Below are 230,686 nucleotides of genomic sequence, written 5' to 3'. Positions count from 1 at the left end.
GCTTTTTGCATTTTTTGTATCAGGTCGGCACTGTTTTTACTTTGGGCTAAGTTTTGTTCAAACTGCTGTAGGTAGCTCTTGGTAAAGTCAATATTGCTGACATCTTGTCTGACGGTGGCACTGTGGCCTGCAATCACCACTTTGGGCTTGAGGGCTTTCATTTCATCAAGCTGTTTTATCCATGCTTTGCGTTCCGCTTTGCTTTGGCTGTCGGCTGTCCAGACGTGCATTTTGCCAAAGACGGCAATGTTGCCTGTGATGGCTTTGAGCGAGGGAATCCAAACATAGGGGCGGTGGGCGAGCAGGCCTTCTGTGCCTTTGATTTCGATGGTGTCGCCTTCAAGTGTGAGGCGGTTGTCTGTTAATGCTTCTGGCAAAACAGGGTGCTTGGGTGCGTTTTCGCCCATTTTGGGGCTCCAAAAAGCCACTTTTTTTGGCAATTTGGCTTCAATTTTTTGCAAAACCGCTGGGGTGGTTACCACTTTGGCTTGTGGAAATTGTGCTTTGAGCGTTTCAACGCCGAAGTAATAATCAGGGTCGGCTTGGCTGATGAAGATGGTTGTTAGGGTTTTGCCGCTATCGAGTATCTTGGCGGCAATCCGCAGGGCATCGGCACGGGTAAAGCCCGAGTCAATCAGCACGGCTTCTTTTTCCCCTGTGATGAGGGTTGAGGTAACGTTAAAGCTGCCTTGGTCGGCCTGATAGGTTTCAAGCTTAAGTTCTGCATGGGCGAAGGCCGAAGTGAGGATAAAGAAAGCGGCCAGTGCCGTTTTTTTTGCGTTCATGTTTTTTTCCTTAAAATTGAGGTTGATTCAATGGACAAACACATTATAGGGGCTATGATTGTTGCAATAAATACCGTAAAATAAACAATACTGTTTCTTATATTGCAACAAAGATGGATAAAATCACCGCCATTAACGTTTTTTTGGAAGCCGCCCGCACGGGCAGTTTTACCGACACGGCAGAGCATTTGCAGATGTCCCGCCCCATGGTCAGCCGTCATATCGCCCTTATTGAGCGCTGGCTTGATGCCCGCTTGTTTCACCGCACCACAAGGCACATCAGCCTGACCGAAGCTGGCCGTCAGGCCGTGCCTTACTGCCAAGAAATCTTAAATCAAATCAAAAAAATGCAAGATGACACGGCAAGCGGTCGGCTGGATTTGCAAGGCACTTTGCGTCTGACCGCAAGCATCTCTTTTGGGGCAACGCACCTTACAGAAGCCATCTATCGCTTTCAAAAGCAGCACCCCAAACTTGCCATTTATCTTAATTTAAGTGAAGCCAGTCTTAATCTGGTGGAGCAGGGGATTGACTTGGCGATTCGCATCAGCAGCCGCCCCGATGGCCAGCTGATTTCCCGTCCGCTTGCCGATTGCCATTCGGTTTTGGCGGCAACGCCAGCCTATCTTGCCGAACACGGCACGCCTAAAACGCCAGAGGATTTGCCCAAGCATCGCTTTTTGGCACACAGCCATCTTAACCGCACGGAGCTTAGTCTAGAAAAAGCAGGCGAGGAGAAAAAATGCCTGCTGACAAATGCCTTTAGTGCCAATGATGCAGGGGCTTTGCTTTGTGCTGTCCGCCATCATGCGGGCATTGCCATGCTGCCACGTTATCTTGTGGAAAGGGAGCTTCAAAGCGGTGAGCTTGTGGCATTGCTTGGCGATTGGCAGCTGCCTGTGCTTAAAATTTATGGGCTTTATGCCTCAAGAGAGCATCTGCCTAAAGCCACCCGTTTGTTTTTGGATTTTTTGATTGATGATTTTGCCAATAAAGATTGGTAACAGAGGGCGGTTTTTAAGCCGTTTTTTATTAAAAATGGGGTAAAAGAGCGGTGGAAAAAATGGGATTTTTTGCTTTGATCTTTAAACCCTTTTTCTAATCACTTGGGTGAAAGGGCAATAGGTTGATAAGAAAAAGGCTGCCTGAAAACTTAAGGTTTTATTTCCAGCCTGCCAAAAATCCTAAAATCTTCAGTCCGCCCCAAGCCCAGCAGAAAAAAATTTTAAAAAATTATCTTGCACACAATTTAATTTTAAGCTATGATATTTGCCATCAAAAACAAAACTTTTTTACCTCCACATAAGGAATACAGCATGAAAATTTTTTATCACACTTCAGCCACCGCAGTAGGCGGACGTGATGGGCATACACAGGTTGATGACGGCTCTATCGGCTTTGACTTGGTTAGTTTTCAAAATCAAAGCGGCAAGGTCGGCACCAATCCCGAACAGCTTTTTGCCATGGGCTATGCCGCCTGTTTTGACAGTGCGATGAACCACGTTGCCCCAAGCTTAGGACTTAAACCCACGCAATCAAGCACCAAGGTTGCCGTGGGTATCGGGCAAAAAGAGGACGGGGCGTTTGGCTTGGATATTGACATCACGGTTACCGTTGAGGGCGTAAGCGTGGACGAGGCAAAAAAATGGATTCAAAAAGCCCATGAAGTCTGCCCTTATTCCAATGCCACCCGTGGCAATGTGCCTGTCCGCCTGCATGTTAAAGTGATTGAAGCCTTTGATTTATAGTCATTTAAATGCAAACGAATACAGTGTTGAAAGCTCCCTTATGTACTACTTGTACACGGCGGTCGCTTTCGCCTTGTCTTCATGTGAATTTAAGCGACTATATAACGACTATATAAGAAGTTAAAGCGTTTTCAGGCAGCCATTTTTGCGTTATTATATTGCACACAATTAAATAAACCCTTGCTTGATTAAGGCTGCCTGAAAATGTACGAACAACTTAAATTAGACCATCAAATCTGTTTTCCGCTTTATGCGTTATCCAAAGAAATCATACGCCGATACACGCCTTTTTTGGCAAAACTCAATTTAACCTATCCGCAATATCTGGTGATGCTGGTGCTGTGGGAGGGCGATGGTCAAACGGTGAATCAGATTGGGGCGAAATTGCATTTGGACAGTGGCACGCTCACGCCTTTGCTTAAACGCCTGCAAGCCAAAGAGCTGATAAAACGTGAACGCAGTCAAGAAGATGAACGTGTGGTGCGGATTTTTCTTACGCCATCGGGCAAAGATTTGGCTGATGAAGCCTGCACTATCCCCGAGCATATGGCACGTTGCTTAAATTTAGAGGCAAACGAAGTGGCATTGTTGCGTAAAATTGTGGGAAAGCTAGCTGGCTAACTTCTTAATCTTACTGTTTTAGACGGTATTTTACCAAGAAAGGCGACCTGAAACTTCATTTTCGTTTTTAGGTCGCCTTTTGGCGTTTGCTTGCAGCTATTTTGAAACGCCGTTTACACCTCAAGCTTTCTGCCCGCCAGCCACGCCACCATGGCAGGGTCGCGGTGTGAGAAAAAGGCAGAGGTTTGAGTATCAAGGGCGGTGATGGCAAGCATATCTTCTTGGCTTAGGGCAAAGTCAAAAATATTGCGGTTTTCTTGCATACGTTCTTGACGCACTGTCTTGGCAAGCGAGACGATTTCACGCTGATACAGCCAGCGAAGCACCACTTGTCCGACCGTTTTGCCGTATTTTTCGCCGATTTTTGTTAGCACAGGGTGGGTAAATAAGCCGTTTTTGCCTTCTGCAAAGGGCGCCCACGCTTCGGCAACCACGCCGTTCGTTTGTAGCCAAGGCACATCATGCAGCCGCTGGTGAAACGGATTAACCTCAATTTGATTAACCATCGGGGCAATGCGGTTGAACGCCATCAAATCTGCCACTCGGTCGGGGTGGAAATTGCTTACGCCAATAGCTTTGATTTTGCCTGCTTCATACAGCTCTTCCATCGCCCGCCACGCCCCATGCACATCGCCATAAGGCTGATGAATCAAATACAAATCCACATAGTCAAGCTGCAAGCGCTTTAAAGAGCGGTCAAATTGGGCTTTGGCACCCTCATAGCTTGCATCTTGCAGCCAAAGTTTGGTGGTGATGAAGAGTTCATCTCTTGCGATACTGCTTTGTTTGATGGCGTTGCCAACTTCGCGTTCGTTTTGGTAGCTGGCAGCGGTGTCTATCAGGCGGTAGCCCGATTCAATGGCACTGAGTACCGCTTGTTCGCATTCTTTGGCATCGTTCATTTGGAAAACACCAAAGCCGATTTTGGGCATAGATACGCCGTTTTTTAAGGTTAAAGTGTGCATCATGGTTTCCTTTTTTGTTTCATATCAATAATCAATGGATTCATTATAGCGCTTGCAAAAGGCTGTGATTAGCCCATCATTTCCGATATACTTTATCGAAAAATACGCATAATCGTTTTTATTGCCGTTTAATTTTCAAATAATCTACGGATAAAAAAATGGAAAGTCTTGACCGCCTACATTTGTTCACCGCCATTATTGACGCAGGCAGTTTCACCAAAGCAGCTGCCCAGCTTGGCATTGCCCAATCGACCCTAAGTTACAGCCTAAAACAGTTAGAAACCTCGCTTGGCGTGCGGCTTGTGCAGCGTAACACGAGAAGCCTAGCTCTCACTGAAGCAGGGCAGCGGCTATATGATGAGCTAAAACCGCTGCTATCAGCCGTGCAAAACAGCACCGAACTGGTGCAGGAATTTGCCCGTGAACCACAAAGCCGTATTCGGCTGACGGGTTCGCCGCTCGTTTTTCGTTATCTTTTACAAAAACCGCTTGCCGCGTTTCGCCGTGCCTATCCTAACGTCTGCCTTGAGCTGCACAGCGATGTACGCCTTACCGACATCATTCACGAACGCTTTGATGCAGGTATCCGCTTGGGCGGATTTTTGGCGAAAGACATGATTGCACGGCGAATCAGTCCTGATTTAACCATGGCGGTGGCGGCAAGCCCAAGCTATCTTGACCGCCACGGCACGCCCAAAACTGTGGACGAACTGCACAGCCACAGCTGCCTGCTTTACCGCCTGCCAAGCCTTGATAACCTGATGGCATGGGAATTTTGCGATAAAAACGGCCGCACTTTTTCCATCACCCCAAGCCAAAGCCCATTGATTACCAATGATTTTGACCTGCTTTTTGCCGCAGCTAAAGCAGGGGAAGGGCTGATTTGGCTGCCTGAATTTGTCTTAAAACAAGAAAGTCCGCAAGGTGAGCTGGTCGCCGTCCTCAAAGATGAGGCGGTGCGCTATGAAGGCTTTCACCTTTATTACCCAAGCCGCAGAGAAAGCCCAGTTTTTAACGCACTGGTGCAGATGCTTGTGGTGGCGGAAATTGGCAAATAGGCTTATATTCAATTCATTAGTCGACAGAAACCAAAATAGAAAATATGCATTTGGGCTGTTAGTAAAGTGCGGTCATTATTTTGTTTATTTTTTACTGATAGATGAATAGGTTAGCTAGATTTTATGCAATTAAAAATGGGATTTTTGAGCTAGCTCACAAAATTGATGTCTTTCGCAAGATCTTTATCGCATTCTACTTTATGATTCACAATGTTTTATCGTGATGTAAAGGAGAATGCGAAATGAATAATTATCTTCAACAACATATTTCAGAGAGAATTCGGCAATCACTTCCTGAGTTAAGTCATCCATCTTTGGCTTTAGATCTTTGGAATATCCTTGCAGAACAGCATTTTCAAGGCTTTCTCCCGCATTTTACGGTTAATCATTTATGTGAAAAATATCATCTGACCGCCAAACAATTGGCATTAGCCTTATTGCCTATTAGTGCGTGTTATGCAAATCCAACGATTTCTCATTTTAGCGTTGGAGCCGTTGTAATGGGGGAAAGTGGCAATCTTTATTTCGGTGCAAATCAAGAGTTTTGCACCACGCATATTCAGCAAACTATTCACGCAGAGCAAAGTGCCATTTCCCACGCTTGGATGCGAGGAGAGCGAAAATTAACGGACGTAACGGTGAACTATACACCTTGCGGACATTGTCGCCAGTTTATGAATGAATTAAACAGTGCTGAAACGTTGCATATTCACTTGCCTCATAGCCAAAATAATTTGCTACATCACTATTTACCTGATTCGTTTGGTCCAAAAGATTTGGCTATTTCTTGTCGATTGTTTGATGAACATCATAATGGTTTAAGTTATAGCACAGAAGATCCTGTTATTTTGGCCGCTTTAAATGCCGCTAACCAAGCTCACTCCCCGTATTCGCAAAGCTACTCGGGGATTGCGATTCAGTTGCAAGATCATCAAATTTTCTGTGGAAGTTATGCTGAAAACGCTGCATTTAACCCCGCATTACCTGCAATGCAAGTGGCATTGAATTATTTGTTATTAAGTGGCGCAGAAACAGAAACGATCCAACGGGTTGTGATGGTGGAACAACCTCTCAATCTTTCTTATCGTAAAATGGCGGAAGAATTATTGGCTTATTTAGGTGATGTACCGTTGGAGTATGTGGTTTTATAGTAATTTTAGTTTTACTAGGTTATATTTTAGCCAGAAAGGAATATTTATTTTTACGATAAAAGTGCGGTTAACATTTTAATAGCCACTCAAACTTTAAAAGTTTTTACCGCACTTTTGTACTCAATTACAATTCTTCTGAAGAATAATATCCCCCCATTGCACTATAAACCGCATTTTCACTTTGAATAAGATTATATTTAGCACTCAAAATAGAAAGCTCAGAATTACGCTCGGTGCTGGCGGCGTTTAGCCATTCTCTTAATTCAGAAATGCCTGCATCATAGCGATTTTTATAATATTGCGTGATGCGCTTATTGTAATCATAAGTTTGTTTTAAGTTCGCAAAGTTTTGACGTGCTTGGCTGTAAGCAAAATAATTAGTATCAATATCGTTTAATGCTTTTGTAATACTTTGCTCAAAATTCACTAATGCTAAATCATAGGCTGATTCTGAAATTTTTACGTTCCATTTCACAACATTCCAGTTCAAGAATGGCAAGCTAATTCCGATCGTCCCACCTGCAATTGGTGTATTGAATGCATTATCAATTTTGTTGCCACTAGAACCTAAGCTACCGCCTAAAGTAATGCTTGGGAACCAGCTTTTTTGCATTGCTTTAGCGTCTTTGAATGCACTGTTCAAGCGGTATTGATAGCCTTTTACGTCTGGACGATTTGCAATCGCTGAGAGGGGAACATTCAGGTTTACGCCCACATTTTTCACGTTAAGAATATGTGGATAGTTCACTTTTAATGGATCACTTGGTTTTAAATTCAATAAGTTACGCAATGTTGCTTCCGCTGTTTTCTTTTGCGTTTGATAATTGATTAAGCTATTACGCGCCGTTAAAACCGCCTGTTGTGCTTGATCTGAACTTGCACGATCGGCAACCCCTTGGCGGAATTTATTTTGCATAATACGATTAATTTCGGAATAGTAATTAATGGTTTTATTCACGGTGCTGATGGCATCATTTAAGTAACCAAGCTGATAATAGGTTAAGATGACGGAATTGATTAATGAAATACGTGCCGCCTCAAGATCTTGCTCTGTCGCAGCGTGTCGCCATTCTGCTGCAGAAGCCGAATCAGCTAAACGACGCCATAAATCTAGCGTATAGCTGACGTTTAATGAGCCACCGTGAGAGATTGTTGAAACAGAACCGGTTTGTGGATTTGGGGCGCCCGTATTAATATTACGACTAGCAGAAGAAGAAACAGAACCGCTGAAATTCGGTACTAAATTCGCCCCAATTAAATTTGCATTATAAAGTGCGGTATTTACCGCAATGGCTGCTTTGGCTAAATCTTTATTATTTACCAGTGCTTGTTCAACTAGTTGATTGAGTTGCGGATCTTTGTACAGTGTCCACCAATTCTCTTGGATATGGTATTGTTTGGTTAATTCTTCATATTGTTGGAAATCTTGTTGTGAAGCGTTGTAAGAATCATCAAGATTCGCACAGCCAGCTAACAACACAGACAAGCCAATAGCAAGTGAGAGTTTGGATTGTTTTAACATCATTTTTTCCTTATTGAATAAATTCGTAATAAAATGTTAAGCAAATAAAGTGCGGTGTTATTTTACCGAGTTTTTATTTGCTTGATTGTTGAAATTTTATCAAAAAACTATTCCTGAGCTAAAGCGGTAATTGGATTTAATTGCGAAGCATTTTTCGCCGGCATATAACCAAAAATTACACCAATTAAGCTTGAACAGAGTAGGGCAGCAATAATTGAGAAGGTGGAAAAAATCATCGTAAAGTCTTTCACCAACCAATTAAATACGGTGCCTAATACCATTGATAGTATGACACCCGTAATGCCACCAATTAAACAAATCAATACCGCTTCAATTAAAAATTGTTGCAAGATGTTAAATTGTCTTGCGCCAATTGCCATTCGCACACCAATTTCTTTGGTGCGTTCGGTAACTGAAACCAGCATAATATTCATCACCCCAATGCCACCCACTACAAGGGAAATAATGGCAATGGAAGAAATCAACAATGTCATTGTATTTGTTGTTTTTTCAATAGTTTGTTTAATCGTATCGGTATTGAATACAAAAAAATCTTTTTTACCGTGACGCACAGTTAATAAGCGAGTGAGATCTTTTTCCGCCACTTTTGAACTAATTTCATCACGAATTTTCACTGTGATTGAGCTAATTTTTTTATTGCCTGAAATTTTGTTCATCGCCGTTGTGTAAGGGATATAAATATTCAAGCTAGAATTGTTTGTTCCTATATTATTGTTAGTTGCTATCCCAATGATACGCAATGGTTTTTTATTAATCATCAAAATTTTACCTAGTGGATTTTGATCGTTGAACACTTCGCGTAACGTGTTCTCATCAATGACAGCCACTTGCTCGCTGTGTTTTACCGCATCCGCTGTAAAGAATACCCCTTCTGCTTTGCTTAACCCTCGCACATTAAAATATTGTTCTCCTACACCGCGTACTTGAGCGGTAAAACTTTGATTGCCATAAGTTAAGGTGCCATTCACGGAACTGTTTGGTGTTACACTGGCAATATAACTTTGCTTGGCGAGCATATTAGCGTCTGCCACAGTGAGATTTTGATTTTTCACCGCGCGCCGATCGCCAAAGCCCGTTCCGTTATAAATATCCATGGTATTCGTCCCTATTGCATTGATATTGCTTAGGATTTTTTGTTGTGAACCATTGCCTAAGGCGACCACACAAACCACCGAAGTAATACCAATAATAATCCCTAACATAGTGAGTAAGGAACGTAGTTTATGTGCCACAATGGCTTTAATAGACATTTTGAAAGATTCAATAAATTGATCTTTATAAAATTGCAATCGGCTTTTATTGCTTTGCGGTGCGATGTCTTGCTTTTGGCTAATTTGCTCCGATTTGTGTCGATCTTCAATAATTTTGCCGTCTTTGATCTCAATAATACGATTTGCAAAATTTGCCACATTTTTGTCGTGCGTAACCAAAATAATAGTATGACCTTCACGGTGCAACTGCCTGAGAATATTCATCACTGTTTCGCCACTTTTGCTGTCTAATGCGCCAGTGGGTTCATCGGCTAGAATAATTTCTCCCCCGTTCATCAAGGCACGTGCAATACTTACACGTTGTTGTTGACCACCCGAAAGCTGATTTGGCTTGTTTTCTAAGCGATCACCCAATCCTAATTTTTCTAATAAGAGCTTGGCTCGTTGTAGGCGAGTAGGTTGATCAATACCTGCATAAATCGCAGGAAGCGCCACATTTTCCACCGCACTTAATGTTGAAAGTAGGTTATAGCGCTGAAAAATAAAGCCGAATTTTTTCTGGCGTAAATCAGAAAGTTGATCACGATTTAGCTGGCTTACTTCTAACCCCTCTACTTTATAAGAACCTGATGTTGCGGTATCCAGACAGCCAATAATGTTCATTAAGGTGGATTTGCCAGAACCTGATTGCCCAATAATGGCAATAAAATCTCCTTTTTTAATATCCAAATTGATATCTTTCAATACCTGCGTGCGGTTTTCACCTTCACCAAAAAATTTGTTAATGTGGCTTAATTCAATAATATTCATAAAAAAACCACCGCACTTTATAAAATTCGAGGGCCACGGAATGAATTACCTACTTTTTCATCGCGGGTTACTTGTGAGGAAATCACTTTTTCGCCTTCTGATAAGCCACTTAGAATTTGCGTATTCATATCATCATTTAACCCTGTAACAACTTTGCGTTTTTCTACTTTATTATTATCTATTAAGAGATTAACGAAGGTTTCTTTTCCTTCTTTGTGTAACGTAATTGTCGGAATGAGCAAGGCATGTTGTTCATCGGCAATGATGATTGTATTTTGTGTGGTCATTCCAATGCGTAGTTGGTTATCAGGATTATCTACCAATACATTAGCATAGTAATAAACAGCGCTGGTATCTGACGCACTTTCTTTATATTCATTATCCGTGAGCGTGGTGATGGCAGGATCAACAGAATGAATGGTGGATTGATACACTTTATCTGGATCGGAAAGGGTAGTGAACTCGACTTTCATTCCAGCTTTTACTTTTGTAATATCCCCTTCAGAAATTTCGGGTTTAATTAAAATTTTAGTTAAATCAGCAACTTGAACAATAGTTGGGGTGGTTTGATTCGCATTGACTGTTTGACCCTCAGAGACCGGAATGGAAATGACTGTGCCATCAAGAGGTGAAAGAATTTTTGTGTATGCCAAGTTTGTTTTAGCCGTATCCACCTGAATTTCAGCACGTTGAATGGAGGCTTCCACTTCAGAAATTGCCGCCTTAGCGGCAGATAAATTATTCTTTGCCGCATTCAGTTCATCTAAGGAGGTTGATTTACTTGCATATAATTTCGCAAGACGATCATAGGCCGATTTGGCCACATTGTAAGCCACTTGCTTGGCGTTAAGTTGAGCTTGATAAGCCTTTAATTCCGCTTGTGCTGAATTTAACGCATTCACTTGATTTTTTGAGTCAATTTCTGCGATTAAATCGCCTTGCTTGATGTGCTGTCCTAGTACAACGTGAATTTTTTCAATTTTACCTGAGGCCTGCGCACCGACTTCCACACGATTATAGGCCCGTACCGTGCCAGCAGTAATGACAGATTTTTTTATCTCACCACGATGAACCTGTTCGGTTAAATAGGTAGTTTCTTGTTGATTAGAATGAGTGAAATAACTATAAACACCAAATACCACTAGCCCAATGGCAAGCAGGGAGAAAATCGTTTTTTTACGCATAAAAACTCCGAGAAAAATAATAATCGTTTTGCTTTATTCAGTGATTATAATAGAAAATCTTCCTTAAGAAGAGCTTAAGGGAAATTAATTTATGCTGAATGAACGTTCGTTCATTTTTAGGGCGTGAATTGTATCATTTATGCAAGGAAAATCAACCGCTATGCAAGGAAAATCAACCGCACTTTTGAATTCTAGCTGTAAACATAGTAGAATGAGTGGCAATTTTTTTACAAAAATCGAGAATATTTTGAGGTCAAAATGAGCCATATTACAGAGAACGAACATCAACCTACCAATTTTATTCGTCATATTATTGATGAAGATTTGGAAGCAGGAAAAGTAAACCACGTTTATACCCGTTTCCCACCGGAACCAAATGGCTATTTACATATTGGTCACGCAAAATCTATCTGTTTAAATTTTGGTATTGCAGAGGATTACAAAGGTTTGTGTAACCTGCGTTTTGACGATACCAACCCGGTTAAAGAAGATGTGGAATATGTGGATTCGATTAAACAGGATGTAGAATGGCTTGGTTTTCATTGGGAAGGTAAAGCACGTTATGCCTCCGATTATTTTGATGCGCTTTATGGTTATGCCATTGAACTGATCGAAAAGGGGCTTGCTTACGTTGATGAACTTTCACCAGAGCAAATGCGTGAATATCGTGGCACACTGACCGAACCGGGTAAAAACAGTCCTTATCGTGATCGTAGCGTGGAAGAAAATTTAGCTTTATTTGAGAAAATGAAAAATGGCGAATTTGCTGAAGGAAAAGCCAGTTTGCGAGCTAAAATTGATATGGCATCGCCATTTATGGTAATGCGTGATCCCGTGTTATATCGCATTAAATTTGCTGAACATCACAACACTGGAAATAAATGGTGCATTTACCCAATGTATGACTTCACTCATTGTATTTCAGATGCGATTGAAGGCATTACGCATTCATTATGTACATTGGAATTCCAAGATAACCGCCGTTTATACGATTGGGTTCTTGAGCATATTTCTATTAAACGCCCATTGCCACATCAATATGAATTTTCTCGCTTAAATTTAGAATACACGCTGACATCTAAACGTAAATTATTAAAATTAGTAGAAGATGAAGTGGTTGATGGTTGGAACGATCCGCGTATGCCGACCATTTCAGGTTTACGTCGTCGTGGCTACACACCTGCTTCAATCCGTGAATTTTGCCGTCGTATTGGGGTAACCAAGCAAGATAACGTGGTAGAATTTAGTGCGTTAGAATCTTGTATTCGTGATGATCTCAACCAAAATGCACCGCGTGCAATGGCAGTGATTAATCCATTAAAACTTGTCATTGAGAACTTTGACGGGCAAGAAATGCTTTCCGCACCAAATCACCCAAATCGTGAAGAATTAGGCCATCGCCAACTGCCATTTACCAAAGAAATTTATATTGATCAAGCGGATTTCCGTGAAGAAGCAAATAAACAATATAAACGTTTAGTATTAGGCAAAGAAGTGCGTTTGCGTAATGCTTATGTGATTAAGGCTGAGCGTGTAGGAAAAGATGCTGAAGGCAATATCACTACCGTGTATTGTACTTATGATCCTGAAACTTTAGGCAAAAATCCAGCCGATGGACGTAAAGTAAAAGGCGTAATTCACTGGGTTTCTGCCACCGACAATGTACCAGCTGAATTTCGTTTATACGACAAATTATTCACCGTGCCAAACCCAAGTGCAGCGGAAGAACTTTATGAAGTGCTAAATCCAAATTCTTTAGTCGTAAAACACGGTTTTGTAGAAAAAAGTTTAGCTAACGCAAAAGAAGAAAAAGCGTATCAATTTGAGCGTGAAGGCTATTTCTGCGCCGATAGCAAAGACAGCCACCCAGAACACCTGATTTTCAACTTAACCGTAAGTTTGAAAGAAGGGTTCTAGTTTTTCCTTGAAAAAAATAAGTGCGGTAGAAATTTGAGCAGAATTTCTACCGTTTTTTTATGGTAGATTTTTTTATTAAGGGATGAGCCTAACTTAGCAGTCTCTTTATAACGGAATTTAAGATGATTCTGTTTTTTACAAAATTTACATTATTCTTATCGAGATAAAAATGAATAGGAAGTAAAAAGGAGTAACAAGTAGAAGGCTAGTAGCTTTAGAGGATCATCAAAATAAACATTGATGACAGCTCTCTTAATTTTAATAAATCATTATCTTTGAGGGAATCAAATTTGGTGGAGCTGGGGGGAGTTGAACCCTACTTAATAGGGTGTGTAATTTATTGATTTTTCTTCTCTTTGTAGAAATTTAGAAGTTTGCGGATCAAATACGGATTATTTTAGTTCAAAGTCCTTTAAATAAGAACCATAAATCCGGAACAGCATTTCTGGCCCTTTGTGCCCCATCTGCTTTGATAGCCAGAATAAATTAGCTCCTTGACTGATGTGCATTGTAGCATAGGTATGTCGTGTTTGATATGGGTTTCTATACCGAACATCAGCAGCTTTTAATGTTGGTACCCAAGCCTTTTTCCTGATTGCATCAGCTCCTGCCCAAGCAGTTTTAGTTTTTGGATCGACAAAAACAAAATCGCTTATGTCATAGCTAAAATGTTGTTGCTCTAGTAAAGCGCTAAAAGCAACATCATCAAGGATAACTTCTCGTGTGCCTGATTTTGTTTTTGTTCCTTTGATTATGCCAACTACTTTTGCGTGTTGGATGTACGCAATACGATTATCAAAATCAATATCACGCCATCGTAATGCACAAAGCTCTGAACTTCTTAATCCCGTTCTAAAGGCAAATTGGAATAAGTTTTTCCATTGTTCATACTGACAATGTGAGAGAATCAATTTAATTTCATCAGGTGTAAAAGGATCTACTTCGTAACTTGTGCCTTTTTCTCTTGATTTGTATCGATCTACCGTAATCAATGAAACTGGATTGACCGCAATTACACCATCAGTAACAGCTTCATCAAGTGCCGAGCGTAATACTGACAAACGATTCCTGATGGTTTTTGACGTTGTGTTTTGTAATTTAACCCAGTTTTTTAGCATTGCTGGTGTTAATTCCGAAACTGCAACAGAGTGAAAATGAGAGAGCTGTTGAATAATTTTTTGGTAACCAAGTAAAGTTGATGGAGATAATTTACGCTCTTTGCAACTCGTTAAATATTCATCAAGATAATTTTTAACAGTAACACCTTCTACGATTTTACCGAAGATTTTTAACTTGGGTGAAGTAGGGAAGTAATCAGCATAATTAAACGTATTACGTTCGATTTTATTTAGAATTTCGCCTAATAATCGCCCTGCATAATTTATATTTGAATTTGTTACAGGCAGCACAAGGGGTTCACGACAACGAACCCCTTTAAAGGTAAAAGTGATATTAATGGTATCTTTTGCTTTGTGTTTACGTATTGTTACGCCACGTGGCATTTGTTTTTTCTCGCCCATTTGTCCACCTCTTCTAAATCAACCATTCTTTCCTTGCACCCTTCAACTTTTAAAACGTGTACATTTTCCTGCCATACTCCACGCTCTAATCTTCGGTTAATTTGAGCCAATGAATATCCAAAGATTTTGCAAAATATGGTAATTGGTAACGTTTTGACCGGTAGTATGATAATACTTTTTTCGTACGGTGTTGGTTTCATATTTCCTCCATTAAATCTTAAATCCTCAACTCCTCCTCAATCGGTAATAATTTCACCGAGTGAATGGATTGGGTGTTGTGTTGTAAATTGATTTTGTAAAACGTTAGGCTAAAGCTGTCTTGTGGCACATCAATGTCTGTGCAGCTGTCTTTGAAAAATACTTCAAGATCGAGAAACATAAAAGTGTCTTCAAGGGCGTTGCCGCGTCTGATGTTATTGCCCAGAATAGTATCAACCAAGCCTTCGTTTGGTTTAATGTGTAGCATTGCGAGGCGTTCGTAAAACAGAGCCTTGAGCCGTGATTGACATTCCAGCACGTTATCAAGCTGAATATCGACACCATATAAACTAGCGAGTGAGAGATAAAAATTCAGCACCTTGTAATAAGGCTTTTTGTCGGAATAAAGCAGTTCGCTAAGTTTACGGTTTAGCACCTGATACAAAAAATTCCCCGTACCGCACGCAGGTTCAAGGAATTTTGTACTAGAGATAAATGTTCCTGGCTGAAGTAGCTTGAGCATTTTGTCTACCAGTTTTTTACTGGTAAACACTTCGCCAAAATCTTTTACCCTTGTTTTCGATTTGATTAATTTATCCATATCAATTTAATCCCCCAGGTTATTATTGCCACTGGCAAGCCAACAAAAGCAATCAATGCAAATAGATAAAGTACAGCCATCACTAATAAGAGCTGTTTATCATCATTGTCCATATTTTCTCCAATAAAAAACCGCTATTTAGCGGTTTCATCCTTTTCAGCAACAAGTTCTAAATCTTCCCATTTAATAACCCAACCACCATTGCGACTTGAGTTACCCTCTTGCTCCCATCGTTTATTCTGTGCCATTTGCTCTTCGGTCAATACGCAAATCTTACCCAATGGCAAATAGCGATTGTCTTTGTCTGCTTGCACTTCGCCGATTTCTCCACGCCATTTCACCCGTGAGCCAACAGGGAAAGGTAATGTATAGCCGTTTTGTGCTATCCATTCCGCTTGTATTTTTTCTTCGTGTCTGCGTGCATCATATTCTAAAGATTTATGAACAAATTCTTGTGCTTCTTGAAAGCTCCAGTTTTCGTATTTAATTAATCGTTCTGCTGCTTCTCCATCATCACCTTGCCAATGTTCAAGGATATTCTGGTATAAAACAAATTCTGTAATACCTAACGTTTCATCGCCGAATTCTTTTTCTTCTGCAACTGCTTCTGCAAATTCTTCAGCATAATTTTCCTTAACCCACTCTTGTAAAAACAGCTCAAAGTCATCGCCGTTAAGCGTGGGTCTTGAGATTTCTGGTATCCATTTATTGTTGGTTAGCATTTTTCTCTCCTGTTTTTATATAATCCACAACCGGCATAGTTAATGTTGCTTGCTGTGGCTCAAATTGTTTGCTAAGTGCCAATGAGGCATAGCCGATAATATCTTCCCAGTGGTCGGGGAAACTTTCATTGCCATTACAAATTCGAGTGATTTTTGCTTGTATCATTGTCATTGCGTAAGCCGCCACTTTATTTCGTTCAAACAGCTGACTATCAATAATTGGCTTCATCAGGTGATAAAAAGTTTCTGCCCCGCTGGTGAAATCACCGTGCGTTTTTTCTCTTTCATTGAGTAGTTCATTTGTGTTCATTTTTACCTCGTAAAAAAGCCCTCAACTGAGGGCGCTTATCTAAAAAATTGTCTAGATTTTGTCTAGGGTTGTCTAAATTTTTTAATTTTTCAGTGCATTGAGTGTTTTAATAAACGGTGGTATGTGTTCATTAAACGCCTTCATCAATATTTCATCACGTTGCGCCGTGTAAAGATAAAAAGGCTGTTTTTGATATTCGGGGCAATAACTGACAAAATCCCACGTTTCATATCCCGTCACCCATAAAGCAGATTGCACTTGAATAACGTACTCATTCGGCACGCCACCTTCGAGCAAATATTTGATATGGGTTTTCATTTTCGGGCATTTGATTTCTAACCCTTTTTTAAGTGAGGGGATAAGTCCATCGGGGCTAATCATTAAGTCTTTGTTGGTATTAAGATACACACCGCCAACCTGTACGACATCATTGCCAGTTTCAAATTCATACGCCATTCGCGCGAGTGGTTCAAGCTGATTGCCGCGTTCCATTTCTGCAGTTTTTACGCCTTCTTTTATGCCTTCAATGCTTTCGGCGACAAGTTCAGCGAGATAACTCAACCAGCTAGCAGACTTTTGCCCACTATTTGACACAATATTTTTAATACCTGTGCCGGTGGGAATGCCTAGCCGTGCGGCTAGCCATTCTTCTGAACCTTGCTCACAATCAAGTGTGATTAGGTCATCTATCATAGTGGAATTCCTTCATCTATGTTGTCTGCTTGATTTTGTGCATTTTGTTTATCAAGTGTGAGGTTGAGTTTTTTCAATATACGCTCTGCACGCTCTGCCGTTATCAGCTCTAATTCATTTACGCCAGCTGATGCCAATACTTTTTCAAGCGGTGTGCCAGTGAGTTCAATCAACTGACGAATTTCTTCCACTTTTTCAGGTGTGGCGTGAATAATCGTTGTCGCAGTGGTGTCAATGACCGTTGGTTTTGGCGTTACATTTAACGGTTCTTTTTGATTTTCTACAATGCGTTCGGCTTCGTCTTGGTCGTAAATACCTGTAAAGCCAAAAGCTAACCTTGCGCATTGGATCATTGCTTTATGGCGTAACATTCTTTTTGGGTGTGATTTCCACGGTTGCGTGTTGCGGCTACATTCGCTCATATATTCCGTAACTGTCGTTGGGCGAGTGCGGTCTTTACGGTAGATATTACAGGTGCAACTGTTATCGTCATTAAAGGTAAATTCAATACCGTCAAATTGTGGGTGGTCGTTCATAATGCGAGACCAACCATCCACGCCGACAATCGGCACGATGCCTCCGTTATTTGGGAAGGCGTAGATTTCATTTGTCCAAGGGTTTAAGCCGTGTTGGTTAGCAACAACCAGTAGGGCGGTCATTTGGTCGGGGCTTACATTTTGCCCACGAAAGGCAGTTGCCATTAGGGTTTGTGGTAGATTTTCGCTACTGCCCATTTCAAAGCGTTCAGCGAGTTTATTTGTTAATGTTTGAAGTGCTGTTGTCATATTATTTTCCTTTGTTTGCGATTAAATCTGTTGTTGTTCCGCAATAATACCCGTCGCAGTCTGAGCCTAAATCAAGTTCATACGCACACCACAACAAGCCGATAATGATTAAAATTCTGAACATAATTTCACCTTTTTACTGAATTCAGGTTGAACAAAACCGCCACACGGTTTTCTTGGGGAAAAGTGCGGTCGGTTTCGCTTGAGTTTTTAGAAGTTAGCTAATCGTTTTGGCTGTGGTTGTTCGTCAAGTAGGCTTAGCATTCCTTTGATGAACATAATGCGTTCACTTTTGGCGTGGACGTATCGTTTTGCTTTTTCTAGGGCTTGCTCAGTTGGGTGGTTAAGGTTGTATAAATAATGCCCACCAATGGTTTTATCAATTTCTTTTGCAAAGTATGGGTGTTGCTTACGGATTTTTTCGCCCATTTCGAACGCCCCACGAAGCGAGTGATATAGGTTAGCAATTATGCGGATTGCTTCTTCGTCTGCGTCCACTTCGGCAAGGGGCAAGTTTTGTTGTTTCACTTCACTTTTGTGCATTGCCATAAATGCACGAATAACTTTTAAGTGGAAAGCAGCACTGATCCAAGCAGCGTAAGCGATAACGAGTTCTTCACAGGCGTAAGACCCTAAACCATTTTTAACAACTAAAATAGTATTGCGTGGTTGGTTTTCATTCTCCATTTCTGCAATGAGTTCTTTAGTTGTTTCTAGTCGAATGAATAAAGCTGGACGATGTTTGTTTTCACCACCACTAGCAATATGAAGATCGTTTAATGAATATAGATTTCCGTTTTCACGAATTTGATTTGATAAGATTTGTAAGTTTGACATTTTATGCCTCTGAACGAATTTAAGTTAAAATTATTCCGAACAATAAGTGGGTGATCGGGGTTCAACTTACCGCGTTCAGACGGCGGAGCTTATTCAGATGTATTGTATATCGCTCTCTCGCCCCGATCGTATTGAATTTCTAGCTATACAGATCTGTATAGGTATATTTTAGGCATAAAAAAACCGCTATGCTATCGGGGGCGGAAAACCGCTGAACGTTGTAAGTCCGGTTATCTTAATACGATATAAGGCGGTTTGTCAATATTAGACTATTAAATAGGCTTGGTCGATGTTTAGGTAATTCGCCACTTGCTTTGTGTAGATCATTTAAAGAATAAAGAGTATCTAAAGTGCGGATAGAATTATTTAAGATTTGTAAATTTGACATATTTTGTACCTTACGTTTTTAGTTAATGCCACTTAGTAGGTGGCGGGCTTCAACTACCAAACGTAAGATCGGCGGAGCTTATTTCCCGAAGGTATTTTATTAGGCTCTCTCGACCCGCCATAGTTTTAGGGCATTTCCTAAATTTTAGGTACAAAAAAACCGCTTATTAGCAGGTGCGGATAACCGCTTACGTTTTGATAGTGCGGTTATCTTAATCCCTGTTAGCGGTTTTTGTCAATTATATTTTATTCTTCAGTTGCTATTGCAGAGAATGTGGCTTGTTCAATTTTTCCAGAACGGCGTTTGATCATTCCGCTTAACTTAATTGTATTGATGTCTTTAACACGGTCGATAATTTCATTTACACCCTCATCGCCTAACATATCGGCATCAATGTTAGCACTAAAAGTTTCGCCTTGTAAGGTGCGAGCAAAAATGGTGATTTTACCTTCTTGACGTTTAACACCATCAATGTATAAATCAAGTGTATCAGGTTTGGTTGTCGCTTTTTCCTGTGCATTTAAGTCATTCACGATTTTTTGTAGTTGTGGCTGTTCCAGTTTGATTTCTGTATTGTTGCCTTGTGAAATAGTGACTTTTTCTGCATCGCTTACAGCACGAGCCATTTCACTATAGGCTTTTTCTGAATGTTCTTCTATGCTTTGTATTGATTGTTTAAAACGAGAATTGTTACTTTCATTTGCTACGGCTTGAATTGTAAGAAAGGCTTGTTTTAACACTTCACTTTCGCTTTTTTGCTCAGTTTGATTTTCCATTGCTCGAATTTGTGCAAGCTGAATTTCTTTTTGGTTGTCTAACCATTTGTAAGCTACCACTGCACCGCTAACAGTTAATGCAAATGCGGTGCAAGTTAATACTTTTTGTCCACCTGTCATACCATTTGTTACCTCTTTAAAGAATTTCCGTATTGCGTTAAACATATCTGTTAAATCTGCAATGATTTCGGTGCAGCCTTCGTTTACAGTAAATGTGATTTCTAGTGCATCTTTTTCTTCTTGTGTTAGCAAGGTGATGTGTGGTTTGCCTGTTTTAAATTCAGCATAAGCACGCCATACTTCATTTTGGAACTCGCAAATACCTTTGCAGATAGCATAATTGATACTACCATTATAACGCAGAGGATCACCTTGAATTTTAATTTTCACTTGTCTTAAAAAATCAAATTCAACCTTTTCAAATTCAATTTTTTCATTGGGTTTTAGGGTTTGAACGAAGTGTAATAATTCTTCTGCATTTTCAATTTTCCACATAAATATTCCTTAAATTCAGATACAAAAAAAGCCGTCTAAAACGGCTTGGAATTAAGGTTATCTTAATCCGAAGTTTGGGCGGTGTCAAATAAAAAAGCCTAGAATGTCTAGACTTATTCAATATTACCAGTTTCTGGGAAGCTCTCTGGTTTTTTAGTCCAATTTGAATGCATCCATTCAAATTTTTTCTTTTGTCCAAATGCTGACCAACCATTGGAGTCAGAAGCATTGATGACAACGATAGTCCCTTTATTTACCAATTTTTTTACTTCATCTCGTATGGTATCTGTTGTTGTATTTTCTTTAGATGTTGACAACAGCCAAACATTACTAATCCAATGCCAATAACCATATTTATTTTTGAAGTATTTGGTAATTTTATCTCTTTCAGTTACAGAAAAATTATCATCAACTATAACTATAAATTTTTTAGACATCATCACCATCCTTAACTACGCTTTCGGAATCAATGATTCTGGCCTGAACAACGCTTATTAGCCCATTGTTAGTATCTCCCAATTGACCTTTTTCAATTGCTAATTTTGATAGTGTATATGTTTCAGAACGCAGATAATCAGGATTATTTATTGCAAAATACCAAAACGCACCAATAATAGCTGCTATTTCAATACCTAAGATAACAAGTAAAAAATACATTACAAACTCTTTTTCACCCCAGATACCATAGGTAATTGTTGAGCCAAGTGTAAGAAAGAATAGCCATAATAAACTGACAATAACATTCGATCTCGCATTCATTCCCTCAACATTACTGAACCTAGCAAATAATTGATTCACAAAATTTCTCCATAATTGAGCTAATTTTATCAAATAGTCTAGCATAACACTTCTCATTTTTTCTATTACAATTTTTTGTATTGATATGTACTACTTAATTACTTCCCTTAACAATCGTTGCCGTAATTCCGAGTGCTTTGACTGGGGCAAAATAGTCTCTTAATTGTTCAATGGTGCCGATAAATGGGATTTCTTGGGCTGAGATTTTAAGAATAAATTGCGTTGCCGCAGGTAGCGTTTCTTGCGTTGGTGTTTGCGGTTCAATATGCGCCGTGTTTTCATTGGTTTCTATTTTCTCGTTGGTTTGTGATGCGTTAAGGTTGGCTTCCGCTTCTGCACGTGCTTTTGCTTCTTGCTCTGCTTTCGCTTTTATTTCGGCTTCACGTTTTTCTTCATCGGCAATGCGTGCTTGAATGATAGGTTCAAGTTCGTCATCACCAGTAATCAGATTGAGCCAATCCTTAAAGAGATACTCATAAGAGATTGGAATTAGCTTGCGACGTGCGGAAAGTCGAGCAGCTTCTGTTGCAATTTCTGCCGCAATAAGGGTTTCTTCGGCATTCACAGCTTTCGTGAGAGTGGCAAGGGTGCTACGGCGTTTAGTGGCTTCTTCTAAGCGTTTTTTGATAGTAGCTTTTGGAATAACCTGTTCAAGGGCAATACACACATCGCTTTCAAAACCTGATTTGACCGCTGAAATTCGCTCAAAAGCCCCATTGACAATGTTTGTTTTAATCTCTGCTTCTTTGGTTTTCACTAATTTTTCACGCTCTAAACGAGCTTGGCGGAAGCGTTCGGCAATGTCTTGGGCTTGCTCAAGCAATTTGTTAATATCACCTTGCTGTGCATTTTTAATTGCTTCACGTGTTTTATCTTCTAGCTCCTTTAGTAACTTAACCTCTTCTTTAGCACGACCGAAGTCATCATCCGTTTCAAAGGTTTGTGTGAGCGTTGATAAAAACTGCTCAGCTTGTTTTTCAAAGTCGGTAATATTGCAAGCAAGCACTTTGCTTTCTGTGCTAATAATTAACTCAAATTTTTGGTTTTCCATTTATCCTCTCCCATAACAGTTATTTTTCCAATAATCGCAATCATCATCGCAAGGCTCGAAGTTATCGCTATCATCAGGCTCTATTTCATCTTCGCCTTGTTGACTAAATTGCTCGTAGTAGTCTTGGTCGCTGTCGCATTGCCAAGCACTTAAAAATCTGCGGCGCTTCATTGTGTTGCCTCATAATTTTGTAAAGTTGTCTTCGAAAAAGAGCGTAACCCCTCGCTGTTTACACGTTTTTATTTTCTCTTTAAACTCAGATGTTTCTTTTGCCATTTGGGGCGAATGGCAAACAGGCGTGCGATAAATATTTAAATTTGTTTTGAGATTGGCGATGTAGCCACGAAAGCCACCGTCATTAGCATAAATGCCGACTTCATAAGCGAGGTTAGTGTTACTCATTGATTTTCTCCTGCAAAAGTGCGGTGTAATTTTGGAGATATTTTTCAGTCTCAGGTGTCAAATTAGGTTGTAAATCACCGTGTTCTTGTTGCCATTCAAGATTTGCTTGGCGTTGCATTTCGATGATTTCATCAGGTGTAAAACCTTGCGAAAGGTAGTGTTCTTGCAAATCTGTTGCGAACGCTGGGCGAAAACAACCAAGTGTAAGAAGTGCGACAATGAAGAATGAAATTGTTATCGCTGTGGCTTTGATTAAGTCTTCCATTTTTGTTTCCTTTTTAGTCAATTTACTGAAGTTAGGGTGTAGAAAACCGCCACACGGTTCAAAGTGAAGTGCGGTCGGTTTTGGTTAGGTTTTTAGAAGTTAGTTAATCGTTTTGGCTGTGGTTGCTCGTCAAGTAGGCTTAGCATACCTTTGATGAACATAATGCGTTCGCTTTTGGCGTGGACGTATCGCTTCGCTTTTTCTAGGGCTTGCTCAGTTGGGTGGTTAAGGTTGTATAAATAATGCCCACCAATGGTTTTATCAATTTCTTTTGCAAAGTATGGGTGTTGCTTACGGATTTTTTCGCCCATTTCGAACGCCCCACGAAGCGAGTGATACAGGTTAGCAATAATGCGGATTGCTTCTTCGTCTGCGTCCACTTCGGCAAGGGGCAAGTTTTGTTGTTGAGGTTGTTGTGTTTCTCTATCAAGAATATCCAATACCCAACGGCGAAAGTTTTTGGCGACTTTGGTATGCGAAAGCATTCCGATTAGGTGGCAACCACGTAAACTGAAAATTCTCACTTTTTGCATACCGCCGTTGGTTTGCATTTCGATAAGTGCGGTCATATTTGGGGTAAATTCGTCGGCGTGGCGATTATATAGATTTTTTACTCCAATATCGCCATTAGAATAACCTAGGGCTTTAGCAATATCCAAAGTGGTAAAGAAAATTTGATTTTGTTGATTGATAACCGAAAGGGTTGTTGTTCGAAAAGTTAATGTAGTCATAATTTCGTCCTCTGTACAAGTCTGTTAAACTCATCACAAGCAACGCCAATTACTGGTGATGAACTGATCAAGGTTGGCGTACCGCGTACAGAGTAACGGCGGATCTTTCGATCCCCTCAATCAGCTCATCATTGACTACTTTTTAAAAGGGGGTCTCAAATTGAGTTACCCTTCATAGAAGTTTGATTTTCTGATTTTTGGCTATAAAAAAAGCCGCATTGAGCGACTATTCTTTTTCACCGCTCTGTACACTCAGGACGCCAATCCCGACTTTCGTTTGAAAGTAGCTATATCTTAAATCAAAGGACGGTGGCTTGTCAATTAAGATTTATGCAAAAATAGACCTTTAATTACAGCGTGAAATGCCACTAAAATATTTACAGTACACGCAGTGGTAATTATGCCAAACATTTTTATGTCCATTATTTTATCTTTTTCCGGTACAATGACATACAGAAAAACGAGTAAAGCCCACCCACATAGTGTTTTTTTAGCGAACTTATAAGCTTTGTTTGCATATTCTTTCCGCATTTCTCGATTATCTTGGCTTTTCCTATAAGACTCTTCTAATTGAAGGTTCTTTACCTCTAACTCCTTAATTTTTGCTTTTCTATAATCTTCATTGTAATCAAGATCAATTCCTCTTTCTAAACTTGCATCGGGAACCGGTGTCCCTAAATTATTACTAATTTCCATCATAAACGACCATTTATCAAATCAGCAGGATCTATATAAAGACAATTTTGGTTTATACTCCAAGCTGTCCCAGGCTCATGTGTCATGGCTGATAATTGAGGACCTGTATAAGATCCATAAACCTCAATGATTTTATCAATAAATGATAGTATATTCTGATCTTGTATTAAAGGTGAATTTCCAACCGCATCTGTTGCAAACCTAGTTATAATTCCTGCCCCAAAAGTTTTAAATTCTTGGTACAAATCAGGAATCACAGGACCATATTGCCAACGAGCAAATGCTTCATTGAATAGCAGCATCCCAAAAGTTTTCAGGTACCATGATTGAGCAAAAAACATTAACTTTTGCAGTTTCATTGGAGTTAATGCGGGAATTTTGCCTTCTTGTGCTTTCTGAATAAAGGCATTTGCCACTTGCATTGCTGAATAAGTCATAATACCGCCTTGAATAGATAAATTTTCTATATTGTGCCATAAGTTTCCTTTTCAGGGAATACTGTATATTTAAAAAGTCAATACTGTATTTATAAAAAAGCCCACAATAGTGGGCAAACGGAGTATGTCTACACGGGGTTTAACGTCTTCCGTGTGAGCGTGAATTATTGAGGGTAATTTTAGGGCTTTCTATATGCTTTATTTCGTCTTCTAGCCAAGTGTGGATATTAAACTCTTTTGCAAAATCTTCTGTATGTGGCAGTACATTAATATCTGAGAAAGTTAAATAATCATCTTTTGCATTAAAGATAAAATAAATTTGTTTTGTCGCACGTTCTAGTACATCACCGTGAATGACGATGGCATTCATTCCACGCATTGCAAGATTGTGCAATAAATACGGGATGACGTTATCTGCTTTTTCTTCACAAAGATAAAAATGCTGACTTGGCTTGTAGCTAAATGGGTTTTGTGAAGTCATATTCGCCCACCATTTTGAAATAATTAGCCCACCCGTGCCTGCAGTCGGATCATAACCAGAATAGCTTGAAGTAAATTGGGGTTGATGTGTTATTTTGCTAAGTATTGTTGCAAGTGAACTGGGTGTGTAATCTTGTCGAAAAGTCTTACGTTCGGCAGAATAAGTTTCAAAATAGTGCTTGAACGTATCTTCTGCATCGCCTAATTTATAGGGTTGTAATGCTTTATAAAAGGCTTCTCTTCTTTGCTTATGAAAAAGAATTTCAGTGAGATATTTTTCAAATTGAATATGTTGTTCAATGGGAATATCAGCACATCCAAAAAATTGTTCTTGGGTGATTGTCATTAAATACCTGCCATTACTGCGTTAATTTTTGATTGGGCTTTTTGTTCAGTTGCCCCCATTAAATGAGTGTAAACATCTTGCGTAATTGATGTTTTAGAATGTCCAAGTCTTTTAGATACCACTTGCATATCCACTTCATTTGCAATTAACAAACTTGCGTGTGTATGTCTTAAGCTATGGACTGAAATAGGATCAATCCCTGCACGTTTACAAGCGTATTTAAGTTGATCGTTGATTGTGGAATTGTAGATGGCTTTTGCGTTGCTAGTGGAATAGTACCAGTCAGCCCAGATCGATTTCCCCTGAGGTGCGTTTTCAATCAGATCTCTAAGAATATAAGCGGTTCTAAAATCTAATCTAACTAGTCGCACTGATGAAAGTGTTTTTGTTCTTGCAAAGTTGCTTGAATCTGCGTTTTTTATGACAGAAGATGCTTTGTAATCGTATGTTTTGTTAATGGAAACGGTAAGATTATCAAAGTCAAAATCTTCAGGTGTTAGCCCTAACCCCTCAGCAAATCGCATTCCTGTGGTGAGTAGAAGATAGATAAAGTGATCCCAGTTTAATTCTTTTCTATCAAGATTTAGGGCTTTGACCAATTTTTTTAGCTCATCTTCTTCGAGAAATTTTTTTCTTACGGGCGGTGGATTGCCTGTAATTTTGACTTTTGAAGTAAAATCTCGTAGCAGTAAGCCTTCATCTATTAATTCTCTTACGCAGGCTCTCAGTTGAATATTGAAATCCTTGACTGTTTGAATTGAATGCGTTTGAGCGTAGCGATTAATAAGCTGTTGATAACTAATTTTGTCGTAATCATTAATATCTTCAAGCTCTTCATATTTTTTCAAGCTTGTGAGGGTCATTTCATATTTTTTATAAGTAACAGGCTGAATTGATCCTTTTTTATAGGTGTTTATCCAATGTTCAAAGTAATTTGAAAAAGATGGATTTTCTAATTGTTGCATTGAGCTTCTCCTATTTCTCATTCAAAACCACACTCAGAGCTACGATGAAAAAAGACTAAAAACGAGTGGCTAAGAATGCGGTTTTGAATAAGTCTGCACGGTAATTTAATCACTTGCGTCCATCATTGATGGTATTACCAACCCCGACAATATGCTGTCGTTACGCAACACTCCCACGCTTGAAAGGCATATCTTTCAAGCCGTCTGCAAGCATTGCCGCTGGTGGGTTACTTGCTACCGTGTATAGACCGCTCATTTGCACAGTTTTTATGCAAACTTCTTTGTGCTAACCAATGATGTGCAGATTCATTGGCAATCTAGTCCCTATACCGACTTTCATGCGCGCAGGGCGGGCGTTTCTGCTTAATCCCTTTATGCGCTAGCTATTTCATCAAATTGACTGTGATTATTTATGCTTGCCACAGAGAGGTATGTGCGCTATGAATAACAACTTAATACCACGTTAGGAAAAACAACCATTTCATCAAGCAATTCTTTGATAGTCATTTCTACAGCAATGCTTGTTATATCTTCTCTTACGGGAAATTTTTGGTTTAAATCGACTGGACCATAAAGATTATCTTTTAAAATCTCTTTTTGTTCTTGTTCAGCAAAAAACTCCTCAACTATTTCTTGAATTGTCCGCCCTGCATAAATTTCGCTCTCTTCATAAATCCAAAACGCTTGTTGCATTTCTCTTATATCTTGGAGCGCTCCATCTATACAATCGATTAAATTGCCGTATCTGATTGTGTCAATAAGTCCGCCCTCACCAAAAACCATTTCATAAGTGCCTTGTGGACCATCATTATGTATTGTCGGTTTATAATGCTCTAAAAAACTAATACGCTTAGCTTGAGTAAGCAAGTGATCATATTCTGACTTGGAAATTGTTACTTGTTTCATTTTTACCTCACTTAAATCTTTATTAACTCCCGACACCCACGGCGAATTTTTTGCGTGGCTCGCATAGTATTTACGCCGATTTCACCTTTGTGATAGTTTGGTTTCGTGGCTTGATATTTAGTCATCACTTGTTCCAAGTTCACGGTTGAACGAACTTCGCTTAATGAAAGTGCGGTGGATATTCGGTGAGTTTTCCCCTGTTTGATTTTTTGCTGACGAGATTTCGCAAACATTCTTGCCAATCTGCCAGCCTTGCCCATTGAGCGAATTTCTGCCTTTTCGCAGTATTTCTTGCTAGCTGGGCTACGTTCAATGATGATATTCATCATTCACCTCCGTTGTTGTTATTTATTCAATGCCGCACTTGTCTAACGTTCATCTTGGCTCGGTATCACGGTTGATTCTTTGCTCTGCATTCCTCTCGGTTCTACTGCCTTGGTTCTCCGTAAATACGGCATTGAATAAATAAGCCTGTTTGCCTCAGCCCCACTGGCACAGACTTGCCAACCTTTCGGCTAATGTGGGTTGTTAAATTGTTAAAGAGCAAATTCGGTTAAAAAAACCTTTATTAAAACCTATTAGGGCTTGAATAAAGGCTCTTTTGAGCCTAGGCGGTAACCATATATAAGCTAGTGAAGTAGCGTTTTGTGCAAAGATCTGTATCTCCATTATTCACGCCTAGATTTAAGCAATTCATCGCCGCATAGATTTTATTTTTGGCTTCTGTTTTCATTTCATTTGCAACATCAGCAGGCAAAGTAACGGTTGCTGAAAGCTCCATACGCTCATTGATTTTTGCTACCACTTTCCAGCCTTGCGGTAATACTTTTTTCACTTCTGCCATAATTTCTTTTTTCATTTGTTGGTTGATGTAAGCCATTTTGTTTTTCCTCGTTGTTTCGTTTTGATGTGCTTATAATAAAACTTAAGTTTTAAGGTGTAAAGGTATAAATTGTAAAAAGTTTTAATTATTTGAAAACAAATGTTTTATATTGTTGATTTTTAAAGAAAAATAATTTTAAAAAATTTGTTTGATTGCTTGTTTTTTATACAAAAAGAAAGGTTGAAGGAGTGTTCTTCTGAAACCGTAGGGGAAAAATGAGCAGATAAAAGTCAACTGACAGCTATTACAGTTAACAAAATGGTTGCATTCAAGATAATGTTTTAGGTGATTTGCTTTGAGTTCAATGAGTTAGGAGCGGAAATTCAGTTTTTTCTAGGCGTGAATTAAAGATAATTAGTGTAGTTACGAGAGTGGTTTTGATTAAGCCTTTCTATTTATATTATCTTCAATCATAAAATACAATCCTAATAAGGTAACAAAAGCTAGATTATGTAATAGAAAGATATAGCCTAAACTCAAGTATTCTTTGATAGTGTTATCTAATAATTTAATGTTAGCTTGATTTATCTGTGCTAAACCGCCAAGCGCATAAATTAATAAGCTTATAAAAGAAAGATACCCAAATAGGTAAGTAAGAAAAAGACGTCTCGTGATTTGGCGATTGTTCCCTAACATTTTCACCGGACGACCTTTTAAAGGATCATCTAACCTCGGTAATGATGCAGTAGCAATGGCTGCGAGAGCAGCAATATAAAAGCCTGATAAAATTTGAGTAATATTATTAACAATGGAAATAAGTCCATTTTTACCTAGAATAGTGATGGGAGTTGGTAATAGGCTATTAATATAAACAAAAAATACTGAAAAAATTATAGGTAAAACTATGTCAAAAAAGACTTTTTCTATATGAAAAAGTCTTAAATAATTTAGTGGTGCGAATAATTTTTTCAAAATCATAGTTGATTTAACATTTTACGTATAAGTTCACTATGCCATTTATAATCACATACATTTATTGGTTTATCAAGTTGTACTTTTTTCTTCGCAATAAAAGGTGTTATTGAAATATCTTGGATGACTTCTTCGTCATTTAGGCTATCTTTAATCTGATAATCTGCACTTTGTTGACGATGCTCTTTCTCATGTGTAATCTTTAAACGACCATATCCTTCATTATGCGAGAACTGAGCTATATTAGCTAAATAATGTAATGGATTAGATAACATTGATGGTGGTTTAAAATCAAGACGATGCACTTCTTTGTACTCGATTTTAGTATCCTCATCATCTAAAGAAAATGATTGCCTTATTTCTTCACGAAAAGCAATAATTGATGTGATTTTACCCTCTTTAAGTTGAGTCTGGAAATCATTTTTAGCCAAAAATGTAATGTCAAATTTAGGCTGATGGATCTTATTTTTATCTTGTTGATCTTGAATTTTTAAATTACGTACTACATGATTTAAGTAACCTCGAATAGCACTTCGACTTAGTCCTTGCATATCCTCAAGTATTGCATTAAACCTGTTTGGATATTGAGGTGAATCTGACTTTAAATCAATAATAAAATGAGCACTGCAAGCAACACCTTCTCCTTGATTTTTCCGAATAATTCTAGATTTACCAGTAGTTAAATTGGCAAAAGCTGGATCGCTACCATCAAGGTTTGAGAATTGAAAAAATAGTATAAGATATTGTTCTTTATACAAACTAGCTTTTAATAAGCGATAAGCGAGATTACCTCGGTTTTTTTTATAGGTTATGAGACGATACTGCTTGAGTATTATATTAACAACCTCTGCCATTGGGATTTTAAAATTTTCATCATTTTTTGATTTTACATATACTTCACAGCCATATGTATAACGCTCATTTTCTTTAATTAGAATTGTCATTTGTTTATCCTGCTTAATCTAGAATTAACCGCCACGCCAGACTTTTTTACCTAAAATTCTGAAAGAATCAGTGTTTTCCATGCTTTCATCAATATCAATGGGTTCATAACCTTCGGCTGAACTAATTAATTGAATGCCTTTTTCGGTTCTAACAATACGTTTAATGAATAAGCGTTGTTTATAAGACACCGCGTAAATTTCCCCGTCTTCAATATCTATATCATCAGTATCAATAATTACAGTATCGCCGTTCTCTAAATCAGGAACCATACTTGAGCCTTTGACATACATTGCCTTGCAACTATCAGGGTTTATGTTATAGCGTCTAAACCAAGATTTTCTTAATAGCACAGGGTCTTCATCATTGATAAACCAAGCTAAATTACCTGTTCCTGCTGATAATTTAATATCGTACATATCTATTTTGATGTAGTTATCTAATTGTGATCCTTTTACATCATCTGAAATTGCAACATTATGTATTTCAACAGGATTTAATGCCATATCTCCATTGCCAGTTGCTAGCCATTCAGCGGAAACATTGAGAGCTTTTGCTAGTTTTAATAAATAACGTGGGTTGAGAGTTTTTCCATTAAGTATTTTACCGATGGCAGTTTGAGACACGCCAACATCTAGCCCTAGTTCTGCTTGGGTTTTACCAGACATTTTCATTGCGTGATCGAGTCGTTCACCAAGTGAGTTCATATTTTCCTCCAAATATTGCCATTCTAAAACTTTAGTTTTCAACAATCAAAAAACTTGCCTTTACATACAAAAACAATTGTTTTAATATGTTATAAAACAATTTAGAATATTATGCTTATGAATAAAACTATTTTAGAGATTATTACTATTGCTGGTAGTCAGCAGAAACTTGCTGATTTATGTGGTGTTTCTCAGATGACTATTAGCAAATGGTTAAACGGTGGCGGAATTAATGCTCGCTATATTCCCTTGCTTGCTCAGGCTAGCAAAGGGAAATTCACGCCAGAAGATATTCTTAACGAATTATCTGCAAACTAATTTACCAAACCCACTCAAAAAGTAACCATAAAAAAACGAGAAAATTTTATGAAAGACGAATCACCGTTTTTGTACATACAAAAAGCACTGCATACGCAGTTATCCCGTAGTAGGGAAATCTCAAATTTTGCTCCAGCAATGGGGAAAACAACAACTCAGCTAGCGAAAGAGCTAAAAACAGATTATGACCGCAACAAACTTGGTTTTGCTGATGCTGTTCATCTTATTGCTCTTACCGATTCAATAAACATCGTTGAAATGATTGCTCAGGCAGTGGGGCACACATTAATGCCTTGCCCGAAAGAATGTAACGGATCGCTAGATTTATTGCGTGAAGTCGTTGTGCTGTCTGAATCAGTGGGGAAATTATGCGGGGAAAGTGCGAATGCTTTATCCGATAACTCAGATTTAGGGCAAGAACTTTCGGCAAGAGAGCGTGAAAAGTTAACCGGATTGATAAATCAGCTACTTTCTCAGCTTGTTTGTTTGAAATGGGAATTGAAGCAATAAAAAACCACCGTTGGCGCGGTGGCTAGTTATGGAAACAAATACTATGGAAAATATTAATCCAAACGAAAAACAAAGTCAAAGCCAATGCAAAAAAATCTTGGCGTATTTAAAAACAGGCAAAAAAATCACCGCACTTGAGGCGTTAAATCGCTTTGGTTGTATGCGTCTTTCTGCTCGTATTTTAGATTTGCGTGAGCAGGGTTATGCCATCACTGATGAGATGATGAAAGATCCAAACTCAGGCAAGCGTTATAAGGCTTATTGGTTGGTGGAGGGGCTATGAATAAATTTATTCCGAATAGTTTCCAAATGCCAAATGCGATTGTTGATGATTTCTTAGCGTATCTTTCAGGTAATGCATTTAAATGCTATGCGTTAATTTCTCGGCAGACAACAGGTTGGCAAAAACAGTCCGATAGGATTTCTGTTAGTCAATTTATGATGAAATGTGGCATTAAAAATCGTAAAACAGCGATGAAGTGCTTGGAGGAATTAGAAGGAATTAATCTAATCTTTACATTCAAAAAATGTGGAGAAATCACCGAATTTTCACTCAATTTTAATCCTGAAGTACCTGAATGTGAACCAGTACCAAAAAATGGGACTAGTACCAATTTTTCTGCTGAACCAGTACCAAAAAATGGGACTAGTACCAATTTTTCTGCTGAACCAGTACCAAAAAATGGGACTAGTACCAGTACCAAAAATTGGGACACTACAAAACACAATATTAAAAACAATATTACAAATACTTCTTCGTCCGAAAAAAATTCGGACGGCGGTGTGGGCAAAAAATCTCGGTTTAAATTTTCTGATGATGATATGGCTGCCGCACAATGGATTTTTGGATTGATACTAAAACTTAACCCCAACGTCAAAGCACCGTCTTTCGACAGCTGGGCGAATGAAATCCGCCTGATGCGTGAACGTGATGGGCGAACGCATAGGGAAATTTGCGAACTGTTCCAGTGGGCAAACCAAGACTCGTTCTGGAAAGCCAATATTCTCAGCCCTGCCAAGCTGCGGGAGAAATGGGATCAGCTCACGGTGAAGAAAAATAACTCAAAACCACTGCGCAAAACAGTTTCCGAACTGAACGCGATTGAATGGAACACCGAAGAGGGATGGAGGGGAATGCTGTGATCAGACAAGTTAATCAGCAAACAATGCAAAGCGCAATCGGAATGCAAGCTAAATTGCCCGGTCAGCCACAGCAAAAATCGCAACGCTTGCCCAATGATATTGAAAAATTGGTTGATCAGATTTTTTCACAGTTATTCGCAGCCTGTCCAGCAATGCGTAGTCAATTTGACGAGGTACAGCTCCCCATTACCAAGCGCACTTGGGTTTTAGGCTTTGCGGAAAATAATATCCGCACCATTGAGCAAGTTCGTGCGGGAATGCGTAAAGTGCGGTCGAAACCTGATGATTATTTTCCGAGTGTAGGCAAATTTATTTCTTGGTGCAAACAAGACCGCTACGAAGCGTTAGGCTTGCCAAGCGAAGAGGAGCTTTACCAACGCCTAAAGAAATTTCAAGGCTACGGAATGTTGGAAATCCACGAATTTAAATTTGAAAGCGATGCAGAATATTGGCTGCTTACCGATTTGTATTGTAACAATCGAGAAGCCTCAGAAGAAAAACTGAGAAAAGCCGTGAGCAAAGCATTGAAAGCAATGGCAGCACGCTTGGAAGCGGGGGAAACTTTACCTAAACCACAAATCACCTTGCCAAAGAAACCGAGTTTTATTACACCTGAAAAACAGCGTGAAATTAATTTGAAAGGGGCAGCAGCGTGTAAACAGATTTTAAACGGAGCAAGGCAATGACTTCATATAAATGCCCAAAGTGCGGTGCAAAATTGGAAGATTTCCGTGAGGGCGATGAGTGGGGCTATTTTGCTGACGAGCCGTTCCGTTGCTCAGGGCATTTAATCCAGCCAGTGCCTTATCCGCACATTAGCCCTGATTGTGCGCTTAATCGCACAAAATCTTGTGGGTATTTTAGTTTTGAAGCGTTAGGGATTGAAAACGATGGAAACTAAACAACGCTTTTTCTTGCGTAATGCGCGCATACAGCAAAATGCGATTGGAGTAATACATTCCCTTACCCTTGATGATAAAAATCCCGTAGTGGTGGAAATAAAGCCCTTAACACGCACATTGGCACAGAATGCAAAACTGCACGCAATGCTAACGGATATTGCTAAGCAATGCACCTTTAACGGCAAGAAGCAAACGTTGGGCACGTGGAAAATGCTTTTTGTGAGCGGACATAACATTGCCACTGGTGAGCAAGCAGAGATGGCAATTGGGTTTGAAGGGGAAGTGGTGAATTTACGTGAAAGTACTGCAGAAATGGGCGTGAAGCGGTCAGCAAGTTTGATTGAGTATATTCAGGCTTGGGGCGTGAGTAACGGCGTAAGATTTAGCGATAGACAAGGGTTTTATGGGTATTAAAAACCGCTCAAAAGAGCGGTTCATTTAAGGGGCTATTTAACAAATTTATGTACAGCAATTGCCCAAACAACCATAACAAGAGCGAAAACGCCAAGTCCAATAGTGAGATTCATTGCTTTTCCTCCTTGCGTTGGGATTTAACTTGTCTTAGTTGTCGATGCACAATCAAGCCACTATATGCACCGATAATAAGAAAAATGGTTTTAATCACTTTCAAGAATAGTGGTTCACTATTAAAGAGAATAACAGGAATTGCCAAAATTGCAACCTTTGTGATGTCGATGGACATTTTAGCCCAGTCATCAAGGGTTTCAATTTCAATAGGTTTCTTGAATAAATTTAACATTTTGTCCTCCTTGAGGGCAGTATAACAAAAACCGCACCGAAGTGCGGTTGGATTTTGGGGAGTTTTTAGAAATCTAGCTGTTTTCGCTGTGGGCTAATACGAGGGATTACTCGTTGCCAGTTTAGCCGTTTTGATTGTTTGAATGGTTCAACTAAACGTTTCAGTGTGGCTTGAGTGTCTTCATATTGAAGTCTGTACTCGTGAGCGTGGCTGTAAACCGTGCCACTAAAACGAGATCCTAAGGCGTTGAGTGGCTCGTAGAGTTTGCCAAGTAGGGTGTTCATTTGCTTATGCCCAAACCATAACCAAGCAAGTTGTTCAAGCTCGTACTCGGTGAATTCAAAAGTGTATTTCTTTTCGGGCTCAGGTAGGGCGAGTTGTTGAGAATTTTGCAAACTGTATTTACCTGTTTTGCGGATTTGTGGGAGAACTTCTTCAAATACCCACGCTTCAAATGGTTCAGCTTCAGGCTTCCGTGATTTGATGATTAAACGGTATAGGTTAGGTTCATTGATAAATGTTAATTCTTGATTTCCGCCTTTGGTAGGGGTGTAACGTTTCGTTACACCAGATGATTTACAGTGATCTTGCAAGGCTTTTCTTGAGTTGGCATAACCTAAGACATCGCAAACATCAGTACCACAAAACCAGATTTCTTGATTGGGATCTTTGATGACGCGAACAGAATTGGAATGGAAGTTAAAGGTGTTAAATTGAATTTGAGTTTTCATTTCGTTATTTCCTTTTGAGAGAAATTCCCTTACTAGGGCGGTCGAGAGCTCAAAACTCGTAACGAATCGAGCGGAGTTATTCCCTTGCGGTGTTATATTCCTCGCACTCTCGACCATTGATTTAAGTTGTTGTTTTTGTATCAGGTATGAGAAATAGGAGAAACCCAGATACAAAAAAATCACGCTAACGGGGTGAATTACCGTTCGTTATAGGCTTTTGAGACCTGTGGTAAATCCTACGCTTGAATTGTGGGGTTGTCAAGATTGGAGATGAATTAATGATTATGGAAGGTTGGGAAGTTTAATGGCAAAAGCACCAAAACAGCATAAGTGCAAAGTGTGTGGCACTTATTACACAAAGACAGTAAGCAGCCTGCAAAAAGTGTGCGGTGTACCTTGTGCAATCAAACTGTCTGCCGAGCAATCACGCAAAAAACGTGAAAAGCTCGCAAAAGCGGAACGGGCAGAAACTCGCAAAAGAATGACCGCACTTAAAGAGAAGAATAAAACGCATAACCAGCTTATCGCAGAAGCTCAAAGTGCGGTGAATAAATATATCCGTGTGCGAGATGAGAACAAGGAGTGTATTTCTTGTGGCACACCGTTGATTAGCGAGAAATTAGGCGGTGGATTTGATGCCGGGCATTATCGCAGCCGTGGTAGTGCGCCACACTTGCGGTTTTATACGCTTAACATTCACGGACAATGCAAACGCTGTAATCGGTGGCTGGGCGGAAACTATCACGAATATCGCATTAGATTGGTTGAACGCTTGGGGATTGAAAAAGTGCGAGAAATCGAAAACGACCAACGCCCAAGGCATTATAGCGATGAGGATTTGAGACGGATTAAGCGAATTTTTGAGCGGAAAGCGAAGTGGTTAGAAAAGCGTAGAGGGTGATTGTAATGCAGGATTTAAAACTCAATTTAAGCGAATTAAAACTCACATCAAAACAAGAAGAATGGGTAAAAGAGTGGCTTTATAAATGGGGTGCGTGGATTAATACTGGGCGCTTAGATAAGCGTCAGGTCAATATCATTGGGCGATTAATGGATAGCGTTACGCCAAGCGAACCACAACGCCCCATTTGCACTGATGAAGAAGGGCTGATGATTAGCCAAATGATCGATGAGTTTTTTACCACTCAGGATAAAGAATTGCATTTTATTGTGTATGGGTATTATGTAGATACTATGACCGTTAATAAGTTGGCAACTAAACTACAAGAAGTTATAGAGCCTAGACTTATGAGAGGAGCGGCAGGAAAGCCAAACATTCGCAAACCAAGTAAGAGAAAACTTATTGAATATGTTAAACAAAGGCTTGATCTTGCAACAGCTATCATTCACGAATTGTTACTAAAAGGTTTTATTATTCTAAAAAATGTAGTTAAAAGTCATAAAAATATCAAAGTTTGTTATTGACATAAGTTGCAAAGCTGCATATACTTTTATGTAAAGGTGGTCGTCGTGTAAGTGATGTTCACCAAGTTAAAAGTAAATGAATATAGATTTTACAGCCCTGATCGGAAACGGTCGGGGTTTTTTATTTAGAAAGAACCCGCCATAATCGGCGGGTTTAAGGTTGTTAGTATGGATTCAACTATCACTATTGATATGAGTGCAATAAAAAGAGAATTGTCAAATCTTGAACAGCTTGTTACCTTTGAAGGCATCCCTGATCATCTTATCAAGCTCTTTTTTAACAACTTGCATCGGATAATCTCCATTGATTTTGTTTCCACACTTAATGCAAATGGCACCGTTGAGGTCCTTGGAAGAGTTAATTTTACTACGAGCCTTGAAAGTTGTATTGCCGCACTTAGGGCAGGAAAGAGTGAATTTATCTCTCATATAGCATCCTTTTCGTAAAGCAATTTTGCATAAAGAGCTTTAAATAGGTTGCAAAAGGGATAAAAAACCGTAATAATGAATACGGTTTCGAAGCCCCTTAGAAACGAAATAAGCCCTCGAAAATGTGCTTGTTAAGTTTATTCCTAGCCCTCAATAGCGCCAACTATTGAGGGTTTCCTATATCTAGTATATGTTAAATACAACAATGTACTAGATGTAGTGATTATATGGAAAGATCCTTTTTTAAGCAACGATCTTTTTATATATAGATACAGTATTTATTGGATATATAAACAGATTTGTTTATAGAGCTCAGTCTTGACGGACTGGGCTTTTTTATTGCCTCAAAAACAGGGGCGGAGTATGAAAATTATGAAAGATATGGGAACACAAAGCTATATCTGGTCTGGCTTTGGTGGTTTTATTGCGTGGCTTGGTGATCAACAGAATTTGATGATGCTGAGCCTTGCCATTGGTATTGTTACCGCACTTGCGAATTTATATCAGCGTTGCCGTGAGGGGCAGCTAAAGAAACGAGATGAAGAGCGTAAGGAAGAAATCCATCGGCTCACAGTGGCGAGATTAAAAAAAGGGCTAGATATTAAATGAAACACATTAAGAAAATTGCGGGTTGTTCGGTTGTGGCAATCATTGGCTTAGTAATGCTTAACCATTCTGACGAAATCCGCACCACCGAAACAGGAATGGAATTAATCGGCGAAGCAGAAAGCTGTATGCGTGAGCCGTATAAATGCCCTGCTGATGTGTGGACGGTTGGGATTGGATCAACGGGCAATATTACCTTTGGCAAGGTTTATTCTGATAAAGAGATTGCCGACCGCTGGGCCAAAGATATTCAAACGGCGGAACAGTGCGTCAATCGTTATGCCAACGGCAAAGCGCTACCACAAGGTGCATTTGAGGCATTGACCTCACTGACCTTTAACGTAGGCTGTGGCAAACTCAAAACGTCAACCATTTACCGTTATGCAAGACAAGGCAATATTGCTGCAATGTGTGAGCAGTTTCCACGTTGGAAATATTCAAGCGGGAAAGTGCTGAAAGGTTTAGTAACCCGCCGTGAAAAAGAGAAAGCATTATGTTTAACAAGTTTAAAACGTGGCTAAATCTCACCGCACTTTGTCTGATTTTGGGCTTGTGTGGTTGGGTTTGGTATCAGTCTCAGATGATTAGTAGCTTAAAAGCCAAAAATCAAATGCAAGCCCAGACCATACAGCAACTTAATCATAATCTGACAGAGAAAACAAAACAGCTGGAAGATGAGCGCAAAGCAACTGAAAAACAGACTGCACTTGAACAAGCCCAGCGAGAGAAAGCAGATGAAGACATTCAAGTTATTTACAAAACAATCAAAGTGCAAGATTGTAGTCGTCAGCGTTTGCCTGATGATGTTATTAAGCGGTTGCACTAAATCGATTGTCAAAACAGATTATATTCTGCCGCCAAGTATCTATTTAATCCCTTGTCAGCAAACCGCTTTCAGTGGCTCAACCTATGGTGAGGCGATTATTTATTTGCGTGTAGTGCAAAAGGAGCGGGATATTTGTGCAGGGCGGTTAGATGGGATTATTGAATGGAGTAAATCAAATGGGAATGCTTTATAAGTCTAAGAAGAAATTGATTGAAGAGGGCTTCACGCATTACGGGCGACTTTGGGATATTCCTGTTTATGTCAAAGACATTCACAGTGAAGCTCCAGAAATTATTGCAGCTAATTTTATTCCTGAATGGGTTTTAACTATTGCCGATCAAATAGGATTTTTTATTGAGGGATTGATCAATATTAACAATCCTGAGTACGAGCCGATGTTTAAAATCCGTATTACAGGTGAAATTAAATAAGGATTGATTTACTAAGTTAATGGAGGATATATGACAGAACAGGAACAATCAACACCAACTTTTACACGTGGTGAGAAATTAGTTGGCATTACTTTTAACGTTGGTGCAAGACAAGATGTACACGACTGCAAGCAGAGATTTGCTTTTGCTATCGATCAGCTTGAGGCGCATAAACAAGATGCTTTTGCCCAAGGAACACTAAACTCAACAAAAGAAATGCTTATCGAAGAGGCTCAAAAACGCATTCTTGATGCACAGATGTGGGCAGTGAAAGCATTAACATTTGGATTATGATTTAAGGATTAACCTATGCCAAAGAAAGACGGGGTTAAGTCCACGTCTAAAGTGCGTGGGTTGACCGACAAACAGAAACGATTTGTAGAAGAATATCTTATTGATTTAAACGCAACTCAAGCAGCTATTCGGGCTGGATATAGCGAAAAGACAGCTTATTCAATTGGGCAAGAGAACCTGACAAAACCTGAGATCCAAGGTGCGATCCAAACTGCCCAAAACAAACGCGCTGAGCGTGTTCAGATAACGCAAGATGACGTATTAAGAGATCTGCAAGAGTTGCGTGATATTTGTATGGGGCGTAAATCCATTGTAGTTACCGATACGGTTAAAGACAATCAAAAGGGGACGGTTAATTCCGTTGATAATCCTGTTTTTTGCTTTGAGCCTACGGCGGCAAATAAAGCCCTTGAATTGCTCGGTAAGCATTTGGGAATGTTTAAAGATAAGCTCGATGTGAGTTCTTCAGATGGTTCTCTTTCCCCCACAGTCATTCAACTTATTGCACCGGAGTTTGACAATGCAGAAAGTGCAGATACAAATTCCACCTAAGTTAATTCCTGTCTTTTCTGATAGCTATCGTTATCGTTGTTCTTACGGTGGGCGTGGTTCTGGTAAAACAAGGACATTTGCAAAAATGTCGGCGGTACGTGGCTATATGTTTGCAAAGTCGGGCGTATCTGGTGTGATTCTTTGTGGACGTGAGTTTATGAACTCGCTAGAAGAATCATCATTGGAAGAAGTTAAACAGGCGATTCGCGAAACTCCGTTTTTAAATGCGTTTTATGAAGTTGGTGAAAAGTATATTCGTTCAAAGTGCGGGCGAATTGCTTATGTATTTAGTGGACTAAGGCACAATCTAGATAGTATCAAGTCTAAAGCAAGAATTTTAATTGCGTGGATAGATGAAGCTGAAACAGTAAGTGAGACAGCTTGGCGTAAGCTAACGCCAACAGTCCGCGAAGACGGTTCTGAAATTTGGGTAACGTGGAACCCAGAAAAAAAAGGGTCAGCAACTGACATAAGATTCAGGCAAAACCCGCCTGAAAATGCCATTGTCGTTGAGATGAACTATAACGATAATCCTTGGTTTCCTGATGTGTTGGAGCAAGAGCGCCTGAGTGATCAGCGACGCCTTGATGACGCGACATATCGCTGGATCTGGGAGGGAGATTATTTAGAGCAAAGCGATGCCCAAGTCTTTAAAGGTAAATTCAAGCAATTTGAGTTTGTTGCACAACCTGATTTCATTGGTCCTTATCACGGGCTTGATTTCGGTTTTGCGAAAGATCCAACGGCTGCGGTGCGTTGTTGGGTGTTTAATGGGGATTTGTACATTGATTATTGTGCGGGGAAAGTAGAGCTAGAACTGGACGATACAGCATTATTTCTAAGTTCTCAAATCCCTAATATTAACCAATATATTATTCGTGCGGATAGTGCAAGACCAGAATCAATCTGCTATTTAAAACGAAATGGACTGCCGCGAATTGAAGGCGTAAATAAGTGGAAAGGTAGCGTGGAAGATGGCATTGCGCATTTAAAATCTTATGGACAGATTTATATTCACCCACGTTGTGCTGCTGTACTTGATGAGTTCCGCCAATATAGCTACAAGACCGATCGTTTAACGAGTGATGTGTTGCCCGTCATTATTGATGACAATAACCACTATATTGATGCAATTCGTTATGCTTTGTCGCCATTAATTCAATCTCGTGGCACGTTAAACCAACAATCACTAGAGATTTACTAAGGATTTTTTATGAGTGTATCTGATATTAGTACTCCTTTTGTCAAATTACATAGTCAGGTAAAGATTATTGATGATTTGCTTGGTGGTACTGCCGCAATGAGAAATGCTGGGACAGCTTACTTGCATCAAATGTCGCTTGAGAGCAAGGAGCGATACCAAAAGCGCTTAGAACGGTCAACGCTTTATCCTGCATTAAGTGAAACTTTATCACAAATGACAGGACGGGTATTTTTTAAACCAATTGATGTACAAGATGTCAATCAGGTGATCACAGATCGCTTTTTGCCAGACGTGGATATGCTTGGTAATAATCTTGATGTGTTTGCTGCAAGATGGTTTTATGCATCGTTGGCTTATGGCGTGAGTTATGTCTTAGTGGATTACACAAAAATTAATGATGTGCGAACACTTGCTGATGAGATAAAAGTAGGTGCGAGACCCTATCTTGTGCATATTAAGCCGCAATCCGTTCTAGGTTTTAAAACCGCAATGCACAATGGGCGACAAGTATTAACGCAGTTCCGTTACACTGAAAATGTGGTTGTGGACAAAGACGAATTCACCACAGAAACTATGGAGCAGATCAATGTTTATGAGATTGGTCGTGTGCGTAAATATCAGAAGCGTGGTGAAGATTTTGAACTCGTTGATGATGTTGAATTGAAAATTGCCGGGAAACGATTGGATTTTATCCCTATTGTTGCTTTCGCAACAAAAAACAGCGGTGAATTTATGCTAGGTGAACCGCCATTAATGGAGTTGGCTTATCTCAATATTAAACACTGGCAGTCACAATCTGATCAGGACAATATCCTCAACACAGCAAGAGTGCCGTTATTAGCTCGTTTTGGTGTAAATCAAGATCCAACATCGCCTAATACAATGCAAATTGGTGGCAGTTTGATTGATTTGCCAGAAAACGGTGATTTGCGTTATATCGAACACTCCGGTAATGCAATTGGCGCAGGGCAAGAATCATTGAAAATGCTCGAAAGTCAAATTCAAATGGCAGGTGCAAGCCTGTTAGTTAAAAGCGAAATCGCAATGACTGACAGCCAAACGAAAGAAGAACACGACAAACTTATTTCTAAATTGCGTTTATATGCAAATCGCTTTGAAGACGTGTTAGATCTCACCTTGGAATATGTTGGGAAATGGCTAGGTGTAGAAAAGGCAGGGAGTGTAGAGATTACGGGCAATATAGATAGTGATATTGATGCGAATAGCTCTATCGAAAGCATTATTAAATTGCAAGCAGCCGGTATTATTTCCGCACAAACTGCCTTTTCTGAAGCAAAACGTCGTGGGTTAATCAGCGATAACGTTGAATGGGAAGATGAGCAAGCACGCTTAGAAAATGGTGAACTCAATGGCTTTGACAGTTGATGAACAAATTGAAATTGGCTTGGCAGATAATAAAATTTTGCTTTTCCGTTTTGATGCGCATTTACGCAAAGAAATTTATAAGCGCTTAAATGCAATGCAAAAGCGCGTATTGAGCCACATTTCTGCCGTTGGAATTGAAAGTATCAGCCAAAAGGCATTAAAACAGCTCTTAAAAGAAGTGTCCGATCTTGTTGATGAGACTTATCAAGATATTAATCAGGTTACTGCGAAAGATTTAAAAGCCTTGCTTCCACTGCAGGCAGAAGCATTGACTAAAATTTATAATCAAGCGGTGAAGTTTGATTTATTCAATCAGGTGCCCGATTATCGTATTAAGGCAATACGCAATGCAGAAATTATCGCAGGTGCGCCATTGGAAGATTGGTGGAGAAAACAGGGAGATAATCTCACATTCGATTTTGAGCGAACAATTCGATCAGGAATGATAGAGGGCGCAAGCTATAATGACCTTGTAAAAAGCGTAAAAGAAATCACAGGACGTTCTCGCCGTGGTGCAGAAACGCTAGTGAGAACAGCAGTGATGAAGGTGAATGATGCAGCCCACGAAGCCTTACGCGATGAAAATGAAGACTTGCTCAATGGAGAGCAGCACGTTAGCACTTTGGATACTCGCACATCAGAAGTCTGCCGCTTAAGAGATGGGCTTTCGTGGGATATGGATCAACAGCCTATTGGCGGGCATAAAATCCCTTACAAGCGTCCGCCACTTCACCCAAATTGTCGCAGTGATCTAAAATTACTGATCAAATCTTGGAAAGAGCTAGGCATTAATCTTGAAGAAATTCCAGAAAGTACCAAAGCGAGCCTTGATGGGCAAGTGAAAAGCTCAATGAATTATGAAGATTGGCTAAAAACGAAGTCAGAAGCCGAGCAAGATAAAATCCTAGGCAAAGGGAAAGCCAAGCTATGGCGTGATGGCGTGATCACGTTTAGGGATATGCTGGATCAAAGCGGTAGACCATTAACGTTAAAAGATTTATACTTAGTACATAATTTAGACGTTAGTTATGGCACTATGAACAGTATCGAAGAATTACTGCAAAACGCAATTGGTATAGAGCCTGAAATCACAGGAAAGATTACAGAGATTATTTCATCGGTTGGTGCAAAACCTGCTGGATTGGAATATCGCTTAAAGTCTTTAGAATCACTTAAGCGTAAAGTAGAAACTGAGGTTCTTGCTGGTATTTCTGAGCAACAAGCAATTAATAGTGTGAAAGATGTTATCCGTTACACTGCTATTCTTGATGTTGATGGTTTTGTATCACAATATAAAAAAATTCAGTCGTTACTTGAAAATCAAGGGTATCTTACAGTTGTGGTAAAAAACACTTGGAAAGATGATGCCGTTTATAAAGGCGTTAATACTGTTGTTACTACGCTAATTGAAAAGGATAATGTTGTTTTTGAGTTACAATACCATACACAACAAAGTTTTGAACTGAAAAATGGTGTGCTGCATAAACTTTATGAAAAGTTTAGAGATCCTGCGACATCTCAAGATGAGAAAAAACGATTGTATGCAGAAATGCAAAAGTTAAGCTCACAATTAACAGCGCCTAAAGATATTCATAAAGTAAAAGGAGTGAAATAATGTATCAATATTATTTAGCCCAAATCGGTGAAAATCAACAAAAGCTTATTCGTGGTAAGCCCGATGATTTACTTTCTTTTGCTACCTACGAGCCAGAAAAAGAAGATTGGGATCAACAGTTTGGCACGTTTTGGGCTGATAAAATTTTGGTGAGTGATTTCAATGCATTCAAAGAAATCACTGAAAAAGAAGCTATTCAATTTATTAAGGTTCACTAATGCTTTCAGGTAAGGCTGAATTGTTGGCTCGACAATTACACGCTAACCAAGTAGATAAGGCGGGAAAAGCTTATGTGGAGCATTTGCAATCTGTTGTTAATGGGTTGGTACAGCCTACTGATGATGAATTAGCTGTGGCTTGGTTGCACGATGTGGTAGAAGATACTGTAATCTCATTGGAGCAAATCAAAGCTGAGTTTGGGGCGACTATTGCCAACGCTATTGATGCAATAACGAAACGAGAGAATGAGCCATATGAAGCCTATTTAAACCGAGTGCGATCGAATGATATTGCTAGGAAAGTAAAAATATCTGATCTTGCTCATAATATGGATTTATCTCGACTTAAGGAAGTGAGAGATAAAGATCTTAAACGACGTGAAAAATATAAAAAAGCGATGGCTTTTTTGCTAAACTAAAAAAACAAACCGATCAGTAATGGTCGGTTTTTTTATATCTTAATATCAAACTAGGCCGCCATTTTCGGAAGAATTTGGCGGTTTTTCTTTATCCGCGCGGAAGCGCAAAATCAACTAAACGGAAGGAAATCCACAATGAAATTAAAACTTGATGAAAACGGCCACGTTGTTGTTAATGATGGCAAACCAGTTTATATCCACGATGACGGCAAAGAAGTTGCCTTTGATGCAGCACAAGCAACGGCAAAGATTGCCTCTTTGAATGAAGAATGTAAAACCCATCGAATTGCGAAAGAAAAAGCGGAAGCTGATTTGAAGAAATTTGAGGAGATTACGGACATTGAGGCAGCGAAGAAAGCCTTAGAGACGGTTAAAAATCTTGATGATAAAAAACTTATTGATGCAGGCGAGGCGGAAAAAGTGAAAGCCGAAGTGATTAAGCAATATGAGGAAAAGCTCAAAGCGAAAGATGCCGAAATTGCGACAGCACAACAAGCCTTACATCAAGAAGTCATTGGTGGATCGTTTGCCCGCTCTAAGTTTATTGCCGAGAAGCTCAGCATTCCAGTTGATATAGTGCAGGCGTCCTTTGCTAAACATTTTAGCTATGAAAATGGTGGATTGTTGGCAAAAGACGCTAATGGCAATGTGATTTATAGCCGGGAACGACCAGGTGAAACAGCGAACTTTGAAGAAGCCATTGAACAACTTGTAATGGCTTATCCAAATAAAGAACATATCCTTAAACCAAGTGGAAACTCTGGTGGCGGATCTGGTAATCAAGCAGGTTCTGGCGTTGAGTATAATCCATTCTCAAAAGAGCATTGGAATATGACAAAACAAGCAGAATTAATGAAAAATAACCCCGCACTTGCCAAGCAATATGCTGGAAAGTGCGGGATCAAATTAGATTAAAGGAGTAAATGATGGGACAACCAACCCGTATCGCTGATGTGATTGTACCTCAGCTTTTTACTAAATATGCCATTCAAAAAACAGCGGAGAAATCTGCTTTATGGCAATCAGGAATCATCTCAAATCTTGATGAAGCAGCACTTGTTGCTCAGAAAGGCGGATCGTTAATTACAATGCCATTCTGGGAAGACTTGAACGGTGATTCAGAAGTGCTTTCTGAAACTTCACCATTGACGGTGAATAAAATTACCGCCAAATCAGATGTTGCCATTTTACACGCTCGTGGTAAGGCGTGGGGAACGAATGACTTGGCTCGTGCCTTGTCTGGCGATGATCCGTTAGGTGCTGTAACGGAACTTGCCGCGACTTACTGGAGTCGCGAAATGCAACGCATTTTACTTGCCACCCTTGAGGGCGTGTTTGCAGCAACCTCTATGGCAGGCAACAAGCACGATGTATCTGCATTAGGTACGACAAAGCAAGTGATCAATGGTCATTCGTTTATTGATGCGGCCTATAAGCTCGGTGATGAAGTGGACAACTTAACCGCTGTGGCAATGCACTCCGCAACAGCCGCCTATCTTGCTAAAGAGGGGCTGATCGAAACAATTCGTGATGCAGATGGTGTTATCTTATACCAAACCTATATGGGCAAACGCATTATTGTTGATGACACAATGCCACAAAGCGGTGGTGTTTACACAACATATTTGTTTGGTACTGGTGCAATTGGTTATGGTGAGGTAACTCCACCGCACGCTGTAGAAACAGATCGTGATAGCTTGCAGGGTGATGATATTCTTATCCACCGTCGCCACTTTATTTTACACCCACGCGGTGTGAAATGGGCAGGCAGTGCGGGGCTTGCACCAGATAATGCAGGGTTAAAAACTGGCACTCACTGGACGCGCGTTTACGATCCAAAACAAATTCGCGTGGTGGCATTTAAACATAAATTAACCACAGACTAACTGATAAAACCGCTCAGAAATGGGCGGTTTTTCTATTTAGGAGAACAAAAATGGGATTAGCTGCTTTTAACGCAATGCGACGCAAAAGAGCGTTGCAACAACAAAAAACAGCATCAACTTCTGAAACTGAGAAAGATAGCTCAATACAAAAAGAAGCAAATGCGACAGAAGATTTCAGCAAGCTGAAAGTTGAAGAACTGAAAGCGAAATTGGCAGAACTTGGCGTGCAATTTAATAGCGGGGCGAAGAAAGAGGAATTGCTCGCACTTTTACAGCAAGCAACAACGCCATTAAGTGAATGAGGCTAATTTATGGCAACGTTAATTATCCCCGATGACAGTTATGTGAGTCTTGAAGATGCTAATCAGTATCACGCAATGCGAACAAGCGCACTTGAGTGGGAAGCATTAGATGATGAAACAAAACAGCGCCGTCTTGTTAGCGCATCAGATTTTTTAGATGCGAATTATCACTTTGCGGGGGAAAAATCTGAGACTGAACAGCTAAGAGCTTTCCCACGAAATGGGAGTGATACAATTCCTAAAGCCGTGAAATTCGCAGTTTGTGAATTGGCATTGCAAGAAAGTCTCAATCAGAACGAAGAAGCTAAAATGGAAAGCGTTTCTGTTGGGCCTGTGAAAGTGGCTTATCAGCAAGGATCGCAAAGTGCAAATAGTTCAATTGATCGTTTTGCTTATGTGAAAGCGTTATTAAATAGCGTATTAGCAAAATCAACAGGGCAAGTAACTTTATTGAGGGGCTGAAATGAGTAAATTTTATCCTCAACTCAAGCAACTTTCCAGCAAACTAATTCGGCGGTTTGGGCAACCTTGCACAGTCATTATCTCAGAAGGTGGAACATATGATCCTGAAACTGGAGGGATGACCCGCCAATATTCAGAAGAGTATGAAGCGTACTGTCTATTCGATAATCTGAACTATGACTTTCCTAGTTTTACGAGTTCGGGCGTAACTAAGGCAAGCTCAGCGATGGTTGAACGGGGTGATGTGTTGATCTATATCACCGCAGAAGGTAATCCTGTTGTTGGTGCCATTATTGACGTTGACGAAACTCAATGGAAGGTGATTGCCTGCCAGCCAATAAATCCTTCGGGAACCGCATTATTGTATCAAGTTCAGGCAAGGAAGGTGGTATAAATGGGAAAGTTTAGTATTGATGTGGGCAAATTTGTCGTAAAAAGCAAAAAGAAAGCAGATATCATTTATCGAAAATTGGCATTAGAAACCTATCAGCGTGTTAAAGATAAAACCCCAATTGATACAGGTCAGCTAAAGCGGAGCTGGACAGTGGCGGTAAACACCCCAGCCACCAAACATAACGGCACACAAAAAGCCCTTACTCTTGCCGAGTTGACTGATGCTATCTATATCACCACAGATAAACCTTATGCCGAGAAATTGGAATATGGGCTATATCCTCAACCCGGTGGCACGAAGACGATTAATGGATTTTCAACGCAGGCACCGCAAGGTATGGTTCGTATCACGGCAAAAGAGATTGCAGATTGGGTAAATTCACAGAGGTGGTAAATGATTACTGAAATCAGGTCGTTATTACAAACACATTTAGCCAAGTTAGATAAATTCAGTACAGCTTGGGAGGGCGTGCAAAACGACGTGAAATTGCCCTATCAGTCAGTTTTTTTGCAACCCATCACAGCCAATACAACCTCTATTGGCGATGAACCTAAAGCCACAGAAAGCGGCTTTTTACAGGTTACGCTGTTCTTTCCAAGTGGAAAGGGAACGCAACAGATTACTGAACGAGCAGATTTGTTGAGGCAACATTTCTATGGGCAAAATCTCATTAAAAATAATGTACAAGTTGTCATTCATTCACCGCCACAAATTGGCGGTATTTTTTTGAATGATGGCACACTTGCTTTACCCATCACAATTAATTACACCGATTATCAATTATAGGAGTAAGCAATGGCAACAGCACAAGGCGTTAAACGCAAAATTATTGTGGCCAAAGAAGCAACCTTTGGCGTTAAACCTGCAAAAACTGCAGGGAAAATTATTCCCCGCACAGAAAGCTCACTTAATTCTAATTTTGAGAGTTTTTCAAGCGAGGAAATCCGCGCAGATATGCAGCGCGCCCCTTCTACCGTTGGCTTTGAAAAAGCTGAAGGGGATATTAAAGGCGAGCTTGCAGCAGGTCAGTGGGCAGTGTTTTTAGCTGCCGCACTTCGTGGGAATTGGACATCCGCCGCCAAAACTCCACTTATTAAGAAAACCAGTGCAGGCACGGGAGAAAAGAATGGAAAAATCCTCTTTGTGCCAACAACGGGGCATACCACAGATTCATTTACGATTGATGATTTTTTTGAAGATATTAATTTGCACCGCATTTACACCGGTTGCCGTGTCTCAAAAATTAGCATTGATATTCAGCCCAATGGCATAGCCTCAATCACTGTAACATTCCTCGGTCAACGTGGTGAAGAAACGCAAACCGCTTATTTCACCTCACCAACAGAAATCGCCCAATCCCCGAAATTGGCAGGAGTAAACGGACAGCTTTTAGTGAATAAACAAAAAGCCGCACTGGTTACAGGATTGAAATTAGACATTGATCTTGGAGCCTCAAGTGAGGCAACACTCGGTACAACTTATGCCCCAGATGTATTTATCGGCGCGATTGCGGTAAGTGGTTCTTTCACAATGTATCTGCAGGATAAAACAATGATTGAGGCGGTACGACGTGGGCAAAATCTTTCCCTTGCTTTACGAATGGATGCAGGTAGTGAAGATAATGCTGACTATATGACGTTAATTTTACCTGGCATTAAAGCTACTTCCGTAGAAATTGATGATGGAGCGAAAAACCTTATTCAAACCTTAAACTTTGACGCATTCCCTGCCGTGTTTGAAGGTGGTAGTGATATTGAGCCAGGGTTATCCGCGGCAACAACATTAATTATCCAAGACACGCTTGCATAAGCATTTTCTTTTACCAACTCATAGGCGACTGTAACAGGTCGCCTTTTTTTATCTCTAAAATAAGGATCTAACAATGGACTTTGCAAAATTATCTGTATCACCAAATACCTTCACCTTTCATTTAATCCACCCAACAGAGGGGACAGAGCTTGAAGCCACAATGACCGTGTATGGTGCATTGAGTGATGTCGTCAAAAAACATCAATCTCAAGTATTACGTCAATTACAGAAACGAGAGTTTGAAAATTCCCGCTCCCGCAAACAAAATTACCGCACATTAACCGAAATGGAACAAGATGCGATTGAAAATGCCATTGTTCGTATTGCAGATTGGCACGGTATCGAATGGGAAGGTAAAGATTTGGAATTTACGACAGAAAACGCCCGTAAATTATTGAATGCCTGCCCTTGGATGCGTGAGCAAATTATTGAACAGTCTGAAAATCTGGGAAACTTCTTAGCGGCTTAATTGAGAATTTACTGGGCTATGCTAAAGCACAGTTTAACCTTGATAAAAAGCCGAAAGACTCTTCCGTATCTATTCGCGATCATTTAATGGCGGTATATGAACAAACAGGGATTATGCCCGCTGAATTGGATATTAAACCGCCTCCCGAACCGCTTGAATATCTCCTTGATTATTTTTATGCACTTTCCCTTTCTCGCCAGTCGGGAATGAGCGTTAACCCTATTCTTTACAGCGAGATTTTGGCTTGGTCGCAACTGACAAAATGCATGTTGGAACAATGGGAATTAGAGGTCATTAAGCAACTGGATATGGTTTGGCTAAGTGCGCAGATAGAAGAAAACCATTAAAAATTCCACCGCACTTTTTATTTGAGGGTTAAATGAAAACATTTAATTTTGAACCTGATTGGGGTGTTAAACGAACAAAGAAACCCCGTGTAAAAGTCATCAGCTTTGGTGATGGCTATGAGCAACGTCAGCAAGACGGCATTCATCACACGCTAAGAAGTTTTGAGCTCACCTTTAGTGGTGATAACAATCGAATTAATGCTATCGACACGTTTTTGAGCGAATGCCGAGGAGTGGAAGCCTTTCAATGGACGCCATACCAAGAATCGGCAGGAAAATTTAAGTGTGAAGAATGGTCAACAACCGTAAAAACAAGCCACTCTACCTTGACGGCGACGTTTCAAGAAGTGATAGCCTAGGAGTAAACAATGACAGATTTTGCCACATTGGGAATTAAAATCACCAGCACAGGCGCTGCCAAAGCCGAAAATGAATTGGGACGTCTTGAACGCCAATCCGTGAAGGTGGATAAATCCATTGAAAGTGTCATCAAAACGATTGATAAACTGCGTAATTATATGACATTGGGCTTTCTAGGAGCAGGAATTAATCAGTTGCTGCAAATGTCAGACAAAATGAAAACCCTCGCTACGCAAGTGCGGTTTGTTACTCAAACAACAGCAGAATATGAGCGTGTACAGCAATCATTGTTTGAAATTTCACAACAAACACGGGCAAGCCTTGAAGCAACCACGACCATTTATACCCGAACATCAAGGGCATTAAAGGATTATGGTTACAGCCAACAACAAGTCTTAACCTTTACCGAAACGCTCAATAAAGCAATGGCTGTTGGTGGCGTTGGTGCGCAAGAACAAGCTACCGCACTTTTCCAGCTATCCCAAGCATTAGGTTCAGGTCGTCTACAAGGTGATGAGTTTAGAACCATTGCAGAGGCAGCACCAATCATCCTTGATGTAGTCGCAGAATATATGGGTAAATCCCGTGCTGAAATTAAAAAGCTGGCAGGGGAAGGTGTCATCACATCTAAAGTTATCTTTGAAGCCATTAGTCGCGCAAATAAAAAAATCTCTCAACAATTTGAGGGAATGCCAATTACCTTTGGGCAAGCAATGCAACAAATGGAAAATTCAGTATTGAAATTTGTTGATGAAATGCTCAACGGTTCGGGAGCCACAAATGGATTGGCTGAGGCGGTTTCATTTTTGGCGAAGAATTTTGATTATTTGGTTATTGTAATGGGTGCTGTTGCATCTGGGCATTTAGCGAAATTGGCTAATAATGCATTACTTTCCGCCTTAAATACTCAAAAGCAGGCAGCTGCCGCATTACAAGCTGCACAAGCAGTTAAAGTGCAAACAAGCGCAGAATTACAACTTGCTAGAGTGCAAATGAGTTCATTAGCGAGTTCGTTAAAATTAGCTCAAAGCGAAGCTACTCGTAGAACCATTCGTGCGCAAATGACAGCCCAATCAGAGCGAATTATCGCACTGACTAACGCAGAAGCAGCTGCCACACAAAGGCTTGCTATCGCACAAAAAGCAGCATCTTTAGGTGGTAGATTGGCTGGTGGAGTGTTGGGACTATTAGGCGGGCCTGTAGGCATTGTAACAACGGCATTAATTGCCGGCGCAGGGGCATTATATGAATGGTATTCAAATGCTCAACAGGCAAAGCAAGAGGCATTAGATTATGCAGATAATCTTGATATCGCGAATGCGAAACTCAAAGAAATGTCATTGCTTGAATTACAAGTTGCTAAAGATAAATTAACAGCAGCTGTTGATGAACAAAAGAAAAAAATAAAGGAGCTAGAGGATTCAATTTCATCTTTGAAGCAAAAAGCTGAAATGATGAAGTCTTATTTTATTTCTACTGGCTTGCCAGATGTTGCATCACAAGATCTCTATGAGAAAAAATTGAAAGAGATTCGAGAAAAAGAACTTGAACTTAAAAACACAAAAGATGCATTAAGTGAGTCCACTAAGAAACAAATTCAATTAAGCAAACAACTCTCTATATCCTCTAATGGCGTTACCATTCGATTGAATGAACAAGAAACAGTTACATTAGATTTGGCTGATGGGGTAGAGAAATTAATAGGGAAGCAAATTAAGCTACATCAACGCTATGAAGTAGCTAAATTAAAAGCACAAGGAAATATAAAGGCATCTTATATTTTGGCTGGGCTTTACGAGTTACTGGGGGAAAAAGGTTCCGAATATGCTGAAATTTTGCAATTAATTGCAACAGGACAGATCGATGCAGCTCAAGCAGCTGCAGCAAGTGCGCATATTTCTGTTGAGTCAATGAATGAAATGATCAAATCTGCTGGGATCTTGGCGAAAATGTCAGATGAGCAGACGAAAATCGATGGATTTAAAACATTGCCAAAAGAAGCCAAACATCAAGAGCGAATGCTAGATCAGTGGCGTGATTATTATGCTAAATTAGAAGATGCGTCTTTAGATAACGTAACCAAAATTCAACGTGAGCAAGAACGAGCCTTTCAAGAGCTTGATCGCTTTAAACAAAAAGGCGTAGTCAACAACGAAGAATATGAAAAGGCAAAAACACTGATTACAGAGCGTTATCTTAAAGAACAACAAGCACTCGTAGCAAAATATGCACCAAGTTTAGGGTTTAAACAAACTCTTGATGATGGACTAAAAGAAATTGCGCGTTTAAAAGATATTGGCAAATTAGATGGTTTGCAGGCAAATACGGCTGAACAGCAAATTAAAATTCAGTATGCCCAACAAATGTCTCAAGATGCAGTTAATCCATTAGATAAATTAAGAGGGCAAACCGATCCTTTTCAGGATATTCAAAATCGCCACGCACAAGAGTTGGCTTTAGAGCAAGCATTCCTTGACACTCAATTAAGCACGCAAGAGCAATTTGAGCAAAGGAAAAAAGAGTTAAAGGAAAAATACGCCAATGAAACTCTTCAACTTGAATTAAGCCATTATTCCCAAGCGGCCTCCGCAATGAGCGGTGCTTTTGATTCTATGGCAAATATAATGAAAGGTGCGGCTGGAGAACAATCGGGTATCTATAAAGCAATGTTTGCAGCTTCAAAAGCCTTTGCAATTGCAGACAGTATTATCAAGATCCAGCAAGGTATTGCTAATGCTGGTTCATTGTCATTCCCAGCTAATATCGCTGCAATGGCAACGGTTGCAGCTGAAACAGCAAATATTGTTTCAACGATTCAAGGCGTAACAATGGGAGGATATGCCGAGGGAGGTTATACAGGAAACGGTGGTAAATACGATCCTGCTGGCGTAGTCCACAAAGGCGAATATGTCCTAACCAAAGAAGCCACAGCAAGGCTTGGGGTTGATTATCTAGATTATCTTAACTATGGCAAATCTAAGCGCGGTTTTGCTACGGGCGGCGGTGTAAATCTACCAACAGTGCATACACAATCTAGCTCACCGAAAATCAGCGTAAAAGTGATTAATAATGGCGAGCCAACGGAAGCCAAAGTTGAGAGCAAGCAAGATGACAAGGGCGGGTTAGAAATCACTGTTGAACTAATGCGCAGTGTTGCCCGAGAAGAAACCAGCAAAATGCTTCAAAGCAATATGCGACCAGGTGGAATGTTTGCGTAATAAAGAGAAAGCCAAAATTAACCCGATCTAAATAGGTCGGGTTTTTTATTGCCTGTAAGATAGAAAAGTACACTCGAAAGCGGTGTTTCCTTTCTCCACTCACCGTTTCTTACAGGCTCTTTTTTGTGTGGAGAACAAGGAGAAAATAATGGAAGCATTAACCGCAGAATTTTTAGGTAAAGAAATTACTTTAGTGGATAACAATGGCATTGCTTATGTAGCAATGCGTGAAATTGTTGAGGGGATTGGCTTAGAGTGGTCAAGGCAACATAAGAAGTTGGTAAATCAATCACAAAAATTCAACTGTGTACATATGACCACAGTTGCTCAAGATGGCAAAAATCGTGAAATGCTATGTATGCCAATCAAAAAATTAAATGGTTGGTTATTTAGCATTAACCCAAATAAAGTGCGTGCAGATTTAAAAACACGTCTTGAAGAATATCAGGAAGAATGCTTCTTGGCGTTATGGGATTATTGGACGGAAGGCATTGCCCGCCGTGATGAAGTGAAAAGAAAGCTACTTGATTGGAAAGAAAAAGAGAGTCTTTCTAAATCGAAAGGTAGTGAAGCTGGGCGGTTACTCAATCAACGAAAACAAGAAAAACACCGATTGGAATTAGAACTCGCCCAAATAAAGCAACTTGATTTATTTGCTGCACTTTAAGCCAGACAATTAAACGTCTGGCTTTTTTATTACCAAAAACAAACCCCGATTGCGGCAAACAGTCGGGGTTTTCCTTTTCAACTCCCACTCGTCTATAGGAGATTATGATTTATTATGCCCAATTTTAACATAGGAAATTTATTAGGCAAGCTATTTACAAGCCTAAAAATAGGAGGAAATATGAGTGAGCAAGGTGCAGATAAAGCAGGGAAAGACATTTCGTTTGGCATTAAATTTTTCTTTTGCTGTATGGGTATCTCATCAATCTTAGCAGTGATCTTATGGCTATTACCTGACTTAATTACGGCTATTCACTAAGTCTTAATTCAAAGAGATAACAACAATTATCACTTCTTTTAGAAGTGGTGGGCGCGGTGATGTGATCCAGATCACTTTAAAACTCGCCTGATTTTGGTATGATTAACGCCTATTTTTTAGCTTAGGAGTTAATTATGAAAAAATTATGTGGAGTTGTTGCAATCAGCTGCATTCTTTCTGCTTGCGCTACAACTCCAGTATTCCTGCAAGATGCTAAACCTGTTCCTGAAAATAGAGTTTTGGCATTTAAAGAATATAATCCAGAGTATGCTAAAGTAACAATTACGCGTGATGCAGGTGCGCTCGGAAGTGGATGTTATTTAGGAGTAATGTATAGACAAACATTACTTGCTAGATTTGATCCTAAAGAAAAGGCTACTTTTTATATCCCTGAAGGAGAGTGGAAGTTTGCGGTAACGCCAGATCCAATGGGGCGTGGTTTATGTTCAGGGGCTATGGGGTTTAATCCAGCTGTAGAAATCCAGAAAATTGAGAAAAATAAGGAAAATTTATTCCGTATTAGCTCTGGTCCTTACAGACGACCTCGATTACTACCAATGTGATTTGTCCCAAATGAAAAAACTACTATTATTTATTTTAGCTAGTGTTGTCTTATTAAGCGGATGCGGTTCTAGCTCTAAAAACATAAAAGCGGAAAAAGGAGAAAGCTATTTTTCAAGCAAGTCAAAGGATGCCTTAAAACGCTGTATGATAGAGCAATTAGACGAATTTAGACCCTATAGAATGGTTATTAATGACTTTGATAATGTTTCAGAAATCTATATTGGAGCAGTACAATCAGGGTATTTAAGATACTTTTATCTTTTTGAAATAACCAATGGTAAGATCCTTTTTAAAAGAAATGGGGTCTATTATGCACCGTTATCTGTAAACGAGGCAAAGAATAAGATTTTTAATTGTCAATAACTATAAACCCTGTTGACCTCAACAGGGTTTTCTTTTATATTTACTCCATAGGCGTCAGAACCTACAACCAAAGGCGGTAATCCGCACCCGACAGCATAGCGGTTTTTTTATGCGTAAAATTTGTGTTTCTCCTATTTCTCATCACGAATGGATCGCACATTTCACTCTATGCCGAGAGGGCGGAGAATAAAATACCCGAAAGGGGAATAATCCCGACCGTTCCTTTGGCGGTTTCTGAACCTCTTGGCACCAACCATATTCATTATGAATATAGTTGACATAAAAATGCTTAAACTGTAGTATTTAAAACAAGGTCTCAAAAGCCTTTATGTTCAGCGGTAATTCACCCCGTTAGCGTGATTTTTTTGTATCTGGGTTTCTCCTATTTCTCATACCTGATACAAAAACAACAATTAATATCAATGATCGACAGTGCGAGGAATACAACACCGCAAGGGAATAACTCCGCCAGACTGAACACTGGTTTTGAGCTGTCGATCACCCTAATTAATTAGGGATTTCTCTCAAAAGGAAATGTTCAATGAAAACTCAACTTCAAACCGTAAACTTCCATAACCAAACTCTTTTAACTATTGAGCAAAACAACATTCATTATGTTGCAATGAAACCAATTTGTGAAAATATTGGCTTAGCTTGGAATGCTCAGCTATTGCGAATTAAAAGAGATGAAGTGCTTTCCCAAGGTATGATCGTGATGATCACACCTACAAATGGCGGAGAACAAGAGATGGTCTGCCTCCCAATCCAATATCTCAACGGCTGGCTATTTGGCATTGATGTAAAACGGGTGAAACCTGAAATTAGAGAAACGCTCATCACCTACAAAAGAGAATGTTATCAGGCGTTGTTTGATTATTGGAATAAAGGCAAAGCGGAAAGATCGCAAACCACAGTTGATGATCGCACAGGCTTACGTGATGCCGTCAATATGCTAGTGAGCAAAAAAGGTTTAATCTATTCTGATGCGTATCAGCTTATTCACCAGCGTTTCAATGTTAATCACATTGACGAATTAAGCAAAGAGCAATTACCGCAAGCAGTGGAATATGTGCATAAGCTCGTCTTAGAGGGAGAGCTAATAGAGCCACCTAAAAAGCAAATAGTAGAAATTCCACACGAAGGGCGATGGTTAGTGATTGTAAATAAACACAATCCGCAAAACTACCGCATAAAAAATATGGACGGTTGTAATTTCGTTGATCATAAAAAAGCACGACAATTATTGCAAGAAACACATCAAACAGCCGATTTGCTGTTAGAACTTTCACGAAGAATGCGATTGATTGACGGCTATTATGAAGAAAATTTTAATACACCTATTGCCGAAACAAGAAATAGAACGTTGATTTAAAACTCAACCAAAACCAACCGCACTTTAGTTTAAGTGCGGTTGTAAATTTCTTGCTTTGCTATTGGTTATAGATTAAAATCTATATCAGATAGCAAAAAAGGTAATCGCTGCATGAAACAAGAATGGGAAGTTATTTTACAAGACCCGCTTTTAAGTTGGTTTGATACGTTGGCAGAAGATGATTTATTAAAAGTCTATGCTGCATTGGAATTATTATCAACAGAAGGTCCGCAATTAGGTAGACCGTATGCTGATACACTACAAGGTTCTAAATATACCAATTTAAAAGAATTGAGAGTGCAGTCTAAATTATCCGTATTTCGTTTGTTTTATCTCTTTGATCCAATTCGACAAGCTATTGTGTTATGTGGTGGAGATAAAAAGGGCAAAAAAGAGAAACTCTTTTACAAAGAGATGATCGCACTTGCCGAGAAAACTTACGAGGATTACCTTTCTGAATTTTCAAAGGAGTAAGAAAATGAGCGTAGCATTTAAAGATTTAATGAGTAAACTTCCTGCTGAAAAGCAAGCGAAAGTGAAAGCAATGGCTGATGATATGCGTATGGAGTTACAACTTTACCGCATTCGTGAAGAATTAGAACTTTCACAAAAACAAATGGCGGAAGCGTTAAATATTTCTCAGCCATCTGTTGTTGCACTTGAAAAACGTGGTAATGATATTAAATTATCATCAGTTAAGCGATATATTGAAGCAATGGGCGGTGTTTTAAATTTATCGGTTGAATTACCTACTGGGAAAACCGTCACCTTTAATTTATAAATACGGGGATTTGGTAGATTGAACCTATAAATATCGGAGGTAAACGATGAGTGAATTTAGTACCGCTTTTATAGTAGCAATGATAGGTTTTAAGCGAATATTGGCATTTATTCTGCTTGCTGTTGTTGGTTTCATTTATGTCCATTATGGTGTGAAATTGATCGACTTAATCCCATTAAGTGCTGAATACTATCGTGGTCTGCTATATGCGCTAATTTTACCGGGTATTCCCTTAATATTATGTATTATTTGGATTATTAAGATTTTAAGTGATCCAACACTAACCAAAGAAGAAAAAATAAATCGATTATTTGGTCGATATTGAATAATCCATTGATTGACACAAGCTCGCAAATGCGAGCTTTTTTATTGGAGAAATAAAATGCCCCAACAAGTCCCAATCCAAATGAAACTTGAGCTAAGTAAACTCGAACAAAACGCAATGATCGAACTGTTTGAAGTGGATTTGCGAAACCTGAAAGACAAAGATGGAATGAATGGCGAATTGTTCCGCTTTTATGCTGGCACAAACGAGATGATGCAACCTATCATCTGGCAAGGGCATACTTATGAAGCCTTTGGCGTCAAAGCCAGTGGATTTTCGATGTCAGGGCAAGGTCCAAGTAACCGCCCAGAATTAACGCTTGCCAACATCAACGGTTTTATCACAGGGCTTGTGCAACGCTTTGACCAGTGTTTAGGTGGCATTGTCCGCCGTCGCCAAGTTTATATGCAGTATTTAGACGCGGTAAATTTTGCGGACGGCAATAAACAAGCCGACCCAAGTCAAGAGGTGCTGAGCTACTTTGTGATTGAGCAGTTATCTACACTTAAGCGAGATGTGGCGGTATTTACGCTGGCATTACCCACTGAAACGGATAACGCCTTAATTTCTGCTCGCACTATCACGGTGCAATGTGGTTGGCTTTATCGCTCCGCCGAATGTGGTTACACAGGGCCACCAGTGGCGGATGAAAAAGACCAACGCACCCGTGATAAAAATAAAGACAAGTGCAGTGGCTTAATTAGCGGTTGTAAGTTGCGTAACAATCTACGCAACTATGGGGGATTTGTGTCAGTTGACAAGCTGGGTTAATGGCTGTTGGTTACCTCATGAGCGTTTGTGGCATATAGCGGTTGAACATCAAATTGTTTATCTTGCTCTAAATGCCATAAATCATATTGGGCTTGCATATTCAGCCATAAGTTCGGTGAAGTATTAGGCAAAAGTTTGCTAAGGCGCATTGCCATTTCAGGCGTAACGCTCGTTTTTGCATTTAAAATGCGAGAAAGTGTAACACGTGTTACGCCAAGTTTATCGGCAACTTCGTTAATTTTAAATTCAGAAATAATATCTCTTAATACTTCCCCGGGGTGTGCGGGATTGAACATTCTCATTTATTACTCCTTAGTGGTAATCTTGATAATTGACAATTTCTGCATCGCCATTTTCAAATTTAAAGGTCAAACGCCAATTGGCATTCACTTTAACAGACCAATGTCCGCTTAAATCCCCTTTTAATGGGTGCAAGTTCCAACCGGGCATATCCATTTCAGAGACATCACTAACGACATTAAGCGTGGTAAGTAATAAATGGAGCTTTTGGGCGTGCTTAGGTTGGATACCCGCCGTTGAGCCAGTTTCAAAAAATGCCTGTAAGCCTTTATGTTTGAATGAAATAATCATTGTCATCTCTACCTTGTGTATAGCGAGATGATACATTAATAAAGAGTGAGTGTAAAGCCTTATGTTACAAAATTTAAAAGAACAAATCATCACCTACGCTAAAGCCCAAGAACCGCACGAATGTTGCGGTTTTGTTGTTTTAAAGGGTGATAAAACGGTTTTTATTCCTTGCGAAAACCAAGCGGAGGATAAGGAAAACCACTTTGAAATTTCGCCCGAAGATTTTTTACAAGCAGATTCTCAAGGAAAAATCACCGCACTTGTGCATTCGCACCCGAACGGTGAACCCATGCTATCGATTTTAGACCGCCAAACCCAACTGGCGGCAGACTTGGATTTTTGGCTGGTGTGCGATGATGAAATCCATATTTTCCCAAAAATCCCACCGTTGCTTGGACGTGAGTTTAATCACGGCGTAATGGATTGCTACACGCTGTTTCGGGATTTTTATTATCTCGCTGGGGCGGATTTTCCGAACTTTGAACGAGATGATTATTGGTGGGAAGACGGTTTCAACTTGTATCTCGACAATATGACAACCCACGGCTTTGAGCGTATTGCTGATGAAAGTGCGGTGCAAATCGGCGATGTCATTTTAATGCAGGTGGGTGCCGATGTACCAAATCACGCTGCGATTTATATCGGTGAGCAAATGGTGCTACATCACAGCCCACGCCGCTTATCAAAACGAGATTTATATGATGGTTACTGGTTTAAACATACACATAGCATTTGGAGATTTAAGCAATGGTCAACGTTAGATTTTACGGTGCCCTTAAACAGTTTGGCACTGCATTTAAGTTAGAGGCGGAAACACCAGCAGAATGTATTAAGGCTCTCACTTCACAAATTCCTAAATTGAGAGAATTTATTCAGCAAGGATTATTTACCGTGCGCATCGGGCGTGAATATCTTGATAATCGCTATTTAGAAAAAGGCTTGTTTTACAAGCTCAAAGCGGGAATGACGGTGCATATTACCCCTGTGTTGAAAGGGTCGAAAAAAGCAGGGCTGTTTCAGACTATTGTTGGGGCAGTTTTAGTTGTTGTTGGAGCGGTACTCTATGCTTACGGTGGACAAGCATTAATTTCAGCAGGTCTTGGGTTAATGATTAGTGGGGTGGCTCAAATGCTCACCAAACAACCCGCTATGTCAAACCAAAATGAGGCGGAAAAGAAACAATCCACAGCATTCTCGAACCGGGCCAATATGATTGCGCAAGGTCGAATGGTGCCGTTAGCGTACGGTCGCATACTCACAGGCTCAATGGTGATTTCGCAAGGCGTGCGCACGATTGATGTGGAGGTGTATAAAGCACCCCGTCGCACAGGGTTTGGAAAAGGTAGCTTTGCATAAGTAACAATGATTTTAATAAGGAGTAAATTATGGGTGGAGGAGGCGGTGGTGGCGGTCGTACGCCCGTTGAAGCGCCAGAAAGTGGACGCTCAAAACAGTTAGTCAATATTGTTGAAATTATTTCCGAGGGTGAAATCCAAGGCTTGGTGGACGGGGTAAAATCTGTATATTTGGATAAAACGCCAATCCAAGCTAGCGATGACAGTTACAATTTTAATAATGTGGACGCGCAAGGGCGCATTGGTGTGCAAGACCAAGACATAATGGAGGGGTTTAACACGTCAGAAAAAGAAGTGGCAGTCAGCGCACAGGTACGCAAAACCGTGCCGATTACTCGTACTATTACGGATAGCAAAGTTTCTCGTCTGCGCTTAACCCTTGGCGTTCAGTCGCTATTTAGTCAGAATGACCAAGGGGACACCAATGGCACAAGGGTAGAGTTGCGCGTAACCATTGGGGAACGTATTTATCCTGTGGTGATTGAAGGCAAATACAGCTCACAATATTTACGCCAGTTTGAGTACGGCGATTTGCCACCCGTGCCATTTCAAGTGCGGGTTGAGCGTTTAACTGACGATAGCAAAAGCCAACGTTTACAAAATAACACGGTTTGGTCGAGTTATACCGAAATCATCGAAACGCAGTTTGCTTATCCCAATACCGCACTTGTCGGCATCCAGTTTGACTCTGAGTATTTTGGTTCAATCCCAAACCGAAACTATGAAATCTACGGGATTAAACTCAAAGTGCCAAGTAATTACGACCCAATTAACCGCACTTATACTGGACTTTGGGACGGTACGTTTAAGATTGCATGGTCAAATAACCCAGCGTGGGTGTTATATGATTTGATGACCAACAAGCGTTATGGCTTAGGTCAACGATTGGGCGAGTTTAGCGTGGATAAATGGACACTCTACCAAGTGGCGCAATATTGTGACCAACTTGTGCCAGACGGCTTTGGTGGTAAAGAACCCCGTTTTACCTGTAATGCTTGGCTTGTTGAGCAACGCAAGGCTTATGATGTCATCAATGATATTTGCTCAATCTTTAGAGCAATGCCTGTGTGGAATGGGCGTGAATTCACTGTCGTGATGGATAGACCCGCCGACCCCGTGTGGACTTATACCAACGCCAATGTGGTCAATGGCGAATTTAGCTATCAATATTCTGCACTTAAAGCGCGACATAACGAAATCCACGTTGAATATATTGACGCTTCGGACAGTTATGAAAAGAAAGTGGAAGTGGTATCAGATGATGCCTTAATTCGTCGCTACGGGTTAAATATCAAAAAGGTAACGGCTTTTGGTTGCACTTCGCGCGGACAGGCGCACCGTGCAGGAAAGTGGATTTTAGAAACCGAACGATTAGAGACTAAAACCGTAACTTTTAGCGTGGGTGCAGAAGGTTTAATGCATATCCCCGGTGATATTATTCGTGTGGCAGACAGCGATTATGCGGCGACGAATATCGGTGGACGCGTCTTAGCGATTGAGGGGCACAAAGCCATTTTAGACCGTGAGATTACAATCTCGGGTAAAAGTTATTTGACCTATATCAACGCTGAAGGTAAGCACAAAGACATTCGCATTCTGGGCGTGGCAGAAGGTAATCAGGCGGTGCTAGAAACTATGCCTGAAGATTTAGTGCCTTATACGGTTCGGACGCTTACTACGCAACAAATCAATGTACAATTGTTTAAATGCCTTTCAATCAGCGAGGAGGAAAAAGGCAAGTACACTATTGTTGCCTTGCAACACGAACCGCAAAAAGAAGCCATTGTGGATAACGGTGCCGTGTTTGAACCAAGAGAAACCACGCTTGCAACGAGCGGTCTGCGCAAAGTGAATAATGTCTCAGTACAGGCCAATAGCGACGGTATTGAGCTAAGTTTTGATGCCATTGTACAAAATAGTGCAAGGGTGAAGTACCAGATTAAACTCTATCGTGACGGCAAGTTTTATAAGCTGTATGACAATCTCACCACACCGAAGATGACTTTTGTTGGCTTGCCTGATGGCGAGTATATTGCCGAAGTTCGTGCTAAAAATGCCCAAGGGCAACTTTCTGAACCAGTCACAAAAACCTTTACTGTGCGTTTGGCGGTCAGCGAATTGGTTACTGTACCAAAAATGTTTGCTATCGAATTGAACTGGCGTAACCCGATTTTTGCCAATCCCAAAACCGCCATTGAAATTTGGGTGAGCCAAGATAATCAATTTGCCAATGCGCGCAAACTGGTGAGCCTTGCTTACCCAACGAGTAGCTATACCTACACAGGCCTGGGTTTAAATGACCGGTTTTGGTTTTGGGCGAGAATGGTTGATGGGGATAATGCGGGGCAATTTACAGACGCAGTAGAGGGGCGACCAAGTCAAGATGCTACTGTCTTGACTGATTATTTACACGGTAAAATCACCAAAAGCGAACTCGATCAAAGCCTGATTGATAGCTTGCAGGCAGACATTGCAAGTGCGGTAGAAAATGAGGCAGGAAATCGTAAAACAGCGGTTGCTAATGCTATCTCGCAAGTGGTTGCTGAATCACAAGCACGAGCAAAAGCCATTCAAGACGAAGCTAAAGCACGAACTGCGGCATTGAATGCTGAAGTAACAAACCGCACAAAAGCAATTCAAACCGAAAGCACGAAATTGACCGCAAAAATTCAAGCGGAAGCCAATGCTCGTGGCACAGCTATTTCACAGCTGCAAAATGTCGATACTCAACAAGCACAAAAAATTACTGCCTTGACAGCGAAAGCGGAACAAGCCTTATCAGGGTTAGATGCAGAAAAAGTAGCAAGGGCGAAAGGGGATGAGGCAGAAGCACGGCAACGTACTGCACTTACATCAAGAGTGGCTAGCGCAGAAAGTGGATTGACTACTCTACAACGCACCGTCAGCACACAGGCACAAAGTCTGTCTGAAATTAGCCAAAACCTGAATGCGAAATTGGATAATTTACAAATCGGCGGACGAAATTATGCTGATGATGGTGATTTTTCGCGCGGGCGTTGGCACTTCTCCACAGGGAGCCGAGATGACAGAAATCATCAAATAAATGATGGTATTGTTACGGTTACAGGCTCATCTACAACGTGGAAACAATGGCAGCTCTACTCTAAACCTTTTGGCTCTACTAAAGGCTCGAAAAGCCTTGGAAAAATTGAGGTTGGTAATAGTTATACATTGAGTTTTGAAGCTCGTTGTATCAGTGGTAGCCCTCAAATGTGGATGAGAGTACGTGAAAACCGCCGAAATGGATTGCCGACGGTTGAGCGAATTACTACAGGGTATATTAACTTGACCGACCAATGGCAACGCTACTCAATGACTGGGTTATTGCAAGATGATGGCGAAAATTTTGATTTTTGGCGAATCATTTTAGGTTATAGCCAAATTGGGCAAGTACAGTATCGCAAAGTCAAGCTCGAAAAAGGCACCGTTGCCACCGACTGGACACCCGCACCTGAAGATTTAGAAAGTGCAGTGGAGGCAGTAAGTGCAGATTTGACAAGCTACAAATCTACGCAAGCCACTAAAGAGCAAGCAACGGCTCAACAAGTGAGCAACTTAACAACAAGAATGGCGACGGCTGAAAGCGGAATAGCTCGCGTAGAAAAAACCGTGTCAGATAATCGCACTTCAACCGCCGCACAACTAAATCAGCTTACAGCGAATTTGAATAAAGCTAATAGCCAAATTACGGAAGAAAAATCAGCTAGAGCCAGTGGTGACAAAGCTAACGCGGATAAAATCACCGCATTAACGAGCCGTGTAAGTAACGCAGAAGCGGGCATTACGAATATCCAATCGACAAAAGCCAATAAAACTGAAGTGGCAAGTCTTGCACGCACAACGCTACAAAGCGAATGGCGGAGAGATGCGAAAGCCGAAGTGGATAACATTAAAGTTGGTGGGCGTAACTTTTTGCAAGATACAGAAACATTTAGTCCTGAGTTCTGGCGGTTCAGTAAGCATCAAGATGAGCCAAGAGTAGGGAGGGTTGAAGATGGCGTATTACTGCTTCCATCATCGACCGCGCTATATTCGTCTTGGAGCCTTATTGCTAAAAAATCTACAGCTTTACAAAAAGTGGAGCTAGGTGAGCAATACACCATTTCTTTTTGGTACAAGGCTACAAAAGATATGTCGGTGAGTGCTTATGTGCGACAGTTTTATGATGATAACTCGTTTAAAGATAATGCAAGGTCTAGCTTTGTTTTGCCAAAATCTGATGAGTGGGTGAGAGTATCTAAGCCGATTGTTATCAATAAATTAGACAAAGAGGGGCGAAATCGCGAAGCATTGCAATTTATTTTTACAAGCTATGCAACCGCTGATGGTGTAATTTACATCAAAAAGCCGAAGTTGGAAAAAGGCACAATCGCCACCGACTGGACACCTGCACCGGAAGACTTAGAAAGTGCAGTGGAAGCAGTAAGTGCAAAAGTTGATAGTACGCGAGAGACGCTAACCCGAGCCGATCAAGCACTTGGTCAACGTATTGATACCGTAACCGCATCTATTAATGATGCTAAAGCACAAATTTCGACCGTAAGCAGAGCTGTTGCGACAACAGACGGCAAGCTATCTGCTACTCACACCATCAAAACGCAAACCATTGCAGGCGGTCGTAAAGCGATTGCCGGCATTGCGTTGGGTGCATCAGGTGATAACCGCACAGCAGAAAGCAGTGTGATTGTTATTGCAGATAAATTTGGCGTGGTGAAAAATGCCAGTGATGGTAATGTTGTACCGATGTTGTCTGTCGTTAATAATCGCGTTGCCGTTAATGGCGATTTAATCGCGGATGGCACAATTATTGGTAAGCATATTCGAGCAAATCAAACCATTTCTGCGCCGAATATTACGGGCGGAAGTATCACGGGGACGACCATTACAGGTAACCGCATTAATGGTGGGACGATTAATGGGTCGACTATCGAAGGTGGCATTATCCGCGGAACGAGGCTAGAAGGGGCAACGGGAAAATTTACTGGTCAGCTTGAAGTCACCGAAATTATTGGTTCAAATATTTATGAGTTTTTCACTTATGTATGCGGGAAATTACGATATAGCACGGACCGAAAACAAGTAAATATTTATATCGATCAGAGACCCGTAGATAGAATGATTCGCTTTATTACGGAGGGATTTAATATCGAGAAAACGTATCAAGAGGCTTATGATGGAGGAGATACGTATACACGTACTCATAACCGTTTAGAGCAGCTTACGATTAATGGGGTTGATGTGAAAAAACGAAATTATTATTTTTTACCCAAAAATACGAGAGGCAATATCATTCTTATATATGCTGATGCCAGTGTATATTATGATGGAATATTGAAAATTGATGCCTTTATCGCAAATTCTGCGAGAACAATACATCTTTAACTAAACCAACCGCCCTCTTGGCGGTTTTCTTTTATCTAAAACAAACAAAGAGGAAATTATTATGAAATACATCGAAAAACAACTTGAAGATAATCGCACCGGTGCGAGCGTAAATTATCACGAAGTAACAGGATTGCAGGTAGATTACCTAAATCACGCGACTTACATCACAATTGCATCTTACGTGTCGAAAGCGAAAAAAGAGGCGGGTAAGGAGTTGTTATCAGTCAATACATTTACCATCCCCAGCGTACCGGCGTGGGACCAAATCCCGTACGAATGGGCGTTATCTGAACTAGTCAAAGCGCAGCCAGAAGAGTATGTGCCAGAGGACTACGAGGGCTACGTTAATCCTTATCTCTTTGCTAGTGGAAAAGTTAAGGAGTAGCGATGCACCAAGAAGACTTAGCTTTATACCGTGGAGATGACACCACCTTTAAAATCGCCTTTACCACTGACGAAGGCGATTTTTTATTGGGGGACGGACTGCTTGAAATGGAGATTAAGCCTCAAATGGGGCAAGGTGTCCGCCTCTCCTCCGCTGAGGGCGGGATTACTTTGTTTAATGCTAATACGGTATTACTCAATTTCACGCACGCCCTCACCAAAAACTGGAGCTGGAAAAAAGCTGATTATGACTTACAGCTGACCAAAGACGGCAAGGTGAAAACCTTGATGCGCGGCAAAATTCTATTAACTCACGATATTACAAAATAAGGAGGGCTATTATGGCCAAAGAAATCAGAGCAAAAGCTGAAAAATCAGACATCAACATCAATGTAACGGTTACCGCCGCAGAATTGCTAAAAGGCGATACGGGAGATGTAGGACCTCAGGGTGAACAAGGTCCACAAGGCGAACCTGGCCCAAGCGGTAAATCCGCATATCAAGTAGCCGTTGACAACGGGTTTGGGGGGACGGAAGCAGAATGGTTAGCCAGCTTAAAAGGGGAGCAAGGTCACGCTGGGCTTGATGACGGGGTAAAACGAATCATCAAAGCGTTAACACAGGCGCAATATGATTTTAGCCAGCTTGGTAAAATATATGGATTTGCCTCAGATAGTGCGCTTATTACTGTTGCAAATATTAGTCGTATGCCAGCGGTGAAAGGGGAAACCTATGCATTTACTCCAGATATAGCCCACTTGGACGACGGTAATCTCATTTTTGACGATACTGAATATGCAGGCAAAGTAACCGTAACAGTACCTGCGTTAGATGATTTGCCGCTTGGGGAATTTGAGGTGGACTTGCAGCGCGTACAACAACAAGAAGTGCAGTTACAAAATTATATCCATCTGTATGACCCAAATGTTGATGGCGATACAGTTTATAAGCGTGTTAGCTTAAGTAGAGGAGCGAGCACGCTCGCATTTAGACAGGGACAAGAGTGGGATGAGATTTATAAATTGGCACTTGCGCCAGAAGTAATTGTCATTAAAGTGGTCGGAGGGGCAATGTCCATCTATGATGAGACAGGAGCGTTATTAACAACAGAGACGTATAGTAACGCAATCAGCAAGCTACCGTTAAAAGATACTTACTTATATCGTGTAGATCCGCCACCTGAACGCCTGGTAGATGTGGTCTCTTTACCTCATAACGGCGGATTCGGCTTTAAAGCACCGTTTACGGGCGATTACCAAATCCGCTTTAGCGATGATACCAGTATCACAATCACGCTCGAGGGGGGGAGCCCATTACCAGATGTTAACTATAGACAACGCGTATTTATTTATAACTCCCAAGAGTATAGACTAGACAACATTGTATCTATTGATGGTATGCTTGATCGGAGTTAATTTTGTTTTGGCCGCACAAAAGTGCGGTCATTTTTTTTTGGAGAGTTTATGAGCAAGAAACAGAAACATTATTGCACAGGGTGGAAATCCGCACCTGCTGATGTGAATGACTGTTGCCATCAACACGATCGGGATTATGGCATCAATGGCACGGTATCGCGAAAAGAAGCCGATGAGCGGTTTTTGCAATGTATGCTAAAAAATAAACGCCCAATTCTAGGACGGATTTTATATGGATCAGTGAGAATGAAGGGAATATATAAAAGAGTTTTATTCGCTCCTATTGCTCGCGGATCACCTGCGGATCATTTGTAGTTATATTTGAGTTGCATTAAAAGTTGAGATAATTTAATAACCTATTGATTTTAATGCTATAGTTGTATCTAGGTTATATCAAATTTGGTGGAGCTGGGGGGAGTTGAACCCCCGTCCGAAATTACTCTACCTTCAGTACTACACGTTTAGTCTGGTCTTTAATTTCACTTAATCACTGCGGACAGACACGCGATAACTAAGCTAGCTTGATTCAATTTAACGCTTCGATCCTCAAGCGGAGGCGTCCACGCGATCTCGTTTGGGTTTGACTCCTCTTGATCCCCGTCTTACGAGCGGAAGCTAGGGAGAGAAGGCTATGAGCAGGTTATTAAGCTGCTAAAGCGTATTGTTCGTCGTTTGCGACTATTTTTTTGCGGTTTATTTACGAGGCCAACCGCACCTCGACGTGCACCTTGGGCTTCGCTAATCCCGTCGAATCCAGAATCAGCCCCAAAATTTTGTTAATTCTATCAAGGAATTGATTGAATTTAAAGAGAAATAAAATAAAAAGGCTAGAAATATACTAGCCTTTTCTAGTTATCACTGATATTACTAAATTATTTAGTTAAACTTTCAATTTTTTCAACTGCGGCGTCTTTCGCTTCAGTTACTTTTTCTACTGCAGCATCTTTTGCTTCTACCGCACTATCTTTAACCGCTGCGGCTTTGTCCATTGCAGCATCTTTTACTTCAGCTGCTTTTTGTGCTGCTGAATCAACTACTGAACTTGCTTTTTCTACTGCGGCATCTTTTGCTTCTACGGCAGCATCTTTTACATCTGCCGCTTTTTCTGCTACTGCATCTTTAGCGCCAGTTACTTTTTCTACTGCTGCGTCTTTCATTTCAGCTGCTTTTTGGGTAGCCGCATCAGCCATAGAAGTTACTTTATCAGCCGCTGTATCTTTCATTTCAGTCACTTTTTGTGTTGCTGCGTCAGCCATTGAGCTTGCTTTTTCAGTAATTGCATCTTTAGCTTCAGTAATTTTTGATACTGCAGTGTCTTTTACATCTTTTGCAGCTTCAACTGCTGCATCTTTAACATCTGATGCTGCTTGAGCTACAGCGTCTTTTGCTTCAGAAACGCTTGATTTTGCATTTTCAACTTGTGCTGAAACTTTGCTTTCTTTATCGAAACAGCCAGTTACAGTTAAAGTTGCACCTAATACTAATGCGGCTAATAATGATTTTTTCATTTTTACTCCTAAATAAATAATTCAATAATGAGATACAAACCCCACGTTTGCGGTGCATAGTCTGTAACAAAAACGTGGAAAAATAAACTACTATTTACATTTTTTTACGTATTAATTTTAACAATGTTTAAGGTGATTCTTTTAACTTATTGAAATTAAATAAAAAGATATTTTTTAAATAATAGATTGTTATTTTATGTAAAGAATGGAACTTTTACGAATGATGAATTTTATAGCTTAATGTGGTTGTTTTCTCATCGTTATGCGTTTTCGACAGAAAATTTTGATGTAAAAAAATCTGCACTTAACGCTTATTTTAAGGTTAAAGTGCAGATTTAAAGTGCGGTCAATTTTTTCTTAGTTTTTGTTATTGCGTAGCTTGAATTGCTGTTAATGCGATAGTGTACACAATATCATCGACTAATGCACCGCGAGAAAGGTCGTTTACTGGTTTACGCATACCTTGTAGCATCGGACCAATAGAAACGAGATCTGCAGAGCGTTGTACCGCTTTATAGGTGGTGTTACCAGTATTTAGATCAGGGAATACGAATACTGTCGCTTTACCTGCAACTGGTGAGTTTGGTGCTTTAGAACGCGCTACATCTTCCATAATTGCCGCGTCATATTGTAATGGACCATCAATAATAAGATCAGGGCGTTTTTCTTGAGCAAGACGTGTTGCTTCTTTCACTTTTTCTACATCAGCACCACTACCAGATGTGCCTGTAGAGTAGGAGATCATTGCCACTTTCGGATCTATACCAAAGGCTTTCGCAGAATCGGCGGACTGAATTGCAATTTCGGCAAGCTGTTCTGCGGTTGGATCTGGGTTTACTGCACAGTCACCATAAACAAGCACTTGATCTGGTAATAGCATAAAGAAGATGGAAGAAACAATAGAATTACCCGGTGCGGTTTTGATAATTTGCATTGGTGGACGAATGGTATTTGCTGTGGTGTGTACTGCACCTGAAACCAGACCATCTACTTCATTTGCTTCTAACATCATGGTACCAAGTACTACGGTGTCTTCTAGCTGTTCACGTGCGAGTGCTTCAGTCATTCCTTTATTTTTACGCAATTCGACTAAACGTGCTACATAGTTTTCACGTACGCTCGCAGGATCAATGATTGTGATACCTTTGCCTAATTGTACACCTTGGGCTTCAGCAACACGCTGAACGTCAGCTGGGTTAGCTAAAAGTACACATTCTGCAATACCACGTTCTGCACAAAGTGCAGCCGCTTTGATTGTGCGTGGCTCGTCCCCTTCAGGCAAGACAATACGTTTTTTCGCTTGACGTGCTAATTCGGTTAGTTGGAAACGGAAAGCCGGTGGCGATAAACGACGTTGGCGAGAAGATTCGGCCACAATTGAATTGACAAATTCAGTATCAAATTGTTGGCTTGTGTATTGTTTAATGCTTTCAATACGCTCTTTATCATCCACAGGTACTTCAAGATTGAAACTTTGTAATGCAAGGGCTGTTTGCCAAGTATTGCCTTCAATACGGAAAATTGGCAATCCTGTGCTTTCAAAAACAGGTTGGCAAAGTTTTTTAATTTGGCTATCTAGTTTGTATCCGCCAGTTAAAAGCAAGCCACCTAATTCAATACCGCTGCTTGCAGCAAGGGCGGCAGCAACTAGCACATCAGGGCGATCAGCTGAAGTGACTAACAAGCTACCATTACGGAAGTGTTCAACCATATTAGGTAAGCTTCTTGCGCAGAAAGTAATGCTACGAATACGGCGAGTCTGGATTTCCCCTTCATTGATAATGGCTGCGCCTAAATGTTTTACCAAATCAATGACACGGGTGGCGATAAGTTCTGCATTCCAAGGAATACAAGCGAGTATTTTGATTGGGCTTTTTTCAAATAAGTTATATACTTCAGCCACATTACTATGGCTATGTTGATAAGCATCAAAAATTTCACTTAAATCAGGGCGAGTACGACCAGATTCATCAATTGGTGCATTAAATTTGTTAATGACGACACCCAATAAGTTTTTGTTATTTTTACCCCCAAATTGTGAAGCAGCGGCTTCTACACGCTCTTTAAGCTGAGCTGGCGTTTCTGTTGAAGGGGCAGCCACAAGAATGATTTCTGCATCTAAGGCTTGGGCAATTTCATAGTTAATGCTGTTTGCATAGCTATGTTTACGTGTTGGAATCAATCCTTCAACAATGATAATTTCATTGTTTTTAGCTAATTGTTGATGATTTTCAACAATTTTTTCTAATAGAACATCAGATTGATTTTGACCAATCAAGCTTTCCGCTACGCTCAGCATAAACGGCTCAGCAGTTTCAATAGAGGTGCTAGTACGAACGATAGAGGTGCTGCGATCGAGTTTATCTTCACCAGTATTTGGTTGTGAAATTGGTTTCATAAAACCAATTTTTGCGCCTTTTTCTTCAAGTGAACGAATTAAACCAAGGCTAACACTGGTTAAACCAACGCCAGCACTCACCGGAATAAGAATAATTGTGCGAGACATAATAAACCTTTAGGTTAAATAATGAAAAAGAAACTGCCGAATGATTCGGCAGTCTGTTTATAACGTTAGATACAAAGTTTTGCAGTATCTTGTGCAATAACAAGTTCTTCGTTTGTTGGAATCACCATTGCAACAGGCGTGTTGTCTGCGGTGATCACACCTTCGTTACCAAAACGAGCAGCAAGATTTTTAGCGTTATCTAGTTTATAACCGAAGAGTGTTAAATGCGCTAAGGTTTTTTCACGAACAAGTCCTGAGTTTTCACCAATACCACCAGTAAACACAATAGCATCTAAACGCTCACCAATCACAGCCATATATGAACCGATATATTTTGCTAAACGGTAACAGAATACATCTAATGCACGTTTTGCTGCGGCTTCTGCATCATAGTTGTCTTCGGCATAACGACAGTCGCTGGTTACTTCTGTTAAACCTAATAAGCCCGATTTTTTGGTTAATAGAGTGTTGATTTCTTCAACGCTCATACCTAGATTGTCGTGTAGGTAGAAAATGATTGCGGGATCTAAATCACCAGAACGCGTCCCCATCACTAAGCCTTCTAATGGGGTTAAGCCCATTGACGTATCAATACATTTACCGTGACGAACGGCAGCCACAGAGGCACCGTTACCTAAGTGACAAGTGATCACATTAACTTGATCCGCAGGCACATTTAAACGCTCAGCGGCTTGCTGGCTTACATAGTAATGGCTTGTACCGTGCGCCCCATAACGGCGAACACCGTGCTCTTTATATAAAGAATAAGGAATTGCATAAAGATAAGCTTCTTCAGGCATTGTTGTATGGAATGCTGTATCAAAAACCGCCACGTTTTTATCTTTTAAATGTGGGAACATTTTGAACGCTTCTTCAATACCAATTAAGTGAGCCGGGTTGTGTAATGGTGCAAATTGGATCGCGTCTTTAATACCTTGAATCACTTCATCATTGATAACAACAGAAGAAGTGAATTTCTCACCACCGTGAACAATACGATGGCCAATTGCCACAATCTCATCTTTTAACGATGGATCGAGTGGGAAAATATTGTTCACAATAAATGCAAGCGCTTCACTGTGTGCCGCACCAGCACCTAATTCGGCATTGCCTTTTTCACCGTGTAATTTCCACTTAATACGTGCATCAGGTAAATGGAATGCTTCTGCTAAACCAGATAATTTTTCTTCACCCGTTACCGGATCTAAAATTGAAAATTTAAGTGATGAACTACCGCAGTTAAGTACGAGAACTAATTTTTGAGACATAAGTAACCTATCTTTAATTAAGTTAAAAGGAATCCGTCTAAAATAGCCTAAACGGAGCGACATATAAAAGTCGTTAGATCTTGCATAGGATACACTGTTCACTCAATAAAATAAATTCTCAAGGCAGAAAAAATACGATATTTATCAAAAAAATGATTAAAAATTAAAATTTTTTTATAAAAAATAAACCCAAGAAAAAGGAAAAGAATGGGCTATAATGCCCAAATTGATTACCGTTCAGCATAACAAGGAAAACGATGAAATTTTTCACCGCACTTCAACAAGGGCAACAATATCTCGACACTTGGCCGTTAATGCCTAAATTGGGAATGATTTTCCCCGAAAATCGCGTAATTAAAGCCACTCAGTTTTCACAAAAGTTGATGCCATTTTTGGCAGTGTTTGCATTGGTATGGCAACAAATGTATGCCAAAGGGGATATGGTGGCACTGGCGGCAACAATATTAACGGCACTTTTTTCTTTGTGTTTACCTTTGCAAGGGCTTTATTGGCTCGGCAAGCGTGCGAAAACACCATTGCCTCAACAAAGTGCGGTGCAATTTTTGCAAATTTGTCAGCAGTTAGAAAAAGTCGGAAGTGGTGTCAAGATGCCAGAGAAACCGACTTATCAAGATCTCGCATTCGTACTAAAAAAGGCAGCACAAAAATTGCCCGCAGACGTTTGGCAATCCTTATAATGCTCTTAATATGTGCTTTGTTGATCCCGCTAAAAGCGAGTGATATAGTACGGCACTTTTTAACCTTTAGGATAAAAAACTGCAAATAATGCTACGCAAACGTTTTCGTTTTTTGCTAGAATAGCGCGGTCATAAATATCCTATCTATTGTAGAGATTATTTTCGTGAACAATTATTTAGATTTTATTATTATCGGAATTATTGCTTTTTCTATTATTGTCAGCCTTTTGCGTGGTTTCGTACGTGAGGTGATGTCCCTTGCAAGCTGGGTCGTCGCTTTTTTGGTCGCAAATCATTTTTATCCTTATGTTGCCAACTTTTTAACTCAAATTGAATCAGGCTATATTCGTAATGGCGTAGCCATTGCCATTTTATTTATTGCCACTTTAATCATTGGGGCAATTGTGAATTATTTAATTAGCCAACTGGTAGATAAAACCGGGTTATCTGGCACAGATCGTGTATTAGGTGGCTGTTTTGGTTTATTACGTGGGGTATTGATTGTTGCGGCACTCTTATTCTTTGTCGATACCTTTACTAACTTTAGTCAAAGTGATGTGTGGAAAGAATCAAAATTAATCCCGCACTTTGGCTTTATTGTGGAATGGTTCTTTCAAAAAATTCAGGAAAATTCCAGTTTATTAAACTCAACATTAACTCAATAGGGGATAACACGAATGTGTGGTATTGTCGGTATAGTGGGGACAAGCCCTGTCAATGAAGCAATTTATAATGCCTTAACGGTTCTTCAACACCGAGGGCAAGATGCGGCAGGAATTGTCACTATTGATGATGAAAATCGCTTCCGTTTACGTAAGGCAAATGGGCTGGTAAGTGATGTTTTCCAGCAAGTACATATGCTACGTTTGCAAGGCAATGCTGGCATAGGGCACGTTCGTTATCCGACTGCGGGCAGTTCCAGTGTTTCTGAGGCGCAGCCTTTTTATGTAAACTCACCTTATGGCTTAAGCCTTGTTCATAACGGTAATTTAACGAACTCTGAACAACTGAAAAAGACCTTATACGAACGCGCTCGCCGCCACGTGAATACCAATTCAGATTCAGAAATTTTGCTTAATATCCTAGCCTATCATCTTGATCATATTTATACCCAACACCTTTCGCCCGAAGATATTTTTCACGCGATTAAAGCAACACATAATGATATTCGTGGTGCTTATGCTTGTGTGGCAATGATTATCGGACACGGAATGGTTGCGTTTCGTGATCCGAATGGGATTCGTCCTTTAGTGCTAGGAAAACGTGAAGAAAATGGCAAAACAGAATACATTTTTGCCTCAGAAAGTACCGCACTTGATGTGGTTGGTTTTGAATTTGTACGTGATATTCAGCCGGGAGAAGCGGTTTATATCACCTTTGACGGCAAATTTTATGCACAGCAATGTGCGGATAATCCAAAATTGACGCCGTGTATTTTTGAATACGTCTATTTTGCCCGTCCAGATTCCAATATTGATGGGGTTTCAGTCTATGCTGCGCGTGTGCATATGGGGAAATATCTGGGCGAAAAAATTGCTCGTGAATGGAAAACGTTAGACATTGACGTGGTGATCCCCGTACCAGAAACGTCAAATGATATTGCCTTACAAATAGCCCATATTTTGAATAAGCCTTATCGTCAGGGCTTTGTAAAAAATCGCTATGTGGGACGCACTTTTATTATGCCCGGGCAAACTCAGCGAGTGAGTGCAGTACGGCGTAAACTCAATACCATTTCTTCTGAATTCAAAGGCAAGAACGTGCTATTAGTAGATGATTCGATTGTACGTGGTACAACATCAGAGCAAATTGTTGATATGGCGCGTGCTGCAGGAGCGAAAAAAATCTACTTCGCCTCAGCCGCACCAGAAATTCGTTATCCTAATGTGTACGGCATTGATATGCCAACAAAACACGAACTCATTGCTTATCAACGAGAAGTGGACGAAATTGCGGCACTGATTGGCGTGGATAAATTGATTTTCCAAGATCTTGATGCACTAACCCAATCTGTCCAACAAGAAAATCCAGCAATTAAAGATTTTGATTGTTCTGTGTTCACAGGGCATTATGTAACAGGCGACATTACACCAGAATATCTTGATCATATTGCCGATTTACGTAATGATAGTGCCAAGAAAAAGCGTGAGAAAGACGCCACTAATCTTGAAATGCACAACGAGAGCTAATGACCAAACAACGTTTAATTATTGCCATAACGGGCGCTTCAGGAGCGATTTATGCCATACGTCTATTGAGCGTGTTGCAAAACGTTCCTGAACTTGAAACTCATCTAATTATCAGCAACGCCGCCAAGCAAACTTTGAGTGCCGAAACGGATTATAGCATTCAACAAGTACGTGCTTTGGCGGATAAAACTTATGATATTCGCGATATTGGCGCCGCCATTTCTTCGGGATCTTACCGCACATTGGGAATGGTTATTCTGCCTTGTTCAATTAAAACCTTGTCAGGTATTGCGCACAGCTACACCGATGATCTCATCACCCGTGCGGCAGATGTTTGCTTAAAAGAACGCAAACCATTGTTTCTTTGCGTGCGAGAAACGCCGTTACATTTAGGCCATTTACGCTTAATGACCCAAGCAGCAGAAATTGGGGCAACCATAATGCCTTTAATGCCAGCCTTTTATCATCGCCCTGAACGTATTGATGATATTATCAATCAGAGTATCAATCGTCTTTGCGATCAATTTGGTATTACGCTTGAGCAAGATTTATTTCAGCGTTGGGGAGAATAAGCGTAATAGGGCGATTTTCTCTCTTGAGCATCCCATTGAAAATCCTTTAGCCCTATTGAATAATATAGGGCTTTTTACTATGGTTATTGCTGCTTAAAGCAAAGGCTTGCGTTAAAAAACCGAGAACAAGGTTTTAATGAATATGTGGCAATAAAAGTGTTTGTGATATTTTAACGCAATATCAGGGTTGCATATATCGTATAGCAAATATGATTTTGTATAATGTGAAATTCGGCTGCCGATAACATAGGGTAATACTAAGAAGTTTATAGCAATGAATATGATAAATGATGAAGAAAAAGCATTATTTCGTGATGCAATACGCGGGGTAAAACCATTAACACAAAATGAAATCGTGCCAATGTATAGACAAACGAAACAGAAACAGGCACAGCGGGAACAACGCGAAACAGAAGATACATTATTCTTTTTCTCTGATGATTATGAGCCTTTATTAAATGAAGAGGGCGCAGTGAAGTATTTGCGAGAAGGGGAAGACACTTATCTGCTGAAACAATTACGTCGTGGTGATTTTTCACCTGAATTATTTTTAGATTTGCACGGTTTAACGCGAGAAAAAGCAAAATTGGAACTCGCGGCGCTAATTCAAGCCTGTGAAAAAGAGCATATCTATTGTGCAAGCATTATGACAGGCTATGGCACTTATACATTGAAACGCCAAATCCCTCGTTGGCTTGTGCAGCACCCGCGAGTTCGCGCGTTACACCAAGCGCCGAAAGAATGGGGTGGGGAAGCCGCAATTTTAATTTTGCTTGATGTATAGTGTTCTTCTCGCAAGCACACTATGCGTTAAGATAGCCTCTAAGATTATCCATTTGTTTTTCAGCTTCATTCAGCCCTAATTCATACATCGCTTGAATTTTTTGTGGATCTTTTTCGATACGCTTAATTTTCAGATCTTGTGATGGGCGAATGACGAAAATTTTTCCCGCCTTCTCTAACTTAATAATATTTTCAATTTGTTGATTATACGCTTCAGCACGTTGGATAAGTTTTTCAGCCAAGCGGGGATAGTGACGGTAGAACCCATTAATCAGCCATTTTGTTGAAGGTTTTTTGCGATAATCTAAAGTGCGGGTCAAAATGACGATGATTTTGTCGTAGCCCAACGTTTGGCAAAAATCTAAAGGAATGCTATCAGCAATGCCCCCATCTAAATATTTTTTACCATTTATTTCAACATATTGTGAAACAAAGGGCATTGCAGAAGTGGCGCGTAAGGTTTCCATTTGAGCAAAAGGATCGGTGATTTTTACATATTCTGCTTGCCCTGTTTCAATATTGGTTAGCGTGGCGTAGAAATCAGTATTCGCTTGCTTGAAGGCGTCATTATCAAAGGGATCAAGCGTAAACGGCAGTTGATAAAAGGCAAAATCCTTGTTCACAATATTGCCTGTGGTCACTAAGCTAGTTAAGCCGAGATAGCGTTTGTCATTTAAATATTTTAGGTTATAGCGAATGACACGCCCTGCTTGCTTAGAAGGATAATTCACGCCAAATAATGCACCTGCTGATACGCTCACTATGCCGTCAATATGTACATTTTCGTTAAGAAACACATCAAGCACGCCAGCAGTGAACATTCCACGCATTGCGCCACCTTCTAACACTAATCCCACTTTCATTCTTACTCCAATTGTTCAAAATTTTTTGATCATAGCATTTTATGATTATTGGATAAAAATATTTTTTTATTTACTTTATAATGGACGAAATTGCATTTTTTAGGAGATTTAATGAATTTTCCATTAATTACAGTAATTACACCAACTACGGGCAATATTCATCTGAACCAGGCAATTCAATCCGTGGCACAGCAGAGTTATCCTTATATTCAACATTTAATTATGGTTGATGGACAGGCACCTAAAGCAATGGAGATTTTATCTCGTTATCGCCATTATGCTCATCTTGATATAGTGCAGTTGCCCTATAATATTGGTACTAGAACCTTAGATATCGGGGGGCATACACTTTTAGGGCATCCTTCTTACGGTATGGGCTTGTTCTTAGCGAAGGGAGATTGGATATGCTTTCTTGATGAGGATAATTGGTTCTCTCCCGAACATATAGCATATTTTGCTTCCATCCTGCAACAGGAAAAGAATGCTAATTTTTGGGCTTATGCATTACGTAATATCGTTGCCCAAACTGGGGATTTTATTTGTCAGGATAATTGTGAATCTTTAGGGGCTTGGCTTAGTGTGGGAGGGTATCATTTAATTGATACAAATTGTTACTTCTTACCGCGTCATTTGGCTTTGCAATTTGGAGAGATATTTTATCACCCTTTTATGGACAGGCTATTATCGCAAAGTTTACTTCAACAATCATATAAAATATGTTGTACTGGAGAATATACTGTAAATTATCGATTAGGAAATCGAATAGATTCGGTAAAAGCAAAATTCTTTCAACAGGGGAATGATATAATGGCAAACAATTATCCTTCCCCTTTCCCTTGGCAAAGTGCAAAACATAAATTAAAAGGATTAATATAGAATGAAAATTGCCCTAGGTATTGAATATAACGGCAAGAATTATTTTGGCTGGCAACGGCAAGAGCGTGTAACAAGCGTGCAAGAGCAGTTGGAAAAAGCCATTTCTTTTGTGGCGAATGAAGAATGTCAAATTTTCTGTGCGGGAAGGACGGATTCAGGTGTTCACGCAACGGGGCAAGTGGTGCATTTTGAAACCAATGCCATTCGTGCAGAAAGTGCGTGGAGCTTTGGGGTGAATGCCAATTTGCCTGATGATATTGCGGTCTCTTGGGCAAAACAGGTCGATGATGATTTCCACGCACGTTTTAGTGCCACTGCACGTCGTTATCGCTATGTGATTTATAACAATAAACTGCGTTCCGCAATTTTACCAGAAGGCGTAACGCATTATCATCAACCTTTGGATCACCGATTAATGCACCAAGCTGGGCAAGCATTATTAGGTGAAAATGATTTTTCTTCTTTCCGTGCCGCACAATGCCAATCGCATACGCCGTGGCGAAATGTGCATCATTTAAATGTGGTCAGACAAGGAAAATACATTATTGTGGATATTCAGGCGAATGCCTTTGTGCATCATATGGTGCGAAATATCGTGGGAAGTCTGATGGAAGTCGGGGCAGGGCGTCAGCCTGTGGAATGGATAGGTTGGTTGCTGGCGCAGAAAGATCGCAAACTGGCAGCGCCCACTGCAAAACCTGAAGGGCTTTATTTAGTGCAAGTTCATTATCCCGAATCATTTGCTATTCCTCAAAATGCGCTTGGACCACTTTATTTGTCGGATCAGTTATAATGTTTAAAAGCTAGAATATTATAATAAATTATGGTCTAATAAGCGGAATTTTTTGTTAATAGAAAGGGTTAAAATGAGCTGGATTGATCGAATTTTTAGTAAGAATACGGCGTCAAATACGCGTAAGGCGAATGTGCCAGAAGGCGTTTGGACAAAATGTACTTCTTGCGAACAAGTATTATATCGCGATGAATTAACGCGTAATTTAGAAGTTTGTCCAAAATGTGGACACCATATGCGTATTGATGCGCGTACCCGTTTATTGGCATTGTTAGATAAAGAAAGTGCGGTGGAAATTGCAGCCGATCTTGAACCAAAAGATATTTTAAAATTCAAAGACTTAAAAAAATATAAAGATCGCTTAACCGCAGCACAAAAAGAAACAGGTGAAAAAGATGCGCTCATTGCTATGGCGGGGACATTATATGGGATGCCTGTGGTTGCTGCCGCGTCTAACTTTAGCTTTATGGGCGGCTCAATGGGGGCTGTGGTTGGGGCAAAATTTGTACAAGCAGCGGAAAAAGCCATTGAGGATAATTGTCCTTTTGTGTGTTTTTCTGCCAGTGGTGGTGCGCGTATGCAAGAAGCCTTAATTTCCCTTATGCAAATGGCTAAAACCAGTGCCGTATTAGCAAGAATGCGTGAAAAGGGCGTGCCGTTTATTTCTGTATTAACAGATCCAACGCTAGGCGGTGTTTCAGCAAGTTTTGCAATGCTTGGCGATATTAATATTGCTGAACCAAAAGCCTTAATTGGCTTTGCTGGCCCGCGTGTGATTGAGCAGACTGTGCGTGAAAAACTGCCAGAAGGTTTTCAACGCAGTGAGTTTTTATTAGAAAAAGGGGCGATTGATATGATCGTAAAACGCGGCGATATGCGTGAAACCCTTGCGAGTTTGTTGGGGAAACTTTCTAATAAGCCTTCTCCTTTTGTGCAAGCTGAATTAGTAGAAAACCTTCCTGAGAATGAATAATTTTAAGTTATCTTTAACAGCCACTTCGCCTTTGTCGCAGTGGCTTTCTTATTTAGAACAAAGCCATTTTAAAGCCATTGATTTAGGTCTTGAGCGCATTAAATCCGTTGCACAACAACTTGATTTGCTTAATCCTGCCCCCTTTGTGATCACCGTTGGTGGGACAAATGGCAAAGGCACAACTTGTCGCCTGTTAGAGCAGATTTTGCTGAACGCAGGTTATCGCGTCGGGGTGTATTCTTCACCGCATTTAATTCGCTACAACGAGCGTGTTCGCATTCAAAATCAGGAATTACCTGATGAGCAACATAGTGCCTCTTTTGCTTTTATTGAGCAGAATAAAACGCAATCTTTAACTTATTTTGAATACAGCACCTTATCGGCGTTATATTTATTTAAACAAGCTAAGCTAGATGTCGTTATTTTAGAGGTTGGGCTAGGCGGTCGATTAGATGCGACCAATATTGTAGATAGCGATATTGCGGTGATTACCAGTATTGATATTGATCACACTGATTTTCTTGGCAACACCCGTGAGCAAATTGCGTTTGAAAAAGCAGGGATTTTTCGTGCCAATAAACCTGCCATTATTGGTGAGCCTAATGTGCCAAACACAATGTTGGAACAAGCACAAAAGCGACATTGCCAGTTAAGCCGTCGTGGGGTAGATTGGACGTTTAGCCAAACCGCGCAAAGCTGGCAATGGCAACGTGAACACTGTCATAATCAAGAAAGTGAAAACAAAAAAGTGCGGTTGGAAAATCTGCCTTTTCCGCATATTCCTCTTGCTAATGCCGCCACGGCTTTAGCGGTGTTACCTTATTTGCCTTTTCACATTGCAGAACAGCATATTCGTGAAGCGTTACAAAATGTGCAACTTACGGGACGTTTTCAGTCTTTAGAGAGTAAGCAACGACAAGGCTTGGCTAAGCTGTTACATTGTGACGAAAAAACATTGCCACAGGTGATCGTTGATGTCGGGCATAATCCGCACGCAGCAAAATATTTAGCGGAAAAACTCACCGCACTTAAAAAACCGACACAACGTATTCTCGCCGTTTGTGGTATTTTGAAAGACAAAGATGCGCAAGGTGTTTTTTCCCCACTGCTTGATATTATAGATGAATGGCATTGCGTGAGTTTATCCGTTGCACGAGGACAGCGCAGCGATGAGTTACTGATACAATTGAACCAGCTTGCTTTATCGCAAGGAAAAAAAATCAATGCGTCTGCAGAAATATCAATGACACAGGCATTACAAAGTGCGGTGCAAAATTCGCAAGAAAATGATGTGTTGCTCGTGTTTGGCTCATTTTATACCGTAGGGCAGTTATTAGCATTACTCGCATAAAAAAATGCCCGATGGAGGGCATTTTTTATGGTAAGCGATAAAGGTTGGTAAGCTGTTATGCTAACGATGCGACCATTACCGCTTTAATGGTGTGCATACGGTTTTCTGCTTGATCAAAGGCGATGTTCATTGGTGATTCAAACACCTCTTCCGTGACTTCAATACCGTTTGCTAAGTGCGGGTATTTTTCGGCGATTTTTTTACCTACTTCGGTTTCGCAATTATGAAAAGCTGGCAGGCAGTGCATAAATTTCACTTTAGGGTTACCACTGCGTTGCATTAGGGATAGGGTAACTTGATAAGGCAAGAGTAACTCAATGCGTTCACCCCAGCTTTCAAGTGGTTCACCCATTGATACCCAGACATCAGTATGAACGAAATCAACGCCTTTAACGGCAAGATCAATCTCTTCTGTAATGGTGATTTTTGCCCCTGTTTGCTGTGCGAATTCTTGACATATTACCACGAATTCTGCTTCTGGTTGCAAGGCTTTTGGGGCGCAAATTCGCACGTCCATTCCTAATTTTGCCCCAATTAATAATAAGGAATTGCCCATATTGTTACGTGCATCACCAATATACACATAGCGAATTTCAGACAATGGCTTATCACAATGTTCCATCATTGTAAGTACGTCCGCCAGCATTTGGGTTGGGTGAAATTCATCGGTTAGCCCATTAAACACAGGCACGCCAGCATATTCTGCCAGTTCATTCACAACGGCTTGTTTAAAACCACGGTATTCAATGGCATCATACATTCGCCCCAATACACGCGCGGTGTCTTTCATACTTTCCTTATGTCCAATTTGCGAAGAATTGGGATCAATATAGGTTACATTTGCACCTTGATCATAAGCCGCCACTTCAAAGGCACAGCGTGTGCGGGTAGAGGTTTTTTCAAAAATTAAGGCAATGTTTTTGCCTTTTAATTTAGGCTGCTCTGTGCCTGTATATTTCGCCTGTTTTAAGTCTTTAGCAAGTTGCAGTAAAAATTGAATTTCTTGTGGGGTGTGGTGTACAAGGCTCAGTAAATGACGGTTTTTTAAGTTAAAGGGCATAATTTTTCCTCTTATGTTGTGTTTGCGAATTTTGTTGGTATATTACTGATTTCTTTTAAGCGAATAAAGGTAAATTATGTTAGATCACGCATTATTAAGTTTAACGCACGAACAACAGCAAGAAGCGGTGGAAAAAATTCAGGCATTAATGGAACAAGGCATAAGTAGTGGTGAGGCAATTACGATTGTCGCCAAAGCACTACGCGAACAGCACCAACAAAACGTAGAAAACCATTCTGTTAAGGAATAATTTCATACCTAAATAAAAATTTTTGGAGTAATTTTTTATTTGCTGAACTGTGTAAGCAACACATATATAAAGAAATTTTGTGATCTCTGTTTGATTTTAGAAGATTGGTTCTTGCGAAAAAGAGAAATTTATTTGAATATTTACTCGAAAAATTAGGGAATAAGGCGAGTGCTTTATTGGTTTTCAAAATTCTATCAGAGATAGAAAATCCATTTAGAGGTGAAATGTTTATTATGGAAGTTGGTGTTGTTAAATGGTTCAATAACGCAAAAGGGTTTGGATTTATTTCAGCAGAAGGGAATGATGCAGATATTTTTGCGCATTATTCTGTGATTGAAATGGAGGGTTATCGTTCTTTAAAAGCGGGGCAAAAAGTCAATTTTGAAGCGGTACACGGTGATAAAGGCTCGCACGCAACCAAAATCGTCCCAGTTGTAGAATAGATAAAGTAAGTTCATATCCTTTAAGAAAAAGGTAAAGTTTAGCACTTTGCCTTTTTTCTTTTCTATTTTAATGTGCTTGTGCGTATTTTCTATTATGAAAAATCACATAAATATGCGGCAAGATTTGGCTTATCATATTAAGCTGTTGAATTGGAATGCCCACTTCAGATTGGCTCAGTTTTTCTCCTTGTTGCTCATTTAGTTGTTGCAAGGATTGATGAATGTTTTTTTGCAGCTTGTCAAACACAGGCTGAGATAAGGATTCAATATGCTCTAATGCGTAGATCAGTTTTTTCGCAATAGGATAATATTCTGCCATAAAATCAATATTTTGCTGAATTTGCTTAATATGTTTGCGGTAAGCACCAAGAGCAGAAATATAGCTTAATAAGGAATAATTGAGTTTTAACATTTCAAAGCCTTCTTGTAAGTGATCTTTGTATTTTTCTGGATCACTATTCATATTAGACATCGTCGCGCTAAGCGCGGTGGCATATTCGTGCGCTTTTCGGCGTGCAATGCGATATTGCAAGTTATCACATTTACCAAATTGAAGTTGGCTGATGATATACAACAAATATTTGCCATCACTTTGAATGGCTTTGTGAATCACTTGGCTAAGTTGTAGATATTTCCAATCAGGCCATAAATAGGAAACCGCAATCCAAGCAATAAAAGCGCCTGCTAAGGTATCAATTAAGCGAGAATAAAGGGCAGAGTGAATATCAAAGCCAATAATATTAAAGCTAATAAGTACCTGTAAGGTAATGAAAAACGTGGAAAAGCTGTAATTATTACTGCGGAAAAAGAAAAATAACGTACTGGTTGCTACCACCAAGCCCATCTGTAAGGCTAAGGTCGGGTGGGCATAAGGTAATAATGACCCAATAATTACCCCGAGAATAGTCCCAATAATGCGTTGTTTTAAGCGTAATTTCGTGGCGGCATAATTCGGTTGGCAAACAAAGACAGCCGTGAGCAAAATCCAGTAACCACGTGAAAGCTGTAAAAATTCTACGATGGTACAGCATACAAAAACCACAATCGACAATCTGACTGCGTGGCGGAAAAGCTGTGAATCAAAACTTAAATGGCTACGAATGGTGAGCCAAATATTTTTTAGCCCTGTTACATCGCTATCATCGTGAATTTTCACCCAGCGGTGATGTGTTTCAGAAGATTCAGGGGCTTGCCCTAAATGGCGTAGCTGCCAGTCCACCCCTTGTAAATTATTAATTAGGGTTTTGATCGCGGTGTTTTGCGTATCATCTTGATGCTGCTGCGCATAATGCTCAAAAGATTGATTTACGCCAGCTATTGCACGTTCTAAACGAGGGTTATAGCGATAATGGCTATTTTGTTGCAGGCTTTGTGCAAAATCACGGCACGCTTGAGCTTGCAATTCTAAAAGGCGTTGAATACGAAAGATTAAATCCGTATTTTTAAGCTGTTGCGCTAAGACTTGATAATTAAAATAGCTAGAATTAGCGCGTTCGTGAATATCTTGTGCCGCAAAATAATAATTGATCATCTGTGTCGTACGCGTGTGGCGATATTGCCCGCGAATACGGTAAAACAGCGCAGTACGGCAAGCATTAAAGGCATTAATCAGTTGGCTATTTTTCATCGCAAGGGTAATTTGCTTGCTTTCGAGTTGATCAATATCATCGGGATCAAAAAACAAGGATTTTGCTTCTAAATATTCAGCTAATGCTAAAAAAGATTTTGCCACCGCATCTTGCACTGGGCGGTTAGGAAAAAAAAGATAAACGATAATCGCGGTAATGCTATATAGCAATGTACCTAATAAAATTAATAAGGAATTGAGATACCACAGGGTTTCAGGTTGATAGGTGAGGGTGGTGTAAAGGGCAACCACCAGCGTACCAAAAGAAATTGTATTGTAACGTTGTCCCACCGCACCGATCATCGTAAAAATAAAGGTGATGACCGTCATCAACAGAGTAAATGCCACCCCATTACCCAGTGTGAGCTGAACGCTCAATGTGGATACCGAAAAGGCAAGTAGGGTATAGAAAATATTTTTCAGCCGCCCAGTTAAACGATTGTCTAAATCTGCTAAACCGCCAGCAATAATGCCTAGCACCAAAGGCATACTTTGCTGTGAAATATCAAATAACCAAACGGAAAAAGCAGCAATGTTTACTGCAATAAAAACAGGAATGGTTGCGATAACTTTGGCATTTAGCCAGTTATTAATTGTCATTTTTATACCCTAAATTGCATTAACGCGAGATTTATTTTAACCGCGCTTTGAGATAATTGGCATAATCTGGCACTTGAATATCAACAGTTTGGTTAAATAATTGACTTTGCACCAAAAAGTCAGCACTGGCGATATTCATTGCAACAGGAATATTCCACACCGTAGCAATACGCATTAAGGCTTTGACATCAGGATCGTGCGGCACGGCATTCATTGGATCCCAAAAGAAAATCAGCACATCAATTTTCTGTTCTGCAATTAATGCACCAAGTTGTTGATCCCCGCCCATAGGACCGCTTAACAATGGTGTAATGGGAAGTGCAGTTTCTGCTTGGATTAAATTGCCCGTTGTCCCTGTGCCATAAAGAATATGGGCAGAAAGTAAAGTGCGGTGCTTTTTACACCAATTTATTAAATCTTGTTTACAGTGATCGTGGGCAACCAAAGCAATATGTTTATTTTCTGTAAGCTGTCGCGTGGTATTTTGCATTTTTCCTCCAGATAGCAAAAAGTGAGCGTAAAGCCCACTTTTTCTCAATAATAATTTACGATTATTTTTGTTTTTTTGCCCAATTTAAGAAGCGTGTTTGCGTTTCTTTATCTGCTTGTTGGAACCAGTATTGTAATTGCTGTTCCACCACATTTTCACCTTGTACGGTAATTTTACCTTTTTGTGCTTTTGCTGCAGAAGGCAGTGCTGCTGGCATTGCTGTTGTGGCAAAAGAAGATACCGAAGCAACCGCACCTGAAGCGTTGTACTCAGAAAGATTGTCAATCAGATTTAAACCGGGTAAGAAACCTTCCTGTTTTAATAGATCCTGTTTAAATGGCACATTTTTTCCAGAAACAGTTTTTACGCTAACAACAGGGTTTTTATTATAAGCTTCAGTTTCACGCTCATCTTCAAGGTGTGGGGCAGAAATCACAACATCTTCTGCTGTCCCTTGGAAGGTGACGATGATTGGATTGGATTCAAATAATGCCCGATCAGAACCACCCGATCTCACCACTTCACTTACACGCACCACAACTTGGTGGGGTTGTGTATCATTAGCTTTAAAAGAATTTGTTGATTTTAAAAGAGATTTACTTGCCTTTTGTCCGTCAATGGCTAAAAAATCAACATTAGATGAACTGGTTACCATTCCAGCAAAACTTGCTGTACTAGTGAATAACGCTGCGGTAGCTAATGCAGCAAAACGAAATTTCATATTCGCTCCTTTCATATAAGGGATAATGTTTTATTTTGATTCACTTTAATCATTTAAAGTGGACTTGGCTATGCTATGCTAATTTGGCAAAAATGAAAATAAAAAATTTTATTTTTGCTTGAAATTTGCGCAGTTAAATGACATTGGAATGATTTGGATCATTAGGAAGGAAAATGAACGTAAAAAAATTTGCCGTTTATGGGCGTGTGCAAGGGGTAGGGTTTCGCTATTTTACTTGGAAAGAAGCCACAAAAATCGGGCTAACGGGCTGGGTAAAAAATCGCTCAGATGGAAGTGTATTGGTTATTGCGAAAGGTTCAGAACAACAATTAACCCAACTTTATCAATGGTTACAACGTGGCTCACCCAGTGCGGTGGTGAAACAGGTCATTATGGAAGATTATCTTGGTGATGCAGTTTTCCACGATTTTTCTGTACGTCGTACTTAATACAGATAAAATAAACAGAATATCGCGTTATTGCACAAGCCTATAACGGGTGAAAGAGAGGGAAGCCAAGCCATAAGCAAAATTTACCTTGTTGTATTGGTACAGAACGCTGTTTTCTTAGTTAATTGGACGAAGTTTGCGATAGCCTAACGCGAGTACAAAGCCTAATGCCTGTAACAAAATAATGGTTGGGCCTGTAGCCGCATCAAGATGATAGCTCAGAATTACGCCAAGAAAACTGCTTGTTGTGGCAGTGGCAATGGCAATAAGTAGCATTGTGTTGAAATTTTTACTCAACACATAAGCGGTGATCCCCGGTGAAATCAGCATTGCGGTGACTAAAATAATCCCGACCACTTGCATTGTGCTGATGATCGTTAAGGCGAGCAAAAACAGCAAACCATAATGCAATTTTGTTACCGCAAGCCCAATTACGCGCGCGTGGTTTGGATCAAAACAGAAAAGCAAAAAATCTTTTCTTTTCAGTAAGATAATCAACAAAACTAGCGTGGCGATAACCAGTGTTTGGACTAATTCCTGTGGGGTAATCCCTAATAAATTGCCGAATAGAATATGGGAAAGGTGTTGTTCCGTCTCGACCTTACTAAATAGCACAAGCCCCAGTGCGAACATTCCTGAAAACATAATGCCCATCACCGTGTCTTCCTTAATACGGCTGTGAGATTTTAAATAGCCAATGCCAAAAGCACAGCATAAGCCAGAAACTAATGCACCTATGGCTAAGGGAATGCTTGCTACATAAGCCAACACGATTCCCGGTAAGATCGAATGAGAAATGGCATCGCCCATTAGCGACCAGCCTTTCAAAATCAAAAAACAAGACAATACAGCACAAATCACGGCAATGATTAATGCCATAAATAACGCATTTTGCATAAAAGGATAACTGAGCGGTTCAACCCACCAGTTCAGTCCGACGTCAATCCAATTCATTATTCCTGCTCCTTATTAGCAGAACGCGTGTGGCGTAAAATGCCGTATTTAGGGGAAAAGAAAAACGCGGCTAAGAAAAGTGCGGTCTGAAAACACACAATTAATCCGCCTGTTGCACCGTCTAAATAATAGCTGATATACACCCCCAATAAACTGCTCCCTATGCCAAGGCTTATTGCAATGATCACTAAGGTTTTAAAGCGATCCGTGAGTAAATACGCCGTTGCCCCCGGTGTGATGACCATTGCGATCACCAAAATTGCGCCAACGGTTTGCAAGGCAGCCACCACACAAGCACTTAATAGGGTAAAAAAGAGTATTTTGTAATAATGCGGTGATAGCCCCACGGCGGAGGCTTGCATTTCATCAAAAAAGACCAGTAACAGATCTTTCCAAAAAATCAGTAATAGGATAAAACAAATGCTAATAATGATTGTCACTTGCCAAATATCTTCTGCTGAAATGCCTAAAAGGTTGCCTAATACAATATCTTGTACGTTAATGGCGGTAGGATTGAGAGAAATAATAAATAATCCCAGTGCAAAAAAGGTGGTAAAAATAAACCCGATCACCGCGTCTTGGCGTAAGTTTGATAAGGATTTTACCCATAAAATAGAAAGTGCGGCTAAAATTCCTGAAAAAAATGCTCCGATTACATAAGGGAAAGAGAACGCATAGGCGATGGCAACCCCGGGAACAACAGAATGCGAAAGGGCATCCCCAATTAATGACCAACCTTTCAACATTAAATAGGCGGATAAAAACGCACAAATTCCTCCCACCATTGCGCTTAATATAAAGGCATTGATCATATACTCATAATGGAAAGGTTCTAATAATAAGGCGATCATTGGGTGTTCTCTTTAGTCGAACGGCACGGGCAATCTTCTACATTACAATCACGAATAATCGGCGCAGGTGGATCATTTTTAGTTTGTCCATAAAACACCGCAGGCAGTTCATCGTCGGTGAGAACGGTAACGGTACGTTCATCTTCATCATCGTGTAGATCGCGTGCGCTGAGTTTGACATTGCGCAACACACCACCAAAGACCTGTTCTAAATTTTGTTGAGTGAAGGTGCTGGCAGTACTGCCTTGCGCAAGCACTGTGCGGTTGATCATAATCACTTGATCGCAATAATCAGGGACTGCCCCTAAATTATGGGTGGAGACGAGAATTAAATAGCCTTCTTTACGCAAATTGGCAAGGAGATCCATAATTGCCGCTTCCGTTTGTACATCAACGCCCGTGAAAGGTTCATCAAGCAGAATAATTTTGCTTTTTTGCGCAAGTGCGCGCGCAAGAAAGACGCGTTTTTTCTGTCCACCAGAAAGCTCGCCAATTTGACGTTGTGCAAGGTGCGCAATATTTAAACGTGTCATTGCAAGCTGAACTTCTTGTTTATCAAGTGCGGTGGGAATTCTTAGCAAATTCATATAGCCATAACGCCCCATCATCACTACATCATAAACGGAAACAGGAAATTGCCAATCCACTTCCTCACTTTGTGGCACATAGGCGATTAAGTTTTGTTTTAGTGCGTTTTTAATTGGCTGATCACAAAGCAAAACTTGCCCTTGTTGTGGTTTGACCAATCCCATTAAACTTTTAAATAAGGTGGATTTACCACTCCCATTCACGCCCACCAATGCACAGGTTGTCCCGCCTTGTAATTGAAAAGACACATTATGAATGGCGGTATGTCCGTTGTTATAACGGACGGTGACATCCTGTACCTTAATGGTGGGCTGACTATTGGGCATTTTCAAATCCTTCAATAATGGTTGTTATCGTGGTGTTAAGCAAATCTAAATAAGTGGGAACTGCCCCTTTGGCATTGGAAAGGGAATCCACATATAGCACACCGCCATAATGAATGTGGCTTTCTTTCGCCACTTGTTGAGCAGGTTTTGGCGAGATGGTACTTTCGCTGAAAATCACTGGAATGTGATGTTGGCGAATTAAATCGATCATCTGGCGTACTTGTTGCGGTGTGCCTTGCTGTTCTGCATTTATCGCCCAAAGATACACTTCTTTAAAGCCATAATCCTGAGCGAGATAGCTAAAAGCGCCTTCAGAGGTGGCAAGCCAGCGCTGCGCTTGGGGAATTTTATCAAATTTAGGACGAAGTGTGCTATCTAAAGTGCGGATCTTTTTTGCATAATTTTCCGCATTTTGACGGTAGGTTTCTGCATTTTGTGGATCATATTTAATCAACGCATTTTTGATATTTTCCACATAAACTAACCCATTACTTGGCGACATCCACGCGTGTGGATTTGGGATTTTTTTCTCGGCACTTTCCGCAATAAAAATTGGCTGAATGCCTTCTGTTACCACCACGGCAGGTTTATCTTGCACATTCTGGAAAAAACGTACGAACCAACGCTCTAAGTTTAGCCCATTCCATAATACCAAATCCGCAGACTGTGCTTTAACAATATCTTTTGGCGTTGGCTCATAGCCGTGAATTTCCGCGCCGGGCTTGGTAATAGATTCTACGGTTGCTGCATCACCTGCAATATTTTGTGCAATGTCTTGAATAATGGTAAAGGTTGTGACAACTTTGAATTTAGCATAGCTGAGATGACTGAATAAGATTGTCGCGATTAAGCTCGCCATAGTGAATAATTTCAACATAAATCCCCTTAAAGTGAATGGTTTTTAATGATTATAAAGGGTAAATCATCGCAAGTAAATGAGAATAGTTCTCAAGTTATAAGCATTTTGCAGGTTTTGGTAATCCAGCCAGTTTCGTTGCTTGCTTTGCAGGGCCTTCTGGGAATAAGCGTTGTAAGTAACGGCTGTTGCCTTTATCTTCCCCTAATTTTTGTGCCATTGCTTTCACCAACATTCTGATCGCTGGGGAAGTGTGGTATTCCTGATAAAAATCGCGTACAAAATGAATGACTTCCCAATGTGCCTCGGTTAGCGTGAGTGCTTCTTGCTGTGCAATAGCTAGCGCGACATCAGGCGTCCACTGGGTTAAATCCAATAAATAGCCTTCATTATCTGTTTCGATGATTTGATTGTTTATATTCAACATTTTTCTTTCCTTTATTGTTTTTTTTAATTATACAAAAACGCCCCTAGAAAGGGGCGTTGAATTTACCGATTAAAGCAATTATTAATCATTGCGTAAAATACCGAGTAAGTTTAATAAACTCACAAAGATATTATAAATAGACACATAAAGGCTCACGGTTGCACGGATATAATTGGTTTCACCACCGTGAATGATGCTACTGGTTTGATATAAAATGCCCATACTAGAGAAGACGATAAATAATGCACTTAACGCAACATAAAATGCAGGCATTTTAAAGAAGAAACTGGCAATCATTCCCACTACAAGCACAATAAATAGCGTAAACATCATACCTGAAAGGAATGACATATCTTTTTTCGTGCTTAATACATAGAAAGAACAGGCGAAGAACACCGCTGCAGTTCCGCCAAGTGCAAGGGCGATTAAATCTCCCAATCCTGCACCGATGTACATATTTAATACCGGCCCTAAAGAATAGCCAATAAAACCAGTTAAGGCGAAGGTTGAAAGAATTCCCCACGCACTATTTTCTAATGCACTATTTAAAAATAATAAGCCATAAAATCCCACTAATAACACACCGAAATGTAATGGGGCAACATTTAAGGTCATTGCCACATAAGCAACAATGGCAGAAAAAGTTAAGGTTAAAGCGAGCAAGAAATAGGTATTGCGTAACACTTTATTGGTGGCTAATACCGATTCTTGGCGGCTGTCTTCAACGATTAAACGAGATTGCATAAACGCTCCTGTGATGAATATAAAAGTCAGACTGATAAAGTATAGGCTAGAGGGGGAAAAGTCAATGAATAGCAATGGATTTTTATTTATTTTCCTATTGCCGTGAATAGGCAAAAAACACGGAGATTGTTATAATTCAAAACATAATGTTAAAGAAGACATCAGCAATCAAACGAATGACAACACAATTAGAAAAAAACTTTTGGCAACATAAATCACTACTGGAAATGAATGAGGCAGAATGGGAAGCCTTGTGTGATGGTTGTGGAAAATGCTGTTATCGTAAATTTATTGAAGGGCGAGGGCGTCGAAAAACCTTATACTTTACTCGCATTGCGTGCAATTTATTAAATTTAGAAACAGGAAAGTGCGGTAATTATTTGCAACGTTTTCAACTTGAGCCAGATTGCACTAAACTGACAAAAAAGAATTTACCCGACTTTCATTGGCTACCCGCGACCTGCGCGTATCGTTTGTTGTATGAAAATAAACCGCTTTTTGATTGGCATCCATTAATTTCTGGCGATCCAAACACCGTTAAACTCGCCCATATTCCCATTGCCAATGGCATTCACGAAAAAGAGGTGATTGATTGGTTTGAGTTTGTGATTGAGGAGCCGTAATTTATATTTAGCCTTAAGGTACATATTTTAAAGACTGATACTTGGTTTTACCTGAAAAGTGAGATTTAAGGCTTTCATCACTTTTAATATCGTTGCAAAAGTTGGGTTGCCTGAACCCGATAAGGCTTTATATAACCCTTCTCGGCTAATTCCTGTTTCTCTTGATAATTGGCTCATATTTCTTGCTTTGGCAATATCGCCAAGTGCAGAAAGAATGAGTTCCATATTATCTTCTTGTAAAACTTCATTAAGATAAAGTTGCATTTCTTCTTCATTGTTGAGGTATTCAGCTACATCAAAATTGGTTAATTTTTCCATTGGTTAAACTCCCAGCGTTTTAGCTAATTGTTTCGCTTTTAAAATATCCTTAGATTGAGTGGATTTATCACCACCACATAATAAAATAACCCATTCACCATTATGATTTTTCAGATAGATGCGGTAACCTTGCCCTTCAGTAATTCTCAGTTCAGATAGTCCTTCACCAATAGGTTTGACATCACCGAAATTTCCAAATGATAAACGTTTTAGTCGTGCAAGAATTTTGATTTTCGCACGTTGATCTTTAAGATTTTTTAGCCATTTATCGAAGGTTTCGGTACGTTTTATAGAAATCATTGAAATAACTAGCGGGTTAGAGAATGGATAAATTATATCTTAAAATGTGTATTTGTAAACCACAGTTATCAGATTAGGATTTGCCTACAACTAAGTGTTATGCCTTAAAAGGTGTTTTCTATTTTCCTTCTCGTATCCTGTAATCTTTATTTGATAGAGATCACGAATTTAAAGGAAACCGTTTGCTTTTAACTCATTGATTTGTAGAATGAAGTCAATTCTCCAGTATTTATGGTTGTTGGAAGAGCAAATGGATATGAAAACACCACGTTATACAAGAGCTGAGGAATTAGGCATTGCCATTTCTCATTATGATATCGACGGCAATTTAATTTATGCTAATCCAGAGAGTTTGGCCTATTTTGTTGAATTGCTTTCTTTGCGGCGAGACAATCCAGATAAGAAAAGTGCGGTGCAATTTGATGATGTTTTTGTGGTGAAAGAAGGGGAACCGATTATTTATGATACTGCACGGTTAGCACCAATATCGCCGATACGCAATGCGATCTTATTTAACGAACAACATCAGCCCATAACGCCACTTTCCTTTACGAATTCACTCTTTTCTTTTCCTACACAACCTTTTGGTTATTATCTTTTACAGCTTTCTACTTGTGAAAAAAACTATCACGTTCGCCTCTTTGTTCACCCTAAAACGACTTACCAACCTACGATTTTTCAGCAGAAAAAAGCGTGGGGCTTAAATGTTCAGCTTTATAGCTTACGTTCAGCACGAAATTGGGGGATTGGTGATTTTGCCGATTTAGCATATTTGGTCGAACAAGCAAGCTGCTATGGTGCAGAATTTATCGGCATTAACCCATTGCACGCAATGTATTCAGCCGTGCCTGAATGGGCAAGTCCTTATAGCTCAGCCTCAAGACGTTATTTGAATTGGCTTTACCTTGCCGTTGATCAATTGCCTGAATATAAATTATGTCAATCCGTGCAGAATTGGGTGAATCAAGCAGAGATTCAACAGCAACTTTTTGTTTTACGCAATGCAGAGCAAGTGAATTATACGGAAATTACGCAGCTAAAATTGACCGCACTTGAAAAATTATATGCCTATTTCCAACGTAGCCGTGCGGCAAAAATCCAGCCTCGGCAAAAGGCCTTTGCTGATTTTGTTAAACAGCAAGGGAATGAGTTGTTATATCAAGGCTTATTTGACGTATTAGATCGCCAAAGTTCGCACTCAACCATTGAGCAAGAAAGCCAAATTGGCTGGCTTGGTTGGCAACAATATCAACAACTTAATACGAAACAACGGGATAAATTAATTCGTCAGCATAAAAATGGAGTGATGTTTTATTGCTGGTTACAATGGCTTGTGCAAGAGCAACTTAATCGTATTCAAGCCTTATGCCAAGAGAAAGGAATGTCTTTAGGTATTTATGGTGATTTAGCCGTAAGTAGCTCAAGGGGCAGTGCAGAGGTGTGGGCAGATCCCACTCTTTACTGCGTAGCGGCGTCTGTGGGCGCACCACCCGATCCCTTAGGGCCTGTGGGACAGAATTGGCATATTCCGCCTTATCATCCGAGTGAACTAAAAGCCCGTGGTTTTCAACCTTTTATCAATTTATTACGAGCCAATATGCAGCATTTTGGCGTGTTGCGGATCGATCATATTATGGGACTTTTCCGCTTATGGCTCATTCCCCCAGAAAAAACCGCCGCCGATGGGCTTTATGTGCATTATCCTTTTGCCGAATTAATGGCCATTTTGGCGATTGAAAGCCAACGTAATCAATGCCTTGTTGTCGGGGAGGATTTAGGCACCGTGCCAGATGAAGTGCGGTGGAAATTAAACGAATTTCAGATTTTTTCCTATTTTGTACTGTATTTTGAGAAGCAGGATTTGCAATATCCCGATAAGAATGCGTTTCCAACGAATGCCTTTGCCACCATTGGCACGCACGATGTGCCGTCTTTAAGTAGCTTTTGGCATTGCCGAGATCTCGAACTTTTTGCTCAACTTGGCGTGTTGCAAGGGGAAATGCTAAAACAGAAATATGATCAACGTGTTATTGACAAACAAGCGTTACTCAATAGTTTACACCGCGATCAATATTTGCCAGATGATTACTGGGGCGATGCACTCAGTATGGCAATGCACCAAAACTTAATGCGAGTGATCCACCTTTATTTGGCAGAAAGTCAAACCAAACTCATTGGCGTACAGTTAGAAAATTTATTGGAACAAGAGATTTCCTTTAATTTGCCCGGAACCTCATTGGAATACCCAAATTGGCGAATGAAATTATCTCGTTCGATTGAAGACATCTTTTCTGACGAAAAAATCACCGCACTTTTAACTGAAATTAATCAAGCGCGTCTGCGATAAGAGGTTTGTATGAATAAATACCTTCCACAAGAAACCATTAATGCCTTTTTTAACGGGACACATTCTGATCCATTTTCTGTATTAGGAATGCACGAAACAGAAAAAGGGATTGAAATCCGCGTGTTATTGCCTGATGCGGATAAGGTCGTGATTATTAATAAAGAAAATCAAGAAAAAGTGTGCGAACTAACTTGCCTTGATGATCGTGGCTTTTTCGCAGCGGTAATGCCAGAGACACGCAGTTTTTTTGCTTATCAGCTGGAAGTTTACTGGGGGAATGAACCTCAGCTTATTGAAGATCCTTATCGTTTCCACCCAATTATTCAAGAGCTGGATAATTGGCTGTTGGCGGAAGGCTCACATTTACGCCCTTATGAAATTTTAGGCGCCCATTTTATGCAATGTGAAGGCGTATCAGGTGTGAATTTTCGCCTATGGGCGCCGAATGCAAAACGCGTTTCCATTGTGGGCGATTTTAACTATTGGGACGGTCGTCGCCACCCAATGCGTTTTCACGCCACCAGTGGCATTTGGGAATTGTTTATACCAAAGGCTACACTCGGACAGTTCTATAAATTTGAAGTACTCGATTGCAATGAACAGTTACGTTTAAAAGCCGATCCTTACGCCTTTAGCTCACAGCTTCGCCCTGATACTGCCTCACAAATTAGCCCATTGCCAAATGGGGTAGAAATGACCGAAAAACGACGTAAAGCAAACCAATTTGATCAGCCAATTTCCATTTATGAGGTGCATTTAGGCTCTTGGCGGCGTAATCTTGAGAATAATTTCTGGTTGGATTATGACCAAATTGCCGAGGAACTCATTCCTTATGTCAAAGAAATGGGCTTTACGCATATTGAATTTTTGCCCTTGTCGGAATTTCCTTTTGATGGTTCTTGGGGCTATCAACCCATTGGGCTTTATTCACCAACCAGCCGTTTTGGCACACCCGAAGGCTTTAAACGTTTGATCGAGAAAGCCCACGAGGCGGGCATTAATGTGATTTTAGATTGGGTGCCGGGGCATTTCCCAAGTGATACTCACGGTTTGGCTGCCTTTGACGGCACGGCGTTGTATGAACACGCTGATCCAAGAGAAGGCTATCATCAAGATTGGAACACCTTAATTTATAACTATGGTCGTAATGAGGTGAAAAACTTCTTATCGGGGAATGCGTTATATTGGCTTGAACGCTTTGGTTTAGATGGTTTGCGTGTAGATGCCGTGGCATCAATGATTTACCGAGATTACAGCCGCGCAGACGGTGAGTGGATTCCAAACCAATACGGGGGCAGAGAAAACTTAGAAGCCATTGAATTTTTAAAACACACCAATTATGTGATCGGCACAGAAAATGCAGGCGCAATTACTATTGCGGAAGAATCCACCTCCTTTGCGGGTGTCACCCACCCACCGCAAGATGGCGGCTTAGGTTTCCACTTTAAATGGAATATGGGCTGGATGAACGATACCTTATCCTATATGCGAAAAGATCCGATATATCGCCAACATCATCACGATCAAATGACCTTTGGAATGATGTATCAATATCGTGAAAACTTTGTGCTCCCGCTTTCTCACGATGAAGTGGTACACGGCAAAGGCTCACTTATCGGCAAAATGCCGGGGGATGCGTGGCAAAAATTTGCGAATTTGCGCGCTTATTATGGCTATATGTGGGGGTATCCCGGCAAAAAATTGCTCTTTATGGGCAACGAATTTGCCCAAGGGCGTGAGTGGAATTACCAAGAAAGCCTAGATTGGTTCTTACTTGATGAAAGTGTTGGTGGGGGCTGGCATAAAGGCGTATTGAATTTAGTGAAAGATTTAAACCGCACTTATCAAACTCACCCAGCATTATACCAATTAGATTACGATCCAAAGGGCTTTAATTGGCTTGTGGTAGATGATTATCAACATTCTGTCTTCGTGTTTGAACGTTGTAGTCGTGATGAGGAACGTATTATCGTGGTCAGTAACTTCACCCCAGTACCGCGTTATGCGTATCGCTTTGGCGTGAATGAAGCAGGGGTATATGAAGAAATTCTCAATACAGATTCTTACTTCTATCAAGGTGCTAACCTTGGTAATCAAGGTGAAGTACAGAGTGAAGCTATTCCAAGCCACAATAAGGCGCATTCTATTTCCGTAACCATTCCGCCATTGGCAACGATTTACCTAAAATGGCGAAACCCCACTAAAAGCGAGAAAAGAACGCCAAGCACCCAAGTGGAAAACGAGCAAAAAATGAAAACAACAACGCGTAAAACAAAGAAAGCCCCTCGGTAAAAGAAAAAATCCGCCTAAAGAGGCATTTAAATCAAGCGATAAATGGATAACACAGAATGATCAGCACGGCAGCAGGAAAGCCTTACCCATTAGGGAGTTCTATTGAAATTTTGCAAGATAATTCAGGCAACAAAAAAGTGGGCTGGAATTTTGCTCTATTTTCTTCTTGCGCAGAAAGCGTCAAATTATGTTTATTTTTTGACGGACAGGAATTACCCCTAGAAATGTACCAAAGTGGCGCGTTTTGGCATTTATGGGTGGGGGAGTTGCCTTATGGCACGCAATATGGCTTTCGTATTACAGGACAAGATAACACCTTATGCAATCCACAAAAATTAATGCTCGATCCTTATGCGAAAGCGGTGATAGGTAAGCCGGATTTAAGTTGTATTGAAAAGCAGCAATGGTTTTTACTCAACGATCCTCGAGATAACGCTCACCTTGCGCCTAAAGGTGTCCTCGTTGATAACCAATTTGATTGGCAAGGTGATAAACCCTTAGCAACACCTTGGGCTAAAACTATCATTTATGAATTGCACGTTAAAGGGTTTACCCAGTTACGACAAGATTTACCAGAGGCTATTCGCGGTACTTATGCGGGCTTAGCACACCCCACAATGATTACCTATTTAAAAGAACTGGGGATAAGTGCGGTGGAAATTTTACCGATAAATTATCATCTTGATGAACCGCATTTACAAGAAAAAGGGTTGGTCAATTATTGGGGATATAGCCCATTGGCGATGTTTGCCGTAGAAACAGCTTATTGGTCAGGACAAACGGGAACAACGCCATTAAGTGAATTTAAAACAATGGTGAGAGCGCTTCATCAAGCGGGTATTGAAGTCATTTTAGATGTGGTTTTCAACCACAGCGTGGAATCAGAAAAACACTTTCCCACTTTTAGCCAGCGTGGAATTGATGATCGGGCTTACTATTGGCAAAACGCACAAGGGGAATACCTGAATGCCACAGGCTGCGGCAATACCTTAAATTTAGCCAATGACATCACCCGCCGCTGGGTGTTGGATTGCTTAATTTATTGGGTGGAAGAATGTCATATTGACGGTTTCCGTTTTGATCTTGCTACTGTATTAGGTAGAGAAACCCCAGTGTTTAACCCACAGGCAAGGCTTTTTGCTGAGATTGCGCAAGAACCGCGTTTACAGCAATGCAAATTTATTGCTGAGCCTTGGGATATTGGCGAAGGCGGTTATCAAGTGGGGAATTTCCCTCACTATTTTGCTGAATGGAACGATCGTTTTCGTGATGATCTCTGCCGTTTTTGGTTATGGAAAAGCGGTGAGTTAGGCGGTTTTGCACAACGTTTTGCCGGATCGAGTGAAATTTATCAAAAAGAAGATCGCAAGCCACATCATTCTGTGAATTTTATTACCGCACACGATGGCTTTACCCTGTGCGATCTCACCAGTTATAACGAAAAACATAATCTCGCCAACGGTGAGCAAAATCGTGATGGACGTAACGAAAATTACAGTTATAACCACGGGATAGAGGGCGTAGAAAATCTTCCAGAGGAAGTGAAATACCAACGTTTTTTAAGTTGTGGCGGTTTGCTAGCGAGTTTATTGTTGGCAAATGGCACACCAATGTTGCTGGCAGGCGATGAATTTGGACATAGCCAAAAAGGTAACAATAACGCCTATTGCCAAGATAATGAAATTACGTGGCTAAATTGGCAAAAATTTCAACCGCACTTTGTTGAGATGACTAAACAGCTTATTGCCCTAAGAAAGCAAATCCCAAGTTTACAACGGGATCAATGGTGGACGGAAGAAAATGTGCAATGGCGTAACGCACAAGGGCAATTAATGAGCGTGGCGGATTGGCATAATCCCCATAGCAAAGCAATGCAAATTCAGTTAGATGAAGATTGGTTACTTTTAATCAATGCAAAAGCAGAATTACAAACGTTCTTGTTGCCAGATGGGAAATGGGAAGTTGTATATAGTGGTGCGTTCGTACAAATGCAAGGAAATCTATGGGCTGTGAATGATCTCGCATTCGTATGTTGCACGAAAAAAGGAAATGATTATTGAGCAATCAATAAATTAATGCGAGGACAATGCAATGAGCAACAGTATATCAAAATCACCAAATAAAAATGATCTTGTGAAAGATACCTTGGTGCTAATTTTAGCGGGCGGACGAGGTTCAAGACTTTATGAGCTAACGGATAAACGGGCGAAACCAGCACTGTATTTTGGCGGCAACAGACGAATTATTGATTTTGCGTTATCCAACTGTATTAACTCAGGGCTAAACCATATTGGCGTGGTTACCCAATATGCGGCGCACTCATTATTACGCCATTTGCAAAAAGGCTGGTCATTCTTGCCACAAGAGCGTGGTGAGTTTATTGATATGTTGCCAGCCCGTCAGCAAATTGATGATTCCACTTGGTATCGTGGCACGGCAGATGCGGTGTATCAAAATATGGCGATTATTCGCGATCATTATTGCCCGAAATACATCTTAATTTTGGCGGGTGATCACATTTATAAACAAGATTATAGCCAAATGTTGTTAGATCACGTTTCCAGTAATGCACAATGTACCGTAGGCTGTATTGAAGTGGAACGTGAAAAGGCTTGTGAGTTTGGGGTAATGGCGGTTGATGAAAATCTTAAAGTGAAAGCCTTTGTTGAAAAACCCAAAGATCCGCCAGCGATGGCAGGCAAACCGAATATTTCTTTAGCATCAATGGGCATTTATGTGTTCAATGCAGATTACCTATACGATATTTTAGAACGAGAAGTGAACACCCCTTACACCTCCCACGATTTTGGTAAAGATATTTTGCCGAAATGTTTAGATGAAGGCACGCTTTATGCCCATCCATTTAGCCGTTCTTGTATGGGACGTAATACCGATGGCGAAATTTACTGGCGTGATGTGGGAACGCTAGATAGTTTCTGGCAATCCAATATTGATTTGGTTTCCGAAAATCCACAACTGGATATTTATGATCAACGCTGGCCAATTCGTGGTAATCCAACGCAAACCTATCCATCAAAATTCTTTTATAGCAAATCAGACATTAAACCCGTGGATAACTGCTTGATTTCGGGTGGTTGTGTGATCACCGATGCGTCGATTAGTTATTCTGTCCTTTTCGATCGCGTTATCGTGCAAGAAGGGTCATTGGTTGATCATAGCGTCGTGTTACCGCAAGTGACCATTGGTAAAAATTGTACGCTCAAACGTTGTATTGTTGATCGCCATTGTGTCATTCCAGACGGAATGGAAATTGGTGTGGATTTAGCACTGGATAGCAAACGCTTTAGAGTTAGTAGTGGCGGTGTGGTGTTGGTTACTGCATCAATGTTAAAGAAGTTAAATGGTGAAACAGTTGCGTTTGAAGCGCATTTAGATTAATACAAGGTAAAGAGAAGTGCGGTGGAATTTTGTGGAATTTTCACCGTATTTCTCTGTTTTAAGGAAGAAAAAGAATGAGAGTTTTACACGTTTGTTCAGAACTTTACCCGTTACTCAAAACGGGCGGTTTAGCGGATGTAATGGGGGCATTACCTTTTGCGCAACAGCAAATTGGTATGGATAGCCGAATTTTACTGCCGGCTTACCCTGCCATTGCTGCTGGCATTCCTAACACCGTTGTGGTGGCGGAATTTGATCATTTTGCAGGGCATATCGTGCTACGTTATGGTGAATATAACGGGCTAGGCATCTATCTGATTGATGCACCGCATTTGTATGCCAGAGAAGGCAATCCGTACCACGATGAATGGTATAACGATTATGCCGATAACTATAAACGTTTTGCCTTACTTGGCTGGGTTGGGGCAGAACTTGCTGTTGGATTAGATGCTTGGTGGCAAGCGGAAGTGGTTCACGCCCACGATTGGCACGCGGGTTTAACAAGTGCTTATTTAGCGTTTAAAGGGCGACCTGCCAAATCCGTATTTACCATTCATAATCTCGCTTATCAGGGAATGTTTTCTTATCACCATTTGTTTGAACTTGGTTTACCGTTGGAAATGTTCCATATCAACGGATTAGAGTTACACGGACAAATTTCTTATTTAAAATCAGGGCTTTATTATTCCGATGTGGTGACTGCCGTTAGCCCAACCTATGCCCAAGAAATCACGACGCCAGAATTTGGTTACGGCTTGCAAGGTTTACTTGAGGCATTGAGTCAAGAAGGGCGATTAGTCGGCATTCTCAATGGCGTTGATGAACAAATTTGGAACCCGAATAGTGATCATTACCTTGAAGATCATTACAAATTAAAAGCAATGGCGGGCAAACGTAAAAATAAAGAAAAATTACAAGCCTATTTCAATCTACCACAACAGCCTGATGCCTTATTATTTGTAATGGTGACACGTTTAACCGAACAAAAAGGCGTAGATTTACTGATTCAAAACGCAGAAACCATCGTACAACAAGGCGGTCAGCTTGCTTTACTGGGGTCAGGCGCACCGCATTTAGAAGAAGGATTACGCCACCTTGCCGAACGTTATCCTGAACATATCGCAGTAAAAATTGGCTATGATGAAGCCTTATCACACTTAATTATTGCAGGGGGGGATGTGATTTTAGTGCCAAGCCGTTTTGAACCTTGTGGCTTAACCCAGCTTTATGGATTGAAATACGGCACTTTACCATTAGTACGAGCCACCGGTGGTTTAGCTGATACGGTGGTAGATAGCCATTCTGAAAACATCAAAGCACGGAAAGCCACTGGGTTTGTGTTTAATGATGCCAATGCGGAAGGGTTAGGCTGGGCGATTAATAACGCCTTTGCATTATGGCAAAAACAGCGCCTATGGCAAAGTGTACGCGTGGTTGCAATGGAGCAAGATTTTAGCTGGCAAATTGCGGCAAGACATTACCAAGCATTATATCAACGCATTTTATAGCTTCATTCGATTTGCCTAAAATCAAAGTGCGGTGAAAAAAACGCCGATTTTAGGCTGGTTTTTGTTGTGTTTTTATACAAAAAGGATAAAAATACGCCGATTTTAAATTGCAATAAATTAGGAGAGCCACTTATGACAACGGATAACATTGATTTTCCCTTCTCTTATAATCAACCGGAACAAACCACAGAATCGCTGAAAAAAGCGATCGTGTATAAATTGATTTTCTTAATTGGGCGTTCACCACAAGAAGCAAGCCAACGTGATTGGCTCAATGCCACCCTTTATGCGGTGCGTGATCTTGTGACAGAAGGCTGGATTTCGACCGCCCGTCAATCCCGTGATGAAAAAACACGTCGCGTCTATTATTTATCAATGGAATATTTAATGGGGCGGACGCTTTCTAATGCGTTGATTGCAGAGGGCGTTTATACCCTTGCTAAAGAAGCCTTAAATGAGCTTGATGTGGATTTAGAAGAAATCATTGAGAAAGAAGTAGATCCCGGTTTAGGTAATGGCGGTTTAGGGCGTTTGGCCGCGTGCTTTATGGATTCTATTGCCACCTTAGCTATTCCCGCAATGGGATATGGTATCCGTTATGAATACGGTATGTTTCGACAAACGATCGAAGAGGGTAAACAGGTAGAAAAACCCGATGCGTGGTTAGAAAAAGGCGCGCCTTGGGAATTTATTCGTCCTTCTAAACGTTTCAATATCCAATTTGGCGGGCATATTTATTTTGAAGGAAAAAAATGTGTTTGGGAGAGTAAAGAGGAAATTGTTGCCTTAGCTTATGATCAAATGATTCCCGGGTATGCCAACGACAGCGCGGCAACTTTACGCTTGTGGAGCGCCCACGCAGGGGATTCTTTCAATCTTGCCGAATTTAACCGTGGTGATTATTTTCGTGCCGTAGAACAGCGTGCTTCCAGTGAAAATGTCTCGCGCGTGTTATATCCTGATGATTCCACTTGGGCAGGACGTGAATTGCGTTTACGCCAAGAGTATTTCTTAGTTTCCGCCTCACTACAAGATATTATCAAACGCCACAAACGCACGCACGGTAGCGTAAAAAACTTGGCAGATAAAGTGGCAATTCACTTAAACGATACCCACCCAGCCTTAGCTATTCCTGAATTGATGTACATTTTAGTGGATAAAGAAGGCTATGATTGGAAAACCGCGTGGGATATGTGTCGCCGTATTTTCTCTTACACTTGCCACACACTGATGTCTGAAGCATTAGAAACTTGGCCTGTGGAAATGATGGCAAAAATCTTACCACGTCATTTACAGATCATTTTTGAAATCAATGATTATTTCTTAGAATATGTTCGCACTTATGTGACCACCGATGATAATTTTATTCGTCGTGTGTCTTTAATTGAAGAGGGTGATGTGCGTAAAGTACGTATGGGCTGGTTGTCTGTTGTGGGATCGCACAAAGTCAATGGGGTTGCTGCCATTCATTCAGATCTTATGGTAACCTCAACCTTTGCCGATTTTGCGCATATTTACCCTGAACGTTTTACCAACGTCACCAATGGCATTACACCACGCCGTTGGATTGCCGTGGCAAACCCGGATTTATCTGCCTTATTTGATCGTTATATTGGCACGCAATGGCGTCGAGATCTGAGTTTATTAAATGAGCTTAAAGCCCATCTTGACGATCCTGATGTGCAAAACGCTATTCCAGCCATTAAACGCGCAAACAAAGTGCGCTTAGTTGATTATGTGAAAAAAGAATTAGGCATTGAACTCAATCCTGATGCCTTATTTGACGTACAGGTAAAACGTATCCACGAATACAAACGCCAAATTCTCAATGTGTTACACATTATTGCCCGCTATAACGAAATGCTAGAACACCCTGAAAAAGACTGGACACCACGCGTGTTTATCCTTGCGGGTAAAGCGGCTTCAGCCTATTACGCAGCGAAACAAACCATTAACTTAATTAATGATGTAGCAAAAATCATCAATAACGATGAACGTTTGCAAGGTCGTTTAAAAGTGGTGTTCATTCCAAATTATAGTGTAAGCCTTGCACAAATGATCATTCCAGCGGCGGATATTTCTGAACAAATTTCCCTTGCGGGAACAGAAGCCTCAGGCACAAGTAATATGAAATTTGCACTCAATGGCGCATTAACCTTGGGAACATTAGACGGGGCGAATGTAGAAATCTTAGAAAATGTCGGCGAAGACAATATTTTCATCTTTGGGCATACCGTAGAACAGGTGGAAGCGTTACGTCGTAACGGCTACCGCCCTTATGATATTTATCAAAGCAATGAACAGCTACGCCGCGTGATTGACCAAATCACCTCAGGATTTTTCTCCCCGAATGATCCGCATCGTTATCAAGATTTGCTTAATGGCTTATGTTATCACGATTATTATCAATCCTTTGCCGATTTCCAAAGCTATGTGGAAGCACAAAAACGGGTTGATGAAAGATACCGTGATCAAAGCGCGTGGACCAACAGTGCATTACAAAATATTGTGAATATGAGTTTCTTCTCATCAGACAGAACCATTGAAGAATATGCGAAAAAAATCTGGAAAATCCAACCGCTCAAGCTAAATTAGGTGGTTTAAGTAAAGGCTTTCACAAAGTGGGCAAATGAAAAATGCCCACTTTTTTATTACTGTTATCCGTGTAAAATAAGCAAAACCAAGTGCATAGGCAACCCCTTAATGCCGCTTAAAATGACACCGCATTTCCACAATCTAAAAAAGGACATTCTTATGCAAAACATCTTATTTATTGTACATTCTTCCCCTTATGGCGATGAACATTTTTTCAGTGCGTTACGCCTTGCTTTACAGTTACAAGAGCAACATAAAAGTGCGGTACAATTACGCTTATTTTTTATGTCTGATGCCGTCGTCGGAGGATTGGCTCAACAATCGCCAGCTGAAGGTTATCATTTACAGCAAATGATCGAAATTCTCACCGCACAGGGGGCGACAGTAAAATTATGTAAAACCTGCGGGACTGCGCGAGGTATCCACAATGCCTCGCTCGCAGAGGGGGTAGAAATTGGAACATTAATTGAACTTGCCGATTGGACAATGGAAGCAGATAAAGTATTGAATTTTTAATTTATGATGACGATAAAAACGCAAACACTCAATCCAGCCACAATGCCTTTGCAAGGTGTGAGCCTGATCGAAGCCTCAGCGGGAACAGGGAAAACGTACACAATGGCGTCCCTGTATATTCGTTTGCTGCTACAAGCAGGGGAAAACTGTTTCAACCAACCACTCTCTGTCGATAAAATTTTAGTGGTAACCTTTACCGAAATGGCAACACAAGAATTACGAGAACGTATTCGTGCAAGAATTTACCACAGCAAGCAGTTACTTTTGCAATATCAAACCACGCAAGATCTAACGGTCTTTGCACAAGGGGGCGATCCCTTGCTGGGGGAATTAGTGCAAGGCTTAAATGACATTCCCCTAGCCATTCAGCGCCTTAGTTGGGCAGAGCAGAGTATGGATACGGCAGCGATTTACACGATCCACAGTTTTTGTCGTCGAATGTTAATGCAATATGCCTTTAATTCGGGCGTGCATTTTAATTTAGCGTTGGTAACCGATGAAAGTGATTTACTCGCACGTTTAACCAACGAATTTTGGCGAGAAGCCTTTTATCATCAACCTGTGCTTGTCGCAAAATGGGTGAATCAAACGCTAAAATCGCCACAAGCATTATTGAAAAAAATTCGCCCACATTTAGGCAAAGAGGGGGTTGAGGTCGCCCTTTCTCATCCGCGCTTGCTTGAGCTATCTCTTGATGAATTTTTCCAACAATATTTATTAACCACCTATCAGGCAATTGATGCGTTTAAGCAAGAATGGTTGGCAAATGCCGAAGCACTTGCCGTATTCTTCACGGAAAATAAAGAAAAAATTAAATACGCGAATCATTATGCAGGACGCCTTGAGAAAATGCGGGCGTGGGCGGAAGATCCGAGCAATTATAGCTTGCCAGATATTTTTATTTATTTTACCGAAAGAGAGATTAACGCAAAAATAAAATCGGGATTTGCCCCGTTACAACATCCTCTTTTTTGCCAAGCGGAACATTTATGGACGCAATCAGAAGAAATGGCACTTGCCTTACCGATTGTGCTATATCACGCCATTCAAGCCATTCGGAAAAAATGGTTTGATTATAAAAATCAGCACATCCAAAAAGGCTTTGATGATCTGTTACGTTTAGTGCGAGAAGGGCTATATGGAGAAAATGGGCAGGAGTTAGCTGCGTTGATTCGCAATCAATATCCCTTTGCGATGATTGACGAATTTCAAGATACCGATGCACAACAGTATCAAATTTTTTCTAAAATTTATATTGAAAAGCCACCACAGCAATCTCAGCCCGCTCCGTCAGGCTTTATAATGATTGGCGATCCGAAACAATCTATTTATAAATTTCGTGGCGCAGATATTTTTACTTATTTTAAGGCTTCGCAACAAGCCAACCAGCGTTTTACACTGAAAGAAAACTGGCGTTCTACCGCTGCATTAATTCAATCTGTTAATGGGGTTTTTGATTTTGAACAGCCACCGCCTTTTTTATTTGACGAAATTCAGTTTGATCCCGTAAAAGCAGGAAAAAATCTCCCGCACTTTAATCTCAATGGGCAAGATGAACCTGCGTTGCGTTGCTATTTAGGTGAGGACTATGATCAAGAACAGTTTGCCAAAAATTGTGCGATTTCCATTCAGCAATGGCTAAACAGTGCGGCGCAAAATCAAGCAAAATTTGCCGATGAACCCTTGCAAGCAAAAAATATTGCGGTGTTGGTGCGTACAGGAAAAGAAGCTCAGCGCATTAAAACCGCCTTGCAAAATTTGGGCATCGCCTCGGTATATTTATCCGATAAAAGCAATGTGTTTGACAGTGAAACCGCACAGGAATTGGCTCTGATTTTGCAGGCCTGTTTAAATCCGCTGAATGAACGCTACATTCTCAATGCCATTGCCACCCAATTATTTGGCTTAACCAGTGCAGAAATTTATCAAATTAAGCAAGATGAAACCCAGTGGGAGCATTGGGTGGATACCTTTTTTGCCTATCAAAAAACGTGGCAACAAAAAGGCATTTTGGTGATGTTGCATCAATTATTGCTTAATGAAGAAACCCCGCTTACGCAACGCTTGCTTGCACACAATCAAGGTGAAAGAATTTTGACAGATTTCTTGCACTTAGCGGAACTTTTACAACAAGCTAGCCGTTTAAACGAAAGTGAAGCTGCCTTATTGCGTTGGTTTGAAAAGCAAATTCAAGGGACAGATCGGCTAGAAGAAAGCATTCGTTTAGAAAGTGAACGAGATTTAGTTAAAATTGTGACTATTCATAAATCAAAAGGCTTAGCTTATGATCTGGTGTGGTTACCCTTTATCGCCAAGCCGAAGAAAGAGGAAAAAAACACAATCACCACCTATTACGCCACAGAACAAGACCACATATTGTGGGATATGGAAAATCAGCAATCAGCACGCGTGCTTAAAGAAGATCTAGCAGAAGAAATGCGTTTGCTTTATGTGGCGCTTACCCGTGCTAAATACCAAGTGGCATTGTGTTTACCGAAGACTTTTGAAAAAAAATGGAATGGGTTGCTCTATGCCTTAACGCAAGGGAAGTGTGGAGAAAGCCTAAACTTATCCGCAACCTATGACAGCACAGCATTATTACAAACCTTGCAGCAAAACGTTGGTGAACAGAATGTGGCGATTAGCCACAGCAACGATCTTATCGCAAGTGCGCCATTGGTTTCCCCTCATCACACGCAGCACTTTAGCCCCGCCATATTTAATGGCAAGATTGAATACCATTGGGGAGTAACCAGCTTCACGGATATGGTGCATAAGCATCAACGCAATACATTACAATTACAGGCTGAAAATGAAAGTGCGGTGCAAATTTCGCAAGTTTTTGATCAAGGTAAGGATTACGATTTCAACCTGCCACAAGCCTTCCCGTTAAACGAAGAAATAACGCCACAAGAACGTACCTATCCACAAGGTTATACCCCTTTTGATTTGCCAAGTGGCGTGCGTGTGGGGACGATTTTACACCGTTATTTAGAAAAAAATACCGCACAATCTGCCCTTGATGAACAAAATCTTGCCAAATTATGCCAAGGGTTACAGCTTGATGAACAATGGATTGTGCCATTACAACAATGGTTTAACGCCATTTATCACAGCCCATTATTGGTTGGTGAAAACGTAACCCTTGCACAAATTCAACCGCAAGATTGTATAAAAGAAATGCAATTTTATTTAAAATTAAACAAAGCCTTTGATGCCACTGCGTTTAATCGAGCCTTGCAAAATTATCACCCATTTCCCTCACAATCGCTGATTTTTGAGCGTTTGCAAGGAATGTTGCGTGGTTTTATTGACCTCGTGTTTCGTCATCAGGGTAAATATTATGTGCTAGATTACAAATCAAACTTGCTTGGTCATCAAATGGAAAATTATCAGCCTGCCCAGTTGCCTGAAGTGATGAAAAATGGCTTTTATGATTGGCAATATTTGCTTTATACCTTAGCGTTATACCGCTATTTAACCTTGCGTGATCCGCATTATCAATATGAGAGGGATTTTGGAGGCGTGATTTATACGTTTTTACGCGGAATGAATGGCAAAGATCAAACAGGTATTTATTTTGATAAACCAGATTGGCGATTAATTCAAGCCTTGGAGGAATTATTCTAATGCTCAGCCTAATTAAAGCACTTCAAGAAAAAGGCATATTTAGCCAAGGGGATTACCATTTCGCACGCTTGATTGCCGAAAAACAGCAAGGCAAAGGGTATTCCTTATGCCAACAAAATTTAGCGATTTTATTGGCGGCATTGTGCAATTATTCTTATTTGCAGGGGCATAGTTGTTTAGTGCTTGAGGCTAATTTAGCCAGTTTATTACCATTACCTCAGCAAGAATGGGAATATATAGAAAAAATCAATGCCAAAATTGATTATTTACCCCTTACCCAATGGCAAGATTGTTTACAGCAACACATTGCTTTTACCACACAGCCGCAAGAAAAAATCGCCCCTTTGGTGTTTCAGTTTAACGCGCTGTATTTTTATCGTATCTGGCAAGATGAATACCGCGTTGCAGAATATTTTGCCCATTCCATTCAACGCACGGAACAAAATGTAGAGCAAAGTGCGGGGCAAAATTCAGGTATTTTTGACCGCACTTTTGATCCCCAAGCCATCGCAACAATTTTGCAAAAATATTTTCCTCATTCCGCACAACCAAAACAAATTAATTGGCAAGAAATTGCTGTTGCAATGGCAATTAAACAGCCTTTTACCCTAATCAGTGGCGGTCCCGGTACAGGCAAAACCACCACCGTAACACGATTATTACTTGCCTTACAGGATTTATATCAGCAAGGTTTACGTATAAAACTGGTTGCCCCTACAGGGAAAGCCACCGCTCGGCTAAAAGAGAGTATGGATAATTCCTTAGCTCGCTTAAAAGCAGAATTGGCGTTGCCAGAGGCGTTAATCGCTGCCATACCGACACAGCCAGAAACCTTACATCGACTACTTGGCGTACGCTTCTTTGAAGATATGCCCAAGCATAATAAACAGAACCCATTATTGCTTGATGTGCTTGTGGTAGATGAATCTTCAATGATCGATTTATCCCTAATGGCGAAATTGTTGCAAGCCTTAAAACCACAAACCAAATTAATTTTATTGGGAGATAAAGATCAGCTTGCCTCCGTGGAGGCAGGGGCAATTTTGGCAGAATTAGGCAAATTTCTGACGCAAGGCTACAGCCCCGATTTTGTGGCGTATTTACAACAAACCACAGGGCAACATTTGTCTGCGATAACACAAGGCAATCCAATTCGTGATCATCTTTGTCATTTAACCCAAAGTCATCGTTTTGATGAACATTCTGCCATTGGGCAGTTAGCGAAATTGATTAATCAAGGCAACGCAGAAGAAAGCTGGCAGTTGCTACAAGCAGGAGATTTGAAGAAAAGTGATGTTGTAACAACCTTACCTTTAACCCTCGTTGATTTTATGCAATTGACACACAAAGGGGAGGTGAATAGCTTGGCATATCAGCCATATTGTGCCAATGTGGTGGTGAAAAGTGCGGTGCAAAATTACGCCGATTTTTTAACCTTAATTCAGCAAGTTACGGCGCAAAATCAACCTTTAGATTCAGAAAAAATTCAGCAAATTTTCACCGCATTTAATAAAGTCCGTTACCTCACCGCATTACGTGTAGGGGAGTTAGGCAGTGAACAGCTCAACCAACGTATTGCAGAGGGGCTGCGTGCAAAGGGCTTAGTGCAATTTAATCAAGCGCGTGAACATTATCTCGGCAAACCCATTATGATTACGCAAAATGATCGCAATGTGGGCTTATATAATGGGGATATTGGGTTATATTTACTCAGTCCTAATGAACAGGGGCAGCTAAAAGGGCATTTTTATTTTGAAAATGGCAAACGGGAATTAGCCAGCCGTATTCCACGCCACGAAACCGCCTTTGCAATGACAGTGCATAAATCACAAGGCTCTGAATTTGACCACGCCTTTATGGTACTGCCCACTGAACCCAGCCCGATTTTATCCCGTGAATTGGTTTACACGGGAATTACCCGTGCCAAGAACCAAGCCACCGTATTTAGCACGGAGCAAAGCTGGAAAACCGCGGTAAGAAATCCCACCAAACGACAAAGTGGATTGGCGTTGTTGTTACAGAAACTGGTTGAATGATAGCACTTTTGATTAATGGGCTGTTTGGATAATGTAGCTAAAAATAGACAAAATCACTTATAAAACAAGGCAAATTGTGCAGAGAATTAGGTGGAATATTCTCAAGTAATTTAATGAAGTCTAATAACAAAGTTCTTTTTATAAGAACAAAATCGCGGTGAAAAAACAATTTTCACCGCGATTTACTTAGAAGCAAAATATCTAAGCTAATGCTGGAATAACAGAAAAATTCTTGTTTTGAGCGGCTTTCCAGAGATCGTAGTCAGCTTGCTGATGTAACCAACTTTCAGGACTTGGACTATTTTCTCCTAGCCAAGCGTGCAGGCGTAATGCCATTTCGGCACTGATTGAGGCTTTACCATTTAATAGGCGAGAAAGTGTAACACGATTTACCCCTAATTGCTTAGCTGCTTGAGTAACGGTTAGACCTAGCTCAGGTAAAATATCTTCTTTAATAATTTCTGCTGGGTGTGGGGGATTATACATATTCATTGTAAACTCCTAGTGGTAATCTTGATAATCGACAACTTCAGCGTGTCCATTTTCTAATTTAAACGTTATTCGCCAATTTCCATTTACTTTGACACTCCAATGATCTGATAGATTTCCAGATAAGAATGTAAGTTCCAACCCGGAATATTCATATCTTGTATCGTTTTTGTGCTATTTAATCGGGCTAAAATACGTTTTAGTTTAGACGAATGTGCAACGATAATTCCTGCTGTTGAGCCAGTTTTATAAAATTTTTCTAGACCTTTATGTTTAAAGGAAATAATCATAAGACAAAATCAATCAAGTATTTTGACTATTGTAGTGTGTGGCATTACAGCTTGCAATCAGAATATAGAAAAAGAGCGATGAAAATTTGTTATTTTTCCACCGCTCTTTATTTTTTAACTCATTTAAAACCTAGAAATTCGCATTTCTTGGTGCGCGTGGGAATGGGATCACATCGCGGATATTTTGCACGCCAGTTACATAAACAATTAAACGTTCAAAACCAAGACCAAAGCCTGAATGTGGTACAGTACCATAACGGCGGAGATCGCGATACCACCAGTAATCTTCTGGATTTAAACCCATTTCTACCATACGTTTATCCAACACGTCTAGGCGTTCTTCACGTTGTGAACCACCGATAATTTCACCAATTCCCGGGGCTAATACGTCCATTGCTGCTACGGTTTTTCCATCATCATTTAAACGCATATAAAACGCCTTGATGTCTTTTGGATAGTTTTTCACCACTACTGGGGATTTAAAATATTCTTCTGCTAAATAGCGTTCGTGTTCAGAGGATAAATCAATTCCCCAAGAAACAGGGAATTCAAATTTTTTGCCTGATTTTAATAAGACGTCAATGGCATCTGTGTAATCAATTTGCGCAAAATCAGAATGAATAAAGTTTTCTAAACGGCTGATAACAGAACTATCAACGTGTTTTTCAAAGAATTTAAGATCATCTTTACGCTCATCTAATACGGCACGGAACACATATTTAAGCATTGCTTCGGCGAGTTTTGCGTTATCATTCAGATCCGCAAAAGCAACTTCAGGTTCAACCATCCAGAACTCTGCCAAGTGGCGAGTGGTATTAGAATTTTCCGCACGGAATGTTGGGCCAAAGGTATAGATTTTACTTAATGCACAAGCATAAGTTTCCCCATTTAGCTGACCAGATACGGTTAAAAAGGCTTCTTTACCGAAAAAATCTTGCGAAAAATCCACCGCACCTTGTTCGGTACGTGGTAAATTTTCTAAATCTAGGGTTGAAACACGGAACATTTCCCCCGCACCTTCAGTATCAGATGCCGTAATCAGTGGGGTTGCAACCCAATAAAAACCTTGTTCGTGAAAGAAGCGGTGAATGGCTTGAGCCAAACAATGGCGAACACGTGCGACTGCACCGATGATATTAGTGCGAGGGCGAAGGTGTGCCACTTCACGCAAATATTCAATACTGTGGCGTTTAGCCGCCATTGGATAGGTATCAGGATCTTCCACCCAACCTGTTACTTCCACCTTTTCCGCTTGTAATTCTACTGCTTGTCCCTCTGCTGGGGATTCCACCACTTTACCTGTAACAATCACCGAGCAACCCGTGGTTAAGCGTAGAATTTCTTCTTGATAATTTGCAATATCATTATTGACGATCACTTGGATAGGGTCGAAACAAGAACCATCATACACCGCAAGGAAAGAAAGCCCTGCTTTAGAATCACGACGGGTACGCACCCAACCTCGTACGGTAACCTGATCACCGATTTGAATTTTGCCTTGTAATACCTCTGCAATAGGGGCAATTTGTGTCATATAAACCTCAATCAAAAAATTTAGCGTAAAAACCCGCTTAGTTTACCGCAACTCAGGAAATTTGCCAAAATGAATTATTCAATTGTTTTTGTGAACTTGCCCACAAAATTGAAGTAAATAACTTGTTTTTAGGTGGCAACCTGATATAAAAAAACAATAATTTCATTTCAAAAATTTAATCCGTTGTGGGGCGTTATGATCAAGGAAAGAAAACAAGATAAGTATGTCTTAAAATTACAACAACTAGGGAAAGTGTATCGGCTAATTGAACAATTTGAAGAAATTTCGCGGATTGATCTTTCAAAGCTTTCGCATTTAGCACCAGCGACGATCACCTCTTTAACCCGTCAGCTTATTAATGAACGATTAATTATTGAAAAAGCCGTGCGAAATACAGAAAACCGTGGACGTCCAGCAATTGGTTTATGTGTATCGCCTTTTTTCTGGCAGTCGTTATGTGCGGTGCTGAGTGAAGATCGTTTTGATATATTTCTTTGTGAATTAGATGGCACACCGTTGGCAGAACATTCTTTCCCGCTACGCAGTGAAGAATTTGCACAATTAGATCGCGTTTTAGTAGGGTTCGTGCAAGCGTTTTTAGAAAAAACCAAACTCGAACCTTATAAAGTCATCACCTTTTCTATTGCCGTAACTGGGGAGTTAGATAATGAAGAGCGCTACGTTTATCACCTTGGCAATCGCCAGCTAACACTTGATCTGAAAGCCTTATTTCACCCTTATTTTAAAATGCCTGTTATGGTAACGGATTATTTCCAAACGTGGTTGTTTGCCGAAAGCTCGGTGGGTAGTGTGATTGGTTGTGATCACGTTTTATTTTTACAACTTGATGAACGAGTCAATTTAAGCGTATTATCACAAGGTGATGTGTTACGATGTAACAAACAGCCAAAGATGAATATTGATAAGCTCATTACGCCAACGTTCAACCCAATTCAGCATCAACTCAATCCTCACTTACCTGAAACGGAACGTCATCAAATTATCAATCAGCTCACACACCAAGCTATTTATAAATTGATTGATTTGGCGTATCCCGACAATCAACAAGTGAATAATATTGAAAAAATTCACTTTTTATGTAAAAAAGCACAAGGCAATGAGGCAAAAGCGATTGATATTATTCACCATATCGCGGATTTAACGGCTTACCATTTAATGTGTTTAGTTAATATGTTTTCCTCTAAAAAAGTGATGTTAAACACCTGTTTATTGAGTGCAAAAGAGATTTTCTTAGCGCGCTTAAATCAACGTTTATCCCTTTATCATTGCAATGTGGAAGTGGTAACAAGCCGTTATAAATGGAATAGCCCAGAAGTCTTAACTGCGGCAATTAAGCAAGGGATTTATGATGGCAGTTTGCTCGGTGATCTACTGAAAAATAAAGAAAAATTGTGTTAGCTCAATACTCTCATTATGAAATTCCTTTAGAATTCCAAACAAATGGGATCATAAGGAAAAAATGATGAGCTGCTTTTTTGTTACAGGAACGGATACCAATGTAGGAAAAACGGTATCCAGTCGTGCCATTATCCAAGCCTTGCAAAATCAAGGTATTCAAATTGTAGGTTATAAACCGATTGCGTGTTGCCAAGAGGATTGGGCTTATCGTGAAAGCCCAATAGAAAGTGATTATGGACAAGAAAATAATTCTGATGTCCTAACCTTAATTGACGCCACAAAAGAGAATGTAACCTACCGAGACGTGAATAGTTATAGCTTTTCCCACAGTTTGCCAATGTTAAGTGAAGACGGAGAACGCATTGATATAAAAAAAATTAACGCCGATCTCACCGCACTTACTCAGCGTTATCAATCTGTGCTAGTGGAGGGGGCATTTGGTTGGCTTACCCCAATGAATAAAGAATATAGCTTTGCCAGTTGGGCAATCTCGCACAAAATGCCAGTCGTGCTTGTAGTTGGCATTAAAGAAGGCTGCATTAATCACGCCTTGCTGACGGCACAATCCATTCAACAATCAGGCTTACCCTTATTAGGCTGGATAGCCAATCGCATTAATCCCGGTTTAGCCCATTATGCAGAAATGATTGAAATGCTCAGCGAAAAAATTGACGCCCCATTACTTGGGCAAATTCCCTATGTTCATCGTCCTGAAGAACAAGAACTCGGGCATTACATCACCAATCTTGAGCGTTTGACTTATCTGCAAACGGAATGGGTGAGGTAAACGAATATATAATTTATAAACATAGGAGAATTTTATGAGTAACAATAGTAAAATATTTATTGATTTAAATATAGATGCTAATAATATCATTAGCAATGATGAAAGCTTTTTGCAATATAAGGCATTAGATAAACTAAAAGGTATACTAATGTCAATAAATAAAAGTTCAGAAAGTAATGAAGCTTTATCAAAAGATAAAAAATATTTAGAAAATATTTATTTACCAAGAAGAAATAACACTATATTTATTGACGGAGAACGAGGTGCAGGAAAAACAACATTTCTAAAATATATTTTTACTACTGTATTTGATATGTTTTCTCAGTCAGATGAACAATTAAAAGGAATTGTTCCATGTGCTTTTATTGATCCTACAACAATAGTAAGCCAACAACATATTTTGACTGATATTATTGCTAAATTACATAAGTTTGTAGACTCATATAATATAATATCATCTCCATTAATCAAACATGATTTTGATAATGAATGGCTTAAAGGATTACAAGAAATTTCTAATGGAATAGAACAACTTTCTATTATTAATGATAAGAAGGATACATCTTGGTTTTTCTCGAAAGCTTTAAATAGATCAACCAGTGGTCAAGAATTAGAGAAAAAGATTCATGATTTAATAAATCTTATTATAGAAAAATATAATATAAAACTCTTAATGATAGCTATAGATGATATAGATACTAGAACCGATAAAGCCTATGAATTATTAGAAACAATTAGATGCTATCTGACTCATCCTAAATTGGTTGTTTTAGTATCAGGAGATATACAATTATATAGTTACATAGTTGGAGTAAATAAAGCTAATGAAATAAAAGATAAAACTATAAGTCGCCCATTTGAAGGAAATATGCTTTATCAATTGGAACAACAATATATTATAAAAACACTTCCAATTCATCAAAGAATAAAACTAATGAACTTACATGAAATAAATAAAGAGAATAAGTATAGTATTTACTTAAAAACAAGTATGGAACCCAATAAAGAGGAGCTTCTAGTTTCATTTCTTAAAAATGAATTAAAAAAATATCTTTCAATACATGATGACTATATCGGGGAAATAAATAATTTTATTTTGAGTCAACCTATAAGAACTATTGTACAGTTGATCAAATATCTATTATCAAACAATGATGTTAGTTCTTTTTCAATGGCAATAAAAGATATATTTTTGAGTGACTTACTAAAAGAGAAAATAGGTGTAAACATTTTAGAAAACTTTCCTTCTTCTATTGTAAATATAGCTTCAAATATATTTAGTGTTATATATGAGCATAATGATATGGATACGGGGTTTTATTGTCGAGTTGAAGGAAATGATTCGAGCTATAATATTGCTAAAATTTTCTTGTCATCTTTAGTTTCTTCTTATTCAAAAAGTAATAGTAGAAAAGAGGATAGTGTTTCAATGGCAATAAATTCTATGTTGTTACTAGGTTCTCCTGCAAATATTTATTTATACTTTGTTGAAAGTGAAAATTACACTAAATACTTTGATTACATTGGTTTAAATAACAACTCTAGCCCAAGAAACATTATGGAAAAATATAGTGGTATTGTATCACCTAAAATGAAAAGCCATCAAGGAGTTTTAAATGGAATCATCAGACTTAATAGACGAGGAAGTAATCCAGGATTGAAAAGAAAACATCTATCATCTTTAGAGAGATTTTCTGAGCATATACCAGATAATATTATTGATTATATAACAAAAGAAGCATTTTTAATTTCTTCTAATAGGATACGAATTCATACAGAAACTAGAGATTGCGTATCTATATATGCTTTCTTAGCTTCAATAGCTGAATTACTAGAATGTAACGAGGAAAATGAACTAAAAGATAAGCTTGGAAGATTAAGTGCATTTAATACATATTCTGGATTCTTGCCAGAAAGATATAATATAGATGATAGTAATGAAAATGATGATGGAGACAATGAAGATAATGAAAGTAATAATACTCAAAATAATGAATATGAGGACAACCTCATAAAATTATTACTGTCCTGGCGTGAAGATACTAAAACATTAGAATTTAATTATTCATCTTTATGTTTAGGTAAGATATGGGCAAGATTATTCTACTCTATAAATAATATTTCAGATAATGCAAAAAGAGAATACAAAAAAAGAAGGTTGTATACAAGTGAAATATTTGCTAGATTTATTTGGGGTGTTTGCAACTCTATATTAATAGAGGAGAGCCGTTATTCTAATAATAGAAGCAATGATATTTTTAATATTATGACCAATGCTAGTAATGTATCAACATCTATCAAGCATTTTATTAATAATTTAAAGTCTATAAAAAACGTACTAAATAACGATAAAAATAGTAGGCTAGAAGATAAATTCAAAGAGTATCTCCCATTAACATATTCTATTGTAAATTGTCCATTAGTTTATCCATTTTTATATATGACAGAAGATAAAATGGCAAATGAAATACTTGAAGGAATCTTGAAGATAGATGAAAAGATGAAAAATTATTTAGATAACCTAAAGCTTGATAAACTTGATGAAGATGGTTTACCACCAATATCAAAACTGGCAATATCAAAGATAGCACCAGTTTCATTTAAGTATAACGAAAAGTAGAGGAAGAAATAAATGTTAATAAATGATTTTATTCTTTCATCACAATTAGTATATAAATCGTTATGTGAAGATCTATTAAGTTATATTTTAGATGAGAGAAGAGTTGAAAGCATTAATATTTTGGATGGGAGAGGAGTTGAAAGCATTAACATCAATAAAATAAAGTTCATCACCTATAACCATTTAAGTATCTACTCCAATTTTAACGATAGAATTTTTTCTAGTTATTGGGATAGTCTATGCTGCAAATATAAAAAGAGAACCTGTTTATCACTAGCTTTACTATATGAAGTAAAAGATTTTTATGTAGAAGAAGATTCTTCCATAAAGTTAAATCTTTTTTCTGATTGGCAAAACTGGATGTCTAACCATTCATTTTTGCCAATATTAGCGCTATGTAATCTATGCAATAATAGGAGTAATATTAGAGGACTTAGAGGAATTTTATCACCTAAGAAACCTATCGTTGAACATTATATTAATAATGTAGGGCTTAATGATCTACATATCCATTTAAATGGAACAACAACAGCAGAATTACTATGGAGTTGGGCATTAGAAACCCCCTCTTCTATAAGAAATTATTTAGAGGAAAACTTTAATAAGGAACATGTTTTTTTACATTATGGTTCAGATTATTTTCTAAAAACCCCAAAGTCATACCATAAGTTATTAGTTATATCTAAGACTATAAAAAAATTAATTATTTTAATTATTAATGAAAATTATAACAAAGAGTATAATCATCTAATCGATCTATTAATTAAAATATTAAAATATGAGGATTATTGCGATGTTTTTTTTGAAGATAATTTTAAATACTATGAAGAGGAAGAGTTGTTTTTTAAAGAGTTAGAATTTCATAGGATAACGATAAATTATCTTAAATCCGGAAAAAGTGAGTCTAGGAGAAAGCTTTTAGACATACTTTATTTGATATATATTGTTTCTATGAATTGCTTTAGAAGCATTTCATTACAATCTGTATATAAAAAAGGATTTGATAACTTCCAAAAAATTGCTGATTCTGGAGCTAGAGAAGGATATGAAAAAGATTACTATATTAGATATATTCAATTACATGGACCAGATGTTTTTTCTAAAAATTCTGATTTAGCAACTATAGAAGGTAGATTCTCTCCTAAAAGCAGCATTGAGGAGAATGAGTTTCTAATCTATAATATTTTAAATGGATTTGTAAAATATGCTAGAGGGAAAAATGGTTTATTAAAAAAAGAAGATTTAAATAGTTTAATTGATAATGTATTAAAAATAGATAGACCAAAACTTAGATTAGTATGCCACTTTATAAAAGGAAAATGGAATTATCATAATATATCTAGCATACCTGATATGAATTATCATTTTAAAAATATTAGAGAAAATCTAATAGAAAAAGGGAAAATTTTACAAGAGACTTTTGTTAAATATCCAAAACTGAAAGATATTATTGTTGGAGTTGATGCTGCAGCTAACGAGATGGACACTCCTCCAGAAGTTTTCTCACCTCTATATAGATTTTGTAGAAGAAATTTTATTAAAAAATTTACATACCATGTTGGAGAAGATTTTGAACATTTAATGACAGGCATTAGGGCTATTTATGAGTCAATAGTTTTCTTAAACTTGAAATCAGGTGATAGGATAGGTCATGCTACAGCAATAGGATTGATTCCTAGTGATTGGATTAAAGCAATACCTAGAGAGGTATTTATATCTAAAGGAGTATGGCTAGAGAATTTATTATTTGCTAGAAAAGTAGCTATAGATTTGAATATTGATAATATTCAAATATATAAACTTGAGTATGAAATTAATAAGCTTTCTAAAGAAATATTTGGCGATGACTATAGTAAAAAAATAGATCTTTTATTACTAGACTCTTTCTTTGAGCATAGATATCTAAATCCTGAGATTGTTAATAATTTTTTAGAAAATAAAGTTATATTAGATCTATATGAGATTTCATTAGTCAAATCAATCCCAAGAGATACATTATGTTTATTAAGAGATAGATGGTTTAATGTAAAAACATTTACTAAGTATGAAGAAAAAGAAAAAGTATGTTCTGATTTTTTCTCAGAGAATTTTCTTGTTAAATGTCAGCAATATGTTCAAAAATTAATATCGGAAAAATCAATTGTTATTGAAAGTTTAATTACAAGTAATGTTAGAATTAGTATTTATAATTCAATAAAAGATCATCATATATTTCGTTGGCTAAGAATAGCCAATAGAAAAATAGAAGGAGATTACCCGATGATAATTGTTCTTGGTTCAGATGATCCTGGGATATTTTCTACAGATCTTAGGAATGAAATATATCATATATTTTCCATTCTAAAATATGAATTTGATTATTCTGATGAAAAAGCCATATCTGTTATTAAAATGCTAAATAATAATGGATTTATATATCATTTTAATAATGATGAATCCCCAAGGTTAAATATAGAAGAAAAATTTGAAAATGGTTTTTTAACTTAACATCAATTAATACCTTACTAAGGTATAAAAATAATAGGATAATTAGAAATATAATTTTAGAGCTGTACTGTATTAGTCTCTTCTTTGGAGTAGGAATATAAAGCATTACAAATGCTCTGTGTTATTCACCGTTTCTAACACAAAACGCCCCGCACTTTCGTTTTCAGCTTGTTCATAACGCACAATGCTAATAGAGGTATTTGCCAAGCGTGTTACTCGCGGATTTTCACGGTGGTTTTGCCAAGTTGAGCCGTCAAATAAAGCGAGCAATAAATGTAGTGTATGACCGTGAGAAACTACCAAAATATTGCCTGAATGATGTACTTGAATAATTTCATCAATGGCTTTCATTGCCCGTTTAGCTAATTCACCAAAGGTTTCGCCACGATTGCTTTTAGCCTGAAAATTGGCGGGATCTTTGGTCATTTGTTGATATTCTTCGTTTTGACGAAGGTGGCTCACTAATGCCCCTTCCCAAGAGCCAAAGCTATGCTCATTTAAGCCTTTATGTTGAAAAAAGGGAATATTTCGTTTGCCAATAATGTATTCTGCGGTATCCATCGCGCGTTTTAACACACTTGAATAGGCAGCGAGAAAGGGAATATTGGCTAAGTGTTTGCCTGTTTTCATTGCTCCTTCAATGCCTTCGGCGATCAGTGGTGAATCGCCTTGTCCTTGTAATAAACCTTGTTCGTTCCAAACGGTACGTCCGTGGCGGACGAAATAAAAGGTAAGTTGTTTTTTCATTACTATCCTTAAAAACGTTGAAAATTTATACCGCATTTATAAAAGTGGGCTGAATAAGAAAAATAAACGTTCGATAACGCGTTGATAAACAGGACGTTTTACCCAATCTTTATAGGTTAATAATGAAGAACTTTGGCGGTAATTTTCTTGCAAGAGGGTAACTTCATTAGCAAAAGTTTGATCTTCCACTACCATTGTAACTTCAAAATTTAACATAAAACTGCGCATATCCATATTTACCGTTCCGACTAAGACAAGGCGGTTATCAATCAACACACTTTTGGTATGTAATAGCCCTTGTTCAAATTGATAAATTTTTACTCCAGCAGCAAGAAGATCTTCAAAGAAAGTACGGCTCGCCCAGCTAACCATTAAAGAATCATTTTTCTTTGGCAGAATTAGCGTCACATCAATACCGCGTAACGCCGCAATGCGTAATGCTTCGGCAATGCTATGGCTTGGCACAAAATAAGGCGAGGTAATCGTGATGCTTTTACGCGCGGAGAAAATCGCAATAGAAAGAGATTGCGCCATTAAGTCATCTGGAAATCCCGGGCCTGTCGCAAGAATCTGTACGGCGTGAGAATTGTTCTTCTCTATGGGCAATAAAGGGCAATTAGGCAACTGCAATGGGATTTCTTTATCACTTTCAATTTGCCAATCCCACGCATACAGCCCATTTAGCACCGCTGACACCGCACCATTAATACGCACCATAATATCCACCCATTGCCCAACGTGGCTGTCTTGTTTGAAATATTTCGGATCGACCATATTCATACTGCCTGTATAAGCAATCTGATTATCGATCACTATAATTTTGCGGTGTTGGCGTAAATCAATACGACTAAAAAACATCCGTAGTAAATTAACGTGTAGCGCTTCGGTGATTTCAATGCCACTTTCTTTCATTTCACGGCAATGTTTACTTTTCAAAAATTGACGACTGCCTACACTATCAAGCAATATTCGCACTGTTACGCCGCGCTTTTGTGCAGCAATTAGCGCGTGTTGCACGTCTTCCACTAGGCCACCATTCCACCAAATATAAAACACCATATTGATGCTATGTTTGGCTTGATGAATATCATCAATAATGCTTTTTATGATACTTTCTGGCGTCTCTAAAATATGCAGTTCATTACCCAGCACACAAGGAATATTTAAGCGACTTTTAGCTAAGTCAAAAATTGGGCGATAAAGCAGAGTATTATGGTGATTGATTAATTGCGGGCATTGTGAAAAATCGCCAAACCATTGATTAAATTTCGGTGCAAGTAAACGAAATGCCTTTGCACGTTTTGTCCCTAATTTCACTTCGCCAAATACTAAATAGGCGATAATGCCTACCACGGGGACGAGATAAATTATCATCAACCAAGAAAGGGTAGCTGAAACGGATTGTTTTTTAATCACCAATCGCATTGTAATGGAGATCGTTAAAATCCAAATCAGAACAGGGATGAGATATGCTATAATCTGTTGAAAAGTAAAATTCATTTATTTTTAACCGCACTTTTATAAATGTCTAATTATGCCAGAGATCACAACGCCAATGTTTGACATTGTTTTTCAGCACGCTGATTTTATCATTATTCACAAGCCTTGTGGCATTTCCGTACATAAAGATGAGCAAGAGGTTGGTCTAACCACCTTAATGGCTCAACAATTGAATTTACCCCAAGTTTGGCTGGTGCATCGCTTAGATAGGGCGACGTCAGGATTGTTGATTTTAGCATTGAATAAGCAAGCTGCGGCAACGTTGTCTGGGTTATTTGCTAGTCATCGCATCGCGAAAACCTATCTGGCGCTATCCACTGAAAAGCCGAAGAAAAAACAAGGACGGATCATTGGGGATATGCAAAAATCGCGTAATGGGACGTGGAAATTATGCCAAAGCAAGGAAAATCCTGCCATTACACATTTTTCTTCGCTAAGCTGTGAACCCAATTTACGCCTGTTTATGTTATTTCCGCAAACAGGCAGAACCCATCAGCTACGAGTGGCAATGAAAAGTTTAGGAAGTCCCATTTTAGGTGATGAACGTTATGGCGGAAATAAGCAAAAATCCGACCGCACTTATTTACATTGTTATCAGCTTGAATTTACTTATGAAAACCAGCAAATTTGTGTGAAAGCCTTACCCAAAACAGGTGAATTTTTTACCGCACTTTCCGTGCAAGAAAAAATTCAACAATGGGAAAGGCAGAATAATTGCGAAAAGCCACAATAAAAACGTGATTTTTTAAGGCGTTAGTATTATCATTAAGAAATTTTTCAGATGTTATATTGTTATTAGAGGATAGGTATGCAACACCTTAAAGAAATTACCGAACAGGCAAAAGAAGCGATTGAAAAATTGCACGATAAAAGCCTTGAAACGCTAGATGCCATTCGTGTGGAATATTTTGGGAAAAAAGGGCATTTTACCCAATTAATGCAAGGATTGCGTGATGTGGCGGCGGAAGAGCGTCCTGCAATGGGGGCAAAAATCAATGAAGCGAAACAAAAAGTGTTAGATTTATTAAACACCAAAAAAGCACAATGGGAAGAAGAGGCCCTTAATGCACAGTTAGCGAAAGAGAGTATTGATGTCAGTTTGCCGGGGCGTAAAACAGAATTAGGTGGCTTACACCCTGTTTCAATTACCATTGAGCGTGTTGTAAAATTTTTCTCTAACTTAGGTTTTAGTGTAGAAGTTGGGCCTGAAATTGAAACTGATTATTACAACTTTGATGCACTAAATATTCCGGCTCATCACCCAGCCCGTGCCGATCACGATACGTTCTGGTTTGATGCAGAGCGTTTATTGCGTACCCAAACCTCTGGCGTACAAATTCGTACAATGGAAAAAATGCGTCCGCCAATTCGTATTATGGCACCGGGACGTGTATATCGTAACGATTATGACCAAACCCACACCCCAATGTTCCACCAAATTGAATTACTTTATGTGGATAAACACGCTAACTTCAGTGAATTAAAAGGCTTATTACACGATTTCTTACGCGCCTTTTTTGAAGAAGACTTACAAGTGCGTTTTCGCCCGTCCTATTTCCCTTTTACAGAACCTTCTGCAGAAGTCGATGTGATGGGTAAAAACGGCAAATGGTTGGAAGTGCTAGGTTGTGGAATGGTTCACCCAAATGTGTTGCGTAATGTTGGTATTGATCCAGAAGAATATTCTGGCTTTGCGGTGGGAATGGGCGTAGAACGTTTAACGATGCTACGTTACAATGTAACAGATTTACGTTCGTTCTTTGAAAATGATCTCCGTTTCTTAAAACAATTTAAGTAATTGAAAACCGAATTTAATGTAGAGAAAGAATATGAAATTTAGTGAATTATGGGTGCGTGAATGGGTTAATCCTGAAGTTAGCACGGAACAATTATGTGATCAAATTACAATGCTTGGACTCGAAGTCGATGGCATTGAAGCGGTTGCTGGTGAATTTAATGGCGTTGTTGTTGGGGAAGTGGTGGAATGCGCTCAACACCCTGATGCTGATAAATTGCGTGTAACCAAAGTGAATGTTGGTGGTGAACGTCTATTAGACATTGTATGTGGCGCACCAAATTGCCGCCAAGGCTTGAAGGTGGCTTGTGCGGTTGATGGTGCAGTGTTACCTGGTAACTTTAAGATTAAGAAAACCAAATTACGCGGTCAGCCTTCTGAAGGAATGCTATGCTCATTCAGCGAATTAGGCATTTCTGACGATCATAACGGTATCATTGAATTGCCAGCCGATGCACCGATTGGGACGGATTTACGTGAATATTTACAATTAAATGATAACAGTGTAGAAATCAGCTTAACGCCAAACCGTGCCGACTGTTTAAGTATTGCGGGCATTGCCCGTGAAGTGGGCGTGGTAAATCAGCAAACAGTCAATACGCCTGATATTCAGCCCGTTGTAGCAACTATTACTGATAAAGCACAAATTGATCTGTTAGCGCCAGAGGCTTGCCCACGCTATTTATTGCGTGTGGTAAAAAATGTGAACGTTAAGGCGCAAACGCCTATTTGGATGCAAGAAAAATTACGCCGTTGCGGTATCCGTTCTATTGATCCAGTGGTAGATATTACCAATTACATTTTACTTGAATTAGGACAGCCAATGCACGCCTTTGATGCGGCTAAAGTGAGCCAGCCTGTACAAGTTCGTATGGCGAAAGAAGGGGAAGAATTAGTCCTGTTAGATGGTACAACCGCCAAACTTCAACCCAATACACTTCTTATTGCCGATCAAAATGGTCCATTAGCAATGGCTGGCATTTTTGGTGGTGAAGCAAGCGGAGTAAATGGCGAAACAAAAGACGTTATTCTTGAATCCGCATTCTTTGCTCCGTTAGCTATTACAGGGCGTGCAAGACAATATGGCTTGCATACTGATGCTTCTCACCGCTTTGAACGTGGCGTTGATTTTAATTTACAACGCGATGCGATGGAACGAGCAACCGCATTATTATTAGCAATCTGTGGTGGAGAAGCGGGCGAAATTTGTGAGGTGGTCAGTGAAGTGCATTTACCAAAAGTAAAACAGGTTCAATTACGCCGTGAAAAATTAGATCATCTACTAGGGCATTATATTCCAACTGAAACAGTTACTGATATTTTGCAACGCTTAGGGTTACAAGTAAGTTATCAAGACGGTTTATGGACAGCGATTTCACCAAGCTGGCGTTTTGATATTGAAATTGAAGAAGATTTGATCGAAGAAGTCGCCCGTATTTACAGTTATAACAATATTCCGAATAATCCACCGTTAGCGCATTTACAAATGAAACCAATGCCTGAACATTTATTAGAATTGGTTCGTGTTCGCACGGCATTTGTAGATAGTGATTATCAAGAAATTGTGTCTTATAGCTTTGTTGATCCTGAAGTTCAGCAATTATTATACCCACAACAAGAGGCATTAATTTTACCAAATCCAATTTCGCGTGAAATGTCTGCTATGCGTGTTTCTTTATTACCGGGCTTACTTACCACCATTGCTTACAACCAAAATCGTCAGCAAAATCGTGTACGTATTTTTGAAGGTGGATTACGCTTTATTCCTGATAGCCAAGCAGAAAGTGGTGTTCGTCAAGAATACGTTATTGGCGCTGCGATTGTAGGGGATAAACGTCCAGTTCATTGGGAACATAAAGGCGAAAATGTGGATTTCTTTGATCTAAAAGGGGATTTAGAACGCATTTTATCGCTAACAAAGGCTGGAAATCGTTTGCGTTTTGTTGCAAAATCATATCCAGCGTTACACCCAGGACAATCCGCTGCCATTATGTTGGACGATAAAGAAATCGGTTATATTGGTACCGTACATCCAAAAGTCGTACAACAGCTTGGTTTGTCAGGTAAACCAATTGTATTTGAAATTGAATGGGCGGCGATTGCAGAAAAATCTGTGCCAAATGCCAAAGAAATTTCTCGCTTCCCAGCTAATAAACGTGATTTGGCCATTGTCGTGGATAGCGCAATACCGGCTGGCGATGTGTTAGAAGTCTGTCGTCAAGCGGGCGGAAAACAGCTTGTGAACCTCAGTTTATTTGATGTTTACCAAGGGGCAAATTTACCACAAGGTAAGAAAAGTTTAGCGATTAGCTTAACAATTCAAGATACGGAAAAAACCCTTGAAGAGAAAGAAATTAATGCGGTAATTTCAGCAGTATTAGACGCATTAAAACAACGATTTGATGCTTATTTGAGAGATTAATATTATGACATTGACCAAAGTTGAACTAGCTGACAGCTTAATTGAAAAGCATAATCTAAATAAACGTGATGCCAAATTATTGGTAGAAAGTTTTTTTGAGGAAATTCGCGTAGCGTTGGAAAGTGGGCAAGATGTGAAATTATCGGGTTTTGGTAATTTTGAATTACGTGATAAAGCCTCACGCCCGGGACGCAACCCTAAAACAGGGGAAAGCGTACCTGTTTCCGCACGTCGCGTCGTGGTGTTCAAACCCGGTCAAAAATTACGTTCTCGAGTAGAAAAATCGAAGCCAAAGGCTTAAATTATTTATGTGATAAGAAAGCTATCTTTTTTTGGATAGCTTTCCTTTTATTTATTTTGTAGGTAAAAAATGCGTTTAGCTAAATTTATTTTAGTTTCCCTTGGTATTGCTGTATTAGCAGCTTGTTCAGGGTCTCCACATTCAGCAAATCATTCAGATTCTGATGAAAAAATTTCTTATCAGGGACGACTTGATGATCCAATTATGACAATCGCCTTATTAAGTGAACATCAACGAGAATGGGCTGGCACGCCTTATCGTTTAGGCGGGCAAAGTCGCCGTGGTATTGATTGCTCTGGATTTGTGCAAAAAACATTTCGTGATCGTTTTAATATTAATCTACCACGTACGACAAAAGAGCAAGTGAAATATGGTACAAAAGTGCCAAAATCGCAAATTCAAACAGGAGATTTAGTCTTCTTTAAAACAGGGCGAGGGCCTAATGGCTATCACGTTGGGATTTATGTTAAAGATGGTCAATTCCTGCACGCATCAACTAAAGGGGGAGTGATTTATTCTTCCCTCAATAGCCCTTACTGGACGCGCACTTATTGGCAAGCGCGTAGAATGTAAAATTGCATTTATAAAAATAGAGAAATAGAAAAGTGCGGTGGAAAATGTTAATTTTTTTCACCGCACTTAATTTTTTACCCACTTTCTAATTCGCTTTATGTTTAATTCACTTCCTTAAACGCGATCATTTCATTTTGGCTAAAATCGGTTTGTTCCTCTTCATCTTGGTATAATGGGGTAGTTGGCAGATCTTGTTTATCAAAAGCAATATCGCCTTCCACACCGTCTAACTGTTGTCCACGTTGAATATCTTTAAAATTAAATAAATTTTTATCGCATAAGTGAGAAGGTAGGATATTTTGCATTGCACTAAACATCGTTTCGATACGCCCCGGATATTGGCGATCCCAAGTCTGTAACATTTCTTTTACCACTTGGCGTTGCAAGTTAGGTTGCGAACCGCATAGATTACAAGGAATAATGGGGAATTGTTTGGCGATAGCATATTTTTCAATATCCTTTTCTTTGCAATAGGCCAGTGGACGAATCACAATTTGTTTGCCATCATCGCTAATTAATTTGGGTGGCATTGACTTCAGTTTGCCACCATAGAACATATTTAAAAATAGGGTTTCCAACATATCATCACGATGATGACCAAGAGCAATTTTGGTTGCGCCAAGCTCTGTGGCAGTGCGGTATAAAATCCCACGTCTTAAGCGTGAGCAAAGAGAGCAAGTGGTTTTGCCTTCTGGGATTTTTTCTTTCACAATGCCATAGGTATTTTCTTCTACAATTTTGTAATCTACTCCAATGCGTTCTAAATATTCAGGTAAGACGTGTTCAGGGAAGCCGGGTTGCTTTTGATCTAAATTTACCGCCACAATGTCAAAATGAATCGGTGCGTTAAGGCGTAAATTGAGCAAAATATCAAGCAAAGTGTAGCTATCTTTTCCACCTGATAAGCACACCATTACCTTATCGCCCTCTTCAATCATATTAAAATCAGCAATGGCAGCCCCTACATTACGGCGTAGGCGTTTTTGTAACTTATTGAAATTGTAGATTTGTTTCTTTGTTTTTTCGTTTTGAGAAGTTAAATTTTCACTCATTGGATTTATTATTCAGTTATATCAATTTAAAAAACTTGCGTATAGTAAGGGGTAATGGAATTTTTTCCAATAGGAATATGCAGGATTTAGGTCTTTTTAGGTAGCTAAAAAAAGATGAACGTTTTTGACCGCACTTTATTATGATGATGCGGTCATTGATAATTATACTGAGTGAATATGCTGGAGAAGTACTTCATTGATGCGTGATTGCCAACCTTTTCCAGTGGCTTTAAAGGCTTCAATGACTTCTGGTGATAAGCGAATAGTGATAATTTGTTTGGTTGGCGCTTTTTGTTTACCTCTTACTTTTGGTTTTATATGCCCTTGTTTTTCCATTTCAGTTTGATGTGCAAGCACCATATTGACAAAATAATCAGGCATTGTTTCTTGTAACGATTTCATTTGTGTAAAGTCACTTTGCTGTAATTCTCGGGCTTCCCCCTCAACATTAATTAGTGGTATGTTTTTTTCTGTCTTCATATTTTTTGACCTCCCTTGCATTTGCTTTACGGAAGCTAATCACTCGAATTCCTGTTTTTATTGGCGTAAATACAAGAATATGTAATCGCGCTGTTGTACCCACATAACCCGCGGCTAAAAAACGCGGTTCGGGATAATCTTTTCTCTCGAGAGTTGAGGCTCTTCAATATTGCGCTGATTTTTCTTTTGATCAAATTCAATTTCCATTTTGAATGTTAAATCAAATAACCATTTCTTTATTGTAAATACATTTTGCTAAATGACAAATTTTTGTAAACATTTTTGGTAAAAAAACGATCTACAAGATCCGTAAAAAATCCTGTATAATCAACTACAATTTTTGTCTAATTTTTATTTGCTTGTGAGAATACACAATGCTTGAAACATCACAAACAATCCCTGAATTGGTTTCTTGGGCAAGAGAGCGAGAATTTTCGCTTAATTTGCCGACTGATCGTTTGGCGTTTTTATTGGCTATTGCGATTTATAACAATGAACGTTTAGACGGTGAGATGTTAGAAACGGATTTAGTGGATATTTTCCGTCATACCGCGTCAGCCTTTGAGCAATCCCCCGATAATATTGCTACTCGAGCCAATAATGCGATTAATGAATTAGTGAAACAGCGTTTTCTCAATCGCTTTAGTAGCGAATTCACCGAAGGTTTGGCAATCTATCGTTTAACCCCATTGGGCGTTGGGGTTTCGGACTATTACATTCGCCAACGTGAATTTTCTGCGTTACGCCTTTCCGTCCAGCTTTCTATTGTGGCAGATGAAATTCAACGTGCTTCTGAAGCGGCAGAAGAGGGTGGAGATGAAAATCATTGGCGACGCAATGTGTTTGCGCCATTAAAATATTCTGTGGCAGAGATTTTTGACAGCATTGATTTCTCACAACGTGTGATGGATGAAAGTCAGCAAAGCATTAAAGATGAAATCGCTGAGCTATTAACCAAAGATTGGCAAGCAGCGATTTCAAGCTGTGAACGTTTATTAGATGAAACCTCAAGCAATTTACGTGAATTGCAAGATACACTCAATTCCGCTGGAGATAAATTGCAAGCACAATTATTGCGTATTCAAGATTGTGTGATCGGACAGCAGAATCTTTATTTTATCGATCAACTTATTATTGATTTACAAGCAAAATTAGACCGCATTATCAGCTGGGGGCAACAATCTATTGATTTGTGGATTGGTTATGATCGCCACGTACATAAATTTATCCGTACAGCGATTGATATGGATAAAAATCGTGTGTTTTCACAACGTTTACGCCAATCTATTCAACATTATTTTGAAAATCCTTGGTATTTATGGACTGCACAAGCAGAACGTTTAGTAGATTTGCGTGATGAAGAGCTTGTATTACGTGAAGAAGATGCGCTAGGGGAGTTGCCAGAAGCATTACAATACGAAAGTTTGGCTGATTTGCACGAACAAATTGTTGAACATATGCAAGCTCTATTAATTGCTTATCGCGAAAATCATCGTCCTATTAATCTTAGCCTTGTGTTAAAAGAACAGTTAGATAATTATCCTGTCGAACGACATTTTGATGTAGCAAGAATTATTGTCGATCAAGCAGTACGGCTAGGAATGGCGAGTGGTGATTTAAGTGGCGTATATCCACAATGGGAAGAAATAAATCAGGCGGGGGCTGAAGTACAAGCCCATATTATTGATGAATATAATTAAGAGAAAAAATGATGACAGATCAGTTACAAGATATAATTTCAGTAAAACAAGCTCAAGCCATTGCAAATCCTCTTTTTCCTGTTGTGGACAGCCAATTACGAGCGGGAAGACATATTAGTATTGAACAGCTTGATAATCACGCCTTTTTAATGGATTTTCAATATGAGTTGGATCAATTTTATCGCCGTTATAACGTAGAATTAATTCGTGCGCCAGAAGGTTTCTTTTATTTACGTCCAAAAGCAACAACATTAATTGCGCGTTCTGTTCTTTCCGAGCTAGAAATGCTTGTGGGAAAAGTATTATGTTACTTGTATTTAAGTCCAGAGCGTCTTGCTCAACAAGGTATTTTTACCACACAAGAAGTTTATGATGAATTATTAAATCTTGCTGATGAAAGCAAACTGTTAAAAACCGTCAATCAGCGTTCTTCAGGATCTGATTTAGATAAACAGAAATTAGCTGAAAAAGTACGAGCAGCACTTAACCGCTTACGCCGTCTAGGAATGATTGCTACCGTAGGGGATCAGCATAGTGGTAAATTTGTGATTTCAGAAGCGGTATTTCGTTTTGGTGCTGAAGTGCGTGCAGGTGATGATCCAATGGAAGCACAATTACGCTTAATTCGTGATGGCGAAGCGGCAACACCGCAATCCTTACAAGATGAGAAAAGTGCGGTACAAAATGACGTTGAAAATGTAGATGAAATAGAAGAAATTGATGAGGAAGGGGAAGAATAATGAGCAAAGCATTTGAAGTAGAAAATGATAATTTAACCCTTGATAGTGAAGAAATGGAAAATCATCAACCTGAAGAATTAGACATTATTGAAACAGCGCAAGCAGAACAGCAAGATGCGCCTGCTCCCATTGCTCAAAATGTCGAGCGTGGAAAATTCCGCTCACTGACCCTCATTAACTGGAACGGTTTTTTTGCCCGTACATTTGATTTAGATGAGTTAGTCACGACCTTATCAGGGGGGAATGGTGCGGGGAAATCAACCACAATGGCTGGTTTTGTTACCGCGTTAATTCCTGATTTAACCTTATTGCACTTCCGTAATACCACAGAAGCGGGGGCAACCACGGGTTCACGCGACAAAGGGTTGCACGGTAAGCTTAAACCGGGTGTCTGCTATGCAGTATTAGATGCAGTGAATTCTCGTCATCAACGTGTTTTAGTCGGGGCGCGTCTACAACAAGTTGCTGGACGTGATAAAAAAGTTGATATCAAAACCTTTTCTATTCAAGGGTTAAGTCTTGCACAAACACCAACAAGTGTTTTAACTGAAACGGTCAATGAGCGTCAAGCAAGGGTACTAACACTTAATGAATTAAAAGAAAAAATAGAAAACCTTGGCGCACAATTTAAACAATATCATTCCATTACAGATTATCACGGAATGATGTTTGATTTAGGGATTATTCCTAAACGTCTGCGTTCTTCTTCAGATCGTAGCAAATTTTATAAACTCATTGAAGCCTCGCTTTACGGAGGAATTTCCAGTGCGATTACTCGCTCCTTGCGTGATTATTTATTACCCGAAAACTTAGGCGTCCGTAAAGCCTTTCAAGATATGGAAAGTGCATTGCGTGAAAACCGTATGACCCTTGAGGCAATTAAAGTTACGCAATCGGATCGTGATTTATTCAAGCATTTAATTACGGAAACCACCAATTATGTGGCGTCAGATTATATGCGTAATGCCAATGAACGTCGAGGCAATGTAGAAAGTGCCTTAACACATCGTAAGGAATGGTATTTAGCAAAATCAGAACGCGATTTATCACAACATCGCTTAGTGGATTTTAGCCGTGAATTGGCGGAACTTAACGAAAATGAGCAAACCCTTGAGGTTGATCACCAAAGCGCACTCGATCATCTTAATTTGGTGCTAAATGCGTTACGTCATCAAGAAAAAATCTCGCGTTATCAAGATGATGTAGAAAGCTTACGAGAAAAATTAGAAGAACAAAAATTTGCGGTAGAAGAAGCATCAGAACAGCACGAAGAAAGCCAAGCGCAGTTAGAACAATATGAACAAGAAGTGGATCAACTGCGTAGCCAATTAGCGGATTATCAACAAGCACTAGATGCCCAACAAACCCGTGCGCTGCAATATCAACAGGCTATTCAAGCACTTGAAAAAGCCAAAACCCTTTGTGGATTGGCCGATCTTTCTACTAAAAATGTGGAGGATTATCACGCTGAATTTGTCGCGCAAGCGGAAGATTTGACGAATAACGTTCTAGATTTAGAGCAAAAAATGTCGATTTCCGAAATGGCGAAATCGCAGTTTGATAAAGCCTATCAACTTGTTTGCCAAATCGCAGGCGAAATGCCACGTTCTGCTGCGTGGGAAAGTGCAAAAGCATTATTGCGTGAATATCCGAGCCAAAAAGTGCAAGCGCAACAAACACCGCAACTTCGTGCCAAATTACACGAGTTAGAACAGCGTTATCAACAACAGCAAAGTGCGGTGCGTTTATTGAAAGAATTTAATCAGCGAGCCGCATTAGAACTTGAAACCACCGATGAAATTGAAGACTATTATGCGGAGCAAGAAAGCCTTGTTGATGAGCTAAATGAAGAATTGGCAGAACAGGTGGAACAGCGCTCAACTTTGCGTCAAAAACGTGAGCAGTTGAATGTCCGTTACAATGAAAATGCCAATAAAGCCCCTGCGTGGCTTACTGCGCAATCAGCGCTAGAACGTTTACAAGAACAAAGTCATAGTCAGTTTGCTGATAGCCAAGACGTGATGAATTTTATGCAATCACTCTTAGTTAAAGAACGAGAATTAACCATCAAACGTGATCAGTTAGAGCAAAAACGTCAGCAACTTGATGAGCAAATTTCTCGTTTAAGCCAGCCAGATGGTTCTGAAGATCCGCGTTTAAATGTATTAGCAGAACGCTTTGGCGGTGTGTTACTTTCTGAGCTTTATGATGATGTGCCAATTGAAGACGCACCTTATTTCTCCGCGTTATATGGCCCTGCTCGTCACGCGATTGTGGTGCGCGATTTAGACGCTGTGAAAGCGCAATTAGCGCAACTTGAAGATTGCCCAGATGATTTATACCTTATCGAAGGTGATCCAAGTTCTTTTGATGACAGCGTATTGTCCGCCCAAGAGCTAGATTTAGGGGTCGTGGTTCAGGTGTCTAACCGTGAATTACGTTATTCAAAATTCCCTGAAATTCCATTATTTGGCCGTGCAGCACGAGAAAAACATTTAGAAGCCTTACAAATTGAACGTGATGAAGTATCGGAACACTATGCCGAATGTGCTTTTGATGTGCAAAAATGCCAACGCTTACACGAACATTTCAGCCAATTTGTTGGTTTGCATTTAGCTCTCGCATTCCAGCCCAACCCTGAAGAATTAATGGCACAAATTCGCCGTGAACAAGGGGAAATCGAGCGTGAATTAGGGCAGTTTGCTACCACTGAACAACAAATTCGCCTTAAATTAGACAATGCAAAAGAAAAATTACAGTTATTAAATAGACTGATTCCGCAACTTGGAGTCATTGGCGATGAAAGTTTATTAGAGCGTATCGAAGAATGTCGTGAGCAATTAGATTTAGCGGAACAAGATGAACGCTTTATTCGCCAATATAGCGTGACATTGTCACAGCTTGAACCCATTGCCAATACATTACAAAGCGATCCAGAAAATTATGAGCGATTAAAAGCTGACTATGAACAAGCAAAACAACAACAAAAACAAATTCAACTACGTGTTTTTGCTTTAGCCGATGTGGTACAACGTAAAGCCCATTTTGATTACAAAGAAAGTGTCCAATCTGAAACCTCTGAATTAAATGAGCAGCTTCGTAATCGTTTAGAGCAAGTTCAGCAACAACGTGAACAACAACGCGAACACGTTCGTCAAAAACAAATTCGTTTTGCCCAATATAATCAAGTTTATATTGAGCTGCGTAGTTCCTATGAAGAAAAAAATAAAGTACTGAATGAGTTGCTTGAGGAAATCAGTCAGCTTGGCGTACGTGCAGATGATGGGGCAGAGCAACGGGCGCAAGCACGTCGTGATGAATTATCGCAACAACTTACCACGGTACGTAATCGTCGCCGTTATTTGGAAAAACAATTAACCTTAATTGAAAGCGAAAGTGAAAATCTTAATCGCCGTATTCGTAAAGCAGAACGCGATTACAAAACACAACGTGAATTAGTGGTGGCAATGAAAGCAAGCTGGTGTGTGGTGCTACGATTATCACGCAATAGTGATGTGGAAAAACGTTTAAACCGCCGCGAGTTAGCTTATCTTTCTGCTGATGAATTACGTTCAATGTCAGATAAAGCCCTTGGTGCGTTGCGTACTGCCGTAGCTGATAATGAATACCTGCGTGATGCGTTGCGTTTATCTGAAGATAATCGTAAACCAGAAAATAAAGTGCGGTTCTTTATTGCAGTGTATCAACATTTACGTGAGCGTATTCGTCAAGATATCATTAAAACAGATGATCCGATTGATGCGATTGAACAAATGGAGATCGAATTATCTCGCCTAACTGCAGAATTAACAAATCGTGAGAAAAAACTCGCGATTAGTTCCGAAAGTGTGGCGAATATTATGCGTAAAACCATTCAACGCGAACAAAATCGCATTCGTATGCTCAATCAAGGCTTACAAAATATTGCCTTTGGTCAGGTGAAATCGGTGCGTTTAGTGGTCAATATTCGTGATACTCACGCAATGTTGTTAGATGCATTATCCGATCGCCACAATGATTATCAAGATTTATTCTCAGATAACCGCATTACTTTCTCCGAAGCCATTGCGAAATTGTATCAACGCTTAAATCCACATATCGATATGGGGCAGCGTACCGCTCAAACTATTGGTGAAGAGTTGTTGGATTACCGCAATTACCTTGATTTAGAAGTTGAAGTGTATCGTGGCGCAGATGGTTGGTTACGTGCAGAAAGTGGTGCATTATCAACGGGTGAAGCTATTGGTACTGGGATGTCAATCTTGCTAATGGTGGTACAAAGTTGGGAAGAAGAAAGCCGTCGTATTCGAGGTAAGGATATTGTTCCTTGCCGTTTATTATTCCTTGATGAAGCGGCACGTTTAGATGCGAAATCGATTTCTACCTTATTTGAACTATGTTCTCGTTTAGATATGCAATTATTAATTGCAGCACCTGAAAACATTAGCCCAGAAAAAGGAACCACTTATAAACTGGTACGTAAAATCTCAGGTAATCAAGAACAAGTTCACGTAGTGGGATTACGTGGGTTTGGTGCAACACACTAAGTTATATTAAAGTGCGGTAAAAAATAAGGGGAATTTCTACCGCACTTTAAATTTCTTTCTTTTTACTAAGGATAGCGAATGGCTTATTTATTTCTTGCTATTGCTTGTAGTGTGGCTGTCTCCGTATTATTAAAAGTCGCACGGAAGTTTAATATCGTCATTGAACAGGCAATCGCATTCAATTATCTTATTGCCCTGTTATTAAGTTATTTTTTATTACAGCCTAATTTTCAAGGACAAGGCTTCACCGAGTTTATTGTACAAAATGAAAATAGTGCCATTTTCTTAGCCCTAGGTTTATTGCTACCGAGTGTGTTCATTATTATGTCTAAAGCGGTTGAATTTGCTGGCATTGTGCGCTCTGATGCAGCGCAACGTTTATCCTTATTTCTGCCTATTTTAGCTGCCTTTATATTATTTGGCGAACAGCTCAGTCAATCACGTATTATCAGTTTAGTTTTGGCTTTTTTTGCGTTATTTTGTTTAATCAATAAACCGTGCGAACAGCAACTTTCTGTCAAAGCAGGATTGAGTTTGCTTGCTGTTTGGTTAGGCTATGGTGTCATTGACATTTTATTCAAACAAATGGCCAAAATGGGAAATGCCTTTCCAACCACCTTGTTTATTGCGTTTGCCTTAGCAATGTGCGTGATGTTTATGTATTTATTGATTAAACGAACCCAATGGAATGGCGCAAGCTTATTAGCTGGAATTGTACTCGGCGGGCTAAATTTTATGAATATTCTATTTTATATTCGCGCCCATCAAAGTTTCAGCCAAAACCCAACGCTGGTTTTTGCTGGAATGAATATTGGCGTGATTTGTCTTGGCACGCTTGTAGGCGCAATAGTATTCAAAGAAAAAATAAGTAAAATTAATGGGGTAGGCTTAGTACTTGGTATTTCTGCCATTCTCAGCCTATTTTATTTAGAACCTTTTTTAACAAGGTAAGGTAATGCAAGATAATTTTAGTTTTTTTGTTTACGATTACGAAAGTTTTGGCGTTAATCCCGCCACGGATCGCCCTGCGCAATTTGCCGGTATTCGTACTGATAAAGATTTTAATATTATTGGTGAGCCTGTGATGTTCTATTGCAAGCAAACTAATGACTATTTACCTTCACCCACTGCGGTAATGGTAACGGGTATTACGCCACAACAATGCAACGAACAAGGTTTATCTGAACCAGAATTTGCCCAGCGAATTTTGCAAGAATTCTCACAGCCAAATACTTGTGTAATGGGGTTTAATAATATCCGTTATGACGATGAAATGACCCGTTATACCTTTTATCGGAATTTTATCGATCCTTACGAATATAGTTGGAAAAATGGTAATTCTCGCTGGGATTTACTGGATTTAGTGCGTGCCTGTTATGCCTTGCGACCAGAAGGCATAAACTGGGTTTATGATGATGAGGGAATGCCCTCGTTCCGCTTAGAAAATTTAACCAAAGCGAATGGAATAGAGCATAGCAATGCCCACGATGCAATGGCTGATGTGTATGCAACTATCGAAATGGCAAAACTGATCAAACAAAAACAGCCAAGATTATTCCAATTTTTCTTTGAACATCGCGATAAAAAATCCCTTGAAAAAATGATTAACACCACAGAAATGACACCCTTGGTTCACGTTTCAGGAATGTTGGGGAATTATCGCGGTAATACCACTTGGATTGCCCCTTTAGCCTGGCACCCAAGCAATAAAAATGCCGTCATTGTGTGTGATTTAGATAGCAATATTGATGATTTACTCAATAAAAGTGCGGAAGAATTACGCCAAAATTTATATACCAAAAAAGCGGAATTGGAAGAACAAGGCATTTTGCCAGTGCCATTAAAATTGGTGCATATTAATAAATGCCCAATTTTAGCTCCAGCCAAAACCCTATTACCTGAAAATGCACAACGTTTAGGCATTAATCGTCAAGATTGCTTAGCAAACCTTGCTAGATTACGTGCAGATCTCAATATCCGTGAAAAAGTGCTACAAATTTTCACCGATGAACGGACATTTGAGCCAAACGATAATGTGGAAACTGAATTGTATAGCGGATTTTTCAGTCCAAATGATAAAAATAATATGGCTATTTTGCGTGATTTAGCACCTGAAAAATTGGCTGAACATAATTTGACGTTCCAAGATAAACGTATTGATGGCTTGCTATTTCATTATCGCGCACGACATTTCTATAAAACATTAACCAGAGCAGAGCAGTTACGTTGGGATAAATACCGCCGTAGAAAGCTGGAACAAAGTGCGGTGCAATTTGAGCAAGAATTACAAACCTTAGCGGAAGAACATCAAAACACCCCTGAAAAATTAGCTTTATTGCAACGGGTTTATGAATATGGCGTAAAATTACTAGGGTAACTTTGTGATGCTGTCACAATGTAATTATTTTTCTAACATTATGTAGAATAAAAAATCGAGTAATCTAATTGCTCGATTTTTTTATTTTTCACGTAGCGTAATCATATCTAATTAAGAAAATGATACTGCTAAATAAATTGGACATACTTATATTTCTTATTTAACTAATCAATATATCTGTTAAGTTCTCGCGAAAATACCTAATTTAGTAAACTCATTAGCAACAAGAACAAATAACAGAGACAGATGGGATAGCTTCCATCAATTCCAAATTTTATTTATTAAAATTTTACTTAAATTAAAAGTAAAGCAAGATTTTTCTAGCCTTCATCTTTAATTCTTCTTTAATTTTTCTTTACATTGCATTCATTCCAGTGCGTAACATCTAAAGTTTTAGCGTTACAACGTTGCCGATATGCTTGTTTTCACCTTGCTTAACTAGTAAAAGTGATCTGTGTGTAACCCTGTGATTTTATTTATTCGTAGTTTTCGCTAACCCGATAACTGATTTCGCATAATATATATTATGTTAAATAATAGAAGTATAAAAGTAACTTTTTATTACTCTCTTTTATCGGGCTTATGGCATCTCTAATATTTTATGTTACGCTTTATTTATTGCAGCATTATCTTATTTTTTAGATTGCAGTGCTGTTATGGTGATGTGGTAATTTACCCTTGATTTCTACAATAGATAAAATAAATACTAATAAGATTTAAAATAACTAATATTGTGAAACTTATTAAAGAAAGAGAAAAATGCGAGCGATATTTTTGTTACAGGGTTACAAAATAATTAAACAAGGTCTATAGAAATGAAAAAATAAGGGTTTTATAGATTAGGGATATAAAAAAGTGCCTGCACGATTTGTTTAATACAGGCACTTAAAAGATATTAGGGGCAATAATAATTAATCAATAAAACGTAATTTTGGAGAGGATTTATTGCTAGATGATTTTTCTATTGGTTTAGGTTTATCAACAGCTTCAACGAAACTTAACGGTTGCTCATCTTGAATTTCATCTTGTTGGGCAAGATCACCTTCAAATTCCTCTGGTTCAAACATAATGCCATCACCACTTTCTCTTGCATAAAGAGCAATAAGCGCCCCCATAGGAATAAAAATTTCTTGCGGTATGCCTTGAAAACGCGCATTAAATTGCACAAAATCATTGGTTAATTGCAAGTTTCCCGTTGCATTCATCGAGATATTTAATACGATTTGCCCATCTTTGACGTATTCAGCTGGTACTTTTACCCCTGCATACGTTGCATCAACCGCCAAATAAGGCGTACAATCATTATCTATAAGCCAATCATAATAAGCTCTTAATATATAAGGACGTTTCGGTGAGAATTTACGCTCCATAACTCCTCTCTTTTATTTGTCATCCATTAGATTTTTAGGTGCAACTTCACCAACGGATTGCTTGAAAGAATCTCTTTGATACACGCGTTCCATATAATTTTTGATTGCTTTACTTCCCGCTCCTGCAAATTGAATACCCAGCTTCTGCATACGCCATAATAAAGGGGCAATATAGCAATCGACCAAGCTAAATTCTTCACTCATAAAATAAGGTGTTTGATTGAAAATTGGTGCAATAGCCAATAATTCTTCTTTTAATTGCTTTGTAGCCTGCTCTTTCTCAGACTCATCGCCTTGCTCAATTTGGTTTAGTAAAGAATACCAATCTTGCTCAATTCTTAACATTAATAAACGGCTTTTACCACGAGATACAGGATAAACAGGCATTAATGGCGGATGCGGAAAACGCTCATCAAGGTATTCCATAATAATACGAGAATTAAATAGCACTAAGTCACGATCTACCAAGGTTGGTAATGTTCCATAAGGGTTTAATTCCATTAAATCTTCAGATACAGAACCTAGAGCCATTTCTTCCATTTCATAAGGCACGCCTTTTTCCGCTAATACAATGCGAACCTGATGGCAATAAATATCTTCTTGATTGGAAAAAAGGGTCATTATTGAACGTTTACTTGATGCACTACTCATTTTATTCCTCTGCTAACCTTTTGCTTATCTGTCATTTTAAATTAAGGGCAATATTTTACCATAAATTATAGGGAAATAGCTAAGTAAATTTATTCAATACTACTCTATCTTATTGATAACAAATTGAATTTTCTTGTAATGATTGGTTTAATAAATTTAGAAAAGAAAAATGGCAAGTGAAAACTTGCCATTTGAACAATATTTGAATAAGAAACGATTAACGTTTTGAGTATTGTGGGCGACGACGTGCTTTGTGTAAACCCACTTTTTTACGTTCAACGCGACGTGCATCACGAGTAACAAAGCCTGCTGCGCGTAATGCTGGACGTAATGTTTCATCATATTCAATTAATGCACGAGTGATACCGTGACGGATTGCACCCGCTTGACCTGAAATACCACCACCTTTAACTGTGATGTATAGGTCTAATTTATCAGTTAATTCAACCAATTCTAATGGCTGACGTACGATCATACGAGAAGTTTCGCGACCGAAATATACGTCTAATTCACGTTGGTTGATAGTAATTTTACCACTGCCCGGTTTGATAAATACACGAGCTGAAGAGCTTTTGCGGCGACCTGTGCCGTAGTTTTGATTCTCTGCCATTTTTCTCACCTCGTGATTAAATATCTAAAACTTGTGGTTGTTGTGCTGCGTGTTCGTGGTTAGGACCAGCGTACACTTTTAACTTACGATACATTGCACGGCCTAATGGACCTTTTGGCAACATACCTTTAACCGCAATTTCAATCACTGCTTCAGGACGGCGAGCAATCATTTCTTTAAATGTCGCTTGTTTGATACCACCTACATAGCCAGTGTGCCAGTAGTAAATTTTATCGCTTTCTTTTTTACCTGTTACGGCAACTTTGTCCGCATTGATAACGATGATATAGTCACCTGTATCAACGTGTGGAGTGTATTCAGCTTTATGTTTACCACGAAGACGACGTGCTAATTCAGTCGCTAAACGACCTAACGTTTTACCTGTCGCATCTACTACATACCAGTCACGTTTAACTGTTTCTGGTTTTGCTACAAAAGTTTTCATTAATTAATTACCAATAAAATAATATTAATACCCAGTGTTCAATATTGAACACAACCATTAATCTCAATCTGCACCCCTTCGAGTGGATCTCGATAAAATAATGTGCGGTGGGAAAGCCAACACATTCACAGGGTCGGGCGATTATACAAGAGCTTTAAAGAAAAAACAAATGAAAAAAGCACCGCACTTTGAAATTCTTAGTCCTTTTTATTAGCAAGCTCGTTCACTTAATGTTTTAGAATGTTCTAGTTAAGGGGTTACCCTACCCCATTCCAAGAAAAAGCATCAAACAAGCGTTGCCATTGTTCATCTAAAGGTGCGGTGATTTTTAGCCAATTTTTTGTTATGGGGTGAATAAAGGCCAGTGTTTCTGCGTGTAGCATTAACCGATGCACGCCTGTATGTTCAGTTAAAGCGCGATTTTGATGCAAATCGCCATATTGAGTATCCCCTAAAATGGGGTGGAAAATATGCTTTAAGTGACGACGTAACTGATGTTTTCTTCCTGTGTGTGGAATTAACCTCACTAAAGAATAACGACTCGTTTGATAGCGCCCTACCCCATAAGGCATTTCTACTACGTTCAATCCTTCATAATCGGTGATAGCCTCCTGTGGTGCTTTATCTTGCTGAGCAAATTTATCGGCAATTTTATCCAATTGCACTTTCAGCGGATAATCAATCCTTCCCTGCTCTTTGAGATAACCGCGTACCACCGCTAAATAGCTTTTTTCAACCTGCTTCTGCTCAAATTGTTCGCACAGCAATTTGGCTATTTCAGCATTTAAGGCAAAAAGCAACACCCCAGAGGTTGGGCGATCTAAACGATGAATAGGAAAAACGTGCTGCCCAATTTGATCGCGCAAGGTTTGCATTACAAATTGGGTTTCGTGACGATCAAGCCAACTACGATGCACCAACATTCCAGCTGGCTTGTTCACCGCGATCAAATATTCATCTTGGTAAAGAATATCAAGTGCGGTCATTTTGTGCGTTACAAATTTCTTCGATGGCTTTCAACGGCTCAATTAAGCGTTGCACGGCAATAATATCTTGCTCTTTCAAAGCTTCTTCAATGTAAGGTACGATAGCCATTTTATGCGGTAATGGTTCACTGCTTTCGATAACGGCATACATTCTTGGAATAAACACCCATTGTAGCCATTCGTGTGCATTCATTGTATCAATACAAAATGGCTCAACGCTGTCAAAGGCGGCAGCTTCAGGGGGGGCTGCTTGCCAAAGCGCTAATTCTTCCATTGCTTTTTGTAATTGTTGTAACTGATATTTTGTTTGTTCACGCATTGTGGTTTCCTTAATTTGCTTTCTCATCTCATTCTGCCTAAAATGTGGCATTCGCCTTAGTGCAAAACTGAAGGCGTTATGATACCACAAAGCCAAATGCGAAAAAACGCAATCGCTTTCTTGATAAATTAAGGCAGAAAATGTATTTAATTGAGGCTTTTTTTACCCTTACCCAACCTAACAATGTGGCTTACCCATTGATTAATCAAGTGATTGAACAATGGCGTTATAATGGGCAAATTCTTGGGCGAGAAATCCCCCTTTTCCACGCTGAACTAGAAAACCAGCAAGGCATTGCAGTGCGTGTCGTTTGTCCTGAACAGCAAAGCTTGTTACCCGAATTTAATAATGTGGCGGTACAAACAGCGTTAGATAAAGCACAATGTGGCGGGATAAATTTCGATAGTTTCCAAGTTATTGCTGATGATTTAAATTCAGATCTCACCTATCAAGGTAAACGCCCTAGCTGGCAAGTGCTTTATACCACTTATTTACAATCTTGCTCGCCATTACACAGTGGGGAGGATAACTTGCCTATCCCACTATATAAATATTTTAAAAATGCCCCGCACTTGAGTTTAGATCTCATTAAATGGCAAGAAAATTGGCAGGCTTGTGATCAACTACAAATGAACGGCACAGCATTAGAACAGCACGCCCTTGCGGAAATTTCCGATCTACATAGTCATTTATCTAAACACGGCTATGCCTTATGCCAAGAAATAGAGCAACACACGGGGATTCCAACCTATTATTATTTATACCGCATTGGTGGCGAAAGTTTACAAGCCGAACAACAACGCCGCTGTCCAAGCTGTAATCAAAATTGGGCATTAAAAACACCGCTCTTTGGTTTGTTTGATTTTAAATGTGATCAGTGCCGATTGGTATCCAACCTTTCTTGGCACTGGCAATAGGCACACTAAAAGAATATATTACTTAGAAAATGATATAACCACAGGAATTGTACAATGAGCCGTTATTTAATCACTTTTGATATGGATACGAATTGCCTTAAAGAGAATTATCACGGAAATAACTATAATAATGCGTATTATGATATTAGGAATGTATTAGACCAACACGGCTTTGATAATTTACAAGGGAGCGTATATTTAGGCAGAGAAGGAATTAGTGAAGCTCACGGAACTATCGCAATTCAAGAACTTACCGCTAAATTTGATTGGTTTTATCCTTGCATTTCAAATATTAAATTTTATCGTATTGAAAGTGATCTCAATGCTGACTTCATTGCTTATCAAATTCATCAAGCAAAACAACGATTTAATCAAAGATTAGCAATGCTAGAAAAAAATCTCATTGACGCTGGATTAACGCAAAAGCAAATTACAGAAATATTAAGTAAAGAAGTTTTTGCTTTAGAAGATATGAAATAATCAAACAAGGAAAAACAATGAATTACAATCACGAAAGTTTACACGCCTTAAAACTTGGGCAAGAAACAAAATATGCACAAAATTATGACCGCACTTTACTACAAGCCGTACCTCGCCAATTAAACCGTGAGCAGCTTGGGATTGTGGAAAATCAACCTTTTACTTTTGGGGCAGATATTTGGACGGCTTATGAAATCTCTTGGCTTAATGCCAAAGGTGTGCCACAAGTTGCCATTGCTGATGTGGAAATTGATTTCCGCAGTGAAAATTTAATCGAATCAAAAAGTTTTAAACTTTATCTCAACAGTTTTAATCAAAGTCATTTCGAGACGGCTGAGCAAGTGCAACAACACTTACAGCAAGATCTAGCAAATTGTGCGAATGGGCAAGTCAAGGTGCAGTTAAATTCTTTACAAAATTACCACCGCACTTTTATTGATGAATTACAAGGCGACTGCATTGATGATCAGGATATTGAAATTCGTGATTACCAATTCAACCCCAATTATTTAGCAAATTGCACACAAGAGACGAAACAGGTGGAAGAACAGTTAGTGAGCCATTTGCTCAAATCAAATTGTTTAATCACTCAACAACCTGACTGGGGATCCTTGCAAATTCATTATGTAGGCAAGCAGATTGATCGGGAAAAATTGTTACGTTATTTGATTTCATTCCGTCAGCATAATGAATTTCACGAGCAATGCGTTGAACGAATTTATTGTGATTTAATGCGCTTTGCTCAGCCAGAAAAGCTCACAGTTTATGCTCGTTATACACGCCGTGGTGGGCTGGATATTAATCCGTTCCGCTCAAATTTTCAAAGCGTACCGCACAATACACGCTTAGCCAGACAATAGGAGGTTGCAGTGGCAAATATTCATTATGTTAATCCACGAGGGAGTATGGAACAGCTCTCACACCTTGAAGTGGAATTACTCACCAAGCAAGCGAAAAGCGAACTGTATCAACTGTATCGCAACTGTTCTCTTGCCGTGCTAAATTCTGGTGCGGTAACCGATGACAGCCGTAAATTATTAAATCAATATCCTGATTTTGATATTGAATTGGTGGCGACAGAGCGTGGTATCACCCTGAAGCTACATAATCCGCCAGAAAGTGCCTTTGTAGATCAACATATTATCCGCAATATTCAATATCATCTTTTTGCTGTATTGCGTGATATTGTCTTCGTAAATGTGCTAAGCCAACGGATTAATCCTTGTGATATCCAAGATGGCGTACACATCACCAATCAAGTCTTTTCTATTCTGCGTAATGCCAAAGCCTTGATCGTGGGTGAATTACCTAATTTGGTCGTGTGCTGGGGTGGCCATTCCATCAATCAAATTGAATACCAATATTGCCGTGCAGTAGGGCTAGAATTGGGGCATCGTGAATTAAATATCATCACAGGCTGTGGACCGGGTGTAATGGAAGCCCCAATGAAAGGGGCAGCGATTGGCCACGCAAATCAACGCTATAAACATAGTCGTTTTATCGGCATTACAGAGCCTTCAATCATCGCGTCTGAGCCACCTAATCCTATCGTTAATGAATTAATTATTATGCCGGACATCGAAAAACGCCTTGAAGCTTTTGTGCGTATGGGACACGGTATTATTATTTTCCCCGGTGGGCCGGGAACATTTGAAGAATTACTTTACATTCTTGGCATCAAACTCAATCCAGAAAATCAAGCGCAATCTATTCCATTAATCTTAACGGGGCCAAAAGAAAGTGCGGATTATTTTGCTACGATTGATCGTTTTATTGGCGAAACCTTAGGAAAAGAAGCACAATCTTTGTATAAAATCATCATTGATGATCCGGTGGCTGTAGCGCGTCATATAAAATCGGCTGTTGAAGATATTCGTCATTTACGTTATGAAAATAATGATTCTTATGGGTTCAATTGGTCATTAAAAATTGATCCTGAATTTCAACAACCATTTATCCCCACTCACGAAAATATGGCAAATTTAGATTTGCATATGAACCAAAGCAAAGTTAGCCTTACCGCTAATCTTCGCCGTGTATTCTCTGGCATCGTAGCGGGTAACATTAAGCCTGATACACAAGATCGCATTGCGGAATTAGGTAAATTTCAGCTCAAAGGCGATAAAGATTTAATGGAGAAAGTGGACAATGTGCTACAAGATTTCATTACCCAGCATCGAATGAAACTCCCAGACGGCGAGGCTTATGAGCCTTGTTATGAAATTATTCGATAACTAGAAGTGCGGTATTAAAATACCGCATTTTTCTTTTTAACTCCGCAATCCTACCCCGCGGCTGATTAGAGAATAGGCGATGCCGTAAAGTGCGGTGATAAAAATGCCTAAAACGCTGAAGGTGTAAACAAGGCTGACATCTTGAATGCCAAGAAAACCGTAGCGGAAACCACTTATCATATAGACAATGGGATTAAATTTAGACACCACTTGCCAGAAAGGTGGAAGTAAGGAGATAGAATAAAATACACCACCTAAATAAGTTAAAGGGGTTAATACAAAGGTGGGAATAATGCTAATGTCGTCAAATGATCGAGCGAAAACGGCATTAATCAAGCCTCCTAATGCAAAGCTTGCTGTGGTAAGCAATAAGGTCGCAAGAATGACCGTCCAAGAATAAATCTGTAATGGGACGAAAAATAGCGAAACTAAGGTAACCAGAATACCAACACTCAATCCACGCGCCATTCCTCCTGCCATATAGCCTAAAATAATAATGTGCGGTGAAGTGGGTGAAATCAGCAGCTCTTCCACATTGCGAGCAAATTTTGTGCTATAAAAAGACGAGGCAACATTGGCAAAAGAATGAGTTAAGGCAGACATCATAATCAGCCCCGGTACAATAAATTGCATATAGCTAAAACCGTGCATTTCACCAATACGATTGCCAATAAGCTGGCCGAAAATCACAAAATATAACGTCATTGTAATCACCGGTGGCACAAGCGTTTGCACCCAAATTCGGGTAAAACGGCGAACTTCTTTAATAAAAATGGTTTGGAAGGCAACCCAAGCTAAACTCATTATTTCACTCCTTTATTCAGTGCCATTGAAACAAAAAGCTCTTCCAAGCGGTTAGCTTTATTACGCATACTCAATACTTGTACGCCTTGCTTATCAAGCTGTGAAAACAACTGATTTAAGCCCTGCTCTCTTTTCACCTCGACTTCAAGCGTATTATTATCTAACCAAGTTACGTTGTAACCCATTATCTCTGGTTTATCCACTTGCGTGGCTAAATCAAACACAAAGGTTTCTGTTTCTAGTTTTGCTAATAACGCTTTCATTGGCATATTCACCACCAAACGTCCTTGCTGAATAATGCCAATATGACGACAAAGCATTTCGGCTTCTTCTAAATAATGGGTGGTAAGGATGATTGTTGTGCCTTGCTGATTTAGCTCACGCAAAAACGTCCACATTGTACGGCGAAGCTCAATATCTACCCCTGCGGTAGGTTCGTCAAGAATAAGCAATTTAGGGTGATGCATTAAGGCACGGGCAATCATTAAACGGCGTTTCATTCCTCCTGAAAGTTGGCGTGATTGCTGCTCGCGTTTATCCCATAAATCTAACTTTTTCAGCCATACTTCCGCGCGAGCCAACGCGTCTTTACGTGGAATACCATAATAACCTGCTTGGTTAATTAAAATATCAATCACCCGTTCAAATTGGTTAAAATTAAATTCTTGCGGGACTAAACCGATATTCTGTTTTAGCTGACTTGGATTATGATCTAAATCTGCACCAAACACCTTCACTTCGCCAGCGGTTTTATTAACCAAAGAACAAATAATCCCAATAGTGGTGGATTTCCCCGCTCCATTATGACCAAGTAAGGCGTAAAAATCTCCCGCTTCAACACTGAGATCAATGCCATGCAAGGCTTTCACGCCGTTTTTATATTCTTTCGTTAATCCTTTGATTTCTAATGCTAACATTCAACGTTCCGTATAAAATTTATTGAAATTTTGCCCCGCACTTTTGAAATAAAAGGTAAACAAAGTGCGGTATAAATTTTGCGGATTTTTACCCGTATTTTTAAATTCTACTGACATCAAATAAATCGAGGTTGATATTATCTGGTGTACCATAAAATTTGGCGAGTGCTTTACGCAAAATTTCTGCGCGTTTCGGTAAGCCTTTTTGGGCGTAGATTTTTACTTGTTCATACACTGCTTGTTTAAATGGTTGTGTATCGCCGGGATCACCGCTTAAATTATCACTGCTGGCAATATAACGAAAACCTGCGGCAGTGGCTAAAATCCATTCTAACGCTTGTGGTTTCACCTCCACTTGCTCGAACTCACGCTGACGTTGTTCAGAACGCCCATCGGGTTCATACCAATAACCAAAATCTTCTAATTTACGCCGTGCTTTGCCAGCAATTAACCAGTGAGAAATTTCGTGCAAAGCGCTACTATAAAAGCCTCGAGCAAAATAAATGGCATTGTAAGGACAATGTTCATTGGCGGGCAGATAAAGTGGCTCATCGCCCCCTTTGACCAATTTGGTATTATATTCTTGCTCAAAGCATTGATTAAAAATGGCAATAATGTCTTCTAAACGATGCTCCATCACAACTCCAAAAAATAATAAGGCACAAAGTCTGTGCCTGAAAATTTGAAAACGCCCTATTTTAACATTTATGGCGGTTTAGTCACATTGATTATTTTAAAGGGCGGACACATCGGTCCGCCCCTACACCAGTATAAATGAATGGTAACTGATTATAATTAAACGAATTTTGTAGGGGCAGACCTATGTGTCTGCCCGAAAAAGCGTTTATTTTAAGCCATCACTTCTTTATTACAACGCTTCAACACGTCTTGCTAATAGTAACAATTTAAAGGGCGAACACATCGGTTCGCCCCTACACCAGTATAAATGAATGATAACTGATTATAATTAAACGAATTTTGTAGGGGCAGACCTATGTGTCTGCCCGAAAAAGTGTTTATTTTAAACTATCACTTTTTTGAAGTGCCTCAATACGTTTTTCCAACGGTGGATGGCTTAAAAATAATGAAGCTAATCCACCTCTTTTACCATTAATGGCAAAAGCAGCAAATTGCCCTTCCATTTGTTGTGGCTCGTGAAGTTGCTGTAAGCGGCGTAATGCAGCAATCATTTTTTGTTTTCCGACTAAATGAGCTGAACCTGCATCTGCACGATATTCACGGTAACGAGAAAACCACATTGCGATCATACTTGCCAAGAAGCCGAATACCACTTCTAGCACCATTGAAACTAAGAAATAAATGCCACTGCTGCTTTCACCGTTGTCGTTACGATTGCTCGCCACCACATTGGCAATAAGGCGAGAAATAAAAATCACAAACGTATTTAACACTCCTTGCAACAAGGTCATTGTAACCATATCGCCATTTTGAATATGGCTGATTTCGTGGGCTAGCACTGCTTCTGCTTCATCTTTGGTCATTGCATTGAGCAATCCTGTACTTACGGCAACCAACGAATTGTTTTTGCTTGCACCAGTGGCAAAGGCATTGACATCAGCAGAATGATAAATCGCTACCGTTGGCATCGGGATATTCGCATCACGTGCTTGAATAGAAACGGTATTCAATAACCAGCGTTCTTGCTCCGTGCGTGGTTGTTCAATCACCTGCCCATTCACTGATCTTAATGCCATTGTTTTGGATAAAAATAAGGAAATCAATGAGCCACTGAAACCGAATAGCGCTGCCATAATTAATAATCCGCTAGCATCTTGCGCACGGATACCCGTTAGGCTCAAAATAATATTAAAGACAATTAGCACGGCCATATTGGTGGCTAAAAAAAGTAAAATTCGCATCATAGAAAGTTCCTCATTGTAAGTATGTGATTGATTATCCAATAAATGATTAAAGGAATAACCAATATAATTATAAATTTTGTAATTTCAAGATTTAACGGTTCAGTTTTCCCACAAACTCATCTGTTTTTCTTCTTGTTGTTCAGGTAAATTAACGTGCAGACCAATTAATCGAATGGATTTATCCTGACGGCGTTGCCAAATTTGTGCCAATAATCTACGGAAATTTTCTTGATTAAAATCCACCGCACTTTTCTCTAAGGTAGTGATTTGAAAATCATCAAATTTTAACTTTACACCAATTTTACGCAATTTTTGCACAGGTAAATGAGGACAAGCGCGTTGCACACGGCTAACTAATTGCTCATACAATTGACTTAGCACCGCTTCCCCTTGTTCTAGCTCCGTTATATTTTTCAACAATGTGGTTTCTACCCCGACGGATTTCCGCAATCGCTCGGGCTGGACTTCCCTTTCATCAATAGCGTGGCTAAAATGCCAAATACGCTGTCCACTCTTGCCTAATTGATTGAGTAATAAATGCGGCTCAAATTGCTGTACATCGGCACAGGTTTTTAAGCCCATTTCCAATAAGCGTTGCGTGGTTACCTTTCCTACTCCCGGAATGGCACTGAGCGGAAGGTTGCGTACAAATTCCTCTACATCATTCGGTTCGATGACAAATTGTCCATTCGGTTTATTTTTATCAGATGCAATTTTGGCTAAAAATTTTAATGGGGCGATACCTGCTGAAGCCGTTAATCCTGTTTCGGCAAAAATGGCTTGACGAATTTCTTGCGCAATCCACGTTGCCGATCCAGAGCATTGTTCACAACCTGTTACATCTAAATAGGCTTCATCTAAAGATAAGGGTTCAACCAAATGCGTATAACGATGAAATATTTGCTGAATTTGTTGTGATACCTGTTTATATAACGGCATATTTACGGGTAATAAAATTAAATTTGGGCAACGCTTCAAGGCTTGTGCCGTTGGCATTGCACTGTGTAACCCAAATTTTCTTGCTTCATAATTACAGGTACTCAGTACACCACGTTGCTCTGCCGATCCACCTACCGCCACAGGCAGGTTTTTAAGATGAGGTTTATCCCGTAATTCAATGGAAGCATAAAAGCAATCCATATCTATATGAATGATTTTTCTTGTTTTTGGCATAGTGCGATAAACTTCAGGATGACAGTAATGGATTAAAGTGCGGCAGAAAATAGGCAATATTTTACCTGTTTTTAAGACAAATCTAAAATAATAAAAGTGCGGTAAAAAATTAGGGCGAATTTCTCGCCCTAGTAAAAAAGATTTAGCCAACCCAAACGAATTTAGCAATAAAGAGTAATGACACTACGAATACAGGTGCATTCACTTCTTTCCAACGCCCCGTACACACTTTCATCACGCAGTAGCTGATAAAGCCAAAGGCAATGCCTTCTGTAATGGAATAAGTAAATGGCATCATTGCTGCGGTGATAAAGGCTGGTGTGGCTTCTGTTAAATCTTCCCATTGAACACGAATTAAGCTTGAAGCCATTAAAATTCCTACATAGACTAACGCGCCTGCAGTCGCATAAGCTGGCACAACACTGGCTAATGGAGAGAAGAAAATGGTTAATAAAAACAGCACACCGACCACAACGGCAGTCATTCCTGTGCGTCCCCCCACGGAAACACCCGCCCCACTTTCAATATAGGTACTAATGGCAGAAGTACCGATGTACGAGCCAGCAACCGCACTCACGCTATCCACATAAAGCGCTTGTTTCATTTTTGGAAAGCGCCCTTTTTCATCGCTGATGCCCGCTTTGTCCGTTACACCCAGTAACGTGCCTGAAGAATCGAATAAATTCACCAATAAGAAAGAGAAAATAATGCCAAGTAAAGCCGTATCTAATGCGCCCATAATATCCACTTTGCCTACGACTGGTGCAAGACTCGGTGGCATTGAAATAACCCCGTGAAAGACGACACTTTCATCAAAAATTAATGCCAACGTGGTAACCACAGCAATTGAAATGAGTACACCTGAATAAATATTACGCGCAGCTAATACCACAATGATAAAGAAGCCTAAAATGCCCATTAATACTTGTGGATTATGTAACTCGCCCAATGCCACTAAGGTTGCTGGATTTGCGACAACTAACCCCATATTTTTAAAGCCAATGAGCGAAATAAAAAAGCCGATCCCAGCACCAATTCCAACGCGTAAACTCAAAGGAATAGATGCCATTAACCAATAGCGAATTTGGAATAAGGTTAAGATAAACAACCCAACGGAACCCCAAAAGATCGCCCCCATTCCCACTTCCCAAGAATACCCTAATTTCCCTACTACGACATAAGCAAAAAAGGCATTCAATCCCATTGCTGGTGCAAGTGCGATAGGCAGATTGCTAAATAATCCCATTGCAATCGTACCAAATGCGGCGATTAAACAGGTTGTAACGAAGACCACTTGCTTATCCATCCCCGCATCACCAAGCACAGAAGGATTAACAAACACAATATAAACCATCGTGAAAAAGGTGGTGATCCCTGCGATGATCTCTGTTTTTGCGGTGGTATTTTTTTGATTTAATTTAAAAAGTTTTTGTAGAAAAGACTGATTTTCCATTTTTTAATCCAGATTAGTTGATAAAAAAGATGAAAAACGCAACTTAAAGAAAGGTGTTTTTCCTGCCAATTCTAGCAGAACGAAAACGATTACGCGATAGTTTTTTTAGGATATGGCTGTCATTTATTTAAAATGAGCATAAGCAAAGTGCGGTAGAAAAAACGTAAATTTTTCCACCGCACTTTATCTTTGAAAGAAAATTAATAACCCGCCTGATAAACTAATTCCGTCAATTTTACCGCCATTAAAGCAAGGTTAAAGCGTTGTTCGTCTGCTACTGACCAAAATTCAATGCCATTTTCCACCGCACTTTGCTGTTGCTTAAGGTTGCTAATGTGCAGTTTTACTTCACTTTCACCATTTTCATTTTCGCCGTTTATCACAGGGGTGATTAAGGTATCAGGATGATAGCTGAGTAATGCGTTTTGTTGCCAACTTTGCACTACCCTTTCTGGCTCTACGTCATAATCAAAAAAGGCACTGACTTGTTGTGCTAACCCATAGAAGACGGGAACCTGTACTTGGTGAAAAATCACATTATCAAGTTGAGGAAAAATTTTCTGCACTTGAGCGCTCAAATTAGCACGTTGCACTGGAAAGACGTCGAAAGCGAGGCGTTGTGCTTGTTCCTCTAAAGGAATACCATTTAATAGTCTTGCGGTTTGTCCTGCAAGCTGTGCCACTTTTTCATCTCCCATATAGGAAGCAGGTAATAATGATGTAATAAGTACCTGTTTTAGTGGATATTGTTGCAATAAATCAGCAAGTGGCAAGAGGCTTTGGGTTACTTGTGGATTAGGTAAAGCAACAATATTACGCTGACGTAATTCCATAACTTGCTGATCATTTACGGTAGGAAGAACAAGCGGAACATCAGGTAAACTGGCGCAAATCCCAAACAAATCCATCACCACGCAGCCTGCATCTGCTGCTTTTGCTAAATGGCTTGCCGCTGACACTTCGCCTGCGAACAAGACATAATTGAAAGTTGTCCAATCCACCTCATCTGGCACTATTTGCTCCACCGCTTTATTGTTAAAACGAATCCCCTGTTCTTCATTAAATGGAAAAATTTCTACGACGGATAGGTGGTCAATTTCAAGCTGGCTTTGTTCTAAACATTCAGCCAGTTTTTCGGCTAATTCAAATTCTGCGGCAATGGCGATTTTTAACATTTTTTCTCCCTTAATTTTAATAATCGGCGTAAAATAAGCCCTGCATTTTACCGAATTCTAATAGGAAAAGAAAATGACACCAGCTATTGATTTATTAAAAAAGCATAAAATCCCTTTTGTGTTGCATAGTTATGATCACGATCCAAACAACCTCCATTTTGGTGATGAAGCTGCAGAAAAATTAGGCATTCCGCCCGAACAATCTTTCAAAACTTTACTTGTGGCTGAAAATGGCGATCAAAAAAGACTCGCTTGTTTTGTGCTTCCTACGGCTAATAAGCTGAATTTGAAGAAAGCAGCAAAAGCTATCGGCGTGAAAAAAGTGGAAATGGCAGATAAAGAGGCTGCCCAAAAAAGCTCGGGGTATTTAGTCGGTGGCATTAGCCCGCTAGGGCAAAAAAGAAAAGTGAAAACAGTGATTGCACAATCTGCGCTAAATTTTGAGTATATCTACGTATCAGGTGGAAAGCGAGGGTTAAGTGTGGAACTGTCTCCTCTGCATTTAGCCAAGATTTTGCAAGCAAATTTTGCTGATATTGTTGATGACATAGAATAAAAAAGGCTCAAATGGGAAAGGGGTAACATTTGAGCCAATAGGGAAAATTAAGTTATTTATCTAGAAGGCGGAAGTATCTTGGAATAAACCTACTTTTAGATCTGTTGCTGTATAAATCACTCTGCCATCGACTTCAACTTCACCATCAGCTAATCCCATCACTAGCTTACGGTTTACCACACGCTTCATATTAATGCGGTAAATCACTTTTTTCGCCGTTGGTAAAATTTGTCCTGTAAATTTCACTTCACCAACACCTAAGGCTCTGCCTTTACCTTTGCCACCAATCCAACCAAGATAGAAACCAACAAGCTGCCACATGGCATCTAACCCTAAACAGCCCGGCATTACTGGATCACCAATAAAATGGCAAGTAAAGAAAGGCAACTCAGGGTGAATATCTAGCTCTGCTTCAATATATCCCTTACCAAAGGTTCCCCCTGCTTCATTCATTTCTACAATGCGATCCATCATTAACATTGTTGGGGCTGGGAGCTGTGGGCCTTGTTCGCCAAATAATTCACCACGCCCTGATGCCAATAAATCTTCATAGTTGTAGCTACTTTTTTTATTTGGTGTACAAGTGTTTGTCATTTTTATGTCCTCTAATATGTGATGATACTGAATGTATCAATTCGGCAACTATTCTATCAGGCTTTCGACGAAATAGATACAGCTAACACTTGTTCGCTAAACTTGTCCGATCAGTGGGTAAATAAGTAAATTTTAATAAAGAAAAAGGCGAACATTGCTGCTCGCCGAAAAAATTGGAAAAATCTTACCGCTCTTTTAACGAGACTTAATTCTTCCTCAGTTTTTTGCTCTGGTTTGGTAGAAAAGTGCGGTGTAAAAAATGTTAATTTTTTCTCCCCAATAACCAATGCCAAAAACCACTTTTTTGTTGCTCAGAATGGGCGTTTAAACGTTGATTAATAAGCTCGCTGAGTGGCTGATTTTGTTCATTATACGTGCTATCTTCCTCGGCTAATAAATGGCGTTTAAACAAAATCTCACAGGCTTGAAAAACATCATCAACTGCCCAAATTGAAAATTGCTGATTTTTCACCGCATTGATTACCTGTTCCGATAAACTCAGCTGATTTAACACCGCAGAAGGCACAATCACGCCTTGATTCCCCGTTAGCCCCCGTTTTTCACAAATGGCAAAAAAGCCTTCAATTTTTTGATTTACTCCACCGACAGAATGAACAAGTCCAAACTGGTCAATCGCCCCTGTAATTGCGATAGATTGAGGTAACGGTTGCAATGCTAAGGCACTGGCTAACACACAGAAACAGGCAAGCGATGCACTGTCGCCATCAATTTCACTATAAGATTGCTCAAAAACGATAGAGGCTGAAAACGGCAGTTGAGTCGGTAAATCCAAAATATTCGCTAAACACACTTCAGCAATCATTGTGCCTTTACTATGAATATTGCCTGCCAGCTCATTTTTACGTTCAACATCAATCACTTCTCCCTCACCAAGCTGAACAATACAGCTAATCCGTGAAGGTTCACCAAAGGATATTGGGCTACCGGGATACTCAATCACCGAAAGCCCATTAATTTGCCCGACTGCCTCACCTTGAGTGGCAACATAAATTTGTTCGCGCAGAATATCGGCATAGGTTTGCTGTTGTAAAAAGCCTTGTTGCTGCTGTTTTGCTTGAAAATATTGCTCAAATTGCACCGCACTTAATTCATCGGATTGTGCTAAGGTTCGGGTGTTGCTCAGCATTTCTTTTAGCTTTAACGGTGAAATATTAATACAATGGCGATCTTCACTTTCTCGCACTAAAAGCTGATATAACCTATTTATTCCCTCAATGCTAAGCTGTATGCCAAGCTGTTTGGCATAAGACTGCACATAATTTTGCCATTGCCGCTGTGTTTGCTCATCATCAAGAGAAAAATAGCTTTCAATTTCGCCATAATCGGCAAGTTGGTAAAGATTTTCGTCTAATTCTTCTAATAAAGCGAGTTGCGTGCGATCGCCCAATAAAATCACTTTTAATGCCAGATCGTAACTTGGAATCTCACAAGGCAATGGTTTATAAGGGTGTAAAGACTGCCAATGAAAATGCTGTTCGCTCAAAAGCTGTTTTAATCGTTCCCATAAGCCTACTTGTGTTAATAAAGGCTCTACGCTTAAAATCAGTACCCCACCATTGAGTTGATGGACCAAGCCACTTTGTAAATCAATCTGTTGTGCGTTTTCTCGTACATTACCAAATAATCGCTGGTGATCATAATAGATCGCACTTGCCACTTGTTTTTTTGCTGCAAAATTATCTTCCAAGCTAGTCGCATTTTGTAAGGTGATAGTAGGCAATCGTTGCTCAGAACCTTGTTCAATATGATAACGCACACCTTGCAACGGCAAATGTTGTGGTTGGAACTTACTGATGTATTTTTCCAGTAATACCGCATATTCCCCTTGCTGATCGGCTTTTAACACGAGCAAAGTGCGGTCAGAATTTTGTAAGAATTGCGCAATGCTAGCACGAGCGCGAGATTGTAAATCAAAAAAATCAATAGATTGTGAAAAATCTGCTCGCCCTGCTAATTCAGGACGTAAATTCTGCCAAGATAAAACTTGATTAAATAACGCAGGCAAAGTATGTGGCTCTCTTTGGGTAATGATTCAAAAGGTGGATTATCGCATAATGGGATTATTTTGTATATTATGCCTTGCATTTAATAACGTAATCCGTTACTATATATGCAATATTAACGAAAGGCGTTATTATTTATGATTACCCATTTTTCCTGTAAAGAAACCCAGGCATTTTTTGAAGGTAAACGAATACGGCGTTTTATCGCATTTGAAAAAGTCGCAACGCGAAAACTTCAACAACTCAATGCAGCAACAGAGCTTAACTTTTTAAAAATTCCTCCGGGAAATCATTTAGAACAGCTTTCTGGTGATCGAAAAGGGCAATACAGCATTCGAATTAACGATCAGTGGCGGATTTGTTTTACTTGGTTAAATGGACACGCCACTGATGTTGAAATTGTGGATTACCACTAAATTAAGGATTACTGATTATGATTAGAGAAATTCCCCTATCCCACCCCGGTGAGATTTTATTAGAAGATTGGCTAAAACCACTTGGTATTAGCCAATACGCACTGGCAAAAGCGATTTCTGTCCCACCTCGCAGAATTAATGAAATTGTCAAAGGCAAACGTTCCATTACTCCCGATACCGCATTGCGTTTGGCTACATTCTTTGGTACCGATGCACAAAGCTGGCTTAATATGCAATCACATTATGACACAGAACAAACTCGTTCAATCATTAACGAAGATTTAAGCCATATTATCCCTTATCAATTTGCTTAAAAAAGCGTGGTGCAATTCCACCACGCTTCATAAACATCGCTAAAAATATAGTGATTAGACAGATTTATCACCGTAAAACAAAATTTACTAGCGAAAAAAATCAGAACAGCGTAAACTTATAGAGTTACCCCGTAACGGACTTGAGGGAATACGATGAAATACCAAAAGCTAGAAAATCAAGAAGCGCACTGGAAATGGCTCTATTTAACAAAAAAAGCCCGTGAAGGGGAGCAAATTACACGCTATGAAGAGCGTAGTTTACAGCAAGAAATGGTACGCCGTTTGATCGCAGTGCAAAATAATGCTGTACAAATAGAAGAATGGGTGAAAATGCATCTTTCGCCTAATTTAGTCGTGAAATTAGATCAAGCGATTCGCGCGCGGCGTAAACGTTTTTTCAATGCGGAAAAGCAAACCACCAAGAAAAAATCAATTGATTTAGAATATTCTGTATGGTTAAGGCTATCAAGATATGCTAAAAAAATGAAAATGACGCTTTCTGAAACCATCACTTATATGATTGATGAACGGGAAAGTAAAGCGGCTTATGAACACCAAATGTCGGCAATGAAAGAAGGGTTAAAAGATTTATTGAAAAAATAGACCGCACTTTTAAGATAAGATAAAGCCTCCAAAAATGGAGGCTATTTTATTCTTTGAGTTAGTCGATAAGCCGGGTTCTGTCGTTGAACAATCATTCATCTAGGCGTTTATTCACACAAACGCTCAAGCAACCTACCCGAACTCTGAGCGGGCCACCCATTGAGTTCCTATTTGGTCTTGCTACGAGTGGAGTTTACCCTGCTGTGAAATGTTACCACTCACACGGTGCGCTCTTACCGCACCCTTTCACCCTTACCTGTGCTAAAAAGCCATCGGCGGTCTGCTCTCTGCTGCACTTGTCGTAGGCTTTCACCTCCCAGACGTTATCTGGCACTCTGCCCTATGTAGCCCGGACTTTCCTCTCGTCTATTTGTCCCACTAGGTCGTTATAAACGGTTTAGGGCTTCAATAAACCAGCGATTGTTTGGCTAACTCGGAGCGAGAGTATAGCGGAATATCAAGGAAATGCAAGAAAAGCACAATAAAATATCTTGCTAGAGTTCATAAAAAACTTACGCTAAAATAACCGCACTTTTGCTTAATATGAAAGAGGCAACAATGGATTATCTTAAAATCGCACAAGACACCCTCGCGGTGGAACAAAAGGCCTTACTACAACTAAGCCAGCGTTTAGATGAGCAATTCAACCAAGTGGTAGAATTAATTCTAAATTGCGAAGGGCGCTTAGTCGTCGGTGGAATTGGTAAATCAGGGCTGATCGGTAAAAAAATGGTGGCAACCTTTGCTTCCACAGGGACGCCCAGTTTTTTCCTTCACCCCACAGAAGCCTTTCACGGCGATTTAGGTATGCTCAAGCCCATTGATATTGTAATGCTAATTTCCTACAGCGGTGAAACCGATGATGTGAATAAACTTATTCCAAGTTTAAAAAATTTTGGCAATAAAATCATTGCATTAACCAGCAATAAACAATCCACCTTGGCAAAACACGCAGACTATGTGCTAGATATTACGGTGGAGCGTGAGGTTTGCCCGAATAATCTTGCACCGACCACTTCTGCCTTGGTTACACTCGCCTTGAGTGATGCCCTTGCCGTTGCATTAATTACCGCAAGAAACTTCCAACCTGAAGATTTTGCCAAATATCATCCGGGAGGAAGTTTAGGTAAACGCTTGTTATCCCGAGTGAAAGATCAGATGCAAACTAAATTACCTATTGCACAGCTTTCCACCTCATTTGCAGATTGTTTAAGCATTATGAATGAAGGACGTATGGGGGTCGCAATTGTAATGCAAGGCAATGAATTAAAAGGCATTATTACCGATGGTGATATTCGCCGAACGCTCACACGCAATGGTGCGGAAGCCTTAAGTAAAACCGCACAAGAACTGATGACCTCACAACCCAAAACTATCAATGCCAATTGCTATTTAGCGGAAGCAGAAAATGTGATGAAAGAACACAAAATTCATTCATTAATAGTGTTAGATGACGCTAAAAAGGTGGTAGGTTTAATTGAATTTTCGAGCTAATACTATGATTTCAAACGAACAATTACAAAATATCAAACTCGTGATCACCGATGTGGACGGCGTACTCACAGACGGTTTACTCCACTATGATGCCAACGGTGAAGCCTTTAAAAGTTTCCACGTTCGCGATGGTTTAGGCATTCGTATGTTAATGGAAAATGGCGTACAGGTTGCCGTACTTTCTGGGCGAGACTCCCCTATTTTACGCAAACGCATTGCTGATCTTGGTATTAACCTGTTCTTTTTAGGCAAATTAGAAAAAGAAAGCGCCTGTTTTGAATTAATCAAACAAGCTGGCGTAACCCCAGAAGAAACCGCATTTATTGGCGATGATAGCGTGGATCTCCCAGCTTTTGCAGTATGTGGATTATCCTTTGCGGTAGGTGATGCGATGGATTATGTACAAGATTGTGCCGATTACGTGCTACAACGTCACGGTGGTCAAGGCGCATTTCGTGAAATGTCAGATATGATTATGCGTGCGCAAGGAAAAAGTGATGCTTTTGCCACCGCACAAGGCTTTCTCAAAACCGTAGAAAATATGGCACAGTAAAACAATCAAAAAGAAAAGTGCGATTAAAACGAGTCTATCCAAAAACTTAGATTGATTTAATTCAAGGACTGAGTTCTATACTACGCAGAACTGGGGACTTCTAATTTTGCTTGAATAAGCCCTCTTTTTAGATTTCAATTTCTTTACATTAATTACCTATTTCTTATTGGAAAAATCAGAGTAAAATCACGCTTAAGCAATCCCCTTACTTCATCGTAATAAGAGCAATAACTTCATCGTAATAAGAGCAATATTCACCTTGCTTTATTTTCTGTTTCAATCCTAATTTACGTGATTGTTTGTGCCTTCTTAAAAGATATTGTTATCCATTTTGAGTGTAAGGAAAATACAACGATAACCATAATTTTCTTAATAAATCTCAAAAACCTTCTCTAATCATTGCATTTTTATATTATTTCAATAAAAGAAAGTTCTCCGTGCTAATTTCAATAACATCAACAACCGAAATTAGTTCAACTTCTAAGCAGCTTATTATTTTTCACTACACTTTTTCTTTTCGTAATTATTTAGAAGAATTAGAGTTCATTAATAATACGATATACCCAGTTTTCTAGTGGATCTTTATATTTCAGCATTTCTGCCCGCATTTCTTCTAACATTTCCTTTTTCACTTGCTGATATTTGGGATCAGAAAATAAATTATGTAACTCTTCAGGGTCATTACGAACATCGTACAATTCTCCTACATCACTTGCATTAAAGACCAGTTTGTAATCTTTCCTACGCCACATTCTTTGTTCAAAATAAACAAAATGCCCCGCTAGTTGAGCGAGTAGCCCTTTGCGATCATTGGATTTGCTTTTTCGTAAAATGGGCAATAGGCTTTCTCCTTGAAAAGTTTCTGGAATGGTTTGTCCTGCAACATCAAAAACGGTGGAAGTCAAATCGTGCAAATAAACTAAATTATCATCTACTTCGTTGATACGTTGGGATTGTGGATCTTTAATAATCAGAGGAATATTATAGGTAGTATCAAACATAAACTCCCCTTTTTCGATCATTCTATGTGCGCCCATTGCATCGCCGTGATCTGCGGTGGCGACAATAAAACAATCCTGATAAAGATTGTGTTTTTCAAGGAAGTCAAATAAGTCACCAATGGCATCATCAATTAATGTGATATATCCCCAAAATTTGGTTATTACCTCTTTCCAGCGTTCTTCACTGGCTTCCCACATTCCCCACATTTTAGAAATCGTACGATAATGTCCCGGTTTTCCTTCTAAAGGCTTAAAGAAGCTCTGATCTAACACGACGTCTTTTGGATCATACATTGAATAATAAGGCTCCGGTACAATGCAAGGAGTATGTGGTCCCCAAAAATTAATCCAAGTAAAAAAAGGTTTGTGTTGTATTAGCGATTCTTGGATAAAACTTTTCGCTTCATCAATAATAAAATAAGGTAATGTCTGTTCTTTTGTGCCAGAAAGCAAACCACACAGCTCTTGAACGCGTAGATGAGGATTGTCACCAAAATAAGCTAAACTTACTTCAGGTGTTGGGAAACCTTTTTCTGCAAGCCATTCAGGATAACGATTTGGTTGAGTTGGCGCCTGATCGAAGACTAAATTTTTATAAACGCGACTTCCCGGGTAGCCATACCCGTCAAAATTATGCCCTTTAATACCGTAATCTTTTGGTACAGATCGCGTGCCGACGTGCCATTTTCCTGCTACATAGCAATTGTATCCTGCTAATTTACCGATATGAGGCTGTTCAGGAGGCACTTCCCCTATTCCGCCTTTTTCTCCATTACGAATAATGCCGTGTGTGGACGGCATTTGCCCTGTAAATAATGACGTACGTGCAGGTCCACATACTGAAGCTGGCGTGAAAGCGTTGTTAAAACGCACGCCTTCTCGCGCTAGACGATCTAAATTCGGCGTTTTGACAATCTGATGCCCATACGCACCGAGCATATCTTTTCTAACTTGATCTAAAAGAATATAAATTACATTTTTCATTGATTACACCTTTTTCTTATTTCGACCAATTACCACAAATAAAATCACTTGAAGAATAACGTAAGCCGCAAGCACCCAAAGTGGTTTCCCATTTTCTGAAGCAAGCCCAATAGGTGAAAGCAGTGCATAAAGTGAAACCAAACCTAAAGCAAGGGAGGCTACCGTAATATTAATATATTCCCAATTACTTAAATCGACATTGCTTTGGTTAGAGAGATTATCAGCATAAGGCGTTTTTCTGCGTAAGAATAACCCTAAGACTAGCATTAATATGACATCAAAAACAAATAGTGCTGCCATAACATATACAAAATTTACTTTTACATTAAACACCCAAACAATGAGGAAATACAAAATAATATGCACCAATAAAGCAATACGTGCGGCTAATCCTGATACGGTTTTATTAAATAGCCCGACAGCAAATAAAGCAACAATAGGAATATTGACAAAACCGGCAAAACGTTTAGTAAGCAAGAAAATACCCTCTGTACCAAACATTAATAAAGGACCAATAATGATCGTGATAATTGCCATTATTGCTGAAACCTTTTTCGCATAAACAATTAATTCGGTTTCACTGAAGGTTCTTTGCGTTAGTGAAGGTAATAAATCCTTACAATAAATGGTTGCTGCTGAATTTAAGAAGGAATTGAATGTACTTAAAATTGCACCAAATAATGCCGCAATAAAGAACCCTTGTAATACGGTTGGTAATACTCGATTGACTAATTCTGGATAGGACAAATCGATTGGATTTATTCCTTCCCCCAAAATATGAAAACTCAATAAACCCGGTAAATTTAAAATGGTAGGGAGTAAAAGCAAGAAGAGAGCTGCAATCAAAATCCCTTTCTGACCTGATTTTAAATCTTTTGCCCCTAATGCACGTTGCACAATCGCTTGGTTAGTCGTCCAATAAAAAAAGTTTACAATTAAAATGCCTGTAAACATAGCTGGCCAAGGTACCGCATCCGTTGCACTACCGATTGCATTAAATTTTTCAATATGGGTTGTTCCAACAATACGTAGCCCTTCAATGAAACTCCCATTTCCCAAATAAATTAGCGCAAAAATAGGGACTAATATAGCACCAATAACTAAGATAATCGCATTCGCCGTATCTGATACAGCCACCGCTTTTAAACCACCAAAGATGGCATAAATTGCGCCAATAAAACCAATTGCCATCACGGTATAAACAATAGATTCAGCGTAACTCATTCCAAATACGCTTTCTAAGTTAAAAATTTTATTAAACGCAATTGCTCCAGTATAAAGTGCGGTCGGAATTACGATAAATAAATAAAAAATTAAAAATAATCCAGACATAATCAAGCGAGTTTGGCGATCAAAACGACTTTCAAAAAACTCTGGAATGGTGGTATAGCCATTGCGAATATATTTTGGTAATAAATACAGTGCTAAGAAACAAAGTGGAATAACCGATTGAACCGTCCAAGCTATAATGGAAAAATTACCTTTATAGGAATTCGCATTAACGCCGATAATTTGCTCTGTAGATAATGATGTTAATACCATAGAGCAACCAATAACTAAACCACTTAATCCTCGTCCAGCAAGGAAATATCCTTTTGCTGTTGATAAATCATCATTTTTGGTTTTTTGCCAAGCTACCCACGCAACTGCCCCTGTTACAAATAGAAAACTAAAAATCGTCAGCCACATAATAACTTCTCCTCCGTCAATTAACCGTAGATTTAGTTTACTTGGTGGGTAAGAAAGTCAATTATGATGATAGTCATAATTTCACTGTGATGAAGATCACAACTCAGCAAAATAGTTTAATAATAAAAAAGCCTTTCTAATGAAAGGCTTTAAAGAGATAAGAAATTTATTTTTTCTTTTTCGCTTTTGGATTTGGTAAATCTGTAATTGAACCTTCAAATACTTCGGCGGCTAAGCCCACAGATTCATGTAAAGTTGGGTGTGCGTGGATAGTTAATGCAAGATCTTCTGCATCACAGCCCATTTCAATAGCTAAACCAATTTCACCTAGCAACTCACCACCGTTTGTACCGACAATAGCGCCACCGATAATACGGTGAGTATCTTTATCAAAGATCAATTTAGTTAAACCATCTGCGCAATCAGAAGCGATCGCACGACCTGATGCTGCCCAAGGGAATTTTGCAACTTCGTAGTTAATACCTTCAGCTTTACATTCTTTTTCTGTTTTACCTACCCAAGCTACTTCTGGCTCAGTATAGGCAATAGAAGGAATGACTTTCGGATCAAAATAGTGTTTTTGTCCTGCAATCACTTCTGCAGCGACATGACCTTCATGTACCCCTTTGTGAGCAAGCATTGGTTGCCCAACAATATCGCCAATCGCAAAGATATGTGGCACATTGGTACGCATTTGTTTATCCGTATGGATAAAGCCACGATCATCCACTTCTACACCAGCAACATTGGCATCGATCAACTTACCATTTGGTGTACGACCGATTGCAACTAACACGGCGTCATAACGGCGAGTTTCATTCGCTGCTTTGCCTTCCATTGAAACATAAATACCATCTTCTTTTGCTTCAACCGCAGTCACTTTGGTTTCAAGTAATAAGTTGAATTTCTTTTCAATACGTTTTGTGTAGATTTGAACAATATCTTTATCGGCAGCCGGGATCACTTGATCAAACATTTCTACTACGTCAATATTAGAACCTAGTGCGTGATATACTGTTCCCATTTCAAGACCGATAATACCACCGCCCATAATCAATAGATTTTGTGGTACTTCTTTTAATTTTAGTGCATCTGTCGAATCCCAAATACGTGGATCTTCGTGTGGGATAAATGGTAATTGGATTGGACGTGAACCCGCTGCGATAATCGCATTATCAAAATGAATGGTCGTTTCACCTTCTTCACCCGCAACAATGATCGTATTAGGACCTGAGAATTTACCATAACCATTTACGACTTGTACTTTGCGCATTTTAGCCATTCCAGCTAAGCCACCTGTAAGTTGATTGATAACTTTTTCTTTCCAACCACGGATTTTGTCAATATCGGTTTGTGGTTCACCAAATACGATACCGTGTTCCGCTAAAGATTTTGCTTCTTCAATCACTTTTGCAACGTGTAATAAGGCTTTAGATGGGATACAACCAACGTTTAAACACACTCCACCAAGGGTTGAATAACGTTCAACAATAACGGTATCTAAGCCTAAATCCGCACAGCGGAATGCTGCTGAATAACCAGCTGGGCCTGCACCAAGTACAACAACTTGTGTTTTAATCTCTTTATTCATTTTTTACCTCGTTAAATTCTTGCGATTTTTACACCGCACTTTAACTAAACAGCGTTTCCCATTATTAATGAGAAACGCTCAGGAAATTACATTACTAAACGGCGAAGATCGCTTAATACACCATTAATGAAGGTGATAAATCTTGCGCCATCTGCACCATCAATCACACGGTGATCGTAAGAAAGCGATAATGGTAACATTAAGCGTGGTGTGAATTCTTTACCGTTCCACACTGGTGTCATTTCAGATTTAGACACACCTAAAATCGCCACTTCTGGGGCATTTACGATTGGCGTAAATTGTGTACCACCAATACCACCTAAGCTTGAAATGGTGAAACAACCACCTTGCATATCCGAAGCAGTTAATTTACCTGCACGTGCTTTTTTCGAGATTTCCGCTAATTCACGTGAAAGTTCGATAATGCCTTTTTTGTTCACATCTTTAAATACTGGTACAACCAAACCATTTGGTGTATCGACTGCGACGCCAATATTAACGTATTTTTTCAAGATCAAGCTTTGTGCATCTTCGGATAACGAGCTATTGAAGCGTGGATAAGCTTCTAAGGCTTTCGCTACTGCTTTCATAATAAATACAAGTGGGGTAATTTTTACATCAAGTTTTTGTTTTTCCGCAAGCACATTTTGCTCTTTACGGAATTGCTCTAAATCCGTGATATCCGCTTTATCCCATTGTGTAACGTGCGGAATCATTACCCAGTTACGGTGTAAGTTTGCACCAGAGATTTTTTGGATACGACCTAATTCCACTTGTTCTACTTCACCAAATTTGCTGAAGTCCACTTTCGGCCAAGGGAGTAAGCCTAAACCCGCACCATTTGCTGCACCTGTTGATGTTGCAGAGACAGAACCGCTTTCTACGGCTTTCACTGCCGCTTTCACATAAGCTTGAACGTCTTCTTTTAGGATACGACCTTTACGGCCTGTTCCTTTCACTTTATCTAAGTTTACGCCAAATTCGCGCGCTAAACGGCGAACAACTGGTGTTGCGTGAGCAAAACTTGCACTCGCTGTAACTTCTGCTTGGTTAGCCGATTGCGCAGATTGCGCTGCTGGTGCTGGGCTAGCTGCTTGAGTTTGTACGGGGGCTTGTGTAGCTGGTTGTGTCACTGGCGCAGCAGCTAGTGCTGAACCTGCAACTTCAAAACGCATAATCAATGAACCCGTTGAAACTTTATCACCTGATTTCACTAAAATTTCTTTCACTACACCAGCAAATGGGGCAGGCACTTCCATTGAGGCTTTATCGCCTTCAACCGTGATTAATGATTGCTCTTCAGAAATACTATCACCCACGGCAACCATAATTTCAGTCACGTTTACTTCATCACCACCAATATCTGGAACGTGAACGTCTTGCACGCCACCAGAGACTGCTGCAGGTGCAGTTGTCTCCTCAACCGCTGGTTGAGTTGCTGGCGCTGCGGCAGTAGTTTCAAATTTCATCACTAATGACCCCGTTGAAACTTTATCGCCTACTTTAATAAGAATCTCTTTTACTACACCAGCTACAGGCGCAGGCACTTCCATAGAGGCTTTATCACCTTCTACGTTTAAAATAGATTGTTCTTCTGAAACAGAATCGCCTACGCTCACTAAAATTTCAGTCACGTTTACTTCATCGCCACCAATATCCGGAACGTAAATTTCAATCACAGAACCACCCGCACTTTGTGGAGCAGCTGGCGCAGCCTTTTCTTCCACGGCAGGTGCTTGTGCAGCAGCTGCACCTTCTAAAATAAACATCGGTGTACCTGTTGAAACTTTATCACCAACTTTTACTAATACTTCTTTAATGACACCCGCTTCAGGTGAAGGCACTTCCATAGAGGCTTTATCACCTTCAACATTAATTACTGATTGATCAACTTCAACCGTATCACCCGCTTTTACCATTACTTCGGTAACGGTTACTTCATCGCCACCAATATCTGGAATTTGAATTTCTTTAGCCATTTTCTTTTTTCCTCAAAACTCCCCTCACCAAAGCAAGGGGAGCGATGTTAATTATGCGTAAAGTGGATTAATTTTATCTGCATCAATGCCATATTTTGCAATAGCATCTGCCACAACTTTCTTATCAACTGTACCTTGTTTTGCAAGCTCAGTTAATGCGGCGATCACAACATAATGTGCATTCACTTCAAAATGTTCACGTAAGTTTTCACGGCTGTCTGAACGACCAAAACCGTCTGTACCTAATACACGATAACTTTGTGCTGGCACATAAGCACGTACTTGTTCTGCATAAAGCTTGATGTAATCTGTCGCTGCCACAGCCGGTGCATCATTCATTACTTGTGCAATGTATGGTGTTTTGGCTTCTGCTTCAGGGTGTAATAAGTTCCAACGCTCTACATTTGCGCCATCACGTGCAACTTCCGTAAATGAAGTTACGCTATACACATCAGAAGTAACACCAAAGTCATCTGCAAGCAATTTCGCTGCTTCACGAACGTGGCGTAAAATCGCACCTGAACCTAATAATTGAACTTTGCCTTTACCTTGTCCAGTTACCGTTTCAAATTTATAAATACCTTTACGAATCCCCTCTTCTGCCCCTTTTGGCATTGCTGGTTGCTCATAGGTTTCATTTAAGGTTGTGATGTAGTAGTACACATCTTCTTGCTCTGGACCATACATACGGCGAACACCGTCTTGAATAATCACAGGCACTTCAAACGCAAAAGCAGGATCATAAGAAATACAGTTTGGAATAACTGAAGATTGAATATGGCTATGACCATCTTCGTGCTGTAAGCCTTCACCGTTTAGCGTTGTACGACCTGATGTACCACCAATCATAAAGCCACGCGCACGTTGGTCGCCAGCTAACCACATTAAATCACCAACACGTTGGAAACCAAACATTGAGTAATACACAAAGAATGGAATCATTGGCACGTTGTTTGTGCTATAAGAAGTTGCTGCCGCAATCCAAGATGCGGTTGCACCTTGTTCATTAATCCCTTCTTGTAACACTTGACCATCAATGGCTTCACGATAGTAAGAAACTTGTTCGCGATCTTGTGGCGTATAGTTTTGTCCGTGTGGGTTATAAATACCAATTTGACGGAATAACCCTTCCATACCGAAAGTACGCGCTTCGTCTGCAATAATTGGCACAATGTGTTTACCCACAGATTTATTTTTCAACAATACGTTTAATGAACGAACAAACGCCATTGTGGTTGAAATTGGACGAGATTGGGCTTCAAATAATTGGGCAAACTCCTCTAACGCTGGCACTTCAAGCTCATAGGTAAAGCGTGGCGCACGCGTTGGTAAATAACCATTTAATGCTTGACGGCGCTCGTGAAGATATTTGTATTCTTCTGAACCTTCTTCAAACTTGATATATGGTAATTTTTCAATCTCTTCATCGGATACCGCAATATTGAAACGATCGCGAACGTGTTTAACGCCCGACATATCCATTTTCTTAACTTGGTGAGCAATGTTTTTACCTTCCGCTGCATCACCCATACCATAACCTTTAATGGTTTTCACTAATAACACAACAGGTTTATCTTTAACTTGTTTTGCTTTATTGAATGCAGCAAAAACTTTTAATGGATCGTGACCACCACGGTTCAATGCCCAGATTTCATCATCGGTCATTTCAGCCACTAATGCTTCAGTTTCAGGGTAACGTCCAAAGAAGTGTTTACGAACATAAGCACCATCTTTTGCTTTGAAGGTTTGATAATCGCCATCAACCACTTCCATCATTAATTGCAATAATTTACCTGAAGTATCACGTTGTAATAAACGATCCCAACGGCGACCCCAAACAACTTTAATTACTTCCCAGCCACAACCGTTAAATTGCGCTTCTAATTCTTGAATGATTTTGCCATTACCTGTTACAGGCCCGTCTAAACGTTGTAAGTTACAGTTGATAACAAAAACAAGGTTATCTAATTTTTCACGAGCGGCAAAAGCAAGCCCACCACGAGATTCTACTTCGTCCATTTCGCCATCACCTAAGAATGCGTAAACGGTTTGATCTGCGGTATCTTTCAAGCCACGATTATGTAAATATTTTAAGAAACGTGCTTGATAAATGGCATTCAATGGACCAAGCCCCATTGATACAGTTGGGAATTGCCAGAATTCAGGCATTAATTTAGGGTGCGGGTAAGAAGAAAGCCCTTTTCCGTGTACTTCTTGACGGAAATTATCTAGTTGTTCTTCAGTTAAACGTCCTTCAACAAAAGCACGCGCATAAATCCCCGGAGAAATATGGCCTTGGAAGAAAACTAAGTCGCCACCATTTTTTTCGGTACGCGCTTTAAAGAAATGGTTGAAACAAACTTCATAGATTGTCGCAGAAGATTGGAAAGATGACATATGACCGCCAAGCTCTAGATCTTTTTTAGAGGCTCTTAATACCATCATAATTGCATTCCAACGAATTGCACTACGGATACGGCGTTCAAGATCTAAATTACCCGGGTAGTTTGGCTCTTCCTCAACAGGAATAGTATTAATATAATCAGTGGTAACACCCGTTGGTAAAGAGACTGAATTTGCACGTGCGTGCTGCATTAATTGCTCAATAATAAACTGTGCTCTTTCAACACCTTCTTCACGAATTACTGAGTCGATCGCCAATAACCAATCATTGGTTTCGATCGGATCTACGTCATTTCTTAACATTTCTGACATAGTCTTTTCCTTATTTATTAAGTTGAAGTTAAGTTCAATTTCTATCTGAAACTGAACAACGAATGGATAACTAATACTTATATCTGGGCTATTTTACAACTATTAAAACCCGTTTACAAATATTTAACAAAGATTATAAAAAATATAAGATTTGTTGAAATGAGAAAATATTGCTAAGTCTATAGAAAGACAAAAAATTTATGAAAAAATTCCACCGCACTTTAAATAATGAGTAAAGTGCGTAAATGGCTAATCATCTTTTTTACGGATAAACTTGACCGGTGTTTAACCACATTTCTGCATAACAAAAAGCCCATTCACTTAATGTAATGGGCTTGATTATATGAGGTCTTTTATTTTTTCACGACAAGAACAACAGAATCACCCGCAACAACTTCACCTGTTTTTTTCTCAATATGGCTAACTTCATCCATATTAGAAATGACTACTGGGGTAAGTACAGATTTAGCTTTGGCTTCAAGTAATTCTAAATCTAATTCAATAATGGTATCACCACGTTTTACTGTTTGACCTTCTTCGGCAATACGTCTAAAACCTTCCCCTTTTAATTCAACGGTATCAATACCAAAGTGTACGAATAATTCAACACCATCGGTAGATTCCATTGAGAAAGCGTGGTTAGTTTCAAAGATTTTGCCTACAACGCCATCAACAGGGGCAACAAGTTTATTACCGGTTGGGCGAATTGCAATTCCGTCACCCACAATTTTTTCTGAAAAAACCACATCAGGCACATCTTCAATATTCACAATATCACCTGAAAGCGGTGCATAAATCTCTACTTCAACGGTTTTATTGCTTTTTGAACCAAATAATTTATCAAAAAAACCCATTTTTAGTCTCCTACTAAGTGAATGTTTGGGCTATTCTAGCCCAAAACTTGAATAATTGGTATCTAGTTTAATGCTTTTTCTGCTAAAAAATCAGCCACCAATTTTTCAATATCTGCTGCAGTTGGTTGCGCTAAGGCTTTCTCTGCCAAGACTTTAGCATCTTGATAATTTACATTACGGATTAATTTTTTGATTCTTGGCACAGAAATGGCACTCATACTGAACTCGTCTAAGCCCATACCGAGTAATAATAAAGTGGCTCTCTCATCACCTGCTAGCTCACCACACATTCCTGTCCATTTACCTTCTGCGTGAGAGGCATCAATCACTTGCTTAATTAAGCTCAATACAGATGGTGTCATTGGGTTATATAAATGAGAAATTAACTCGTTACCGCGATCTACTGCAAGGGTATATTGTGTTAAATCATTAGTACCGATACTGAAGAAATCCACTTCTTTCGCTAAGAATTTCGCATTTACTGCGGCTGATGGGGTTTCCACCATTACACCAATTTGAATATTCTCATCAAACGCCTTACCTTCATTACGTAACTGCTCTTTTAATCGTGTAATTTCTTCTTTTAAGGTACGAATTTCTTCCACAGAAATAATCATTGGGAACATTACTGCTAATTTACCGAAAGCAGACGCTCTTAATACCGCTCTTAATTGAGCATGTAAAATTTCTTTACGGTCTAACGCAATACGAATCGCACGCCAGCCTAAGAATGGGTTCATTTCTTTTGGTAGGTTCAAATAAGGTAATTCTTTATCCCCACCAATATCCATCGTTCTTAATACAACTAAACGGCCATTCATTGCTTCAACGACTTCTTTATAAGCAATAAATTGTTCTTCTTCTGTTGGAAGTTGATCGCGATCCATAAACAAAAATTCTGTGCGATATAAACCTACGCCTTCCGCACCATTACGATCAGCTCCTTCTACATCACGAATCGTACCGATATTTGCTACCACATCAACACGATGTCCATCTAAAGTAAGTGCTGGTAAATCTTTTAATTTAGCTAATTCTGCTTTCTCTTCCGCTAATTGGGCTTCTAAGGCTTTTAAGCGTTCAATTTCATCTTGGCTTGGATTCACATAAACACAATTATTCACCGCATCAAGAATTAAGAAATCTCCCGTATTTACTTGCTGCGTAACCGTATTTGTTCCCACAATGGCCGGCAATTCTAACGAACGCGCCATAATAGAAGTATGAGATGTTCTACCGCCAATATCTGTAATAAAACCAAGCACTTTGTCAAGGTTAAGCTGTGCAGTTTCTGATGGCGTTAAATCATAAGCCACAAGAATGGCTTCTTCGTTAATCTCACCCAGATCAACAATGTGCATACCTAAAATATTCTTGATTAAACGATTACCAATATCGCGAATATCTCCTGCACGTTCTTTTAAATACTCGTCATCAATTTCTGATAACATTGCCACTTGCTGATCAATAATTGTGCTTGCGGCAACACCCGCATTCACTTTATTAGAACGTAAATAATCAATGATTTCTTCTTCTAATTCTTCATCTTCCAAAATCATTAAGTGACCTTCAAAGATCGCGGCTTTTTCTTCACCTAATGAAGCATAAGCACGATCTTTAATTGCGGTTAATTGCTCAATGGCTGCATTGCGTCCTTCATAAAAACGTGCAACCTCAGCGTCAACTTGGTCGTCTTGAATTTTTTGCGTATCAAGTACGATTTTTTCTTCTTTTAAAACAAGCGCTTTACCGAAAACAATACCGGGTGATGCTGGAATACCTGAAATCATAATGACCTTCCGAACTAATAATTAAATTTGGCTATAAATAGAACAATAGCCACAAACGAACTTTTTCTAGGAAGTAAAATTTGTGGCTAATGATGTGATTACTCTAAAGTAGGAATTAATGCAACTAAATGATCTACTGCTTTTTGCTCATCTTCACCTTCAGCAGAAATGGTGATCACCGTACCTTGAGTCAAACCTAAAGTTTGTAATTTGAAAAGGCTTTTTGCACTTGCACTTTTGCCCCCAGAAGTTACTGTAATGTCTGAAGCAAAGGCTTTTGCTTCTTTTACGAACTGCGCTGCTGGGCGAGTATGTAAACCATTTGGAGCAATAATTTCAACATCTTTTGAGTACATAGTAAAATCCTCTTAATCATTGTTTGAGTATAAATTTTGTTTTGACATCAAACAGCAACAACGGCTGTTCAATTATGTATTTATTTCATCTCTAAAAATAAATCTCGAAATAGTATTCAACTTAACACAATAATAATCAACCCCAATCGCTATAAAATTTGAACTAAATCACAAAAAAACACTTAAAGCGACGGTTTTTTATGCGGTTATTAACCTTTATTTAACCATTGCCTTAACTGAAAAGTGTCTATGATCTTTTGTTTCTAACAAACTCTCAATTAAATTATGATAGTTTTTAAATCTTACTGGATCAATTTTTCCTTGCTCTACAGCCTCACGCAAGGCGCACCCCGGATCATTCAAATGTTTACAATCCCTAAATTTGCAAGTACCTAACACGTATTGGAATTCGCGGTATCCTTTTGTGATTTGATCGGCATCTAAATGCCATAAACCAAACTCTCGAATCCCCGGTGAATCGATCAAATTTCCTCCTTGTGGTAAATGGTACAGGCGAGAAGAGGTTGTGGTATGACGTCCTAATCCCGATCCTTCACTCACAGTTCCAACCTGAGCATTAACATCAGGCAAAATACTGTTGATTAAACTGGATTTCCCTACGCCTGATTGTCCGACAAAAATAGATGATCCGTTAGACAAAAGTGCGGTAAGATTTTGCATATTTTCGCCAGTTTTTGCGGAAATCATCAGCGTTTGATAACCAATTTTTTCATAAACCTTAAGCTGATTTTCTACTGCGCTTCGCTGAGTTTGAGAGAATAAATCAGCTTTATTAATCACGATCACTGCAGGAATTCTCGCATTTTCACACACCACCAAATAGCGATCGACAATATTCCAAGACAAATCTGGCACAACGGCTGACACAATAATAATGCGATCAATATTGGCAGCAATAACCTTTAATCCATCATAATAATCTGGGCGAGCAATCTCGTTACGACGTGGATGAATTGCTTCAATCACGCCACTTACTCCTTGCAATTGCTCATTGCCCTCTCGCCATACGACATTATCCCCAACAACCACATTAGCTAAAGTGCGGCGTAAATTACAACGAAAAATTTGCCCTTGCTCATTTTCTACATCAGCGTGTAAAGAATAGCGCGTTACCACTGTACCTTCTTGCGTTGGACCTAGCATTTCATCTTGCCACTGAATTTCTTTACTTTCCTTCAATTTGTGACGTTGTAATGTTTTTGCGTTGTTAGAACGAATTCTACGTTGCTGATTGTAAGTTAATTTTTGTTTGCTCAAAGATAAATCCTTAAAGTGGGGTTGATTTTCGGTTAAACTATTCCGAACTCATCAAAATAACACTGATATAGGATACCCTAATGCAATTAGATAAACAAAACCTTATTTGGATTGACTTAGAAATGACGGGCTTAGATCCAGAAAAAGAACGCATTATTGAAATCGCCACCATTGTCACAGATAAAAATCTTAATATTCTTGCTGAGGGGCCTGTGCTTGCAATTCATCAGCCCGATAGTCTACTTGCCAAAATGAGTGATTGGTGTCAAAAAACTCATCGTGAAAACGGCTTAATTGAACGTGTAAAACAAAGTAAACTCAGCGAACGTGCCGCGGAATTACAAACTTTAGATTTTCTCAAAAAATGGGTACCCAAAGGGGCTTCCCCAATTTGTGGCAATAGCGTGGCACAAGATAAACGCTTTCTATTCAAATATATGCCCGAACTGGCCAACTATTTTCATTATCGTCATCTTGACGTTAGCACGCTCAAAGAGCTTGCCTCACGTTGGAACCCAGAAATGTTAAAAGGATTTAGTAAGAAAAATACGCATCTTGCTTTAGATGATATCCGTGAATCTATTGCCGAGCTAGCTTATTATCGAGAGCATTTTATCAAAATGCCTTAGCCTATTTATTATTTAGGAAGAGGAGATCCTTGCTTTCTGATCAATAACTAAACAAGCAATCAACTTTTTTATAATTTTACTTGCGGGCGTAAAAATTTTTCGTATAATACGCCCCGTTCCTTACGGAATATGCGGGAATAGCTCAGTTGGTAGAGCACGACCTTGCCAAGGTCGGGGTCGCGAGTTCGAGCCTCGTTTCCCGCTCCAATTTTCTTATCTCTTGCGGGAATAGCTCAGTTGGTAGAGCACAACCTTGCCAAGGTTGGGGTCGCGAGTTCGAGCCTCGTTTCCCGCTCCAAATTTTCTTCCTATTATAATTTACCAAAATTAACGTAGTATTTTTATTCTATCCTTTCTAATCTGCTCTAATAATTCAACTAACAAAAAACGATAGCTCGAAATCGAACTATCGTCTTTTTACATCAAAATAACCTTTATATTAAACGCTATTTCCCATTCTCAACCCATTTTCCCTCAATATAATCAACACGCCATTTTGTGGCTTTACCATTTTTTTCTGACGTAACATATTGACGTTTTTCTTTTCGGCTAAAACGTACAATCGCTTCATTACCTTCAGGATCTTTCTGTGGTGCATCGGCCAAATATTGTAACTTCTCAGGTAAACGATCACGATATTGTGCTAATTCAGCCACTTTTGCTGCACGAGTTTCACGTGATTTTGGAAAATTATGCGCAGACATAAACACGCCACTTGCCCCATCACGCAAAACAAAATAAGCATCTGAATTTTCACATTTTAACTCTGGGAAATGTACAGGCTCTTCTTTAGGTGGTGCAACTTCACCATTTTTTAAGATTTTACGCGTGTTATCACATTGGGTACAAGCCATATATTTACCAAAGCGCCCTAATTTTAAGTGCATATCCGCACCGCACTTATCACATTCAACAATCGGACCATCATAGCCTTTAATTTTAAACTCACCTTGCTCCACGACGTAGCCATCACAATTTGGATTATTCCCACAGACATAAAGTTTACGTTGCGGATCAATAATATAGCTATCCATTGCCGTACCACATTTCGGGCAACGTTTGCGTTCCATCAGCGCTTTCGTTTCGGAAGCTTCGTCCAGAACGTTTAATAATTCGGCTTCAGGAATTAAATTTATCGTGGTTTTACACCGCTCTTTTACTGGTAAGGCATAGCCTGAACAGCCTAAAAATACCCCAGTACTGGCAGTGCGAATTGCCATTGGGCGACCACAAGTTGGGCATTTAATATCGGTTAGCACAAGGCTATTTGGCTTCATTCCGCCTTCTAGTTCGTCTAATTCGGCTTGACTAAGTTGTGCGGAAAAATCTTTAAAGAATTGATTTAATTCTGTTTTCCAATTTTTTTCTCCACTAGCAATTTGATCCAGCACATCTTCCATATTCGCGGTAAAATCATAGTTCATTAAATCAGCAAAAGATTGATTAAGCCGATCTGTCACAATTTCGCCCATTTTTTCTGCATAAAAACGACGGTTTTCTACACGTACGTAGCCACGTTCTTGAATGGTTGAAATAATTGCTGCGTAAGTAGAAGGACGACCAATACCACGCTTCTCTAGCTCTTTGACTAATGCCGCTTCGCTAAAACGTGCTGGTGGCTTGGTGAAATGTTGCTGTGGAATTACCTCTTTTAAATTTAGCTGATCGTTCACCGCAACATCGGGTAACACTTGATCTTCGGCGCTTTTACTCATTGCTGGTAACACCTTTGTCCAACCATCAAAACGCAAAATACGCCCTTTTGCTTTCAAGCTATAATCCCCGGCGGTTACCGTGAGCGTTGAGCTATCATATTGCGCTGCTGGCATTTGACAAGCAACAAATTGGCGCCAAATAAGATCATATAAACGTACCGCATCTTTTTCCATTCCTTGTACATCTGCTGCTAATATACGGACATCAGAAGGACGAATGGCTTCGTGTGCTTCTTGGGCATTTTCCTTGCTAGAATAAAAATTTGGCTTGGCCGGTAAATAGGCCTCACCATAATGGGAGCCAATATAATCACGCACCATATTTAACGCATCTTTACTCAAATTTGTGCTATCGGTACGCATATAAGTGATATAACCCGCCTCGTATAAACGTTGCGCTAGCATCATCGTTTTTTTCACGCCAAAATTTAGGCGAGTGCTTGCTGTTTGTTGCAAGGTTGAAGTGATAAAGGGCGCTTTCGGTTTGGAGCTGGTTGGTTTGGTTTCTAAATCAGAAACGATATAGTCAGATTTTTGTAAAAAATCCACCGCACTTTGTGCTTGTTGCGCATTCTTCGGCTCAAATTTTTTACCGTTAAAACTGGTTACATCAAGGCGTAAGCCAATTTTCTGTGCGGTTTCCGTTTGCACCGCAACTTCCCAATATTCTTCAGGTTGAAATGCCTTGATTTCTCGTTCACGCTCAACTAACAGCTTTACTGCCACGGACTGCACTCGCCCAGCGGATAAGCCACGGGCGACTTTTTTCCATAACAGTGGCGATACCATAAAGCCCACCACGCGATCAAGGAAACGACGTGTTTGTTGTGCATTAACACGATCAATATTTAAATGTTCTGGATGCTCAAAGGCTTGCTTAATGGCATTTTTCGTGATTTCATTAAATACCACTCGACTAAAACGCTTATCATCACCACCAATCACTTCACGCAAATGCCAGGCAATCGCTTCTCCCTCTCTATCCAAATCGGTAGCAAGGTAAATATGATCCGCTTTTTTAGCGAGATATTTCAGTTCTGCAACCACTTTTTCTTTGCCCGGTAAAATCTGATAGTTTGCTTTCCAGCCGTGATAAGGATCAATCCCCATTCGTTTTACTAAGGCATTACGTTCTTTTTCTTGCTTAATGGCTTGTTTTTCTTCCGTGCTTAATCCTTTGGTGGAAATTGGTTTGGCTTTCTCTCCCGTACTTCCCGCGGTTGGCAAATCACGAATATGTCCCACACTGGATTTTACAATATAATCTTTTCCTAAATACTTATTAATGGTTTTCGCTTTGGCTGGCGACTCCACTATCACTAAAGATTTACTCATCTTTTTCTTTACCTAATTTCTGCTAACTTGTGTAAAATTGCCCGATATATTGCGGACTATCTTATGTAAGGTCAATCATTTTTTTAAAAAAGGAAGCATAAATGGATAAACTGAATGCAATTTCTGTCTTTTGTAAAGTGGTAGAAACGCAAAGTTTTACCCAAACAGCAATTCAACAAAATATCTCTGTTGCGATGGCAAGTAAGCTGGTTTCCCAACTGGAAGAACAGCTTAAAACGCGCCTGTTACAACGTACGACAAGAAAGATCGTTCCCACTGAAGCTGGGCTACTTTATTATCAACGTTGTTTGCCGATTCTGGAAGACTTACAAGATGCGGAAGCAAGTATCAGTAATCTTGCAACTACGTTGCAAGGTAAGTTGCATATTTCTGTGCCACGTGATTTTGGCTTGCGTTTTATTGCCCCCAATTTGGGGCTATTTCTGCACGCCCACCCTAATCTTGAAGTTGATATTGAATTTAACGATCGTTTAGTGGATTTAATTACCGAAGGATTTGATCTCGCCTTACGCATTGGCAATCTGCAAGATAGCTCATTGGTGGCAAAAAAAATTGCTCGTTCAACAATGCATATCGTAGGTTCGCCAGATTATTTCGCAAAAAACGGCGTGCCACAGACCCCGGAAGAATTATATCAGCACAAAATAATGCTGTATAAATCCAACAATAATCAAATATTTTGGGAATTTATTAATGGAACAAGAATTGACCGTTTACGCATTCAGTCTGATGTAATGTGTAACAGTGGCTTGGCATTGGCTGAATTAGCGAAATCAGGACTAGGCATTGTGAATTTACCGCGTTTTCTAATTGAAAATGAATTAACTTCGGGAGAATTAGTCGAAGTCCTTGCAGATTACCCACAGCATCAGATTGATTTAAACATTGTCTATCCTCACCGCCGTCATCTTGCGGCTAAAGTAAAAGCGTTTATTGATTTTTTAAGCCGACTTGGTTTATGCCAAGAAGATATTGCAAAATAGAAAGATCTCTCGGCAATAACGAAATAAAAAGTGCGGTATTATTTTTAAAAATTTTCCCCTTCTATTTATATAAAAGGGGAAACACATTTTTAACGCAACGTTCCGCAATTAATACAGTATAAATACTGCCCTTTTGGATCGTTAAATTGACTCAATTGGTTAAGTTGTTGTTTTACTTCACCGAATGGTTTTGCTAAGCCAAGGGAGCTGAATAATTGTTGTTGTACGCCTTTGCCAAAGCCTTTCATCAATGTATCGAATAGAGAATCATTACGTTCGATTAACCATTCTACACTAAATTCTTTGGCAGGTTGCTCGCCTTGTTTTGCCTGAGCTAATTCTGTTGCCTTCGCTACCGCACGATCAAAATCGCCCAGTTCGTCCACTAATTTATTTTGCAATGCCTCCGCGCCTAACCACACTTGACCTTGTGCAATTTTATCCACCTCAGGTTTAGCCAACTGGCGACCTTGGCTCACAAGAGAAAGGAATTTATCGTAGCCGTGTTCAATTTCAAGTTGATAAATATCACCTTTTACTTTTGAAATACCACGAAAAGAAGACTGCTGGCTTAAAGGCGAGGTTGCTACGCCATCGGCATTCACGCCAATTTCTGCTACCGCTTTCTCGAAAGTAGGAACAATTGAAAAAATACCGATTGATCCCGTAATGGTATCCGCATCAGCGAAAATATAATCAGCAGTACTCGCAATCCAATAACCGCCTGAAGCAGCCATAGCCCCCATTGATACCACCACTGGCTTCCCTGCTTGTTGTAAATGGACAATTTCCTGACGAATAATTTCCGAAGCAAAGGCGCTTCCACCGGGGCTATTAATGCGTAAAATCACCGCTTTAATTTTTTTATCTTCATAAGCCTGACGCAACAACGTCGCGATAGTATCACCACCAACGCCATTTTCATCAGTTTCACCATCAATAATAGCCCCTTCAACATTAACTACTGCAATACGATTTTCCCCTTCACCGTCTATGCGATCAGGTAACGCAGTCAAATAGCGATCAAATGGCAGTAGCTTTGCTTCACCCTCTACATTTTTACCAAAAAGTGCGGTGAGTTTTTTCGCTAACGTAAAACGATCAGCGAGTTGCGTAACGAATTTTTGCTGTTGAGCATACGCGGTGAGATCACCATTTAACGCTTTTAAATGGGCAAAATATTGCTCTGCTTCAGGTAATATGTCAGCGACAGGAATTTGACGATTGTCCGCAATCAGCGTTTTATAATCTGTCCACATCGCACTTAACCAACGCTGCATATTGGCTTTTGCTTCTGGCGACATATCGTTACGCAAAAACGGTTCAACGGCAGATTTATAAGTCCCGACACGAAAAATATGTGGCGTAATTTTTAACTTATCAAGCAAATCTTTGTAATACAGATTGTCCACTGCCAAGCCTTGAATTTCCACCGCACCAATTGGGTTGAGATAGATTTCATCCGCATAACTTGCTAGCACATATTGTTTTTGTGAATAACTATCTGCATAAGCAATCACAGGCTTACCACTTTGTTTAAATTCATTAATCGCATTGCCCACATATTTGATCGCGGGTAAATCTGCTCCTTCAAAGCGGTTTAGATCTAACACCAAGCCTTTAATGCGTGGATCATTGATCGCAGATCGAATGCTATATACCAAATCAAATGTTGAAATTTGACGTGGTACATATTGGGAATCCACTTCTTTCAGCAAATCTTGCAAAGAGTGAATTTCTTCTCGGTTATCCGCTAAATACCCCTCTAAATTAAGTAATAATGCCCCTTCATCTGCACCAAGTGGGGCTTGTGTTTCTTTATTTGCATTTGTCAGCAAACCTACCATTGCAAAAACAAAGAGTACAAAAACAAGGAAGACTAAATTCATCACAACATTACGAATAAAATTTAATCCTCGCCATAGCATTGAGCCTAATTTCATCAGCGACTTCATAAATTTCCTTATTATTTAACGTTATTTAAGAAAGCGTATCATAAACAGATTAACCAGCAAATGCGACTAATTCTTTATAGCACCGCTATTTTTATCAGCGCTAGTTTATTTTCTCGATCAGGATCGTAAACGTTGCCAAAAAATCACCGTACTTAACATAATTTTGCTATGGTTGTTTTCAATACAAGGAGATGGTAATGCTGAATTTATTTAAACGCCCAATTGAAATAGAAACGGTAGAAGCTTGGGCAAAACTGTTGGAAGATATTGCCAAAGTTGCGATACTTGCTGTGCCTATGATAATATTCGGTCAAAATGGTGTACTCTTTAAGATTGCGAGTAGTTTCACATTAATGTTTGTGAGTTATGCGACACTCGTACTAGGAAAACAGTTACGAAAGCACAAATATCAACTATCAAAGGAGGATTAAATGGAACTAACGATTGGACTACTTGTTCTATTAGGCATAGTTTTAGCTTTTGGTGCTGGCATTAATCACACCATAAAACAAGCAGAAAAAGAAGATAAAAAAAACTGATTCTATCAGCCCCTAATACTAAGGGGCTTTTTACCACACAAATATAATACAAAAATTTATGCGATAATCCATCGCATATTGCATAACAAGAATAATTATAAAAGGACTGATTATGGATGCTTTAACCCTACTCACTTCACGCCGTTCTAATAAAAAACTCTTTGCACCGGCACCAAGCAAAGCACAACTTGAACAGATTTTCCAAGCGGCATTACACGTCCCCGATCACGGAAAGTTACAGCCTTATCGCTTCGTGGTGATCGAAAAAGAAGGATTAACTCAATTAGGCGATTTACTAAAAAATGCGGTACAAGAATTTAATTTAGGTGAAGAGCGGTTGAAAAAAGCAGAAAATTTACCAAATCGTGCGCCAATGATCATTGCAGTGATCGCTAAAATTCAAAAAGATATTGCTAAAGTACCCGCTTGGGAACAAATGCTGACCGCTGGCTGTGCAACTTATGCAATGCAACTAGCGGCTAATGCACAAGGCTTTGACAATATTTGGGTAACCGGCCCTTGGGTTGATGGTTCAGACTTGCGCCAAGCCTTTCATTGTGAAAATTCAGACAAAATTGTTGCATTCATTATGCTTGGCACTGCTGAAGAAAAAATCAACCGAGAATCCAAACAGATCAATTTGGAACAATTCGTCAGCTATTTATAGCATATGAAAAAGTAACAAAAAATCACCGCACTTAGAAAATGCGGTGATATTACTTATTTCCTAAACACTCTCACATTCCCAAACCCATTTTCTTTCAAATAAAGCGCTTGGAGTTTACTCATTACGCCGCGTTCGCAGTAAAGGACGTAATTTTTATGTTGGTCAAGTTCTGGAAATAGGGAAGAAAGTTTATAGAATGGGATTAAACGCACTTCTTGCCCTTCGAGTTCTAATGGGTTTTCATCTGTTTCTTCAGGGCTACGGATATCAATGACAATATCGTCTTCGCCTAATACAGAAATCGTATCCACTTCAACCACGTCTTTTTCCGTTTGTTCTGCAATTTGACGAATATCTAAATATTGTGCATTTTGCACCGCACTTTCTAACACGCTGAAATCAAAATGATTTTCTTCGCTAAGAATTTTTTCACGCACCGCTTTAACCGTTGGATTTTTTGAAATTACGCCACAAAATTCAGGCATTGATTTAGCAATATCTTCTGTGCCGATTTCTTTTGCCATTGCAATAATTTGTTCCTTATCGTGGGTGATAAGTGGACGTAATACTAAAGCCTCTGCGGCTTCATCAATCAAGCGTAAATTGGTCAGTGTTTGGCTGGAAACTTGGCCAAGCGCCTCCCCAGTAACAATCGCTTGAATCCCGAAACGCTCTGCCACTTTACTTGCGGCACGCACCATCATTCGTTTTAACACCACACCCATTTGCCCGTTATCAATCTTTTCTAAAATTTCTGCTACCACAGGTTCAAAATTGATTGCAACAAAACGCACTTTGTGCGAGCCACTAAAGCGATGCCAAATGTGATAGGCCATTTGTTTCACACCAATTTCGTGTGCCGCGCCGCCAAGATTAAAGAAGCAATAATGAACGCGTGAGCCGCGGCGAATCAGCATATAGCTCGATACCCCTGAGTCAAAACCGCCAGAGATAAGTGAAAGCACATCTTCTTGTGTACCAATAGGATAACCACCTAGCCCCGTATGGCGTGCTTTCACCAACATCATTTTGTCGTCTTCAATATCAATGCGAACAGTCACATCAGGGTTGCTGAGTTTCACTTTTGCACTGGCAATGTGTTGATTTAATCCACCACCAACATAACGCTCCACATCAAGGGAAGAAAAATCGTGCTTTCCTTTACGTTTTACACGTACACAAAAGGTTTTATTTTCAAGTAGATGTGCAACATCTTGCAAAGTTTGTTGGAAAATATCTTGCACGTTGTTAAATGGTTTTTCTTCCACTTCAAGAAAATGGTGAATGCCCGGAATTCGCCCTAATAATTCAATTAATAATGCGCGATTTTCTGCATTTTTTGACCGCACTTCGATATAATCCCAGTGTTTCACCACGGCGACAGTATCATCATATTTATTCAAAATATTGCGAATATTCCCTGTAAGAATTTTAATAAAGCGTTTACGCACGCTTTCACTTTTAATCATAATTTCAGGGAAAAGTTTAATAATAAATTTCATTAGAATACTTCTATTTCAAGCAAAAATTGGGCGATATTGTACAACATCTTTTGCAAATCCCCAATTTTTCTCGCTGTTTTCTCCGCAATGCAAGATAAACAAAAGTGCGGTGCTTTTTCTGTGATTTTTTGTGCAACAATCTCGCTATATGCTTTAACAAGTCCATAAAAATACAGTACAATGTGGCATTTATTCAGGTTGGATTTAGGAAAAACAAATGGCACGCAAACCAACAAAAGATGAACATAGCTTAGATTTTGAAGCCACCTTAACTCAATTAGAGAGCATCGTTGCGCGTTTAGAAAGTGGTGAATTGCCCTTAGAACAGGCTTTGCAGGATTTTGAAAACGGCATTAAGCTGGCACAATTAGGTCAAGCGCGCTTACAACAAGCGGAACAACGCATTCAAATTTTGCTTTCAAAAAGCGATAAAGCAGAATTGAGCGACTATCAACATAACGAATAAGCAACTCAACAAATAAGCCACTGCTATGGATCAATTTGCACAGGATTTACAACAAGTTCAACAACGGATCAATCAATTTCTCGAACAACAATTTGAGCAAATTGATACGCATCCATCCCCCCTTGCTCGCGCAATGAAATATGCCCTTTTGCTAGGTGGAAAGCGTGTGCGTCCATTCTTGGTGTATGCCACAGGCAAAATGTTAGGTGCAGAACTCGTGCATTTAGATTATGCCGCAGCAAGCATTGAAGCAATTCACGCTTATTCCTTAGTCCACGATGATTTGCCTGCAATGGATAACGATACGCTCCGCCGCGGTCACCCAACTTGTCATATCGCCTTTGATGAAGCTACCGCTGTTCTTGCAGGTGATGCTTTACAAGCCTTTGCCTTTGAATTACTCAGCCAAACGCCTAATTTGTCAGCCGAACAACGTGTTGCTTTAATCGCAGAATTAGCAAAAGCCTCAGGTGTACAAGGAATGTGTTTGGGGCAAAGCCTAGATTTACAAGCAGAACATCAGCAAGTCAGCTTAGCTGAATTAGAAAGAATTCATCGCAACAAAACAGGTGCATTATTGCGCTGTGCGTTAAAAATGGGCTTTCTTTGTTCGCCATATTTTGCCGATCAACAACTTTGCCAACAGCTCGAACGCTATGCCGATGCCATTGGGCTAGCCTTCCAAGTACAAGATGATATTTTAGATATTGAAGGAGAAAGCGACGTAATCGGCAAAACCGTAGGCGCTGATTTAGCCGCAGATAAAAGCACTTACCCGAAATTACTAGGCTTACAAGGGGCGAAAGAAAAAGCACAAGAACTGCATCAACAAGCCCTTAATGCTTTAGCGGAATTATCTTTTGATAGCTCCCCCTTAAAGGCGTTGAGCGAATTTATTGTAACAAGAAAAAATTAATATATTGGACACCGCCTAAGCCTTATTCAGTTAAAGTGCGGTCGAAATTTAACCCTTTTTGGATTTGATTAACAATGGAAAAATATCCTCTTTTATCACTGATTAATTCACCGGACGATTTGCGTCTTTTAAATAAAGATCAACTTCCCCAACTTTGTAATGAATTACGCGGATATTTGTTAGAAAGTGTTAGTCAAAGTAGCGGACATTTGGCATCAGGTTTAGGCACGGTAGAACTCACGGTTGCCTTGCATTATGTGTTTAATACCCCATTTGATCAGCTTATTTGGGATGTAGGGCATCAGGCCTATCCGCATAAAATTCTCACTGGACGCCGCGATAAAATGTCCACCATTCGTCAAAAAAATGGACTTCATCCTTTTCCTTGGCGTGATGAAAGCGAATTTGATGTGCTAAGCGTGGGGCACTCTTCTACCTCAATCAGTGCTGGGCTTGGTATTGCCGTTGCGGCAGAAAAAGAAAATGCAGGACGTAAAACCGTTTGTGTGATTGGTGATGGGGCAATTACCGCTGGAATGGCCTTTGAAGCACTCAATCACGCCGGTGCATTGCACACCGATATGTTGGTGATTCTCAACGACAATGAAATGTCCATTTCCGAGAACGTGGGAGCGTTGAATAACTATCTTGCTCGCCTATTTTCTGGCTCTTTCTATTCTACCTTGCGTGAAGGCGGTAAAAAAATTCTCTCTGGCGTGCCGCCTATTAAAGAGTTTGTCAAAAAAACGGAAGAACACGTTAAAGGCTTTGTTTCCCCTATCGGCACAATGTTTGAAGAGCTAGGCTTTAACTATATTGGTCCAATTGATGGACATAATGTGGATGAATTAATTAGCACATTAAAGAATATGAGCAGCTTAAAAGGTCCGCAGTTCTTGCATATAAAAACCAAAAAAGGCAAAGGCTATGCCCCCGCGGAAAAAGATCCTATTGGTTTTCACGGTGTGCCAAAATTCGATCCTTCGAGTGGAAAATTGCCTAAATCCACCACCCCAACCTATTCACAAATTTTTGGCAACTGGCTATGTGAAATCGCTGAACAAGATCCAAAATTAATCGGCATCACCCCAGCTATGCGTGAAGGGTCAGGAATGGTGGAATTTTCCAACCGTTTTCCACAGCAATATTTTGATGTTGCCATTGCCGAACAACACGCGGTTACCTTCGCCGCAGGCTTAGCGATTGCAGGTTTTAAACCTGTCGTCGCCATTTATTCGACGTTCTTACAACGTGCCTACGATCAGGTCATTCACGATGTGGCTATTCAAAATCTTCCCGTGTTATTTGCCATTGACCGTGCAGGCGTAGTTGGTGCAGACGGGCAAACTCATCAAGGGGCATTCGATATCAGCTTTATGCGCTGCATTCCAAATTTAGTGATTATGACCCCTAGCGATGAAAATGAATGTCGCCAAATGCTTTATACGGGCTATCAATGTGGTAAACCTGCTGCAGTACGCTACCCTAGAGGCAACGCTATCGGCGTTTCACTTGAGCCATTAGCAATGCTGCCTATCGGAAAAGGTAAAATTCTGCGTGAAGGGGAAACGATCGCTATTTTAAATTTTGGTACGTTGTTGCCAAATGCCAACGCAGTGGCTGAAAAATTAAACGCGACCCTTGTAGATATGCGATTTGTTAAACCAATTGATGAAACCTTAATTCAACAACTGGCTGACACTCACGCTTTATTGGTTACACTTGAAGAAAACGCGATTCAAGGCGGAGCAGGGAGCGCAGTGGCTGAAGTGCTAAATTCTCAGCACAAAACTACCGCACTATTGCAATTAGGCTTGCCCGATTTCTTCATTCCACAAGGTACGCAGCAAGAAATTTTGGCAGACTTGAAACTGGACGCACAAGGTATTGAAGCACAAATCACAACATTTTTACAAAAACGTAAAAAAATTTAAAATAGTTGTGAACTATTCCGCGCCTAGTGAGTCTTAGTAAATGCTAGTGCACTGCAAATTGCAGTTGTCTTTTTCAAACTAATTTTCTTATTTAAGACCTCTCCGCCACCTGATTTTCGTGTGGCGGTTTTTTTATATGCAAAACTTGTTAAAAAACCACCGCACTTACTTTTCCACTCAATGATCAACTCGCGCCACTTTTCTTTTCTTCCAACATTTCCCAACGGGCAAATGCTTGTTCTAACGCCTGCTCTGCTTCAGCAAGTTGTTGGAGTTTGTCTGTGGTGTATTGGTGATCTTGCTGGAAAAAATTGGGATCAGAGACTTCCGCTTGAAGTGCGGTGATTTTTTCTTCCAAATTTTCCAATTTTTGCGGCAATTGTTCTAGCTCTCGTTGCTCGTTGTAAGAAAGTTTCACGGGGCGATGTTTTACTGGCTTATGTGAAACCTTGTTAAGTTCCAGCACGCTTTCTGCTTTTTTCTCTTTCGCTTTTTCCGCTTCTTTCAAGGCAAATACATTCGCTTGTTGCTGTTTCGCATCGTGGAAACCGCCCACATATTTGTTAATAATCCCATTGCCTTCAAAAATGTAGCATTCTGTTGCTGTGTTATCAATAAATTGGCGATCGTGGCTCACAATCAGCAACGTGCCTTGATAATCAGCCAGTAATTCTTCCAATAATTCTAAGGTTTCCACATCCAGATCATTGGTTGGCTCGTCCAAAATCAGTAAATTATTTGGTTTAAGCAATAATTTTGCTAATAACAAGCGGTTACGTTCTCCCCCTGAAAGGGCTTTCACTGGCACCATTGCCCGTTTTGGTGGAAATAAGAAATCTTGCAAATAACCTAAAACGTGGCGTTTTACCCCATTAACTTCAATATCTTGTTTGCCATCTGCAACATTATCCATTACCGTTTTTTCAGGATCGAGATCAGCACGATACTGATCAAAATAAGCAATTTCTAATTTTGTGCCACATTTAATATGCCCTGAAGTTGGCTGAATTTCACCCAAGAGCAATTTAATTAACGTCGTTTTGCCTATGCCATTTGCCCCTACCAAAGCGATTTTATCACCACGTAAAATCGTCGTTGAAAAATGCGAAACCAGTGTTTTCCCTGCAATTTCATAACTCACATCTTCAACTTCAAAGACGATTTTGCCTGAACGGCTAGAATTATCCACTTGTAACTTGGCACTGCCCTGCACGTCTCTACGCTGACGACGTTCTTCTCGCAAGGCTTTCAACGCTCTCACTCGACCTTCATTACGGGTTCGGCGAGCTTTAATCCCTTGCCGAATCCAGACTTCTTCTTGAGCCAGTTTTTTATCAAATAATTCATTTTGTAACGCTTCAACACGAAGATTTTCTTCTTTTTCAATAAGATATTTAGCGTAATCGCCCGGGTAAGAGACTAATTGTCCACGATCAAGATCCACAATGCGTGTTGCCATTTTTCTGATAAAAGCACGATCGTGAGAAATAAAAATAATCGAACCACTAAAGCTCAGGAAGAAATTTTCTAGCCATTCAATGGCATCGACATCAAGATGGTTAGTAGGTTCATCGAGCAGTAATACATCAGGATCACACACCAATGCACGAGCCAGTGCCGCTTTACGTAACCAGCCACCGGATAACTCAGCCAATCGCATATTTGCTTCAAGCCCTAATTTCATTAGGGTTTCACGAATTTTATTTTCAAAACGCCAGCCATCTGCGTGTTCAAGCTGAGTTTGAATTTCTGCCAAACGATTTAGCGTACTTTCGCTATATTGCTGTTCAAGTAAATCAGAAGTGCGGTGATATTCTTTCAATAAATCAGCTAAATGCGCAATACCTTCTGCAACGTAATCAAACACGTTACCCTGTGCATTGCGAGGGGGATCTTGTTCAAGGCGAGAAATGACTAAATCACGCTCAAATTGCAGACGTCCGTCGTCCATCACCATTTCGCCTGCTAAAATTTTCATTAAGGTAGATTTGCCTACCCCGTTACGCCCAACTAAACAAACACGCTCGCCCGCTTCAATGTATAAATCCGTGTGATCTAGCAAGGGATGATCACTAAAAGAAAGATAACCGTTGGTTAGACTAATTAACGCCACATTATGTCCTTATCTCAAAAAATATATTGCGGATTTTAACAGGTTTATGAAAGGGTTTATAGAGGAATAAAAAAGAGAAATCCCCTATTGACTAGGGGATCAAATTAGAGAGATGCAATATCTTCAAAGGTTTGCGGCGAGCGCTCAATCATCTTCAACAGTAATGTGGCTTGTTTATTTGGCGTGGTTTTGCCTTGTTCCCAACCTTGGTAAGTGCGTACGCTCATTCTCAATTTCTTAGCAAAAACCGATTGCGATAGATTAAGTTTTTCACGGATAGACTTCACTTCATTCGCGCTTATTTCACCCATTTCTGCTGGAAGCTCACGCTCAATGGTTTTGAGGGTGGTTTTACCTTCCAAATGGACTTGCATTTGTTCCAATCCTTGTTTCAATTCTTCAAATAAATTTCTTTCCATTCTTTATTTCCCCTTTATATTTTCTACTATTTTAGCCAAGATACTTTTTTCATCAGCAGTGAGATCTTCTTTCATCTCTTTACCATAGGCGGTTAAAAAGTAGATTGCGGCATTACGCACATAGTAATAATAAATTACTCTTGCTCCGCCCCTTTTACCTCTATTTCTTTTAGAATTTGCAATTCTTAATTTCCTAAGTCCACCGGTGCCTTGTATTAAATCTCCTTTTTCTGGTGCAACAAGTAACTCATTTTGTAGCATAAGATACTCATCGTCAGAGAGATATTCCTTTCTATATTTTTCAAAAAATGGCAATTCAATAAAAACCGCTTTCATAGCTTCTCCAATAAAACTCAGAAAATTATACGCGAAAAGCGTACGGAAAGTAAAGTTTCCCTAAAATATCCACATTTATTCCAAAAACGGCTCTAACGCTACTACACAACGTTCTACCACTTGATCAAATGTCCCATCAATATCAATATGAATCACATCTGGCTCATCTGCTTGTGGCGTTTCCAGCGTATCGAATTGGCTTTTAAGCATTTCGGTTTTCATATAATGCCCTTTACGATTTTTCATTCGTTCTAGCACTAGCTCAAAACTTCCCTCTAAGAAAAGGAATTTCACGCTTTCATTACCATCGCGAATTTGATCACGGTATTTTTTCTTCAATGCCGAGCAAACAATGATCCCCTGTTCACTTTTTTGTTCTAGGCTGAATGCCGCATCGCGGATACGCTCAAGCCAAGGTGCGCGATCTTCATCATTAAGCGGTTGCCCACTCCCCATTTTAATGATGTTAGCTCTTGGATGAAGATCATCGCCATCAATCAATTTTAACCCTAAACGCCGGCAAACTTCCGTTCCTACGGATGTTTTCCCCGTGCTAGACACGCCCATTAAGATAAAACTCTTACCTTTTCCTTTTTCCATTTTCTTTTCCTTAACTATTAAATTTTATTTCTGATGTACTAACCATAGCAAAAAATGGTAAGTTTTAGTTACTGGTAACATCTTATTTTGTGATCTATTTCACAAATATTTAACAAAAATAACGCTTTTTTGCCTAATTATTTGAACTTTGATTAGAATTTCCCTAATAATATGCCTATCTATTTTACCTTACTAGCAGAATTTAATGTTACGGGTAAATTAGCAATTCGTTCCTCGCCCTTGGCGAAAAAATCAATCATCAAATAGTAAGGATTTTATATGTTGATTTTCACGTTGATCGCTTCAGTACTGCTGTTGCTTTTATTAATTATGAAATTCAGAGTTCACGCCTTTGTTGCATTAATTATCGTGAGTTTACTCACTGCACTCGCAACTGGCGTCCCTTTCAATGAAATTCTACCCACCTTAACCAAAGGCTTTGGTGGCACATTAGCCTCTGTGGCGTTATTAGTGGGTTTGGGGGCGATGATCGGGCGCTTACTCGAAATCACTGGCGGTGCAAAAGTGCTTGCTGATACGCTTATCAATAAATTTGGTGAAAAAAATGCCCCTTTCGCCTTAGGTGTGGCTTCTTTACTTTTCGGCTTTCCAATTTTCTTTGATGCTGGATTAGTCGTGATGTTGCCGATTATCTTTAGCGTAGCAAAACGCTTTGGGGGGTCTGTATTACGCTATGCTTTCCCTGCGGCAGGGGCATTTGCTGTTATGCACGCCTTTGTCCCACCTCACCCAGGTCCTGTGGCATCGGGGGATTTATTAGGCGCTAATATCGGCTTATTAGTGATCGTTGGCTTAGTATGCGGTATCCCAACGTGGTATATCGCAAGCTACTTATTTAGCCAATATTTAGGTAAAAAAGTGATGGTTGATTTGCCAAAAGCGTTCTTAAATGCAAATGCAATCAACGAAACAGCGGTGTTAAATCCACCAAGTTTTGGCAAAGTATTGACCATTTTATTATTGCCATTAGTTCTAATTTTATGTGATACAGGCTTAAATACCCTTTCTGTCGCAGGTGTGGTTGATGGTTCGCAGGCTTGGGTGCAAGGCTTACTTTTACTCGGTAAAACTCCTGTTGCATTATTGATTACGTTAATCGTTACCATTTTGTTGCTCAAAGATCAGCGTAGCAATGAGCAAATAGAAAAAATTTGTGATAATGCCCTCGGACCAATCTGTTCTATTGTACTCGTAACAGGTGCTGGGGGAATGTTTGGTGGTGTGTTGCGTGCAAGTGGCATTGGTAATGAGCTTTCTGCGATGTTCGCAGACACAGGAATGCCTGTGATTGTTGCCGCCTTTATTATTTCAATGGCATTGCGTGTTGCACAAGGTTCTGCGACGGTAGCCCTTACAACCACATCGGCATTAATCGCCCCAACGGTTGCCGCAACAGTCGGATTAAGCCAATTCGATCTTTGCTTTATCGTGATTGCAATTGCCTCTGGCGCAACCGTGTTCTCTCACGTTAATGACAGTGGTTTCTGGTTAGTCAGCCGTTTTCTAGAAATGGATACCAAAACCACATTAAAAACCTGGACAGTGCTAGAAACCCTCATCGGCTTTACTGGATTTGCCTTCGCCTTAGTGGGAAGTATTTTGCTCTAAGTAAAGATTTTTACTCAATCTTAAGTGCGGTGTTTTTTTCGGAAGTTTTTTCCCAAAAAGCACCGCACTTTTGTTACAATCAGTGATAATTTTTGTAACTCAAATTGGAGTAAAAATGACGAATTATAGTATTGATGTCAATCAGCAAAATCTCACCGAGATCTTACAGCAAACACAACAAACCCCACTCGCCTTACTTTTTTATGCCCCAAGCCATACAGATTCGGTTGCCTTTGTCAGTGTGCTTGAACGTTATGCGGAAAAATACCAAGGACAATTTTTATTAGGCAAAATTGATTGCGAAGCCGAACAAATGGTGGCAGCGCAATTTGGTATTCAAGCACTTCCTACCACTTATCTCTTTAAAGATGGACAAGCGCTTGATGCCTTTCAAGGTGCCTTAGATGAAAACACATTAGAACAGCACTTAAATCTTATTTTACCCAAAGAGGAAGAAATTAAATTCAACCAAGCATTAGATTTACTTGCTAATCAAGATTATGAACAGGCGATTCCACTACTCAAAGAGGCTTGGGAACTTTCCGATCATAAAAATAGCGATATTGCCTTACTTTATGCGGAAACCTATATTGCAATGAAACGACTTGAGCCAGCGCAGGAAATTTTAAATCGTATTCCGTTGCAAGATCGTGATAGCCGCTGGCAAGGATTACAAGCACAAATTGAATTATTAATTAAAGCGGCGGACACCCCTGAAATTCAACAATTACAAGCAGAATATGCGAACAATAAAAGCCCTGAGATTGCCTTAAAACTGGCATTACAGCTACACCAAGCCCATCGTAATGAAGAAGCGTTAGACTTATTATTCAGTCTATTAAAACAAGACTTAGGCGCACTCAATGGGGAAATCAAACAAGAATTTTTATCTATTTTAGCGGCGATGGGCAACAATGATCCAATGACCAATAAGTATCGCCGATTACTTTATTCGTTACTCTATTAATGTGTTTCCCTTATAATAGCAAACTCTCTTACTCAACGGATTAAATAGGAATTTTTATGTCAGAAATGAAACATTGCAAACTGTTAATTTTAGGTTCAGGGCCTGCAGGCTATACCGCCGCCATTTATGCGGCTCGTGCAAACTTAAGCCCTGTCTTGGTAACCGGCTTACAACAAGGTGGACAGCTTACCACCACGACAGAAATCGAAAATTGGCCGGGTGATTTTGGCGATACCACCGGCCCAGAATTAATGCAAAGAATGTTGCAACACGCGGAGAAATTCGATACTGAGATTATTTTCGATCACATTAATCGTGTTGATCTTTCTTCTCGTCCATTTAAACTTTATGGCGATGTGCAAAGTTTCAGTTGTGATGCGTTAATCATCGCAACAGGCGCTTCTGCGCGTTATATCGGTTTACCCTCTGAAGAAGCATTTAAAGGCCGCGGGGTTTCCGCTTGTGCCACTTGTGATGGTTTTTTCTATCGTAACAAGCCTGTTGCGGTTATTGGTGGAGGCAACACCGCGGTGGAAGAAGCTCTTTACTTGGCCAATATTGCCTCTGAAGTGCATTTAGTACATCGCCGTGATAGCTTTCGAGCGGAAAAAATCTTAGTTGATCGTCTGTACAAAAAAGTGGAAGAAGGAAAAATTATTCTGCATACCCACCGCACATTAGATGAAGTATTAGGCGACAATATGGGAGTAACAGGCATTCGTTTAAAAGATACCCAAACAGATGAAACCGAAGAACTCAAATTAGACGGTATGTTTGTGGCGATTGGCCACGCCCCAAATACCGAGATTTTTGCCGGTCAGCTAGAATTAAATAATGGCTATATTGTGGTGAAATCTGGCTTGGAAGGCAATGCCACTGCCACTTCGGTTGAAGGCGTATTTGCAGCAGGTGATGTGATGGATCATAATTACCGCCAAGCCATTACTTCTGCGGGTACCGGTTGTATGGCTGCCTTAGATGCAGAACGTTTCTTGGACAGCCAAGAATAAATCTCAGCGGTGCGTTATTGCCGTAATGCACCGCTTTTCTTTTTCATTATGACATCACTCATTAACTCTTTTACGCAGAATTATGGATAAAGCTCGCCAACGATACTTACAAAAATGGCTACGCGCCCAACAAAAACCAATAAAAACCTTACTTAGCCTAAATATTTTATTGGCTAGCCTTTCATCTCTGATTTTAGTGGCTCAAACCTATTTACTTGCTACCCTATTGCATCAGCTAATTATAGAGCAAATCGCAAGAGAAAATCTGATCGGTTATTTTATCGCTTTAGTCATAGGCTTTGCCTTACGCGCAATGATTTTATATTGGCGAGAACGCTTGGGATTTAAGTGCGGTCAAAAATTACGTTATTTTATCCGCCAACAAATTTTCACCAAATTACATCAAGTTGGCCCTGCGATGATCAACCAAAAACCCGCAGGCAGTTGGGCAACTATTATGTTAGAACAGGTAGAAAACCTACATAATTTCTATGCTCGCTATTTACCACAACAAGCCCTTTCGGTGATCGTTCCATTGATTATTTTGATTGCTATTTTTCCACTCAATTGGGCGGCTGGATTGATTTTGCTTGTTACTGCCCCGCTTGTACCTATTTTTATGATCCTTGTTGGGATCGCCGCTGCAGATAGCAGCCAAAAAAATATGCAAACCTTAGCAAAATTAAGTGGGCAATTTTTGGATCGTCTGCGTGGGCTTGAAACCTTACGCCTATTTAATAAAACGGAAGAACAAACCGCCCATATTGAGCAAGCGACGGAAGATTTCCGCGAAACCACTATGGACGTGTTGAAAATGGCATTTTTATCTTCTGCGGTGTTGGAATTTTTTACCTCAATTTCCATTGCGCTGATGGCAGTATATTTTGGTTTTAGCTATTTAGGCGAGCTTGATTTCGGTTCCTATGGCACACCAATTAGCTTGTTTATTGGCTTTTTCTGTTTAATTCTTGCCCCTGAGTTTTATCAACCTTTGCGTGATCTCGGCACTTATTACCACGACCGTGCCGCTGCCATTGGCGCAGCTGATGCAATTGTTGAATTTTTAGAACAGCCAATTTTAAATGAGGTAAAAACAAAGCAAAATGACTCTTTAAATGAAGCCTTGATAAATGAAAATATCGCAATCCACGCCCAAGATCTGGTGGTGTTATCGCCACAAGGCAAACCACTCACCCAAGCCCTTAATTTTCATTTGCCCGCTCAAAGCCATACAGCACTGGTAGGGCAAAGTGGCGCAGGAAAAACCTCATTAATCAATGCGTTACTCGGTTTTTTAGACTATCAAGGTAGTCTAAAAATTAATGGCATTGAGCTTAATCAAATCAATAAAACCCAATGGCGGAACAGGATCGCTTGGGTAGGGCAAAACCCTTTATTATTGCAAGGCACAATCCGTGAAAACTTGCTGTTAGGCGATATTAAAGCCAGTGATGAGGAAATTCAACACGCCTTAGCACAAGCCCAAGCTTCCGTATTTACCGATAAATTAGGGTTAGATGCAGTAATCAAAGAAGGTGGTATTGGGCTTTCTGTCGGGCAAGCACAGCGTTTAGCCATTGCCCGCGCTTTATTACGGCATCGCCGTTTATTGCTCCTTGATGAACCCACAGCGAGCCTTGATGCACAATCAGAAAATCTGGTGCTTTCAGCTTTACAAAAAATTAGTCCTGAACAAACGACCTTGATGATCACCCATCGTATTGAAGATTTGAAACAATGCGATCATATTTTGGTTATGCAGAAAGGACAAATCATTCAGCAAGGTCGCTTTGAACAATTACAAAATGAAGGATTTTTTGCTGAACTTCTTACCCAGCGTAAAGAGGATATTAATTAATGCGTACACTTTTACCATTTTTACGTTTATTTAAGCACGCCAAATTTGTCTTATTTTTAGGCTTAATCCTGATGATCACAGGACTTGCCGCCAGCATTGGCTTATTAACGGTTTCAGGCTGGTTTTTGGCAGCCACCGCATTGGCTGGCATTGGTACATTATTTAATTTTTTCTATCCGTCCGCTAGTGTCCGAGGCTTAGCGATTGGTCGCACTGTCGCCCGTTATTTTGAAAAAATCGTTACCCACGACGCTACATTTAGAATCCTTGCCAAATTACGTGTGCAAGTATTTCAAAAGATCATCCCTCTTAGCCCAGCTGTACTAAATCGCTATCGCAACAGTGATTTGTTAAACCGTTTAGTGGCAGATGTAGATACCTTGGATAGCCTTTATCTTCGCCTACTCGCCCCTTTTATCACCGCTTTTGTGGTGATTGGCTTGCTCACTGTGGGACTGAGCTTTTTTAACCTCTCACTTGCGCTATTTTTTGCCACTGTTCTCATCACACTGGCTCTGCTTGTGCCAACCATTTTTTATTATTTAGGGAAAACATTTGGGCATAAACTCACTCGCGCACGCGCGACTTACCGCACGCGATTTGTGGAATATATCCAATCTCAAGCGGAATTATTGCTGTTTAATGCAGAAAAACCACTCAAACAAAAGCTAGATGAAACAGAACAACAGTGGCAAGGTTTTCAACAGAAAGAAGCAAATTTAAGCGGATTTTCCACCGCACTTATGCTTTTGGCGAATGGGATTTTGCTTACCCTTACCTTATGGTTTGCCGCTAATGCTGATTTTGGCAATGACCGATATAGTCCTGCAATTATTGCTTTATTTGCCCTTGCTGCCCTGGCAGCTTTTGAGATTTTAATGCCTTTGGGTTCTGCATTTTTGCATATAGGGCAAATTATCGCTTCTGCTGAACGCGTTACTGAGATCACCGAACAAACGCCACTGGTGCAATTTAGTGGAGAAAAAACGGTGGAAAAACACACCGCACTTGATCTGTCTATTCAGCAAGTGAATTTCACCTATCCTGAACGCCAAGACCCTGCGCTAGAAAACATCACGCTAACTATTCCACAAGGGCAAAAAGTGGCTATTCTGGGTAAAACCGGCAGTGGTAAATCTACCCTGTTACAGCTTCTGGTGCGTAATTATGATCCGAATCAAGGGAATATTTTTCTCGCCAATCAACCTATCACAGACTACACAGAGCGCCATTTACGTGAACAAATGTGCTTTCTCACCCAACGTGTACACGTTTTTAGTGATACCTTACGCAATAATCTTCAATTGGCGAATCAACACCCCCTGCAAGATACCACAATGATTGAAGTGCTAAACCAAGTGGGCTTAGGCAAATTAGTCGAGCAAGAACAAGGTTTAGATCTCTGGCTAGGTGATGGAGGGCGTCCTCTTTCTGGCGGAGAACAGCGTCGCTTAGGCTTAGCGCGTATTTTGCTCAATCAAGCCCCTATTCTATTACTTGATGAGCCAACAGAAGGGTTAGATCGTGAAACAGAACGTCAAATTCTGCGCTTAATCCTAACCCATTGCCAAAATAAAACCTTGATTATGGTAACCCATCGTCTTACTGCTATTGAGCAGTTTGATCATCTTTGCATTATAGATGAAGGAAAATTAATTGAACAAGGCAATTATCAAACCTTAATGGCAAAAGAAAACGGCTTTTTCAAACAATTAGTGGAAAGAATTTAACTAAGTAGAAAGCTTTAAATAAGGATTGAGAAACTGGAAAATCTCGAAAAAAGAAAATCTGGGCGGAAACCTTCCCAGCTTGATCTCGGCACACGAAAAATCCGACTTTGGCTGCTTTCTTCCGAACCTGACCGAGTAAACCAGACCTCGTTGCGAGGAACCGAGAAGGTTTCCATTACATCTGCCACTAAACAGCAACAGAACGCTCGCATTATGCCCCAAGCCCTATAGAATTGCAAATTTTTCATTATTATTTTTGTATTAACTGGCTAAATAAGCAACTTCTTGTAGTTTGATTTTAACGTATCGCACAGCCAGTTAAAAAACGTGGCATAACCGATTAAAATCAAAATAAGAGAAACTTACTACTCGACAACAACATAGTATTCTTTTAAATTGAAAAACAAAAAGGACTGCCCTACTATGTACGGAATTCAGTCCTTAAAAGCTCAAAACTAAACCACCCAAATTTTGGGATTCAGATCAGTCTTAGTAAAACGATCAAAACATAGGAATTACTTCGGTTGATCAGCTTTTTTACCATATTTTGCTGCCATTTCGTCTTGAAGTTTTTTCAATTCTTCCGTTGCAGCTGTTGTTTTTTCCGTTTTTGCTTGAATCGCTTTTGTCGCTTCTTCTGACGCATTATTCATTAATGCTAAGCCATCTTTTGCAAGCTCTGAGGTTAATGTTAACACAGATTGCATTTTATCTTTTAACTGTTCGATTTCAGCACTTTTAATATCTAACGTATTCAAGCTCTTTTGCACTTCTGCATTTCTTGCACTTAATGCATTCATTGCCTCAGCAATTTGTTTTTCATCACCGGAAGATAATTTTTCCATATATTCTTGTTGAAAAGCAACTTGACTTTGTTGATTCGCTAAACTCCATTCCACTAATTTTTGATAATCTGCTGCGGGATCAGCCTTATTACAAGCTGCAATAAAAAGAGCGAAAAGCACTGCTGTACCTAATTTAATGATTTTATTCATTGTATTTTCCTTTACATAATAAATAACTAATATAGCTAAAAAGTTTAACTATAGGATTATTCTCATTGAGAGAACGCTATTCTAATCCCTATACTAAGAAATTGCCAAGCAATATAATTAAAAACTTTGTAAAGATTTGAGCAACATTTCACCAAATTCTTTACGCCATCCTTTTAATAAATCAGGTAAATCATTCGGATCTTGGTGTTTTATCCAGCACCATTTCATTAAACCTTCTAATCCTCGTTTACTTGAAATAGTCTCTATAGGCAACTCCGCTGGCGTGATTTCGTTTAATTTTTGCTGCAACATTTTTAATCCAGCGCGATAGCGTGGTTCATCAACCAAACGAACAATGGGGGAGGGATACGCTTCTTTAGGCGAGCGTTTTGCTTTCTCAACAAGCTGTAACATTTTTTTACCATTCACTCGCACTTCCATCGGCAATAATCCTAAATCAAGTAATGCCGAAGTATGCTTAGGAAGATGTTTCGCCACAAGCCACAAATGTTCACTTTTTACAATAAAATTTAACGCCACATCACGTTTAATGGCTTCTTCTAAACGCCATTTTGCAAGAAGTTTTAACGCCATTAAAGCTTGTTCATTTAATTTCCACGCATTGGGAATATCAAAATAAGCACGTTCAGGATCTCTTGGTTTGCTAATTTTTTCTAACAATAATTCACATTCATTTTGTACCGCACTTTGCCACGGTGTTTGCAATAAATGTTGTTGCATTTTTTCATATAGAGGAAGGAGATACCAAACATCAGCTGCTGCATAGCGTAATTGGACATCGGATAATGGGCGTGCGAGCCAATCTGTGCGTGAAGCGCCTTTATCTAGCTCTAACTGAAAATAATGATAGATTAAACTGGCAAATCCCATAGAATGACCAAAACCTAAAAATTGACTTACAACCTGTGTGTCGATTAATGGTGTAGGTAACTGTTTGAAATAGTGGTAAAAAATCTCAAGATCTTCTTTACTCGCGTGTAGAATTTTAATGACATTGATATCTGCAAGCAACGTAATAAAAGCGGAAAAATCATCAATGACTAAAGGATCGATCAGACTTACCTTCTCACCATCATAAAGTTGGATCAACCCCAACTTTGGATAAAAAGTTCTGGTACGAATAAATTCGGTGTCCAATGCAACGTAAGATTTTTCTCTCGCGCGTTGGCAAACTTCCTCCAATGCCAATGTTGAAGTAATTATTTGAAAGTGCGGTGGATTTTTGATTTCTTTTTTTATTGCTGACATAACCTTATTTCATTCATTTTTAATCACATCTCATAAAAAATACTGCAATGGCATTAACGCATTGCTTTATTTCAAATGAAGATAAAATGAAGGCGAACTTTTTGTCCGCCCTTGATTTATTTTTATCGCTTAAACCGATTAATGCGATGGACGCTTCGCTAATTCTTCATCGCGTAACACACGGCGGAGAATTTTACCAACATTGGATTTCGGTAACTCATCTCTAAACTCAATATCTTTCGGGATTTTATATCCTGTAAGATGCTGTCTGCAATGTTGGCGTAGCTCATCACGTGTGAGGCTTTCATCTTTTTTCACCACAAACACCTTAATTGTTTCGCCTGATACTTCGTGTGGCACGCCAATTGCAACCACTTCCGCGACTTTATAATTGAGCATAATCACATCTTCAATTTCGTTTGGATAGACATTAAATCCCGAAACGATGATCATATCTTTTTTACGATCGACAATACGCAAGCTGTAAGAGTCGTCCATCACCACAATATCTCCCGTTGCAAGCCAGCCATCTTTCAGTACTTCAGCGGTTGCTTCTGGGCGTTTCCAATAACCTTGCATCACTTGATCACCTTTCACCCAAAGCTCACCCGGCTCGCCAAGTTGCGCTTGTTCGCCATTGTCTTTGATAATTTTAATGTCCGTATTGGGAACAGGAACCCCAATAGTGCCATTGTGTTTCACCACATTTATTGGGCAAGCAGCAATCAGTGGTGAACATTCTGTCATACCATAACCTTCAATAATGCTACAACCTGTGGTTTCGTGCCAACGTGTTGCGACAGATTGCTGAATTGCCATTCCGCCACCCACAGAAAGTTTAAGTTGTGAAAAATCAATTTCTTTGAAATTCTCATTATTTAATAAGGCATTAAATAAGGTGTTCACCCCTGTAATCGCCACAAAGCGATGTTTTTTCAGCTCTTTTACAAAACCTTCAATATCACGTGGATTGGTGATCAGAATTGCTGTAACACCCAATTCAATAAACAATAAACAGTTCACCGTCAGGGCAAAAACGTGATACAGCGGTAATGCCAAGATCGCTTTTCGTTCACGGGTATGATCGCCAACAAAAGGATAAGCAATCCATTTTGCCTGAAATACATTGGTAATAATATTATGATGAGAAAGCATTGCCCCTTTCGCAACGCCTGTTGTTCCCCCTGTATATTGTAAAAAGGCAAGATCATTGCGTGTTAAATTAGGGCGAACATATTGGCGATATTTGCCAACGGCAAGCACTTCACGGAAAGTAACGGCGTGAGGAAGTTTATATTTTGGCACGAGCTTTTTAATGTATTTCACCACAAAATTCACCAATGTTCGTTTGCCAAAAGAAAGCTGATCGCCCATTCGGGTTAAAATAACGTGTTTAACCGCGGTATTGAACACCACTTTTTCAAGGGTTGAGGCAAAATTCGATACCACCACAATGGCTTTGGCACCGCTGTCTTGCAGCTGATGTTCAAGTTCTCTTGGGGTGTAAAGCGGATTCACATTGACGACAATCATTCCCGCGCGTAGTATGCCGAATAAGGCAATAGGATACTGCAATAAATTAGGCATCATTAACGCCACGGGATCGCCTTGTTGTAACTTCAATTCATTTTGTAAATAAGCAGCAAAGGCACGGCTACGCTCTTCTAATTTACGAAAGGTCAGCACTTGCCCCATATTAATATAAGCGGCACGATCAGGATGTTCTCTCACGGCTTTATCAAACATATCTAAGATGTTTTCATAAGCGGAGGTATCCAGTTCCCTTTCTGCCCCCTCTGGATAATTGATAAACCAAGGCTTTTCCATTTGTTATCCTTATTATTTTTATTAAATCTTGTGGATTTTATCACTCGCTCGCGAATGTGCCAAATCCTGATGCGTTATTCACGCCCCGGCAACTTTTTCCAAGTGACTTCATTGCGTAAATAAACGGGTTCAATTTCCACCGCACTTATCCATTGTTTTTGCCAGTAATAAGGCAATGCCAACGGTAGCATTGCTTTAGCGGAAGGTAAAAGAATGTCTGACGCTGTTGCCCAGTCAAGCTGCGAAAGTGCTTCATAAGCCCTCCAGCCTGTGCCAACTTTACGCCACTCGCCTTGTCCCTGTTGTGCAAGGGCGAGTACCTGTTGCGCTGAACACACCTGTTCGGCTACCACCTCATTCCATTGTAAAAATTGATGAGAATCCAAGCGCACTTGTTCTGCATTCAGTTGGCTGAAATACACCTCATTCATTCTTGCATCAATGGCACAGAGGACTTGCGTCGTGCCATATTGTTCATACGCTTGCTGAGCCATTGTCGTCAGATTAGAAATAGGAATCACTGGCAAATCAGCCCCTAATGCTAAACCTTGTGCAATTCCTGCGCCGACACGCACGCCGGTAAAACTGCCCGGCCCACGCCCGAAAACTAATGCATCCACTTGATTGAGCGTAATACCAGACTGGTTTAAAATTTCATCAACCATTGGCAAAATACGTTTTGTATGGGTGCGTTGTGCCAATTCATCTAAATGCGTTATTTCTCCTTTGTGCCATAAGGCGACGGAACACGCCTCCGTAGAGGTATCTAAAGCGAGTAAAGTTGTCATTATTTTTTCTCTGTTAAAAATTGAATTACGTTGTTTAAATCTCGGGTTCGCGTTGCGTTTGGTAAACTTTTTAAAAAGGTTTCGCCGTAGGTACGCATCACCAAACGGCTATCACAAATAATCACCGCCCCTCGGTCTGTTACATCACGGATCAACCGCCCAACACCTTGTTTTAAGGTGATGACTGCCTCAGGAATTTGAATCTCATTAAAGGGATCTTTACCCTGTAAGCGACAATCTTCCATTCGTGCTTTAAGTAAAGGCTCATCTGGTGCGGTAAAAGGTAATTTATCAATAATCACTAAAGAAAGGGCATCGCCACGGACATCTACACCTTCCCAAAAACTTGAGGTTGCTACCAGCACCGCGTGAGATTGGGTGGTAAACTGTGCTAATAATTGACTTTTTGCCGTTTCCCCTTGTAGTAAAACTGTTAAATCACTGTGCTCGCGGAAAAAATCTGCCAGTCCACGCATCATAGAATAAGAGGTGCAAAGGACAAAACAGCGTCCCTGATTTTTTTCGATGATCGGTAATAACATTTGCCCTAACTGCGTTTGTGTCTGAGATTGGTTCAATGCAGGCAGGAACCGTGGCACGCATAATAAGGCTTGCTCAGGATAATTAAAGGGGCTAGGCAAAATTTTCTGCACCGCATTTTCAATCCCCAAGCGCTGACAAAAATGCTGAAAATTGCCCCCAACTTCAAGGGTGGCAGAGGTGAAAACCCAAGCCGCCTCTTTTTTACTGATCTGTTCACCAAATTTATCAGCAACAGTGAGCGGTGTGATATGCAAGCCAAAGCCACGCCCCATTGTTTCATACCAATAACAATAGCCCACTAAATGAGTTTCTTGCAGGCGTTTTAACACCAACTGAATACTGGCAATACGTTCAAAAATGCTATCTAGAGTTTGTGAACGCCCGAGAGAAAGCTTCACTACGTCGGATAAAAAGGCCAATTTCTCTTGCAATAATTCTACGCATTTTTGCACCGCACTTTTATCTGCTGAATGCATTGAATGTTGTGCATATAACTCTCGCCAATTTCCTCGCCGATTACCTTCGCCCAATAATAGACGAAAATCTTGCACTACTTTAAGTAAAGTCTCAGCCGCCACGCCAAGCTGTTTCATATCTTTTAATTCTGTACGATAAACAATATTGGCATCTTTGCATAAATCAAATAATTGACGTGAAGTGAGAGATATGCCGAAATATTGGCTCGCCACATCAGCTATTTGGTGGGCTTCATCAAAAATAATGGCTTGCGCATTGGGAATAAGCTCACCGAAGCCACTTTCTTTTACCGCCATATCTGCAAAAAACAAATGATGGTTCACCACCACTAAATCTGCATTTAATGCTTTTTTGCGAGCGACTGCCACATAGCAATCCGCATAATTAGGGCAATCTGAACCTAGGCAACTTTCGGTAGTACTGGTGAGCTGGGGCAAAATCGGGCTATCTTCCGCAATCTCCACACATTCGCTTAAATCCCCCGTTTTGGTGGCATTATTCCATTTTCGCACTTTAGCAAGATCCGCTAATACGGTGCGATCCCCTAACACACCTTGTGCAATAAGCTGATCTAAACGCTCAAGGCAAAGATAATTGGCTCGCCCTTTTAATAACGCGATTTTCCCTGTGTAGCGCAACGCTTTTTTTATAGCCGGAAGATCACGATTAAATAATTGATCTTGTAAATTTTTTGAACCCGTGGAAATAATGGTTTTCTTGCCGGCAAGTAACGCAGGCACTAAATACGCAAAGGTTTTCCCCGTGCCAGTCCCCGCTTCCACCACAAGCGCTTGCTTGTGCGAAATCGCCTCCGACACGGCTTGCGCCATTTCTAATTGTTCGGCACGCGGGCGAAATCCTTTAATGTGCTGACTTAATACTCCATTTTCAGCAAACGCGTTGATGACAGTTTGGCTATCCATTCATTCAATTCGGGGTTAAGGGTAAATAAATTGGCGGCTATTCTAACAGAAAAATGCTATACAGTGTTGTACTGGATAGCGTTATTGTTCATTTACAAATCAAAAAATATTGAATGCGATATTTTGTGGTAACATAGCAAATCAATTTTTTTAATGGATAATAGAATGCTTTAATGGATAATAGAATGCAATTAAGACATAGTCTCAAACTCGGTTTATTAAGTGCGGTGCTTTTTTTGCTTATTTCTTGTAAAGATCAAACCGCCAATATCGGCAGTCAAGCACCTGATATTGCGGTTTTTGATTTGCAGGGCAATAAGGTGGAATTAAGCCAATTTGCAGGGAAAAAATTGCTGATCAATTTTTGGTCGGAAACCTGCGGCATCTGTATTGTTGAGATGAAATTATTACAGCAATTTTCCCAAAACTATCCCAATACATTACAACTTTTAGCCATTAATATTGATGGGGAACGTGGTAACACACAAGCGGTGGTAGAAAAAAATCAACTGACTCTGCCAATTGTCAAAGATCAGCTTAATATTACCGCTGAACGTTATCAGTTGGTTGGCACACCAACCTCATTCTTGCTTGATCCTAAGGGAAAAATCCTTTATAAATTTGAGGGTTTAATCCCAGAAAACGAATTACGAACATTCTTTGAGGAAAAATAATGAAAGGTTACGCTTCGACTCTATTTTTTATTGCAGGCACGCTATTGGCATTCAATAGCCAAGCCGATGAAAGCCTAGAACATACGCAAAAGATTTTTAACCGCACTTGTGCAATGTGCCACGGCAAGCAAGGGGAAAAATCGGCATTAAATCAATCTGCAATGATCAATAACTTAAAAACTGAAGAAATTCTCACCGCACTTGAAAAACGCAAAGCGGGTGAAATTGTCGGTGCGGGCAATGCCGCAAAATCTCGTTTAAGTGAAGAAGAAATCAAAGGATTAGCGGAATATATTCCAACATTGAAAAAATAGTATTAAAAAAATCGAGCTACTTAGAATAGCCCGATTTTTTACCTCATATTATTCCTTAGGTTTCGTACAGACCTTTAATAAGAAATACCCTCCTACCGCTGAAATCGCTGAGCCTAGCAAAATACCTACACGGGCAAAACTTGCCATTTCACTTGCCCCATCACCACCAAAGGCGAGCCCCGCCAAGAACATTGACATTGTAAATCCAATACCGCATAGCAAGGCAATGGCAAAAATCTGTTTAAAATTAATTCCTTCAGGCAATTTCGCAAGACGAAATAACACCGATAAATAACTAAATAAAAAGACACCAAGCGGTTTTCCAAGTAATAATCCTAAGATCACGCCTAAAGTGAGCGGTGAGCTTAACGTCTCTATCCCCATTCCTGCTAAGGATACTCCCGCGTTGGAAAAGGCAAACAGGGGCAAAATAAAGAATGAACACCAAGGGGCTAAAATATGTTCCATATCGTGCAACACTTTTCTGCCATTTTTCCCTTTGAGTGGAATACTAAACCCAATGATAACGCCAGCTAAGGTGGCGTGTACGCCCGATTTTAGCACGGATACCCATAACACTAAGCCGACAATCACATAAGGCCCTAAATTGGATACTTTAAAGCGATTAAGCAAAATCAACCCCACAATGGCAATACTCGCTAAAATTAACGCGCGCGTACTCAAATCCTGTGAGAAGAACAACGCAATCACAATAATCGCGCCTAAATCATCAATAATCGCTAGTGCAAGCAAAAACACTTTTAATGCGAAAGGCACACGACTCCCAAGCAAACCTAATACGCCCAGTGCAAAGGCAATGTCTGTTGCCATTGGAATTGCCCAGCCATCTTGATATTGTGGGGTATCCTTGGTGACAAACCAATAAATTGCCGCTGGCACAATCATTCCTCCCAAGGCGGCAATGGCTGGGAAAATGGCTTTTTGATAGCTTGAAATTGCCCCTGTGAGCAATTCTCGTTTTACTTCTAATCCCACAAGGACAAAAAATACCGCCATAAAGCCATCATTCACCCACATCAAGAGTGGTTTGTTGATTTGTACAATAGAACCAAATTGGATCACCACTGGCGCATCAAGAAAACTAAAATAAAAACGGCTCAAGGGCGTGTTTGCCAATAAAATGGCAAAGGCAGCGAAAAACAGCAATAACATTCCGCTGGCTGCTTCTAATTTCATAAAGTATCGAATGTATCGAACCATTAATCTCTCCTAGTCAAAATAACGGGCTTGAAAATAAACACCCAAATGGATCATTTCTTTGTAATAAGAAAAAGCAATATCATCAGTAAGTTTTTCTAACATATAAGGGAAAAATAGGTCAATAAAAATCGGCAAATTTCTCTTAGTTATTGAAAAATTTGTGATTTTTCACACATTTTTTAACCGCACTTTGCTTTTTAATTCCTGATAAAAATAAGGGGTAAATTCATTTCTATGATTTTTGCTTATTTATAAATAACTTAGTTTATGTCAAGAATTGGACGTAAAATTTAGTGCTTGCAGTTTCGTTAATAACACATTATCTTGTACCGCGTTTTCAATAAACCACTATATCTTGTGTTTTTACGCAACACCAACAAATCGGAATGTCTATGAATAAAGCTATGATGGTCACCAAACGTGACGGAAAACAAGAACCCATCGATTTAGATAAAATTCACCGAGTGATCACTTGGGCAGCAGAGGGATTGGATAACGTTTCTGTTTCTCAAGTAGAATTGCGTTCCCATATTCAATTTTATGAGGGGATTCGCACTTCGGATATTCACGAAACCATTATTAAAGCCGCCGCAGATTTAATCAGCAAAGATACGCCTGATTATCAATATTTAGCCGCACGCCTTGCGGTTTTCCATTTGCGTAAAAAAGCCTATGGGCATTTTGATCCTCCGCGTTTATATGATCACGTTAAAAAATTGGTGCGTTTAGGCAAGTATGATCAAGCCTTACTGACCGATTATAGCCGTGAAGAATGGGACGAAATGGACGGCTTTTTAGATCACTGGCGTGATATGACATTCTCTTATGCAGCAGTCAAACAGCTTGAAGGCAAATATTTAGTACAAAATCGTGTCACAGGTGAGATTTATGAATCTGCCCAGTTCTTATATATTTTGGTGGCGGCAAGTTTGTTCTCAACCTATCCAAAAGAAACGCGCTTAGATTATGTACGCCGTTTCTATGATGCGACATCGACATTTAAAATTTCTCTGCCTACACCAATTATGGCTGGGGTGCGTACACCAACACGCCAATTCAGTTCTTGTGTGTTAATTGAATGTGGTGATAGTTTAGATTCTATTAATGCGACTGCCTCTGCCATTGTGAAATATGTTTCTCAACGCGCTGGAATTGGCGTAAACGCCGGAGCGATTCGTGCCTTGGGTAGCCAAATCCGTGGCGGGGAAGCATTCCATACAGGCTGTATCCCATTCTATAAATATTTCCAAACTGCGGTAAAATCCTGCTCACAAGGCGGGGTGCGTGGTGGAGCGGCCACCGTTTACTACCCAATTTGGCACTTGGAAGTGGAAAGCCTGTTAGTCTTAAAAAATAACCGTGGTGTGGAAGATAACCGTGTTCGTCATATGGATTACGGTGTTCAGCTTAACAAATTAATGTATCAACGCTTAATCAAAGGCGGCGAAATCACCTTATTTAGCCCTTCTGATGTGCCGGGGTTATATGAAGCATTCTTTGCCGATCAAGATGAGTTTGAGCGTCTTTACACCCAATACGAACAAGATCCAGACATTCGTAAACGCAGCGTGAAAGCCGTTGAACTGTTCTCCCTATTAATGCAAGAACGTGCTTCAACTGGGCGTATCTATATTCAGAATGTGGATCACTGTAATACGCACTCGCCATTTGATCCAAGCGTTGCGCCGGTGCGTCAATCTAACCTTTGTTTAGAAATCGCATTGCCAACTAAGCCACTTTCTCATATTCACGATGAAGAAGGTGAAATTGCCCTTTGTACCCTTTCAGCCTTCAACTTAGGGGCGATTGCAAACCTTGATGAATTAGATGAACTTGCAGATCTTGCTGTGCGTGCCTTAGATGCCCTATTAGATTATCAAGATTACCCTGTGATCGCGGCACAACGTAGCTCTCTTGCGCGTCGATCTTTAGGAATTGGCGTGATCAACTTTGCTTATTATTTAGCTAAAAATGGCGTGCGTTATTCAGACGGCAGTGCTAACGATCTCACGCACCGCACTTTTGAAGCCATTCAATACTATTTATTAAAAGCCTCAATGAACCTTGCGAAAGAAATGGGGGCTTGTGAGTATTTCGATCAAACCACTTACGCCCAAGGTATTTTACCGATTGATACCTATAAAAAAGATGTGGATACACTCACTCAAGAGCCATTACATTACGATTGGGAAAGCCTACGCCAAGACATTAAAACCTTTGGTTTGCGCAACTCAACACTAACCGCACTGATGCCATCAGAAACATCATCGCAAATTTCCAATGCAACCAACGGCATTGAACCACCGCGTGGACACGTCAGCATCAAAGCGTCAAAAGACGGTATCCTCAAACAAGTTGTACCAGATTATGAAAACTTAAGTGAAAACTACGAGTTATTATGGGATATTCCAAATAATGATGGCTACTTACACCTCGTAGGTATTATGCAAAAATTTGTAGATCAATCTATTTCAGCCAACACCAACTACGATCCACAACGTTTTGAAGAAGGCAAAGTACCGATGAAAGTGTTGTTAAAAGATTTATTAACCGCTTACAAATACGGCGTGAAAACCCTTTACTACCAAAACACCCGTGATGGCGCAGAAGACAGCCAAGAAGATCTTGATGACGGCTGTTCTGGTGGGGCGTGTAAAATCTAATTTATCAAGAGCGGTAATAAATTTAATTATTTTTCCACACAAAATATAAGCCACCTTTGTAAGGTGGCTTAATTAAGGGGATAATCCTCTTTCTTTTCATTATTGTTAGAAACCATATTATTAACCCAAATATTCATTCTCCTTTATAGATATTCATTGATGATCTCAAAAGGCTTTTTATCTAAGCTTTTTTCTATAAAAACGCAATCACAAAGCGTTTATAATATTTTTCATAAAAAAATCTGCACAAGAAACTCTCGTGCAGATTTTTATTTTTGATCAATTAGTATTAAATATTACTCATCAATACTACGCAATAACTCGTTGATTCCTACTTTACCTAAGGTTTTCGCATCAACTTTTTTCACGATTACTGCACAATAGAGATTATATTTACCGCATTTTGAAGGAAGGCTACCTGAAACGACCACAGAACCTGCTGGTACGCGACCGTAATGGATTTCGCCTGTTTCACGATCATAGATTTTAGTAGATTGACCGATGAATACGCCCATTGAGATTACACAGCCGTCTTCTACGATAACGCCTTCCACCACTTCAGAACGCGCACCGATAAAGCAGTTGTCGCCGATAATGGTTGGGTTAGCTTGTAATGGCTCTAATACGCCACCAATACCTACACCACCTGAAAGGTGAACATTTTTACCAATTTGCGCACAAGAACCTACGGTTGCCCAAGTATCCACCATTGTACCTTCGCCAACGTAAGCACCAATGTTTACATAAGATGGCATTAATACGGCATTTTTTGCGATATATGCACCTTTACGCACAGTAGCAGAAGGTACAACACGGAAGCCTTCTTTTTGGAAACGTGCTTCATCATAGTCTGCAAATTTAAGGGCGACCTTGTCGTAATATTTGGTTTCTGCACCGTCAATCACTTGATTGTCGTTAATACGGAAAGAAAGCAATACCGCTTTTTTTAACCATTGGTGGGTAACCCATTCACCATCAATTTTTTCTGCAACACGGTATTTACCGCTGTCTAAACCTTCAATGACTTCTTCGATAGCAGCACGCGTTTCTGCATCTACTGTTTTAGGAGTGATTTCAGCACGGCGTTCAAACGCTGCTTCAATGATATTTTGCAAATTTGACATATTTTGTTTCCTATTCAAATGTAAAAATTAAAACAAGGCGGTATTTTTATCATATTTCCGCCTAAAACTCACCTGTTATTGTTTGTTTTTCTCTAATACTTAATCTTTAAACAACTAATTTGAGGTATCTAGCTCTTCAAAAGACTTCACTAAATCATCGACTGCTTTCATCTGGCTTACAAAGGCTTCTAATTTTGCTAATGGTAAAGCAGAAGGCCCATCGCATTTGGCATTTTGTGGATCAGGGTGCGCTTCTAGGAATAGACCTGCCAGCCCCACTGCTAGCCCTGAGCGCGCTAATTCTGTCACCTGTGCGCGGCGACCGCTTGATGCAGCCCCAAAAGGATCGCGACATTGTAAAGAATGGGTTACGTCAAAAATCACTGGGCAACCTTTGGAAACGGTCTTCATAACGCTAAAGCCAAGCATATCTACAATAAGATTATCATAACCAAAGTTTGTCCCGCGATCGCAAAGAATCACTTTATCGTTACCACATTCTTCGATTTTCTCTACGATATTTCCCATTTGTCCGGGACTTAAAAATTGGGGCTTTTTCACATTAATTACCGCACCGGTACGTGCCATTGCTTCAACAAGATCCGTTTGGCGCGCTAAAAATGCGGGCAACTGAATCACATCAACCACTTCAGCGACAGGCTTACATTGATAGATTTCGTGAACATCAGTAATTAATTTAACCCCAAATGTGTCTTTCAATTCTTGGAAAATTTTCAACCCCTCTTCCATTCCCGGCCCACGGTAAGAATGAATTGATGAGCGGTTAGCCTTATCAAAAGAAGCTTTGAATACATAAGGTACATTCAGTTTTTGGGTTACTTCAACATATTTTTCACACACTGCCATTGCCATATCACGGCTTTCTAACACATTCATTCCACCAAATAAAACAAATGGTTTATTGTTAGCAACTTCAATATTTCCAATTTTAATGACTTTATTTTGCATAATGTTCTCTAATATATAAATTTAGTGAATTAATTCTTTTGCTGCTTTTTCTTGCGCTTCAATATCTTTCTCAATTAGCGGTAATTGTTCTTTAAACATTATTGAGAAAGAATCATCTGGTCTTTTTTCAACAAATTCTTTAAGATCTTTCAATGCTTCTGAAAGACGCCCAAGTTGCATTTTTAAAATACCACGATCACGAATTTCATCTAATGTATCTGGATAACGTTCCAATACGTTCTCAACGTAAGTCAATGCTGGCTCGTATCGACTTTCTCGCATTAAGGAATTTTTCGCTAATTGCCCATAACGAAATTCTAATTCTTCTTCATCTTGCTCACCGAATAGGGGGACAGAAAATTCCACATCATCACCATAATGAAGCTTACAAATATATTCAATATATTTTTCTGAAGATTCTCTTCCTGTCCAAGGATCAAAATAAAGATGTTTTCCATTAACATCCGCTTTAAGCATAATATTGACTGGAAATTCCATTGCATAAATCGGTAAGGCTAATTTTTCAGCGAGATACAATAAAATACCACCGACAGAAATAGCAACCCCACGGCGATTTGTTAAAACATCGGGTAGATAATAATTAGAATGATCAAAAGAATTATTAGAATCAATCAAAAAGCCCCAATCAACATAAATTAAATCGATCAACTTTCTAATTTTTGCTTCATCGTCTTTCTCTTGCTCAATGGTTTCTCTTGCTTGAGTTAAAAAACCATTCATAATTGAATGAATATTTCCTAGCTCGCGTTGCCCATCATTCCCTGTAAGCACATAAAAATTAAGCATTTCATTATAAATTGCATTGCGATTTGTATTCATCAATCATTCCCTCTTGTATTTAATTGAGCTAATGTTATACGTTCGTGTTGGTGATAATCCTTACGAGAAATAACGTTATGCCACAAATTCTTTTGAAAAAAAGACCGCACTTTTTCTCCTTGCAGCCAACCGTGTTCCAATAACAACCAGCCTTGTGGTTTTAGATGCGTTGGTGCATTAATAATAATGTGCCGTAAATCTGCATACCCCTGTTCTTTAGCGATTAAAGCAGTTAATGGCTCGAATCGCACATCGCCCAACTGCAAATGCGGATCATCTTTATCAATATAAGGCGGATTACTTACAATGATGTCAAAACGCTGATCTTGTAAATTTTCAAACCAATTGCTTTGATAAAAAAGAATATTATCAACATCATTACGTTTTGCATTGTCTTGCGCTAAGTTTACCGCATTATCAATCAGATCAACACCCACAACCGAAACTTTAAATGATTTTTTCGATCTAGATCGCAATTCTTGTGCAAGCGCTATTGCAATTGCCCCTGTACCTGTGCCTAAATCTAATATTTTCAGTTCTTCTCCAAACTGAGCTGATGAAATACGTTCTTCCGCACAAATTAAGGCATTTTCCACTAAAATTTCCGTATCTGCTCTTGGAATAAGAGTATCTTCAGAGACCCTTAGATCAAGCGTCCAAAAAGGCTGCTGACCAAGAATATAAGCCATTGGCTCACAGCTTACACGGCGTTGCAATAGTTTTTCAAGCTGCGCTAATTCTTGTGCTGAAAGTATAGTTTCGGAAAAGGCTAAAAGAGAGGAACGAGAACGCCCTGTGACAAATTGTAATAATAGGTTAGCATCCACCTTGGGGTTGATAAAAGGATCTGTCTTTTTATTCCCCATCAGTTGCGTTTCTGCCCAAACGAGCCAATCTGCATAATTCATTCGGTTATTCTCAATCTCATTGATACAGTAAATTAAAATAAAAAATAAATTGAATTTATTATTTGAATTTACTTTATGTTAAAGCTTAAAAAGGAAAAAAGAAAGGACTGATTTCTTATAAAAATCAGTCCTTTAATAGGATTAAATGATTAGTTATGCTCAGATTTGTCTGAATTTTCCACCGCACTTTGATTTTGTGTAGGTGCAGTTTGTTCAGTGCTTTTTTCTGAACTAGCTTTACCACTGTCACTCCAGCCTGAAGGTGGGGTAACTGGCTCACGATTCATCAGCTGTTTAATCTGTTCTTCTTCAATGGTCTCATATTTTACTAACGCATCTTTCATTGCGTGTAAAATATCCATATTGTCAATTAATAACTGTCTTGCACGATCGTAGTTTCGAGTAACAATAGCACGAACCTCTTCATCAATAACATGTGCCGTTTCATCTGACATATGTTTTGCTTTTGCCATTGAACGCCCTAAGAACACTTCACCTTCATCTTCAGAATAAAGAATTGGCCCTAATTTATCGGAAAAGCCCCATTGGGTTACCATATTACGCGCAATATTCGTGGCAACTTTAATGTCATTCGATGCGCCAGTAGAAATATTTTCTTCGCCGTAAATTAACTCTTCCGCCAAACGTCCTGCATAAAGGGTTGAAAGTTTACTTTCTAATTGTTTCTGGCTAATGCTGACTTGATCCCCTTCTGGTAAAAAGAAGGTTACCCCTAAAGCACGTCCACGCGGAATAATGGTCACTTTATGCACGGGATCGTGTTCTGGTACAAGATAGCCCACAATGGCGTGTCCTGCTTCGTGATAAGCAGTCGATTCTTTCTGCTTATCGGTCATAATCATTGTGCGACGTTCAGGCCCCATATTGATTTTGTCTTTTGCTTTTTCAAACTCAAGCATTGAAACCAATGGCTTGTTCATTCGGGCAGCAAATAATGCGGCTTCATTAACAAGGTTCGCCAAGTCTGCACCTGAATAACCCGGTGTACCACGTGCGAGCGTCATTGCATTCACATCTGGGGCAACGGGTACTTTACGCATATGCACTTTTAAGATTTGCTCACGCCCTAAAACATCTGGCAAGCCCACCACTACTTGGCGGTCAAAACGCCCCGGGCGAGTTAACGCGGGATCAAGCACATCAGGACGGTTGGTTGCGGCGATCACAATCACCCCTTCATTGCCTTCAAACCCATCCATTTCCACTAACATTTGGTTAAGGGTTTGCTCACGCTCATCGTGTCCGCCACCAAGACCAGCCCCACGTTGGCGACCTACGGCATCAATTTCATCAATAAAGATCAGGCAAGGTGCATTTTTCTTCGCTTGTTCAAACATATCACGCACACGAGAAGCCCCTACCCCAACAAACATTTCTACGAAGTCAGAACCTGAAATAGTAAAAAATGGCACTTTCGCTTCACCGGCAATGGCTTTAGCTAATAAAGTTTTACCTGTTCCTGGTGGGCCAACCATTAAAATCCCTTTTGGAATTTTACCGCCCAACTTTTGGAATTTACTTGGATCACGCAAGAAATCCACAATTTCGCCTACTTCTTCTTTGGCTTCATCGCAACCTGCAACATCTGCAAAGGTGGTTTTAATTTGCTCTTTTGTCAGCATTTTGGCACGGCTTTTTCCAAAGCTCATTGCTTTACCGCCACCACCTTGCATTTGTCGCATAAAGAAGAACCACACGCCAACAAGCAGTAGCATTGGGAACCAAGAAATAAAAATTTGTGCTAAAAAGCCACGTTTTTCTGGCAATGTTCCTTCTACTTTCACCTTTTTATTTAATAAATCATTGAGTAATTTATCATCATAAATTGGCATTACTGTTGAATATTTGGAACCATCTGATTTGGTAACCTGCAATTCATTATCATCAAATCTCACTTGACGAACTTGATCATTGCCTACATCAGTAATAAATGTGGTGTAATCAGTCATATTACTGCTTGAACCACCGCTAAAGCCCTGATATGCAGACATCATAACGACTGCAATAACAATCCATAGGACTAAGTTTTTGACCATATCTTTCAAGGTTTGACCTCGTTTTTCTAAGTTAATAATTTGTTACAAGATTACTACATTCATTCCAAAATGAGAAGTTATTGAATTTATAGTTAATATTTGTAACCCGTTGCCACAATATACACCTCGCGAGAACGTCCACGAGATGCTTCAGGTTTACGTACTTTAACAACACTGAAAAGAGAACGAATCTCTTTTAAGTATTCATCAAAGCCCTCACCTTGGAAAACCTTTACAACAAAACTGCCTTTATGTGCCAATACTTGTTTGCACATATCTAAAGCCAGCTCGACTAAATACATTGCACGCGGAATATCTACTGATGGCATTCCGCTAAAATTAGGTGCCATATCAGACATCACTACATCTACTTTTGCTTCGCCAACTCGTTCAAGCAAGGCATTAAGCACATTCTCTTCACGAAAATCCCCTTGCAAGAAATCAACCCCGACAATAGGATCCATCTCTAAAATATCACAAGCAATGACTCGACCTTTACCGCCAATTTGACTCACCACATACTGAGACCACCCTCCGGGAGCAGCTCCTAAATCCACGACGGTCATTCCGTGCTTAAAAAGACGATCTGTTTGTTGAATTTCATCAAGCTTAAAATAAGCTCGCGAACGCAACTTCTGCTTATGTGCCTTTTGGACAAATGGATCTTTAAAATGCTCATTTAACCAACGCGTTGAACTTGCTGAACGTTTTTTCTTTCCCATAATTTCTTAATTTTTGTGGTAGTTTCGTCAATATAAGGTTAAAATTTCCCAGTTCAAGGTGGTATTAGGAATTTCTCCATAAAAAACACCGCACTTTATAAACATAGGATTAAATTAATGCAGTTATCAACAAAACAAAAACAATTTTTAAAAGGGCTTGCACACCACTTAAGCCCTGTCGTTATGCTAGGTGGAAATGGATTAACCGAAGGGGTTATCGCTGAAATTGACAACGCCCTCAATCATCACGAATTAATTAAAGTGAAAATTGCAGGAGCTGATCGCGAAACCAAACAACTTATTATTGATGCGATTGTCAGAGAAACGCAAGCTGTTGCGGTGCAAACTATCGGTCATATCCTTGTGCTTTATCGCCCAAGCGAAGAACATAAAATTTCCTTACCTAAAAAATAAGTAAAATGGGGCGTATTAAAACGCCCTCTTTTTCATTTATATTCCACTTCAATAATATCAAACTCAACCTTTCCACCGGGAGTGGTAATGGTTACGCTATCGTCCACTTCTTTGCCAATTAAGCCACGAGCAATCGGTGAATTTACTGAAATCAAGCCTTGTTTAATATCCGCTTCATCATCCCCCACGATTTGATAGGTTACTTCTTCCTCAGTATTCACATTCACTAACACGACCGTTGCACCAAAGATAACTTTGCCGTTATTTGGCATTTTGGTTACATCAATGATTTGACTATTCGCCAACTTTCCTTCAATTTCTTGAATACGCCCTTCACAAAAACCTTGTTGCTCGCGTGCCGCGTGATATTCCGCATTTTCTTTTAAATCACCGTGTTCACGCGCTTCTGCAATGGCTTTAATGATTTCAGGACGGCGAGTATTTTTTAAAAAGTCCAATTCTTCTCTTAATTGTGCTGCACCGCGTACAGTCATTGGAATTTGTTGCATTGCTAAATCCTTATTCCTTTTTTAGTCAAAAATAAAACCACGGCAAAGCAATACTTTGCCGTAGCTCAAAAAATAATTTTAATGCAAATCGCATTATTACATCATTTATGCGAGAAATAATTTTACTCTCGCGAGATCCAGCACTATTATTGTGTTTCTGAAAAAAAATAGCAACCATCGCGATTATTTATGTACAAATTATCATCAAAATTATGGCCTTTTGTATTAGGGATTTCCTTTGTTTTATCCCCCTCACAGAGCGCCGCTAAAGTGGACGTTGAAGAACTTCGTACACAACTTCCTACGGGAACAAGCCTTTCGTTCGTAGCGAAAAACTTAAAAACGCAAGAAATTCTCACCGCACTGAATCCACAAACCTTTATGCTCCCTGCAAGTACACAAAAAGTGTTTACTGCACTCGCTGCCAAACTGAGCCTTGGCGATGAATTTCATTTTGAAACGAGTTTATTACGAGACGGCAATATTGAAAATGGTGAGTTACAAGGTAACTTAATTATTAAATTCACCGGTGACCCTGATTTAACCAGCGATCAACTCTATCAGTTGCTTGCCCAATTAAAGCAACAAGGTATTCAACGCATCAAAGGGGATCTCATTTTAGATACGGCGGTATTTACTGGACACGACCGTGGCTTAGGTTGGATTTGGAACGACCTATCAATGTGCTTTAATTCACCACCAGCCGCTGTGAACATCAATCACAACTGTTTTTATGTAGATCTTGATGCTAACCTACCTACGGGCGAATTGGTGAAATTCAATGTGCCTGCACAATATCCCGTTCAAGTATTTGGACAAGTTCGTGTCGCAAGCAAAGAAGAAGCCCCTTATTGTCAGCTTGATGCGATACTACACGATAATAATCGCTATCAAATTAAAGGCTGCTTAGCGCATCAAGCCAAACCTTTTGCACTCAGTTTTGCCGTGCAAGATCCTAATGCTTATGCCGCGGCAATTATTCAACACCAATTAAACCGCCTTGGCATTTCGTTTAACGGCAACATCCAACAACCTCACATAACCCAGCAAGGACAAATTTTAGCACAACATTTTTCTAAGCCATTGCCTGAACTGATCAAAAAAATGATGAAAAAATCGGACAACCAAATTGCCGATGCTCTATTTCGCACTATTGGTTATCACTATTACAAACGTCCTGCTTCATTTCAACTTTCCGCCAAAGCAATGCGCCAAATTTTGCAAACTCGCGCAGGCATAAAATTTGATAATAGCATTATCGCCGATGGCTCAGGGCTTTCTCGTCACAACCTAATCTCTGCCAATATTATGCTGCAAGCCCTTGAATATATTGCAAATAACGAGGCACAATTGCATTTATTAGACATCTTTCCCATTGCCGGGGTAGATGGCACACTAAGCGGACGTGGTTCAATGATTGCCCCACCTCTGGCACAAAATATTTCGGCTAAAACAGGCGCATTAAAAGGGGTTTATAATCTGGCTGGCTTTATGCAAAATAGCAAAGGACAACGCATTGCATTCGTACAATTTATCAACGGCTATTCCACGGGCGATCTGGAAAATAAAACGAAACGCGCACCCTTAGTGCGTTTTGAAAATGCCCTATACAGCCAACTTTATGAGGATTAGACAATGAAATTACAGCATATTTACCTATACCCCATCAAATCAACACAAAGCTATGAAGTGGCACAAGCGGTAGTTCAACCGCAAGGGCTTAATTTTGACCGCACCTTTATGCTTACCGAACTAGATGGCACCTTTATCACCGCACGCAAAGAGGCGGAACTTTATCATTTCCACGCGTTGCCGACACCGCTTGGCTTATATATTCAGCATAAAGACGGTTCAGCAATTCAAGTTCAATATACGGATTTTCAACAAAGCCAAGCCTGTGAAGTGTGGGGGAATGAATTTAACTCGTTACTTGCACCACAAGAAATTAATCAATGGTTTAGCGAAAAAATCGGTCGTGCTGTGCAACTGCGCTGGACAGGCGAACACACGCAACGCACAATCAAACGCTACCCCGATCAACCGCTCTCTTTTGCAGACGGCTACCCACTTTTACTCACGACTACCGCCTCATTTAATGCCTTACAACAAGCTTGCCCAAGCCCAATTTTACCCCTTCAATTCCGCCCAAATGTAATCATTGATGGCATCATCCCCTTTGAAGAACAACAATGGGCTGAAATTCAAATTGGTGAAGTCAAATTCTTACACAGTAAACCTTGCGAACGCTGTGTGCTTACCACACGCAACCCAATTACCAACCAAACAGATCCAAAAATGGAACCTTTCCGCACGCTGAAAAAACTCAACCGCAACGAACAAGGCGCACCACTTTTCGGCATTAATTTAATTCCATTAAATACCGGCGTTATTCGCGTGAATGATCAAGTGAACATTTTGGCATTGAAATAAATTGAAATAAAAAAGTGCGGTGGTTTTTAGAGAAATTTCTCTTAAAACCACCGCACTTTTATACATAACTCATTTTATTGAGGATCAATAAGATCAACTAATTTCATTACTACTTCGTCTATTAAATGAGGTTCTGCCACCGTAGCAAATTTTGCATTACGAGCGTTCAAATCAAGAGAATGTATTTGGTGACAAAGAATAACGCCAGTTACCGCTCCTGATTTAGTACTCGCACCATCTAATACTACGGTAACACTTTGCGAACGAGCCGCCTTTCCACCACTAGAGATAGGGCAACAAATTGCCACACCTAGCGCTTTATTTAATACTTGCTCCGAAATTACAATAAAATAATGAGGCTTGCGTAGTTCTCGCCCTAAGCTAGGATCGGGATCAACATACCAAATTTCTCCCTTTTTTGGCACGCGCATTACCATACTTCTTTACCTTGTGCTGAGCTTTCCATTATTTCTGCGACATCCTTGTTTAACGCTGTTATTTCTTCACTATCAATGCCTTCTAACAACTGAGTAAGATTTTTTCGCCCTTTAGGCTGACGCTTAACAGCACTTAACACGACGGTTTCATTTTTTGTTTCAATATTTAACACATTGCCCGCTTGCCAGCCCATTTGAACAGCAATTGAATTGGGTACCGTTAAAATAATCGCCCCACCTTGTTGTCTTAATCTACCTTGCATCATATTTTCCTTTGTTCGTGTTACTTTGTAACACATCATAAAGAAATTTTACTCACTCCACAATCAAATTCATTCTGAATCAAAATAAAAAGTGCGGTGGTTTTTAGAGAAATTTCTCTTAAAACCACCGCACTTATTCAGTGATTGAGGATTAATGAATATTACCAAACTCGCCTTTGTTAAACGCGTTGAATTTTTCGATTAATTCTTCGCGGGTGTTCATTACAAACGGGCCATAGGCGGCAATTGGTTCATTAATTGGTACGCCACTGAGTAAAACCATTTTGACGTTTTCCTCACCTGCGGTGATTTTGACTTCACCGCTTTCGTGATTGAAAATCACCAATTCGGTTGGTGCAGCACGATCGCTATCATTAATCAGTGCCGTTCCACGCAATGCTACCAGCATTAAATGGTGGCTTTCTGGTACGTTAATGGTTACGCTGTGGTTCGCATTAATATCCATTTCCCACATATTTAACTCGGTAAAGGTACGGGCAGGCCCTTTTACGCCATCCAGCTCCCCTGCAATAATGCGTGCTGTACCCGCATTATCGGCAAAGTGATAAGCTGGAATATCTGCCGCTTTAATGCTTTGATAGCCTGCTGGGGCATTTTTATCTTTCGCTGGCAAATTTACCCAAAGTTGTAACATTTCAAAAGTTCCGCCTGTTCGGCTGAAATTTTCGCTATGAAACTCTTGGTGAACAATGCCATTTCCTGCGGTCATCCATTGCACATCACCTGCTCCAATCACGCCACCATTGCCATCGCTATCGCGGTGTTCTACTTCACCTTGCAACGCAATCGTAACGGTTTCAAATCCTGCGTGTGGATGTGCGCCTACGCCTCTTGGCGCGCCGTTATGAGGTTTAAATTCCATTGGCATTGCATAATCTAGCATCAAAAATGGGCTAGTGACTTTGTCTTGTTGGCTATGTGAGAATAATGGTGACACATAAAAACCATCGCCAACCCAGTGTTTTTGTGGTGCGGTATAAACTCGATTTACTGTACGCATAATTTTTTCTCCTAAATTTGATAAATTCTGTTTTTTGTGATGCCCTGAATATTCAGGGCGGTGAGTTCATTAATAAGTCGCTACTTGCATTCCATTACGTTGCGCTTCACGCAATTTAGTTGGGGTAACATCATTGCCCTCTGGATCAACCACACTGACAGTAGATAAAATATTGGTCAATTGTCCACGGATTGCGGCTAAATAACGCTGACGTAACGCACTACGCTCATTTAATTCAGCTTCAGAAAGTGCGGTAACTTTTGCTTTACGGGCTAATTCGTTAATTCTATCTAATTCTAAAATACGCATTTTCTTTCTCCTTGTTGTTAGAAGCTGTTGATAGTTCATTTTATATGTGAGTTATCGATAGCCTCTAAATGTTTGCTTATTTCTTGTGGCGTAGTTTATACTTGTTCCATACATCAAACAATAATCAAAAATAAAACCCAAGGTTCTATTTATGCAACAAATTGATCTCAATGATATGCGCTTTTTTGTGAGCGTGATCCAATCTGGTAGCTTAACCCAAGCTGCTGAACAATTAAGTGTGCCAAAATCGCGTTTAAGCCGTCGTTTGACGGAGTTAGAAAATCAGCTCGGTAGCAAGCTGCTTGATCGCAATCGCAATGGGGTACGATTAAATGATCTTGGTGAACATTTTTACCAACACGCCTTACTCGCTGTGGAAGCTGCCGAAAGTGCGGTAAATTCTGTGGCAAATTGTTTAGCCACGCCTCGTGGTTTACTACGCATTTCGGTTTCCAGTGAGATTTTACGTTATTGGCTCACCCCACATTTATCGCACTATTTACAGCAACACTCTGATGTTGAGCTAAACATTACAATGGAAAATCGCCGTGCTAATTTATTGCAAGAAGGGGTGGATATTGCCTTACGCATTGGGGATCTTGACCTTGATGACGTGGTAGCAAAGCATCTTTTTGATATTTCTTCTGGAATTTATGCCTCGCCAAATTATTTAAGTAAAAATGGCGTCCCACAAACACCACAAGAATTGAAAAGCCATCGCCTGCTGCATAAAAGTGATGGCAAAAATTGGCTGTTCAAGCAAGGCAATCAACGGGAATTGATACAACTGAAAAAAGCTTTGCAAGCCAATGATGCGGCGGTATTAGCCCAATTAGTGGAAGATGACTACGGTATTGCCCTATTGCCTGAATTGCCCAATTTAATTCAACCCAATTGGCAAAAGTTATTACCTGATTGGCAACTCGAATCAGCGCCTTTATATGCAATTTATTACAAAAATCGCGGGCTTGCGCCAACAGTGCGAACATTTGTTAATTTTTTAAGCGAAATCGCAAAAAATTGGCAAAAATAATACCGCACTTTTTATTCAACCATTGAGCAAGAGAAAGAGATAAAGTAAGATTAACGCCTTTTTGAAAACAACCTAACACATAATAAATACAGGAAAACACAATGAAAGTTTCAATTATTGGCGCAGGCGCAGTGGGCGTAGGCATTTGTAATTATCTTCTTACAATGGGTGAATGCCAAGAAGTGGTCTTGGTCGACCTGAATAAAGAACGTACCCGTGGCGAACAATTGGATTTCAGCCATACCAGTGCGTTAACTTTCGCTAAAAATACCAAAATTATTGCGGGAGAATATGAAGACACGCGTGATAGCGACGTGGTGGTGATCACGGCGGGTGCGCAAATTAAAGTGGGACAAGATCGCTTAGAAATCGGTCATATTAATGCCAAAATCGCCGTGGATATTGCCCGCCAATTAGAACACTATACCCCAAACGCGATTCTCATTGTGGTGACCAATCCCTGTGATATTCTGACCCATTTTATTATTCGTAACACCAACTTCCCCGCACACCGTGTGATTAGTGCTGGTTGTGTAGTGGATACGGCGCGAATGATGAAAATTATTGCTGATAAAGTCAAAATCGATCCGAAAAACGTGTTCGGTTATGTAATGGGGGAACACGGTGCAAATAGTTTTATTCCTTGGAGTATCGTGAATATTGCAGGGCAAAAAATTGATGATTTTTGTCAGCAAAATGATGTGCCAATGCTCGATCCTCAAGAACTGCTCAACGCAACCAAAGCCATTGGTTTGGAGGTATTCAGTTTAAAACTCAACACCAACCACGCCATTGCTGCTAGCGTGTTCCGTATTATTCGAGCGATTAGTATTAATGAATATTCTGTGTTGCCCGTTGGCACAATGCTCAATGGTGAATACGGTTTACAGGATGTGGTGATCAATGTGCCGATGGTTATTAGTAATAACGGCGTAGAACACATTTTGAAATACAAACTTCCTGCCAATGAACTTGAGCAACTTCACCAATGTGCCAATGCTTTACGCCAAGTGGTCGAAAAAGTGGCTGAAAGCACAGGGTTGAATTGTTAATGATAGGTAAAGAGAATTGATCAAAAAAGTGCGGAAAAAACCACCGCACTTTCTTTTTGTTGTTTTTTACTAGATTTCCTATAAGCAATTTTTCTCGCCACGAGACAGGCTAATCAACCCTGAGCGAACAATTTCAATCAATGCACTTTCTTCTTTTAATGCTTTCACGAAAGCATCAAGTTTATCTTTCGTTCCCACAAGTTGAATGGTGTAAGATTTGGTGGTAACGTCCACAATTTGTCCACGGAAGATTTCCGCTAAACGTTTTAACTCATCACGGGAACTGCCTTGCGCACGCACTTTCACCAACATTACTTCACGCTCAACGTGTTCGCAATCACTTAGGCTTATCACTTTAAACACGTCCACCAATTTATGCAGTTGCTTTTCAATTTGCTCCAGCACTTGCTCATCGCCGTAAGCCTCAATGGTCATACGAGAAAGGGTGGGATCATCAGTAGGTGCAACCGTCAAACTTTCAATATTAAAGGCTCGTTGAGAAAACAAGCCAACCACGCGGGATAACGCCCCTGATTCATTTTCTAATAATACTGATAAAATTCTACGCATTAGGCTTTCTCCGGTTTGGTTAAAATCATTTCGTTCATTGCGCCACCACGCACTTGCATTGGATAAACGTGTTCGGTTTCATCGACTTTAATATCAACAAACACTAATTTATCTTTAATGGCAAAGGCTTGTGTCAATTTCTCTTCCAATTCCTCTGGCTGATCAATTTGGATACCGACGTGTCCGTAAGATTCTGCCAACTTCACGAAATCAGGCAACGAGTTCATATAAGATTGTGAATGGCGACCTGAATAAATTAAATCTTGCCATTGTTTCACCATACCTAAAAAGCGATTGTTTAGGCTAATAATTACCACCGGAATGCCATATTGTTGTGCGGTGGAAAGCTCTTGAATATTCATTTGAATACTGCCATCTCCGGTTACGCAAACCACCGTTGCTTCTGGATGAGCCAATTTCACGCCTAATGCCGCAGGTAAGCCAAAGCCCATTGTGCCAAGCCCACCAGAGTTGATCCAATGACGAGGTTCATCAAAAGGATAATGCAGGGCGGCAAACATTTGGTGTTGTCCCACATCAGACGCCACATAAGCCCCCCCCTTAGTTAAGCGATAGACGGTTTCAATCACTTGCTGTGGTTTAATCACGCCACTATGACGATCAAAATCTAAGCACTTCACTGCTTTCCACTCATCAATTTGTTTCCACCAATCAGTTAGATCGGCTTGAGATTTCGCTAAATTATCTTCTTCCAATAAGGCTAATATTTCTTGTAATACATTTTCTGCACTGCCTACAATGGGAATCGCGGCGGGAACATTTTTAGAAATAGACGTTGGATCAATGTCAATATGCACAACTTTTGCATTCGGGCAATATTTCGCCAGATTATTGGTGGTACGGTCATCAAAACGTACGCCAATCGCGAAAATCAAATCACTGTGATGCATCGCATTATTCGCTTCGTATGTACCGTGCATTCCTAGCATACCTAAGTATTGTTTATCTGTACTTGGAAATGCGCCTAATCCCATTAAAGAGGAGGTAACCGGCAAATTCAACTGTTTAGCAAATTGAGTAATTTGTTCACTGCAATTTGCGGTGATCGCCCCGCCACCAAGGAAAAGCACTGGTTTTTTTGCAACGAGTAAGGCTTTCAAGGCTTTTTTAATCTGCCCTTTATGCCCTTGTACCGTAGGATTATAAGAACGCAAGTGAATTTCTTGCGGATAAGTATAAGTATATTTATTTGCAGGGTTTACCACATCTTTCGGTAAATCAATCACCACAGGACCGGGGCGACCGGTGGAAGCAATATAAAAGGCTTTTTTAATAATTTCAGGCAAATCTTCTGCACGTTTAACTAAAAAACTATGTTTCACCACAGGACGCGAGATCCCAACCATATCGCATTCTTGGAAAGCATCACTCCCGATCAAACCTGACATCACTTGTCCTGAGATCACCACCAAAGGCACTGAATCCATATACGCGGTTGCAATGCCCGTAATCGCATTGGTTGCGCCCGGGCCTGATGTTACTAACACGCACCCCACTTCCCCTGTGGAACGTGCATAGCCGTCTGCCATATGTACCGCGGCTTGTTCGTGACGAACCAAAATATGCTCAATGCCACCTAGAGTGTGAATGGCATCATAAATATCTAACACCGAGCCACCGGGGTAGCCAAACACAAATTTTACGCCCTGATCACGCAAGGATTGCACAACCATTTCCGCACCTGATAATTTCTTCATTGTTACCTCGCAAAAATTTACGGAATTTCCACCGCACTTCTGTTTTTCATTAACGATGATTATTTGTAACGGATTGAGGCTAGCTTGTCTAGCAAGATTTTAGTGGATAAGCAGAAACAGAGAAGAATAAAACGCCAAAAATTCCAAAATTACAACATTTTATAAAATAAAACCCAATAAAAAATAAAAAAATGCGACAATATGCCGCATTTTATAAAATAGACAAAATAAAATTTTATTTCTTATTTTGTGATCAAGATCACATTTTAACGTCTTTTAAACAAGAAGATTAATGCCACTAAGGTGATTGCTGTCGCAATAAAGCCAAAGATCCCTGATGCGGTGTAACCCACCACAAGATAGCCCACAATGGTTGCAGCGGCTAAGGTTAAAGCATAAGGTAACTGCGTCGTAACGTGATCCATATGGTTACATTTTGCCCCAGTGGAAGACAAAATTGTGGTATCCGAAACAGGCGAACAGTGATCACCGCAGACTGCACCAGCCATTACGGCTGAAAGGCAAGGCAACATTAATTCTGGCGCTGCATTTGCAGCAATCGCGGCAGCAATTGGCAACATAATTCCGAATGTTCCCCAACTTGTTCCCGTTGAAAATGCCATTACAGAACCTAATATGAATAATAATGCGGGCAACACTGCCACAGGTAAGTTACCCGAAACAAGGCTAGATAAATAGGTCCCCGTTTTCATATCGCCAACAACATTGTTGATTGTCCAAGCGAAGAATAAAATTAAAATCGCACCAAGCATTGATTTCACCCCAACGACCCAAGATTTTGCGTATTCCGCAACACTCACTTGGCGATCAATCAAAATGCAAAGCGTCGCAATAATGACCGAAGCACAGCCGCCAACCACAAGAGAAATTCCTACGGTGGTATTTTCAAACGCTCCTAACAAGGAAAACGGTTTTCCTTCTGCGGCAAGGGCTTCATTTCCTGTGTGCAACATCATAAATACTGTTGCGCCAATTAACGTAATAATTGGTAAGATCAAGTTACGAACGTGGCCTTTTACCCCTACTTGCTCATCTTGCTCTTCTTCTACTCTCTCAAGAGCGAGCTTTTCGTGCCTTGCCATTGAGCCAATATCAAAGGAAAAATACGCAACAAAGAACACCATTAAAATGGAGAAAATCGCATAGAAATTCATCGCGCTCATTGCCATAAATGCACCAATTGGGGTGTAATCAGTAATCGCATAGGTCGCCAACAAGCCAGAAATTAAGGTAATGATATAAGCCCCCCAACTGGAAACAGGCATAATCACACACATTGGCGCAGCAGTGGAATCCAAGATATACGCCAATTTCGCACGAGAAACATTAAATTTATCCGTAACAGGACGAGCAATCGCGCCCACCGCAAGGCTATGGAAATAATCGTCAATAAAGGTAACAAACACCAAAGAGGCGGCCATTAATTTTGCACCTCGACGATTTTTAATCCGCTTTTGCGCCCATTCAGCAAAAGCACGGTTACTGCCTGACACCGTTAAGAGTGCGGTTAAAATGCCTAATAGTAATAAGAATAAAATGATGTTGATGGTATCAAAATTCCACCCATCATCACCATACACTAAAGATTGCACCGTATTCTTTAAATAAATGGCTGCGTTTGTAATGTTGAAATCCGCCAACATTAACGAGCCAATTAAGATACCAATGCTTAAAGATAAAATGACTTTACGCGTAAAAATCGCCAATAATAAGGCTAACAGGGGCGGGACAACCGACCAAATTGATGTGGAATAATCTAACAGTTCCATTATTGTTCTACCTAAGAATAAGGGAGAACCACTGAAGTTTACTATTTTAAAGAAAGGTAAAAATTTAAAATAAAAAGGCAGGCACAATTGCCCAACCTAACCAGTAGCGCTCCATAGTGATAAAAAAGACTATGACAGTAACGTTTCTTTCGAAAACGTTCCCAACCAATTAAAACGACTTTTAATTGATTTCGGCAACTATTCCTTTCCTTTTTCCTCATCGTTATCCACTCAGAAAAAATACTTATAATAGTTGCTCCTCTACATAAGTAGGATCTCGCAAAGATTACAATAAGCAACAAAAAATGCAAGCATTATCCATAAAAAAGCGATCACTTTTTCACTAACTCCCACTTAATACGACGCAAAGGATTGCGTTATAAAAAAATGAAATTGAGACAAAAAATTTGGAAAAATAATACCGCACTTTTATAAAGGGAATAAAGCACATTCAATATTAAATAACATTCTCTATTTACCTAGAATAATATTTTCGTTATTATATCGGCGTTCTTATTAATTTAATATTATGATTTAGGAGAAGTAAAATGAGTGATTTATTAAAATCATTAAGAAATATTCGTAGTTTACGCGCTGTTGCAAAAAATCTAAATGTAGAACATTTAGAAGAAATCTTAGAAAAAGTGAAAACAGTTCTTGAAGAAAAACGTCAAGAAGTCGCACAAGCTGCACAGCAAGAAGTAGAAAGATTAAAAGCACTTGCAGAAGTACATCAATTTTTAAAAGAAAAAGGGATTGCGCCTGAAGATTTAATTACAGAGCAAACTGCTACACCGAAAGCCGTACGTCAAAAACGTCCTACTCGTCCAGCTAAATATCAATATACTGACGAGAATGGCAATGTGAAAACTTGGACGGGTCAAGGCAGAACACCTTCTATTATTCAACGTGCCTTAGATGCTGGAAAATCATTATC

Annotated in this window: 233 protein-coding genes, 2 tRNA genes, 3 other RNA genes, 1 pseudogene and 1 riboswitch (2 of these 240 only partly in view); of the genes and pseudogenes, 124 read left to right on the top strand and 115 right to left on the bottom strand. The window is 39.7% G+C overall.

Going from position 1 to position 230,686, the window contains the following annotated elements; genetic code table 11:
* Nucleotides 1-785, bottom strand: partial view of an MBL fold metallo-hydrolase gene (locus L4F93_RS11565; RefSeq protein ID WP_250350380.1) — the 5' portion only. 73 nt of this gene lie to the left of the window's left edge; the window shows 785 of its 858 coding nt (coding positions 1-785); its start codon is at nt 783-785; its stop codon lies beyond the left edge, outside the window.
* A 113-nt stretch (nt 786-898) separates the two neighbouring features.
* Here L4F93_RS11565 and L4F93_RS11560 point away from each other — a divergent pair, with 113 nt between their 5' ends.
* The 3 genes from L4F93_RS11560 (at nt 899) to L4F93_RS11550 (ending at nt 3,154) form a co-directional block, all read left to right on the top strand.
* Entirely contained in the window at nt 899-1,789 is an 891-nt protein-coding gene (locus tag L4F93_RS11560; RefSeq protein WP_250350379.1) for a LysR family transcriptional regulator, read from the top strand.
* A gap of 312 nt (nt 1,790-2,101) precedes the next feature.
* On the top strand, nt 2,102-2,533 hold the full coding sequence (locus tag L4F93_RS11555; RefSeq protein ID WP_250350378.1) for an organic hydroperoxide resistance protein: 432 nt from the start codon (nt 2,102-2,104) through the stop codon (nt 2,531-2,533).
* 204 nt (nt 2,534-2,737) lie between these two features.
* Entirely contained in the window at nt 2,738-3,154 is a 417-nt protein-coding gene (locus L4F93_RS11550) for a MarR family winged helix-turn-helix transcriptional regulator (RefSeq protein ID WP_250350377.1), read from the top strand.
* 113 nt (nt 3,155-3,267) lie between these two features.
* Here the strand turns inward: L4F93_RS11550 and L4F93_RS11545 are convergent, their stop codons facing one another.
* The gene (locus L4F93_RS11545) at nt 3,268-4,122 is read right to left on the bottom strand and encodes an aldo/keto reductase (RefSeq protein WP_442778820.1); all 855 of its coding nucleotides are present in this window, start codon (nt 4,120-4,122) and stop codon (nt 3,268-3,270) included.
* Between the two features lie 155 nt (nt 4,123-4,277).
* Between L4F93_RS11545 and L4F93_RS11540 the strand changes: the two genes are divergently transcribed.
* Together L4F93_RS11540 and cdd are read left to right on the top strand one after the other, a co-directional pair.
* On the top strand, nt 4,278-5,177 hold the full coding sequence (locus L4F93_RS11540; RefSeq protein ID WP_250350376.1) for a LysR family transcriptional regulator: 900 nt from the start codon (nt 4,278-4,280) through the stop codon (nt 5,175-5,177).
* 242 nt (nt 5,178-5,419) lie between these two features.
* Nucleotides 5,420-6,328, top strand: coding sequence for a cytidine deaminase (cdd, locus tag L4F93_RS11535; RefSeq protein WP_250350375.1), 909 nt, complete (start codon nt 5,420-5,422; stop codon nt 6,326-6,328).
* Nucleotides 6,329-6,452: 124 nt separating this feature from the next.
* On the opposite strand, the gene tdeA is transcribed toward cdd, so the two are convergent.
* From tdeA to L4F93_RS11520, 3 genes are all read right to left on the bottom strand, one after another.
* Nucleotides 6,453-7,850, bottom strand: coding sequence for a toxin/drug exporter TdeA (gene tdeA, locus L4F93_RS11530; protein ID WP_250351696.1), 1,398 nt, complete (start codon nt 7,848-7,850; stop codon nt 6,453-6,455).
* A 107-nt stretch (nt 7,851-7,957) separates the two neighbouring features.
* Complete coding sequence (locus L4F93_RS11525) at nt 7,958-9,892, bottom strand: MacB family efflux pump subunit (protein WP_250350374.1); 1,935 nt, start codon at nt 9,890-9,892, stop codon at nt 7,958-7,960.
* Nucleotides 9,893-9,909: 17 nt separating this feature from the next.
* The gene (locus L4F93_RS11520) at nt 9,910-11,076 is read right to left on the bottom strand and encodes an efflux RND transporter periplasmic adaptor subunit (RefSeq protein ID WP_250350373.1); all 1,167 of its coding nucleotides are present in this window, start codon (nt 11,074-11,076) and stop codon (nt 9,910-9,912) included.
* Nucleotides 11,077-11,334: 258 nt separating this feature from the next.
* Here L4F93_RS11520 and glnS point away from each other — a divergent pair, with 258 nt between their 5' ends.
* On the top strand, nt 11,335-12,993 hold the full coding sequence (gene glnS / locus L4F93_RS11515) for a glutamine--tRNA ligase (RefSeq protein ID WP_250350372.1): 1,659 nt from the start codon (nt 11,335-11,337) through the stop codon (nt 12,991-12,993).
* Nucleotides 12,994-13,385: 392 nt separating this feature from the next.
* On the opposite strand, the gene L4F93_RS11510 is transcribed toward glnS, so the two are convergent.
* From L4F93_RS11510 to L4F93_RS11380, 27 genes are all read right to left on the bottom strand, one after another.
* Nucleotides 13,386-14,513, bottom strand: coding sequence for a site-specific integrase (locus L4F93_RS11510; protein ID WP_250350371.1), 1,128 nt, complete (start codon nt 14,511-14,513; stop codon nt 13,386-13,388).
* Nucleotides 14,480-14,713, bottom strand: a complete 234-nt coding sequence (locus L4F93_RS11505) for an excisionase (RefSeq protein ID WP_250350370.1) — start codon at nt 14,711-14,713, stop codon at nt 14,480-14,482. The genes L4F93_RS11510 and L4F93_RS11505 overlap by 34 nt, the downstream gene beginning before the upstream one ends.
* Before the next feature lie 17 nt (nt 14,714-14,730).
* Nucleotides 14,731-15,312, bottom strand: coding sequence for an SAM-dependent DNA methyltransferase (locus tag L4F93_RS11500; protein WP_250350369.1), 582 nt, complete (start codon nt 15,310-15,312; stop codon nt 14,731-14,733).
* Nucleotides 15,313-15,446: 134 nt separating this feature from the next.
* Nucleotides 15,447-16,034 (bottom strand): hypothetical protein, encoded by a 588-nt coding sequence (locus tag L4F93_RS11495; protein ID WP_250350368.1) that lies wholly within the window; start codon nt 16,032-16,034, stop codon nt 15,447-15,449.
* The gene (locus tag L4F93_RS11490; RefSeq protein ID WP_250350367.1) at nt 16,018-16,344 is read right to left on the bottom strand and encodes a DUF6378 domain-containing protein; all 327 of its coding nucleotides are present in this window, start codon (nt 16,342-16,344) and stop codon (nt 16,018-16,020) included. Before L4F93_RS11490 ends, L4F93_RS11495 begins: the two co-directional genes overlap by 17 nt.
* Nucleotides 16,345-16,425: 81 nt before the next feature.
* Complete coding sequence (locus L4F93_RS11485) at nt 16,426-17,037, bottom strand: YqaJ viral recombinase family protein (RefSeq protein WP_250350366.1); 612 nt, start codon at nt 17,035-17,037, stop codon at nt 16,426-16,428.
* The gene (bet, locus tag L4F93_RS11480; RefSeq protein ID WP_250350365.1) at nt 17,034-17,822 is read right to left on the bottom strand and encodes a phage recombination protein Bet; all 789 of its coding nucleotides are present in this window, start codon (nt 17,820-17,822) and stop codon (nt 17,034-17,036) included. Before bet ends, L4F93_RS11485 begins: the two co-directional genes overlap by 4 nt.
* A gap of 1 nt (nt 17,823) precedes the next feature.
* Nucleotides 17,824-17,946 (bottom strand): hypothetical protein, encoded by a 123-nt coding sequence (locus L4F93_RS12420; RefSeq protein WP_265748262.1) that lies wholly within the window; start codon nt 17,944-17,946, stop codon nt 17,824-17,826.
* An 86-nt stretch (nt 17,947-18,032) separates the two neighbouring features.
* Nucleotides 18,033-18,659 (bottom strand): KilA-N domain-containing protein, encoded by a 627-nt coding sequence (locus L4F93_RS11475; protein ID WP_250350364.1) that lies wholly within the window; start codon nt 18,657-18,659, stop codon nt 18,033-18,035.
* Nucleotides 18,660-19,292: 633 nt separating this feature from the next.
* Nucleotides 19,293-20,318, bottom strand: a complete 1,026-nt coding sequence (locus L4F93_RS11465) for a hypothetical protein (protein ID WP_250350363.1) — start codon at nt 20,316-20,318, stop codon at nt 19,293-19,295.
* Between the two features lie 113 nt (nt 20,319-20,431).
* On the bottom strand, nt 20,432-20,758 hold the full coding sequence (locus tag L4F93_RS11460) for a hypothetical protein (RefSeq protein WP_194752223.1): 327 nt from the start codon (nt 20,756-20,758) through the stop codon (nt 20,432-20,434).
* Nucleotides 20,748-21,116: a hypothetical protein gene (locus L4F93_RS11455; RefSeq protein WP_250350362.1), complete on the bottom strand. Its 369-nt coding sequence runs from the start codon at nt 21,114-21,116 to the stop codon at nt 20,748-20,750. Before L4F93_RS11455 ends, L4F93_RS11460 begins: the two co-directional genes overlap by 11 nt.
* Before the next feature lie 94 nt (nt 21,117-21,210).
* Nucleotides 21,211-22,167, bottom strand: coding sequence for a hypothetical protein (locus tag L4F93_RS11450; RefSeq protein WP_250350361.1), 957 nt, complete (start codon nt 22,165-22,167; stop codon nt 21,211-21,213).
* On the bottom strand, nt 22,168-22,338 hold the full coding sequence (locus tag L4F93_RS11445) for a hypothetical protein (RefSeq protein WP_250350360.1): 171 nt from the start codon (nt 22,336-22,338) through the stop codon (nt 22,168-22,170).
* A gap of 9 nt (nt 22,339-22,347) precedes the next feature.
* Nucleotides 22,348-22,569: a hypothetical protein gene (locus L4F93_RS11440; protein WP_250350359.1), complete on the bottom strand. Its 222-nt coding sequence runs from the start codon at nt 22,567-22,569 to the stop codon at nt 22,348-22,350.
* Nucleotides 22,562-22,834 carry a hypothetical protein gene (locus tag L4F93_RS11435; RefSeq protein WP_250350358.1) on the bottom strand — a complete coding sequence of 91 codons (273 nt, stop codon included), beginning with the start codon at nt 22,832-22,834 and terminating at the stop codon, nt 22,562-22,564. The genes L4F93_RS11440 and L4F93_RS11435 overlap by 8 nt, the downstream gene beginning before the upstream one ends.
* A 92-nt stretch (nt 22,835-22,926) precedes the next feature.
* Entirely contained in the window at nt 22,927-23,565 is a 639-nt protein-coding gene (locus L4F93_RS11430; protein ID WP_250350357.1) for a BRO-N domain-containing protein, read from the bottom strand.
* 321 nt (nt 23,566-23,886) lie between these two features.
* Nucleotides 23,887-24,264, bottom strand: coding sequence for a hypothetical protein (locus L4F93_RS11425; RefSeq protein ID WP_250350356.1), 378 nt, complete (start codon nt 24,262-24,264; stop codon nt 23,887-23,889).
* Nucleotides 24,261-24,698: a Panacea domain-containing protein gene (locus tag L4F93_RS11420; protein ID WP_250350355.1), complete on the bottom strand. Its 438-nt coding sequence runs from the start codon at nt 24,696-24,698 to the stop codon at nt 24,261-24,263. Before L4F93_RS11420 ends, L4F93_RS11425 begins: the two co-directional genes overlap by 4 nt.
* A 139-nt stretch (nt 24,699-24,837) precedes the next feature.
* Nucleotides 24,838-25,524 carry a hypothetical protein gene (locus tag L4F93_RS11415; protein ID WP_250350354.1) on the bottom strand — a complete coding sequence of 229 codons (687 nt, stop codon included), beginning with the start codon at nt 25,522-25,524 and terminating at the stop codon, nt 24,838-24,840.
* Nucleotides 25,524-26,489 carry a tyrosine-type recombinase/integrase gene (locus L4F93_RS11410; RefSeq protein WP_250350353.1) on the bottom strand — a complete coding sequence of 322 codons (966 nt, stop codon included), beginning with the start codon at nt 26,487-26,489 and terminating at the stop codon, nt 25,524-25,526. The genes L4F93_RS11415 and L4F93_RS11410 overlap by 1 nt, the downstream gene beginning before the upstream one ends.
* Before the next feature lie 438 nt (nt 26,490-26,927).
* On the bottom strand, nt 26,928-27,395 hold the full coding sequence (locus L4F93_RS11405; RefSeq protein WP_250350352.1) for a hypothetical protein: 468 nt from the start codon (nt 27,393-27,395) through the stop codon (nt 26,928-26,930).
* An 11-nt stretch (nt 27,396-27,406) separates the two neighbouring features.
* Complete coding sequence (locus L4F93_RS11400; protein WP_250350351.1) at nt 27,407-27,724, bottom strand: hypothetical protein; 318 nt, start codon at nt 27,722-27,724, stop codon at nt 27,407-27,409.
* A 278-nt stretch (nt 27,725-28,002) separates the two neighbouring features.
* Nucleotides 28,003-28,275, bottom strand: coding sequence for a hypothetical protein (locus tag L4F93_RS11395; protein ID WP_250350350.1), 273 nt, complete (start codon nt 28,273-28,275; stop codon nt 28,003-28,005).
* A gap of 384 nt (nt 28,276-28,659) precedes the next feature.
* Nucleotides 28,660-29,190 (bottom strand): hypothetical protein, encoded by a 531-nt coding sequence (locus L4F93_RS11390; RefSeq protein WP_250350349.1) that lies wholly within the window; start codon nt 29,188-29,190, stop codon nt 28,660-28,662.
* A 2-nt stretch (nt 29,191-29,192) separates the two neighbouring features.
* Complete coding sequence (locus L4F93_RS11385) at nt 29,193-30,134, bottom strand: hypothetical protein (protein WP_250350348.1); 942 nt, start codon at nt 30,132-30,134, stop codon at nt 29,193-29,195.
* Nucleotides 30,135-30,158: 24 nt separating this feature from the next.
* The gene (locus tag L4F93_RS11380; RefSeq protein ID WP_250350347.1) at nt 30,159-30,839 is read right to left on the bottom strand and encodes an XRE family transcriptional regulator; all 681 of its coding nucleotides are present in this window, start codon (nt 30,837-30,839) and stop codon (nt 30,159-30,161) included.
* A gap of 117 nt (nt 30,840-30,956) precedes the next feature.
* Between L4F93_RS11380 and L4F93_RS11375 the strand changes: the two genes are divergently transcribed.
* From L4F93_RS11375 to L4F93_RS11345, 7 genes are read left to right on the top strand one after another with little or no spacing between them, the layout of a single operon-like run.
* The gene (locus L4F93_RS11375; RefSeq protein ID WP_250350346.1) at nt 30,957-31,157 is read left to right on the top strand and encodes a transcriptional regulator; all 201 of its coding nucleotides are present in this window, start codon (nt 30,957-30,959) and stop codon (nt 31,155-31,157) included.
* A 48-nt stretch (nt 31,158-31,205) separates the two neighbouring features.
* Nucleotides 31,206-31,667 carry a phage regulatory CII family protein gene (locus L4F93_RS11370; RefSeq protein ID WP_250350345.1) on the top strand — a complete coding sequence of 154 codons (462 nt, stop codon included), beginning with the start codon at nt 31,206-31,208 and terminating at the stop codon, nt 31,665-31,667.
* 28 nt (nt 31,668-31,695) lie between these two features.
* Nucleotides 31,696-31,950, top strand: a complete 255-nt coding sequence (locus tag L4F93_RS11365; RefSeq protein ID WP_250350344.1) for a helix-turn-helix domain-containing protein — start codon at nt 31,696-31,698, stop codon at nt 31,948-31,950.
* Nucleotides 31,947-32,810: a replication protein gene (locus L4F93_RS11360; protein ID WP_250350343.1), complete on the top strand. Its 864-nt coding sequence runs from the start codon at nt 31,947-31,949 to the stop codon at nt 32,808-32,810. The genes L4F93_RS11365 and L4F93_RS11360 overlap by 4 nt, the downstream gene beginning before the upstream one ends.
* Nucleotides 32,807-33,496, top strand: coding sequence for a replication protein P (locus L4F93_RS11355; protein WP_250350342.1), 690 nt, complete (start codon nt 32,807-32,809; stop codon nt 33,494-33,496). The genes L4F93_RS11360 and L4F93_RS11355 overlap by 4 nt, the downstream gene beginning before the upstream one ends.
* A complete protein-coding gene (locus L4F93_RS11350) occupies nt 33,493-33,711 on the top strand; it encodes a hypothetical protein (RefSeq protein WP_250350341.1) in 219 nt (72 codons plus the stop codon). Before L4F93_RS11355 ends, L4F93_RS11350 begins: the two co-directional genes overlap by 4 nt.
* Nucleotides 33,701-34,126 (top strand): recombination protein NinB, encoded by a 426-nt coding sequence (locus tag L4F93_RS11345; protein WP_250350340.1) that lies wholly within the window; start codon nt 33,701-33,703, stop codon nt 34,124-34,126. The genes L4F93_RS11350 and L4F93_RS11345 overlap by 11 nt, the downstream gene beginning before the upstream one ends.
* A gap of 109 nt (nt 34,127-34,235) precedes the next feature.
* Here the strand turns inward: L4F93_RS11345 and L4F93_RS11340 are convergent, their stop codons facing one another.
* Nucleotides 34,236-34,472 (bottom strand): hypothetical protein, encoded by a 237-nt coding sequence (locus L4F93_RS11340; RefSeq protein WP_250350339.1) that lies wholly within the window; start codon nt 34,470-34,472, stop codon nt 34,236-34,238.
* A gap of 65 nt (nt 34,473-34,537) precedes the next feature.
* Nucleotides 34,538-35,203 (bottom strand): BRO family protein, encoded by a 666-nt coding sequence (locus L4F93_RS11335; protein WP_250350338.1) that lies wholly within the window; start codon nt 35,201-35,203, stop codon nt 34,538-34,540.
* Between the two features lie 304 nt (nt 35,204-35,507).
* On the opposite strand from L4F93_RS11335, the gene L4F93_RS11330 reads away from it, so the two are divergent.
* Both L4F93_RS11330 and L4F93_RS11325 read left to right on the top strand, forming a co-directional pair.
* Nucleotides 35,508-36,104, top strand: a complete 597-nt coding sequence (locus tag L4F93_RS11330) for a recombination protein NinG (protein WP_250350337.1) — start codon at nt 35,508-35,510, stop codon at nt 36,102-36,104.
* Between the two features lie 5 nt (nt 36,105-36,109).
* A complete protein-coding gene (locus tag L4F93_RS11325) occupies nt 36,110-36,628 on the top strand; it encodes an antiterminator Q family protein (RefSeq protein WP_250350336.1) in 519 nt (172 codons plus the stop codon).
* 216 nt (nt 36,629-36,844) lie between these two features.
* On the opposite strand, the gene L4F93_RS12470 is transcribed toward L4F93_RS11325, so the two are convergent.
* Nucleotides 36,845-37,057 (bottom strand): ECs_2282 family putative zinc-binding protein, encoded by a 213-nt coding sequence (locus L4F93_RS12470; protein WP_442778819.1) that lies wholly within the window; start codon nt 37,055-37,057, stop codon nt 36,845-36,847.
* A gap of 363 nt (nt 37,058-37,420) precedes the next feature.
* On the opposite strand from L4F93_RS12470, the gene L4F93_RS11315 reads away from it, so the two are divergent.
* From L4F93_RS11315 to L4F93_RS11155, 33 genes are all read left to right on the top strand, one after another.
* Nucleotides 37,421-37,666, top strand: a complete 246-nt coding sequence (locus L4F93_RS11315; protein WP_250350334.1) for a hypothetical protein — start codon at nt 37,421-37,423, stop codon at nt 37,664-37,666.
* The gene (locus tag L4F93_RS11310) at nt 37,663-38,184 is read left to right on the top strand and encodes a lysozyme (RefSeq protein ID WP_250350333.1); all 522 of its coding nucleotides are present in this window, start codon (nt 37,663-37,665) and stop codon (nt 38,182-38,184) included. Before L4F93_RS11315 ends, L4F93_RS11310 begins: the two co-directional genes overlap by 4 nt.
* Nucleotides 38,157-38,489 (top strand): DUF2570 family protein, encoded by a 333-nt coding sequence (locus L4F93_RS11305; RefSeq protein WP_250350332.1) that lies wholly within the window; start codon nt 38,157-38,159, stop codon nt 38,487-38,489. The genes L4F93_RS11310 and L4F93_RS11305 overlap by 28 nt, the downstream gene beginning before the upstream one ends.
* Complete coding sequence (gene lysC / locus L4F93_RS11300; protein ID WP_250350331.1) at nt 38,464-38,682, top strand: Rz1-like lysis system protein LysC; 219 nt, start codon at nt 38,464-38,466, stop codon at nt 38,680-38,682. The genes L4F93_RS11305 and lysC overlap by 26 nt, the downstream gene beginning before the upstream one ends.
* On the top strand, nt 38,666-38,920 hold the full coding sequence (locus tag L4F93_RS11295; protein WP_250350330.1) for a hypothetical protein: 255 nt from the start codon (nt 38,666-38,668) through the stop codon (nt 38,918-38,920). The genes lysC and L4F93_RS11295 overlap by 17 nt, the downstream gene beginning before the upstream one ends.
* A gap of 30 nt (nt 38,921-38,950) precedes the next feature.
* Nucleotides 38,951-39,214, top strand: coding sequence for a hypothetical protein (locus tag L4F93_RS11290; protein WP_250350329.1), 264 nt, complete (start codon nt 38,951-38,953; stop codon nt 39,212-39,214).
* 15 nt (nt 39,215-39,229) lie between these two features.
* Nucleotides 39,230-39,766 carry a terminase small subunit gene (locus L4F93_RS11285; protein WP_250350328.1) on the top strand — a complete coding sequence of 179 codons (537 nt, stop codon included), beginning with the start codon at nt 39,230-39,232 and terminating at the stop codon, nt 39,764-39,766.
* Nucleotides 39,735-40,970, top strand: coding sequence for a PBSX family phage terminase large subunit (locus tag L4F93_RS11280; RefSeq protein WP_250350327.1), 1,236 nt, complete (start codon nt 39,735-39,737; stop codon nt 40,968-40,970). Before L4F93_RS11285 ends, L4F93_RS11280 begins: the two co-directional genes overlap by 32 nt.
* Nucleotides 40,971-40,979: 9 nt before the next feature.
* Nucleotides 40,980-42,356 carry a DUF4055 domain-containing protein gene (locus tag L4F93_RS11275; RefSeq protein WP_250350326.1) on the top strand — a complete coding sequence of 459 codons (1,377 nt, stop codon included), beginning with the start codon at nt 40,980-40,982 and terminating at the stop codon, nt 42,354-42,356.
* Nucleotides 42,340-43,971 (top strand): phage minor head protein, encoded by a 1,632-nt coding sequence (locus L4F93_RS11270; protein WP_250350325.1) that lies wholly within the window; start codon nt 42,340-42,342, stop codon nt 43,969-43,971. The genes L4F93_RS11275 and L4F93_RS11270 overlap by 17 nt, the downstream gene beginning before the upstream one ends.
* The gene (locus L4F93_RS11265) at nt 43,971-44,189 is read left to right on the top strand and encodes a hypothetical protein (RefSeq protein WP_250350324.1); all 219 of its coding nucleotides are present in this window, start codon (nt 43,971-43,973) and stop codon (nt 44,187-44,189) included. The genes L4F93_RS11270 and L4F93_RS11265 overlap by 1 nt, the downstream gene beginning before the upstream one ends.
* Complete coding sequence (locus L4F93_RS11260; RefSeq protein WP_250350323.1) at nt 44,189-44,608, top strand: HD domain-containing protein; 420 nt, start codon at nt 44,189-44,191, stop codon at nt 44,606-44,608. The genes L4F93_RS11265 and L4F93_RS11260 overlap by 1 nt, the downstream gene beginning before the upstream one ends.
* Before the next feature lie 135 nt (nt 44,609-44,743).
* The gene (locus L4F93_RS11255) at nt 44,744-45,523 is read left to right on the top strand and encodes a DUF6651 domain-containing protein (RefSeq protein WP_250350322.1); all 780 of its coding nucleotides are present in this window, start codon (nt 44,744-44,746) and stop codon (nt 45,521-45,523) included.
* A gap of 8 nt (nt 45,524-45,531) precedes the next feature.
* Nucleotides 45,532-46,494 carry a major capsid protein gene (locus L4F93_RS11250; protein WP_250350321.1) on the top strand — a complete coding sequence of 321 codons (963 nt, stop codon included), beginning with the start codon at nt 45,532-45,534 and terminating at the stop codon, nt 46,492-46,494.
* Nucleotides 46,495-46,544: 50 nt separating this feature from the next.
* On the top strand, nt 46,545-46,796 hold the full coding sequence (locus L4F93_RS11245; protein ID WP_250350320.1) for a HeH/LEM domain-containing protein: 252 nt from the start codon (nt 46,545-46,547) through the stop codon (nt 46,794-46,796).
* A 9-nt stretch (nt 46,797-46,805) separates the two neighbouring features.
* On the top strand, nt 46,806-47,258 hold the full coding sequence (locus L4F93_RS11240; RefSeq protein WP_250350319.1) for a DnaT-like ssDNA-binding protein: 453 nt from the start codon (nt 46,806-46,808) through the stop codon (nt 47,256-47,258).
* Nucleotide 47,259: 1 nt separating this feature from the next.
* Complete coding sequence (locus L4F93_RS11235; protein WP_250350318.1) at nt 47,260-47,652, top strand: hypothetical protein; 393 nt, start codon at nt 47,260-47,262, stop codon at nt 47,650-47,652.
* A complete protein-coding gene (locus tag L4F93_RS11230) occupies nt 47,653-48,045 on the top strand; it encodes an HK97 gp10 family phage protein (RefSeq protein ID WP_250350317.1) in 393 nt (130 codons plus the stop codon). It abuts the gene before it with no gap.
* On the top strand, nt 48,046-48,438 hold the full coding sequence (locus L4F93_RS11225) for a phage tail terminator-like protein (protein WP_250350316.1): 393 nt from the start codon (nt 48,046-48,048) through the stop codon (nt 48,436-48,438).
* Nucleotides 48,439-48,447: 9 nt separating this feature from the next.
* Entirely contained in the window at nt 48,448-49,461 is a 1,014-nt protein-coding gene (locus L4F93_RS11220; RefSeq protein WP_250350315.1) for a phage tail tube protein, read from the top strand.
* 73 nt (nt 49,462-49,534) lie between these two features.
* On the top strand, nt 49,535-49,930 hold the full coding sequence (locus tag L4F93_RS11215; protein WP_250350314.1) for a hypothetical protein: 396 nt from the start codon (nt 49,535-49,537) through the stop codon (nt 49,928-49,930).
* Between the two features lie 86 nt (nt 49,931-50,016).
* Nucleotides 50,017-50,277 carry a phage tail assembly chaperone gene (locus L4F93_RS11210; protein ID WP_250350313.1) on the top strand — a complete coding sequence of 87 codons (261 nt, stop codon included), beginning with the start codon at nt 50,017-50,019 and terminating at the stop codon, nt 50,275-50,277.
* Between the two features lie 32 nt (nt 50,278-50,309).
* Nucleotides 50,310-50,636: a phage tail protein gene (locus L4F93_RS11205; protein WP_250350312.1), complete on the top strand. Its 327-nt coding sequence runs from the start codon at nt 50,310-50,312 to the stop codon at nt 50,634-50,636.
* Between the two features lie 9 nt (nt 50,637-50,645).
* Nucleotides 50,646-53,855: a tape measure protein gene (locus L4F93_RS11200; RefSeq protein WP_250350311.1), complete on the top strand. Its 3,210-nt coding sequence runs from the start codon at nt 50,646-50,648 to the stop codon at nt 53,853-53,855.
* A gap of 148 nt (nt 53,856-54,003) precedes the next feature.
* A complete protein-coding gene (locus L4F93_RS11195) occupies nt 54,004-54,522 on the top strand; it encodes a phage antirepressor N-terminal domain-containing protein (protein ID WP_250350310.1) in 519 nt (172 codons plus the stop codon).
* Between the two features lie 180 nt (nt 54,523-54,702).
* A complete protein-coding gene (locus L4F93_RS11190; protein ID WP_165381770.1) occupies nt 54,703-54,840 on the top strand; it encodes a hypothetical protein in 138 nt (45 codons plus the stop codon).
* Nucleotides 54,841-54,974: 134 nt separating this feature from the next.
* On the top strand, nt 54,975-55,403 hold the full coding sequence (locus L4F93_RS11185) for a hypothetical protein (RefSeq protein ID WP_250350309.1): 429 nt from the start codon (nt 54,975-54,977) through the stop codon (nt 55,401-55,403).
* Between the two features lie 10 nt (nt 55,404-55,413).
* Entirely contained in the window at nt 55,414-55,767 is a 354-nt protein-coding gene (locus tag L4F93_RS11180) for a hypothetical protein (protein ID WP_250350308.1), read from the top strand.
* Nucleotides 55,768-56,308: 541 nt separating this feature from the next.
* Entirely contained in the window at nt 56,309-57,139 is an 831-nt protein-coding gene (locus L4F93_RS11175) for a phage antirepressor N-terminal domain-containing protein (RefSeq protein ID WP_250350307.1), read from the top strand.
* Between the two features lie 111 nt (nt 57,140-57,250).
* The gene (locus tag L4F93_RS11170) at nt 57,251-57,613 is read left to right on the top strand and encodes a type II toxin-antitoxin system RelE/ParE family toxin (protein ID WP_250350306.1); all 363 of its coding nucleotides are present in this window, start codon (nt 57,251-57,253) and stop codon (nt 57,611-57,613) included.
* Between the two features lie 4 nt (nt 57,614-57,617).
* Complete coding sequence (locus L4F93_RS11165) at nt 57,618-57,920, top strand: XRE family transcriptional regulator (RefSeq protein WP_250350305.1); 303 nt, start codon at nt 57,618-57,620, stop codon at nt 57,918-57,920.
* A gap of 46 nt (nt 57,921-57,966) precedes the next feature.
* Complete coding sequence (locus L4F93_RS11160; RefSeq protein WP_250350304.1) at nt 57,967-58,245, top strand: hypothetical protein; 279 nt, start codon at nt 57,967-57,969, stop codon at nt 58,243-58,245.
* Nucleotides 58,246-58,302: 57 nt separating this feature from the next.
* Nucleotides 58,303-59,016: a phage minor tail protein L gene (locus tag L4F93_RS11155; protein WP_250350303.1), complete on the top strand. Its 714-nt coding sequence runs from the start codon at nt 58,303-58,305 to the stop codon at nt 59,014-59,016.
* Here L4F93_RS11155 and L4F93_RS11150 read toward each other — a convergent pair.
* Both L4F93_RS11150 and L4F93_RS11145 read right to left on the bottom strand, forming a co-directional pair.
* A complete protein-coding gene (locus L4F93_RS11150) occupies nt 59,013-59,318 on the bottom strand; it encodes a HigA family addiction module antitoxin (protein WP_250350302.1) in 306 nt (101 codons plus the stop codon). The genes L4F93_RS11155 and L4F93_RS11150 overlap by 4 nt on opposite strands.
* Nucleotides 59,319-59,328: 10 nt before the next feature.
* Entirely contained in the window at nt 59,329-59,607 is a 279-nt protein-coding gene (locus L4F93_RS11145) for a type II toxin-antitoxin system RelE/ParE family toxin (RefSeq protein ID WP_250351695.1), read from the bottom strand.
* Nucleotides 59,608-59,668: 61 nt separating this feature from the next.
* On the opposite strand from L4F93_RS11145, the gene L4F93_RS11140 reads away from it, so the two are divergent.
* The 7 genes from L4F93_RS11140 (at nt 59,669) to L4F93_RS11110 (ending at nt 68,482) form a co-directional block, all read left to right on the top strand.
* Nucleotides 59,669-60,412 (top strand): C40 family peptidase, encoded by a 744-nt coding sequence (locus L4F93_RS11140; protein ID WP_250350301.1) that lies wholly within the window; start codon nt 59,669-59,671, stop codon nt 60,410-60,412.
* The gene (locus tag L4F93_RS11135; RefSeq protein WP_250350300.1) at nt 60,355-60,963 is read left to right on the top strand and encodes a tail assembly protein; all 609 of its coding nucleotides are present in this window, start codon (nt 60,355-60,357) and stop codon (nt 60,961-60,963) included. Before L4F93_RS11140 ends, L4F93_RS11135 begins: the two co-directional genes overlap by 58 nt.
* Nucleotides 60,964-60,992: 29 nt before the next feature.
* Nucleotides 60,993-66,365 carry a phage tail protein gene (locus L4F93_RS11130; protein ID WP_250349879.1) on the top strand — a complete coding sequence of 1,791 codons (5,373 nt, stop codon included), beginning with the start codon at nt 60,993-60,995 and terminating at the stop codon, nt 66,363-66,365.
* A 61-nt stretch (nt 66,366-66,426) separates the two neighbouring features.
* Complete coding sequence (locus L4F93_RS11125; protein ID WP_250349880.1) at nt 66,427-66,753, top strand: hypothetical protein; 327 nt, start codon at nt 66,427-66,429, stop codon at nt 66,751-66,753.
* Between the two features lie 2 nt (nt 66,754-66,755).
* On the top strand, nt 66,756-67,082 hold the full coding sequence (locus L4F93_RS11120; protein ID WP_250349881.1) for a hypothetical protein: 327 nt from the start codon (nt 66,756-66,758) through the stop codon (nt 67,080-67,082).
* Between the two features lie 11 nt (nt 67,083-67,093).
* Nucleotides 67,094-68,167 (top strand): collagen-like protein, encoded by a 1,074-nt coding sequence (locus L4F93_RS11115; RefSeq protein WP_250349882.1) that lies wholly within the window; start codon nt 67,094-67,096, stop codon nt 68,165-68,167.
* 48 nt (nt 68,168-68,215) lie between these two features.
* Nucleotides 68,216-68,482 (top strand): DUF1353 domain-containing protein, encoded by a 267-nt coding sequence (locus L4F93_RS11110; RefSeq protein WP_250350299.1) that lies wholly within the window; start codon nt 68,216-68,218, stop codon nt 68,480-68,482.
* Nucleotides 68,483-68,567: 85 nt separating this feature from the next.
* Here the strand turns inward: L4F93_RS11110 and ssrA are convergent.
* The 4 genes from ssrA to L4F93_RS11090 all read right to left on the bottom strand — a co-directional run bounded on the left by ssrA (nt 68,568) and on the right by L4F93_RS11090 (nt 73,449).
* Nucleotides 68,568-68,934, bottom strand: a transfer-messenger RNA (tmRNA) gene (gene ssrA / locus L4F93_RS11105).
* 105 nt (nt 68,935-69,039) lie between these two features.
* Nucleotides 69,040-69,675, bottom strand: coding sequence for a histone (locus tag L4F93_RS11100; protein ID WP_250350298.1), 636 nt, complete (start codon nt 69,673-69,675; stop codon nt 69,040-69,042).
* Nucleotides 69,676-70,042: 367 nt separating this feature from the next.
* Nucleotides 70,043-72,181, bottom strand: coding sequence for a phosphate acetyltransferase (gene pta / locus L4F93_RS11095; RefSeq protein ID WP_250350297.1), 2,139 nt, complete (start codon nt 72,179-72,181; stop codon nt 70,043-70,045).
* A 65-nt stretch (nt 72,182-72,246) separates the two neighbouring features.
* The gene (locus tag L4F93_RS11090) at nt 72,247-73,449 is read right to left on the bottom strand and encodes an acetate kinase (RefSeq protein WP_250350296.1); all 1,203 of its coding nucleotides are present in this window, start codon (nt 73,447-73,449) and stop codon (nt 72,247-72,249) included.
* 257 nt (nt 73,450-73,706) lie between these two features.
* Here L4F93_RS11090 and yfbV point away from each other — a divergent pair, with 257 nt between their 5' ends.
* From yfbV to smrB, 5 genes are all read left to right on the top strand, one after another.
* Nucleotides 73,707-74,147, top strand: a complete 441-nt coding sequence (gene yfbV, locus L4F93_RS11085) for a terminus macrodomain insulation protein YfbV (RefSeq protein ID WP_250350295.1) — start codon at nt 73,707-73,709, stop codon at nt 74,145-74,147.
* Between the two features lie 164 nt (nt 74,148-74,311).
* Nucleotides 74,312-74,812 (top strand): CvpA family protein, encoded by a 501-nt coding sequence (locus tag L4F93_RS11080; RefSeq protein ID WP_250350294.1) that lies wholly within the window; start codon nt 74,312-74,314, stop codon nt 74,810-74,812.
* A 12-nt stretch (nt 74,813-74,824) separates the two neighbouring features.
* Complete coding sequence (purF, locus tag L4F93_RS11075) at nt 74,825-76,336, top strand: amidophosphoribosyltransferase (RefSeq protein WP_250350293.1); 1,512 nt, start codon at nt 74,825-74,827, stop codon at nt 76,334-76,336.
* Nucleotides 76,336-76,908 carry a UbiX family flavin prenyltransferase gene (locus tag L4F93_RS11070; RefSeq protein WP_250350292.1) on the top strand — a complete coding sequence of 191 codons (573 nt, stop codon included), beginning with the start codon at nt 76,336-76,338 and terminating at the stop codon, nt 76,906-76,908. The genes purF and L4F93_RS11070 overlap by 1 nt, the downstream gene beginning before the upstream one ends.
* A gap of 280 nt (nt 76,909-77,188) precedes the next feature.
* Nucleotides 77,189-77,692, top strand: coding sequence for an endonuclease SmrB (gene smrB / locus L4F93_RS11065; RefSeq protein ID WP_250351694.1), 504 nt, complete (start codon nt 77,189-77,191; stop codon nt 77,690-77,692).
* Between the two features lie 19 nt (nt 77,693-77,711).
* On the opposite strand, the gene L4F93_RS11060 is transcribed toward smrB, so the two are convergent.
* Complete coding sequence (locus tag L4F93_RS11060) at nt 77,712-78,554, bottom strand: patatin-like phospholipase family protein (RefSeq protein ID WP_250350291.1); 843 nt, start codon at nt 78,552-78,554, stop codon at nt 77,712-77,714.
* A 111-nt stretch (nt 78,555-78,665) separates the two neighbouring features.
* On the opposite strand from L4F93_RS11060, the gene L4F93_RS11055 reads away from it, so the two are divergent.
* The 4 genes from L4F93_RS11055 (at nt 78,666) to folC (ending at nt 82,547) form a co-directional block, all read left to right on the top strand.
* On the top strand, nt 78,666-79,430 hold the full coding sequence (locus tag L4F93_RS11055; protein ID WP_250350290.1) for a glycosyltransferase family A protein: 765 nt from the start codon (nt 78,666-78,668) through the stop codon (nt 79,428-79,430).
* A gap of 1 nt (nt 79,431) precedes the next feature.
* A complete protein-coding gene (gene truA, locus L4F93_RS11050) occupies nt 79,432-80,223 on the top strand; it encodes a tRNA pseudouridine(38-40) synthase TruA (RefSeq protein ID WP_250350289.1) in 792 nt (263 codons plus the stop codon).
* Nucleotides 80,224-80,296: 73 nt separating this feature from the next.
* Nucleotides 80,297-81,196, top strand: a complete 900-nt coding sequence (gene accD / locus L4F93_RS11045) for an acetyl-CoA carboxylase, carboxyltransferase subunit beta (protein WP_250350288.1) — start codon at nt 80,297-80,299, stop codon at nt 81,194-81,196.
* The gene (gene folC, locus L4F93_RS11040; RefSeq protein ID WP_250350287.1) at nt 81,189-82,547 is read left to right on the top strand and encodes a bifunctional tetrahydrofolate synthase/dihydrofolate synthase; all 1,359 of its coding nucleotides are present in this window, start codon (nt 81,189-81,191) and stop codon (nt 82,545-82,547) included. Before accD ends, folC begins: the two co-directional genes overlap by 8 nt.
* A gap of 55 nt (nt 82,548-82,602) precedes the next feature.
* On the opposite strand, the gene L4F93_RS11035 is transcribed toward folC, so the two are convergent.
* Nucleotides 82,603-83,607: an ornithine carbamoyltransferase gene (locus tag L4F93_RS11035; RefSeq protein ID WP_250350286.1), complete on the bottom strand. Its 1,005-nt coding sequence runs from the start codon at nt 83,605-83,607 to the stop codon at nt 82,603-82,605.
* Nucleotides 83,608-83,683: 76 nt separating this feature from the next.
* Between L4F93_RS11035 and L4F93_RS11030 the strand changes: the two genes are divergently transcribed.
* Together L4F93_RS11030 and cspD are read left to right on the top strand one after the other, a co-directional pair.
* Nucleotides 83,684-83,857: a YoaH family protein gene (locus L4F93_RS11030; protein ID WP_250350285.1), complete on the top strand. Its 174-nt coding sequence runs from the start codon at nt 83,684-83,686 to the stop codon at nt 83,855-83,857.
* Between the two features lie 233 nt (nt 83,858-84,090).
* Nucleotides 84,091-84,300, top strand: a complete 210-nt coding sequence (gene cspD / locus L4F93_RS11025) for a cold shock domain-containing protein CspD (protein WP_103852945.1) — start codon at nt 84,091-84,093, stop codon at nt 84,298-84,300.
* 67 nt (nt 84,301-84,367) lie between these two features.
* Here the strand turns inward: cspD and yccS are convergent, their stop codons facing one another.
* The 3 genes from yccS to L4F93_RS11010 form a co-directional block, all read right to left on the bottom strand.
* A complete protein-coding gene (yccS, locus tag L4F93_RS11020; protein WP_250351693.1) occupies nt 84,368-86,521 on the bottom strand; it encodes a YccS family putative transporter in 2,154 nt (717 codons plus the stop codon).
* 37 nt (nt 86,522-86,558) lie between these two features.
* Nucleotides 86,559-87,017 (bottom strand): methylglyoxal synthase, encoded by a 459-nt coding sequence (gene mgsA, locus L4F93_RS11015; protein ID WP_250350284.1) that lies wholly within the window; start codon nt 87,015-87,017, stop codon nt 86,559-86,561.
* Between the two features lie 61 nt (nt 87,018-87,078).
* Nucleotides 87,079-87,738, bottom strand: coding sequence for a curli polymerization inhibitor CsgI-related protein (locus L4F93_RS11010; RefSeq protein ID WP_250350283.1), 660 nt, complete (start codon nt 87,736-87,738; stop codon nt 87,079-87,081).
* A gap of 173 nt (nt 87,739-87,911) precedes the next feature.
* On the opposite strand from L4F93_RS11010, the gene L4F93_RS11005 reads away from it, so the two are divergent.
* Complete coding sequence (locus tag L4F93_RS11005; protein WP_250350282.1) at nt 87,912-88,187, top strand: acylphosphatase; 276 nt, start codon at nt 87,912-87,914, stop codon at nt 88,185-88,187.
* Nucleotides 88,188-88,304: 117 nt separating this feature from the next.
* Here L4F93_RS11005 and L4F93_RS11000 read toward each other — a convergent pair whose 3' ends face one another.
* The 6 genes from L4F93_RS11000 to L4F93_RS10975 all read right to left on the bottom strand — a co-directional run bounded on the left by L4F93_RS11000 (nt 88,305) and on the right by L4F93_RS10975 (nt 92,933).
* Nucleotides 88,305-89,141, bottom strand: coding sequence for a metal ABC transporter permease (locus L4F93_RS11000; protein ID WP_250350281.1), 837 nt, complete (start codon nt 89,139-89,141; stop codon nt 88,305-88,307).
* The gene (locus tag L4F93_RS10995; protein WP_250350280.1) at nt 89,141-89,992 is read right to left on the bottom strand and encodes a metal ABC transporter permease; all 852 of its coding nucleotides are present in this window, start codon (nt 89,990-89,992) and stop codon (nt 89,141-89,143) included. The genes L4F93_RS11000 and L4F93_RS10995 overlap by 1 nt, the downstream gene beginning before the upstream one ends.
* A complete protein-coding gene (locus L4F93_RS10990; RefSeq protein WP_250350279.1) occupies nt 89,989-90,906 on the bottom strand; it encodes an ATP-binding cassette domain-containing protein in 918 nt (305 codons plus the stop codon). Before L4F93_RS10990 ends, L4F93_RS10995 begins: the two co-directional genes overlap by 4 nt.
* The gene (locus tag L4F93_RS10985; protein ID WP_395897669.1) at nt 90,896-91,783 is read right to left on the bottom strand and encodes a metal ABC transporter substrate-binding protein; all 888 of its coding nucleotides are present in this window, start codon (nt 91,781-91,783) and stop codon (nt 90,896-90,898) included. Before L4F93_RS10985 ends, L4F93_RS10990 begins: the two co-directional genes overlap by 11 nt.
* 76 nt (nt 91,784-91,859) lie before the next feature.
* Complete coding sequence (locus L4F93_RS10980; protein ID WP_250350278.1) at nt 91,860-92,189, bottom strand: TusE/DsrC/DsvC family sulfur relay protein; 330 nt, start codon at nt 92,187-92,189, stop codon at nt 91,860-91,862.
* An 81-nt stretch (nt 92,190-92,270) separates the two neighbouring features.
* Nucleotides 92,271-92,933 (bottom strand): Bax inhibitor-1 family protein, encoded by a 663-nt coding sequence (locus L4F93_RS10975; RefSeq protein WP_250350277.1) that lies wholly within the window; start codon nt 92,931-92,933, stop codon nt 92,271-92,273.
* A gap of 176 nt (nt 92,934-93,109) precedes the next feature.
* On the opposite strand from L4F93_RS10975, the gene L4F93_RS10970 reads away from it, so the two are divergent.
* Nucleotides 93,110-93,556 (top strand): YcgN family cysteine cluster protein, encoded by a 447-nt coding sequence (locus L4F93_RS10970; protein ID WP_250350276.1) that lies wholly within the window; start codon nt 93,110-93,112, stop codon nt 93,554-93,556.
* A gap of 27 nt (nt 93,557-93,583) precedes the next feature.
* On the opposite strand, the gene L4F93_RS10965 is transcribed toward L4F93_RS10970, so the two are convergent.
* Nucleotides 93,584-93,874 carry an addiction module antidote protein gene (locus L4F93_RS10965; protein ID WP_250350275.1) on the bottom strand — a complete coding sequence of 97 codons (291 nt, stop codon included), beginning with the start codon at nt 93,872-93,874 and terminating at the stop codon, nt 93,584-93,586.
* 3 nt (nt 93,875-93,877) lie between these two features.
* Nucleotides 93,878-94,174, bottom strand: a complete 297-nt coding sequence (locus L4F93_RS10960; protein ID WP_250350274.1) for a type II toxin-antitoxin system RelE/ParE family toxin — start codon at nt 94,172-94,174, stop codon at nt 93,878-93,880.
* Between the two features lie 250 nt (nt 94,175-94,424).
* Here L4F93_RS10960 and malQ point away from each other — a divergent pair, with 250 nt between their 5' ends.
* The 9 genes from malQ (at nt 94,425) to recD (ending at nt 112,497) form a co-directional block, all read left to right on the top strand.
* Entirely contained in the window at nt 94,425-96,521 is a 2,097-nt protein-coding gene (malQ, locus tag L4F93_RS10955) for a 4-alpha-glucanotransferase (RefSeq protein WP_250351691.1), read from the top strand.
* Between the two features lie 9 nt (nt 96,522-96,530).
* Nucleotides 96,531-98,813 (top strand): 1,4-alpha-glucan branching protein GlgB, encoded by a 2,283-nt coding sequence (gene glgB, locus L4F93_RS10950; RefSeq protein WP_250350273.1) that lies wholly within the window; start codon nt 96,531-96,533, stop codon nt 98,811-98,813.
* Between the two features lie 56 nt (nt 98,814-98,869).
* A complete protein-coding gene (glgX, locus tag L4F93_RS10945) occupies nt 98,870-100,873 on the top strand; it encodes a glycogen debranching protein GlgX (RefSeq protein WP_250350272.1) in 2,004 nt (667 codons plus the stop codon).
* A gap of 31 nt (nt 100,874-100,904) precedes the next feature.
* The gene (gene glgC / locus L4F93_RS10940; RefSeq protein WP_250350271.1) at nt 100,905-102,212 is read left to right on the top strand and encodes a glucose-1-phosphate adenylyltransferase; all 1,308 of its coding nucleotides are present in this window, start codon (nt 100,905-100,907) and stop codon (nt 102,210-102,212) included.
* 74 nt (nt 102,213-102,286) lie between these two features.
* Nucleotides 102,287-103,720, top strand: coding sequence for a glycogen synthase GlgA (glgA, locus tag L4F93_RS10935; RefSeq protein WP_250350270.1), 1,434 nt, complete (start codon nt 102,287-102,289; stop codon nt 103,718-103,720).
* A 132-nt stretch (nt 103,721-103,852) separates the two neighbouring features.
* Complete coding sequence (locus tag L4F93_RS10930; RefSeq protein WP_250350269.1) at nt 103,853-106,315, top strand: glycogen/starch/alpha-glucan phosphorylase; 2,463 nt, start codon at nt 103,853-103,855, stop codon at nt 106,313-106,315.
* Between the two features lie 159 nt (nt 106,316-106,474).
* A complete protein-coding gene (locus L4F93_RS10925) occupies nt 106,475-106,831 on the top strand; it encodes a DsrE/DsrF/TusD sulfur relay family protein (RefSeq protein ID WP_250350268.1) in 357 nt (118 codons plus the stop codon).
* A gap of 6 nt (nt 106,832-106,837) precedes the next feature.
* Complete coding sequence (gene recB, locus L4F93_RS10920; RefSeq protein WP_250351690.1) at nt 106,838-110,461, top strand: exodeoxyribonuclease V subunit beta; 3,624 nt, start codon at nt 106,838-106,840, stop codon at nt 110,459-110,461.
* Nucleotides 110,461-112,497, top strand: a complete 2,037-nt coding sequence (recD, locus tag L4F93_RS10915) for an exodeoxyribonuclease V subunit alpha (RefSeq protein WP_250350267.1) — start codon at nt 110,461-110,463, stop codon at nt 112,495-112,497. Before recB ends, recD begins: the two co-directional genes overlap by 1 nt.
* Nucleotides 112,498-112,698: 201 nt before the next feature.
* On the opposite strand, the gene L4F93_RS10910 is transcribed toward recD, so the two are convergent.
* The 3 genes and pseudogenes from L4F93_RS10910 to asnS all read right to left on the bottom strand — a co-directional run bounded on the left by L4F93_RS10910 (nt 112,699) and on the right by asnS (nt 114,810).
* Nucleotides 112,699-112,989, bottom strand: coding sequence for a HigA family addiction module antitoxin (locus L4F93_RS10910; RefSeq protein WP_250350266.1), 291 nt, complete (start codon nt 112,987-112,989; stop codon nt 112,699-112,701).
* Between the two features lie 9 nt (nt 112,990-112,998).
* A pseudogene (locus L4F93_RS10905) lies at nt 112,999-113,210 on the bottom strand (type II toxin-antitoxin system RelE/ParE family toxin).
* 196 nt (nt 113,211-113,406) lie between these two features.
* Nucleotides 113,407-114,810, bottom strand: coding sequence for an asparagine--tRNA ligase (gene asnS, locus L4F93_RS10900; RefSeq protein ID WP_250350265.1), 1,404 nt, complete (start codon nt 114,808-114,810; stop codon nt 113,407-113,409).
* A gap of 195 nt (nt 114,811-115,005) precedes the next feature.
* Here asnS and L4F93_RS10895 point away from each other — a divergent pair, with 195 nt between their 5' ends.
* From L4F93_RS10895 to L4F93_RS10880, 4 genes are all read left to right on the top strand, one after another.
* The gene (locus L4F93_RS10895) at nt 115,006-116,229 is read left to right on the top strand and encodes an ROK family protein (RefSeq protein ID WP_250350264.1); all 1,224 of its coding nucleotides are present in this window, start codon (nt 115,006-115,008) and stop codon (nt 116,227-116,229) included.
* A 64-nt stretch (nt 116,230-116,293) separates the two neighbouring features.
* Nucleotides 116,294-117,016 (top strand): dethiobiotin synthase, encoded by a 723-nt coding sequence (gene bioD / locus L4F93_RS10890; RefSeq protein ID WP_250351689.1) that lies wholly within the window; start codon nt 116,294-116,296, stop codon nt 117,014-117,016.
* Nucleotides 117,017-117,050: 34 nt separating this feature from the next.
* Complete coding sequence (locus tag L4F93_RS10885) at nt 117,051-119,636, top strand: KAP family NTPase (RefSeq protein ID WP_250350263.1); 2,586 nt, start codon at nt 117,051-117,053, stop codon at nt 119,634-119,636.
* Nucleotides 119,637-119,648: 12 nt separating this feature from the next.
* Nucleotides 119,649-122,123: a hypothetical protein gene (locus L4F93_RS10880; protein WP_250350262.1), complete on the top strand. Its 2,475-nt coding sequence runs from the start codon at nt 119,649-119,651 to the stop codon at nt 122,121-122,123.
* Between the two features lie 105 nt (nt 122,124-122,228).
* Here L4F93_RS10880 and L4F93_RS10875 read toward each other — a convergent pair whose 3' ends face one another.
* Nucleotides 122,229-122,870, bottom strand: a complete 642-nt coding sequence (locus L4F93_RS10875) for a histidine phosphatase family protein (RefSeq protein ID WP_250350261.1) — start codon at nt 122,868-122,870, stop codon at nt 122,229-122,231.
* 36 nt (nt 122,871-122,906) lie between these two features.
* Complete coding sequence (cls, locus tag L4F93_RS10870; protein ID WP_250350260.1) at nt 122,907-124,370, bottom strand: cardiolipin synthase; 1,464 nt, start codon at nt 124,368-124,370, stop codon at nt 122,907-122,909.
* Between the two features lie 34 nt (nt 124,371-124,404).
* Here cls and L4F93_RS10865 point away from each other — a divergent pair, with 34 nt between their 5' ends.
* From L4F93_RS10865 to L4F93_RS10845, 5 genes are all read left to right on the top strand, one after another.
* A complete protein-coding gene (locus tag L4F93_RS10865) occupies nt 124,405-125,103 on the top strand; it encodes a TIGR01621 family pseudouridine synthase (protein ID WP_250350259.1) in 699 nt (232 codons plus the stop codon).
* 75 nt (nt 125,104-125,178) lie between these two features.
* Nucleotides 125,179-126,168 carry a phenylalanine--tRNA ligase subunit alpha gene (gene pheS, locus L4F93_RS10860; RefSeq protein ID WP_250350258.1) on the top strand — a complete coding sequence of 330 codons (990 nt, stop codon included), beginning with the start codon at nt 125,179-125,181 and terminating at the stop codon, nt 126,166-126,168.
* A 31-nt stretch (nt 126,169-126,199) separates the two neighbouring features.
* Nucleotides 126,200-128,587: a phenylalanine--tRNA ligase subunit beta gene (pheT, locus tag L4F93_RS10855; RefSeq protein WP_250350257.1), complete on the top strand. Its 2,388-nt coding sequence runs from the start codon at nt 126,200-126,202 to the stop codon at nt 128,585-128,587.
* Between the two features lie 4 nt (nt 128,588-128,591).
* Nucleotides 128,592-128,888 carry an integration host factor subunit alpha gene (locus L4F93_RS10850; RefSeq protein ID WP_103855875.1) on the top strand — a complete coding sequence of 99 codons (297 nt, stop codon included), beginning with the start codon at nt 128,592-128,594 and terminating at the stop codon, nt 128,886-128,888.
* Nucleotides 128,889-128,957: 69 nt separating this feature from the next.
* Nucleotides 128,958-129,461 carry a C40 family peptidase gene (locus L4F93_RS10845; RefSeq protein ID WP_250350256.1) on the top strand — a complete coding sequence of 168 codons (504 nt, stop codon included), beginning with the start codon at nt 128,958-128,960 and terminating at the stop codon, nt 129,459-129,461.
* Nucleotides 129,462-129,562: 101 nt separating this feature from the next.
* On the opposite strand, the gene ttcA is transcribed toward L4F93_RS10845, so the two are convergent.
* The 3 genes from ttcA to L4F93_RS10830 form a co-directional block, all read right to left on the bottom strand.
* On the bottom strand, nt 129,563-130,513 hold the full coding sequence (gene ttcA, locus L4F93_RS10840) for a tRNA 2-thiocytidine(32) synthetase TtcA (RefSeq protein WP_250350255.1): 951 nt from the start codon (nt 130,511-130,513) through the stop codon (nt 129,563-129,565).
* Between the two features lie 162 nt (nt 130,514-130,675).
* Nucleotides 130,676-130,993 (bottom strand): BrnA antitoxin family protein, encoded by a 318-nt coding sequence (locus L4F93_RS10835; RefSeq protein ID WP_250350254.1) that lies wholly within the window; start codon nt 130,991-130,993, stop codon nt 130,676-130,678.
* Nucleotides 130,962-131,096: a hypothetical protein gene (locus L4F93_RS10830; RefSeq protein WP_250350253.1), complete on the bottom strand. Its 135-nt coding sequence runs from the start codon at nt 131,094-131,096 to the stop codon at nt 130,962-130,964. Before L4F93_RS10830 ends, L4F93_RS10835 begins: the two co-directional genes overlap by 32 nt.
* Before the next feature lie 271 nt (nt 131,097-131,367).
* Between L4F93_RS10830 and mukF the strand changes: the two genes are divergently transcribed.
* The 5 genes from mukF to sbcB all read left to right on the top strand — a co-directional run bounded on the left by mukF (nt 131,368) and on the right by sbcB (nt 140,357).
* On the top strand, nt 131,368-132,693 hold the full coding sequence (mukF, locus tag L4F93_RS10825) for a chromosome partition protein MukF (RefSeq protein WP_250350252.1): 1,326 nt from the start codon (nt 131,368-131,370) through the stop codon (nt 132,691-132,693).
* Nucleotides 132,694-132,704: 11 nt separating this feature from the next.
* Nucleotides 132,705-133,433, top strand: a complete 729-nt coding sequence (mukE, locus tag L4F93_RS10820) for a chromosome partition protein MukE (protein ID WP_250351688.1) — start codon at nt 132,705-132,707, stop codon at nt 133,431-133,433.
* Entirely contained in the window at nt 133,433-137,980 is a 4,548-nt protein-coding gene (gene mukB / locus L4F93_RS10815) for a chromosome partition protein MukB (RefSeq protein WP_250350251.1), read from the top strand. The genes mukE and mukB overlap by 1 nt, the downstream gene beginning before the upstream one ends.
* Nucleotides 137,981-138,058: 78 nt before the next feature.
* Nucleotides 138,059-138,931 (top strand): DMT family transporter, encoded by an 873-nt coding sequence (locus L4F93_RS10810; RefSeq protein ID WP_250350250.1) that lies wholly within the window; start codon nt 138,059-138,061, stop codon nt 138,929-138,931.
* Nucleotides 138,932-138,935: 4 nt separating this feature from the next.
* Nucleotides 138,936-140,357, top strand: coding sequence for an exodeoxyribonuclease I (sbcB, locus tag L4F93_RS10805; RefSeq protein ID WP_250350249.1), 1,422 nt, complete (start codon nt 138,936-138,938; stop codon nt 140,355-140,357).
* A gap of 911 nt (nt 140,358-141,268) precedes the next feature.
* Here sbcB and L4F93_RS10800 read toward each other — a convergent pair.
* The 6 genes from L4F93_RS10800 to L4F93_RS10775 form a co-directional block, all read right to left on the bottom strand.
* Entirely contained in the window at nt 141,269-141,727 is a 459-nt protein-coding gene (locus L4F93_RS10800; protein ID WP_250350248.1) for a ClpXP protease specificity-enhancing factor, read from the bottom strand.
* 12 nt (nt 141,728-141,739) lie between these two features.
* Entirely contained in the window at nt 141,740-142,378 is a 639-nt protein-coding gene (gene sspA, locus L4F93_RS10795) for a stringent starvation protein SspA (protein WP_250350247.1), read from the bottom strand.
* A gap of 217 nt (nt 142,379-142,595) precedes the next feature.
* Nucleotides 142,596-142,988 carry a 30S ribosomal protein S9 gene (gene rpsI, locus L4F93_RS10790; RefSeq protein WP_017806615.1) on the bottom strand — a complete coding sequence of 131 codons (393 nt, stop codon included), beginning with the start codon at nt 142,986-142,988 and terminating at the stop codon, nt 142,596-142,598.
* Between the two features lie 16 nt (nt 142,989-143,004).
* Nucleotides 143,005-143,433 (bottom strand): 50S ribosomal protein L13, encoded by a 429-nt coding sequence (gene rplM / locus L4F93_RS10785; RefSeq protein ID WP_017806616.1) that lies wholly within the window; start codon nt 143,431-143,433, stop codon nt 143,005-143,007.
* Nucleotides 143,434-143,690: 257 nt separating this feature from the next.
* Nucleotides 143,691-144,419, bottom strand: coding sequence for a tRNA pseudouridine(65) synthase TruC (gene truC, locus L4F93_RS10780; RefSeq protein ID WP_250350246.1), 729 nt, complete (start codon nt 144,417-144,419; stop codon nt 143,691-143,693).
* Nucleotides 144,406-144,738, bottom strand: a complete 333-nt coding sequence (locus tag L4F93_RS10775; protein WP_250350245.1) for a YqcC family protein — start codon at nt 144,736-144,738, stop codon at nt 144,406-144,408. Before L4F93_RS10775 ends, truC begins: the two co-directional genes overlap by 14 nt.
* A 140-nt stretch (nt 144,739-144,878) precedes the next feature.
* Here L4F93_RS10775 and L4F93_RS10770 point away from each other — a divergent pair, with 140 nt between their 5' ends.
* Genes L4F93_RS10770 through ppnN form a run of 4 tightly spaced genes read left to right on the top strand, consistent with a single transcriptional unit; the run spans nt 144,879 to nt 148,369 of the window.
* Nucleotides 144,879-145,655, top strand: a complete 777-nt coding sequence (locus L4F93_RS10770) for a Zn-ribbon-containing protein (protein ID WP_250350244.1) — start codon at nt 144,879-144,881, stop codon at nt 145,653-145,655.
* 54 nt (nt 145,656-145,709) lie between these two features.
* On the top strand, nt 145,710-146,135 hold the full coding sequence (locus tag L4F93_RS10765) for a VapD (RefSeq protein ID WP_250350243.1): 426 nt from the start codon (nt 145,710-145,712) through the stop codon (nt 146,133-146,135).
* A 17-nt stretch (nt 146,136-146,152) separates the two neighbouring features.
* Nucleotides 146,153-146,995 (top strand): NADPH-dependent 7-cyano-7-deazaguanine reductase QueF, encoded by an 843-nt coding sequence (gene queF, locus L4F93_RS10760; RefSeq protein WP_250350242.1) that lies wholly within the window; start codon nt 146,153-146,155, stop codon nt 146,993-146,995.
* 45 nt (nt 146,996-147,040) lie between these two features.
* Nucleotides 147,041-148,369: a nucleotide 5'-monophosphate nucleosidase PpnN gene (ppnN, locus tag L4F93_RS10755; protein WP_250351687.1), complete on the top strand. Its 1,329-nt coding sequence runs from the start codon at nt 147,041-147,043 to the stop codon at nt 148,367-148,369.
* A gap of 36 nt (nt 148,370-148,405) precedes the next feature.
* Here ppnN and L4F93_RS10750 read toward each other — a convergent pair whose 3' ends face one another.
* The 7 genes from L4F93_RS10750 to L4F93_RS10720 form a co-directional block, all read right to left on the bottom strand.
* The gene (locus L4F93_RS10750) at nt 148,406-149,173 is read right to left on the bottom strand and encodes an ABC transporter permease (protein ID WP_250350241.1); all 768 of its coding nucleotides are present in this window, start codon (nt 149,171-149,173) and stop codon (nt 148,406-148,408) included.
* Nucleotides 149,173-150,090: an ABC transporter ATP-binding protein gene (locus L4F93_RS10745; RefSeq protein WP_250350240.1), complete on the bottom strand. Its 918-nt coding sequence runs from the start codon at nt 150,088-150,090 to the stop codon at nt 149,173-149,175. The genes L4F93_RS10750 and L4F93_RS10745 overlap by 1 nt, the downstream gene beginning before the upstream one ends.
* Nucleotides 150,091-150,190: 100 nt before the next feature.
* Entirely contained in the window at nt 150,191-150,727 is a 537-nt protein-coding gene (locus L4F93_RS10740) for an elongation factor P hydroxylase (RefSeq protein WP_250350239.1), read from the bottom strand.
* A 379-nt stretch (nt 150,728-151,106) separates the two neighbouring features.
* Nucleotides 151,107-151,973 (bottom strand): protease HtpX, encoded by an 867-nt coding sequence (gene htpX, locus L4F93_RS10735; RefSeq protein ID WP_250350238.1) that lies wholly within the window; start codon nt 151,971-151,973, stop codon nt 151,107-151,109.
* 99 nt (nt 151,974-152,072) lie between these two features.
* A complete protein-coding gene (dinB, locus tag L4F93_RS10730; protein WP_250351686.1) occupies nt 152,073-153,146 on the bottom strand; it encodes a DNA polymerase IV in 1,074 nt (357 codons plus the stop codon).
* 142 nt (nt 153,147-153,288) lie between these two features.
* Nucleotides 153,289-154,599, bottom strand: a complete 1,311-nt coding sequence (locus L4F93_RS10725) for an NCS2 family permease (RefSeq protein ID WP_250350237.1) — start codon at nt 154,597-154,599, stop codon at nt 153,289-153,291.
* A gap of 200 nt (nt 154,600-154,799) precedes the next feature.
* Nucleotides 154,800-155,774 carry an oxidoreductase gene (locus L4F93_RS10720; RefSeq protein ID WP_250350236.1) on the bottom strand — a complete coding sequence of 325 codons (975 nt, stop codon included), beginning with the start codon at nt 155,772-155,774 and terminating at the stop codon, nt 154,800-154,802.
* 73 nt (nt 155,775-155,847) lie between these two features.
* Between L4F93_RS10720 and ybaK the strand changes: the two genes are divergently transcribed.
* Nucleotides 155,848-156,330, top strand: a complete 483-nt coding sequence (gene ybaK / locus L4F93_RS10715; RefSeq protein WP_250350235.1) for a Cys-tRNA(Pro) deacylase — start codon at nt 155,848-155,850, stop codon at nt 156,328-156,330.
* A 60-nt stretch (nt 156,331-156,390) separates the two neighbouring features.
* On the opposite strand, the gene fabA is transcribed toward ybaK, so the two are convergent.
* Together fabA and L4F93_RS10705 are read right to left on the bottom strand one after the other, a co-directional pair.
* The gene (fabA, locus tag L4F93_RS10710; protein WP_250350234.1) at nt 156,391-156,924 is read right to left on the bottom strand and encodes a bifunctional 3-hydroxydecanoyl-ACP dehydratase/trans-2-decenoyl-ACP isomerase; all 534 of its coding nucleotides are present in this window, start codon (nt 156,922-156,924) and stop codon (nt 156,391-156,393) included.
* 262 nt (nt 156,925-157,186) lie between these two features.
* The gene (locus tag L4F93_RS10705; RefSeq protein WP_250350233.1) at nt 157,187-158,950 is read right to left on the bottom strand and encodes an AAA family ATPase; all 1,764 of its coding nucleotides are present in this window, start codon (nt 158,948-158,950) and stop codon (nt 157,187-157,189) included.
* A gap of 135 nt (nt 158,951-159,085) precedes the next feature.
* Between L4F93_RS10705 and L4F93_RS10700 the strand changes: the two genes are divergently transcribed.
* From L4F93_RS10700 to matP, 3 genes are all read left to right on the top strand, one after another.
* Entirely contained in the window at nt 159,086-159,364 is a 279-nt protein-coding gene (locus L4F93_RS10700) for a type II toxin-antitoxin system RelE/ParE family toxin (protein WP_250350232.1), read from the top strand.
* Between the two features lie 17 nt (nt 159,365-159,381).
* Nucleotides 159,382-159,678, top strand: coding sequence for a HigA family addiction module antitoxin (locus L4F93_RS10695; RefSeq protein ID WP_103852818.1), 297 nt, complete (start codon nt 159,382-159,384; stop codon nt 159,676-159,678).
* Between the two features lie 153 nt (nt 159,679-159,831).
* Nucleotides 159,832-160,281, top strand: a complete 450-nt coding sequence (gene matP, locus L4F93_RS10690) for a macrodomain Ter protein MatP (protein ID WP_250350231.1) — start codon at nt 159,832-159,834, stop codon at nt 160,279-160,281.
* A gap of 50 nt (nt 160,282-160,331) precedes the next feature.
* Here matP and rnpB read toward each other — a convergent pair.
* Nucleotides 160,332-160,717, bottom strand: an RNA gene (gene rnpB, locus L4F93_RS10685) — RNase P RNA component class A.
* Between the two features lie 122 nt (nt 160,718-160,839).
* On the opposite strand from rnpB, the gene L4F93_RS10680 reads away from it, so the two are divergent.
* Together L4F93_RS10680 and L4F93_RS10675 are read left to right on the top strand one after the other, a co-directional pair.
* The gene (locus tag L4F93_RS10680; RefSeq protein ID WP_250350230.1) at nt 160,840-161,775 is read left to right on the top strand and encodes a KpsF/GutQ family sugar isomerase; all 936 of its coding nucleotides are present in this window, start codon (nt 160,840-160,842) and stop codon (nt 161,773-161,775) included.
* 4 nt (nt 161,776-161,779) lie between these two features.
* Entirely contained in the window at nt 161,780-162,328 is a 549-nt protein-coding gene (locus tag L4F93_RS10675) for a KdsC family phosphatase (protein ID WP_250350229.1), read from the top strand.
* 536 nt (nt 162,329-162,864) lie between these two features.
* Here L4F93_RS10675 and L4F93_RS10670 read toward each other — a convergent pair.
* The 9 genes from L4F93_RS10670 to rsgA all read right to left on the bottom strand — a co-directional run bounded on the left by L4F93_RS10670 (nt 162,865) and on the right by rsgA (nt 176,565).
* Nucleotides 162,865-164,313 (bottom strand): sulfatase-like hydrolase/transferase, encoded by a 1,449-nt coding sequence (locus L4F93_RS10670; RefSeq protein WP_250350228.1) that lies wholly within the window; start codon nt 164,311-164,313, stop codon nt 162,865-162,867.
* A gap of 3 nt (nt 164,314-164,316) precedes the next feature.
* Entirely contained in the window at nt 164,317-166,002 is a 1,686-nt protein-coding gene (locus L4F93_RS10665) for a solute:sodium symporter family transporter (protein ID WP_250350227.1), read from the bottom strand.
* Nucleotides 166,003-166,168: 166 nt separating this feature from the next.
* Nucleotides 166,169-167,593, bottom strand: a complete 1,425-nt coding sequence (gene lpdA, locus L4F93_RS10660; RefSeq protein ID WP_250350226.1) for a dihydrolipoyl dehydrogenase — start codon at nt 167,591-167,593, stop codon at nt 166,169-166,171.
* 86 nt (nt 167,594-167,679) lie between these two features.
* Nucleotides 167,680-169,572: a pyruvate dehydrogenase complex dihydrolipoyllysine-residue acetyltransferase gene (gene aceF / locus L4F93_RS10655; protein ID WP_250350225.1), complete on the bottom strand. Its 1,893-nt coding sequence runs from the start codon at nt 169,570-169,572 to the stop codon at nt 167,680-167,682.
* A gap of 51 nt (nt 169,573-169,623) precedes the next feature.
* Nucleotides 169,624-172,287: a pyruvate dehydrogenase (acetyl-transferring), homodimeric type gene (gene aceE / locus L4F93_RS10650; RefSeq protein WP_250350224.1), complete on the bottom strand. Its 2,664-nt coding sequence runs from the start codon at nt 172,285-172,287 to the stop codon at nt 169,624-169,626.
* 353 nt (nt 172,288-172,640) lie between these two features.
* Nucleotides 172,641-173,141, bottom strand: coding sequence for a PTS glucose transporter subunit IIA (gene crr, locus L4F93_RS10645; protein WP_250350223.1), 501 nt, complete (start codon nt 173,139-173,141; stop codon nt 172,641-172,643).
* 62 nt (nt 173,142-173,203) lie between these two features.
* Nucleotides 173,204-174,931 (bottom strand): phosphoenolpyruvate-protein phosphotransferase PtsI, encoded by a 1,728-nt coding sequence (gene ptsI, locus L4F93_RS10640; RefSeq protein WP_250350222.1) that lies wholly within the window; start codon nt 174,929-174,931, stop codon nt 173,204-173,206.
* A 98-nt stretch (nt 174,932-175,029) separates the two neighbouring features.
* Nucleotides 175,030-175,287 carry a phosphocarrier protein Hpr gene (ptsH, locus tag L4F93_RS10635; protein ID WP_100295592.1) on the bottom strand — a complete coding sequence of 86 codons (258 nt, stop codon included), beginning with the start codon at nt 175,285-175,287 and terminating at the stop codon, nt 175,030-175,032.
* Nucleotides 175,288-175,503: 216 nt separating this feature from the next.
* Nucleotides 175,504-176,565 carry a small ribosomal subunit biogenesis GTPase RsgA gene (rsgA, locus tag L4F93_RS10630; RefSeq protein ID WP_250350221.1) on the bottom strand — a complete coding sequence of 354 codons (1,062 nt, stop codon included), beginning with the start codon at nt 176,563-176,565 and terminating at the stop codon, nt 175,504-175,506.
* A gap of 80 nt (nt 176,566-176,645) precedes the next feature.
* Between rsgA and orn the strand changes: the two genes are divergently transcribed.
* The 3 genes from orn to L4F93_RS10615 all read left to right on the top strand — a co-directional run bounded on the left by orn (nt 176,646) and on the right by L4F93_RS10615 (nt 177,492).
* On the top strand, nt 176,646-177,194 hold the full coding sequence (gene orn, locus L4F93_RS10625) for an oligoribonuclease (protein ID WP_250350220.1): 549 nt from the start codon (nt 176,646-176,648) through the stop codon (nt 177,192-177,194).
* Nucleotides 177,195-177,325: 131 nt separating this feature from the next.
* Nucleotides 177,326-177,401, top strand: a tRNA-Gly gene (locus tag L4F93_RS10620).
* Nucleotides 177,402-177,416: 15 nt separating this feature from the next.
* Nucleotides 177,417-177,492: transfer RNA gene (locus L4F93_RS10615), tRNA-Gly, on the top strand.
* Nucleotides 177,493-177,640: 148 nt separating this feature from the next.
* Here the strand turns inward: L4F93_RS10615 and topA are convergent.
* A complete protein-coding gene (gene topA, locus L4F93_RS10610; protein WP_250350219.1) occupies nt 177,641-180,244 on the bottom strand; it encodes a type I DNA topoisomerase in 2,604 nt (867 codons plus the stop codon).
* 101 nt (nt 180,245-180,345) lie between these two features.
* On the opposite strand from topA, the gene L4F93_RS10605 reads away from it, so the two are divergent.
* Nucleotides 180,346-181,248 (top strand): LysR family transcriptional regulator, encoded by a 903-nt coding sequence (locus L4F93_RS10605; protein WP_250350218.1) that lies wholly within the window; start codon nt 180,346-180,348, stop codon nt 181,246-181,248.
* Nucleotides 181,249-181,337: 89 nt separating this feature from the next.
* Here L4F93_RS10605 and sppA read toward each other — a convergent pair whose 3' ends face one another.
* A complete protein-coding gene (sppA, locus tag L4F93_RS10600) occupies nt 181,338-183,203 on the bottom strand; it encodes a signal peptide peptidase SppA (protein ID WP_250350217.1) in 1,866 nt (621 codons plus the stop codon).
* 197 nt (nt 183,204-183,400) lie between these two features.
* On the opposite strand from sppA, the gene L4F93_RS10595 reads away from it, so the two are divergent.
* Entirely contained in the window at nt 183,401-183,634 is a 234-nt protein-coding gene (locus tag L4F93_RS10595; protein ID WP_250350216.1) for a hypothetical protein, read from the top strand.
* 220 nt (nt 183,635-183,854) lie between these two features.
* Nucleotides 183,855-184,409: an NAD(P)H nitroreductase gene (locus L4F93_RS10590; protein WP_250350215.1), complete on the top strand. Its 555-nt coding sequence runs from the start codon at nt 183,855-183,857 to the stop codon at nt 184,407-184,409.
* A 53-nt stretch (nt 184,410-184,462) separates the two neighbouring features.
* On the opposite strand, the gene thiI is transcribed toward L4F93_RS10590, so the two are convergent.
* A complete protein-coding gene (gene thiI, locus L4F93_RS10585; RefSeq protein ID WP_250350214.1) occupies nt 184,463-185,911 on the bottom strand; it encodes a tRNA uracil 4-sulfurtransferase ThiI in 1,449 nt (482 codons plus the stop codon).
* A gap of 217 nt (nt 185,912-186,128) precedes the next feature.
* Here thiI and xseB point away from each other — a divergent pair, with 217 nt between their 5' ends.
* The 3 genes from xseB (at nt 186,129) to dxs (ending at nt 189,227) form a co-directional block, all read left to right on the top strand.
* Nucleotides 186,129-186,377 carry an exodeoxyribonuclease VII small subunit gene (gene xseB / locus L4F93_RS10580; protein WP_250350213.1) on the top strand — a complete coding sequence of 83 codons (249 nt, stop codon included), beginning with the start codon at nt 186,129-186,131 and terminating at the stop codon, nt 186,375-186,377.
* A gap of 25 nt (nt 186,378-186,402) precedes the next feature.
* Nucleotides 186,403-187,293, top strand: a complete 891-nt coding sequence (gene ispA, locus L4F93_RS10575; RefSeq protein WP_250350212.1) for a (2E,6E)-farnesyl diphosphate synthase — start codon at nt 186,403-186,405, stop codon at nt 187,291-187,293.
* A 74-nt stretch (nt 187,294-187,367) separates the two neighbouring features.
* Nucleotides 187,368-189,227: a 1-deoxy-D-xylulose-5-phosphate synthase gene (gene dxs / locus L4F93_RS10570; protein WP_250350211.1), complete on the top strand. Its 1,860-nt coding sequence runs from the start codon at nt 187,368-187,370 to the stop codon at nt 189,225-189,227.
* A gap of 184 nt (nt 189,228-189,411) precedes the next feature.
* On the opposite strand, the gene L4F93_RS10565 is transcribed toward dxs, so the two are convergent.
* The 4 genes from L4F93_RS10565 to L4F93_RS10550 all read right to left on the bottom strand — a co-directional run bounded on the left by L4F93_RS10565 (nt 189,412) and on the right by L4F93_RS10550 (nt 192,695).
* Nucleotides 189,412-191,340, bottom strand: a complete 1,929-nt coding sequence (locus L4F93_RS10565) for an ABC transporter ATP-binding protein (protein WP_250350210.1) — start codon at nt 191,338-191,340, stop codon at nt 189,412-189,414.
* A 104-nt stretch (nt 191,341-191,444) separates the two neighbouring features.
* Complete coding sequence (locus L4F93_RS10560) at nt 191,445-191,759, bottom strand: helix-turn-helix domain-containing protein (protein ID WP_250350209.1); 315 nt, start codon at nt 191,757-191,759, stop codon at nt 191,445-191,447.
* 3 nt (nt 191,760-191,762) lie between these two features.
* Nucleotides 191,763-192,095, bottom strand: a complete 333-nt coding sequence (locus L4F93_RS10555; protein WP_250350208.1) for a type II toxin-antitoxin system RelE/ParE family toxin — start codon at nt 192,093-192,095, stop codon at nt 191,763-191,765.
* 75 nt (nt 192,096-192,170) lie between these two features.
* Nucleotides 192,171-192,695 carry a gluconokinase gene (locus L4F93_RS10550; protein ID WP_250350207.1) on the bottom strand — a complete coding sequence of 175 codons (525 nt, stop codon included), beginning with the start codon at nt 192,693-192,695 and terminating at the stop codon, nt 192,171-192,173.
* A gap of 279 nt (nt 192,696-192,974) precedes the next feature.
* Here L4F93_RS10550 and L4F93_RS10545 point away from each other — a divergent pair, with 279 nt between their 5' ends.
* From L4F93_RS10545 to cydC, 5 genes are all read left to right on the top strand, one after another.
* Nucleotides 192,975-194,324 carry a GntP family permease gene (locus L4F93_RS10545; protein ID WP_250350206.1) on the top strand — a complete coding sequence of 450 codons (1,350 nt, stop codon included), beginning with the start codon at nt 192,975-192,977 and terminating at the stop codon, nt 194,322-194,324.
* A 115-nt stretch (nt 194,325-194,439) separates the two neighbouring features.
* Nucleotides 194,440-195,291 (top strand): co-chaperone YbbN, encoded by an 852-nt coding sequence (locus L4F93_RS10540; RefSeq protein ID WP_250350205.1) that lies wholly within the window; start codon nt 194,440-194,442, stop codon nt 195,289-195,291.
* 56 nt (nt 195,292-195,347) lie between these two features.
* Nucleotides 195,348-196,301, top strand: coding sequence for a thioredoxin-disulfide reductase (gene trxB, locus L4F93_RS10535; RefSeq protein ID WP_250350204.1), 954 nt, complete (start codon nt 195,348-195,350; stop codon nt 196,299-196,301).
* 82 nt (nt 196,302-196,383) lie between these two features.
* Nucleotides 196,384-198,159, top strand: a complete 1,776-nt coding sequence (gene cydD / locus L4F93_RS10530; RefSeq protein WP_250350203.1) for a heme ABC transporter permease/ATP-binding protein CydD — start codon at nt 196,384-196,386, stop codon at nt 198,157-198,159.
* Nucleotides 198,159-199,889 carry a heme ABC transporter ATP-binding protein/permease CydC gene (gene cydC, locus L4F93_RS10525; protein WP_250350202.1) on the top strand — a complete coding sequence of 577 codons (1,731 nt, stop codon included), beginning with the start codon at nt 198,159-198,161 and terminating at the stop codon, nt 199,887-199,889. The genes cydD and cydC overlap by 1 nt, the downstream gene beginning before the upstream one ends.
* Nucleotides 199,890-199,957: 68 nt before the next feature.
* Here the strand turns inward: cydC and ffs are convergent.
* The 6 genes from ffs to L4F93_RS10495 all read right to left on the bottom strand — a co-directional run bounded on the left by ffs (nt 199,958) and on the right by L4F93_RS10495 (nt 206,711).
* Nucleotides 199,958-200,056: signal recognition particle sRNA small type (ffs, locus tag L4F93_RS10520), an RNA gene on the bottom strand.
* Nucleotides 200,057-200,404: 348 nt separating this feature from the next.
* A complete protein-coding gene (locus L4F93_RS10515) occupies nt 200,405-200,884 on the bottom strand; it encodes a hypothetical protein (RefSeq protein WP_250350201.1) in 480 nt (159 codons plus the stop codon).
* A gap of 117 nt (nt 200,885-201,001) precedes the next feature.
* On the bottom strand, nt 201,002-202,153 hold the full coding sequence (rnd, locus tag L4F93_RS10510) for a ribonuclease D (protein WP_250350200.1): 1,152 nt from the start codon (nt 202,151-202,153) through the stop codon (nt 201,002-201,004).
* A 138-nt stretch (nt 202,154-202,291) separates the two neighbouring features.
* Entirely contained in the window at nt 202,292-203,980 is a 1,689-nt protein-coding gene (fadD, locus tag L4F93_RS10505) for a long-chain-fatty-acid--CoA ligase FadD (RefSeq protein ID WP_250350199.1), read from the bottom strand.
* 74 nt (nt 203,981-204,054) lie between these two features.
* The gene (gene tsaB / locus L4F93_RS10500) at nt 204,055-204,768 is read right to left on the bottom strand and encodes a tRNA (adenosine(37)-N6)-threonylcarbamoyltransferase complex dimerization subunit type 1 TsaB (RefSeq protein WP_250350198.1); all 714 of its coding nucleotides are present in this window, start codon (nt 204,766-204,768) and stop codon (nt 204,055-204,057) included.
* Complete coding sequence (locus L4F93_RS10495; RefSeq protein ID WP_250350197.1) at nt 204,768-206,711, bottom strand: ATP-dependent DNA helicase; 1,944 nt, start codon at nt 206,709-206,711, stop codon at nt 204,768-204,770. The genes tsaB and L4F93_RS10495 overlap by 1 nt, the downstream gene beginning before the upstream one ends.
* Before the next feature lie 185 nt (nt 206,712-206,896).
* Here L4F93_RS10495 and L4F93_RS10490 point away from each other — a divergent pair, with 185 nt between their 5' ends.
* Both L4F93_RS10490 and L4F93_RS10485 read left to right on the top strand, forming a co-directional pair.
* Entirely contained in the window at nt 206,897-207,385 is a 489-nt protein-coding gene (locus L4F93_RS10490) for a TlpA family protein disulfide reductase (RefSeq protein ID WP_250350196.1), read from the top strand.
* Nucleotides 207,385-207,699, top strand: coding sequence for a c-type cytochrome (locus L4F93_RS10485; RefSeq protein ID WP_250350195.1), 315 nt, complete (start codon nt 207,385-207,387; stop codon nt 207,697-207,699). Before L4F93_RS10490 ends, L4F93_RS10485 begins: the two co-directional genes overlap by 1 nt.
* Nucleotides 207,700-207,747: 48 nt before the next feature.
* Here L4F93_RS10485 and nhaA read toward each other — a convergent pair whose 3' ends face one another.
* Entirely contained in the window at nt 207,748-208,920 is a 1,173-nt protein-coding gene (nhaA, locus tag L4F93_RS10480) for a Na+/H+ antiporter NhaA (protein WP_250350194.1), read from the bottom strand.
* A gap of 392 nt (nt 208,921-209,312) precedes the next feature.
* Here nhaA and nrdA point away from each other — a divergent pair, with 392 nt between their 5' ends.
* On the top strand, nt 209,313-211,583 hold the full coding sequence (gene nrdA / locus L4F93_RS10475) for a class 1a ribonucleoside-diphosphate reductase subunit alpha (RefSeq protein WP_250350193.1): 2,271 nt from the start codon (nt 209,313-209,315) through the stop codon (nt 211,581-211,583).
* A gap of 296 nt (nt 211,584-211,879) precedes the next feature.
* On the opposite strand, the gene dapD is transcribed toward nrdA, so the two are convergent.
* From dapD to rlmE, 6 genes are all read right to left on the bottom strand, one after another.
* Entirely contained in the window at nt 211,880-212,707 is an 828-nt protein-coding gene (gene dapD / locus L4F93_RS10470; RefSeq protein ID WP_250350192.1) for a 2,3,4,5-tetrahydropyridine-2,6-dicarboxylate N-succinyltransferase, read from the bottom strand.
* 114 nt (nt 212,708-212,821) lie between these two features.
* A complete protein-coding gene (gene kdsA / locus L4F93_RS10465) occupies nt 212,822-213,676 on the bottom strand; it encodes a 3-deoxy-8-phosphooctulonate synthase (protein ID WP_250350191.1) in 855 nt (284 codons plus the stop codon).
* A 21-nt stretch (nt 213,677-213,697) separates the two neighbouring features.
* The gene (locus L4F93_RS10460; RefSeq protein ID WP_250350190.1) at nt 213,698-214,516 is read right to left on the bottom strand and encodes a SirB1 family protein; all 819 of its coding nucleotides are present in this window, start codon (nt 214,514-214,516) and stop codon (nt 213,698-213,700) included.
* The gene (prmC, locus tag L4F93_RS10455) at nt 214,516-215,424 is read right to left on the bottom strand and encodes a peptide chain release factor N(5)-glutamine methyltransferase (protein WP_250350189.1); all 909 of its coding nucleotides are present in this window, start codon (nt 215,422-215,424) and stop codon (nt 214,516-214,518) included. The genes L4F93_RS10460 and prmC overlap by 1 nt, the downstream gene beginning before the upstream one ends.
* A gap of 149 nt (nt 215,425-215,573) precedes the next feature.
* Nucleotides 215,574-217,481 carry an ATP-dependent zinc metalloprotease FtsH gene (gene ftsH, locus L4F93_RS10450; RefSeq protein ID WP_250351685.1) on the bottom strand — a complete coding sequence of 636 codons (1,908 nt, stop codon included), beginning with the start codon at nt 217,479-217,481 and terminating at the stop codon, nt 215,574-215,576.
* A gap of 92 nt (nt 217,482-217,573) precedes the next feature.
* Entirely contained in the window at nt 217,574-218,203 is a 630-nt protein-coding gene (gene rlmE, locus L4F93_RS10445) for a 23S rRNA (uridine(2552)-2'-O)-methyltransferase RlmE (RefSeq protein WP_250350188.1), read from the bottom strand.
* Between the two features lie 117 nt (nt 218,204-218,320).
* Between rlmE and yhbY the strand changes: the two genes are divergently transcribed.
* Nucleotides 218,321-218,617, top strand: coding sequence for a ribosome assembly RNA-binding protein YhbY (gene yhbY, locus L4F93_RS10440; protein ID WP_250350187.1), 297 nt, complete (start codon nt 218,321-218,323; stop codon nt 218,615-218,617).
* A gap of 32 nt (nt 218,618-218,649) precedes the next feature.
* On the opposite strand, the gene greA is transcribed toward yhbY, so the two are convergent.
* Complete coding sequence (gene greA, locus L4F93_RS10435) at nt 218,650-219,126, bottom strand: transcription elongation factor GreA (RefSeq protein ID WP_250350186.1); 477 nt, start codon at nt 219,124-219,126, stop codon at nt 218,650-218,652.
* Nucleotides 219,127-219,315: 189 nt separating this feature from the next.
* On the opposite strand from greA, the gene dacB reads away from it, so the two are divergent.
* Both dacB and L4F93_RS10425 read left to right on the top strand, forming a co-directional pair.
* A complete protein-coding gene (dacB, locus tag L4F93_RS10430; RefSeq protein WP_250350185.1) occupies nt 219,316-220,758 on the top strand; it encodes a serine-type D-Ala-D-Ala carboxypeptidase in 1,443 nt (480 codons plus the stop codon).
* A gap of 3 nt (nt 220,759-220,761) precedes the next feature.
* Nucleotides 220,762-221,556, top strand: a complete 795-nt coding sequence (locus L4F93_RS10425; protein ID WP_250350184.1) for an MOSC domain-containing protein — start codon at nt 220,762-220,764, stop codon at nt 221,554-221,556.
* 74 nt (nt 221,557-221,630) lie between these two features.
* Here L4F93_RS10425 and L4F93_RS10420 read toward each other — a convergent pair whose 3' ends face one another.
* The 4 genes from L4F93_RS10420 to L4F93_RS10405 all read right to left on the bottom strand — a co-directional run bounded on the left by L4F93_RS10420 (nt 221,631) and on the right by L4F93_RS10405 (nt 223,586).
* A complete protein-coding gene (locus tag L4F93_RS10420) occupies nt 221,631-221,987 on the bottom strand; it encodes a type II toxin-antitoxin system PemK/MazF family toxin (RefSeq protein WP_250350183.1) in 357 nt (118 codons plus the stop codon).
* Nucleotides 221,987-222,259, bottom strand: coding sequence for an AbrB/MazE/SpoVT family DNA-binding domain-containing protein (locus L4F93_RS10415; protein ID WP_250350182.1), 273 nt, complete (start codon nt 222,257-222,259; stop codon nt 221,987-221,989). Before L4F93_RS10415 ends, L4F93_RS10420 begins: the two co-directional genes overlap by 1 nt.
* Nucleotides 222,260-222,407: 148 nt before the next feature.
* Nucleotides 222,408-223,277, bottom strand: a complete 870-nt coding sequence (locus L4F93_RS10410) for a pirin family protein (protein ID WP_250350181.1) — start codon at nt 223,275-223,277, stop codon at nt 222,408-222,410.
* A 69-nt stretch (nt 223,278-223,346) separates the two neighbouring features.
* Nucleotides 223,347-223,586, bottom strand: coding sequence for a DUF896 domain-containing protein (locus L4F93_RS10405; RefSeq protein WP_250350180.1), 240 nt, complete (start codon nt 223,584-223,586; stop codon nt 223,347-223,349).
* A gap of 151 nt (nt 223,587-223,737) precedes the next feature.
* Here L4F93_RS10405 and L4F93_RS10400 point away from each other — a divergent pair, with 151 nt between their 5' ends.
* The gene (locus L4F93_RS10400) at nt 223,738-224,619 is read left to right on the top strand and encodes a LysR family transcriptional regulator (protein WP_250350179.1); all 882 of its coding nucleotides are present in this window, start codon (nt 223,738-223,740) and stop codon (nt 224,617-224,619) included.
* A 101-nt stretch (nt 224,620-224,720) separates the two neighbouring features.
* Nucleotides 224,721-225,671 (top strand): lactate/malate family dehydrogenase, encoded by a 951-nt coding sequence (locus L4F93_RS10395; RefSeq protein WP_250350178.1) that lies wholly within the window; start codon nt 224,721-224,723, stop codon nt 225,669-225,671.
* A 78-nt stretch (nt 225,672-225,749) separates the two neighbouring features.
* Here L4F93_RS10395 and ilvN read toward each other — a convergent pair whose 3' ends face one another.
* The 3 genes from ilvN to L4F93_RS10380 all read right to left on the bottom strand — a co-directional run bounded on the left by ilvN (nt 225,750) and on the right by L4F93_RS10380 (nt 229,749).
* Entirely contained in the window at nt 225,750-226,241 is a 492-nt protein-coding gene (gene ilvN, locus L4F93_RS10390) for an acetolactate synthase small subunit (RefSeq protein ID WP_250350177.1), read from the bottom strand.
* Complete coding sequence (locus L4F93_RS10385) at nt 226,241-227,959, bottom strand: acetolactate synthase 3 large subunit (RefSeq protein WP_250350176.1); 1,719 nt, start codon at nt 227,957-227,959, stop codon at nt 226,241-226,243. Before L4F93_RS10385 ends, ilvN begins: the two co-directional genes overlap by 1 nt.
* Nucleotides 227,960-228,225: 266 nt before the next feature.
* Entirely contained in the window at nt 228,226-229,749 is a 1,524-nt protein-coding gene (locus tag L4F93_RS10380; protein ID WP_250350175.1) for a Na+/H+ antiporter NhaC family protein, read from the bottom strand.
* A 96-nt stretch (nt 229,750-229,845) separates the two neighbouring features.
* Nucleotides 229,846-230,021, bottom strand: a riboswitch (Lysine riboswitch).
* Between the two features lie 276 nt (nt 230,022-230,297).
* Here L4F93_RS10380 and L4F93_RS10375 point away from each other — a divergent pair.
* Nucleotides 230,298-230,686, top strand: partial view of an H-NS family histone-like protein gene (locus L4F93_RS10375; protein ID WP_250350174.1) — the 5' portion only. It continues 16 nt past the right edge of the window; 389 of the gene's 405 nt are visible here — the first part of the coding sequence; the start codon lies at nt 230,298-230,300; the stop codon falls past the right edge of the window.

The sequence above is a fragment of the Avibacterium sp. 20-132 genome (genome assembly GCF_023611925.1).
GTDB lineage: Bacteria > Pseudomonadota > Gammaproteobacteria > Enterobacterales > Pasteurellaceae > Avibacterium.
The sequence above is the reverse complement of the archived record's forward strand: the minus strand, read 5'-3'. Positions and strand labels throughout refer to the sequence as shown.

Coding starts and splice junctions, on each gene's coding strand:
- L4F93_RS11560 (WP_250350379.1), top strand. CDS start 899: ATGGATAAAATCACCGCCATTAACGTTTTTTTGGAAGCCGCCCGCACG.
- L4F93_RS11555 (WP_250350378.1), top strand. CDS start 2,102: ATGAAAATTTTTTATCACACTTCAGCCACCGCAGTAGGCGGACGTGAT.
- L4F93_RS11550 (WP_250350377.1), top strand. CDS start 2,738: ATGTACGAACAACTTAAATTAGACCATCAAATCTGTTTTCCGCTTTAT.
- L4F93_RS11545 (WP_442778820.1), bottom strand. CDS start 4,122: ATGATGCACACTTTAACCTTAAAAAACGGCGTATCTATGCCCAAAATC.
- L4F93_RS11540 (WP_250350376.1), top strand. CDS start 4,278: ATGGAAAGTCTTGACCGCCTACATTTGTTCACCGCCATTATTGACGCA.
- cdd (WP_250350375.1), top strand. CDS start 5,420: ATGAATAATTATCTTCAACAACATATTTCAGAGAGAATTCGGCAATCA.
- tdeA (WP_250351696.1), bottom strand. CDS start 7,850: ATGTTAAAACAATCCAAACTCTCACTTGCTATTGGCTTGTCTGTGTTG.
- L4F93_RS11525 (WP_250350374.1), bottom strand. CDS start 9,892: ATGAATATTATTGAATTAAGCCACATTAACAAATTTTTTGGTGAAGGT.
- L4F93_RS11520 (WP_250350373.1), bottom strand. CDS start 11,076: ATGCGTAAAAAAACGATTTTCTCCCTGCTTGCCATTGGGCTAGTGGTA.
- glnS (WP_250350372.1), top strand. CDS start 11,335: ATGAGCCATATTACAGAGAACGAACATCAACCTACCAATTTTATTCGT.
- L4F93_RS11510 (WP_250350371.1), bottom strand. CDS start 14,513: ATGGGCGAGAAAAAACAAATGCCACGTGGCGTAACAATACGTAAACAC.
- L4F93_RS11505 (WP_250350370.1), bottom strand. CDS start 14,713: ATGAAACCAACACCGTACGAAAAAAGTATTATCATACTACCGGTCAAA.
- L4F93_RS11500 (WP_250350369.1), bottom strand. CDS start 15,312: ATGGATAAATTAATCAAATCGAAAACAAGGGTAAAAGATTTTGGCGAA.
- L4F93_RS11495 (WP_250350368.1), bottom strand. CDS start 16,034: ATGCTAACCAACAATAAATGGATACCAGAAATCTCAAGACCCACGCTT.
- L4F93_RS11490 (WP_250350367.1), bottom strand. CDS start 16,344: ATGAACACAAATGAACTACTCAATGAAAGAGAAAAAACGCACGGTGAT.
- L4F93_RS11485 (WP_250350366.1), bottom strand. CDS start 17,037: ATGATAGATGACCTAATCACACTTGATTGTGAGCAAGGTTCAGAAGAA.
- bet (WP_250350365.1), bottom strand. CDS start 17,822: ATGACAACAGCACTTCAAACATTAACAAATAAACTCGCTGAACGCTTT.
- L4F93_RS12420 (WP_265748262.1), bottom strand. CDS start 17,946: ATGTTCAGAATTTTAATCATTATCGGCTTGTTGTGGTGTGCGTATGAA.
- L4F93_RS11475 (WP_250350364.1), bottom strand. CDS start 18,659: ATGTCAAACTTACAAATCTTATCAAATCAAATTCGTGAAAACGGAAAT.
- L4F93_RS11465 (WP_250350363.1), bottom strand. CDS start 20,318: ATGTGGAAAATTGAAAATGCAGAAGAATTATTACACTTCGTTCAAACC.
- L4F93_RS11460 (WP_194752223.1), bottom strand. CDS start 20,758: ATGATGTCTAAAAAATTTATAGTTATAGTTGATGATAATTTTTCTGTA.
- L4F93_RS11450 (WP_250350361.1), bottom strand. CDS start 22,167: ATGGAAAACCAAAAATTTGAGTTAATTATTAGCACAGAAAGCAAAGTG.
- L4F93_RS11445 (WP_250350360.1), bottom strand. CDS start 22,338: ATGAAGCGCCGCAGATTTTTAAGTGCTTGGCAATGCGACAGCGACCAA.
- L4F93_RS11440 (WP_250350359.1), bottom strand. CDS start 22,569: ATGAGTAACACTAACCTCGCTTATGAAGTCGGCATTTATGCTAATGAC.
- L4F93_RS11435 (WP_250350358.1), bottom strand. CDS start 22,834: ATGGAAGACTTAATCAAAGCCACAGCGATAACAATTTCATTCTTCATT.
- L4F93_RS11430 (WP_250350357.1), bottom strand. CDS start 23,565: ATGACTACATTAACTTTTCGAACAACAACCCTTTCGGTTATCAATCAA.
- L4F93_RS11425 (WP_250350356.1), bottom strand. CDS start 24,264: ATGATGGAAATTAGTAATAATTTAGGGACACCGGTTCCCGATGCAAGT.
- L4F93_RS11420 (WP_250350355.1), bottom strand. CDS start 24,698: ATGACTTATTCAGCAATGCAAGTGGCAAATGCCTTTATTCAGAAAGCA.
- L4F93_RS11415 (WP_250350354.1), bottom strand. CDS start 25,524: ATGACAATCACCCAAGAACAATTTTTTGGATGTGCTGATATTCCCATT.
- L4F93_RS11410 (WP_250350353.1), bottom strand. CDS start 26,489: ATGCAACAATTAGAAAATCCATCTTTTTCAAATTACTTTGAACATTGG.
- L4F93_RS11405 (WP_250350352.1), bottom strand. CDS start 27,395: ATGAAACAAGTAACAATTTCCAAGTCAGAATATGATCACTTGCTTACT.
- L4F93_RS11400 (WP_250350351.1), bottom strand. CDS start 27,724: ATGATGAATATCATCATTGAACGTAGCCCAGCTAGCAAGAAATACTGC.
- L4F93_RS11395 (WP_250350350.1), bottom strand. CDS start 28,275: ATGGCTTACATCAACCAACAAATGAAAAAAGAAATTATGGCAGAAGTG.
- L4F93_RS11385 (WP_250350348.1), bottom strand. CDS start 30,134: ATGACAATTCTAATTAAAGAAAATGAGCGTTATACATATGGCTGTGAA.
- L4F93_RS11380 (WP_250350347.1), bottom strand. CDS start 30,839: ATGAACTCACTTGGTGAACGACTCGATCACGCAATGAAAATGTCTGGT.
- L4F93_RS11375 (WP_250350346.1), top strand. CDS start 30,957: ATGAATAAAACTATTTTAGAGATTATTACTATTGCTGGTAGTCAGCAG.
- L4F93_RS11370 (WP_250350345.1), top strand. CDS start 31,206: ATGAAAGACGAATCACCGTTTTTGTACATACAAAAAGCACTGCATACG.
- L4F93_RS11365 (WP_250350344.1), top strand. CDS start 31,696: ATGGAAACAAATACTATGGAAAATATTAATCCAAACGAAAAACAAAGT.
- L4F93_RS11360 (WP_250350343.1), top strand. CDS start 31,947: ATGAATAAATTTATTCCGAATAGTTTCCAAATGCCAAATGCGATTGTT.
- L4F93_RS11350 (WP_250350341.1), top strand. CDS start 33,493: ATGACTTCATATAAATGCCCAAAGTGCGGTGCAAAATTGGAAGATTTC.
- L4F93_RS11345 (WP_250350340.1), top strand. CDS start 33,701: ATGGAAACTAAACAACGCTTTTTCTTGCGTAATGCGCGCATACAGCAA.
- L4F93_RS11340 (WP_250350339.1), bottom strand. CDS start 34,472: ATGTTAAATTTATTCAAGAAACCTATTGAAATTGAAACCCTTGATGAC.
- L4F93_RS11335 (WP_250350338.1), bottom strand. CDS start 35,203: ATGAAAACTCAAATTCAATTTAACACCTTTAACTTCCATTCCAATTCT.
- L4F93_RS11330 (WP_250350337.1), top strand. CDS start 35,508: ATGGCAAAAGCACCAAAACAGCATAAGTGCAAAGTGTGTGGCACTTAT.
- L4F93_RS11325 (WP_250350336.1), top strand. CDS start 36,110: ATGCAGGATTTAAAACTCAATTTAAGCGAATTAAAACTCACATCAAAA.
- L4F93_RS12470 (WP_442778819.1), bottom strand. CDS start 37,057: ATGAGAGATAAATTCACTCTTTCCTGCCCTAAGTGCGGCAATACAACT.
- L4F93_RS11315 (WP_250350334.1), top strand. CDS start 37,421: ATGAAAATTATGAAAGATATGGGAACACAAAGCTATATCTGGTCTGGC.
- L4F93_RS11310 (WP_250350333.1), top strand. CDS start 37,663: ATGAAACACATTAAGAAAATTGCGGGTTGTTCGGTTGTGGCAATCATT.
- L4F93_RS11305 (WP_250350332.1), top strand. CDS start 38,157: ATGTTTAACAAGTTTAAAACGTGGCTAAATCTCACCGCACTTTGTCTG.
- lysC (WP_250350331.1), top strand. CDS start 38,464: ATGATGTTATTAAGCGGTTGCACTAAATCGATTGTCAAAACAGATTAT.
- L4F93_RS11295 (WP_250350330.1), top strand. CDS start 38,666: ATGGGAATGCTTTATAAGTCTAAGAAGAAATTGATTGAAGAGGGCTTC.
- L4F93_RS11290 (WP_250350329.1), top strand. CDS start 38,951: ATGACAGAACAGGAACAATCAACACCAACTTTTACACGTGGTGAGAAA.
- L4F93_RS11285 (WP_250350328.1), top strand. CDS start 39,230: ATGCCAAAGAAAGACGGGGTTAAGTCCACGTCTAAAGTGCGTGGGTTG.
- L4F93_RS11280 (WP_250350327.1), top strand. CDS start 39,735: ATGCAGAAAGTGCAGATACAAATTCCACCTAAGTTAATTCCTGTCTTT.
- L4F93_RS11275 (WP_250350326.1), top strand. CDS start 40,980: ATGAGTGTATCTGATATTAGTACTCCTTTTGTCAAATTACATAGTCAG.
- L4F93_RS11270 (WP_250350325.1), top strand. CDS start 42,340: ATGGCTTTGACAGTTGATGAACAAATTGAAATTGGCTTGGCAGATAAT.
- L4F93_RS11265 (WP_250350324.1), top strand. CDS start 43,971: ATGTATCAATATTATTTAGCCCAAATCGGTGAAAATCAACAAAAGCTT.
- L4F93_RS11260 (WP_250350323.1), top strand. CDS start 44,189: ATGCTTTCAGGTAAGGCTGAATTGTTGGCTCGACAATTACACGCTAAC.
- L4F93_RS11255 (WP_250350322.1), top strand. CDS start 44,744: ATGAAATTAAAACTTGATGAAAACGGCCACGTTGTTGTTAATGATGGC.
- L4F93_RS11250 (WP_250350321.1), top strand. CDS start 45,532: ATGATGGGACAACCAACCCGTATCGCTGATGTGATTGTACCTCAGCTT.
- L4F93_RS11245 (WP_250350320.1), top strand. CDS start 46,545: ATGGGATTAGCTGCTTTTAACGCAATGCGACGCAAAAGAGCGTTGCAA.
- L4F93_RS11240 (WP_250350319.1), top strand. CDS start 46,806: ATGGCAACGTTAATTATCCCCGATGACAGTTATGTGAGTCTTGAAGAT.
- L4F93_RS11235 (WP_250350318.1), top strand. CDS start 47,260: ATGAGTAAATTTTATCCTCAACTCAAGCAACTTTCCAGCAAACTAATT.
- L4F93_RS11230 (WP_250350317.1), top strand. CDS start 47,653: ATGGGAAAGTTTAGTATTGATGTGGGCAAATTTGTCGTAAAAAGCAAA.
- L4F93_RS11225 (WP_250350316.1), top strand. CDS start 48,046: ATGATTACTGAAATCAGGTCGTTATTACAAACACATTTAGCCAAGTTA.
- L4F93_RS11220 (WP_250350315.1), top strand. CDS start 48,448: ATGGCAACAGCACAAGGCGTTAAACGCAAAATTATTGTGGCCAAAGAA.
- L4F93_RS11215 (WP_250350314.1), top strand. CDS start 49,535: ATGGACTTTGCAAAATTATCTGTATCACCAAATACCTTCACCTTTCAT.
- L4F93_RS11210 (WP_250350313.1), top strand. CDS start 50,017: ATGGCGGTATATGAACAAACAGGGATTATGCCCGCTGAATTGGATATT.
- L4F93_RS11205 (WP_250350312.1), top strand. CDS start 50,310: ATGAAAACATTTAATTTTGAACCTGATTGGGGTGTTAAACGAACAAAG.
- L4F93_RS11200 (WP_250350311.1), top strand. CDS start 50,646: ATGACAGATTTTGCCACATTGGGAATTAAAATCACCAGCACAGGCGCT.
- L4F93_RS11195 (WP_250350310.1), top strand. CDS start 54,004: ATGGAAGCATTAACCGCAGAATTTTTAGGTAAAGAAATTACTTTAGTG.
- L4F93_RS11190 (WP_165381770.1), top strand. CDS start 54,703: ATGAGTGAGCAAGGTGCAGATAAAGCAGGGAAAGACATTTCGTTTGGC.
- L4F93_RS11185 (WP_250350309.1), top strand. CDS start 54,975: ATGAAAAAATTATGTGGAGTTGTTGCAATCAGCTGCATTCTTTCTGCT.
- L4F93_RS11180 (WP_250350308.1), top strand. CDS start 55,414: ATGAAAAAACTACTATTATTTATTTTAGCTAGTGTTGTCTTATTAAGC.
- L4F93_RS11175 (WP_250350307.1), top strand. CDS start 56,309: ATGAAAACTCAACTTCAAACCGTAAACTTCCATAACCAAACTCTTTTA.
- L4F93_RS11170 (WP_250350306.1), top strand. CDS start 57,251: ATGAAACAAGAATGGGAAGTTATTTTACAAGACCCGCTTTTAAGTTGG.
- L4F93_RS11165 (WP_250350305.1), top strand. CDS start 57,618: ATGAGCGTAGCATTTAAAGATTTAATGAGTAAACTTCCTGCTGAAAAG.
- L4F93_RS11160 (WP_250350304.1), top strand. CDS start 57,967: ATGAGTGAATTTAGTACCGCTTTTATAGTAGCAATGATAGGTTTTAAG.
- L4F93_RS11155 (WP_250350303.1), top strand. CDS start 58,303: ATGCCCCAACAAGTCCCAATCCAAATGAAACTTGAGCTAAGTAAACTC.
- L4F93_RS11150 (WP_250350302.1), bottom strand. CDS start 59,318: ATGAGAATGTTCAATCCCGCACACCCCGGGGAAGTATTAAGAGATATT.
- L4F93_RS11145 (WP_250351695.1), bottom strand. CDS start 59,607: ATGATTATTTCATTCAAACATAAAGGCTTACAGGCATTTTTTGAAACT.
- L4F93_RS11140 (WP_250350301.1), top strand. CDS start 59,669: ATGTTACAAAATTTAAAAGAACAAATCATCACCTACGCTAAAGCCCAA.
- L4F93_RS11135 (WP_250350300.1), top strand. CDS start 60,355: ATGGTCAACGTTAGATTTTACGGTGCCCTTAAACAGTTTGGCACTGCA.
- L4F93_RS11130 (WP_250349879.1), top strand. CDS start 60,993: ATGGGTGGAGGAGGCGGTGGTGGCGGTCGTACGCCCGTTGAAGCGCCA.
- L4F93_RS11125 (WP_250349880.1), top strand. CDS start 66,427: ATGAAATACATCGAAAAACAACTTGAAGATAATCGCACCGGTGCGAGC.
- L4F93_RS11120 (WP_250349881.1), top strand. CDS start 66,756: ATGCACCAAGAAGACTTAGCTTTATACCGTGGAGATGACACCACCTTT.
- L4F93_RS11115 (WP_250349882.1), top strand. CDS start 67,094: ATGGCCAAAGAAATCAGAGCAAAAGCTGAAAAATCAGACATCAACATC.
- L4F93_RS11110 (WP_250350299.1), top strand. CDS start 68,216: ATGAGCAAGAAACAGAAACATTATTGCACAGGGTGGAAATCCGCACCT.
- L4F93_RS11100 (WP_250350298.1), bottom strand. CDS start 69,675: ATGAAAAAATCATTATTAGCCGCATTAGTATTAGGTGCAACTTTAACT.
- pta (WP_250350297.1), bottom strand. CDS start 72,181: ATGTCTCGCACAATTATTCTTATTCCGGTGAGTGCTGGCGTTGGTTTA.
- L4F93_RS11090 (WP_250350296.1), bottom strand. CDS start 73,449: ATGTCTCAAAAATTAGTTCTCGTACTTAACTGCGGTAGTTCATCACTT.
- yfbV (WP_250350295.1), top strand. CDS start 73,707: ATGAAATTTTTCACCGCACTTCAACAAGGGCAACAATATCTCGACACT.
- purF (WP_250350293.1), top strand. CDS start 74,825: ATGTGTGGTATTGTCGGTATAGTGGGGACAAGCCCTGTCAATGAAGCA.
- L4F93_RS11070 (WP_250350292.1), top strand. CDS start 76,336: ATGACCAAACAACGTTTAATTATTGCCATAACGGGCGCTTCAGGAGCG.
- smrB (WP_250351694.1), top strand. CDS start 77,189: ATGATAAATGATGAAGAAAAAGCATTATTTCGTGATGCAATACGCGGG.
- L4F93_RS11060 (WP_250350291.1), bottom strand. CDS start 78,554: ATGAAAGTGGGATTAGTGTTAGAAGGTGGCGCAATGCGTGGAATGTTC.
- L4F93_RS11055 (WP_250350290.1), top strand. CDS start 78,666: ATGAATTTTCCATTAATTACAGTAATTACACCAACTACGGGCAATATT.
- truA (WP_250350289.1), top strand. CDS start 79,432: ATGAAAATTGCCCTAGGTATTGAATATAACGGCAAGAATTATTTTGGC.
- accD (WP_250350288.1), top strand. CDS start 80,297: ATGAGCTGGATTGATCGAATTTTTAGTAAGAATACGGCGTCAAATACG.
- folC (WP_250350287.1), top strand. CDS start 81,189: ATGAATAATTTTAAGTTATCTTTAACAGCCACTTCGCCTTTGTCGCAG.
- L4F93_RS11035 (WP_250350286.1), bottom strand. CDS start 83,607: ATGCCCTTTAACTTAAAAAACCGTCATTTACTGAGCCTTGTACACCAC.
- L4F93_RS11030 (WP_250350285.1), top strand. CDS start 83,684: ATGTTAGATCACGCATTATTAAGTTTAACGCACGAACAACAGCAAGAA.
- cspD (WP_103852945.1), top strand. CDS start 84,091: ATGGAAGTTGGTGTTGTTAAATGGTTCAATAACGCAAAAGGGTTTGGA.
- mgsA (WP_250350284.1), bottom strand. CDS start 87,017: ATGCAAAATACCACGCGACAGCTTACAGAAAATAAACATATTGCTTTG.
- L4F93_RS11010 (WP_250350283.1), bottom strand. CDS start 87,738: ATGAAATTTCGTTTTGCTGCATTAGCTACCGCAGCGTTATTCACTAGT.
- L4F93_RS11005 (WP_250350282.1), top strand. CDS start 87,912: ATGAACGTAAAAAAATTTGCCGTTTATGGGCGTGTGCAAGGGGTAGGG.
- L4F93_RS11000 (WP_250350281.1), bottom strand. CDS start 89,141: ATGAATTGGATTGACGTCGGACTGAACTGGTGGGTTGAACCGCTCAGT.
- L4F93_RS10995 (WP_250350280.1), bottom strand. CDS start 89,992: ATGATCGCCTTATTATTAGAACCTTTCCATTATGAGTATATGATCAAT.
- L4F93_RS10990 (WP_250350279.1), bottom strand. CDS start 90,906: ATGCCCAATAGTCAGCCCACCATTAAGGTACAGGATGTCACCGTCCGT.
- L4F93_RS10985 (WP_395897669.1), bottom strand. CDS start 91,783: ATGTTGAAATTATTCACTATGGCGAGCTTAATCGCGACAATCTTATTC.
- L4F93_RS10980 (WP_250350278.1), bottom strand. CDS start 92,189: ATGTTGAATATAAACAATCAAATCATCGAAACAGATAATGAAGGCTAT.
- L4F93_RS10975 (WP_250350277.1), bottom strand. CDS start 92,933: ATGCAATCTCGTTTAATCGTTGAAGACAGCCGCCAAGAATCGGTATTA.
- L4F93_RS10970 (WP_250350276.1), top strand. CDS start 93,110: ATGACAACACAATTAGAAAAAAACTTTTGGCAACATAAATCACTACTG.
- L4F93_RS10965 (WP_250350275.1), bottom strand. CDS start 93,874: ATGGAAAAATTAACCAATTTTGATGTAGCTGAATACCTCAACAATGAA.
- L4F93_RS10960 (WP_250350274.1), bottom strand. CDS start 94,174: ATGATTTCTATAAAACGTACCGAAACCTTCGATAAATGGCTAAAAAAT.
- malQ (WP_250351691.1), top strand. CDS start 94,425: ATGGATATGAAAACACCACGTTATACAAGAGCTGAGGAATTAGGCATT.
- glgB (WP_250350273.1), top strand. CDS start 96,531: ATGAATAAATACCTTCCACAAGAAACCATTAATGCCTTTTTTAACGGG.
- glgX (WP_250350272.1), top strand. CDS start 98,870: ATGATCAGCACGGCAGCAGGAAAGCCTTACCCATTAGGGAGTTCTATT.
- glgC (WP_250350271.1), top strand. CDS start 100,905: ATGAGCAACAGTATATCAAAATCACCAAATAAAAATGATCTTGTGAAA.
- glgA (WP_250350270.1), top strand. CDS start 102,287: ATGAGAGTTTTACACGTTTGTTCAGAACTTTACCCGTTACTCAAAACG.
- L4F93_RS10930 (WP_250350269.1), top strand. CDS start 103,853: ATGACAACGGATAACATTGATTTTCCCTTCTCTTATAATCAACCGGAA.
- L4F93_RS10925 (WP_250350268.1), top strand. CDS start 106,475: ATGCAAAACATCTTATTTATTGTACATTCTTCCCCTTATGGCGATGAA.
- recB (WP_250351690.1), top strand. CDS start 106,838: ATGACGATAAAAACGCAAACACTCAATCCAGCCACAATGCCTTTGCAA.
- recD (WP_250350267.1), top strand. CDS start 110,461: ATGCTCAGCCTAATTAAAGCACTTCAAGAAAAAGGCATATTTAGCCAA.
- L4F93_RS10910 (WP_250350266.1), bottom strand. CDS start 112,989: ATGAATATGTATAATCCCCCACACCCAGCAGAAATTATTAAAGAAGAT.
- asnS (WP_250350265.1), bottom strand. CDS start 114,810: ATGACACAAATTGCCCCTATTGCAGAGGTATTACAAGGCAAAATTCAA.
- L4F93_RS10895 (WP_250350264.1), top strand. CDS start 115,006: ATGATCAAGGAAAGAAAACAAGATAAGTATGTCTTAAAATTACAACAA.
- bioD (WP_250351689.1), top strand. CDS start 116,294: ATGAGCTGCTTTTTTGTTACAGGAACGGATACCAATGTAGGAAAAACG.
- L4F93_RS10885 (WP_250350263.1), top strand. CDS start 117,051: ATGAGTAACAATAGTAAAATATTTATTGATTTAAATATAGATGCTAAT.
- L4F93_RS10880 (WP_250350262.1), top strand. CDS start 119,649: ATGTTAATAAATGATTTTATTCTTTCATCACAATTAGTATATAAATCG.
- L4F93_RS10875 (WP_250350261.1), bottom strand. CDS start 122,870: ATGAAAAAACAACTTACCTTTTATTTCGTCCGCCACGGACGTACCGTT.
- cls (WP_250350260.1), bottom strand. CDS start 124,370: ATGAATTTTACTTTTCAACAGATTATAGCATATCTCATCCCTGTTCTG.
- L4F93_RS10865 (WP_250350259.1), top strand. CDS start 124,405: ATGCCAGAGATCACAACGCCAATGTTTGACATTGTTTTTCAGCACGCT.
- pheS (WP_250350258.1), top strand. CDS start 125,179: ATGCAACACCTTAAAGAAATTACCGAACAGGCAAAAGAAGCGATTGAA.
- pheT (WP_250350257.1), top strand. CDS start 126,200: ATGAAATTTAGTGAATTATGGGTGCGTGAATGGGTTAATCCTGAAGTT.
- L4F93_RS10850 (WP_103855875.1), top strand. CDS start 128,592: ATGACATTGACCAAAGTTGAACTAGCTGACAGCTTAATTGAAAAGCAT.
- L4F93_RS10845 (WP_250350256.1), top strand. CDS start 128,958: ATGCGTTTAGCTAAATTTATTTTAGTTTCCCTTGGTATTGCTGTATTA.
- ttcA (WP_250350255.1), bottom strand. CDS start 130,513: ATGAGTGAAAATTTAACTTCTCAAAACGAAAAAACAAAGAAACAAATC.
- L4F93_RS10835 (WP_250350254.1), bottom strand. CDS start 130,993: ATGAAGACAGAAAAAAACATACCACTAATTAATGTTGAGGGGGAAGCC.
- mukF (WP_250350252.1), top strand. CDS start 131,368: ATGCTTGAAACATCACAAACAATCCCTGAATTGGTTTCTTGGGCAAGA.
- mukE (WP_250351688.1), top strand. CDS start 132,705: ATGACAGATCAGTTACAAGATATAATTTCAGTAAAACAAGCTCAAGCC.
- mukB (WP_250350251.1), top strand. CDS start 133,433: ATGAGCAAAGCATTTGAAGTAGAAAATGATAATTTAACCCTTGATAGT.
- L4F93_RS10810 (WP_250350250.1), top strand. CDS start 138,059: ATGGCTTATTTATTTCTTGCTATTGCTTGTAGTGTGGCTGTCTCCGTA.
- sbcB (WP_250350249.1), top strand. CDS start 138,936: ATGCAAGATAATTTTAGTTTTTTTGTTTACGATTACGAAAGTTTTGGC.
- L4F93_RS10800 (WP_250350248.1), bottom strand. CDS start 141,727: ATGGAGCGTAAATTCTCACCGAAACGTCCTTATATATTAAGAGCTTAT.
- sspA (WP_250350247.1), bottom strand. CDS start 142,378: ATGAGTAGTGCATCAAGTAAACGTTCAATAATGACCCTTTTTTCCAAT.
- rpsI (WP_017806615.1), bottom strand. CDS start 142,988: ATGGCAGAGAATCAAAACTACGGCACAGGTCGCCGCAAAAGCTCTTCA.
- rplM (WP_017806616.1), bottom strand. CDS start 143,433: ATGAAAACTTTTGTAGCAAAACCAGAAACAGTTAAACGTGACTGGTAT.
- truC (WP_250350246.1), bottom strand. CDS start 144,419: ATGACCGCACTTGATATTCTTTACCAAGATGAATATTTGATCGCGGTG.
- L4F93_RS10775 (WP_250350245.1), bottom strand. CDS start 144,738: ATGCGTGAACAAACAAAATATCAGTTACAACAATTACAAAAAGCAATG.
- L4F93_RS10770 (WP_250350244.1), top strand. CDS start 144,879: ATGTATTTAATTGAGGCTTTTTTTACCCTTACCCAACCTAACAATGTG.
- L4F93_RS10765 (WP_250350243.1), top strand. CDS start 145,710: ATGAGCCGTTATTTAATCACTTTTGATATGGATACGAATTGCCTTAAA.
- queF (WP_250350242.1), top strand. CDS start 146,153: ATGAATTACAATCACGAAAGTTTACACGCCTTAAAACTTGGGCAAGAA.
- ppnN (WP_250351687.1), top strand. CDS start 147,041: ATGGAACAGCTCTCACACCTTGAAGTGGAATTACTCACCAAGCAAGCG.
- L4F93_RS10750 (WP_250350241.1), bottom strand. CDS start 149,173: ATGAGTTTAGCTTGGGTTGCCTTCCAAACCATTTTTATTAAAGAAGTT.
- L4F93_RS10745 (WP_250350240.1), bottom strand. CDS start 150,090: ATGTTAGCATTAGAAATCAAAGGATTAACGAAAGAATATAAAAACGGC.
- L4F93_RS10740 (WP_250350239.1), bottom strand. CDS start 150,727: ATGGAGCATCGTTTAGAAGACATTATTGCCATTTTTAATCAATGCTTT.
- htpX (WP_250350238.1), bottom strand. CDS start 151,973: ATGATGCGAATTTTACTTTTTTTAGCCACCAATATGGCCGTGCTAATT.
- dinB (WP_250351686.1), bottom strand. CDS start 153,146: ATGCCAAAAACAAGAAAAATCATTCATATAGATATGGATTGCTTTTAT.
- L4F93_RS10725 (WP_250350237.1), bottom strand. CDS start 154,599: ATGGAAAATCAGTCTTTTCTACAAAAACTTTTTAAATTAAATCAAAAA.
- L4F93_RS10720 (WP_250350236.1), bottom strand. CDS start 155,774: ATGTTAAAAATCGCCATTGCCGCAGAATTTGAATTAGCCGAAAAACTG.
- ybaK (WP_250350235.1), top strand. CDS start 155,848: ATGACACCAGCTATTGATTTATTAAAAAAGCATAAAATCCCTTTTGTG.
- fabA (WP_250350234.1), bottom strand. CDS start 156,924: ATGACAAACACTTGTACACCAAATAAAAAAAGTAGCTACAACTATGAA.
- L4F93_RS10700 (WP_250350232.1), top strand. CDS start 159,086: ATGATTACCCATTTTTCCTGTAAAGAAACCCAGGCATTTTTTGAAGGT.
- L4F93_RS10695 (WP_103852818.1), top strand. CDS start 159,382: ATGATTAGAGAAATTCCCCTATCCCACCCCGGTGAGATTTTATTAGAA.
- matP (WP_250350231.1), top strand. CDS start 159,832: ATGAAATACCAAAAGCTAGAAAATCAAGAAGCGCACTGGAAATGGCTC.
- L4F93_RS10680 (WP_250350230.1), top strand. CDS start 160,840: ATGGATTATCTTAAAATCGCACAAGACACCCTCGCGGTGGAACAAAAG.
- L4F93_RS10675 (WP_250350229.1), top strand. CDS start 161,780: ATGATTTCAAACGAACAATTACAAAATATCAAACTCGTGATCACCGAT.
- L4F93_RS10670 (WP_250350228.1), bottom strand. CDS start 164,313: ATGAAAAATGTAATTTATATTCTTTTAGATCAAGTTAGAAAAGATATG.
- L4F93_RS10665 (WP_250350227.1), bottom strand. CDS start 166,002: ATGTGGCTGACGATTTTTAGTTTTCTATTTGTAACAGGGGCAGTTGCG.
- lpdA (WP_250350226.1), bottom strand. CDS start 167,593: ATGAATAAAGAGATTAAAACACAAGTTGTTGTACTTGGTGCAGGCCCA.
- aceF (WP_250350225.1), bottom strand. CDS start 169,572: ATGGCTAAAGAAATTCAAATTCCAGATATTGGTGGCGATGAAGTAACC.
- aceE (WP_250350224.1), bottom strand. CDS start 172,287: ATGTCAGAAATGTTAAGAAATGACGTAGATCCGATCGAAACCAATGAT.
- crr (WP_250350223.1), bottom strand. CDS start 173,141: ATGGGTTTTTTTGATAAATTATTTGGTTCAAAAAGCAATAAAACCGTT.
- ptsI (WP_250350222.1), bottom strand. CDS start 174,931: ATGATTTCAGGTATTCCAGCATCACCCGGTATTGTTTTCGGTAAAGCG.
- ptsH (WP_100295592.1), bottom strand. CDS start 175,287: ATGTACTCAAAAGATGTTGAAATTATTGCTCCAAATGGTTTACATACT.
- orn (WP_250350220.1), top strand. CDS start 176,646: ATGCAATTAGATAAACAAAACCTTATTTGGATTGACTTAGAAATGACG.
- topA (WP_250350219.1), bottom strand. CDS start 180,244: ATGAGTAAATCTTTAGTGATAGTGGAGTCGCCAGCCAAAGCGAAAACC.
- L4F93_RS10605 (WP_250350218.1), top strand. CDS start 180,346: ATGGATAAACTGAATGCAATTTCTGTCTTTTGTAAAGTGGTAGAAACG.
- sppA (WP_250350217.1), bottom strand. CDS start 183,203: ATGAAGTCGCTGATGAAATTAGGCTCAATGCTATGGCGAGGATTAAAT.
- L4F93_RS10595 (WP_250350216.1), top strand. CDS start 183,401: ATGCTGAATTTATTTAAACGCCCAATTGAAATAGAAACGGTAGAAGCT.
- L4F93_RS10590 (WP_250350215.1), top strand. CDS start 183,855: ATGGATGCTTTAACCCTACTCACTTCACGCCGTTCTAATAAAAAACTC.
- thiI (WP_250350214.1), bottom strand. CDS start 185,911: ATGAAATTTATTATTAAACTTTTCCCTGAAATTATGATTAAAAGTGAA.
- xseB (WP_250350213.1), top strand. CDS start 186,129: ATGGCACGCAAACCAACAAAAGATGAACATAGCTTAGATTTTGAAGCC.
- ispA (WP_250350212.1), top strand. CDS start 186,403: ATGGATCAATTTGCACAGGATTTACAACAAGTTCAACAACGGATCAAT.
- dxs (WP_250350211.1), top strand. CDS start 187,368: ATGGAAAAATATCCTCTTTTATCACTGATTAATTCACCGGACGATTTG.
- L4F93_RS10560 (WP_250350209.1), bottom strand. CDS start 191,759: ATGGAAAGAAATTTATTTGAAGAATTGAAACAAGGATTGGAACAAATG.
- L4F93_RS10555 (WP_250350208.1), bottom strand. CDS start 192,095: ATGAAAGCGGTTTTTATTGAATTGCCATTTTTTGAAAAATATAGAAAG.
- L4F93_RS10550 (WP_250350207.1), bottom strand. CDS start 192,695: ATGGAAAAAGGAAAAGGTAAGAGTTTTATCTTAATGGGCGTGTCTAGC.
- L4F93_RS10545 (WP_250350206.1), top strand. CDS start 192,975: ATGTTGATTTTCACGTTGATCGCTTCAGTACTGCTGTTGCTTTTATTA.
- L4F93_RS10540 (WP_250350205.1), top strand. CDS start 194,440: ATGACGAATTATAGTATTGATGTCAATCAGCAAAATCTCACCGAGATC.
- trxB (WP_250350204.1), top strand. CDS start 195,348: ATGTCAGAAATGAAACATTGCAAACTGTTAATTTTAGGTTCAGGGCCT.
- cydD (WP_250350203.1), top strand. CDS start 196,384: ATGGATAAAGCTCGCCAACGATACTTACAAAAATGGCTACGCGCCCAA.
- cydC (WP_250350202.1), top strand. CDS start 198,159: ATGCGTACACTTTTACCATTTTTACGTTTATTTAAGCACGCCAAATTT.
- L4F93_RS10515 (WP_250350201.1), bottom strand. CDS start 200,884: ATGAATAAAATCATTAAATTAGGTACAGCAGTGCTTTTCGCTCTTTTT.
- rnd (WP_250350200.1), bottom strand. CDS start 202,153: ATGTCAGCAATAAAAAAAGAAATCAAAAATCCACCGCACTTTCAAATA.
- fadD (WP_250350199.1), bottom strand. CDS start 203,980: ATGGAAAAGCCTTGGTTTATCAATTATCCAGAGGGGGCAGAAAGGGAA.
- tsaB (WP_250350198.1), bottom strand. CDS start 204,768: ATGACAACTTTACTCGCTTTAGATACCTCTACGGAGGCGTGTTCCGTC.
- L4F93_RS10495 (WP_250350197.1), bottom strand. CDS start 206,711: ATGGATAGCCAAACTGTCATCAACGCGTTTGCTGAAAATGGAGTATTA.
- L4F93_RS10490 (WP_250350196.1), top strand. CDS start 206,897: ATGCAATTAAGACATAGTCTCAAACTCGGTTTATTAAGTGCGGTGCTT.
- L4F93_RS10485 (WP_250350195.1), top strand. CDS start 207,385: ATGAAAGGTTACGCTTCGACTCTATTTTTTATTGCAGGCACGCTATTG.
- nhaA (WP_250350194.1), bottom strand. CDS start 208,920: ATGGTTCGATACATTCGATACTTTATGAAATTAGAAGCAGCCAGCGGA.
- nrdA (WP_250350193.1), top strand. CDS start 209,313: ATGAATAAAGCTATGATGGTCACCAAACGTGACGGAAAACAAGAACCC.
- dapD (WP_250350192.1), bottom strand. CDS start 212,707: ATGTCAAATTTGCAAAATATCATTGAAGCAGCGTTTGAACGCCGTGCT.
- kdsA (WP_250350191.1), bottom strand. CDS start 213,676: ATGCAAAATAAAGTCATTAAAATTGGAAATATTGAAGTTGCTAACAAT.
- L4F93_RS10460 (WP_250350190.1), bottom strand. CDS start 214,516: ATGAATACAAATCGCAATGCAATTTATAATGAAATGCTTAATTTTTAT.
- prmC (WP_250350189.1), bottom strand. CDS start 215,424: ATGAATTATGCAGATTGGCTCGTTTGGGCAGAAACGCAACTGATGGGG.
- ftsH (WP_250351685.1), bottom strand. CDS start 217,481: ATGGTCAAAAACTTAGTCCTATGGATTGTTATTGCAGTCGTTATGATG.
- rlmE (WP_250350188.1), bottom strand. CDS start 218,203: ATGGGAAAGAAAAAACGTTCAGCAAGTTCAACGCGTTGGTTAAATGAG.
- yhbY (WP_250350187.1), top strand. CDS start 218,321: ATGCAGTTATCAACAAAACAAAAACAATTTTTAAAAGGGCTTGCACAC.
- greA (WP_250350186.1), bottom strand. CDS start 219,126: ATGCAACAAATTCCAATGACTGTACGCGGTGCAGCACAATTAAGAGAA.
- dacB (WP_250350185.1), top strand. CDS start 219,316: ATGTACAAATTATCATCAAAATTATGGCCTTTTGTATTAGGGATTTCC.
- L4F93_RS10425 (WP_250350184.1), top strand. CDS start 220,762: ATGAAATTACAGCATATTTACCTATACCCCATCAAATCAACACAAAGC.
- L4F93_RS10420 (WP_250350183.1), bottom strand. CDS start 221,987: ATGCGCGTGCCAAAAAAGGGAGAAATTTGGTATGTTGATCCCGATCCT.
- L4F93_RS10415 (WP_250350182.1), bottom strand. CDS start 222,259: ATGATGCAAGGTAGATTAAGACAACAAGGTGGGGCGATTATTTTAACG.
- L4F93_RS10410 (WP_250350181.1), bottom strand. CDS start 223,277: ATGCGTACAGTAAATCGAGTTTATACCGCACCACAAAAACACTGGGTT.
- L4F93_RS10405 (WP_250350180.1), bottom strand. CDS start 223,586: ATGCGTATTTTAGAATTAGATAGAATTAACGAATTAGCCCGTAAAGCA.
- L4F93_RS10400 (WP_250350179.1), top strand. CDS start 223,738: ATGCAACAAATTGATCTCAATGATATGCGCTTTTTTGTGAGCGTGATC.
- L4F93_RS10395 (WP_250350178.1), top strand. CDS start 224,721: ATGAAAGTTTCAATTATTGGCGCAGGCGCAGTGGGCGTAGGCATTTGT.
- ilvN (WP_250350177.1), bottom strand. CDS start 226,241: ATGCGTAGAATTTTATCAGTATTATTAGAAAATGAATCAGGGGCGTTA.
- L4F93_RS10385 (WP_250350176.1), bottom strand. CDS start 227,959: ATGAAGAAATTATCAGGTGCGGAAATGGTTGTGCAATCCTTGCGTGAT.
- L4F93_RS10380 (WP_250350175.1), bottom strand. CDS start 229,749: ATGGAACTGTTAGATTATTCCACATCAATTTGGTCGGTTGTCCCGCCC.